Raw genomic sequence first — 230,686 nt, 5'->3', positions numbered from 1 at the left:
AACTGGGGCCAGTTCCACACTCTGAAAACCTGGTGATGGCTGCCGCCGGCGAGATGAGCGAACTGGCCGCAGGGTGCCTGGATAGAAAAACGCACCGCCCGCTACCGCGTCCGGTACCGGCTCGCCGACGGCACCGTCGGCACCGACTCCTGGCACCCCACCAAGGCCGCCGCCGAACTGCGCTGCAAGCAGGTCGAGGTCGAACAGGCCCTCGACACCTACCTCGACCCCGCCCTCGGCCGGATCACCCTCGCCGAATGGGTCGCCATCTGGGAACCCGGCCACATCGCCGGCCCGGCCAAGTGGGCGGCCTACCGCAGCCATCTGCGCAACCACATCCTGCCCCGCTTCGGCGACACCCCGCTCAACCAGATCACCCGCCAGTCGGTCAAGGTCTTCGTCAAACACCTCAAACAACACCTGGCCGACAGCAGCGTCGCCAGCGTCATGTCACTATTCAGCCTGTTGATGCGCGAGGCCGTCATCGACCGGCGCATCCCCTACAACCCCTGCCACGGCGTCAAGGTCATCACCCGACGCGCGGACGAACGGCCGCACGCGACCCCCGCGCAGGTCAACGAGATCGCCTCCCGCATCGACCGGTTCAGCGACCAGATCCTCGTCATCACCGCCGCGTACACCGGCATGCGCTGGGGCGAACTCGCCGGCCTCGCCCGCACCAACACCCACCTCGACGACGGGATGCTGCGCGTCGACCCGAAAGTCGGCGCCCTGCACGAGGTCGCCGGCGAGCTCTACCTCGGCCCGCCCAAGACCCCCGACTCCGCCCGCGACGTCCACATCCCGCCGTTCCTGGTCGGCCTGCTCCGCCAGGTTCTCGACGGTCACGATCACGACCAGGTCTTCTGCGGCGCCCGCGGCGGCCTGCTCCGCCGCTCGTCGATGTCCCGCCGCGTGTTCGGCCCCGCGGTCAACGGCAACCAGCGCAACGGCCTGCCGCCGGTCATCGCCGGGATGCACTTCCACGACCTCCGCCACACGCACAAAACCTGGCTCATCGAAGACGACATCCCCGAAGTCGCCCAGGCCCAACGCCTCGGCCACCGGCTGGCCGGGGTCCGCGGCATCTACAGCCACGTCACCCCCGCCATGCGGCAACGCATCGTCGACGCCCTCCAGGCCCGCTGGGAGGCCCACCAGCCCGGCCGCACCGCCAACCCACCCATCGCGGCCTGACCACCAACGACCGGTCGGGGCGGCGCCAACGCGCCGCCCCGCCGCCGTCACCCGGCCACAGCCGCCCGCACGCCCCCACGGGCTACCCAGCAGCCAGCCGGCACATCGACGACCAGAAATCGCCCTACACAAGACGGCGGAGCCGCAAAACGATCACGTGCTCCACATTTGCTCCACTTGTAATGCACAAAAGCAGAACGGCTCGTTACCTTGATCTCGGTAACGAGCCGCCTACCTGCGGTTTTATCTGGTGGGCGATACTGGGTTTGAACCAGTGACCTCTTCCGTGTCAAGGAAGCGCGCTCCCACTGCGCCAATCGCCCTGGGTCTTGCGTTTGTTGAGCCCCCGTGTACTCACTCTCGAGGTGGAGACGGGATTTGAACCCGTGTACACGGCTTTGCAGGCCGTTGCCTCGCCTCTCGGCCACTCCACCGGGGCGTCGCCTCGAGATTATCTGGCGGCCTCCGAGCGGACGACGGGACTCGAACCCGCGACCCTCACCTTGGCAAGGTGATGCGCTACCAACTGCGCTACGTCCGCACCGTCACCGTGTGTTCCCGGCGACGGATGAGAACTTTAGCCCAGTCGAGCCCCCACTGCCAAACCGGGCCCCCCTCGGCGCGTCGCGCACCCCGATCAGCAGGGCTCCGAAACCCAGGCGGAGGCCACCGAGATGCACCGCGACCAGGGAAAACATGGCCGGCCCCGCACATTGGCGCAGCCCGGCCAACCACGGGCCGACCACCGGCCGACCTTGTCAGCCGCCGCACCAGCCGCTGCACCACCCGCCGCCGCAGTCGCCTGTCTTGTGACCGATACCACCAGCAAGATCAGCTCAGTACAGGCAGGTCGCGTTGGGGAGCGCCCCGCGTCACCCGCGCGGAGCCGGCGCCAGCCCCGTACACGAATGCAGATCGGCGTACTTTTTCACAATCCGGTCCGCTTCCCCGCCGCTGACCGGCAGCGGCTGGCCGGTGTCCCTCGAGATGGACGCGGGTACCAGCTCCGAACGGCTCACCGCGCCGCCGTGCAAGGTCAGGCGCAGCACTCCCGTGTCGTTGCTGAACGCGTCGTCGCGCCACCACAGGAAGTTTCCCAGCCCGTACGCGACATAGGTCTTGCCGATCATGCCGTCGCCGAGCAGCAGGTGGGCATGGGTACCCACGACGGCGGTGGCGCCGGCCTCGGCCATGCGGGCCGCGAAGGTCTTCTGCTCGCCGGTTGGGCAGTCGTTTCCTTCCTGGCCCCAGTGCACGTACACGATGACCACGTCGGCCTGCGCCCGCGCGGCGCGCACCGCGGCGATCGAGCGGGCGACGTCGGAGGCCATGGCGATACCGGACCGGTTGTCGGTGGCGGCCCAACTGCTCTCGAGCTCGTGGATCTGGCTGACGGCGACGAAGGCGATGCGGGTACCCCGGACCGTGGTCACCCACGGCGCATACGCCTCGGTGGCGTTCTGGCCGGCGCCGATCGCCGGTACCCCGGCCTTGTGGGCGTCGTCGAGGGTGTCGGCGAGCCCGGTACGTCCGTAGTCCAGCGCATGGTTGTTCGCGACCGTGACGACGTCCACGCCGGCGGCGCGGACCGCGTCGAAGGCCGTGGCGGGCGCCCGGAAGTGGAACTCCTTGGGCTCGGGGGTACCCCGGTCGGTGACCGACGTCTCCAGGTTGACCATGGCGACGTCAGCGTCCTTGAACACCGAGGCGATCGGACCGAAGGCGGTGGCCGGGTCGGCCAGCAGCTTGGCCGTACGGTCGGCGAAGTGCACGTCGCCGGCGAACTCGAGCGTGATGTCCCCGCTGCGCGACGGCGACGGGGAAAGCGACGGCGACGGGGAAGGCGAGGCGGCCACGCCGTGGCCCGCGCCGGCGGACGCCGGAGTCTTCCAGGAGGCCTTCGCTGTGCCCGCCGAACAGCCGCCGATCGCCAGCAGCGCCGCCAGCACGGCGCAGGTCCGCATTCTCACGTGCGAAACCTTACGGACCCCCGGCTAAGATCGAGGGGTACTCGTGACTGGCGCATGCAAAAGGTGGAACCGACCACCGGGGAGCGACCTCGATTGCGACACCGCGCGCCTGGGTGTCCGGTCCTCGGCCGAGCCTGCCTGGAGGGGCCCTCATGCATCTCCCACCGATCCCGCACCTGACCGCGCAAGACCCGGAACTGGCCGCGCTGGTCGAAGGTGAAGCGCGACGCCAGCACGACGTCCTGCGGATGATCGCATCGGAGAACTACGTCTCCCCCGCCGTGCTCGAGGCGACCGGCTCGGTGCTGACCAACAAGTACTCCGAGGGGTACCCGGGTAAGCGCTACTACGAGGGCCAGCTCTTCATCGACCAGATCGAGCAGCTCGCGATCGACCGGGCGAAGGCGCTGTTCGGCGTCGAGCACGCCAACGTCCAGCCGTACTCCGGCTCGCCGGCCAACCTCGCCGTCTACCTGGCGTTCGCCCAGCCCGGCGACCCGGTCATGGGCCTGTCGCTGCCGATGGGCGGTCACCTGACCCACGGCTGGGGCGTTTCGGCGACCGGCGCCTGGTTCCGCCCGGTGCGCTACGAGGTACGCCGCGAGGACGGCCGCATCGACCTGGACCAGGTCCGCGACCTGGCCCGCCGGGAACGGCCGAAGATCCTGATTGCGGGTGGCACGGCGATCCCGCGCACGATCGACTTCCCGGCGTTCGCCGAGATCGCCCGGGAGGTCGGGGCCGTCCTGGTCGCCGACATCGCCCACATCGCGGGTCTGATCGCCGGTGGCGCGCACCCCTCGCCGGTCGGGCACGCCGACGTGATCACGACGACCACGCACAAGACGCTGCGCGGCCCGCGCGGCGCCATGATCATGACCACGGCCGAGCACGCCAAGGCGATCGACAAGGCGGTCTTCCCCGGCCTGCAGGGCGGCCCGCACAACCACACCACCGCCGGCATCGCGGTCGCGCTGAAGGAGGCCTCGACGCCCGACTTCAGCCGCTACGCCCACCAGGTCGTCGCGAACGCCAAGGCCCTGGCCGCCGCGCTGACCGAGCGCGGCTTCGACCTGGTCACCGGCGGCACCGACAACCACCTGCTCCTGATCGACCTGACCAACAAAGGTATCGGGGGCAAGCCGGTGGCCCGCGCGCTCGACCGCGCCGGCATCGAGACCAACTACAACACCGTCCCGTACGACCCGCGCAAGCCGTTCGACCCGTCCGGGCTGCGGCTCGGTACGCCCGCGCTAACCACGCGGGGGCTCACCGAGGCGCAGATGCCGCAGGTCGCGGCCTGGATCTCCGAGGCGGTCGACGCGGCGGCCAAGGACGACGAGGCCACCCTGGACAACATCGCAGCCCAGGTACGGGAGCTGCTGGCCGCGTACCCGATGCCGGGCTGGGAGCCGACTCCGTAACCGGGAGCCGACTCCGTAAACGGGAACCGACCCGCTAAAGGAAGCTAGACCGACGAGGCTGCGCTCCGGAACTTCTCGGCGTCGAAGGCGCCGTACAGTTCCGGAGCCAGCCAGTCGGTGACGCGCTCGCGGAACCGGGCCGGCTGCCATCCGCCGACCCCGTCCGGCACGATCCCGGCGAGCTCCGTCGGCAGGTCCTCCAGGTTGGTGCGGTGCACCAGCTCGGACTGCGCGGGCCACGACCCGATCACGACCGCGGCCGGGATCTCGCGCCGGTCGAGCGCTTCGAGGGTCAGCGCGACATGGTTGAGCGTGCCGAGCCCGGCACGGGCGACCACGACCGCCGGCGCGCCGAGCGCGATGGCCAGGTCGGCGATGCTCCAGCCGCCGTCACCCAGCTGTACGAGCAGCCCGCCGGCCCCTTCGACGAGGACCAGCTCGTGGTCGGCGGCGAGCTCCTCGACGGCCGTGAGCACGTCGGCGAGCACGAGGGGCGCGAGCCCGGCGACCCGGGCGGCCGTCAGCGGGGCGAGGGGGTCGGGGTACGAGGCGAGGGTACGGACGGTCGCCGGCGCGGCGAACCGCTGCACGGCCTCGGCGTCGGTCTCCTCACCGTCCGCGACACCGGTCTGGCCGGGTTTGACGACGGCGACCCGGAGCCCGGACTGGGTGGCGGCGGCGGCGATCGCGGCGGTCACGATGGTCTTGCCGACTCCGGTGTCGGTGCCCGTCACGATGACCGGCCCCCGCCATGGTGTCATGGGCGCTCCTCGAGGATCACATCAACGGCGCGCTCGAAGTCGTCGCGCGCCACTCCGACATTGATCGTAAGCCGCAGTCGCGAGCGGCTGTCCGGGGTGGACGGCGGCCGGAAGCAGCCGACGGCCACGCCGCGCGCCCGGCAGGCGGCGGCCCACCCGACGGCCTGCTGCGGCCCGGGGGCGGTGACCGACAGGACCCCGGCGGACGGCGTGGGCACCTCCAGGCCCGCCGCCCGCAGCCGGGCCGTCGCGTACCCGGCCCGGTCGGCGAGCTCGGCGCGCAGCTCGTCCCCGGCAGCGGCGGCGATCAGGCGCAGCGCGGCGGCAGCGCCGGCCGCCACCGCGGGCGGCAGCGCCGTGTCGTAGATGAAGGTGCGGCCGGTGTCGACCAGGTGCCGATGCAGCTGGGCCGGCCCGGCGACCAGGCCACCGGCCGCGCCGAACGACTTCGACAGGGTGGCGGTCACGACGATGTCCGGTTCGCCGGCGAGACCGGCGGCCGCGACCCCACCGGCGCCCCGCGGCCCGAGCAGCCCTACGGCGTGGGCGTCGTCGACGAGCAGGAGGGCGCCGAACTCCCGGCAGACGGCGTGCAGCGCCGCCAGCGGCGCGAGGTCGCCGTCGACGGAGAACACCGACTCGGTGATGACCAGCGCCGGGCGGCCGGGGTGGGCGGCGAGCGTGTCGCGTACCGCCGAGACGTCGGCGTGCGGGGTCACGACGGTCTGTACGCCGTCGTTTCCGGCCTTCGCCGTCCGGCAGCCGTCCACAAGCGACGCATGGTTGTGCGCGTCGGAGACGATCAGGGTGCCGGGGCGGGCGAGCGCCCGGACCGCGCCCACGTTGGCGAGGAAGCCCGACGAGTACACCAGGGCGGTCTGCGTGCCCAGCCAGTCGGCCAGGCCGGCCTCCAGGTCGGCGTGGGCGCGGGTGGAGCCACGGACGAGCCGTGAGCCGGTGGCGCCGAGACCGTACGCCCGGACCGCGTCCACCGCCGCCTCGACGACCGTCGGGTGGGTCGCCAGGCCGAGGTAGTCGTTGCCGGCGAGGTCGACGACCTCATCCGCGGGCCCGTGCGGGCGCAGCTCACGCCGTAGCCCGGCGGCCTCCCGGTCGGCCGCGGCAGCCGTGAGGTCGTCGAGCCAGCCGGCCGCGATGCTGAGTTCGGCCGTCACGCGGTCACCTCGCCCGCTGCCGCTTTCGCCCGGCTGACCGCGGGCGGCTGGTCGGGGCCGGTCGGGTCGGTCGGGTCGGTCGGCTTGGGGTCGGTCGGCCCCTCGGGGTCGGTCGGGCCCGGGCCGCCGGGCTCGTCGGGGTTGGGCGGCGGCAGCTGCGGCTCCTTCGTGGCACCGGGTACGGTCGCCGCGGCGCGGCCCGCCGCGACGGCAGCCGGCGACGCCGTGCCGAGGACCCGGTTGCGGTCCACGCCGTACTGCCAAGACCCGCCGATCCGGGAGATGACGGTACGCCGATCGCCGTGCCACGGGCTGTTCTGAGTGAACGGGTGCCACACAGACGCCGCGTCGCGTTCGAGCCGGTTCATGGCACGCCTCCTGGCGTTGTATCGAGTTGAGGACGCCCCGTTCGTGTCCGGAGACATCTGGCTCATGATGGCACCGAGTAGGTTATCTATCGCTGCACGGGTGCGCTCCGTGACGAGATCAGCCGCGTATATACGCGCAGCGTGAGGGCCGGCTCCGGGCGCGGTGCGCCCATCGTGGACCCCGCGTCGAGGAAGATCACTCCGGGTGGGATCGCTCAGCGCGGCCGATCCCCGGGCCTTGTAGGGTACGGCCATGCCTGAGACCGTACTTGCACGTGCCCAACGCGTTCTGGAGACCGGTGTCGGTCTGGACGAGACCGGCGTGCTCGAGGTGCTGCGGCTGCCCGACGACCAGATACCGTCCATTCTCGAACTGGCCCACCAGGTACGGATGCGCTGGTGCGGCCCGGAGGTCGAGGTCGAGGGCATCGTGTCGCTCAAGACCGGCGGCTGCCCCGAGGACTGCCACTTCTGCTCGCAGTCGGGCCTGTTCGCGTCGCCCGTACGCTCGGTCTGGCTGGACATCCCCGCGCTCGTCGAGGCGGCCAAGCAGACGGCGGCCACCGGCGCGACCGAGTTCTGCATCGTGGCCGCCGTCCGCGGCCCGGACGCCAAGCTGATGGCGCAGCTGCGCGAGGGCGTGGCGGCGATCCGCGAGGCCGTCGACATCAACATCGCGGCCTCGATCGGCATGCTCACGCAGGCACAGGTCGACGAGCTCGTCGAGCTCGGGGTGCACCGCTACAACCACAACCTCGAGACGGCCCGCTCGTACTTCCCCAACGTCGTCACCACCCACTCCTGGGAGGAGCGCTGGGACACGCTGCGGATGGTGCGCGACTCCGGCATGGAGGTCTGCTGCGGCGGCATCCTCGGCCTGGGCGAGAGCGTCGAGCAGCGGGCCGAGTTCGCCGCCCAGCTGCAGGTGCTCGACCCGCACGAGGTTCCGCTCAACTTCCTCAACCCGCGCCCCGGCACGCCGCTGGCCGACCAGCCGGTACTCGACCCGAAGGACGCGCTCCGGGCGATCGCCGCGTTCCGGCTGGCGCTGCCGCGTACGATCCTGCGCTACGCCGGCGGCCGGGAGATCACGCTGGGTGACCTCGGCACCCGGGACGGCCTCCTGGGCGGGGTGAACGCCGTGATCGTCGGCAACTACCTCACGACGCTCGGCCGCCGCCCCGACGAGGACCTGGCGCTGCTCGAGGAGTTGAGCATGCCGGTCAAGGCGCTGTCTGCGACGCTGTGACCATGCAGTGGTGTGATCGATGCGGCGGGGCGCTCGCCGACGGTGGCCACGAGGCCTGCGCCGCCGCCCGGCAACTCGAGCCGCCCCGTTACTGCGGCAGGTGCCGGCGCCGGATGAAGGTACAGGTGCTGCCGGCCGGCTGGCGGGCCAGCTGTGTGGAGCACGGCGAACTGTCGTCGGTGTGATCACGAATCGGAGCCGGCGAGCGGCCGCCAGTCGCTGGCGCCCGCCGCGGCGGCCTTGAACAGCCGCGGCGCCACCGTACCGAGCGCGACGCGCCGGGCCCGGAGCCCGAGCCGGCCGCCCGCGCCCTCCAGCACGGCCGCCACCCGCCGGCTCTGCCGGGCCAGCCGGGCCGCCCGGCGCCGCCGGGCGCGTTGGTACGCCCGCAGCGCGCCGGCCAGCGCGGGGCCGGGTGACGCGTCGCGGACGAGCGCCTGCAACGTCGCCGCGTCCTCGAGGGCCACGGACGGGCCCTGGCCCAGGTGGTCGGCGAGGGCGTGCGCGGCATCGCCGAGCAGCACGTACCCGCCGGCGCCGGCGGGGAAAGCGAACGCCGCGGGCAGCGGGCTCAGCTCGCTGACGTCCTGTTGAACCAGGTCGTCGGGCTCGGTCACCGCCAGTAGCTGCGCCACGGGCGCGTGCCAGCCCGCGAACCACCGCCGCAGCAGGGACAGCTGCACCTCGGGCGGCTCCGGCCGGGCCGCACCCGGCACGGTCGCCAGCCAGCAGATCCCGCCCCGGCCCGACACCTCGGCCGATCGCCGCTCGCCGAGGGACGCGTACCTGAACCGCTGCCCCACGCTCAGCGTCTCCCCGGCGGCCGGGGTGCTGTCCGGCAGCCGCGGGGCGCGGTACCACGGGATAACCGCCCGCCAGGCCGCGTACCCGCCGCTGACGGGTCGGCTGTCGGGGACCAGCCGCTGCCGTACCGTGCTGCCCACCCCGTCGGCGGCGACGACCAGGTCGGCCTCCCAGGTGGCGCGCCCGTCGCCGACCGCGGGGCGACCCTCCCGGCCGGGTACCGTCCGCACGGCCACCCCGGGCCGGAGATCGACGCGTTCGCCGAGCCCGGCCACGAGCGCGTCGTGCAGGTCTTCGCCGTGCACCACGTACGGCGTCATGCCGTCGGCCGGGCTCCCCTTGTGCAGCCAGCGGCCGTCGGGACGGCGCAGGCCGGCGGTGTGCACCGGGGTCGCGACCGCGTCGAGCCCCTCGTCGAGGCCGAGGGACCGCAGCGCGCGCAGCCCGCCCGGCCACAGCAGCACCGCACCCGGGGCCGGTCGGATCCGCTCCCGCTGTTCGAGGAGCGTGACCTGCCATCCGGTCCGGGCCAGCGCGCCGGCGGCGGCGAGCCCGCCGATGCCGGCGCCGACGACGACCGCGGAGCGCATCCGGGATCCGGCTACGGTTGCGACGGCGCGGACTCGCTCTCGGACGTGTCGGCCGGCGGTTCGTGGGCGGGTGGCTGGTCGGTCTCGGCCGCCGGCTCTGCCGCTGCCTCGCCCGGGTCCGCCGCCGTCTCGGCCTTGCCGGGCTCCGCCACCGCTCCGGCCTCGCCGGGCTCCGCCACCGCTCCGGCCTCGGCTGCCCCGGCCGCCGGCGCCACCAGGATCTTGCCGTCCTCGGCGACGGTGAGGCGCTGCTGCGGGCCGCGTACCCGTACGAAGTAGATCAGCGCGCCGAGGAAGACGATGATCGCGGTCCAGTCGTTGAGCCGCAGGCCCAGGAAGTGGTGGGCGGGGTCGTCGCGCAGCGCCTCGACCCAGAACCGGCCGACCGTGTACGCCATGACGTACAGCGCGAACGCCCGGCCGCGCCCGAAGCGGTAGCGCCGGTCGAGCTGCCAGACCAGGATCGCCACGCCGATGTCCCACAGCGACTCGTACAGGAACGTCGGCTGGTAGAGCCCAGGCAGCGTGTAGGCGTGGCCGGCCGCGTCCTTCTCCGCCATGCCGGTGGTGCCGTCCCACCGGTGGACCTGCAGGCCCCACGGCAGCGAGGTGCGCCCGCCGAACAGCTCGTTGTTGAACCAGTTGCCCCACCGGCCGAGGCCCTGGGCCAGCGGCAGGCCGGGCGCGAGCGCGTCGGCGACGAACGCCAGCGGGATGCCCATCCGCCGCGCCCCGAGCCAGGCGCCGAGCGCGCCGCCGGCGACCGCGCCCCAGATGCCCAGGCCGCCGTTCCAGATCTTGAACGCGTCGAGCGGGTGGCCGCCGGCACCGAAGTACGCGTCCGGTGAGGTGATCACGTGGTAGATCCGGGCGCCGACGATGCCGAACGGCACCGCCCACACCGCGATGTCGAGCACGGCCCACTCCGGCGCGCCGCGGCGGCGCATCCTGATCTCGGTGACCGCGCAGGCGGCGATGATGCCGAGCACGATGCACAGGGCGTACGCACGGACCGGCAGCGGGCCGAGGTGCCACACGCTCTGCGTCGGGCTCGGAATCTCGGCGAGGGGGGTGAGCGCCACAGAATTCACGGGTGCACACGCTACCCCGTACTCCTGCCGTGTGCGTTGCGGTGGTCACACCCGTTGCCCGGTTCTAGGCTTCCCAATATGAGCCAGCTCTCTTCGGCTGAGAAAGCCGACGCCACGCATGTGAGCGACCATCCGTGCACCTCGGTGGTCGCCGCTGTTATCTCAGACGACGCCGGGCGCCTGCTGCTGTGCCAGCTTCCCCAGGGCCACCCGCTGTGGGGCCTGCCCGGCGGTCGGATCCGCAACAGCGAGAGCCCCGTCCACGCCGTCATCCGCGATGTCCGCCAGGAGACCGGGGCGGAGATCGAGCTGTCCGACCTGGTCGGCCTCTACCAGCTGACCGGCGACGGCTGCGGCAACGGCCTGCCGGACCTGGTCGTCCACGTGTTCCGCGGCAGGTGGCACGGCGGCGAGGTGGCCGTGAACGCGCCCGGCCGCGTCCAGCGACTGTCGTGGCACGATCCGGATTCGCTACCGGAGGCGCTGACCGCCACGGCCCGGGCGGCCCTGTCCGACGCCGTCGCCGGCCGGTCCGGGGTGCTGCGCACCGTACGCCGCGACGTGATGCGGGAACGCACCGACCTCACCGGCGCGACCGAGCCGACCCCGGCTGCCGTCGGCTCACCATGATCGCGGAAACTTTTCCGTGCTGGAACACGGAAAAGTTTCCGCGATCATGAAGAAGTACGAGTAACGCCGCCGGCCAGGTCGGCGGTGAGGGTGCGCAACGCGCTCAGCCCCGCGTCGAGGTCCGGCGCGCCCAGCAGGCACCCGACCAGGGCACTGCCGACGATGACGCCGTCGGCGAAGGACGCGACCTCGGCCGCCTGGGCGCCGTCGCGTACGCCGAGGCCGACGGCGACCGGGAGGGCCGGGTCGGCCGACAGGCGCCGTACCCGGTCGACGAGGACCGGCGCGGCGCTCGACGTCTGGTCGCGGGCGCCGGTGACGCCCATGACGCTGCTGGCGTACACGAAGCCGCGGCACGCCGCCGTGGTCATGCGTACCCGCTCGTCGGTCGACGACGGCGCGACCAGGAACACCCGGTCGAGCCCGTGCTCGTCGGACGCGGCGATCCACTCGTCGGCCTCGTCCGGGATCAGGTCGGGGGTGATGAGCCCGGCGCCGCCGGCGGCGGCGAGGTCACGGGCGAAGGCCGCCACCCCGTAGCGCTCGATGGGGTTCCAGTACGACATGACCAGGATGGAGGCGCCGGCGTCGGCGACCGCCTCGACCGTCCGCAGCACGTCGGCCGCGCGGACACCGCCCGCGAGCGCGGCTTCCGCGGCCCGCTGGATCACGGGTCCGTCCATGACCGGGTCGGAGTACGGGAAACCGACCTCGACCACGTCGACGCCGGCCTCGACCATGGCCCGGATCGCGGCGATGCCGCCGTCGACGGTCGGGAACCCGGCCGGCAGGTAGCCGACGAGCACCGAACGCCCCTCCGAGCGCGCCTTGTCAAAGGCAACCGAGACGCTCATACGATCGCTTCGCTTCGCTCCGCGATGCTTTCGCGACGCACTGCGCCCCTGATTCGCTCGCTCCGCTCGCTCATTCTTCACCGTCCAGCACGCCGAACCACTGGCCCGCGGTCTCGACGTCCTTGTCGCCGCGCCCCGACAGGTTGACCACGATCGTCGGCGTACGCCCCAGCTCCGCCGCGAGCGTCGGCGCGATCCGCAGCGCGCCCGCGAGGGCGTGCGAGCTCTCGATCGCCGGGATGATGCCCTCGGTACGGCACAGCAGCCGGAACGCCTTCATCGCCTCGGCGTCGGTCACCGGCTCGTAGGTCGCCCGTCCGGTGTCGTGCAGCCACGCGTGCTCCGGGCCGACCGCCGGGTAGTCCAGCCCGGCCGAGATCGAGTGCGACTCGATCGTCTGCCCGTCCTCGTCCTGCAGCAGGTACGTCTTCGCGCCGTGCAGCACGCCGAGCCCGCCGCCGGTGATGCTGGCCGCGTGCCGACCGGTCTCGACGCCGTCGCCGCCGGCTTCGAAGCCGTACAGCCGGACGTCGGTGTCGGGGACGAACGCGTGGAAGATGCCGATCGCGTTGGAGCCGCCGCCGACGCACGCCGCGACGGCGTCGGGCAGCGACCCGGTGGCGTCGAGGATCTGCTGGCGCGCCTCGACGCCGATACCGCGGACGAAGTCGCGCACCATGGCCGGGAACGGGTGCGGACCGGCCGCGGTGCCCAGCAGGTAGTGCGTCGAGTCGACGTTGGTCACCCAGTCCCGCAGCGCCTCGTTGATGGCGTCCTTGAGGGTACGAGAGCCGGTCTGCACCGGGACGACCGTGGCGCCGAGCAGCTCCATGCGCGCGACGTTGAGCGCCTGCCGGCGGGTGTCCTCCTCGCCCATGTACACGACGCACTCGAGGTCGAGCAGGGCCGCGGCGGTCGCGCTCGCGACACCGTGCTGCCCCGCGCCGGTCTCGGCGATGATCCGCTTCTTGCCCATCCGGCGGGTCAGCAGCGCCTGGCCGAGCACGTTGCGGACCTTGTGCGCGCCGGTGTGGTTGAGGTCCTCGCGCTTGAGGAAGATCCGCGCGCCGGCCTGGGCCGACAACCGTTCCGCGAAGTACAGCATCGACGGGGTGCCCGCGTAGTCGCGCAGCAGCCGGCCGAACTCGGCCTGGAACTCGTCGTCGGTCATGGCCTTGCGGTACTCGACGTCGAGCTGGTCGAGCGCCGCGATCAGCGCCTCCGGCACGAACCGACCGCCGTAGCGGCCGAAATGCCCGGTTTCATTGGGACCGAGGTCGCTCATCGGGTCGGCCTCGGGGTCGCCGGGTGGCTACCGGCCGTCACCAGCTCGGCCACCGCCTCCCGGGGGCTCTTGTGTGTCACCAGTCCCTCTCCGACAAGTACCGCGTCGGCGCCGGCCGAGGCGTAGCGGATCAGATCGTGCGGGCCACGCACGCCCGACTCCGCGATCTTGACGACGTGCCCCGGCAGCCCCGGGGCGATCCGCTCGAACACCGAGCGGTCCACCTCGAGGGTACGCAGGTCGCGGGCGTTGACGCCGATCACGCGGGCGCCGGCGTCGAGGGCCCGGTCGGCCTCTTCTTCGTTGTGCACCTCGACCAGCGCCGTCATGCCGAGGCTCTCGACCCGGTCGAGCAGGCCCGACAGCGCGTTCTGGTCGAGCGCCGCGACGATCAGCAGGACGACGTCCGCACCGTAGGCGCGGGCCTCGTGGACCTGGTAGCTGGAGACGACGAAGTCCTTGCGCAACAACGGGATGTCGACCTTGGCCCGTACCGCCGCGAAGTCTTCCAGGCTCCCGCCGAACCAGCGCCCCTCGGTCAGCACGCTCACGCACCGGGCGCCACCCGCCGCGTACTCCCTGGCGAGCTCGGCGGGGTCCGGGATCTCGGCCAGCTGTCCCTTGGACGGCGACGACCGTTTGACCTCGGCGATCACCCCGACTCCGGGGGCCCGCAAAATCGAGTACGCGTCCTTGGCCGGCGGTGCCGCCGCGGCCAGCTCCTTGATCCGCTCCAGCGGAACCCGCTCCTGACGTACGGCCACGTCTTCACGTACGCCAGCCAGGATCTCATCCAGCACGTGACCGGACTCGGGCTGGAATCGCGACGGGTTCGTCGGCGGACTCCCCTCTTCCGCTGTCATGCGCCGATGCTAAGCGGATGCCGCGGACGACAGGCGTCCGGGGTATGGGCGCGGTCACCAAACGGGGTGGGGCATAATGTCAAGCCCCCTATCGGGTGGGGTCCTCGCCCCGGTCGAGCGCGTCCCACAGCTGTGCCTCGGTGCGCGGCGTGCCCGCACCGCCCGAGCCGCGCGTCGGACGGTCGTACCGCGCACCCATGCCCGGCCAGGTCCGACCGCGCGCGACCGTCACGACGCCCGCCGCGGCCACGAGCAGACCGCCCACGACCACGACCAGCGGCCAGCCCGGCGACGCACCGCTGGAAAGGCGCGTGCCGGCCCCGGCGACCAGGCCCAGCCCGGACAGCACCAGCAGGACCCCTACGGCGGCGCGTACCAGCCCCCGGGTGGCCAGCAGCGCCCCCGCCCCGGCGAGCGTCGCCAGCGCGAGCGGGGACAGCCAGGGCAGCAGGGCGGCGCCGGTCCTGGCCTGGTGCAGCGGCGGCAGCGGCGCCGGGCGTACCACGGTGACGTGCCCCCAGGTGCGGCCGGCGGCCATCAGCACCAGCCCGGCACCGGCGGCGCAGCCGAGGACCGCGAGGAGGCGTACCCGGTTCGGGCTCATCGCGCCGGCCGCAGCGTCTCCGCGGCCGCGATCGCGGCGAGCACCGCGGCGGCCTTGTTGCGGGTCTCGGTCTCCTCGGCGTCCGGGTTGGAGTCGGCCACCACCCCGGCGCCGGCCGACACGTACGCGACGCCGTCGCGGAACAGCGCGGTGCGGATCGCGATGGCCGTGTCCATGTCACCGCCGAAGCCGAAGTAGCCGACCACCCCGCCGTACACGCCGCGCCGGGTCGGCTCCAGCGACTCGATGATCTCCATCGCGCGTACCTTCGGCGCGCCCGACAGGGTGCCGGCCGGGAACGTCGCGGCGAGGGTGTCGAACGCGCAGGACCCGTCTGCCAGCTCGCCGGTGACGGTGCTGACGATGTGCATCACGTGGCTGTACCGCTCGACCGTGGCGAACTCCGGCACGTCGACCGTGCCCGGCTTGCAGACCCGGCCCAGGTCGTTGCGCGCCAGGTCGACCAGCATCACGTGCTCGGAGCGCTCCTTGGGGTCGGACAGCAGCTCGGTGGCCAGGGCCGTGTCCTCCGCCTGCGTCGCGCCGCGGGGGCGGGTGCCCGCGATCGGGTGCAGCATCGCCCGCCGGCCGGTGACCTTGACGTGCACCTCCGGCGACGAGCCGACGATGTCGAACCCGTCGAAGCGCAGCAGGTACATGTACGGGCTGGGGTTGGTGGTGCGCAGCACCCGGTACACGTCGATCGGGTCGGCGTCCGTGGGGCGTTCGAAGCGCTGGGCGACCACGATCTGGAAGCACTCGCCGGCCCGGATCGCCTCCTTCGCCGCCTCCACGGCCTTCGGGTACTCCCCGGCCGGTGTCCGGCTGGTCGGCGGCGCGACCCGGCCCACCTCGACGGTGGAGACCATCGGCGGGGTCGGCCGCGACAGGGCGGTGGTCATCGCGTCCAGCCGGCCGATCGCCTGGTGGTAGGCGGCCTTGAGGTCGTCGTCCGACGGATCCACCGGCAGAACGGCGTTGGCGATCAGCACCGCGGCGCCCGCGAAGTGGTCGAGCGCCACCAGGTCGGTGGCGAGCATCATGCCCAGCGCCGGCTGTCCCAGGTCGTCCTCGGCGAGCGCGGGCAGCCGCTCGAACCGGCGGACCATGTCGTAGGCGACGTACCCGACCATCCCGCCCGACAGCGGCGGCAGGTCGATCTCGTCGGGCTCCGGAGTCTGCAGCGCCGCCACCGTCGCCCGCAGCACCTCCGCCGGGTCGCCGTCGGCCGGCACCCCGGCGGGCGGGTCGCCCAGCCACACCGCGCGGCCGTCCCGCTCGACGAGCGTCGCGGCGCTGCGTACGCCGATGAACGAGTACCGCGACCAGACCGCGCCCGCGGAGCCGACGCCCTGCTCGGCCGACTCCAGCAGGAACGTCCCCGGACCGCCGGCGAGCTTGCGGTAGACCCCGACCGGCGTCTCGCCGTCGGCGAGCAGCCGCCGCGTCACGGGGACCACCCGCCGGGTACGGGCCAGCGCCCGGAAGGTCGACTCGTCGGGTACGACGGCGCCCGTGGTCACGGCTTCGCCTCCTGGAGAACGTCGAAGAAGCAGCTGTGCGCGCCGGTGTGGCAGGCCGCGCCGACCTGGTCGACGGTCAGCAGCAGCGTGTCGCCGTCGCAGTCGAGGGCCACCGAGCGTACGTGCTGGTGGTGGCCCGAGGTGGCGCCCTTGACCCAGTACTCGCGGCGGCTGCGCGACCAGTAGGTCGCCCGGCCCGTGGCGAGCGTGCGCCGCAGCGCCTCGTCGTCCATCCACGCGAGCATCAGGACGGTGCCGGTGCCGGCCTCCTGGACGATCGCGGGGACCAGGCCGGCCGGGTCGCGCTTCAGCCGGGCGGCGATGTCCGGGGCGAGCTGTGTGTCTGGGTCTGGTTGGGGCTGCACAGTGCCCGATTGTCTCCCATCCGCCGCGCCGGCCGGCGGCCCGCCCCACCCGCTGCGACCTGCGGTCCCCCTGGCGGCAAACCGGAAGGATGCGCACCGGTCGCGATCGGCGGTACGTTGAGGACGCTCATCGGCATGCATTGATTGCCACCGGCGCCGCGCGCCGGTGCTCGGGTCAGCCGGACCGACAGTGGCCTAAGGAGCATCATGTACCCGGATACGACGGGCGGCGCGTTCGACCGCGGCGTACCGCCTCCGCCCCTCCAGCCCTTCCCGCCGGTGGCCGGCGCGGCCTGGATACCCGCGCAGCGCAGCCCGTGGGAGCCGCCCCCGCGGCAACAGGGCGAGCCGCTGCCGCCGGTGCCGGTCCCGGCGCAGCCGGAGGGCACGTCCGGGGGCCGTCCGACGGTGGCCGGGCCGACGTCGGCCGGGCCGACGGTGGCCGGGCCGACGGTGGCCGGGCCGACGGTGGCCGGGCCGACGGTGGCCGGGCCGACGGTGACCCCGGCACCGGCACGAGCGGGTGCGGCCGACCCCGCCGACTCTGCCGACGCTTCTGCCGACGCCTCTGCCGACGCCTCTGCCGACGGCGTGGAGATCGTCGAGCCGGACCGCCCGGAGACGGCGGAGGCCACGGAAGTCACGGAGATCACCGAGCCGGACGGCGCCGACGCCGAGGCAGACGAGCCGGACGGTGCCGACGCCGAGGCAGTCAAGCCGGACGGCGCCGAGGCCGAGGCTCCCGAGCCACCGACGGAAGCGGCGCGGGCGCTTCGCCCCGGTGACCTTCCTCAGGCCCGGATCGCGCTGTGGAGCGGCGCGAGCGCCGAGGCCGAAGCGTTCCGGGCACGGATCCGCGAGGCGGGCAGCCTGTTCGTCGACGATCCGAACTTCGCGGTGACGGCGACCGCCGCGGTCGTCACCGAGGCCGTGAACGCGCTGACCGCCGCGCTGGCCCGTCAGCACGCCGAACTGGATCCGCGGCACAGTTGCGACAACCCGGACACGGAGGAGCTACGGGTGGCCGTCCTGCGGTACCGGGAGCTTCTCGACCGCGTCCTCGCCCTCTGAGCCACCTGCCCACGCCGCAATCTTGGGGATTTTGACATCGAATACGGTGTCAAGATCCCCAAGATCTAGGTGGTCGGCACAGTTGTCCACAGGGGGACCGCGGCGCCCGTCGCGAACCACGACACTCGATCGGATGTACGCCGACGACGCGTCTCCCCTTCCCGCCCGCGATGCCCCGGAGCTGGACTGGCTGCTCTACCAGCAGTGCCAGGTGCTCAGTCGGGAACAGGCGCTTGCCGAGGTCGGCCGGGGCTCGTTGCAGAACCTGTTGCGCAGCGGCCGCTGGCAACGCGCCGGACGGGGCGTGGTGGTCGCGCACAACGGTCCGCTGACCCGGTCGCAGCGGTTGTGGGTCGCGGTTCTGGACGTCGGTGACGGCGCGGTCTGCGCCGGCGCCACCGCTGCCGCGCTCGGCGGACTGCGGGGGTTCGACGCCGGGGCCATCGACCTCCTCGTGCCCGGGCACCGGCAGGTCGGGCGGAGAGCCGGCGTGCGCATCCACCGCACCGAGGTGCTCCCGCCGGATCACGTACGGCCGGGCGCTCCGCCGCGCACCACGATGGCCAGGGCCGTCGTCGACGCCGCAGCGTGGGCACGTACCGACGGTGACGCGCGCGCCGTCGTGGCCGCGGCGTTCCAGCAGCGACGGGTGTCGAGAGAAGAGATCGAGTCGGTGGTCGCCGCGCTGACCCGCAGCCGGCGGCGGGCACTCGTCCTCGAGACCGCGCGGTATGCCGCCGGCGGCGCGCATTCGCTGACCGAAGTGGACCTGGTCAAGCTGTGCCGGCGGTTCGGACTGCCGTTGCCGGATCAGCAGACGGAGCGGACGGACACGAGCGGCCGACGGCGGTACCTGGACGCGTACTGGAGCGGGTGGCGGGTGCACGTCGAAGTCGACGGCTCCTTCCACCTGGAGGTCCGCACGTGGTGGGCGGACATGCGGCGGCAAAATGACCTCTGGATACGGGGTGACCGCGTCCTCCGCTTCCCGGCCTGGGTCGTGGCGCGCCGTCCCGACGAGGTGGCGACGCAGATGCGCGCGGCGCTGAGCGCAGCCGGATGGCGATCCGCCTGAAACCGGCAGATCTTGGGGATTTTGCCATCGAATACGGTGTCAAAATCCCCAAGATCGCAGAGATCAGGATCCATAAGAAGCGATCTTGCGGTCGATCACCTCCAGGTCGGCCTCCAGATCGGCGATCCGGGCGAGCACCCGGCGCCGGTGCGCCTCGAGGAGCGCCCGGCGCGCCGCTTCCGTCTCCGACCCCAGCCGCGCCAGCTCGACGTACCGCAGCATCTCGCGTACCGGCATCCCGGTCGTGCGCAGGCGGGTCAGGAACGCCAGCCGGTTGAGGTCGGCCTCGGCGTAGCGCCGCCGCCCCGCCCCGTCACGCGGTACCGGGTCGACCAGGCCGACCTGCTCGTACCAGCGAAGCGTGTGCGCGGTCAGGCCGAAGCGCGCCGCCGCCTCGCTGACGGTCAGTGCCGTGTTCATCGCTGTCTCCACAAACGTCAGCCTCCCGCTTCGAGTGCACTCTAAGTCAACTCGCTTGCGCCGCGTCCGGAATTCATCTACCGTCGATTTCAACACTCGTTGACTTATCGGAGACCACCATGGAGAACGCGGTCGTGATCGACGAACTGGTCGTCACGCGCGGCAGGCGCCCGGTGCTCCACGGCCTGAGCTGCGCTGTCCCGCCAGGCAGCGTCACCGGGCTGCTCGGCCCGAGCGGCAGCGGCAAGACCACACTGATGCGCTGCGTCGTCGGCGTGCAGAAGATCAGGTCGGGCAGCGTGACCGTGCTCGGCCGGCCCGCCGGCAGTCCGTCGCTTCGACACACGGTCGGCTACGTGACCCAGGCGCCCAGCATCTACGCCGATCTGACCGTCCGGGAGAACGCCCGGTACTTCGCCTCCCTCTACGGCGTCGGCCCGCGCGAGGCCGACCGGGCGATCGCCGACGTAGGGCTCAGGCAGGCGGGCGACCAACTCGTCACCACCCTGTCCGGCGGGCAGCGGGCCCGGGCGTCGCTGGCCTGCGCCCTGATCTCCCGGCCGGGCCTGCTCGTGCTCGACGAGCCGACCGTCGGCCAGGACCCGGTCCTGCGCAACGACCTGTGGCAGCAGTTCCACGCCCTCGCCGAGGCCGGGACCACGCTGCTGGTGTCCAGCCACGTCATGGACGAGGCCGGCCGCTGCGACCGGCTGATCCTCATCCGGGACGGCCGCATCGTCGCCGACGACACGCCGGCCGCGGTGCGCGCCGCCACCGGCACCGACGACCTGGACGAGGCTTTCCTGCGCCTCGTCCTCGCCCGGGAGAACCAGGAGAAGGTGAGCCCCTGATGTCGGCCCGGATCACCCTGCACACGACCGCGCGCATCCTGCGTCAACTACGCCACGACCCGCGCACCATCGGCCTGCTGCTGGTGGTGCCGGCGCTGCTGCTGACGCTGATGCGCTACGTCTTCGACTCGCAGCCGGCCATCTTCGACCGGGTCGGCGTGATCATGCTCGGGGTCTTCCCCTTCGTCGCGATGTTCCTGGTCACCAGCGTCGCCATGCTGCGCGAGCGGACCACCGGCACCCTCGAACGTCTGCTCACCACGCCCGCGCACAAGCTCGACCTGCTTTTCGGGTACGCGCTGGCGTTCGCCCTCGCCGCCGCGGTGCAGGCGGCGGTGGCGGCCGGGCTGGCGTACGCGCTGCTCGACCTCACCACCGCCGGCAGCGCCTGGACCGTTGCCGGGCTCGCCATCGCCAACGCCGTTCTCGGCATGGCGATCGGGCTGCTGGTCAGCGCGTTCGCCCGCAGCGAGTTCCAGGCCGTGCAGTTCATGCCCGCCTTCGTCCTGCCGCAACTGCTGCTGTGCGGCCTGATCTGGCCCCGCGACCAGATGGCGGGCTGGTTGGAGAAGATCAGTAATGTGATGCCGATGACGTACGCGGTGGACGCGCTCATCGAGGTGAGCCACCACGCCGACGCCACCGCCACGATGTGGCGGGACGTGACCGTCGTGGTCGGCTGCATCGTGGTCGCCCTGCTGCTCGGCGCGGCAACATTGCGCCGACGCACCGCATAGCCGGCGACCAGGAAACACCAAGGAGAGGCATGCCCCGCACCGGACGGCGGCCCGGCAACCAGGACACCCGGGAGGCGATCCTGGCGGCGGCCCGGCAGGCGTTCGCCGAACGCGGCTACGACAAGGCCTCGATCCGGCAGATCGCGACCACCGCCGGGGTCGACCCGGCGCTGGTCCACCACTACTTCGGCGCGAAGGACAAGCTGTTCCTCACGGCCATGGAGGCGCCGATCGACCCGGGCAAGGCGATCGACCAGGTCGTCTCCGGCGGGTTGGCCGGGATCGGCGAACGCCTGGTCCGGATGTTCCTGACCGTCTGGGACTCCCCCGCCGGCACTTCAGCGGCCGCGCTGGTACGCAGCGCCGTCAGTCACGACTGGTCGGCGCGGATGCTGCGGGAGTTCATCACCACGCAGATCCTGCGCCGGGTCATCGCCAAGCTCGATCTCGACCCCACGGAAGCGCCGCTTCGGGCGTCCTTGGTCGCGTCGCAGCTGATGGGGCTGATCATGGCCCGCTACATCATCAAGCTCGAACCACTCGCCACCGCGCCCCGGGAGACGCTGGTGGCGACGGTCGGGCCGACGATCCAGCGGTACCTCAGCGGCCCGCTCGATCAGTAGCGGTCGCGATACCAGGACCGGGCCGTCGGCAGGTTGAGCAGCACCACGTAGACCACCGGCAGGACGAGCCCGGCGAACACGTTCACGCCGCCGCGCCCGACCAGCCCGACGTAGAGCGTGACGCCGATGCTCAGGAGGCACCCGGCGACCACGAGGACGCGTACCCACTGCCGGCCCCGGTGCAGCCGGCGCGCGACCGCGAGCACGAGCAGGCCGGCGAAGACGTACACCAGTCCCCCGGCCGGGCCCACGTCGCGCAGGTCGGCGCCGAGCAGGCCCATCCGGTCCACGCCGAGCGCCTGGTCACCGCCGGCCCAGACCGTCCACGCCCCGGCGCCGATCGCGATGAGGGCGAGCCCGGCCAGGTACCCGACGAGGGCGGCCACGCGCACCGACGCCGGCGCGGAGCGGCGGACGGGTTCGGCCGGAGTCGGGGCGAGGTCCTCGTCGTACTCGTCGTAACCGTCGTACCCGGCCTCGGTGGCCGGGTAGCCGCGGGAGCGCCTGAGTGACATGCCCCAAGCGTGCACCTTTGTGGCAAGACTCCGCGGTGTTTTGCCGCTGATTACGACGACCGGGTCTGCTCCAGCCAGGACGCGTACAGCCGCCCGTACACCGAGCCGGGATCGCGTACGAGGTCGTCGTGCGGGCCGCGCTGGACCACCCGGCCGGCGTCGACGACGAGCACCTCGTCGGCGGACTGCGCGGTGGACAGCCGGTGCGCGATGGCGATCGTGGTCCGGCCGCGGGTGACCGCGTCGAGGGTCCGCTGCAGCCGTACCTCGGTCGCCGGGTCGACGGCGCTGGTCGCCTCGTCGAGGACGAGGAGGTCGGGGTCGGCCACGTACGCCCGGGCGAGCGCGACCAGCTGGCGCTCCCCGACCGACAGCGCCTCACCCCGCTCCCCGACCTGGGTGGACAGCCCGGCGGGGAGCCCGTCCACCCAGTCGGCGAGCCCCAGCTCCTCGAAGGCGAGGTACAGATCCTCGTCGCTCAGCTCGGGCCGGGCGAAGCGCACGTTGTCGGCGACGCTCGCGTCGAACAGGAAGCCGTCCTGCGGCACCATCACGACGCGGCGGCGCAGCGAGGCGAACCGCACGTCCGTCAGCGGTACGCCGGACAGCAGCACCGCACCCGTGGTGGGATCCATCAGCCGGGTCAGCAGCTTCGCGAAGGTGGTCTTGCCGCTGCCGGTCTCGCCGACGACCGCCACCCGGGTCTGCGCGGCGATCGCGAGGTCGACGTCGCTGAGCACTTCGGGTCCACCGGGATAGGCGAAGTGGACGTGCTCGAAGACGACGTCGATCGGGCCGGGCGGCAGGTCCCGGCCGGCCTCGCCGGGGTCGGCCACGTCGGGCTGCTGGTCGAGCACGTCGAGGACGCGGCGCCAGCCGGCGAGCGCGTTCTGGGCGTCGTTGAGCACCTCGGTGGAGATCTGCACCGGCTGGACGAACAGGTTGACCAGGAAGAGGAACGCGGTGAGCCGCCCGACGCTGAGGTGGCCGCCCACGCCCAGCGCGACGCCCACGATCACCACGCCGGCCATCGCGAGCCCGGAGGCCCACTCGCCGACCGTGGAGGCGTTGACGCTGATGCGCTGCGCCCCGTACTGCGCCGCGCGGCTGTCCTCGATGGCGGCGTCGAGTCGCCGCTCGGTACGCCGGCGCACCCCGTACGCCCGGATCACACCGGCGCCGACGACGCTCTCGGAGATCGCGGCGAGCATCACGCCGACGCGCACCCGGGTGGCCGCGTACGCGGCGGTCAAGCGCCGCTGGAAGAGCCGGATGATGAACGCGACCGGGAGGAACGCCGCGTACACGACCAGGGTCAGCTGCCAGGAGTAGATCGCCATGACCACGGTCGTGATGGTCAGCTGACCGGTGCTGACGAGCAGCGTCACCCCGCCGTACTGCAGGAACTGGCTCATCTGGTCGACGTCGCCGGTAACCCGGGAGACCAGCGAGCCGCGCCGCTCGCTCTGCTGGTGCAGCATCGACAGATCGTGGACGTGCCGGAAGGTCCGCGTCCGGATGGCCGCCAGGGCGGTCTCGCTGACCGTGTACAGGCGCACGTTCATCAGGTACGCGCTGGTCATCGTCATGAGCAGCACGAGGGCGGTGAGGCCGACGATCCCGGCGATGACGCCGAGTTTCGCACCGCCCGAGGCGGGCAGGCCGCGGTCGATGCCCTGCTGGATCGCGATCGGCACGGCGACCCGGCCGGCCGTCGCGATCACGGCGAGGACGAGCGTGCCGGCCAGGCCGGTGCGCAGCTCGGGCGACATGGCGAGGCCACGCCGCAGGGTGCGCCAGGTCGACGCACCGGTCACAGCCGTCGTCACGCGGAGACCTCCTCGTCGTCGAAGGCCTTCTCGCGTTCCCGTTCGGCGTCGGCCTTCTCGTACGCGGTGACGAGGTTGGCGTACCCGGGGACGGTGGCCAGCAGATCGGCGTGGGTGCCGTGGGCGACCACCCGGCCGTGTTCGAGGTAGACGACCTCGTCGGCGAGCGCGATGGTGGCGCGGCGGTACGCGGTCACCAGGATGGAGGTTCCCGATTCGCGCTCCCGCAGCGAGGACAGGATCGCCGCCTCGACGCGCGGGTCGACCGCGCTGGTGGCATCGTCGAGGATGAGCAGCCGGGGCCCGCCGGCCAGCGCCCGGGCCAGGGTGAGGCGCTGGCGCTGGCCGCCCGACAGCGTCGTGCCGCGCTCCCCCACCGTGGTGTCGAGGCCGTGCGGCAGCGCCGAGACGAAGGATTCGGCCTGGGCGGTGCGCAGCGCCCGCCACGCGACGTCGTCGTCGACGCCGGGCCGGTCGAGGGTGACGTTGCCGCGGACGGTGTCGTCGAAGACGAACGGCACCTGCGGCACCAGCGCGACGGTCGCGGCCAGCGACTCGTGGGTGAGCGTCGAGACGTCGACGCCGTCGACGCTCACGGTGCCCGCTACCGGGTCGACCAGCCGGGCGGCGAGCGAGGCGATGGTGGACTTGCCGGATCCGGTGGGTCCGACGAGCGCGACGGTCCGCCCGGCCGGTACTTCGAAGGTCACGTCGTGCAGGACCGGCTGGCCGTCCAGGTGAGCGAAGTCGACGTGCGCGAAGCTCAGGGCGGCCGGCTTGGGGCTGGCCGGCAGCTCGGCGTCGCCGTACGCCATGTCACCGCTTGCCGTGAGCACGTTCTGGATCCGTTCCCAGCCGACGGCGGCGCGCGGCAGCTCGGCGAGCACCCAGCCGATCGCGCGGATCGGGAACGCCAGCACCGTGAACAGGAACGCCACGCTCACCAGGTCGCTGACGCCGATCGCGCCCTGGCGCAGCCGCCAGGCCCCGACCAGCAGCACGCCGAGGGTGCCGAAGCTGGGCAGCGCGTCGAGGGCCGGGTCGAACAGTCCGCGTACCCGGCCGACCCGGATCATCGCGTCGCGCAGCTCACCGGCCTTGGCCGCGAACCGCTGCGTCTCCTCGCTCTCGCGCCCCATCGTCTTGACCACGAGCGCGCCGTCGAAGCTCTCGTGCGCGACGGCGGAGACCTCGGCGCGCAGCCGCTGGGCCGCCGAGACCCGTGGCGACATCCGCCGCGAGTACGTGACGTTCATGCCGAGCAGCGCGAGGAACACCGCGACACCGACGAGCGCGAGTACCCAGTCGGTGACGAACAGCGACGCGATGGCGACGACCAGCATCACGACCGTGCCGACGCCGAACGGCAGCGGCGCGATCGGGTAGAACGCCGCCTCCACGTCGGAGTTCGCGTTCGACAGCAGGGTGCCGGTGGCGTGCCGGTGGTGCCAGGCGACGGGCAGCTCCAGGTACCGGCGGGTGACGCGGCGACGGTAGGTGGCCTGGAGGCGGTACTGCATCGCACCGGCCCCCAGCCGCCGGCCGTACAGTCCGGCGACCCGGCCGGCGCCGACGGCGAAGATCAGCCCGGCGCCGAGGGCCACCGGCGCGGCCGGCGCGTGGCGGTGCTCGACCGCCGGCACCACCACCCGGCCGACGACGCCGCCGACGACGAACGCCCCGGCGATGATGAGCACGCTGTACAGCACGCTGCCGACCACGCCGAGGGTGAACATCAACGGCTGCTCACGGATACTGTGACCGAGTACCCGAAGACCCTTGCCGAGTACTCCGTCGCCACCCAACGCCGCTCCCTGGGGTAAGTCACCACACGCGGTGTCCATCCTTACCAGAACCGGCTGCCTCCGTGCACGTCAGCTTCCGGCTGTGTCTGTCCTCACAGATGATCAACACCTACGATGGGGCCATGCCCCGGTACGCCCGGACAGAGCGCTCCGCCCTCGCCGATGCCCTGCTGGCGGCGGGGCCGGACGCCCCCACCCTGTGTGACGGCTGGACCGCGCGCGATCTCGCGGCCCACGTGGTGCTGCGCGAGCGCCGTCCTGACGCGGCTCCCGGCATCGTGCTGAAACCGCTGGCCGGCTGGACGGCGCGGGTGCAGCGCGGCTACCGCGACGGCCACCCGTACGAGGAGCTGGTCGACCTCGTCCGCCACGGCGCGTGGTGGAGCCCACTCAACTTGCCGGCCGTCGACGAGGTCGCGAACACGATCGAGTTCTTCGTCCACACCGAGGATGTCCGCCGGGGCCGGCCGGGCTGGCGGCCCCGCCCCCTCGACGCCGGGCTGGCGGAGCGCCTGTGGCAGCGGGTGCGGGGGCTGGCTCCCCGCGCGGTGCGCCGGGTCGGCGCGACGACCCGCGTCGAAGCGCCCGGACACGGCGCGTTCACGGTCGGCGACGGCGCACCGGCGCTCACGGTGAGCGGCGATCCGGGCGAGCTGCTGCTGTTCTTCTTCGGCCGCCAGCGCGCCGCCCGGGTAGATCTCAAGGGTCCCGAGAAATTGATCGGCATCATACGTAACGCGCCGTTCGGCGTGTGACCAGGAGGGGCTAGCCGAGAGCGGCGGCCACAAATTACTCTTCAGTAACACTGGCCGTGACCCCCATCACGCTCACCCCCCGCGGAGGCCACCGTTGACTGAGCTGCCCTACCGGTCCATCCCTGACATGTTCCTCAAGCGGGTGGCGGCGACGCCCGGCGGTCGCGCGTTCGCGAGCCCCGCGCCGGGCGACGCCGGTGCGCCGCTGTGGCTGACCTGGTCGCAGGTCGCCGCGCGGGCGAAGGCGATCGCGGCCGGCCTGTATGAGCTGGGAGTACGCCCGGAGGACCGGGTCGCGATCCTGGCCGGGACACGCCTGGAGTGGGTGCTCGCCGACCTCGGCGTGATGTGCGCGGGCGCGGCGACCACGACGGTGTACCCGACGACCGAGCCCGCCGACGCGGCGTTCATCGTCGGCGACTCCGGCTCCAAGGTGCTCATCGCCGAGAACCCCGACCAGGCCGCGAAGGTCAAGGGCGCCACCCTCCCCGACCTCGCCGCGATCATTGTCATAGATGGCGAACCGGGTGCGGCCGACGTGCCCACGCTCACCCTCGCCGAGCTCGAGCGCCGGGGCGACGACCTGCTCGCCCGGCAGCCCGACCTGATCGAGCGAATCGTCGAGGGCATCGGCCCGGACCATCTGGCCACCCTCATCTACACGTCGGGCACGACCGGCCGACCCAAGGGGGTCGAACTGCTGCACGCCGGCTGGGTCTGGCAGGGGGCCAAGCAGTCCGACCTGGGCCTGCTGCTCCCCGACGACCTGCAGTACCTCTGGCTGCCGCTGTCGCACTCGTTCGGCAAGACGCTGCTGTGCGGCGTGATCTACGTCGGCATGCCGACCTACGTCGACGGCCGCGTCGACAAGATCATCGACAACCTGGGTACGGTCCGGCCGACCGTCATGGCGGCCGCGCCGCGCGTGTTCGAGAAGGTCTACAACGTCGTGGTGACCACGGCGAAGGCCGGCGGCGGCGCGAAGTGGAAGATCTTCACCTGGGCGCTGCGCGTCGGCAAGCAGGTCGCCGCGCTCAGACAGGCCGGCAGATCCGTGCCGACCGGGCTCGCGGTCCGGTACGCGATCGCCGACAAGCTCGTGTTCGCCAAGCTGCGCGCGAAGATGGGCGGCCGGATGCGCGGCCTGGTGTCGGGCTCGGCACCGCTGGCCCGCGAGATCGCCGAGTTCTTCTACGCCGCCGGCATGCCGATCCTGGAGGGGTACGGGCTGACCGAGACGTTCGCCGGCTCGTTCGTCAACCGCCCGGAGAAGGTACGGGTCGGCACAGTGGGCCAGCCCCTCGGCGACGACCTGGAGGTCAGGCTGGACACCGACGGGGAGATCCTGCTGCGCGGCGTGCCCGTGATGCGCGGCTACCACAACCTGCCCGCGGAGACGGCGGCCGCGTTCACGCCGGACGGGTTCTTCCGCACCGGCGACATCGGCGAGATCGACGTCGACGGCTACCTGCGGATCACCGACCGCAAGAAGGACCTGATCAAGACGTCGGGCGGCAAGTACGTCGCGCCCAGCCACGTCGAGGGGCTGTTCAAGTCGATCTGCCCGTACACCTCGCAGGCGATCGTGGTCGGCCAGGCGCGCAACTACTGCACGATGCTGGTCACGCTCGATCCGGAGGCGATCGCCGGTTGGGCGGCGGGTGGCCCGCTCGAGGGCAGGCCGTACGCCGAGATCGTGTCCTCCAAGGAGGTGCGCGAGCTGGTCGACGGCTACGTGCGGCAGCTCAACGAGCGGCTCAACCGCTGGGAGACCATCAAGCGGTTCGTGATCCTGCACCGCGACCTGTCCATCGAGGACGGCGAGCTGACCCCGTCGATGAAGGTGAAGCGCCGCGTCGTGGAGCAGAAGTTCGCCGACGACATCGACCAGATGTACGCGGGGGCGGTGGCCCAGCTGTCCTGAACGCCAGCTTTCAGGCCACGATGGCCGGCGCGCGCAGCGGGCGGACCGGCGCGTGGTCGAGGTTCTCGCGGGCCCGCGCCAGCCGCCGTACGGCCTCGACCAGGTCGGCCTCCGGCAGCGTGTACGGCAGCCGCAGGAACCGCTCCATCGTGCCGTCGACGCCGAAGCGGGGCCCGGGCGCGACGCGTACGCCCAGCTCCTCGACCGCGCGGGCGAGCGCGCTGGAGACCGGGGCGTCCAGCTCCACCCACAGGCACAAGCCCCCGTGCGGCACGGCGAACCGCCACCCGGGCAGGTGGGCGCGCAGCGCGGCGACGAGCGTGTCCCGGCGCGCGGCCACCTGCGCCCGCCGCGCCGCGACCACCCGCTCCCGGTAGGCCATCAGGTGGACGGCGACGAGCTGGTCGAGTACCGGCGACGACATGTCCACCGCGACCCGGGCGGCGGCCAGCCGGGCGGCTATCGACGAGGCCGCGCGGATCCAGCCGATGCGCAGGCCGCCCCAGTACGGCTTGCTCATCCCGCCGATGGTGAGCACCCGGGCGGCGCGGTCGAAGGTCGCCACCGCCGGCGGGCGTGGCGGCCCGTCGAGCCGCAGGTCGGCGAATGACTCGTCGACCACGACGTCGGTGCCCACGGCGTGCGCGGCGGCCGGCAGCCGCTCCCGCAGCGCGGTGTCCATGAGATGGCCGGTCGGGTTGTGGTAGTCAGGGATGAGGTACGCCAACCGGGCCCGGGCGTCCCGGAGCGTGCCGAGCATCAGGTCGTCGTCCCAACCGGCGTCGCCGAGCGCGTACCCGATGACGCGGGCGCGGCTGGCGATGACCGCGCTGAGGGCGTTGGGGTAGGTCGGCGTCTCCAGCAGTACCCGCTGTCCGGGCGCGACGAGCAGCCGTAGCACCAGGTCGAGCGCCTGCTGTGCGCCCGAGGTGACCATGATCTGGTCGGGCAGGGTCGGCAGACCGCGCTCGGTGTACTCGCGGGCGATCGCCTCCCGCAGCACCGACAGCCCCATCGGGTGGTACCCCGCGCCGGCGAGGTAGGGCGGCAGGTCCTCGGCGGCCGCGGCGACCGCGTCGGTGAACTCGGGCGGGGCGGGCAGCGCCGCCTGGCCCAGGTCGATGACGCCGGCGTCCTCGATCGGCGCCCACAGGCCCGAGGTGCCGATCCGGTGCCCGTTGGGCAGCGCGGTCCAACTGCCGGCACCCCGACGGCTGGTGAGGTGGCCGGATTCCCGCAGCATCCGGTACGCCGCGGTCACGGTGGTACGGCTCACTCCGAGCGCCTGGGCCAGCTCCCGCTCGGCCGGCAGGCGCAGCCCGAGCGACAGCCGGCCGTCGGTGAGCAGCCCGCGGACGGCGGCGGCCAGTCTCGCGTACTCGGGTCCGCGCGGCCGGCCGGCGCCGGCCGGCCCGCTGGAGGCCTGCCAGCCGCCCAGGAGCCGCGCGAGCTGGGAGCCACGAACACTGCCGGCCAAGGCCACTCACCCCAAATTGGCTCTATCGACATCACCGATTGGCCTTCAGAGTGTCATGCATGAGTGCCACTAGCAAGCCAGTACCGATGCCACTGCGCCACCGGCTCCCGCGACGTCTCATCCAGTTGTACGTCGGTCTGGTCTGCTACGGCGTGAGCATGGCACTCATGATCAATGCGAGGCTCGGGCTGGACCCGTGGGACGTGTTCCACCAGGGGGTCGCGCGGCGTACCGGCCTGAACTTCGGCCTCGTGGTCATCGCCGTCGGCGTCGCGGTCCTGCTGCTGTGGATCCCGCTGCGTCAGCTCCCCGGCATCGGCACGATCAGCAACGCGATCGTGATCGGGCTCGTGGTTGACCCGGCCATGGCGCTGCTACCCACGCCCCGCGCCCTCGCCGCCCGCTGGGCGCTGCTGATCGGCGGGATCGTGCTCAACGGCATCGCCACCGGCCTGTACATCGGCGCCCGGCTCGGCCCGGGCCCGCGCGACGGTCTGATGACCGGGTACGTGGCCCGCAGCGGTCGCTCGATCCGCCTGGTCCGCACCACGATCGAGGTCACCGTGCTGGTGGTGGGCTGGCTGCTGGGCGGCACCGTCGGCTGGGCGACGCTGCTGTACGCGGTGTCGATCGGCCCGCTGGCCCACGTGTTCATCCCGCTGTTCGCGGTCCGCCCGCCGGCGATCGAGCCCGCCGGGGCCGTGGAGCCCCTGGTGCCGGGGCCGGCCGCAGAGCCCGACGCCTCACCGTCATCGGCATAGCGCCGCTATGCGGTGACCGTGGCCTCGGCGCACTCGATCCGGGCACGGCCGGCGTCCTTGGCCCGGTACAGCGCCCGGTCAGCGCGGGCGACCAGTTCGTCGGCGCTCTCGGCGCCGTTCCAGGTGGCCACGCCGGCCGAGAACGTGCAGCCCGTCGGGGTCCGCGGGCGCAACCGGTCGAGCAGCGCCACCGCCTCGGCGGCGGTGGCGCCCGGCAGCAGGACGACGAACTCCTCGCCGCCGTAGCGGGCCACCAGGTCGACCGCGCGCAGGTTGTCCGCCCAGGCGACCGCGACCTCCTTGAGTAGCTGGTCGCCGGCCTGGTGGCCGTACGCGTCGTTGAACTGCTTGAAGTGGTCCAGATCGAGCACGGCCAGGGTCAACGGCGTGCCGTCCCGCGCGGCGCGCTGCAGCGCGGCGGGCAGGGCGGCGTTCCAGGCGCGGCGGTTGGGCAGCCCGGTCAGCGGGTCCTGCTGGGCCACCTCGCGCAGCCGGTCGGCCTGCTCCTCCAGCACCACCGCCTGCGCCTGCACCTGGCGTACCAGCATCATCATTCGAGCCACGACCAGCAGGAACATCACCACGCAACCGAGCACGATCGCGTACGCGTCGTGTACCTGCCCGTGCCCGTGCCACGCCTGCCAGGCCAGCAGCGCCGGGGCGATCAGGGTCGCGGCGGCGAGCAGCACCAGGCGCTGCACGGTCATGGACTGGAGCCGGTCCGGGCCCACGGGCCGGCCGATCTGGACCATTCCCGGATGCAGGGCCCCGGCGCCGAAACAGACGTAGGCCACCAGGTACGCGCAGTCGATGAGCCGGCTGCCCAGGTTGCTGGGGTTGTACATGGTCTGCTGGGCGAACGCCCAGAAGTAATCCCCGACCAGGAAGCCGACCATGTTCGCGGTGACCAGCAGGAACGCGACGTTGCGCGGGCCGTCGCTGGTGAGCAGCCAGGCGAGCATGGCCAGCACGAGCAGGTCCAGCGTCGGGTAAGCCATCGCGACGAACTGGCCGAGCAGGCCGAGTGACTTGTCCTCCGCCACCGGCCTCATCAGGAAGACCCAGCTCAGCAGCGCGAACGCACTTGCGAGGATCAGCGAGTCGACCAGGCCGGCGCGGTCCCGCCCGTGGTTGCGCCGGCGCAGCAGCGACAGCAGCCCGAGCACCATCAACACGTAGCTGAGCAGGTACGGGATGTCGTACGGGGCCGGGAAAGCGTCGTGGTGCAGGACGTTGTACACGTAGAAGTAGATGCCGTCGCCGAGGACGTTCAGCGCCTGGCCCACGACCAACAGCCACCAACCCGCCGCCCATTCCGGCCGGTTGCGCCGGATCCCGACGGCCATCGCGGCGACACCGGCCGTCGCGACCGCGTCGTACCAGAACTGCTGCAGCGGGCCGTCCGAAAACCACACGTACGGGACGATCATCAGCAGCCCGACGATCAGGAACCGCGCCCATGCCGGGACGTTCTTCAGCATGGCGCGCCACCTCCCTCGCTGCCTGACCTGACACCCCACTCAGTCAGAGTCATCGGCGGCGCGACGGGAGGGTTGAGCCAAACCATCCACGCACGATATCGGCGCTCCGGGGCGGAGTCACGGCCGTCGATCCGGCCGGACGGTGGGTCAGCGGACGGGGTGGCCGTCGGCGCGCAGCGCGGTCTTGACCTCGGCGATCGACAGCTGGCCGAAGTGGAACACGCTCGCGGCCAGGACCGCATCCGCGCCGGCCGACACCGCGGGCGGGAAGTGCTCGACCGCGCCCGCGCCGCCCGAGGCGATCACGGGGATGTCCACGGCCGCCCGGACGGCGCCGATGAGCGGCAGGTCGAACCCGTCCTTCGTGCCGTCCCGGTCCATCGAGTTGAGCAGGATCTCCCCCGCGCCCAGTTCCGCGGCGCGGGCGGCCCACTCGACCGCGTCGAGCCCGGCCCCGCGCCGGCCGCCGTGCGTGGTCACCTCGAACCCGCTGGGCTGCTCGGCCGACCGGCGTACGTCCAGCGACAGGGTGAGCACCTGGCTGCCGAAGCGATCGGCGATCTCGGCGATCAGCTCCGGCCGGGCGATGGCCGCGGTGTTGACGCCGACCTTGTCGGCCCCCGCCCGCAGCAGGGTGTCGACGTTGTCCACCGAGCGGACCCCGCCGCCGACGGTCAGCGGGATGAACACGCTTTCGGCGGTGCGGCGGACGACGTCGAGCATGGTGGCCCGCTCGTCGGCCGACGCGGTGACGTCGAGGAAGACCAACTCGTCCGCGCCGGCGGCGTCGTAGGCGGCCGCCAACTCGACCGGGTCACCGGCGTCCCGCAGGTCGGCGAAGCGCACCCCCTTCACCACGCGCCCGGCGTCCACGTCCAGACACGGGATGACGCGTACCGCGACGGTCACGGCTTGTATGCCTCCACCTCGACCTCGACCAGCATCTCCGGGTCGATCAGCCGGTCCACGAACACCATCGTGGCGACCGGGCGGATGTCGCGGAACACCGCGCCGTGCGCCCGCCCGACCGCGTCACCGTTCTCCACGCCGACCACGTACATGCGGGTGCGCACCACGTCCTCGGCCGTCACGCCGAACTGCCCCGCCGCCTCCAGCGCGATCTCGACGGCGAGCAGCGTCTGCGCGTACGCGTCCCCGGTGTGCTTGACGACCCCGTCCACGGTGGCCGTGCATCCGGCCGTCAGCACCAGCGGGCCGGCCTGGACGACGCGCGAGTAGCCGATCGTCTCCTCCCACGGGCCGCCCGACCCGAGCCGGCTGATCACTGCTGCTCCGCGGAGCTGTCCTCCGCCGCGGTGTCCGCCACCGTGATGTCCTCCGCCAGCGTGGCCAGCGCCTCGGGCACCGTGAACGCGCCCGCGTAGAGCGCCTTGCCCACGATCACACCCTCCACGCCGGCCGGTTCGAGCGCCGCCAACTGGCGCAGGTCGTCGAGCTTGGAGACCCCGCCGCTGGCGATGACCGGCTTGTGGGTGCGTTCGCAGACCTGCAGCAGCAGGGTGACGTTGGGGCCGGTGAGCGTGCCGTCGCGCAGCACGTCGGTCACCACGTACCGGGCGCAGCCCGCCCGGTTGAGCCGGTCGAGCACCTCGAACAGGTCGCCGCCGTCCTTGGTCCAGCCCCGGGCGGCGAGGGTGTGCCCGCGCACATCCAGCCCGACCGCGACCCGGTCGCCGTACGTGGCGCAGACGTGGTCGGTCCAGTCCGGGTTCTCCAGCGCGGCGGTGCCCAGGTTGATCCGGGCCGCCCCGGTCGCCAGGGCCCGCTGCAGCGACTCGTCGTCGCGGATGCCCCCGGACAGTTCGACGGCCACGTCGAGGCGCTTGATCACGTTGGCGAGCAGCTCGGCGTTGGAGCCCCGGCCGAACGCGGCGTCCAGGTCGACCAGGTGCACCCATTCGGCGCCGTCACGCTGCCAGGCGAGCGCGGCCTCGAGCGGGTCGCCGTAGACCGTCTCGCTGCCGGCGGCTCCTTGGACGAGGCGTACGGCCTGGCCGTCGGCCACATCGACAGCGGGCAGCAGGGTCAGGGCCACGTCAGGTCCTCCGGTCCACGGTGAGTACGAACAGTACGGGTACGCACAGCGCCACCAGCACGGTCAGCGCGATGCGGGTCGACAGGCCGTCGACCAGTAGCCAGACGAACGTTACCGCCGTCAGCGCGCCGACCGTGATGGCGGCCCGCTCGGCCCGGGTCACCCCCGACGCTAGCCGGCCGGAGCGCCCCCGGCGGGGTACGGCCGGACGCAGCCGGGCCAGCAGCGCGCGGCGGCGGGCCGCCCGCTCCCGGCGTACCCGCGCCTTCTGCGCCTCGGCCTCGCGCGCCGCCCGGCGTAAGGCGCGCTCCTTACTCACGGGACGTTCTCACAGCGAGCCGACCCAGTTGGCGAGCAGCGCCGCCCCGGCGTCGCCGGACTTCTCCGGGTGGAACTGGGTCGCCGACAGCGGGCCGGCCTCGACGGCGGCCGCGAACGCCGCGCCGTGGGTCGCCGTGGCCACCGCGGCGCCCTCGACCGCCGGCGGCGCCGCGTAGGAGTGCACGAAGTAGAAGCGAGTGTCGGGCGAAAGGCCCCGACCCAGCAACGACGAAGCGGGCCAGTCGACGGTGTTCCAGCCCATGTGCGGCACGACCGGCGCGGACAGCCGGGTCACCGTGCCGGGCAGCAGCCCGAGCCCCTTCGTGACCACGCCATGTTCCGCACCGGCGGAGAAGAGGATCTGCATACCGACGCAGATGCCGAGCACGGGCCGGCCGTCGCGGACCCGCTCGGCGATGACCGGGCCGGCGCCCGCCGCGTCGATGCCGGCCATGCAGGCGGCGTAGGCGCCGACGCCCGGCACGACGAGACCGTCGGCCGCGCGGGCCGCGTCGAGATCAGCGGTGACGGTGACGGCAGCGCCGACGCGTTCGAGGGCCCGCTGCGCCGAGCGCAGGTTGCCCGAGCCGTAGTCCAGGACGACGACGCGCGCCGCCACCTACAGCACCCCCTTGGTACTCGGGATGCCGGCGCGCCCGTCCAGCGCCACCGCCTGGCGCAACGCCCGGGCGACCGCCTTGAACTGCGCCTCGACGACGTGGTGAGCGTCGGGCTGGGCGCCCGGCCGGGACGCGCGCAGCACGCTCACGTGCAGTGTGATCCGTGCGGTGTGGCCGAACGACTCCCAGATGTGGCGGGTCAGGCTCGTCGGGTACACCGGGCCGATGTACGGGGCGATGTTCGTCGGCTCGTCGTGCACCACGTACGGGCGCCCCGACAGGTCCACGGCCGCCTGCACGAGCACCTCGTCGAGCGGCACGATCGCGCTGCCGAAGCGGGTCACGCCGGCCTTGTCCCCGAGCGCCTGGGCGAACGCGGTACCCAGCGCGAGCGCGGTGTCCTCGACTGTGTGGTGGGCGTCGACCTCGAGATCACCTGACGTCTGCACGCGAAGGTCGAACCCGCCGTGCTTGCCGAGCTGCGCGAGCATGTGGTCGTAGAAGCCGATGCCGGTGCTGACCTCGACCGAGCCGCTGCCGTCGAGGTCGACCTCGACGAGCACCTTCGACTCGTGCGTGTTGCGCTCCACTCGTCCGGTGCGGCTCACGGCAGACTCCGATCCAATGCGGCCAGGAAGGCGTCGGTCTCGTCGGGGGTACCGGCGGTGACCCGCAGCCAGCCGGGCAAGCCGACGTCGCGGATCAGCACCCCGTGATCAAGCATGCGCCGCCACACCCCGGCGCTGTCGGCCAGCCCGCCGAACAGGACGAAGTTGGCGTCGCTGTCGGCAACGGAAAGACCCCGGGCGCGCAGCTCGGTGACGATCCGGTCGCGCTGCACCTTGATCGCCTCGACCGTGCCGAGCAGCGTGTCGGCGCAGGCCAGCGCCGCGCGGGCGGCGGCCTGGGTCAGCGCCGACAGGTGGTAGGGCAGGCGGACGAGCTGGACGGCGTCGACGACGGCCGGGGCGGCCGCGAGATACCCCAACCGGGCGCCGGCCAGGGCGAACGCCTTGCTCATCGTGCGGGAAACAACCAACCGCGGGTACGCCGGGAGCAGCGTCAGCGCGCTCGGGGTGCCGGGCCGGGCGAACTCGGCGTACGCCTCGTCCACGATGACCATGCCGGTCGCCTCGGCCGTCACCGCCTCGATCACGTCCATGGGCATCGCCGTGCCGGTCGGGTTGTTCGGCGAGCAGAGGAACACCACGTCCGGGCGGTGTTCGCGCACCTGTGCCACGGCGTGCTCCACGCTGAGCGTGAAGTCCTCGGCGCGCGTACCGTCGATCCAGCGGGTGCCGGTGCCGACCGAGATCAGCGGGTGCATCGAGTACGCCGGGGTGAAGCCCAGCGCGGTGCGCCCCGGCCCGCCGAAGACCTGCAGCAGCTGCTGCAGGATCTCGTTGGAGCCGTTGGCGGCCCACGTGTGGGCGGCCGTCAGCCCGTGCCCGAGGTAGGCGGCGAGGTCGGTGCGCAGCGCCACCGCGTCGCGGTCCGGGTACCGGTTGAGGTCGCGCAGCTCGCCCTGGAGCGCCTTGGCGATGGCGTCGACGACCTCGTCGGGCACCGGGTACGAGTTCTCGTTGGTGTTGAGCCGCACCGGCACGTCGAGCTGGGGCGCGCCGTACGGCCGCAGCCCCCGCAGCTCGTCGCGCAGCGGCAGGTCGGTCAAGTCGGTCACTGGTCGAACCTCACGCTCACGGCCTGACCGTGCGCCGGCAGGTCCTCGGCCTCGGCGAGGGTGACGACATGGCCGGCGACGTCGCGCAGCGCCTCCTCGCTGTACTCGATGAGCTGCACGCCGCGCAGGAACGTCTGCACCGACAGGCCTGAGGAGTGCCGGGCGCAGCCGCCGGTGGGCAGGACGTGGTTGGAGCCGGCGCAGTAGTCGCCCAGCGACACCGGCGACCAGGCCCCGACGAAGATCGCCCCGGCGCTGTCGACGCGCTCGGCGACCGCGCGGGCGTTCTCGGTCTGGATCTCCAGGTGCTCGGCGCCGTACGCGTCGACCACCCGCAGCCCCTGGTCGAGGTCGTCGACGAGGACGACGGCCGACTGCTCGCCGGTGAGCGCCGTGGTCACCCGCTCGGTGTGCTTGGTCGCGGCGACCTGCCTGGTCAGCTCGGCCTCGACGGCGGCCAGCAGCGTCTCGGACGGTGTGACGAGCACGCTCGCCGCGAGCGGGTCGTGCTCGGCCTGGCTGATGAGGTCGGCGGCGACGTGACGCGGGTCGGCGGTGTCGTCGGCGAGAATCGCGATCTCCGTAGGGCCGGCCTCGGCGTCGATGCCGACGGTCCCCTGTACGAGTCGCTTGGCGGCGGTGACCCAGATGTTGCCCGGCCCGGTGACCAGGTCGACCGGCTCGGACTCTTCGGTCCCGTAGGCAAACAGCGCGACCGCCTGAGCGCCGCCGACCGCGTACACCTCGTCGACGCCGAGCAGCCCGCAGGCGGCGAGCACGAGCGGGTGCGGCCGGCCGGTCTCGCGCTGCGGCGGGCTCGCGACGGCGAGCGACCGCACGCCGGCCACCTGGGCCGGCACGACGTTCATGACCACGCTCGACGGGTAGACCGCGCGGCCGCCCGGTACGTACAGCCCCACCCGGCGGACCGGCCGCCAGCGCTGGGTGACCGTGCCGCCGGGCACGACCTGGGTCGTGTGATCCTCGCGGCGCTGGTCGGAGTGGACCTTGCGGGCCCGGACGATCGCCTCGCGAATCGCCGACAGCAGCGCCGGGTCCAGGGCGTCGACCGCCGCCTCGATCTCGGTCGCGGGTACCCGCAGGGTGTCCAGCCGGACGCCGTCGAAGCGCTCCGTCGCCTCGATGACCGCCCGGGCGCCATGGTCGCGGACCGCCTCGACGACCGGTCGCACCCGCTCCATGGCGGCGGCGACGTCGAGGGCGGCGCGGGGCAGCAGGCGGCGCGGGTCGGCAGACGAGCCGCGCAGGTCGATCCGGTTCAGCACACCTGAAGTTTAGGCGGCTCTCACGGAGCGAGACGTGCTCCGTCCAGTGAGTGAGACCTACGCGGCACCGCCCGGGCGCGCCGTCGGCGTACCCGGGCGGTGCCCGAGGGCGTGGCTCAGGTCGCCAGGGCCGGCGTGGCGGCCACCACCTCGGGCGACCGGCCGAGCAGCCGCGCCCCGACGACGGCGAACCCGACGGTCTCCAGGAGCGCCCCGGTCACCTCGAACCACTCGCTGCCGACGATCAGCCCGATCACGTGCAGCGGCGGCCATGCCATCACCGCCGCCGCGGCCCAGACCGGCACGCGGTGACTGCGCCAGAGCGCGAGGCCCAGCAGGAACGTGCCGACCAGGTTGCCGAGGACGAACAGCAGGAACACCCAGATCACCAGCGGGTTCTGCTGGCTGGCGTCGAGCACTGCCGCGTACTCGGCGCGCGGCCCGTCGTTGTCCACCATCGCGAGCGCGGTGAAAGAGCTCTGGGCGACGGAGAAGTAGCAGATGTACCCGGCGGCGACGAGGACGCCGCCCACGAGGCCGAGCCTGGCGGCCCGGTCTCCGATCAGCCGCATGGCGCCGATGGCGGCCGGCACCATCAGCAGCGAGCCGAGCATCGCGGCGAGGATGGCGGCGCTGAGGATGGTCGGGTGTGCTGCGGCGAGGGCGAGGGCGTTCGCGCCCGTGCTGTCGTCGCCGCCGTTGCGGGTGGCCCAGGCGTACGAGGCGTTGGCGACGACGAAGCCCCAGGGCGCCAGGAACAGCGAGACGGCCAGCCCGGTGCGGCCCAGCACTGTGCTCATGGTGGCACTCCCCTTCTTCGGTACGGACGGCGGTCAGGCGACGGCGGGCTGGCGGCGCAGCTGCGGCGCGACGAGCGCGACCGCGAGCAGCGTGATGACGATGCCCACCGCCGCGACGATCCGCGCCGGGGCCGGCACGCCGTCGGCGATGAACGCCGGCACCGCGGTCACCGCCGCCAGCAGCCGGGTCACGACGATGGTCGTCACCCCGCCCCGGCGTCCGCGCCAGGCGAGCACGATGCCGGCGACGGTCAGCAGTCCGATGGCGGCGATGACGAGGCCGATCGCCAGCGGCGGGTGCTCCCCGTCGCTGGTGATCGGGGTGGTGATGTCACCCAGGGCGAGCAGGCCTGCGATGACGAGGCCGGTGACGAAGCCCTTCGAACGGCTCATGGTGCGCTCCTCCGGTACGGGGTCGGCTGATGTACGCCGAAGTCTTCGCCGGGCGCGGCCGGAGGTCATCGGGGCTGTCGCGGGTCAGATCTACGTGCTGGCACGTATCCCCATCGACGCTTTCGCGGCCTACCGTGAGGCGCATGCCGGGCACCCGACACCTGCCGCGCCGGATCGCGTACGCGACGGCCCTGCTCACCCTGCTCCTCGCCGGGACGGCGGTAACACTCGCGGCTCTGTCCGGCAGCGGCTACGCGCTGTGGTACGTGAGCGTGGGCGTCCTGCTCGGGCTCGTCTCCGTCGCGCTCGGGCTGGTGGTCGCCGGCCGCCGACCGGACAACGCCGTCGCGCCGCTGCTCGTCCTGGTCGGCCTGATCCCGATCTGGATGACCGGCAGCGACAGCTACGGCGCGGCCGTCGCCCACCGGCCGGATCTGGTGCCCGTCTCGGCGCTCGTCGTCACCCTGCAGCCGGGCACCTGGATGTTCCTGTACGTGCCGCCGGCCCTGCTGGCGCTGCTGTTTCCCACCGGCCGGCTGCCCGGGCGACGCTGGCGCTGGGTGGTGGCCGGCCTCGTCGTGGTGCCGGTCGCGTTCACGGTCCTCGCGGCGCTCGACCCGACCCCCTTCCCGGCGCCGTTCGCGCACGTGCCGCACGCGTTCGGCACCGTGCACGGCACGGCGTTCCGGATCGCCCAGGTCGCCGCCATCGCGCTGCTGCCGGTCCTGCTCGGGCTGCTCGCCGCGACCGCCGCCGCCATGGTCGTGCGGTACCGGCGGGAGCCCGACGAGGTACGCCGCGCGCAGGTCAAGTGGTTCGCCCTCGGCGCGCTGTTCGTACCCGGGACGCTGCTGCTGTGCTGGTGCAGCTACCTGTTTCTCGACGGGCCGGACCTGGTGCTGGTCGGGCTGGCCGCCACGTTCCTCGCCGTCCCGACGGCCACCGCGATCGCGATCCTGCGCCACGACCTGTACGACGTGGACCGCGCGATCAGCGCCACCGTCACGTACGGCATCGTCACGGCCGGCCTGCTCGGCTTCTACACCGCCGCGACGCTGCTGGGCGGGCTCGCGCTCGGCCGGCGGTCAGCGGTCACCGCCGCGGTGGCCACCGCGCTGTGCGCCGCCGCGCTGGCGCCGCTGCGTACCCGGTTGCAGCGGCGGGTGGACCGGCGGCTGTACCCCCGCCGGCAGGCGGCGCTCGCCACCGTGGAGGACCTGGGTCGGCGTACCCACGCCGGCACCGCCCGGCCGGAGCAGCTCGAGGCGGCGCTCCGGGTGGCGCTGCGCGACCCGCAGTTACGGGTCGGGTACCGGCTGCCCGGCACGACCACGTACGTCGACGCGGCCGGCGCGCCGCTGGAACCGGCCGGGCGGCGGCCGGTACCGGTACGCCTCGGCGGCGAGGAGATCGGCGTCCTGGTACCCGGCGGCGCCGCCTCCCGTGAGCTGCTACGTGAGGTCGCCGGAGTGTGCGCGCTGCCGGTCGAGGTGGTCCGGCTGCGCGCCGAGCTGCGCCAGGCGCTGCGCGAGGTCGAGTCCAGCCGCGCCCGGCTGCTGCACGTCGGGTACTCCGAGCGCCGCCGGCTGGAGCGCGACCTGCACGACGGCGCGCAGCAACGACTGGTGTCGCTCGGCATGGCGCTCCGTCTGGCGCAGCGCCACCTCGGCGACGGCTCGGTCGACGTCGATGGCGTGCTCGACCAGGCCGTCGCCGAACTCGGGACCGCCGTCGCGGAGCTGCGCCAGATCGCGCACGGACTGCGGCCCAGCAGTCTCGACGACGGGCTCGCGCACGCGCTGACGACGATGGTCGGCACCGTGCCCGTGCCGGTGACCCTGGACGTGTGCCCCGACCGGCTGCCCGACGAGGTGGCGACCACGGCGTACTACGTGGCGAGCGAGGCCGTGGTCAACGCGGTCAAGCACGCCGACGCGGCGACCATCGGGCTGCGGGTCGCCCGCGTGGACGGCCGGCTCACCGTACAGATTCGCGACGACGGCCGGGGCGGGGCCCGGCTGCTGCCCGGCGCCGGCCTGGCCGGGCTCGTCGACCGGGTCGCGGCGGCCGGCGGCGGGCTCCGCCTGACCAGCCCGCTCGGCCACGGCACGCTGGTGGAGGCGGAGCTGCCATGCGGATCGTGATCGGCGAGGACTCGGCGCTCTTCCGCGAGGGGCTCGCCCGCCTGCTCGCCGACGCCGGGCACGAGGTGGTCGCCAAGGCGCCCGACGCGCCGTCTCTCGTCGCCGCGGTCGACGCGACCGGGCCCGATCTCGCGATCATCGACGTCCGCATGCCACCCGACCACACCGACGACGGCGCCCGCGCGGCGCGCGAGGTCCGGGCCCGCTGGCCCCAGCTCGGCATCGTGCTGCTGTCCCAGCACGTGGAGACCCGGCACTCGGTGGAGCTGGTGGCCGGTGGCCGGTTCGGGTACCTGCTGAAGGACCGGGTGTTCGACGTCGACGACTTCCTCGACGCGCTGCGCCGGGTGGCCGCTGGCGGTTCGGCGCTCGACCCGGAGGTGGTCGGGCGGCTCATCGGGGGCCTGCGGACCAGCGATCCGCTCGCCTCGCTCACCGCCCGGGAGCGGGAGGTGCTGGCGTTGGTCGCGGAGGGCCGCACCAACGTGGGCATCGCCCGGCGACTGTGGTTGACCGAGCGCACCGTCGAGACCCATGTCGGGTCGATCATGAGCAAGCTGGGGCTGGCGGCCACCGACGAGGACCACCGCCGCGTCCTCGCGGTACTGGTGTACCTCGGGCAGAGCCGCTGACCCTCGGGGTGCCCGAATTCCCGTCGGATACGCTCAGCGGCGTGACCGCAGCGCTTCCGCTGTTCCCCCTCGGCACCGTCCTGTTCCCGGGCCTGGTGCTACCTCTGCACATCTTCGAGGACCGCTACCGGGAGCTGGTCCGCGATCTCATCGCCCTGCCCGCCGACGAGGCGCGCGAGTTCGGCGTCATCGCCATCCGCAGCGGCTGGGAGGTCGAGCACGCCACGCCCGGTGGCGAGCCGGCCGCCGCGCCGACCCCGGGCTCCGCGCCCAGCCTGTACGACGTGGGGTGCAGCGCCGTGGTGCGGCAGGTCACCGAGCATCCGGACGGCCGCTTCGACATCGTGACGGTCGGCCGCCGCCGGTTCCGCGTCCTGGACGTGGACACCACGTCGGCGGCGTACCTCAACGCCGAGGTGGAGTGGCTGGACGAGGAGCCGGGCGAGCCGGGGCTGGCCGACGCGATCGCCCCCGGCGTCCTGGCCGTGTTCCAGCGCTACCTGCGCATGATGCGCGGCGACGCGCTGCCCGTCGGCGAACAGCTGCCCGACGACCCCAACGTGCTGTCGCACCTGGTCGCGGCCACGACCACGCTGACCCTCGACGAGCGCCAGCAGCTGCTGGCCCTGCCGGACACCGCGAGCCGCCTGCGGACCGAACGCAGCCTGCTCAATCGCGAGGTGACGCTGCTGGATCAGATCCGGGCGGTGCCGGCGAACCTGTCGGAGCTGGCGACTCCGTCGGCTCCGAACTGATCCCATCCGGGTGCTCGGCGGGTACCGCCGGCTGACGCAGGTCGGGCTCGGCGTGGAAGGCCGCCAGCAGCAGGTACATCGCCGTGGCGGTCACCGCCTGCACCAGGACCGCGCCCTGCGCGCGCGGAAGGAATCCGAGCCACAGGCCGGACGAGCCGGACCGGACGGCCGGCGGGCGCGGGAAATGCGTGCCCACCCGGGCGTGGGACAGCAGATACCGGTAGTGGTCGTATCCGATGATGTGCCCCAGCCATGCGGTCAGCACCCCGCCCACGGCGCAGCCGACGGCCAGCCCGAGCAGCATCAGCGGTCCACGCCGCCGGTGCAGGAGCCCCCAGACGGCCATCGCGGCGATCAACCCGACGGCGAAGGTGAGCAGCACGTACGAGCCGTCGGCGGCGACGAAGCCCTCCGGCTCCGACTGCACGGTCGTCGGCCCCTGGTCGGTCATCACGAACTCGACCTTGGGCGTGATCACCCGCCACAGCAGGCCCAGCGGCAACCCGAGGACGGCCAGCGCCACCGCGACGGCGAGCGCGATCAGCGCCTCCCGCCGCCATCCCCCGTCGCGCGCCGGGGGCGGCGCCGGGTCGGGATCCTGATCGAGGGCTGCGGCGGGGGTCGTCACAGCCGCGATCCTGCCACGCCCGGCGGAGCGCGCCCACCCGGCACCGCTCAACCGGCCAGCGCCCCCGGGCCCAGCAGCGCCTCGAGGTCGCCCATCAGCGCGGGCGTCGGGTCGACCCGGTGCGGACCGAGCCGCAGCACGGTCGTCTTCGTACCGTCGACCAGCTTGAGGTGTACCTCGGCCGGGCCCGGGTGGTTCTTGAGCACGTCGCGCAGCCGCTCCACCAGCGGGGGCGTGCACCGCTGCGTGGGCAGTGCCAGCACCACCGGTTCGGCGTCGGAGTCCACCGTGCGGTCGGGCAGGGACAGGTCCATCGCCATCAGGCGGGGCTGGTCGTCGCGGCGGTCCACCCGGCCCTTCACGACGACGATGGCGTCCTCGGCGAGGTACTGGCCGACCAGCTCGTACGTGTTGGGGAAGAACAGCACCTCGACCGCGCCGGTCAGGTCCTCGAGCGTGGCCGAGGCCCAGGGCCGTCCCTGCTTGGTGATCCGGCGCTGCAGGCCGCCGAGGATCCCGGCGAGCGTCACGACCTGGCCGTCGGCGATGCCGCCCTCCTCCGTCAGCGCCGCGATCTGCCGTTCGGCGGCCCGGTTGAGGACGTGCTCGTAGCCGTTGAGGGGATGGTCGGAGACGTACAGGCCGAGCATCTCCCGTTCGAAGGCCAGCCGGTCGGGTTTGTCCCACTCGCCCGCCGGGATCGGCGGCGCCGCGACCAGCGCCGGCCCGTCGGCCGGGTCGTCGTCGCCGAACATCGAACCGAACAGGTCGAACTGCCCGACCGCCTCGTTGCGCTTGACGTCTCCGAATACGTCGATCGCGTCGGCGTGCACCGCCAGGAGGCCCTTGCGGGGGTGCCCCAGTGAGTCGAACGCGCCGGCTTTGATCAGCGATTCGATCGTCTTCCGGTTGCAGACCGCCGCGTCGACCTTGCGCAGGAAGTCGTAGAAGTCGCGGTATGGACCCTTCTCGCGGCGGCAACGGATGATCGCCTCGACGACGTGCGCGCCGACGTTGCGCACCGCGCCGAGTCCGAACCGGATGTCGGTGCCGACCGCGGCGAACCGCGCCTGCGAGGCGTTGACGTCCGGCGGGAGCACCTTGATGCCCGTCCGGCGGCACTCGGCCAGGTAGACGGCCATCTTGTCCTTGTCGTCGCCGACGCTGGTGAGCAGGGCGCTCATGTACTCGGCCGTGTAGTTGGCCTTGAGGAAGGCCGTCCAGTACGACACCAGGCCGTACCCGGCGGTGTGCGCCTTGTTGAACGCGTAGTCGGAGAACGGGACCAGGATCTGCCACAGCGTCCGGATCGCGTCGTCGGAGTACCCGTTGGCCCTCATGCCGGCCGCGAACGGCTCGAACTCCCGGTCGAGGATCTCCTTCTTCTTCTTGCCCATCGCACGGCGTAACAGGTCCGCCTTGCCCAGCGAGTACCCGGCGAGCTTCTGGGCGATCGCCATGACCTGCTCCTGGTAGACGATCAACCCGTAGGTGTCGCCCAGGATGTCGGCGAGCGGCTCGGCCAGCTCGGGGTGGATGGGCACCACCGGTTTACGGCCGTTCTTGCGGTCGGCGTACTCGTTGTGCGCGTTGGCGCCCATCGGCCCGGGCCGGTACAGCGCGAGCACGGCCGAGATGTCTTCGAAGTTGTCGGGCGCCATCGAGCGCAGCAGGGCCCGCATCGGACCGCCGTCGAGCTGGAACACCCCGAGCGTGTCACCACGCGCGAGCAGCTCGTAGGTGGGCTTGTCGTCGAGCGGCACCTCTTCCAGGACCAGGTCGACGCCCCGGTTGGTCCTGATCGCCGCCAGCGCGTCTTCGATGATCGTGAGGTTGCGCAGGCCCAGGAAGTCCATCTTGAGCAGGCCAATGGTCTCGCAGGCACCCATGTCCCACTGCGTGATGATCGCGCCGTCCTGCTCGCGCTTTTGGATCGGAAGCACGTCGAGCAGCGGCTCGCGCGACAGGATCACGCCGGCCGCGTGTACGCCCCACTGCCGCTTGAGCCCCTCCAGCCCCTTGGCCGTGTCGACGACCTTCCGGACGTCGGCGTCGGCCGCGTAGAGCTGGCGGAGCTCGGCCGCCTCCGCATACCGCGGATGGGACGGGTCGAAGATGCCCGACAGCGGGATGTCCCTGCCCATCACGGCGGGCGGCATCGCCTTGGTGATGCGGTCGCCGAGCGCGAACGGGTATCCGAGCACCCGCGCCGCGTCCTTGATCGCGGCCTTGGCCTTGATCGTGCCGTACGTGATGATCTGCGAGACCCGGTCCGCGCCGTACTTCTCCGTGGCGTACCGGATCATGTCGCCGCGCCGGCGCTCGTCGAAGTCCATGTCGATGTCGGGCATCGACACCCGGTCGGGGTTGAGGAACCGCTCGAACAGCAGGCCGTGCGCGAGCGGGTCCAGCTCGGTGATGCCCAACGCGTACGCGATGAGCGCCCCCGCCGCGGAGCCGCGCCCCGGTCCGACCCGGATCCCGACCTCCTTGGCGTGGGCGACCAGGTCGGCGACGACCAGGAAGTAGCCCGGGAAACCCATCTCGCAGACCACGTCGAGCTCGTACTCGGCCTGCCTGCGGTGGGTCTCGGGCACCCCGCCCGGGAACCGGCGGGCCAGGCCCCGGCGCACCTCGGCGCGCAGGAACGACTCCTCGGTCTCCCCCGGCGGCACCGGGAACCGCGGCATCAGGCTGCGCGGGGCGAAGACCGCGGCGTAGTCGCCGATCCGCTCGGCGATCTCCAGGGTGTTGTCGCAGGCGCCCGGGACCTCCGTGTCCCAGAGCTTGCGCATCTCGTCGGCGGACTTGAGGTAGAAGTCGCGGGCGTCGAACTTGAAGCGCTTCGGATCCGCGAGGGTCGAGCCGGACTGCACGCACAGCAGCGCCTCGTGGGCGTCGGCGTCGCCGGGGTACGTGTAGTGCAGGTCGTTGGTGGCCACCGGCTTGAGGCCGAGCCGCTTCCCCAGGCGCAACAGGTCGGCCCGGACCCGGTTTTCGATGTCGAGGCCGTGGTCCATCAACTCCAGGTAGAAGTTGTCCGGGCCGAAGATGTCGCGGAGCTCCGCCGCCGCCGCGCAGGCCTTCTCGAAGTCGCCGATGCGCAGCCAGGTCTGCACCTCGCCGGAGGGGCACCCGGTCGTGGCGATGAGGCCCTTGCCGTACTCGTGGAGAAGCTCCCGGTCGGCCCGCGGCTTGTAGAAGTAGCCCTCGAGGCTGGCCCGCGAGGCGAGCCGGAACAGGTTGCGCAGGCCGTCGGCGTCGGCGGCGAGCATGGTCAGGTGGGTGTACGCGCCGCCGCCGGAGACGTCGTTCTCGCCGCCCTCGGCCCACCGCACCCGGGTCCGGTCCCGCCGGTCGGTGCCCGGGGTCAGGTACGCCTCCGTGCCGATCACCGGCTTGATGCCGGCTGCGGTGGCCTGCTGGTAGAAGTCGAAGGCGCCGTAGAGGTTGCCGTGGTCGGTCATGGCGAGGGCGGGCATGCCCATCCGGGCGGCCTCGGCGAACAGGTGCTTCAGCCGGGCCGCACCGTCCAGCATCGAGTACTCGGTGTGCACGTGCAGATGCACGAACGAGCCGCCCACGCCAGCTCCGCCCCCCTTTCGCCACAGGCCCCCCGCGTGCCCGTCGGAGCGATGTTAGCCCCGGGGACCGACAAGGCCGTGGCGGTCGGGTCAGCGGGCGAAGGGCTCCAGGATGGTCGCGGTCGCCCGCAGCCAGGCCCACTTCGTGGCCGGGTGCAGCATCGCGTAGTCGATGTTGGAGCCGCTCTCGAGCTGGGGGTCGTACGGGACCACGGCGACGGCCCGGGTCCGGTTGCGGAAGTGCGCCGCGAGGTCGTCCAGCAGCGGCGACCTGGTCGGCGTCGGGCAGGACAGCAGCGTCACGGCGTTCTTGACCATCCGCCCGAGGCCCGCCTCCTCGAGCAGGTCGAGCATCCAGTCGGCGGTGAACGCGGCGTCTTCGCGCGGCACGGTCGTGACCACCAGCTGGTCAGCCGACTGGATCACCGTGCGCCAGTTGGGGCTCTCGACGTTGTTGCCGGTGTCGACGCAGACCACGTCGTGGGTACGGCAGAGCACCTCGAGCACCCGGCGCACGATGTACGGGTCGAGCTTCTGCGCGAAGCGCGGATCCTCCTCGCCGGCGAGCACGTCGTAGGTGCCGTCCGAGGCGTGCTTCAGGTAGTCGTCGAGGCGCGCCCGCAGCTGGATCCCGTCGTGAATCTCGAGCTGCGCCAGGTCAGCGAGCAGGTGGCGGATCGTGCGGGCATGCCGGGCGCTGCCGGCGCGCAGGCCGAGGGTGCCGCGCAGCTCGTTGTCGTCCCAGGCGATCACGCCCCGGCCCCGGACGCTGCCCGCCGTGGCCGCGGCGAGTGCGGTCGCGGTCGTCTTGTGCACGCCGCCCTTGGGGTTGGCGAAGGCCAGCACGCGCGGGCCACCCAGGTCCGCGCGGATGACGGCGGCCGCCCGGTCGGCACCGTCGGGCTCGGGAGCGGGCGCGGGCGTGGGCTGCCAGCGCAGCGACGGGCGGCCATCCGGCTCGAGCTCGTCGAACTCGGGTGCCCGGCGGACGGGACGGTCGTCGTCGAACTCGGGTGCCCGGCGAACGGGACGGTCGTCGTCGTCGACGAGGATCTGCTCGCTCGCCCGACCGTGCCGCGCACGCTCGAGCAACGCCCGCCAGCGCGGGGTGGGCTCGGCGGATCGACTCCAGCCCGCCTCGGTGCCCAACGTTCGCCCTCCTGCCACCTGCGTACCGCCCACCACCAGGCTACGGACCGGATCGATATCCGACCACACTCGAATTGTTCATACGGGCCACGATGCCCGTTGGGTTCAACGGGGGTCAGCCCGACGGGGATGCTGCGGGTTGCCCAGAATTGTCCGGTGGGACGGCCAGCTCGCGCTGTTCGGGTAGCGGCGGTAGGAACACCGCCCGATCCAGTTGCTGTACCTCCGGCGCCGGGTCCACCACCCGTACCCCGTCGCGGTGGGCCAGCTGGTCGAGCGCCGCCGGGGCGGCCCGCACCACCGCCGCGTACACACAGGCGCAGTGCGCCCGGTACGCGGCCGCCTCGACGGTGGCGATGTGCTGGCCGGACGTGTACACGGCGCGCAGGTCCCGCTCGGAGTCCGTGGTGCCCAGCCCGGCGACCAGGCGCGCGTAGTCGGCGGCCTCGGCATTCTTTTTCGCCGCGATCCGGTCCATTCCGGCGGTGACGTCGGCCGGCACCCGGAAGGCGTCCAGCCGCACGATCTGGGTCTGCAGGTTCGACGCGGGCACCCGGGCGTACACCTGGCTCAACGCGACTCCCGCCAGGACCGGCGGGAGCTGGTCGGGGGCGAGGTAGGCGCCGAAGGTCACCAGCGCGACGGTCTCGCCGGTGTGCCCGCCGGCCACCAGGGCTGCCAACTCCGCGCGGCTGCGCTGCGCGTAGTCGGGGATGGAGGCGCCGTCGGCCACCCCGACCCGGACCACGGAGCCGGAGGTGGTGTCACGGGCCGCCGTGCCGGCGCCCCGGCCGGCCAGCCACACCGTCGTCGCGGTCACCGCGATCGCGGCCAGCATCGCGATCAGGACGAGGCCGCGCAGGCGGGCGGCGCCGCGCCGCAGTCGCCGCAGCACGCCGAGCGGACCGCTCAGGCTCATTCGTCACCGCGCAGCACCGACAGGGCGTGCGCCAGGTCTTCCGGGTACTCACTGGTGAACCGCACGTACTCGTCGGTTTTCGGGTGCACGAAGCCCAGCGAGCGGGCGTGCAGCCACTGCCGCGTCAGCCCCACCCGGGCGGCGAGGGTCGGGTCGGCGCCGTACGTGAGGTCCCCCACGCACGGGTGCCGCATGGCGGAGAAGTGCACGCGGATCTGGTGGGTACGTCCGGTCTCGAGGCTGATGTCGAGCAGGGTCGCCGCTGGGAACGCTTCCACCGTGTCGTAGTGGGTGACACTGGGGCGCCCGCCGGCCACCACGGCCCACTTGTAGTCGTGGTTGGGGTGGCGGTCGATCGGCGCGTCGATCGTGCCGCGCAGCGGGTCGGGGTGGCCCTGGACGATGGCGTGGTACCGCTTGTCCACCTCGCGCGCCTTGAACGCGCGCTTGAGGACGCTGTACGCCCGTTCGCTCTTGGCCACCACCATCAGGCCGGTGGTGCCGACGTCGAGCCGGTGGACCACGCCCTGCCGCTCAGCGGCTCCGCTGGTCGCGATCGTGTGGCCCATGGCGGCGAGGCCGCCGATCACGGTCGGCCCGGTCCAGCCCGGGCTCGGGTGGGCCGCGACCCCGACCGGCTTGTCGACAACGACGATGTCGTCGTCGCTGTAGATGACTTTCAGACCGGCCACCGGCTCGGCCACCACCCGCACCGGTGCTTGCGGGCCGGGCAGCGTCACCTCGAGCCACGTGCCGGCGCTGACCTTCTCCGACTTCGACCGCGGCACCCCGTCGACGAGCGCGTCACCGGCTTCGACGACCGCGGCGGCAGCGGTCCGGGACAGCCCGAACAGCCGCGAGATCGCCTGATCCAACCGCAGACCGTCGAGGCCGTCGGGTACCGGCAGGGAACGATGCTCAGCCACGTGCGGAGTCTGACACAGCCGCCTGGTCGCGATCGCGGGTACGGGTGCCGTCGACCCGCCGGCCGGTGAGTTCGAGCAGGAGCGCGAGCGCGACACCGACGCACAGCGCCGAGTCGGCGGCGTTGAACACCGCGAAGACCTCGCCCCGCGGCGCGAAGAGGCTGACCATGTCGACCACGTGGCCGACCATCGGCCCCGGGGCTCGGAAGATCCGGTCGACGAGGTTGCCCACGGCGCCGCCCAGGACGAGGCCGAGCGCGATCGCCCACGGCACCGACCGCAGGCGCCGGGCGGTCCAGACGATCCACGCCGCGACCGCCATGGCGATCACCGGAAAGACGAAGGTGTACCCCGTGCCGAGGCTGAACGCCGCCCCGCTGTTGCGAATCACGTCCAGGTAGACGGCGCCGCCGAACAACCGGACCGGTTCGCGTCCGGCCAGCTCGCTCACGGCGAGCTGCTTGGTCACGAGGTCGATGCCGAGCACGACGGCGCTGGCCAGCGCGAGCACCGCGATCGGGCGGCGGGAGCGCGCCGATGCGCCCGGCACCGGCGTGGCGGCCTCCCCGCCCGACGGCGTGGTCTGCCCCAGGCTCTGGTCGCTTGCCAACGCCTTCTCGCCGTTCAGCGCCGCTCCTCCAACTGCTTGCACGTCACACAGAGCGTAGCCGAAGGGAACGCCGCCAGCCGCTCGACCGGGATGGTGTTACCGCACCGCTCACACCAGCCGTACGTACCGTCATCGAGACGCTCGAGCGCCCGCTCGACCTGGCTGATCCGCTCCTGGATGCTGTTGGCCAGCGAGATCTCCTGCTCACGCTCGAACGTCTTGGTGCCGGTGTCGGCCTGGTCGTCGCCGGCCGAGTCGGTCAGCCGGTCGCGCTGCAGCTCGGCGATCTCCGACATGGTCTGGTCGTACTCGAGCCTAAGCTCGTCACGGCGCTCGGACAGCGCGGCGCGGATCTTCTCGGTCTCGGCCGCCGAGCGCGCGCGGGGCGCCTTGCCCGTGCCGGTCTTGGTGCCCGCCGCCTCGGTGGCGGTCTTGCTGTCGGCGGTCTTAGCCATCGTCGCTCCCTCGGCCGCGGTCGTCCGCGGCGGTTACCGGTGCTTGGCAGCAGGGGTTGGAGTGGTCGCGGCCACCCCGGTCGGCGCGGGGGCACACCGGCGGGACGCCCCGACCGAGGGCCGCACCGGGGTGTCGGGCCCCCACGGGGTGATCGGACGCCGTCAGGAACGGCGCGGAGTGGGCGATCGGCGCGTCCGGCCGTACCGATGCGCGTGGTACGTTCGCCCCAGAAGCGGCCGGCGTGCCGGCGGCTACCGGCAGGGCCGGCGTGCCGGCGGCTACCGGCAGGGCCGGCGTGCCGGCGGTCAGGCTCACCGCTCGCGAAGCCGTCCCGAAAGTCGCCTTTTTCACGCTTTTGGAGGGTTCAGCGAAGCCATCGCCCGCCGTAATGTTTCTGACGGGACGCGGCTGATCAGGGGCACCGCTCATCGCGGCGCGCCAACGCACCGCGATCGCCCGAGCCGCCATGGCGTCCCCCAAAATACAAAACGGGCGCGTGACGAAACCGCCACGCACTCCAGAGAGTGGCAAGAATACGGAACGTGCGTGCGTCCGACAACGTCCCACGCAATGTGAGCAGACCGGAGTGCTCGATTTCGCGTTAGGCGTTCCGCCCTCGCCCTTGACTTCGCCGTTGCATACCCACCCGTATCGTCCTTCAATCCTGTGGCATCCGGAATCGGACGACGGACCCGACATCGGGTAACGGCTCAGCTCGACGGGTCGCGCAGCCGCCGCACCCGGTCGGCCAGATCCGGCGGCGGCGGGTCGACAGCGAAGATCTTGTCCCGGCTGGTCGCCCCGGAGCGCAGACTGACCGTCGCGGGCCGCAGCTGGAGCGCGTCAGCGAGCGCCCGACGTGCCGCCTCCGTCGCCCGCCCGTCCACGGCCGGCGCGGTCACCGCCACCACCAGCGCGGCCCCGTGCGGCCCGGCGTAACCCCCGCCCACCCGGGTACGTGACGAGCCGGGCTTGACCCGGACGGCGATCGTGAACACGTCTCCCATTCTGCGTCCGCCCCGGCGGTCAGGCCCGATGGTCGTCGGCCAGCAGCGCCGTGGCGGGTTCGCAGAGGCCACACGGCGTGAAGCCCAGTTCGACCGCCTCACGTACGGGCAACCGCTCGCTCTCCCGCATGAGCAGGTGGACGCAGCCGGGCAGGTGGTAGCGCGGCCGACCGTCGATCACCACCACGGCGTCGTCCAAGCCGGCCAGCCGCTCCGCCTCGGACCCGGCCAGCGGTTGCGCCACCGGCTCGTCCGGTGGTTCCTCGTCGTCGGAATCGCCAAGATCACCAGGGTCGTCGACGTCACCGACACCCGCCAGGCCGCCGAGACCGTCGAGGCCTGCACGGTCGGCGGCGGGGCTGACCCCGTTCGGTCCGCCGACGTCGCGGCGCTCACCGGAGTCGTCGGCGGCGGAGATCAGCAGCTGCCCCGAACGGGTATGAGTCGGGCTCGGCGCGCCGACGCTGGCCGGCTGGCGCTGCACGGCGCCGTCGCCACCCCCGACGCGGGCCGGCGCAATCTCCTCGGTCCGGACCTGCGAGAACTCCTCGTTCACCGGCACCGGACCGACGTGGTCGCCGACGTCCGGCTGGACACCGGCGACGCGGTCGTCGGACGGGTCGCCACCGACCCGGCCGCGCTCGCCGCCGGGTTGGTCGGTGGAGCTCTCAGCGGGGTGGTCGGCGGGGGCGGCACCGACGCGTCCACTCGCGGCGTCGGCCGGCTGCGCGCCGAACTGCCGGCCACCAGCCACAAGGGAGATCGCGGCGAGCAGGCTCGCCGCGATCGAGCCGATCAGATATGGACCCGAGCCACCGGCCAGGCCGACCACGAGAAGTGCCACCGCGCCGATCGCGAGAAGCAGACTTGCGACTATCACCGCATACCCTCCGGGGCAGCCGTGCCGACCAGTCACCTTGTCTGACGTACGGACCCCGGATGGTCGAGCACACGGCGGCGCGTCGTGCAGGCGACCCGCCGCCGTGGGTCAGTCAGCGTCCTCCGTCGATCGCGGACCGGGCACCGTAGGCGCCGGCCAGCGTCGCCAGGTTGCCCGAGTTGCCACCGGCCGACCGGCCGTTCTCGGACCGGGTGAGGTCAGCCTCCAGGCCCTGGGCGCGCCCGTCCAGGTCACGCAGCTGGCTCTCGAGGTATGCCTTCAGGCGGGTGCGGTACTCGCGCTCGAACTGCTTGAGCTCCTCGATGTGCTTCTGCAGCGCGGTGCGCTTGGTGTCGAGCCCGGCGATGGCCTCCTGGTGCCGCTGGCGCGCGTCCCGCTCCAGGGCGTCCGCCTTGGCGCGCGCCTCGCGGGTGACCTCCTCGGCCTTCGCCCGCGCGTCGGACAGCAGCTTGTCGGCCTCGCGACGGGCGTCGTTGACGTGGTCGTCGGCCGTGCGCTGGGCCATCATGAGCACGCGCAGCGCCTGCTGCTCGCCGTCACCGCCGCCCACTCCGGGGCCCTGCGAACGAAGCTGCTCGAGCTCGACCTGCATGCTGCGGGCCGCCTGCTCGGCTGCCGACTTGTCACGCTGAACGCGGTCGAGCTGGCTCTGCAGCTCGGCGAGCTCAGCCGCCAGGCGCGAGTCCGAGCCGCCACCGCCGACGACGCGGCCGCCACCGCGCTCGGCCTGCGCCCGCAGTTCGTTGTTCTCTTCGATCAGACGGGCGAGTTCGCGCTCGACCTCGTCCAGGAAGGCGTCGACCTCCTCCTCGTCGTACCCCCGCTTGCCGATAGGGGGCTTCTTGAATGCGACGTTGTGGACGTCGGCCGGGGTCAGCGGCATCGAAACTCCTCGGGTCAGTTGCGGCCGCGTGGCGTCGTCACTACGGGCTGTCACCTAGATCAGACGCCGTACCACGACGTTCATCAGCACGTACAGAATAATCAGCAGCACAAGGGAGGCCAGGTCGACACTCACAGTACCAATACGAAGCGGCGGGATCACTCGCCTCAGCGCATTCAGCGGAGGGTCGGTGACGCTCCAGACAATTTCGAGCGTTGCGGCTGCTCCGCGCCCCGGATGCCATCGCCGACCGTACTGGAGCACGGCCCCCATCACGAACCTCGCGAGGAGGATCAGGAAGAAGGCGTACAGCAGCAGGTAGACGACCTGCATGGCGACCGATAGCACGGTGGTCCGGTCCTCGCTCAACTCTGGTTGAAGAACCCACCCTCGGCGATCTTCGCCTTGTCTTCTGCCGTGACCTGGACGTTGGCCGGCGAGAGCAGGAACACGCGGTTAGTGACGCGCTCGATCGTACCGCGAAGGCCGAACGCGAGACCCGCCGCGAAATCAACCAGTCGTTTAGCGTCCGCCTCGTCCATTTCGGTGAGGTTCATGATGACTGGCACGCCATCGCGAAAATGCTCGCCAATGGTCCGTGCTTCGTTGTACGTGGTCGGGTGCAGCGTCGTGATCTGGTAACGACGCTCGTCCTCTTCGGCCTGGGTCGCCGGGCGCTCGCTGACCCGCGGGGCGAGCGCCAGGTTCTCACGGGTCGGGTAGCTGACCGTCGGCGACGCCGAACGGGCGATCGACCGCACGGTGGAACGTTCGGAACGCGCCTCCCGCTCCGCGGCCAGCCGCTCGGTGACCCGGGTTCGCGTGGACACGACCGGCTGCTCGTCGACCTCGTCCTCATCGGCGAAGTCCTCGCCGTACCGGTAACCACGGTCGTCGTACCCACGGTCGCCGTACGCGCGCTCGTCGTCGTCCTCGACGAGGCCAAGCCAGACGCCTGCCCTCCGCATTGCTCCCATGCCGCGCCCCTTACCTCTGTGCGGCACTGCCCCGTGCCGTGCCCCCAACCCGCGTCGACACTGTGCCCGGTGCCGACTTCGGCAAAACCACATTGATGTAGTTTCGATATCCCTATCGGCAGGCTACCTCAGCGGCGGGCGTTTCCCGAGCAACGCGGCACCGATCCGGACGTGTGTCGCGCCGGCCGCTATGGCCGGTTCCAGATCGGCGCTCATGCCCGCCGACACGATCGTCGCCTCCGGATGTTCCCTGCGTACGTCCGCCGCGATGGCGGCGAGCCGATCGAACGCCGAGCGCGGATCCCACGCCAGCGGCGCCACGGTCATCACCCCCCGCAGCCGCAACGCCTCCGACTCGACCACCGCCGCCACCACCCGCTCCAGCTCGCGCTCGGGAACGTCCGCCCCGACCGCGGCGCCGCCGCGCTCCAGGTCACCGTCGAGGCTGACCTGTACGAGCACGTCGAGCGGGCGGTCACGGTGCCGGGTGGCGGCACGGTCGAGCGCCGCCGCGAGCGCCACGCTGTCCACCGAGTGGACCAGGTCGGCGTACCTGGCCACCGACTTGGCCTTGTTTCGCTGCAGTTGGCCGATGAAGTGCCAGCGCACCGGGGCATCGGAGGCGGCCAGCTCGGCGGCCTTCGGCGCGGCCTCCTGGTCCTTGTTCTCCCCGAGGTCGTGCACTCCGAGATCGACCAGGTGCCGCGCGTCGCTGGCCGGATAGGTCTTGGTGACCGCGATCAGCGTCACCTCGTCCGCATCCCGGCCCGCGTCGGCGCAGGCCGCCGCGATTCGCGCGCGTACGTCCGACAGCCGACGCGCCAGCTCCGCACGCCGCGCTTCGGCCCCTTCCTCGACTGCCATAGTCACCAGATATACGGTGTCGCCGCCCCGGGCCCGGGCCCGGGGCGGCGACACCGTCACCTCCGTCCTGTCGTCACCCGGCGCGCCGCGCGGGCCGCCGTCGCCGTGGCACCCGGTCAGGCGCCGTTCTTGAGGAAGTCGGGAACGTCGACGTCGTCGAAGAGGACGCGGCGGGGCGTCGACTGCACCGCGGGGCGGGGCGGCGCCGCCGGCGGGGCCGGGGGCTCGACCGGAGGAGCGGCCTTGCGGGGCGGCTCCGCCGGCTTGTAGGCGGGCGCGCCGCCGTCGAAGCCGGCCGCGATGACGGTCACCCGCACCTCGTCGCCGAGCGCGTCGTCGATGACGGCGCCGAAGATGATGTTGGCGTCCGGGTGCGCAGCATCGGTGACCAGCTGCGCGGCGTCGTTGATCTCGAACAGACCCAGGTCGGAGCCGCCGGCGATGGACAGCAGCACGCCGCGCGCGCCGTCCATGCTCTGCTCGAGCAGCGGGCTGGAGATCGCCGCCTCGGCGGCCTCCACCGCCCGGTTGTCGCCGCGCGCGCTGCCGATACCCATCAGGGCGCTGCCGGCGCCGCTCATCACGCTCTTCACGTCGGCGAAGTCGAGGTTGATCAGACCCGGCGTGGTGATCAGGTCGGTGATGCCCTGGACACCGGAGAGTAGCACCTGGTCGGCCTGCCGGAAGGCGTCCATCATGCTGATGCCCCGGTCCCCCAGCGCGAGCAGCCGGTCGTTCGGGATCACGATGAGCGTGTCGCACTGGTTGCGCAGCTCCTCGATGCCCGCCTCGGCCTGAACCTGGCGCCGCTTGCCCTCGAAGGAGAAGGGCCGGGTCACCACACCGATCGTCAGCGCGCCGAGCTTGCGGGCGATGTTGGCGACCACGGGGGCGCCGCCGGTGCCCGTACCGCCGCCCTCACCGCAGGTGACGAAGACCATGTCGGCGCCCTTGAGCACCTCCTCGATCTCGTCGCGGTGGTCCTCGGCGGCGTTCTTGCCGACCTCGGGCTGCGCGCCGGCGCCCAGACCACGCGTCAGCTCACGTCCCACGTCGAGCTTGACGTCGGCGTCACTCATCAGCAACGCTTGGGCGTCCGTGTTGATCGCGATGAACTCGACGCCCTTGAGCCCGACCTCGATCATCCGGTTGACAGCGTTGACGCCGCCGCCACCGATGCCGACGACCTTGATGACCGCCAGGTAGTTGTGCGGATGTGTCATCGGACGTGCCTTTCCCCTTGAGTATCGTCGAGCACCGGTCCGGTTTGGGCGCCCGCGTCGGGTGCGCCCCTCACGGGCGGCGTCCGCTTCGTGCAGACGGCGCGAGGGTCGCAAAACCCTCACCCTTTACTAGAGGCTTATAGTTATGTCAACTAATGCCTGGGGGAAAGGTATGTGGCGACCCGCCGCGATCCAAGGACCGACCTCGGCGTGTCGTGAGGTCGACGGCCAATAAACCTTCCCGACGTCACAAACGGCTGAAAATCGCCGGCGGACGGCCACGGCCGGTCAACGAGTGGTAACCACCGACGGGGCACTGACGTCCGTCACCTTCTGACCGGCCCCCATCAACGTGAGCGCGACGCGCGCCTTGTCGTCGTTCTGCGTCGCGTCCCCCCAGACGATCTGGTGGCCGTCACGCAGTTCCAGCCGGATGCGGGCCGGTGCGTCGGCCACCAGCGCCGCCATCGGCTCGCGCAGACCGGACGGCAGCGCGGCGAGAACCGTCAGCGCCGCGGCGGTCGTCGGATCGTGCGGGCCCGGGCTGCGCAGCTTGAGCAGCGGCAGCGCGGCCGGCTGGCGCGCCGACCAGTCGAACACGGTGCCGGTGTGGTCGATGACCGCGTACCGGCCTCCCATCGGCACGGCCGCCGTCGGGGTGCGCTCGACGACGCGGACCACGAGAGTACGCGGCCAGGAGCGGCTCACCGTCACCCGGTAGACCGGCGGCAGCGCGCCGACCCGACGGGCGACCGCCGCCGGGTCCACCCGCACCAGTGGCGTGCCCGGCGCCACCCGGGCCGCCGCGCGCACCTGCGCGTCGCTCGCCAGCCGGGCGCCGACCACCCGGACCCGAGCCACCCCGAGCAGTGGAGTCGTGTAGACGACCGTGCCCGCCAGGGCGAGAACCACCACCACGCCGAGCGCGACCAGCCAGGGCCTGGCCGCGCGCAGCCGGCGTCGACGGGCCCGCTGCGAGAACCGGCGCACCGTGGCGGGAACCGCGTCACGGCGCGCCCGTACCAACCGCCAGCGACTGCTCAACTACGCTTTCGTCCGTTCCCCCGTGGCCACCGGTCACTCGCCGCGCGCGTGGCGCGCCACGTACCCGTTGCCGTCCTTCTCGATCGACGCCGTCAGCGCGGCGAGCAGTTCGTCACCCATGAGCGAGATCGGCGGCGCGCCCATCGTCACGACGACGTCGCCCTCGCGGGCCCGCCGGACCACTTCGGCCGGCACGTCGTCCCAGGTAGGCACGAACACCTTCCGGTCATCGGGCAGGTCGATCGCCGCGGTCAGCGACGCGCCGCCCTCACCCGGCTCGCGGACCTCGCCGGGCCCGAACACCTCCAGCACGATCGCCTCGTCGCCGATCGCCAGCGCGGCCGCGATCTCCGCCTCGTTGTCCCGCGTGCGGTAGACGCGGTACGGCTGGAAGACCACGATCAGCCGGCCGTCACCGGCGACCTCGCGCAGCGTGGTCATGGCGGCCTTCATCGACGTCGGGTGGTAGGCGTACTCGTCGTACACCCGCACGCCGGCGGCCGTCCCCTTGAGCTCGAAGCGCCGGCGCACACCCGGGAACTCGGCGAGCGCCTCGACCGCCGCGCTCGGCTCGACCCCCAACTTCAGCGCGGTGAGCACGCCCGCGGCGGAGTTGAGCCCGAGCACCCTTCCCGGTACCCGCAGGGAGACCTCGCCCAACGACTCACCGTCGAGCGCCGCCATGTACCGCACCCCGCCGACCGAGGAGACGATCTCGGTGATGCGCAGGTCGGCGTCCTCAGCCTCGCCGTACGTGTAGACCCGGATGCCCTCGGCCCGGGCCCGCTCGGCCAGCCGCCGCGCGCCCGGGTCATCGGCACAGGTCACCACGAACCCGTCCGGCTCCACCCGCCGGCAGAACTCCAGGAACCCCTCCTCCAGCCCGGCGAGGTCGCCGTAGGTGTTGAGGTGGTCGGCGTCGATGTTGGTGACGATCCCCACGTGCGGGCGGTACACGAGGAACGACCGGTCGCTCTCGTCGGCCTCGGCGACGAAGTACTCGCCGCTGCCGTGGTGCCCGTTCGAGCCGGTCTCGGAGATCTCACCGCCGATGAAGAACGACGGGTCGAGCCCGGCGTGCTGGAGGATCAGCGTCGTCATCGAGGTGGTGGTCGTCTTGCCGTGGGTACCCGCCACGGCGATCGTGCGGCGGCCGGCCATGGCGGCCGCGAGCGCCTCGGACCGGTGCAGGATCCGCAGGCCCCGGTCGCGGGCCGCGACGAGTTCGAGATGGTCTGACGGGATCGCCGACGAGTAGACGACGGTGTCGACCCCGTCCAGGTTGGACGCCTCATGTCGCATGTGGATGGTGCCGCCGAGCGCGCGCAGACCGGCCAGCGACGGCCACTCGCGCAGTTCGCTGCCGGACACCGGGATGCCCCGGGTGAGCAGCAGGCGGGCCAGCCCGCTCATGCCCACGCCGCCGACCCCGATGAGATGTACCGTCCCCAGGTCCTCCGCCGTCAGCTCGGCGAGCTGATCGGGCTTGGCCGCATTCACTGACCCCTCACCTCTCTGCGATCGCTCGCGCTCACTGCCCCGCCACCTCGTACATGAAGGCACGCAACGCCTCGTCGCCGTCGCGGCGCCCGTACGCCGCGGCGGCCGCGCTCATCGCGGCCAGCCGCGCCTCATCGCGCGCCAACGGCACCACCGTGCGCTCGATCCAGTCGGACGTCAGCTCGCCGTCATCGACGATCAACCCGCCCCCGGCGTCGACGATCGGCAACGCGTTACGGCGCTGCTCCCCGTTTCCGTACGGTAGTGGCACGTAAACCGCCGGCATACCCACGGCAGCCGTTTCCGCACATGTGATCGCACCGCCCCGGCACAGCGCCAGGTCGCCGGCCGCGTACCCGAGCTCCATCGCCTCCAGGAACTTGACGGTCACGTACGGGACCGGCAGGTCCGGCGGGATGTCGACCGGCTCGTTGCGGGCGCCGATGATGTGCAGCACCTGCACCCCCGCCGCGGTGATGGCCTTGGCCGCGCCCGCCATCGCGAGGTTGATCGAGCGGGCGCCCTGCGACGCGCCGAACACGAACAGCGTGGGCAGGTCCGGCCGCAGACCGAAGTGCGCCCGGGCCTCGGCGCGCCGCGCGGCCCGGTCGAGCGTCGTGATCGACCGTCGCATCGGCACCCCGGTCACGCGGGCGTGCTGCAGCGCCGGCACCTGCTCGACCTGGTGTGGGAAGCCCACCGCCACGTTGCGGGTGAAGCGCATGCCCATCCGGTTGGCGACGCCCGGCGGCACGTTGACCTCATGGATGACGATCGGCGTCTTGCGCCGCCAGGCCGCGAGGTAGGCCGGCACCGCGACGTAGCCACCGAAGCCGACCACGACGTCGGCCGACACCTCGTCGAGGACCGCGCGGGTCGCCCGGGCCGCCCGCCACATCCGGTCCGGCGTACGGACCAGGTTCATGTTGACCGACCGCGGCAGCTGGTAGGCGGGAACGTTGCGCAGGTCGTAGCCGCGCGGCGGGATCAGCTCGTTCTCCAGGCCCTTGGGCGTCCCGAGACACGTGACACGTAGCTGCGGATCGTGCTGGCGCAGACAGTCGGCGAACGCCAGCAACGGGTAGATGTGCCCACCGGTGCCACCGCCGGCGAGCACGACCGACCGGATGGGCTTCCCGTACTGTCCCGCCATCTCGCGCGTTCCTCCCCTGTCAGCTAGCGCTGTCGGACGCCGCCGGCGGCGCGTCCGCCGTTGTCCGCGCGCGCCCCGGCGGCACGGGCCCGGCCCGTCCGCGCGGACGCTGCGGCGCCCGGACGCGCGGACGCCCCGGTGCCTTCGCGCGCCGACGCGCGGCGGCCCGCCCCACGCTGTGGCAGCGGCGGCAACGGCGCCCAGACTAGCTGTACCCACCGACGGGGCGGACGGGCGTGTAGCGCTCTCGCGGCGTCGGGCTCCGCGCGGGCGAAGGACGTCAGGATGCCGGCCGCGCCGAGCGCGACGACCAGCGCCGTTCCGCCGTCGGAGATGAACGGCAGCGGGACCCCGGTCATCGGCATGATGCCGATGACGCCCCCGATGTTGATGGCTGCCTGCCCGACCAGCCAGCAGGTGATGCCGGTGGCCACCAGCCGGCGGAACGGATGCTCGACCCGGCGGGCGATGCGCAGCCCGGTGCAGGCCAGCACCGCAAGCAGCACCAGCAGCACCAGGCAGCCCACGACCCCGAGCTCTTCGGCGATCACCGCGAAGATGCTGTCGTTGTGGCCGTTGGGCAGCAGCCCCCACTTCGAGGGGCCCCGGCCCAGCCCGACGCCGAACCAGCCGCCGTCGGCGATGGCGTACAGGCCCTGGAAGAACTGGTACGCGGGGCCGTTGCGGTCGGCATGCGCGGGATCGAGGAAGACAGTGACGCGCGCCATCCGGTAGGGCGCCGCCTGGATCAGTACGGTCATGCCCACCACGGCGGCGCCGAACAGCACCGCGAAGACCCGCTTCTGCACGCCGGCGGCCCACAGCACCCCGAGAAACGCGAGGAACAGACAGGTCATGGTGCCGAAGTCGCTGTAGCCGACCAGGCCGAGCAGCAGCAGCGCCACCGGGAACACCGGCGTGATCAGCTCACGCCAGTTCGCGATCTTCGTGCCCTTGCGCGTCAGGATGTCGGCCGACCACAGGATCAGCCCGAGCTTGCCGAGCTCGGACGGCTGGCCCTGGATCGGGCCGATGTACAGCCAGTTCTCGTCGGCGTGCAGCGGGCCGAGCCGCAACGGCGTCGGATTCGGACCCCCGCTCAGCCCACCCAGGAACGTCAACATGTCCAGGACGACCATCAGCACCATGGACACGATCAGCACGTACCTGGCGATCCCCCGGTACGTGCGCATCGGCAGGCGCTGGCAGAACCAGAACCCCAGCAGACCCACCACGGCCCAGGTCGACTGCTTGATCAGCGAGGTGTACGGGCTGTGCGTCTCGCGGAAGTTCTCCACGCTGGTGGCGCTGAACACCATGACCAGACCGAACACGAGCAGCAGGCCGAGGCTCGCGAGCAGCAGGTAGTACGACGCGAGGGGCCGGTCGAGCAGCCCGCGCAGCGCCGCCAGCGGACCCGACGCCGTGCGGCCGGCCGGCGCCGTCGGTGTCGGCCCGGGCGCGGCGGGACGGTCTGAGTCCCGGACGGTCGTGTCGGTCGTCACGCCACCCCCTCGGTCTCGTCGATCGGTAGCACCCGGGCGTCAGCCGTCCGCGGTCGGCAACGTGCGGACCGCGGCGGCGAAAGCCTCCCCGCGCTCGGCGTAGCTGACGAACATGTCCCGCGACGCCGCTGCCGGCGAGAGCAGGACGGTGTCGCCCGGGCGCGCGAGCGCCGCCGCGGCGCGTACGACGTCGTCCATCGCCCCATCATCGGCCCTGGCGACCTCGACCACGGGTACCGACGGGGCGTGTCGCGCCAGCGCCGTGGCGATCTCGGCGCGGTCCACACCGAGCAGCACCGCGCCGACGAGCCGATCCGCGACGGCCGCGACCAGGTCGGCGACGTCCACGCCCTTGAGCTGGCCGCCCGCGATCCAGACCACCCGTGGGTACGCGTTGAGCGCGGCCAGCGCCGCGTGGGGGTTGGTGGCCTTGCTGTCGTCGACGTAGGCGACGCCGTCGACGGTGGCGACGTGCGCGTTGCGGTGGGCCTGCGGCTCGTAACCGGCGAGCCCGGCGTGGACGGCCGCCGCGTCCACCCCGTACGCGCGGGCCAGCGCCGCCGCGGCCAGGGCGTTGGCGACGTTGTGCGCGCCCGGTGGGCGGATGCCGTCGATCGGGGTGAGCTGCACCCCGTCGTGGACCAGGTAGCCGTCGACGACGCCGAGCTGACCGGGCCCCGGCTCGCCGAGCGTGAAGCCGACCCGCCGCCCCTCCACCCGGGACAGCAGCGCCGCCACCCGCGGGTCGTCGAGGTTGCCGACCGCCACCCCGCCGGCCGGGGCCGAGCGCCAGATGGCCGCCTTCGCCTCGACGTACGCGTCGAAACCGCCGTGCCAGTCAAGGTGGTCGTCGGCGAGATTGAGCAGCGCGCCCGCCTGCGGGGCCATGGTCGACGACCAGTGCAGCTGCTGGCTCGACAGCTCCACCGCGAGCACGTCGTAGCCGCTCGTGGCGAACACCAGCGGCTCGCCGATGTTGCCCAGCGCGGCCGTGCGCCGGCCCGCCGCGGCGAGGATCGCCGCCAGCATCGTGGTGGTCGTGGTCTTGCCGTTGGTGCCGGTCACCGCGAGCCACTGCGGCGCGTCCGGGCCGCGCAGCCGCCAGGCCAGCTCCGGCTCGCTGTACACGTCGAGCCCGGCGGCCGTCGCCGCCGTCGCGAGGGGGTGGTGCGGCGGGAAGCCGGGCGAGACGACGACGTCGGTCACCCCGGTGAGCTCCGCCACGCCGTCGCCCACCACGGTCTTCGCGCCGAGGTCGCGCAGTTGCGCCAGGACCGGCCCGTCGGCCCGGTCCACGACGGTCACCTCGGCGCCCGCCGCGATCAGCACCCGCGCCGCCGCGGCGCCCGCGACGCCGGTACCGGCGACAAGGACGCGGCGGCCCGCGTACCCGATGCCGTCGTCGCTCACCCGATCGCTCCCTTGGTCACGACCCGCAGGAAGTCGGCGTAGAACAGGCCGATGCCGATGGCCACCCCGAGCCCAGCGATGATCCAGAAGCGGACCACGATGTTGACCTCGCTCCAGCCGGCCAGCTCGAAGTGGTGCTGCAACGGCACCATCCGGAAGATGCGCCGGCCGGTCAGCCGGAACGACCCGATCTGCATCACCCACGTGATCGTGATGATGACGAACAGCAGCCCCAGAATGGGCACGAGCAGCACGGTGTTGGTCGAGTACGCCAGGCCGGCGATGAGCGAGCCGAGCGCGAGCGCGCCCGTGTCACCCATGAAGATGCGGGCCGGGGACGTGTTCCACCACAGGAACCCCGCCAGTGCGCCGGCCGCGGCGGCGGCAATCATGGCGACTTCCAAGGGGTCCCTCGACTCGTAGCAGTACTTGGCGAGGTACCCGTAGTCCGGGTCGACGCACCAGTGCCGGTACTGCCAGAACCCGATGATCGCGTAGGCGCCGATCACCATGATGGACGCCCCGGTCGCCAGGCCGTCGAGGCCGTCGGTCAGGTTGACCGCGTTCGACATCGACATCACGACGAAGATGAACAGCAGGACCGCGCCGAACTTGCCGATCTGCAGCCAGTAGATGTTCTTGACGAACGACAGGTACTCGCTGCCGACGGTGATGTGCCTGGTCTGACTGGTGTTGTCGATGAAGGTCCGCGGGAAGTACAGCGCGACCACGCCGAAGACGGCGCCGACCAGCGCCTGGCCGATGAGCTTGCCGCGCTTGTTGAGCCCCAGGCTGTTCTTCTTGCTGACCTTCAGATAGTCGTCGATGAAGCCGACCGCGCCGGTGCAGACGAACAGGCCGAGCAGCACGACCCCGGTGGTCGTCGGCCGCGCCGGCGTCCACCGCAACTGCTCGTCCGGCAGCGTGCTCAGCACGAGATGGCCGGCGATGTACGCGATGATCGTGGCGATGATGAACGCCACCCCGCCCATCGTCGGGGTGCCCTTCTTCGCCAGGTGGGGCGGGACCTTTCCTTCGGCCCGGATCGGCTGGTCGGCCCGCATACGGGTGAAGACCTTGATGGCGATCGGGGTGAGCAGGATCGACAGGATGAACGCCGCGAACGCCGCGACGATGACAGCCCTCACGCTTGTACCTCGGCCGTCTCACGGAGGGCGTCGACGACGTCCCAGGTGCGGTAGCGCGACCCCTTGCACAGGACCACGTCACCCGATCGCAGCTCGTCGCGCAGGACCGCGATCGCGGCGTCCTGGTCGATCACGAGCACAGACTTCCCTCCCCAATTCGCATTCGCCTCCGCGCCGGTGAGGATCGGCGCGGCCTGGTCACCCACCGCCACCAGCAGGTCGACGCCCAGCTCGGCGGCCAGCCGTCCAACCTCCTCGTGCCCGGCACGCTCGTACTCGCCCAGCTCCGCCATGTAGCCGAGCACCGCGATGGTGCGCCGGCCCCGGCCCAGCTCGGCCAGCGCCCGCAGCGCGGCCGCGGTCGACGACGGGTTGGCGTTGTACGAGTCGTCGATGACCGTCACCCCGTCGGCGCGGTCGAACACATCCATGCGCCGGCTCGACACGAGCCCGGCCTCGCTCAGCGCGGCGGCCGCGTCGGACACGGACATGCCGAGCGAGGTCGCCACGGCGGCGGCGAGCAGCGTGTTGCCGACCTGGTGCCGGCCGGTGACCGCGAGCCGCACGGCGGCCCGCTCGGCGCCGGCGACCAGCTGGTACGACGCCCGGCCCCGCGCGTCGACGACCACGTCCTCGGCCCGCAGGTCCGCGTCGGCGGCCTCCCCCGCGAGCAGCACGCGCCCGGGCGTGACCGTCGCCATGGCCCGTACCCGGGCGTCGTCGGCGTTGAGCACGGCCAGGCCGTCGGCCGACAGCGACGCGACGAGCTCGGACTTCGCCGCCGCGATGCGCTCGACCGAGCCGAACTCGCCCAGGTGCGCCTCGCCGACGTTGACCTCCACCCCGATGTCGGGGCGGGCGATGTCGCACAGGTACCGGATGTGCCCGACGCCGCGCGCGCCCATCTCGAGCACCAGGTACCGGGTGTCCGGAGTGGCCTTGAGCACGGTGTGGGGCAGGCCCAGCTCGTTGTTGAAGTTGCCGGCCGGTGCGACCACCTCGCCGAGGCGGGCCAGCAGCTGCGAGATCAGGTCCTTGGTGGTGGTCTTGCCGGACGATCCGGTGATGCCGACGACGGTCAGCCGGGGCAGCCGGTCGCGCACGGCGCGGGCGAGCCGGCCGAGCGCGTCCAGCGCGTCGCCGACGACGAGCGTCGGTACGCCCTCGACCGGGCGGGTGCCGAGCACCGCGACGGCGCCGGCGGCCATCGCCGTCGCGCCGTAGTCGTGGCCGTCGACCTTCTCGCCGGCGAACGCGACGAAGAGCCCGCCCGGTCCGACCCGGCGCGAGTCGAACTCGACCGATCCGGTCACCCGCGCCGCGGGGTCGGCGCCGGCCAGCTCCGCGCCGGTGGCCTCGGCGATCTCGGCCAGGGTCAGCGGGATCACCGGGCGCCTCCCGCCGGAGCCGGCCGCTGATCCGTAACCGCCTCGGCGGGTACCGGGCCGAACCTCGCGGTCAGCGCCTTCGCCAGCTCGTCACGGTCGTCGAACGGGTACACCTCGCCACCCACCTCCTGTCCGCGCTCGTGCCCCTTGCCGAGCAGCGCGATCACGTCACCGGCGGCCGCCAGCCGCACCGCCTCCCCGATCGCCGCGCGCCGACCCGCCACCTCTACAAGGGCGATCGTCCCGTCCGCGGCGTCACGCGCGCCGGCCAGCACCTCGGCGCGGATCGCCGCGGGGTCCTCGGTACGCGGGTTGTCATCGGTGACGATGACCACGTCCGCGCCCCGGGCGGCGATCGCTCCCATCAGCGGCCGTTTCGACCGGTCGCGGTCACCGCCGGCGCCGATCACGCAGATCAGCCTGCCTCGACCCCGCAGCGCGGCGAGCACCTGCGCGACCGAGTCCGGCTTGTGCGCGTAGTCGACGATCCCGAGTACCGGCCCGGGCGCCGCCACGCGCTCCAGCCGGCCGGGCGTGCCGGGGCAGTCGGCCACGCCACGGGCCGCCACGGCCGGCTCGATGCCGACAGCGGAGAGCGACGCGATGGCCAGCAGCGCGTTCGCGACGGAGTGCCGCCCGGGCAGGGCGACGCCCGCGTCGACGGCGATCCCGCCGGGCCCGTGCGCCACGAAGCGCTGCGCGAAGCCCAGGTCGGTGAGGTCGGAGGCGTGCCAGTCGCCGTGCGAGACCGCGTACGTCACGGTGCCGGGCCGGACGAGGCGCCGGCCGTACTCGTCGTCGATGTTGACGATCTCGACGGCGCACCGGCCGTCGAACAGCTTCGCCTTGGCCGCGAAGTAGTCCTCGACGTCACGGTGGAAGTCCAGATGGTCCAGGCCCAGGTTGGTGAAGCCGCCGACGGCGAAGTGGACGCCGCCCACCCGGCCGAGCGCCAGCGCGTGGCTGGACACCTCCATGACGACCGCGTCGACGCCCCGCTCCACGGCGACGGCCAGGCAGGCATGTAGATCCGTCGCTTCCGGCGTGGTGCGGGCGCTGCTGATGACGAGGTCACCGAGCCGGGTCTCGACGGTGCCGATCAGCCCGGTGGTCCGGCCGGCGGCCCGGAGGCCGGACTCGACGAGGTACGCCGTCGAGGTCTTGCCCGCCGTACCGGTGATCCCGATGACCGCGAGCCGCCGGCTCGGGTCGCCGTAGACGCGCGCGGCGGCGACGCCGAGCACCGCGCGTGGGTCGGCGACGACCAGCGCGGGCAGCCCCGCGGCCGCCGCCCGGTCGGCACCGGCCGGGTCGGTGAGGACGGCCACCGCACCGGCTGCCGCGGCGGCGGCGATGAACTCGGCGCCGTGCCGATTGGCGCCGGGCAGCGCGGCGTACAGGTCACCGGGGCGCACCTCGCCGCTGGCGTGGGTGATCCCGGTGACGGTGACGTCGGTGGCGGCATCGACGGAAGCCGACAGCAGCGCCCCCAGCTCAGGTAGCGGGGTCGCCGGCACGGCGAGGGGACGGGGGTAGCCGGGCACGGAGCTAGACCCTACCCGTTGTGGTTTCAGTCGGTCGGGGAAGGCGGGTCACGTCAGCGTCCACCTCAGCGGGTCACCTGGAACGACGGCGGCGCCGTGCTGCTCGGCGGGACGTGGTTCTGCGCGAGGGTGAAGCCCATCATGTCGGAGAACGCGGGCGCGGAGACGTCGCCGCCGTTGCCGGTCGCGTGGGCGAACACGGCGATGACGTAACGCGGCGCTTCGGCCGGCGCCATCCCGATGAACGAGGCCACGTCGTGGGAGTCGTACTTGCCGTTCGGCATGACGAACTTGCCCGTACCGGTCTTGCCCGCCACCCGGTAGCCCGGGACGGCCGCCTTGTGCCCGGTCGCGCCGGGCACGGTGACCACGGCCTCCATCATCTGCCGGAGTTCGTCGGCGACCTGCGTCGACAGCACCCGGTGGGTCCGCGGCGCGGGCGCCGGGGTGACGGTGCCGTCCGGCGTGATGGTGTCCTTCACCAGATGCGGCTGTACCCACACGCCGCCGTTGGCGATCGCCGCGTACGCGGCGGCCATCTGCAGCGGCGTGGTGGAGATGCCGTCGCCGATCGGAATGGAACCGTAGCTGGAGCCGCTCCAGTTCTTCGGCGGCTGGATCAGGCCCGGTGACTCGCCGGGCAGCCCCTCGCCGGTCGCCTGGCCGAGGCCGAACTTCTGCTGGTACTCGTACAGCTTCTGCGCGCCCAACTGGTCGCCGACCGTGATCGCGCCGACATTCGACGAGTACGCGAAGATGCCGGGCAGCGTGATCCTGGTCCCCTGGGGCAGCGGGTGGGTGTCCGCGAAGGTGGTGTCGCCCTTGCGGATCGCGGGCCCGATCGTGACGGTGCTGTCGGGCTTGACCACGCCCTCCTGCAGCGCGGCCCCGATGGTGACCGCTTTCATCACCGACCCCGGGTCGACGACGAGGTCCGTGTTGGCGTCCCGCAACTGCTTCGCGGTCGCGTTCGCCGGCTCCGCCGCGTCGTAGCCCGGGTAGCTGGCCTGCGCCAGCACCTCGCCGGTGTGCACGTCGAGTACCACCGCCGAGCCGAAGTCCGCCTTCACCTTCTGCATCTGCTGCGACAGGACGGTCTGCACGTGGTACTGCAGATCGCTGTTGATGGTGAGCTGCACCGATGAGCCGGGCTTCGCCGGCTTCTCGTCGTTGTACCCGCCCGGGATCTCGGCGGCCACGTCACCGCCGCCGACCTCGAACTTCCGCTCGCCGGGGATCCCCTGCAGGACCTTGTTGTAGCCGGCCTCGATGCCGGTGACGCCCGTCAGGTCGTAGTTGGTGAAGCCGAGGAGGTTCGCGGCGAGGTCGTGGCCCGGGACGTCCCGGCGCTCGTCGTACTCGACCCGTACGCCGGGGAGGTTCAACGCATTGACCTTGTCACCGACCGCGACGTCGACGCCCCGCGCGAGGTACTCGAAGCGGACCGGCGTGCCGTTCTTGAAGGTGTGCTTGGCCAGCTTGGGCAGCAGTTCCGAGACCGGCTTGGCCAGCAGCGGCGCCAGTTGCCGCGCCGCGGCCTGCGGATCTTTGACCATGCCGGGGTCGGCGTAGACGAGCCGGGCCTCCACGCTGTGCACGAGGATCTTGCGATCGCGGTCGTAGATGGCGCCGCGGGGTGCGGGCAGCGCCACGGTCTGGATGCGGTTGACCAGCGCCGTCGCCGCGTACGCCTTCGCGTCGATGAGCTGGAGCTCCACCAGCCGGCCACCGATGACGACGAACAGGGCGAGCATGAGCACGCTCGCCAGGCGTAGCCGCCGGCGCGGCTCGGGCAGCGCCACCTGACGCTTCGGCCGCCGGACCGGCTTCCCCGGCCCGCCGCGGCCCGCGCCCTGCGCGATCCGGCTCCTGGTCGGGATCCTGTTGCCGGCGGCGCTCCGGCCACCGGTACGGGCGCCGCCCGCCCCGGCGCCCCTGCCCTGACCCATCCGGCGACCGGCCACCGGGTCCGCGGGCGGGGTACGCCGTGCCCGCGGCGCCGGTTCGGGCGCGCCGTCGGCAGCCGCCCGGTCCCGCCCGGTCCGGTCGATGGGCGCCCGGTCCTGGGCACGTGCCGCCCCGGCGCGACCGCCCCGGCGCGCCGGCTCGTCCGCCCCGCCCTGCACCACCTTCAACGCGGGCCGGAACGGGTCACCGCCCCGGCGCTGACCCCGCTCCGCGTCGGCCTCCCGGAGGCTGCGACCGCGTGGCGTGTAGCGCCGGGCGTCGCCTATGCCCGAGCGGCTCCGGCCGGTTCCGTGCTCAGCGCCGCCCCGCGGCGACGCCCCCGCCGGATCGAGGTCCGGATCGGTGACGCCGCCGCGGGTGCCGCGACGCGGGTCGGTTGGGCGGGGCGGCATGGGTTACCGCCGGGTCTGGCCGGCTGCGCCGTTGTGCGTCGCCGAGGTGCTCTGCTGCCCCGAGGCGGGCTGCGGCACGGTCAGGACCTTGCCATCGGGCAGCGTGATGAACGCCGGGCTACCGGCGGGCACCAGGCCGAGCCGCCGGGCGGCCGCCGCTAGGCTGGTCGGCGACTCCTTGTCGGCGAGATCCTGGGTCAGCTGCGCCTCGGTCCGGTCGAGCTTGCCCTGCTGCTGCTGGAGCGCCTCCAGCCGGAACGCATTCTCGTTGATCTTCGTGTTGAGTACGAGGATGCCCACGACGCCCGCGATCACGACCGCCAGAACGCCGGCCACGAAGGGCGCCTTCGGCGCGCTGACCGGCGCGGGCGGCGCCACCCGGAGGCGCGGAATCGTGGGGCGGTTCGCGGTCGCCCCGCTGTCCGGCTCCGGCGCCAGCGCCGTGTTACCGACCGTCAGCGGCGCTCCGCTGCCGTACTCCCGCTCCATGGCCGCACGCCGATCCCCCGCGATCCGGCCCCCCGACCGCGGTGTAACCTGCTGCCGCCGGTACGGCAGTGCTGTCGTCATACAGTTTCACCCCTTTTCGCAACTTTTGGTTGCGTAAATGGACGGTCCTCAGTCCTGATCCGATGCGGACCGTCCGTTCCGTTCCCCGGCGCGCCGATTCGCGGTCGGCGTACCGGGCTGATGCATTGCCGTCGGCCGGCGCGGCGGCCGGGGTTCCCGCCCCGGCCGCCGACCTCCGCCCTTCCCCCGTGGTCCAGCCCCTGCTTCGTACTGCGGCGGTCCCGGCGCGGCCGGGTCCACCTTCTCCGCCGCGCGCAGCTTCACCGAAGCCGCGCGCGGATTCGCCTCCACCTCCGCCTCGTCCGGCGGCTGTGCTCCCCGGGTCAGGAGCCGGAAGGTCGGCTCCGTACCCGGTAGTTCGATCGGCAGGTCGACCGGCGCGGTCGACCTGCTACGCGCCGTCAGCTCCCGCTTCACCAACCGGTCCTCCAGCGAGTGGTAGGACATCACCACCACCCGGCCGCCGGGAGCGAGCGCGTCGAGCGCGGCCGGCAGAGCCCGTTCGAGCGCCGCCAGCTCCTGGTTGACCTCGATGCGCAGCGCCTGGAACGTGCGCTTCGCAGGATGTCCACCGGTCCGCCGCGCCGGCGCCGGGATGGCGTCCCGGACCAGCTCGGCCAGTCGCGCCGAAGACGTGAGTGGCGCCTTCGCCCGTTCCCTAACGATGGCCGCCGCAATCCGTGACGCAAATCTCTCTTCGCCATATACCCGAAGAATCCGGGTCAGCTCGCCGGCGCTGTACGTGTTGACGACCTCTTCGGCCGTGAGTCCCCGGCTCTGGTCCATGCGCATGTCCAGGGGGGCGTCCTGCGCGTACGCGAATCCCCGGGCCGCCTCGTCGAGCTGCAACGAGGAGACGCCGAGGTCGAAGAGGATCCCGTCCACCCGCTCGATCGACAGCCGCTCCAGCACCTCGGGCAGCTCGTCGTAGACGGCGTGCACGAGACGCGTACGACCGGCGAACCTCTCGAGCCGCCGCCCCGCCAGCTCGAGAGCCTGGGGGTCGCGGTCCAGGCCGACCAGCGTGACGTGCGGATGGGCCTCAAGTACCGCTTCCGCGTGACCGCCGAGCCCGAGCGTCGCATCGACATGCACCGCACCCGGCCGGCTGAGGGCTGGGGAGAGCAGCTCGAGACACCGCTCGAGCAGTACGGGTACGTGGATGCCCCGCTCCCCCATTTCGACCCCCTCGTAACCTCAGGTCTGATGGCGATTCGCGGTCGCCATCAGACCTGCGGTAGTCCCGCGGACCGGTCCGACGTACCCCCAGATCCCCATCCGCTCGTCCGCCTGGCACTGGGGAAGTAGAGCCAGGAGCACTCGCGGCTGGAGATCTGGAGATACGCCCCGACCGGTGCGGAGTGTATGTCCCTTATGGACTGCTGATGTCGGTCACAGCCCGCCGGGCAACACCCCCTCTTCGATGCCGGCGAAGTCCTCCTCGCTCTCGGCGAGGTAGGTGTCCCAGGCTTGCCGGTCCCAGATCTCCACCCTGGTGCTCGCGCCGATCACGACGAGTTCGCGGTCGAGCCCGGCGTACTCCCGCAGGTGCGCCGGGATGGTTACCCGGCCCTGCTTGTCGGGCACCTCGTCGTGAGCGCTGGCGAAGAACACCCGGCTGTAGGCCCGGGCGGCCTTGTGCGTCATCGGCTGCTCGCGCAGCTGGTCGGCGATGCGGGCGAACTCGGCGACGGGAAACACGTAAAGGCACCGCTCCTGCCCTTTAGTGATCACGACACCTCCCGCCAACTCATCCCGAAACTTCGCCGGCAGGATCAACCGGCCCTTTTCGTCCAGGCGAGGAGTGTGGGTGCCGAGAAACAAACGACCTCCACCCCCTCCCGCGCTCCGCGGTTTCCCCCCGGGGCCGGCCGAGCCCCCCGGCTCCGCCAATGTGCCCCACTCTACTCCACTTCCCTCCACCGTCAACGTGAAAACGCGGCGAATGGTGGCACCCGACCCGGCAAAATGCCTGCTCAGGGAGGGTGGGGCGGAGTGGAGCGCACCACGCGAGATCAGCTACCCGGTCGCCAATCCGACACGATCGTGCCGTGATGGGTCGACCGATAAGAGTATTTTGTTCCTTTGATCCTTGGCGTGTCGCCGATCCGCCACCGTTCGGCGGGCACGGTGGAGGAAGGTGGAGCGGTTCGGCTCGGCCGGGCGGCCGGGCGGCCGGGCGGAGTACGACACGCGATGGTGACGTCACGTCACCGGCTCCCGGCACGGCGCACCGCCGGGACGGACGATAGGGTCGCCGTATCGCCGACCCCGGCCGTATCGCCGACCCCGTGAGAGCGAGATGACGACGAAGAAGCTGCCGCTGCGGGCCAAGCTCGCCACGTCGGCGACGCGCAGCGCCGCCGCACTGTCGAGAGTCACCGGACGCGGCGACGGTTCGGTCATCGGCGGGCGGATCGGGCTCATGATCGACCCGAACCTGCTCTCCGAGCTGGCCGCCGGCCGCCACATCGTGCTGATCTCCGGCACCAACGGAAAGACCACGACGACAAGGCTCACCACCGCCGCGATGAGCGTGCTCGGCGACGTCGCCTCGAACGCCCTGGGCGCCAACATGCCCACGGGACACACGTCGGCGCTCGCCAAGGCCGGGCCGACACCGTACGCCGTGCTCGAGACCGACGAGCACTACCTGCCCCAGGTCCTGGACGCGACCCGGCCGCGCGTGGTGGCCCTGCTCAACCTGAGCCGCGACCAGCTCGACCGGGCCAAAGAGGTCGCCATGATGGCGGCGCTGTGGCGCGAGACCCTCGCCTCACGTGACGTTCAGGTGGTCGCCAACGCCGACGACCCGATGGTCACCTGGGCGGCACAGGCCGCCGAGCACGTCACCTGGGTCGCCGCCGGCCAGCGCTGGCACGACGACTCGTGGGTGTGCCCCGAGTGCGGCTCCCCCATCGAACGCATCGGAGAGGTCTGGCGGTGCACCGGCTGCGCGCTGCACCGGCCGGTTCCGGAGTGGACGATCCAGCGCGAGGGCGTGGTGGACCCGACCGGGATGTACCACGAGGTCAAGCTGCAACTGCCGGGCCGGGTCAACCGGGCCAACGCGGCGACCGCGCTCGCCGTCGCGGCCCACTTCGGCGTACGGGTGGCGGACGCCCTGCCCCGGCTGGCCGAGGTGAAGTCGGTCGCCGGCCGGTACGCCATGGTGGAGCGCGACGGCCGTCTGATCCGGCTGCTGCTGGCCAAGAACCCGGCCGGCTGGCTGGAGGCCTTCGACATGGCCGACGACGTGCCCACCCTGCTGTCCATCAACGCCCGCGACCCCGACGGCCTCGACACGTCGTGGCTGTACGACGTGGACTTCTCGCCGCTGCGCGGCCGTCGCGTGCTGATCTCCGGCGACCGGGCCATGGACCTCGCCGTCCGCCTGACCGTCAACGGCATCCCGTTCGAGCACGTCCCGTCGTTCCGTCAGGCGGCGGCCGCGGTGCCGCCCGGACGGCTGGAAGTCATCGCCAACTACACCGCGTTCCAGGACATCCGAGCGGAGCTCGATCGTGTCAACTGAGTCCCACCTGCGCCTGGTCTGGGTCTACCCGGATCTGCTGTCCACGTACGGTGACCGGGGCAACCTGCTGATCCTCGAGCACCGGGCGGCCCTGCGGGGCCTGCCGGTCGAGTGCGTCGAGGTCCGCTCCGACCGGCCGCTGCCCGCCGACGGCGACATCTACCTGCTCGGCGGCGGGGAGGACGGGCCGCAGTCACTCGCGGCCCAGCGGTTGATCGCCGACGGCGGCCTGCACCGGGCCGCCAACCGCGGCGCCGTCGTCTTCGCCGTCTGCGCCGGCTACCAGCTCCTCGGCCGGTCCTTCTACGCCAAGGGCACTCAGTACAGCGGGCTCGGGCTGCTGGACCTGCACTCGGACCGCGGTCCGAGCCGTGCCGTCGGCGAGCTGGCCGGCGACATCGACGCCCGACTGGGCCTGCCGCCCCTCACCGGCTTCGAAAACCACGGCGGCCGCACCCACCTCGGCCCGGAGGCCCACCCGCTCGCCCGGGTCACCGCAGGCATCGGCAACGACGGCACGACCGAGGGCGCATGGCGCGGCCGGATCCTCGGCACGTACTCGCACGGCCCGGCGCTCGCCCGCAACCCCGCCCTGGCCGACCTGCTGCTGCAGTGGGCGGTCGGCGGCGCGCTCGCTCCGGTCGACAACACCTGGCCGGAGCGGCTGCGCAAGGAGCGCCTGAGCGCGGTCACCCCTTCTTGATGATCGGTCCTATCCGACGGCGCGTCCCGCGAACGCGGCGAGCCGGTCGGCCGCGGTCGCACCAGCAGGGGCCGGCTGCTCGGGGCCGAACGGCGTGCCGCCACTCCGGTCCGCCGGCAGGGCGGCCCGTAGCGCGCTGAGCGCGACCTCGGCCAGCTCAGGGTCCAGGTCGGTGGACTGCCCCGTCGCCTTCGCCAGGTCCCACGCGTGCACCGTCGTGTCGACCACCCGCATGGTGAGCAGTAGGGGGCCCGGCCGCTGACCGAACGGCGTCGGATACGTGCGGTCGAGCGCCCCCTCGACCACGAACGCCGCTCGTGCCTCGAGGGTGGCGGCGCGGAACGCGGCGAGCGGGTCGCCGCCGAGGTGATCGCGTTCCGGGTCGGGACGCGGGCCGCCGGTGAGGATGCTGACGAAGGTCAGGTTGGCGGTCACCAGGTGGTTGATGAGCTGCCGCACCGACCAGTCGGTGCAGGGCGTCGGATCGTCGAACTGGTCCCGCCGGATCGCGCCGATGACCTGCTCAGCGACGGCGGTCGACCGATCGAACTGTGAGAATGGATTCTCAGTCATGGCGCGACAGTGCCACAGGGGTCCGACATTCCGTCGTCCCGCGCCAAGATCCGCGCAGTGTGTGAAACATTGCTGCTATTCCAGTCGTGGAGGCAGCAATATGTGCCACACTGCGCGGATCTTGGACGCGCCGCGACGCGCCTGGACGCGCTACGGGCTGCGCGGACCTTGGACGCGCCGCGACGCGGGCGTACTCAGACGACGACGCTGACCATCCGGCCGGGCACGACGATGACCTTGCGCGGTTCCCGGCCGGCCAGGTGATCGGCCACCTCGGCCAGCGCGGCCTCCCGCACGGCATCCTGCGAAGCGTCGGCGGGCACTTCGACCCGGCCGCGTACCTTGCCGTTGACCTGCACCGGGTAGGTGACGCTCGCAGCCACCAGAAGGGCGGGGTCGGCCTCCGGGAACGGCGCGTACGCGATCGTGTCCTCGTGGCCCAGCCGGTGCCACAACTCCTCGGCGACGTGCGGCGCGAACGGCGACATCATCAGCACCAGCGGCTCCGCGACCTCCCGCGGAGCGCCGTCCGACGAGACGGTGGTCGCCCGGTTGGTCAGCTCGATCAGCTTGGCGACGGCCGTATTGAACCGCATCGCGTCCATGTCCTCGCGGACACCGGCGATCACCCGGTGCAGCAGCCGGCGCGTCTCGTCGTCGGTCGGGGTGTCGACGACGCGGGTCGCCCCGGTCTGCTCGTCGACGACCAGCCGCCACACCCGCTGCAGGAACCGCTGCGCGCCGATCACGGCCCGCGTCTCCCACGGCCGGGACACGTCCAGCGGCCCCATCGACATCTCGTACACCCGGAAGGTGTCGGCGCCGTACAGCTCGCACATCTCGTCCGGGGTGACGACGTTCTTCAGGGACTTGCCCATCTTGCCGTACTCCCGGTTGACCTCCTGGTCGTTCCAGAAGTAGCGGCCGTCGCGCTCGACGACCTCCTCGGCGGGCACGTACACGCCCCGGGCGTCGGTGTAGGCGTACGCCTGGATGTAGCCCTGGTTGAACAGCTGCCGGAACGGCTCCCGGCTGCTGACGTAGCCCAGGTCGTACAGGACCTTGTGCCAGAACCGGGCGTACAGCAGGTGCAGCACGGCGTGCTCGACGCCGCCGACGTACAGGTCGACACCGCCGACGTCGTTCGCGTCGCGCGGGCCCATCCAGTACCGCTCGTTCTCCGGGTCGACCAGCGCCTTGTCGTTGTTCGGGTCCAGGTAGCGCAGCTCGTACCAGGACGACCCGGCCCACTGGGGCATGGTGTTGGTCTCGCGCCAGTACTTCTTCGGCCCGTCGCCCAGGTCCAGGGTGACCTCGACCCAGTCGCGCACCCGCGACAGCGGGGTCTCGGGGTCGGTGTCGGCGTCGTCGGGGTCGAACGTACGCGGTGAGAAGTCGTCGACCTCGGGCAGCTCGACCGGCAGCATCGACTCGGGCAGCGCGATCGGCAGGCCGGTCTCGTCGTAGACGATCGGGAACGGCTCGCCCCAGTACCGCTGCCGGCTGAACAGCCAGTCCCGCAGCCGGTACGTGACCGCGCCGGTGCCGTGGCCGTTCGCCTCCAGCCACTCGATGATCTTCGCCTTGGCCTCGGTGACACCCAGCCCATTCAGGAAGTCGGAATTGATGGCTGGACCGTCGCCGGTGAACGCCTTGCCGTCGAAGCCCTCGGTCGGCTGCACCGTCCGGATGATCGGCAGGTCGAAGACCTCGGCGAACTCCCAGTCGCGCTCGTCCTGGCCGGGCACCGCCATGATCGCGCCGGTGCCGTAGCCGGCCAGCACGTAGTCGGCGATGAAGATCGGCAGCTTGGCGCCGTTGACCGGGTTGGTCGCGTACGCGCCGGTGAAGACGCCGGTCTTCGCCTTGGCGTCGGCCTGGCGCTCCACGTCCGACTTCGACGCCGCGAAACGGCGGTAGGCGGCGACCGCCTCGGCCGGGGTGGCGTGCCCGCCGGTCCAGGCCGGCCGGGTGCCGTCCGGCCAGGTCTCCGGCACGATGCCGTCGACGGCCGCGTGCTCGGGCGCCAGCACCATGTACGTGGCGCCGAACAGGGTGTCCGGCCGGGTGGTGAAGACGCGGATGTTCCCGCCGGCGAACGGGAAGTCGACGTGCGCGCCGACCGACCGGCCGATCCAGTTGCGCTGCATGGTCTTGACCTTCTCCGGCCAGTCCAGGCCGTCCAGGTCCGCCAGCAGCCGGTCACCGTAGGCGGTGATGCGCATCATCCACTGCCGCAGGTTGCGCTTGAAGACCGGGAAGTTGCCCCGCTCGCTGCGCCCCTCGGCGGTGACCTCGGCGTCGGCCAGCGCGGTGCCCAGGCCGGGGCACCAGTTGACCGGGGCCTCGGCCACGTACGCCAGCCGGTGGTCGTCGATGATCCGGCGGCGCTCCACCTCGCTCAGCTCCGCCCACGGCCGGCCGTCCGGCGTCGGGCGGGAACCCGCCTCGAACGACGCGATCAGGTCGGCGATCGGGCGGGCCTTGCGCTGCGCCGGGTCGTACCAGGAGTTGAAGATCTGCAGGAAGATCCACTGGGTCCAGCGGTAGAAGTCGACGTCGGTGGTCGCGAAGCTGCGCCGGTCGTCGTAGGCCAGGCCCAGCCGGCGCAGCTGCGAGCGGTACCGCTCGACGTTGGCCTCGGTCGTGGTGCGCGGGTGGGTGCCGGTCTGCACCGCGTACTGCTCGGCGGGCAGCCCGAACGCGTCGAAGCCCATCGGGTGCAGCACGTTGTACCCGGTCATCCGCTTGTACCGGGTGTAGGAGTCGGTGCCGATGTAGCCCAGCGGGTGGCCGACGTGCAGCCCCGACCCGGACGGGTACGGGAACATGTCCATCACGTACAGCTTCTCGGCACCGAAGCGGGGGTGGCTCGGGTCGGCGAGCGGGCCGGTCGGGTTGGGCGCGTGGAACGTGCCGTTCTCGGCCCAGTAGTCCTGCCACCGAGCCTCGATCTCGTTCGCCATCGCGGCCGTGTACCGGTACGGCGGGATGTCTCCGGCACCGTCCGCCGCGTGCACCACCGTCGTGTCGGCTGCCTCGCTCATCTCGTCTTCGCCACCTTTGTCTGCCGGTTCGTCGCGGGCTGGGCATGAAAAAACCCCTCGCGCAGGAGGGGTCGCCGTGCCGTTCACCGCATGGTGATCAGCACGGCCCGCTAAGAAGCCGGAACTGCCGGGTCACGGACGCGAGTGTAGCGCGCCGGCCGGGACCCGGGCACATGAGTACTACAGCGACAGCAGGTTGCCCTCGGGGACGACGATGCGCGGGCGCACGACCCGGGCGACCATCGCGGCGGCGTCGTTCGCCGCGGCGGCGTCGCCATTCGTCGCGGCCGCGTCGGCGGCCTCGGCGACCGCGAGCGCCGTCGGCCGGCGCAGCGTGCCCCCGTACGCCTCGACGGTGCGGCGCGCGACCGTCGCCCAGCTGTACTTCTCGGCGACCATGGTGCGCGCGTTGTGCGCGACCGTAGCCGCGAACGACGGGTCGGCGAGCAGGCTGCCGACCGCGTCCGCGAGCCGGTCCGGGTCGCGCGCCGGGAAGGTCATCCCGGTCACCTCGGGCGTGACGATCTCGGTGAGGCCGCCGGTGGCGGTCACGGCCAGCGGCGCCCCGGCGGCCGCGGCTTCGAGCGCGACCATGCCGAACGGTTCGTAGATGCTGGGCACGACGACGGTGTCCATCGCCGCGAGCACCGCCGGGAGCTCGTCGTCGCCCAGGAAGCCGGCGAAGCTGACGGCGCGCTGCAGCCGGCGGTCGTGGACCTCATCGCGCAGCGCCTGCTGGTGCGGGCCGTCGCCGGCGATGACCAGCCGGGCGCCCGGGTGCGCCGCCCGCAGCCGGGGCAGGGCCGCCACCAGGTCCTGCACGCCCTTCTCGTACACCAGCCGCCCGGCGAACCCGAGCAGCGGGCCCTCCCCGGCGTAGCGCGACCGGGCCGCCGCGACCGCCCGCGGCGCCGGTCGCCAGGCGGCGGCGTCGACGCCGTTGGGGACCACCTCGACCTTGCCGGCCGTGAGCTCCAGCAGGCGGCTGACCTCCCAGCGCATGTACCCGGAGCAGACCAGCACGCGGTCGGCCTCGTGGCCCAGCCAGTACTCGATCGAGTGGATGCACTTGTTCATGTCGCCGGGCAGCCAGCCCTGGTGGCGGCCCGCCTCGGTGGCGTGGATCGTGGCGACCAGCGGCAGGCGCAGGTGCTCCTTGAGGGTGATCGCGGTGTGGGCGACCAGCCAGTCGTGGGCGTGGATCAGGTCGTACTCGCCGCCGTCGGCGGCCCGGAGGGCGGCGCGGGTCAGGGCGTGGTTGAACGCCATGGTCCAGGCCAGCAGCGACGGGGTCGACAGCGGGAACAGCGGGGGGTCCTCGGGCGCGCGGACCACCCGGACGCCCTCGACGTACTCGTCGACCGGTGCGCCCGGCGCGTGCCGGGTGACGACGGTGACCTGGTGCCCGGCCGCCACGAGCGCGGTGGACAGCTGGTGGACGTGGCGACCGAGGCCGCCGACGACGACGGGCGGGAATTCCCAGGACAACATCAGCACGCGCAGCGGACGGGAGTTGCCAAGCACATCGAGACTGGTCCTGTTGTCGTCCACGCCGCGGCCCCTTTTGTCGCCAGTGATCGCCGTTCGGACAGATTCTCCGGCATTTCGGGTGAATTTGACTTCCCTCGAACCGGTGAACCGTCAGTGGGATCGGACCCCATCGTGCCTGGTGGGGGTTACCGACGAAGCAAAAAGCATTTCCCCGATGTAACGCTTAACCGATGCTTTCGTGAACCCTGAGCGCCTCCGCCACCGACCACGCCTGGAACGGGCAGCCTGTCGCCCGATGTGGCGGATCCGCGTCGGCGGTCTCACTGACCGACCCAACTCCCCACTCTGACAGATGTACATCGATACCAACCAGTAACTTTGTTGGCACTGTGCGCAAAGACACGACGTCATCACGCAGAGTCATGGCGGCGTCCACGTACGGGCCGATCAGCCAGGGCCAGACGGTGCCCTGGTGGTAGGCGTGGTCGCGCTCAACCGGGCCGCCCCGGTGCACGCCCCGGTACGCCGGATCACCGGGCGCCAGGCTGCGCAGCCCCAGCGGAGTGAGCAGGTTCTCGCTGATCGCGCGAAACGCCGTCGGCCCGCCCGCCGGCCGCGGCGCGTACGGCAGCGACCAGGCCAGCAGTTGGTTCGGACGCAGGGCCGGGTCGTCGCCACCGGGACCGTCGACCACGTCGTACAGCCAGCCGGTCGGGGCCGGGAAGCGGCGCGCGAAGCTGGCCACGGCGCGGTCGCGCAGCGCGACCAGGTCCGCGGCGTCGCGCCCGACGAGCGTGCGGAGCCGGGCGAGCGCGCCCAGCCCGTTGATCCACAAGGCGTTGATCTCGACCGCCTTGCCGATCCGGGGCGTCACGGCCACCCCGTCGACGCGGGCGTCCATCCACGTCAGCGCGTACCCGGGCGCGCCCTGGGTCAGCAGCCCGTCGCTTCCGTCGACCCGGATGCCGTACCGGGTGCCCGCGACGTGCGAGACGACCACGCTCATCAGCGGATCCACCAGCTCGGCGGCGAGGTCGGCGTCACCGGTGCGCTCCACGTGGCGGGCGACGGCGTGCAGGAACCACAGCGTGCCGTCGGCGGTGTTGTACTCGGTCGCCCCGGTGTCGGCCGTGTTGGCGCACATCCCTTCCGACATGGTCGCGGCATACCAGCGCAGCAGCTCGCGGCCCTCGTCGGACCGCCCGGTGGCCAGGAACAGGCCCTCGTAGGAGATCATCGTGTCCCGCGACCACGCCCCGAACCACGGGTAGCCGGCGACGACGTCGGGCGCGGCGTGCCGGATCACGAACGCGTCGGCGGCCAGCGCCAGCGCGGCCCGCGTACCGTCGGCGGGTTTCGCGGCCGCGACCACCGCCCGGGCCCGGCGCCGGGCGGCCTCGACCACCGCCGTCGGCCGGGGCGGTCGGGTCGCGAGATCGCCGGCCCAGGCGGACACCTCGATGACCTCGCCCTCGCGCAGGTCGGCCGAGAAGGAGCCCGCGTACCAGAGATCCTCCACCGCGTTGAGCCCGCGCGCGGCCTCCTCCCGGGCGTACGCCCCGGCGTACCACTCCCCCGCCGGCCGCCAGCCCGGCCCGGCCAGCCGGTACGCGTCGGCGATCACCGCGCCGTCGTCGGCAGCCGTCATCGGCAGGTCACCGCCGTCGGCGCGCCGCTCGCCGTGCGCGTCCCGCCACGTGCACAGCGCCTCCAGGGTCAGCGTCGCCGTGCCGGACACGAGCCGGTGCACGACCGCGACCGAGGGGCTGCCGTGCACCATGGCCAGCTCCCGCTCGACGACGACGTCGCCGATCCGCCAGCGCCACGACGGCAATCCGTCAATGACCGTGAATGACTCGAGGAGACGGTATCCTTGCGGCGCCACGGCACCCGAGGCCCACTCGTGCGTGCCGAGGCGGATCACGGCTCCCGACGGGAGCGTGATCACCGGGTCGAGCGCAACCAGGCCGACGTGGCGCGCAGCCGCGGTCTGCCCGGCCACCACGAGCAGTCCGTGGTATCGGCGGGTGCGCAGCCCGGCGACCGTACCCGTGGCATAGCCGCCGCGGCCATCGGTGACCAACCACTCGCGGGCGGCGCCCGCGTCCAGGTCGGCGCAGACCTGCGGGCCGAACACGATCGGGGGCGCGGTGACCATCGGCAGAACCTCCAGGACGGCCGGCCGTAACCGGCCGTGGCGACGATGGTGGCCGAGCGTAGCCGGCCAAAGGGACAATGCCAGTGTGATCGAGGAGCCGACCGTGATCGAAACGGACCCCGACGCCGAGCGCACACAGCCAGCGGCGGTGGACGCCGATGCCGAGCGCACACAGCCGGCGGCGGTGGACCCCGACGCCGAGCGCACCCGGCTGGCCGAGGCGGACTCCGGCGAGCGGGCGTGGCGCGCCTGGGGCCCCTACCTGTCGGAGCGGGCCTGGGGCACCGTCCGCGAGGACTACAGCGAGTGGGGCACCGCCTGGGACTATTTCCCGCACGACCACGCGCGGTCGCGGACGTACCGCTGGAACGAAGACGGCATGGCCGGCATCTGCGACGACCTGCAGACGTTCTGCTTCGCCCTCGGCCTGTGGAACGGCAAGGACCCGATCATCAAGGAACGCATGTTCGGGATGGGCGGCGACCGCGGCAACCACGGCGAGGACGTCAAGGAGTACTGGTGGTACCTGGACTCCACGCCGACCCACTCCTGGATGCGCTGGCGTTACCACTACCCGCAGGCGGAGTTCCCATACACCGAGCTCGACGTCGAAAACGGCCGCCGCGGCCGTAACGAGCCCGAGTACGAGCTGGTCGACACCGGCGTGTTCGACGACGACCGGTACTGGATGGTCGAGGTCGCCTACGCCAAGGCGTCGCCGACCGACATGTGCGTCAAGATCATCGCCGAGAACCGCGGGCCGGATCCCGCGACCCTGCACGTGCTGCCCACCCTGTGGTTTCGCAACACGTGGTCGTGGGGGCTGCCGGGGCACGACTACGTCCCGACGATCCGCGGCAAGGACACCTCGCTGGTGGCCGAGCACCGGTCGCTCGGCCGGCTCGTCCTCACCGGAGACGGCTCGCCGCAGCCGCTGTGCTGCGACAACGAGACCAACGCCGAGCGGCTGTGGGGCAAGCCGGGCCGCTCGCGCTACCCCAAGGACGGCATCAACGACCACGTCGTCCACGGCGCCGCCACGGTCAACCCGGCCGGCGAGGGCACCAAGGGCGCGCTGCACTACCTGCTCGCGGCCGCGCCCGGCGAGCGCGTCGAGATCCGGCTGCGGCTCGCGCTCGCCACGCCCGACCCGAACTCCGAGGCTGACGCCGGTGTCAGCGCCGACGCCGCGCCGGCGGTCGGCGCCGGCAGCGCCACCCGCAAGCGGCCCCGGCTCCGGGCCCGGCTCACCGGCACCGCTGATCTCGGGGCTGAGTTCGAGCGGGTGATGGCCGACCGCCGCGCCGAGGCCGACGCGTACTTCGCCGACATGGTCCCCGCCGGCACCCCGCCGGAGGAGGCCGAGATCGTCCGGCAGGCGGTGGCCGGCCTGATGTGGGGCAAGCAGTTCTTCCACTTCGACGTGCGCCGCTGGCTGGAGGGCGACCCGGCGTCCGAACCACCGGCGCCCGGCCGCCGGCACGGGCGCAACAGTGCGTGGTGGCACATGAACTGCCGCGACATCATCTCCATGCCCGACCCGTGGGAGTACCCGTGGTACGCGGCGTGGGACCTGGCGTTCCACTGTGTCACCATCGCGCGCGTCGACCCGACGTTCGCCAAGGAGCAGCTGCTCCTGCTGCTGCGCGAGTGGTACATGCACCCCAACGGCCAGATCCCGGCCTACGAGTGGGCGTTCGGCGACGTCAATCCGCCGGTGCACGCGTGGGCGGCGCTGCGGGTGTTCGAGCTGGACGGCGGTACCGACTTCGACTTCCTCGAACGGGTGATGCACAAGCTGCTGCTCAACTTCACCTGGTGGGTCAACCGCAAGGACCTGCGCGGCAACAACCTGTTCGAGGGCGGCTTCCTCGGCCTGGACAACGTCGGGCCGTTCGACCGCTCGGCCGCCCTGCCGGTGGCCGGCGTCCTGGAGCAGAGCGACGGCACGGCCTGGATGGCCATGTACGCGCTCAACCTGCTCGACATGTCGCTGCTGCTGGCCATCCACGACGCGGTGTACCAGGACATCGCGGTCAAGTTCTTCGAGCACTTCGCCTACATCGCCGGGGCGGCATACTACCACGACCTGTGGAACGACGCCGACGCGTTCTTCTACGACGTGCTCCGGCTCGACGGCGGCGAGGCCGTCCCGCTGAAGGTGCGCTCGGTCGTCGGGCTGCTGCCGCTGGCCGCCACCACCATCGTCAGCTCGGCGACGCTGGCGCGGCTGCCGGAGCTGGCCGAGCGCATCCACTGGTTCCTGACCAAGCGCCCGGAGTACGGCGACGTGGTCGGCTCCAAGCGCGTACGCGACGGCGACGAGCTGCGACTGCTGTCGATGGTCGGGCCGGACCAGCTCGTCCGGATCCTGCGGCGGATGCTGTCGCCGGGCGAGTTCCTGTCCGACTTCGGCCTGCGTACGTTGTCGCGTAGTCACGCCGAGCACCCGTACACCGTCAACCTCGCCGGCACCGACTTCACCGTCGAGTACGAGCCGGGAGAGTCGACCAGTGGCGTGTTCGGCGGCAACTCCAACTGGCGCGGGCCGATCTGGTTCCCGGTCAACTTCCTGCTCATCGAGGCGCTGCGCCGCTACGGCAGCTTCTTCGGCTCCGACCTGCTGGTGGAGTACCCGATGGGCAGCGGGCAGCGGCGCAGCCTGACCGAGGTGGCCGACGACCTGTCGCGCCGGCTCATCGCGCTGTTCCGCGACGACGCGGACGGCCGCCGGCCGGTCTTCGGCGCCCAGCAGCTGTTCCAGCGCGACCCGGCCTGGCACGACCTGCTGCCGTTCTACGAGTACTTCCACGGTGACAGCGGAGCCGGCCTCGGCGCGTCCCACCAGACCGGGTGGACGGCGCTCGTGGTCGACCTGATCATGCAGCTGCGGGAGCCGAGGCCCGGCCGGCCGGAACGCTGACGCCGCGGCCGACTGGAATTCCCACCGCCGAGGTCATCGACGGACGTGCTCCGCGGAGTACTGTTAGCATCCCGCGCTGAACGGTGTCCGGCACCCCATGACGATGGCGGCTAGCCTGAGCACTGCGGATACCCCTGCGGGGACGTAACGGACCGGCCTACCCTCACCGGCTGTCCGGTCGCCACGTTCGACGGTGGCCGCACCGCGTACACCTAGGAGGAGGCCCGTGACGACCCAGCGAACCCAGGATGAGCTCGGCAGGCCCATGCCGCCGCCGGAGTTCCGCGCGGTCACCGAAGCCATCGTGGCGAATATCGAAAGGGTCATCGAGGGCAAGACGGCGACGGTCCGGCTCGCGCTGGCCGTGATGCTAGCCGAGGGGCACCTGCTCATCGAAGATGTGCCCGGCGTCGGCAAGACGAAGCTCGCGAAGGCCCTCGCCCGGTCCATCGACTGCTCGGTGCGCCGCATCCAGTTCACCCCGGACCTGCTGCCCAGCGACGTGACCGGCGTGAGCGTCTTCAACCAGGAGGAGCGCGACTTCGAGTTCAAGCCGGGCGCGGTGTTCGCCAACATCGTCGTCGGTGACGAGATCAACCGGGCGTCACCCAAGACGCAGTCCGCGCTGCTGGAGTGCATGGAAGAGCGGCAGGTGACCGTCGACGGCGTGACGTATCCACTGCAGACGCCGTTCATGGTGGTCGCCACCCAGAACCCCATCGAGATGGAGGGGACCTACCCGCTGCCCGAGGCGCAGCGGGACCGGTTCACCGCCCGCATCGCGATGGGCTACCCGGACGCGGGAGCGGAGCTGGCCATGCTCGACGGCCACGGCGCCGCCGACCCGGTCCTCGACCTGCTGCCGGTCTCCGACGCGGGCACCGTGCGCCGGCTCATCGCCACCGTCCGCGAGGTGCACGCCGCGGACGCCGTCCGGCAGTACGCGGTCAACCTGGTCAACGCCACCCGCGAGTCGCCCGAGCTGCGGCTGGGCGCGTCGCCGCGCGCCACACTGCAACTGCTGCGCACCGGCCGGGCGGTCGCCGCCCTCGAAGGGCGCGACTACGTGCTCCCCGACGACCTGCAGTCCCTGGCCGTACCGGTGCTCGCGCACCGCATCATCCCGACCGCGGAGTCGCAGCTGTCGCGGCGCACCACCGACGCCATCGTGGCCGACATCGTGCGCCGCCTGCCGGTGCCCGCCGACCGCCAGCGCTCCCCGTACGGCACCGGTACCCAGTACGGCACCGGGAGGAGGTGACGTGCGCGAGGCGCTGCGCGGACTGACCACGCGCGGCCGCTGCTTCGTGGCCGCGGCTGTGGCCTCGGCGCTCGCGGCGCTGATCCTCGGCGAGAAGGACCTGCTCAGGGTCGCCGTCCTGCTGGCCGCGCTGCCGCTGCTCGCCGCCGCCTACGTCGGGCGCACCCGCTACAAGCTCTCCTGCACCCGTACCCTCGACCCGCACCAGACCCAGGTGGGCGGGACGGCCCGGATCACCCTGCGGCTGGAGAACCTGTCCCGGCTGCCGACCGGCACCCTGCTGCTGGAGGACCGCCTGCCGTACGTGCTCGGCAGCCGGCCGCGCCTGGTCCTGGAGCGCCTGGGCGCCCAGCAGGCCAGCTCGGTGACCTACAGCGTGCGCCCTGACGTCCGGGGCCGCTACGAGGTGGGTCCGCTGGTCGTCCGGCTCACCGACCCGTTCGGACTGTGCGAACTGGCCCGGTCGTTCGCCACGGTCGACCGGCTCACCGTCATCCCCCAGGTGGTCGCGCTGCCCACGGTGCGGCTGGCCGGGGAGTACGCCGGCCAGGGCGAGAGTCGGGCCCGGGCGGTCGCGGTGCACGGCGACGACGACGCCGCGACCCGCGAGTACCGGCACGGCGACGACCTGCGCCGGGTGCACTGGCGCTCGACCGCCCGGGTCGGTGAGCTGATGGTGCGCCGCGAGGAGCAGCCGTGGGAGAGCCGCGTGACGATCGTGCTCGACACCCGCGCCGCCGCCCACCGCGGCGAGGGCCCGGCGGCGAGCTTCGAGTGGGCGGTCTCCGCCGCCGCCAGCATCGCCGTGCACCTGCGGCACAACGGGTACAAGCTGCGCCTGGTCACCGGCGCCGGCATCGAGGTCGACGCGAGCGAGATCGACGGCGGGGGCGCGCTGCTGGAGCACCTGGCCGAGGTGAAGCTGACGCCGGACGGTGACATCGGCACCCTGATCGAGCGGGTCCGCCGGCGCACCGACTGCGGCCTGCTGATCGGGCTGTTCGGCCTGCTGTCGCCCGCCGAGTCCGAGCTGCTGGCCGGCCTGCGTGGCAACGGCGGCACCTGTGTCGCGCTGTTCGTCGACAGCACCACCTGGGTCAACCTGCCTCCCGGCGCCCGCGGGGAGGCCGCCCAGCGCCACGAGTCCGCCGAGCTGGCGCTGATCCGCGCGGGCTGGCGGGTCGTGCCGGTCACCCACGGCGCCCGGCTGCCGGCCCTGTGGCCGCAGGCCGCCCGCGGGACCGAGGGGTTCGCGTACCGCGCCGCGATGGCCGAGACCGTCTCGGGCGGATCCAGGATCGGCTCATGAGCCAGCGCCGCCGCACCACTCTCGTGGCCGCCAGCGCGACCCTGCTCGCCGCGCTGCCGCTGTCGAGCGTGTTCGCCACCTGGGCGTGGTTCGTCGACGCGGTCATCATGGTCGCCGTGATCACCGGGATCGCGCTCGGTGTACGGAGCCTGCGCACCGCCGCCTGGGTGCCGACGGCCGCGACGATGCTGGGGCTGCTGTTCGTCCTCACGGTGCTGTTCCGCAGCGGACATGAGCTCCTCTGGCTGATCCCGACGCCGGGGACGGTCGGGCATTTCCACTCGCTACTGGTGAACGCCGGGGCGGACATGCGGGAGCTGGGCGTACCGGTCCCCGACCGGGAGGGCCTGCTGTTCCTGTCGACGCTCGGGGTCGGTGTCGTCGCGATCGTGGTCGATCTGATGACCCTCGTGCTGCGCCGCCCGGCGCTGGCCGGCCTGCCCATGCTCGCGATCTACTCGGTGCCGGTCGCGGTACGTGAGGACAGCGTCAGCTTCCTGCCGTTCGCGGCGGGCGCGGCCGGGTACCTGTGGCTGCTGGCCACCGACAACGTCGACCGGATCCGCCGGTTCGGCCGCCGGTTCACCGGTGACGGTCGCGACCTCGGTGCGTGGGAGCCCTCGCCGCTGGCGGCGGCCGGCCGGCGGCTGGCGCTGGCCGGCGTGGCCGTCGCGGTCGTGCTGCCGATGGCCGTCCCGGGCAGCAACGGGGGCCTGCTCGCCCGGTTCGGCCCGACCGCGGGCGACGGCACGGGCGACGGCCTCGGCCGGGGTGGCAACGGCGCGTCGGTGGACCTGTACGCGGCGCTGAGCGGGCAGTTGAACAGCAACCGCACGTTCGACATGGTCAAGGTCCAGACCACCGACCCAACCCCGTACTACCTGCGCTTCGGCGTGGCCGACGACGTGACGACGGCCGGGTTCCGCAGCCGCCGGCCGGCCGGCAGCCAGCCGGCGACGGGTGGCCTGCCGGCGCCTGCGCAGGAGGCCGGCGTCACGCTGCGCACCTACCACGCGCAGGTGCAGATCGTCTCACTGAACATGAACTCGCTGCCGGTGTACCTGCAGCCGACCAGGACCGGCAAGCTCGACTCGGCCTGGTTCTACGACCGCACCGACCAGCTGATCTACTCCCGGCGCGACAACAGCCGCAACAAGAAGTACGACTTCGACTACGTACGGGCCGAGTTCAGCCCGGACGCGCTGCGTACGGCCCGGCCGCTGGAGCCCGACAACCCGATCCAGCGGCAGTACACCGCCGTCCCGCCGGTCGGCGAGGTCGAAAAGACGGTCGCGTCGATCACCGCGGGCAAGCGGACGCCGTACGACAAGGTACTGGCGATCCACAGCTACTTCTCGGCCGACAACGGCTTCCGGTACAGCCTGGAGACCAAGGGCGGCACCAGCGGCAGCGCGATCGTCGACTTCCTCACCAACAAGCAGGGCTTCTGCGAGCAGTACTCGGCGGCCATGGCGTGGCTCGTGCGGGCGGCCGGCATCCCGGCCCGGGTGGCGTTCGGCTTCAGCCGGGGCAGCAACCAGAGCGGCAACACCTGGACGCTCACCAACCGCAACCTGCACGCCTGGACCGAGGTGTACTTCGACCGCTTCGGCTGGGTGCCGTTCGACCCGACCCCGTCCGCCTTCGTCGACGGCGCCCCGTCGGCCTGGGCGCCCGACCCGAGCGCGCCGCAGAACGCGCCGGACACCACGGCGCCGCGCAACGACCTGCCGATCCCCGGTGGGCCGGATCGCAGCGGCGCGGCCGCGGCCAGCGGCGGCCCGCGCGAGGACCGGGCCGTCGACAACGGTGCCGGGGTCCCGGCCGCACCGGCGGATCCGTGGCCGGTGTGGAGCGTGCTGGTCGCGGTCCTCGCCGTGGCGCTGCTGCTGACCCCGGCGGGCTGGCGCGCACTGCGCCGCCGCCGGCGGCGACCCGGCCGGCGCCTCACCGTGCCGCCGCCGACGGTGCTCGGAGCGACGGTGGTCAGCGACGACGCCGCGGCCGACCTTGCCCGTCGGGACGCCCATGACGCGTGGGACGAGCTGGTCGACACGATGATCGACTACAGGTTCCCGGTCGACCTGGCGAGCACGCCCCGGGTGATCGCCGAACACCTGATCGTGTCGGCCGCGCTGGACGAGTGGGCGACGACCGGGGCGCGCCTGCTCGGGCAGGCCGAGGAGCGGGCCCGCTACGCCCGGCAGCCGCTGCGCAGCGACGACCTGGCGGGGTCGCTGCGGGCCGTACGTGACGCCATCAGTCACCGGGTGTCGTGGCGTACCCGGCTGCGGGCGGTCTTCCTGCCCGCGTCGGTGCTGAGCCGGTGGCACGCGGCCGTGAACGAGGCGTTGACGCGGGTGGCCGAGTCGATGGTCCGCCAGCGTGAACGGTGGGTGCGGTCGCTGAGTCCGCGCCGGCTCCTACCGGGAAGGCGCGGCTGAGCGCCACCACCGCTCCCGGCCGGTAAACCGGCACAAGCGTCCAACATCAGCAACAAACCAATATCAGCAACAAAAGGGACCCGGCAGCGAACGCGGGTCCCTTTTGCCTGAGTTTTCGGATCAGCCGTTGCCTTCAGGGCGCCGACGCCAACGCTCCTCCAGCCGGTCGACGACCGACAGCCGGCGTGGCCGCACGCGTCGGCTCGCCGTCCCACCGACGACCCGCAGGTCTCTGTTCTGTCCTTGACGGTACGACTGCACCGCGAAGACGGCCGCACCGAGCATGACCACGAACCCGGCCACGCCCATCGGGACTGTCTTGCGGAACGCACCGTAGATCAGCAGCGCGATGCCGGCCAGGAACAGCACGGCAGCGATGACTATCCGACGACGCGCATGGAAGCGCGGGTCGGTGGCGCGCACCGCCGAGGCGAATTTCGGGTCCTCGGCAAGCGACCGCTCGATCTGCTCGAACAGCCGCTGCTCGTGCTCCGAGAGCGGCACGGTACTCCTCCCCGGTCATCGAGGGCCGATCCACGCGGATCGACAGACCGTGACAGCCATCCGGCTGCTTAGTCGCAAGTTTACGAGCGGCTAAGCGGGTCGGAAAGCCGGACGACCGTCCAAGCGTACTGTTTTTCCTCGTTCAATGGTCGCAGGCCCCCAAAGTAGTGGGGAGATCACCCTTGGCGCGGGCGTCCGTGGGTGTGTGGCGCCTCGCGCGGCTCGCGCGCGCCGAGCAGGCTGGCCGGGCGCACCACGCCGGCGCCGAAACGGGCGGCCACCGCGTCGGCGGCCCGCTCGGCCTCCCGCCATCCGGAGTCCGGCTCGCCGAGCGTGAGCTGCCGCGGCGCCCCGTCGCCCGAGGACAGCCCCTCGACCCGGACCCCGACCAGCCGGATGCGCTCACCGGTGCCCAGCGCGGTGAACAGCGCCCAGGCGGTTTCGAAGATCTCCCGGGTGACGTCGGTGGCGACGGGCAGGGTCCGGGACCGGTTGAGGGTGCGGAAATCGGCAAGCCGAACCTTGATCACAACCGTGCGCCCCACCTGTCCCGCCCGGCGCAGCCGCCCGGCGGTCTTACCGGACAGCGCCAACAGCGACCGCCTGATCACGTCCGGGTCGGCCACGTCGACGTCGAACGTGGTCTCCGCCCCGATCGACTTCTCGACCTGCTCAGGGACCACCGGCCGCGGGTCGCGCCCCCACGACAGCTCGTGCAGGTGCGCGGCCGCCGCCTCGCCGAGCGCGGAGCGCAGCATGCGCGTCGGCGCGTTCGCCAGGTCGCCGACCCGAACCAGCCCGAGCCGGCGCAGCACCTCGGCGCTGCGCTCGCCGACCCCCCACAGCGCCTCCACCGGCAGCGGGTGCAGGAAGTCCAGAATCCGGTCCGCCGGCACCACCACCAGGCCGTCCGGCTTGGCCCGCGTCGACGCCAGCTTCGCCACGAACTTGGTCGGCGCCACCCCGACCGAGCAGGTCAGCCCCTGCTCGTCGAGGACCCGCCGGCGGATGGCCGCGGCGATCTCCGCCGGCCGGCCGAGCAGCCGCCCGGCCCCCGCCACGTCGAGGAACGCCTCGTCCACCGACAACGGCTCCACCAGCGGCGTCATGTCCCGGAAGGTCGCCATCACGGCGCGTGAGGCGGCGGCGATGGCGGGCCCGTCGACCGGCAGGACCACCGCGTGCGGGCACAGCCGCCGCGCCCGCGCCATCGGCATCGCGCTGCGGACCCCGTACGCCCGGGCCTCGTAGCTGGCCGACGACACCACCCCGCGCGGCCCGTCACCGCCCACGATGACCGGTTTGCCGCGTAGCTCGGGCCGCCGGCGGACCTCGACGGACGCGAAGAACGCGTCCATGTCGACGTGCAGGATCGGACAGCCGGTGTCGTCGGCGTCGGGACCGAACTCCCCCGCCCCGCCGTCTCGCGGTAGTACCTGGCTGCGCCCCACGACCCGGAGGCTACTGCCGACCTACGACAAGTCCGCCGCCGACGCGCCAGCCACCACGAAGAGTGGCACCCGCATCTCGGCCGCGGTGTACGAGCCGTGGAACGCCACCATCCGCGCCACGAACGGCGGCTCGGAGCGGGTCGCGACCACCACGTTGCGGTCGTGGCAGGCCACCACCACGTCGCCGATGCGGGCCAGGTGCTCCTCGGGTACGGGCCCGAACCACCCGGCCGCGACCGCCTCCTCGCGGGGCACGACCCAGGCGCCGTCGCCCAGCACCGCCCGCCAGGCGGCGACGACATCGTCGCGGGCCCCGGGCGCCGTGTACAGGTACCGCACCCGCGCCTCTCCGGCCGCCGCGACGACCCCCGCCCGCAGCCGGGCATCCGTGTCGAGGTCGAACCGCCCCTCGGCGGGGATGTCGAGCTGACCGTGGTCGGCCGTCACCACCAGCGCGGCGTCGGCGGGCAACTCCGCCGCCAGGCGCGTCACCAGGCGGTCGACGTCAGCGGCGGCCGACGCCCACTCGGGCGAGGCCAGTCCGTGCCGGTGCCCGGCCCGGTCGAGATCAGGGTGGTACCCGTAGACCAGTCCCCCCTGGACCCGCAGCGCCGACAGGAGCTCCGTGGCGAGGGCGTCCACCCCGGCGGCGCCCCGGTACGCGGCGCCCCGGTACGCGGCGACGGTCAGACCGCTGCCGGCGAAGTCGGCCCGGCTGACCACGGTCACCGGTACGCCGGCGGCTGCCGCCCGTTCGAACACGGTCGGCACCGGCTGCCACACCGCCGGCGCCGGGTCGTCCCGCCACTCGATGTGATTGAGGATCCGGCCGGTCTGCGGTACGCGGAGGTTGAAGCCGAGGACGCCGTGCTGCCCCGGCGGGGCGCCGGTGCCGACGCTGACCAGGCTCGTCGGCGTCGTGGACGGGAACCCGGCCGTGATCGACCGGGAGTGCCCCAGCCGCCCGGTCGCGAGGTCGGTCAGGGTCGGCGCGTACGGTGCGGCCAACGGGATCTGGTACTCGCCCAGCCCGTCCACCAGCAGCACGGCCACCCGGCGCACGCCCGCGAGCGGTCCGGAGGCCAGCCCCAGCGGATCGGCGAGCCCTGGCGCGCCGAGCGCCGTGAGGACGCCGGGCAGCACGTCGGCCAGGGTGTCGGTGCCGTACCGGGGCTGGACGACGTCCATCTCAGCCGGCCGGGCGGCGGGCGAACAGATGCAGCTGGGTGGCCATCTCCCGGTAGGGCGACAGCGACGAGGTGGCCAGTTCGAAGGCGAGCAGCGCCTCGGACTGCCCTTCCAGCACGGCGCCCGGCAGCAGGTCGGCGACGACGCGTACCCCGTGGGTCTGCTCCACGACCAGCCCACCGGCGGTGAGCAGGCGGGTCGCGGAGTCCAGGTCGAACCGGCGGCGCAGGGTGTCCCGGGCGCCGGCCTGGCCGTCGGAGTCGGTCAGCAGCGCCGTCGCGACGTCGAGGTGACCGCTGACCGCGCGGGCGAGCACGGCCGCGACGCGGTTGGCCACGACCGCGCTCGCCGCGCCGCCCGGTCGCAGGCTCGCGGCGAGCGCCTTGACCACCGTGGCGGGCTCGTCGACGATCTCGAGCAGGCTGTGGCAGAGCACCAGGTCGGCGCTCTCGGGCGGAACCAGGTCGGCCAGGGCGTCACCGTCGCCCTGCATCGCGCGTACCCGGTCGGCCACGCCGGCCTCGGCCGCGCGCCGCGTCAGGGCGGCGAGCGCGTCGGGGCTCGCGTCGATGACGGTGACCCGGTGTCCCATCGTCGCGAGCGGCACGGCGAAGCCGCCGGTGCCACCGCCGACGTCGAGCACGGTCAGCGGCCGGGCCGCCCGTTCGAGCTCGGCACGCAGCACCGACCAGACCGCAGCGGTCCGCGGTGAGGCTGTTCCCCTGGGTCCCTTGGGCTCCACGCACAGGAGCCTACCCGTGCTCACCGCCATGATCGAGGCGAGCCGGCCATCACGGCGCGCGGTAGATCTCGGCTCCGGTCGCCACGAACTCGGCCGCCTTCTCCTTGAGCCCGAGGTCGCGCGCGGCGATCTCGTCCACGCCGTGCTCATCGGCGTAGCGGCGCAGGTCCTGGCTGATCTTCATGGAGCAGAACTTGGGCCCGCACATGGAGCAGAAGTGGGCGGTCTTGGCCGGCTCGGCCGGCAGGGTCTCGTCGTGGTACGCCTGCGCGGTGTCCGGGTCCAACGCCAGGTTGAACTGGTCCTCCCAACGGAACTCGAACCGGGCCTTCGACAGCGCGTCGTCCCAGCCCTGCGCGGCCGGGTGCCCCTTGGCCAGGTCGGCGGCGTGCGCGGCGATCTTGTACGCGATGACGCCCGCCTTGACGTCGTCGCGGTCGGGCAGGCCGAGGTGCTCCTTCGGCGTGACGTAGCAGAGCATGGCCGTGCCGTACATCGCGATCATGGCGGCGCCGATGGCCGAGGTGATGTGGTCGTACGCGGGCGCGATGTCGGTGGTCAGTGGCCCGAGCGTGTAGAAGGGCGCCTGCCGGCACCACTCCTGCTGGAGGTCGACGTTCTCCTTGATCTTGTGCATGGGCACGTGGCCCGGCCCCTCGATCATGACCTGGACGTCGTACTCCCAGGCGATCTGCGCCAGCTCCCCGAGCGTCTTCAGCTCCGCGAGCTGGGCAGAGTCGTTGGCGTCGGCGGTGCACCCGGGCCGCAGCCCGTCGCCGAGCGAGAACGCGATGTCGTACGCGGCGAAGATCTCGCACAGCTCGCGGAAGTGGGTGTAGAGGAAGTTCTCCTCGTGCCGGGCCAGGCACCAGGCGGCGAGGATCGAGCCGCCGCGGGAGACGATGCCGGTGATCCGCTGCACCGTGAGCGGCACGTAGGACAGCAGCACACCCGCGTGCACGGTCATGTAGTCCACGCCCTGCTCGGCCTGCTCGATGACGGTGTCCCGGTAGGCCTCCCAGGTCAGTTTCAGCGGGTCGCCGCCGACCTTCTCCAGGGCCTGGTAGATCGGCACGGTGCCGATGGGTACGGGCGAGTTGCGCACGATCGCCTCGCGGGTGGTGTGGATGTGCTTACCCGTCGACAGGTCCATGACGGTGTCGGCGCCCCACTTCGTCGCCCAGGTCAGCTTGGCCACCTCTTCGTCCACCGACGAGGTGACCGCCGAGGTGCCGATGTTGGCGTTGACCTTCACCAGGAACCGGTTGCCGATGATCATCGGCTCGCTCTCCGGGTGGTTGACGTTGTTGGGCAGGATGGCCCGGCCAGCGGCGATCTCCTCGCGTACCACCTCCGGGTCGAGGCCTTCCCGCAGCGCCACGAACTCCATCTCCGGCGTCACCACGCCCTGCCGGGCGTAGTGCAGCTGGGTGACCGTACGGCCGGCCGCCGCGCGGCGCACGATGCGACCCACGTTGGCCGGACCGGCCGCCGGTACCGAGACGACGTCACCGCGCTCGGCGATCCAGCCGGCACGCAGCGCGGGCAGGCCGGCGACCGGGTCGGTCGCAGGCCCAGATGTGTCGTACAGCCGCACCGGCGGGTTGTCGCCGGACAGCGTGACCTCGGCGAAGGGCACGCGGATGTCGGGCCGCGAACCGGAGACGTACACCTTGCGCCTCATCAGACAGCCTCCCAGGACAGGGGTCCGTGCCCCGCGCCGAGCCGCCAGGTGGCCGACCCGGACAGGGCACGGTGGACATAGGACTTCGCGCCTTCCAGCGCGGTGCGGACGTCGTCGCCGCGCGCCAGGCGGGCGGCGGTGGCGGCCGCGAACGTGCAGCCGGTGCCGTGGTTGTTCGCCGTGTCGATCCAGGGTGTGCGCAGCAGCTCGACCCGGTCGTCGTGCCAGACGACATCGACCGCGTCGGCGCCACCGTCCAGGTGGCCGCCCTTGACGACGACCCAGGCCGGACCGGTCCCGCCCAACTGCCGGGCGGCCGCGATCGCGTCGTCGACGCCGGTCACCCGCCGGCCGGTCAGGACGCCCGCCTCGCGGGCGTTGGGCGTCACGACGGTCGCCAGCGGGAACAGCTCCTCCAGATAGGCCCGCCGGGCCGCGCCGTCGAACAGCTCGTCGCCCGACGACGACACCAGGACCGGGTCGACGACGAGCCGCGGCAGTCGCCGGGCCCAGCGGGCGACCACATGGACGTTCCCGGCCGTCGCGAGCATGCCGGTCTTGACCGCCGCCACGGGCAGGTCGTCGAGGACGGCCGACAGCTGCTCGGCCACGAAGTCCGGCTCGACCGGCCGCACCGCGCGTACCTTCGCGGTGTTCTGCGCGGTCAGCGCGGTGATCGCGCTGGTGCCGAAGACCCCGTGCATCGCGAACGTCTTCAGGTCGGCCTGGATGCCGGCCCCGCCGCCGGAGTCCGACCCGGCGATGGTGAGCGTGACAGGCGGGTTCACGGCATCAGCTCCTTCACCACCGCCGCCGGGTCGTCGGCGCGCATCACCGCGCCCATCACCGCCACCCCGGCGGCCCCTGCCGCGCGGCACCGCGCGGCGCGGTCGGCCGACTCGACCCCGCCCAGGGCGTACACCGGCAGGCCGGCATGCGCGCACAGCCCACGCAGCCGGTCGAGGCCGAGCGGCGGACCGTACCCGGGTTTGGACCGGGAGGGAAAGACCGGCGACAGGGTGGCGTAGGAGCAGCCCTCCGCCGCGGCCCGCGTCAGCTCGCCCGCGTCGTGGCAGCTGCGCCCGACCATGCCGCGCGGCGCGTCCGGCCACGGGTCGGCCGCGGCGAGGTGCTGACCGTCCGCGACGGCGAAGCCGGCCCGGTCGGCCCAGCCGGCTTCGCGGCCGGCCAGCAGCAGCCGCCCACCGGCCGGCGCGATCACCTCGTACAGTCGCGCGGCGAGATCCGCGCGTTCGCCGTCGGGCAGGTCCTTCTCGCGCAGCACCACGGTCCGCGCGCCGCCCTCGACCGCCGCCGCCACCACCTCCGGCAGCGGCCGGCGGGCCTGCCGGCGGTCGGTGAACACGATCACCATGCCGGCATCCCCTCGGTCGGGCTCGACGCCGTCGCGTACAGCCGGCGCGCGATCCGCCCGGCGCGATACGCCAACCGGCCGGCGATCACCGCGTGGCGCATCGCCGCCGCCATCTCCCCCGGCCGCTCCGCGCGGGTCACCGCCGAGGCGAGCAGGACGCCGTCACAGCCGAGCTCCATCGCGAACGCCGCGTCCGAGGCCGTGCCGATCCCGGCGTCCAGGATCACGGGTACGCTCACCGCCTCGCGGATCAGCGCGATGTTGTACGGGTTGCGGATGCCCATGCCGGAGCCGATCGGCGCGCCGAGCGGCATCACGGCCGCGCAGCCGAGGTCGGCCAGCCGCCGCGCCAGCACCGGGTCATCGCCTGCGTACGGCAGGACCGTGAACCCGTCGTCGACCAGCCGCTCCGCCGCTGCCACCAGTTCGACCGCGTCGGGCAGCAGGGTGTCGGAGTCACCGATCACCTCGAGCTTGATCCAGCTCGTGTCGAACGCCTCCCGGGCCAGGTGGGCGAGCTTGACCGCCTCGACGGCGGTGTAGCAGCCGGCCGTGTTCGGCAGCAGCCTGACGCCGGTCTTGTCCAGGACGTCCAGCAGGGTCCCCGGCGCCTGCGGGTCGATGCGGCGCAGCGCCACGGTGACCAGCCCGGTGCCGCTTTCAGTGATCGCGTCGGCCAGTACGGCGTGGTTGGTGGCACCGCCTGTCCCGAGAATGAGCCGGGAGTCGAACGTCTCCCCGGCGATGACGAAATCGTCGCCGCTACCCACCTTGCACCGCCGTGAGGATCTCGATCGCGTCCTGTGCGTTCACCGCGGTCGTGGTCCACGCCGAGCGCGGCACGACCTCGCCGTTGACCGCCACCGCGACGCCGGTCCCGCGGTGGGTCAGCTCCCGGACGAGATCGGCGACGCTGGCCGGACCGGGCAGGGTCCGGTGTTCGCCGTTGACGGTCAGGTCCACAGTGCCTCCCTGTCGGGTGAGAAGGGCTTCAACTGCTGCGGCGGCGTACCGGTGACGACCAGGTCGGCGATCAGGTCGGCGGTGACCGGGGTGAGCAGGACGCCGTTGCGGTAGTGGCCGGTCGCGACGAAGACGCCCGCCTTCAGCGCACCGAGGATCGGGGCGTTGTCGGGCGTGCCGGGCCGCAGCCCGGCCAGGATCTCGCGGACCGGGTACTCCATGACCTCCGGCAGTAGCTCGGCGGCGGGGCGCAACAGGTCGAGCACGCCGCCGACGGTGACGGAGATGTCGGCGCCGCGCTCCTCCTCGGTGGCGCCGACCACCAGCTCGCCGTCGCGGCGGGGTACGAGGTACACCGGCCGGCTGCGCGCGTACCCCCGGATGACGTGCCGCAACGGCGGCGCCGGCGCCGCCAGCCGGACCGTCTGCCCCTTCACCGGGCGGACCGGCAGGCCGGTCAGCGCGGTCGTGCCGGTGCCGGCGGCGACGACGGTCACGTCAGCGTCCACGCTGGACAGATCGGTGACCTTCACGGGTACGACGCGGTCGCCGACGGCCTTGCGCAGCGCGGCGAGGACGCGGCGCGGGTCCACCTGGCGGTCCTGCGGGGCGTGGGCGCCACCGCGCACGCCGGGCGCGAGCAGCGGCTCCCGCTCCCGCAACTGCTGCACCGACAACGGGTGTACCGGCTGGCCCGCCCGCTCGTAAACGCCGCACAGCCGGTGTACCTCGCGCAGGTCGTCGCCGGTGAGCGCGACGAGCAGCGTGCCCTCGTCGCGGTAGCCCACCGGGACCCCGGTGGCCTCCTCCAGCTCAGCGGCAAAGCCCGGCCAGAGTCGGGCGGAGGTGTCGAGCAGGCGCTGAAGCTCCGCCTCGCCGGCGTGGATCTCGCTGGCCGGCGCCAGCATGCCGGCGGCGACGGTGGACGCCTTCCCCTCGTCGGCGTCGTAGACGGTGACGTCGAGGCCGCGCTGGACGCAGCGCCACGCGACGGCGAGGCCGATCAGCCCGCCGCCGACGACGGCGACCCTGGCCGTCACCGCAGCGCCTCCCGTAGTTCGAGGGTCACCTTTGCCGGATCGGCGGCCTCGCTGACGGCGCCGACGACCGCGACGCCGTACGCGCCCGCAGCGGTCAGCTCACCGACCCGGTCCGCGGTGACCCCACCGATCGCGATCACGGGTACGGTGACGGACCGCGCGACCGCGGCGACCCCGGCGGGGCCGATCGGGTCGGGCAGGCCGTCCTTGGTTCGCGTGGCGTACGCGGGACCCACCCCCAGGTAGCTGGCGCCGTCCGCGACCGCCCGCCGCGCGGACTCCGGGTCGCGGGCGGTGGCGCCGAGGATCCCGTGGGGGCCCAGGATCTTGCGGGCCACGTCCACCGGCAGGTCGTCGGCGCCCACGTGCCCGCCGTCGGCCCCGGCCGCGAGCGCGACGTGCAGCCGGTCGTTGACGAGACAGGTGGCGCCGCTTTCCCGGCACATCCGCAGGATTTCCCGGGTCAGCCCATAGGCTTCCCGGTCGGTGGTGGCGTCGGGTACCCGTACCTGAATCGTGTCGGCGCCCACCGCGAGCCCGGCGGCGACGACGGACAGCACGTCGCGGCCCGGCCGCGCATCGGTGATGACGTGCAGACGCCCGATCGAGGGCATCGCTCCTCCCTCCCTGCGCCGGCATGATCCGGATCAGGTTCGACGGTCGGGGGCTGACAGCCCCCCTCTCAGCCCGGTTACACCGGACTCCCGTGGGTTGTGCTCATGCTGACCCTAGTCACCTCGCGTCGCCAACACAATGCGGGGCGCCATTGTCGGCGCCGGGCCCCGTTGTCGTCTTGATCGACGGGCAGCGGCGCTGGACGGGATTGACTACGGTGACTCGAACCAGAGCAGCGAAGTCACGGGGGTGATTCGTGGTCGGGCCGCCGAACCCGCTCATCGCCGCGCGCCATGACTCAACCGACGTCTGGGACGGGTTCGGCTTGGCCGAGGACATCCGCGACCTCTCCCACGGGATCTCATCGGGCAACTGGGTCGACCTGAGCCTCGGCGGGTTCGCCGCGTCTATGGACGCCCTCGGGTTCGTCGTCGACCCGCTCGGGTCAGTCGTGTCATGGGGCGTCGCGTGGCTGATGGAACACGTCAAGCCACTCTCGGACGCCCTCGACCGGTTCGCCGGCGATCCGGATCAGATCACCGCGTACGCCCAGACCTGGCGCAACGTGGCCGGCGTGGCCTCCTCGGCGGCCGCCGAACTGTCCGACGCCATGGCACGTGATCTTGCGCAGTGGTCCGGCGCGGCCGCCGACGCCTACCGTCAGCATGCCGGCTCACACGTCGGCGCCATCACCGCCACCGCCGAGGCCGCCGGCACCATCGCCGTGATCACCGAAGCCGCCGGGCTCGTCGTCGCCCTGGTACGTAACCTGGTCCGGGACCTGATCGCCGAGTTCGTGTCGGTGCTGTCGGTACGGCTCTGGGAGTGGCTGGCAGAAGAGGCCTGCACGCTCGGCATCGCCACCCCGGCCGTCGTCGCCCAGGTCAGCACGCTGGTCGCCAAGTGGACCGCCAAAATCGCAGAGTTGATCAAGGGTTTGGCGAGCAGCGTGCGACGGCTGGCACACGAGGCCGGAAGTCTCGACAAGCTGATCGACCTGGTGCGGGGCAAGCTCACGAAGAGCGGAAAGGCCGTGGACGAGGCAGCCCAGCGCATGCGGATGGGCGACCGCGCGGCGGCCGACATTCCGGGTACCCCTGACGGGCCCACACTTGCTGGTCGGCCGGCCATGCCAGGAGACCCGATGCCTGCCGTCCCCGACGATTCCGCGACGGTGGTCCAAGGGCATACGCGCTCGGTCGATTTCAACAACGTCAGCGTCCTGTATTCGCGGTCGGGCGCCCTTTCCAACCGGGAGGTCGCCGATGGTGACGTCGGCCTACCCCGAACAATGGAGACCGTGAGCCACTATGCGCGGCTAGCAGAGGTGGATTTCCACGGTGCACCGGTCGAAATTATTGAGAGCGCCGACGACATCGCGTACCTGGATTTCCAAAATGCCATCGCACGGACAGATGTCGACGGTATTCAGCTAGGGCCCGCGTCCTTCCAAGACGAAGAGACCCTCGTACGGACTCTGGGACACGAGAGCGTCCATGCCAGGCAGTATGCGGACGGCAGGATAAGCACGGTCACTGGACCGCTCGAGGATGAGGCGTACGCTGCGGAAGACAGGTTCGTCGAGAACTGGAGGAGGAACTCGAGGTGACGGAGGCAAGCCCGTCCCGGCTCGTGATCGAGCGGGTCGACAAGCTTTCATCTCGTCCCTGGCCCCTGGTGACCGGCAGGCTGGAAGGAAAGAGGCTGACGGTTGGCCAGCGAGTCATAATCCGACAGCACGATTCTGTCGAGACTCCCGCCACCATTAAGGGAATCGAGTTACATACCGCCCCCGGCATGACAACCGTAGCGATCGACGTACCGCACGAACAGATCGAGATCGGTTCGGTACTCACGGCACCGTGATGTTGATTATCGCGCAAGCGACTGCCGACCAGCCGTTACAGCAATCCCGACCGAAGCGAATGCCGAGGAAGGGAGGTGCCGGTGCGGGTAGACCTTGAGGCGTGGTTGATCGAGGACGGCAAGATCGAGCCGTTACGCAAAGGCGACACGCTCGTCTGCGGGGTGGAGATCGCCATCGAGGAGTTGGCTCCCCTGCCCGTCGGCCAGCCCCACCGGGTCAGCCTCCTGGACGCTGAACGCTTCGCCTACGAGGTGGCGGGACGGCCGCTTCACCCGGACTGGCTGGGGCGCGGCCTGTGGGTCGTGGAGGCGGAAGGAATCCAGTTCTGGCCGGCCACGCCGGGGCCGATGCCGCCGGCACCGGCGTCGGAGGTGCGCATCGTCGGCCCGCTCTCGGTGCCCTGGCAGCACGTCGGTGGCAGTCCCCTGGCACGACAATGGCGGGTGACGCGGATCCTGCGTGAGTCGACCGAGGTCGATCACATCGCCCGCTGGCCGGACGCGCGCCGTTACGCACTTGACCTTGAGACGACGGCCACCTGATGGGATCGCGTCGACCGGGGTCGCCGGAGCGCGGTCGCAGCGCAAGGATCGAATCATGAAATACACGCGACTTGGCTCCACCGGCCTGAAGGTGTCCCGGATCTGCCTCGGCATGATGAGCTACGGCGACCCCGACGTGCGCGCGTGGGCGCTCCGCGAGGACGAGGCCGAACCGATCGTGCGCCGCGCGGTCGACGCCGGGATCACCTTCTTCGACACCGCCGACACCTACTCCAACGGCGCGAGCGAGGAGATCACGGGCCGGCTCCTCGGCCGACTCTTCCCCAACCGCGACGACTACGTCCTCGCCACGAAGGTGTTCAACCCGATGGGCAAGGGCCCCAACGACCGGGGCCTGTCCCGCAAGCACATCATGTCCGGCATCGACGCGTCGCTGCGACGCCTCGGTACCGACTACGTCGACCTGTACCAGATCCACCGCTTCGACCCGGAGACGCCGGTCGAGGAGACCATGGAGGCGCTCCACGACGTGGTGCGCGCCGGCAAGGCCCGGTACATCGGCGCGTCCAGCATGTACGCCTGGCAGTTCGCCAGGATGCAGTACACCGCGGACCTGAGGGGCTGGACGCGGTTCGTGTCGATGCAGGACCACTACAACCTGGTGTACCGCGAGGAGGAGCGGGAGATGATCCCGTTCTGCGTCGACCAGGGGGTGGGGATCATCCCGTGGAGCCCCCTCGCCCGGGGCCTGCTCACCGGCACCCGCGGCCCGGGCGGCGAGAAGCGGACCCTGCGCGCGCAGACCGACGAGTTCGGCGACACGCTCTACACCGACGAGGACTTCGCCGTGGTGGACGCGCTCAACGCGGTGGCGCAGGAGCGGGGTCTGCCGCCGGCCCAGATCGCCCTCGCCTGGCTGCTGTCCCGGCCGGGGGTGACGGCGCCGATCGTGGGCGCGACGAAGGTGAAGCACCTGGAGGACGCGGTCGCGGCGGTCGATGTGAGCCTGAGCGCGGAGGAGATCAAGCGGCTCGAGGCCCCGTACCGCCCGCACCCGATCCGCGGGCACCAGTAGCACGTGAATCTTGGGGAGTTTGACACCGTATTCGATGTCAAACTCCCCAAGATTCAACGAAAGTCACGCGACCCGGGACGCACCGGCAGGGTCAGCGGCGCCAGGTGGTCGGCGCGCAGGTTGACCACACCCTCGGCCCGCTCCAGGGTTCCGCGTACGACGAGCGCCGACGACGTCCGCGCGGTTTTCCGGTAACGGCTCCACAGCCCCGGTGAGCAGGTGATGTTGAGCATGCCGGTCTCGTCTTCGAGGTTGATGAAGGTGACCCCGGCGGCGGTCGCCGGGCGCTGCCGGTGGGTGACGAGGCCGCCGACGAACACCCGCCTGCCGTGTTCGATCGTGGGCAGACGCTCGATCGGCACCGCTCCGATCCGATCCAGGTACGGGCGCGCGAACTGGGCGGGGTGCGCGTCCGGCGCGAGCCCGGTGGCCCACACGTCGGCGATCATCCGCTCGACGGCGTCCATGCCGGGCAGCATCGGCGCCTCGATACCGGTCGTCGTCCCCGGCAGCCGGTCCGGTTTCTCCTGGGCGGCGGCGCCGGCCGCCCACAGCGCCTCCCGCCGCGACAGCCCGAAGCACGCGAACGCGTCCGCCGTCGCCAGGGCCTCCAGGTGCGCGGTGGTCAGCTCCGCCCGCCGGGCCAGATCGGCCATGTCGCGGTAGGGGCCGCCGTCGGCCCGTCGCGCTTCGATGCGCTCGGCCACGCCGGCCCCGAGGGTACGCACGGACTCCAGCCCCAGCCGAACCACCGGACCGCCCCGGCCCCACTGGTGGGGTCGCCTTCCCGGCGTCTCCCCTGCTATCGGCGGCTCCAACACCGCCTTCGCGTTGCTTGCATTGACGTCCGGCCGGCGGACCGTCACCCCATGCCGGCGCGCGTCGTCCACAAGGGACTGCGGTGAGTAGAAGCCCATCGGCTGCGCGTTGAGCAGTGCCGCGCAGAACGCCGCCGGGTGGTACCGCTTGAGCCAGGCGCTCGCGTACACCAGATAGGCGAAGCTCATCGCGTGGCTTTCCGGGAAGCCGTAGTTGGCGAACGCGGCGAGCTTGTTGTACAGGTCCTCGGCGAGCTCACCGGTGATGTCGTTGGCCGCCATGCCCGCGAACAGCCGGTCCCGGATGGCCGCCATCCGCTCAAGAGAGCGCTTGGAGCCCATGGCCCGGCGCAGCTCGTCGGACTCCCGCGGCGTGAACCCGGCCACGTCGATGGCCATCTGCATGAGCTGCTCCTGGAACAGCGGCACCCCCAGGGTCTTGCCCAGCGCGTTCTCCAGCAGCGGGTGCGCGAACGTGACGGGCTCCTGCCCGTTGGCGCGCCGGATGTACGGGTGCACCGAGCCGCCCTGGATCGGGCCGGGCCTGATCAGCGCCACCTCGACCACCAGGTCGTAGAACTTCCTCGGCTTGAGCCGGGGCAGGGTCGCCATCTGCGCCCGGCTCTCCACCTGGAACACCCCGACCGAGTCGGCCCGGCACAGCATCTCGTAGACCTCAGGGTCGGTCAGTTCCATCGTGGACAGATCCCAGCGCAGGCCGATCATGTCGTACGCGTAGTGCAGCGCCGACAGCATGCCCAGCCCCAGCAGGTCGAACTTGACCAGCCCCACCGCCGCGCAGTCGTCCTTGTCCCACTGCAGGACGGTGCGGTTCTCCATCCGGGCCGGCTCGACCGGGCAGACCTCGATCACCGGCCGGTCGCAGATGACCATGCCGCCGGAGTGGATCCCCAGGTGCCGGGGGAACGTCAGCAGCTCATTGGCGTACTCGACGACCTGCGCCGGGATGTCCTCGTGGTCGGCCACCGCACCCCAGCGCTCCAACTGCTTGCTCCACGCGTCCTGCTGCCCCGGCGAGTATCCGAAGGCCTTGGCGACGTCGCGCACCGCCGACTTCGGCCGGTAGGAGATGACGTTGGCGACCTGGGCCGTGTGGTGCCGGCCGTACTTGCGGTAGACCTCCTGGATGACCTCCTCACGCCGGTCGGACTCGATGTCGACGTCGATGTCGGGCGGCCCGTCGCGCTGCTCGGACAGGAACCGCTCGAACAGCAGCCCGTGCGCGACCGCGTCGACGTTGGTGATGCCCAGCGCGTAGCAGACCGCCGAGTTGGCCGCCGAGCCCCGCCCCTGACAGAAGATGTCGAACCGGCGACAGATCTCGACGATGTCGTAGACGATCAGGAAGTACCCGGGGAAGTCGAGCTTTTCGATGATGTCGAGCTCGTACGTGAGCTGCTCGTACGCCTTGGGGTGTTCTTCCCGGCTGCCGTAGCGGCGCGCCGCGCCTTCCATGGTCAGGCGGCGCAGCCAGTCCATCTCCGACAGGCCGGGCTCGGGTACGGGGTAGGCGGGCAGCCGCGGGGCCACCAGCTTGAGGTCGAAGGCCAGCTCACGGCCGAACGCGGCGGCGCGCTCGACCGCTCCGGGGTAGGCGGCGAAGCGCTCGGCCATCTCGGCACCGCTGCGCAGGTAGGCCGTACCCATGGCGGGCAGCCAGCCGTCGATCTCGTCGAGGCTGCGCCGGGCGCGGACCGCGGCGAGGGCAGCGGCGAGGCGGCGGCGCCCGGGCGTCGCGTAGTGCACGTTGTTGGTCGCCACGGTCGGTAGCCCCGCATCCTTCGCGAGCGCGGCGAGGGCGTCGTTGCGCTCGTCGTCGTCGGGGTGGGCGTGGTGGGTCAGCTCGACGGCGACGTGCTCGGCGCCGAACAGGGCGGTCAACCGGTCCAGTTGCGCCGCGGCAGCCGCTGTCCCTTCGGTGAGCAACGCCGCCGGTACGTGGCCCTTGCGGCAGCCGGTGAGCACGAGCACGTGGTCACGTAACTCGGCCGCGACCTCTTCGAGGTCGTAGACCGGGCGGCCTTTCTCCCCTCCCCGCAGGTGCGCCTCGGACATCACCCGGGACAGCTTCGCGTAGCCGGCCGGCCCGCGGGCGAGGACGAGCAGGTGCCGGCCGACCGGGTCGGGTACGCCGTTGCGTCCCCGCGGAAACGCTCCGCGTTTCCGCGGGGACCCCGGCGGCGGGCCGGGCAGGTCCAGCGACAGCTCCGCCCCGAAGATGGTCTTCAGATCGAGGGCGCGGGCCGCCTCGGCGAAGCGAACCACGCCGTAGAACCCGTCGTGATCGGTGATCGCCACCGCTTCGAGGCCCAGCCGGGCCGCCTGCTCGACCAGCTCTTCGGGGTGGCTGGCACCGTCGAGGAAGCTGAAGTTGGTGTGGCAGTGCAGCTCGGCGTAGGGGGTGGTGTCCTCGCGGCGCGTAAGCGGGGGTGCACTGTATTCGGGGCGCTTGCGACTCCACGCCGGCGAGTCCCCGCCGTCGGCGTCGACCGCGAGCGGGTCGATCACCGGCGGACCGGGCCGCCCGGACAGGACCCGCTCCAACCGCGACCACGGCACGTCAGGGTTGTTGAAGCCCATACCCGCTCCTAGTCATAGACGGCCTCCAGTACCCATCGGCCACCGGACAACGACATCAGGAAGGCCTGGCCGTCGGAGAGCAGCAGCTGGAAGCGCACCCGCCGGTCGGCTTCGTCCGGCGCCCACCAGCGCTCGTCGACCGGCCACGGGCCGGCCCAGCCCCACACCTCCACCGGGCGGCCGTCGCCGACGGTGACCAGGGCCGGCTCACCGGTCACGGCCAGCCGCCCGGTGACCCCGACCGGCGTCCCGTCGGCGGTGGTGACGCAGGCCGGCAGCGGCTCGGGCAGGATCGTGGCGGGGGCCGGGGGCGGCAGCCGGCCCGGCCACGGCGGCTCGCCAGAGCCGCCTCCGGAGCACGGCTGATCGGACTCACCGGAGCTGCGCTCATCCCCCCAGGGCACCAGCCGGACCCGGCCTCCCGCCGACCGGCCACCTCCCAGCTCGGCGAGCACGACGGCCTCCGGCCCGATGAGCCCCTGGACCCGGGTCAGGGCGCGGTGCGCCCGGTCGCGCTCCTCGCCCGCCTCGCCCCACAGCCCGAGCTGCAACCCGGCGTGCTCGACCACCCCCTCGGGGACCAGCCGCAGCGAGACGAGGGCCGAGGTCGCCACCGAACGCTTTCCCGCGGTGGTGAGCCAGCCGTCGAGCTGCCAGCGCACCCGGTCGGCGATGCCGGCGGCGCTCAGCAGCCCGTCGTGGCGCCAGGTGCGGTACAGCTCCTCACCGTGCACGGTGCGCGCCTCGATCCCGAGGCGGGTGCAGGCCAGCCCGTGCCCGGCCAGGCGCTGGTGCAGCTGCTCGGCGAGGGCCCGGGCGGCGAACGCGGCGGCGTCGACCCGGTCGACCGGCTCGTCGAACTCCTGCGTCACGTCCAGGTCGGGTGGCGGTTGGCGGGGGGCGAGCGGGTGGGCGTCCCGACCGGCCGCGAGCTGGTGCGCCAGCGCCGCGTCGAACCCGAACCGGGCGAGCACGTCGCCCGCCGGCAGCGCGGCGAAGTCCCCGAGGGTACGGATGCCCAGCCGGCGTAGCAGGTCGACCAGGGCGGGCCGGCCGAGCGCGCCGACGTCGAGGCCGGCGAGGAACGACGTGGTCCGGTCGGGCGGTATCAGCCGGCCGGCCCGCGCGGCGAGGGTCGCGGCGAACACCCCGTCGGCGATACCGACCTGCGCCTCCACGTCGCACGCCTGCGCGACGTGCTCGACCAGCAGCTCGGCGGCTGCCTCCTCACTGCCGAAGTACCGGGCCGGTCCGCGGGCGGCGACCGCGCACACGCCGGGGCGGACGACCTCGACCCCGGCGGCGAGCTGTTCGACCGCGGCCAGTACGGGCTCGAACGCGCGCGTGTCCCGGCCGGCGTCGTGGTCGACGACGACCAGCCGCGGGCAGCGCCCCTGCGCCTCCCGCTTGCGCAGCCCCCGGCGTACCCCGTCGGCGCGGGCGGCCGGCGAGCAGGCGAGCACCCGGCCCGCGTGCAGGACGGCCACCGGACCGTGCGCGGGCACGCCTTCGACGATTCCGGCGGCGATCACCGGCCAGTCCGGACACCACAGCACCAGCGTCCGCACCTCCGGTTACCCGGTCGCCTCGAGGACCCGCTCGCGATCGTGGACAGTCGGCGGGGCTGTCAGCCCGTCCACCGTCCACGATCGCTGAAGGGCCGGCCACCACACCTCGGTGCGCTTGGGCGCGGCGGCGGCGCCCCGACCGCGCGCCATGATCGTGAGCTGCCGGCAGCGCAGGCGGCCCCGGCCCCGGCCGAGCCCGTACCAGACGCCGCGTACCGCGTCGAAGGTGATGTCGGCGCCGGGCAGGTGCCCGTAGGACACGAGCACGCTTCCGCGCTGCCTCGCCCGAGCGGCCAGCCGGCTCGCGGTGGACGGGGCGATCGGGCCGGGCGGCGCCGCCACCACGATGTCGACGCCGTCGAGCAGCGCGGCGACGACCGTGGTCCAGTCGGGCCCCGGATACGGAACGAGAGCCAGCCGGTCGAGGGCGATACCGGCCTCCGCGGCGGCGACCGCGCCGAGCGTGGGCACGCCGACGACCGCGCACCACGAACCGGCCCCCGAGGCAGCGGCCAGCAGCGCCAGCAGGAGGGAGGTCGCGCCGATGGACCGGGTCTGCCGAGCGCCGCCGGCCCGGGCGGTGCCGTCAGCCTGGACGGTGCCGCCGGCCCGGGCGGTGCCGTCAGCCCGGGCGTCCGTGACGTCGGCTGTGGTGGCGACCGCGACGGTGGCGCCGCGGCGCAGCCCTCTGCCGGGCAGCAGCGCCCGTAACTCGGGCAGGACCGGAAGGAGCCGCTCACTGCCGAGCGCGTCGACGGCGTGGTCGCTGGCCCGCCGAACCGTGCCGGTCAGCGCGGCCGCCCGGACGATGGCCAGCCCCTTGCCGGCGCGGTCGCCCAGCGCCCGGGTCACGTCGGCCAATGCCCGGTTCACGTCGCCCGGCGTCCGGATCACCGATCTCGGCGCGTCAGATACGTCAGGTGCGTCAGACGTGTCGGATGCCGCCGGCGCGTGCGGCGACGTTGCTGTAGACAAGCCGGCCACCGCCCGCTTCTCCCCCCGTTGATGTCCTACTCCGGGCCCCCAGCCCGGTGATGTGAGTCGTCGTGTGCGCCCCTGGCGTCAGCTCGCCAGGCGGCCGCCGTTCAACAGCGACTGGTAGGACAGGCCGAGCGCGACCTCCACGATCGCGATGAACTGCTCGGCGGCGCGGATCAGGTCGTCGGCTTCCCGGGCGGTGACCACCCGGGGGATGCCCGCCTCAGCGGCGGCCCGCTTCTGGGCTCCGGCAGCGAAGAAGGAAGCCCACTCGCTCAGCTCCGGCGCGACCAGGACCAGCAACTCCCAGACGCTGGTGACACGACTGCGCCGGCCGGGTGCCGGGCGGGCCCGGGCGGCGAGCACGGCGGCGGCGGCGCGCAGCGCGGCGAGGTGCGCGGTGGCGTAACGCAGCCCGTCCTTGCGGGTCTCGCCCGCCTCTTCCAGCCCCTGCCGGGCGAGCGAGAGCAGCTCCCGAGGGGTGCGGTGAGGGAGCGCGTGTGCGGGGACGGGGAGCTCCTGGCGCCCGTCCTGGGCGGTAACGGACCTGGGGCCGGGAACGGGCTTGGGTCGGGTCGTCGGCATCAGGTCTCCCTCGGGTGCGCATGGTGGTCGAAGGCCGCTGCGGAGGAAGACGCAGCAGCGTTGCCGGCCAGGCGTGGCGCTTCCCCACACCACGCCCGGCCAGCGGACCGCCAGCCGCCGCCCGGGGGTCGGGGGCGGCGGCTGGCGGCCCCGCTGTGAGGCCGGCCCGCGATGACCGGGCCTCGAGCGGTGTCGCGAACCGCTCCCGGAAGGGGCGCCGCGAATCGCCCCTTCCGAATGATCGAACGAGTGTTCGAACTGGAGATAAGACTACACCGGCCCCCCGACAAAAACTCAATGCTCGCGGAGAAATTTCGAACAGAAGTTCGAACGGTGCCGATCGCGGGTCGCGCTCCGCCTTCAAGATCTGCGCAGTTACGCCGTAACTGCGGTCTCCGGCGCCGCGGTGACCGCAGTTTGGCCCACACTGTACGGATCTTGAGCTCCCACCCGAGCTGGCCCGCCTCGGGGCGCCCGCGCTCGCCGCCGCGCCCCACCGCACCCCACCGCGCCCCGCCCCGCTCGCCGCCGCGCCCCGCCCGCCCCGCCCGCCCCGGCGCGCTACTGCGTGATCATCGGCGCGCCGCGGACCGGCACACGACCGTCGACCCGCCGGGGGCTAACCTCTGGTACCGCAAGAGATCACATGACGTAGCGGAGGTAACGATGTCGGCGGGCGCAGCCCTGCTCCCACCGGCCCGGGCGCTCGCCGCCGGGGACGCGTGACGACCCGATCCGCGCCGAGCGCCACCGGTACTCGAAGCGCGGTCCGTCCCGCCCTGGGCGCCGTCATGGTCGTCCTCTCCGGGGCCCTGTTCGCCATCAACGGCACCGTCTCCAAGCTGGTGATGCGCGCCGGAATGGACCCGCTTCAGCTGACCACGCTGCGGGCCACCGCCGCGTTCGTCGGCCTGCTCGTCCTCACCCTCGCGGTCAACCCCCGCAGCCTGCGCTTCAGCCGGCGCGACCTGCCGGTACTGCTCGGGTACGGGCTGACCGGGTTCGCCCTCGTGCCCCTGCTGTACTTCATCGCCATCAGCCGGCTGCCGGTGGGCATCGCGCTGCTGTTCGAGTACACGGCGCCGCTGCTCGTGGCGCTGTGGGCCCGATTCGGTCAGCGCCAGTCCGTACGCCCGCGGTTGTGGATCGGGCTGGGCCTGAGCCTCGCGGGGCTGGCCGCCGTCGCGGAGGTCTGGGGCAACCTGCGCCTGAACTCCGTCGGCATCCTCGCGGGCCTCGGGGCGGCCGCCATGCTCGCGGTCTACTACGTGATCGGCGGGCACGGCGCGGCCCGCCGCGATCCGCTGTCGCTGACCTGCCTGTCGTACGGCGCGGCGGCGGTCGCGGGCGCGGTCATCCGGCCGTGGTGGCGCTTCCCCGGCCACCTGCTGGGCACCACCAGCGACGGCGTGCCCGTCTGGCTGCTGTGCTGCTACGTGGTACTCCTCGGCTCGATCGCACCGTACCTGCTACTCACCGCCGCGCTGCGGCACCTGCCGCCCACCAGCGCCGGCATCATCGGCATGGTCGAGCCGGTGTTCGCCGGCGCGGTCGCCTGGCTCGTGCTGGGCGAGGCGCTCACCCCGGTCCAGCTGACGGGCGCCGCGCTCATCCTCACCGGCGTCATCCTCGCCGAGACCGCCCGGACGGCCACGTCGGAGACGCTCCCCGACATACCGCCCACGTGAAACGGCGGACGCCCGCCGGATGATCGGCCAAGATGGACCTATGCAGCTTCATCCCAACGCGCAGGCGGTACAGGACGCGCTCGACGCCGCCGGGGCGCGCGACGCCGCCGGCCGGCCGAGCCGGGTGCGGGTCCTGCCCGACGCGGTCCACACGGCAGCGGCGGCCGCGGCGGCGCTGGGCGTACAGGTCGGCCAGATCGCCAACTCCCTGATCTTCGACGCCGACGGCGAGCCGCTGCTCGTCCTGACCTCGGGCGCCCACCGGGTGGACACCGCGAAGGTGTGCGCCCTGATCGGCGCGCAGCGGGTGCGCCGGGCCACGCCGGAGTTCGTACGCGCCCACACCGGGCAGGTCATCGGCGGCGTGGCCCCGCTCGGCCACCCCAAGCAGCTCCGGACCCTGGTGGACACCACGCTCGAAGGCTACGACGAGGTATGGGCGGCCGGCGGGATCCCGCAGGCCGTCTTCGGAATCACGTACGCCGAACTGGTCCGGATCACGTCGGGCTCCCCCGCCGAGGTGGCGTGAGTCGGCTGATCACCCTCCACGTCTGGCGGGTACCGCAGACCGCCCTGCCGCAGGCTCTGTGGCGCATGGCGACCGACCGTCAGCGGCTGCGCCGTACCAGGGGCGTGGAGTTCGCGAAGCTGCTCGGCACCGGACGCGACCTGCGCTTCGGGCCCGGCGCCGCGGATCCGACCCGGTGGGCGGCCGTCATCGCCTGGAACGACCCCGACGCGGCCGGCCGCTTCGACGACTCGGCGGTGGGCCGGGCCTGGGGCGCCCTCGCGACGGCGCGCTGCCGGGTCGCGCTGCGCGCGGTTCGCAGCCGTGGCGTGTGGGCCGGCCGCGCACCGTTCGATGTCGACCGGCCGAGCGGGCCCGACGGTGTCGACCGGCCGAGCGGGCCCGACGGTGTCGACCGGCCGAGCGGGCCCGACGGTGTCGACCGGCCGAGCGGGCCCGACGGTGTCGACCGGCCGGGCGGAGACGCCGCCAGGCCGGACGGAGACGCCCCCGGGCCGGGCGGACACGCCGACGGCCCTGTTCTCGTTCTCACCCGGGCCCGGCTGCGGCCGACGCGGGCGGTCACGTTCTGGCGCGCGATCCCGGCCGTCGAGGCGACCCTCGCCGGCGCGCCCGGCCTGCTCGCCGCGTTCGGCATCGGGGAGGCCCCGCTGGGCTGGCAAGGGACGGTCAGCGTGTGGCGCGCCGCCACCGACGTCACAGGCTTCGCGTACGGTCGGACGGAGCACCGGGCGGTGGTCACGGCGACGCCCGTACGCCGGTGGTACGCGGAAGAGCTGTTCGCCCGCTTCACGGTGCTCCACGTCGACGGCGACCGTGACGTGCTCGGCTGGAAGGAAGGAGAGGACTACCCGCGATGAGGCTCGTGACGTGGCAGCCCGACGACCTGGTGCACCGGCTGGACGACGTCATCGAGGTGTACGGCTCGGCCATGGGCTACCACGCGGACCTGCTGCAGACCCGCCGCGGGTACGTGGCGGCGCACGCGGGCCGGCCGGGCTTCCGCGCCGTCGCCACCCTCGGTGACCGGGGTGGGTTGCTCGGCTTCGGGTACGGCTATACCTCCACGCCCGGCCAGTGGTGGCACGACCAGATCAGGGCGTCGCTCCGCCGCGACAACGCCAAAGGCTGGATGTCGGACTGCTTCGAGCTGGTGGAGCTGCACGTGCGTCCGAGCGAGCAGGGGCAGGGCATCGGCCAGCGGCAACTGGACGCCCTGCTGTCCGGCCTGTCGCACCGCACCGTCCTGCTGTCGACCCCGGAAGCCGACGAGAACGTCTCCCGCGCCTGGCGACTGTACCGCCGCTTCGGCTTCGTCGACGTGCTGCGTAACTTCTACTTCCCCGGCGACGACCGCGCCTTCGGGATCCTCGGGCTGATCATGCCGCCACCCGGGCATCTACCGGCATGAGACACCGGCTCGTCTGGGTGGCGTTCGCGGCGCTGGTCCTGGCCGAGATCGGGTACCCGCTGGTGTCCGGACCGGCCCGGGCCCACCTCACCGTCGCCACCGTGCTGATCGGGTTCGCGGTCTCGGTCGCCCACGCGGCGGTCAGCCGCGGCCCGCGCGCCGCGGCCGCCCTGGTGGCCGTCGCGGGCGGCGGGGGGCTCGCCGTCGAGGCGCTGGGGGTGGCGACCGGCGTCCCGTTCGGCGCGTACGGCTACGGCGACGCGCTGGGCGCCGAGCTGCTCGGGGTGCCGCTGGTGATCCCCCTCGCCTGGACGTGGATGGCGTGGCCCGCCTGGCTGACAGCGGGGCGACTGGCGCGTGGCGTCGCCGCGCGGGTGGCGGTCGCCGGGCTCGGCCTGGCGGCGTGGGACCTGTTCCTCGATCCGCAGATGGTCGCCGAGAAGTACTGGACCTGGGCCTCCCCCCGGCCGGCGCTGCCCGGCGTGCCGGACGTGCCCCGCTCCAACTACCTGGGCTGGCTGGTCGTCGCGGTCGCGCTGATGGCGCTGCTCGCCGCCGTCCCGGACACCCGGCGCCCCGGGCCCGACGCGCCGATGTACGCGCTGTACCTGTGGACGTACGCCTCGGGCGTACTCGCGCACGCCGTGTTCCTGGACCTGCCGGCGTCGGCGGCGTGGGGTGGGCTCGGGATGGGACTGGTCGCGGTGCCGTTGGCGGTGGCGCTGCTGCGCGACCGGTACCCGCGCACCGCGCCGCGGCAGGCGCGGGCAGAGCGGCGGATCTCCGCATGATCGCCTGGGCCGTCACGGCCGTCGTCGCCGCGCTGACCGTCCACACGGGTGTCAACGCCGCGCTGCTACGCCGGCCGCCGGCCCGGCCACCCACGGTCGACCGGCCGGTCGCGGTGCTGCTGCCGGTACGCGACGAGGCGCACCGGGTGGAGCCGTGCCTGCGGGCGCTGCTGGCCCAGCAGGGGGTACCGGACCTGGAGATCGTCGTCCTCGACGACGGCTCCGGCGACGGCACCGCCGATCTGGTCCGGGCGATCGGCGGCGACCGCGTCCGGCTGCTGACCGGTGCGCCGCTGCCGGCCGGCTGGCTGGGCAAGCCGTACGCCTGCGCGCAGCTCGCCGCCGCCACCGCCGCCGAGGTCCTGGTGTTCGTCGACGCCGACGTGGTGCTCGCCCCGCACGCCGTGGCCGCCGCCGTCGCGCTGCTGGACGACGTCGACAAGGTCGCCGGAGGCGACAGCTTCGACCTCGTCTCCCCGTACCCGAAGATCCTCGGCCAGCCGCTGGTGCAGCAGCTGCTGCAGTGGTCGTGGTTGACGTTCCTGCCGCTGCGGGCGATGGAACGCTCGCGTCGGCCGTCGCTCGCCGCCGCCGGGGGCCAGTTCCTCGCCGTCCGGGCGGACACGTACGCGCGGGCCGGCGGCCATGCGGCGGTGCGCGACCGGGTACTCGAAGACATCGAGCTGGCCCGGGCGGTCAAGCGGGCCGGGGGGCGGATCGCGCTCGCGGACGGATCGGCGCTCGCGACGTGCCGCATGTACGCGTCCTGGCGGGAGCTCGCCGACGGGTACGGCAAGTCGCTGTGGGCGTCGTTCGGCTCGCCGGGCGCCGCCGCGGCGGTCGTGGCGATGCTCATCGCGCTGTACGTGCTGCCGTTCGCGCTGCTGCTGACCGGCCCGGCAGCGGTGCGAACGGCGGGGCTCGCCGGCTACCTGTGCGGCGTCGCCGGCCGGGTCGTCGCCGCCCGCGCCACCGGCGGCCGGCCGTTCCCGGTCGCGCTGGCCCACCCCGCCGCGATCGTTACCTTCGCGATCCTGCTGGGGGTCTCGTTTCGGCGCCGCCGCCACGGCACACTGACCTGGAAAAACCGTCCGGTGGAGGCCCACGAGGGGACCCCATGAGCGAAGTCGTCGTGATCGGTGCGGGCGTCGGCGGCCTGTCCGCCGCACTGCGGCTCGCCACGGCCGGGCACCGCGTCACGGTGTACGAGCGCGCCGGCGTCGTGGGCGGCAAGCTCGGCCGGTACGAGCACACCACCCGCGCGGGCGCCTTCCGCTTCGACACCGGCCCCAGCCTGCTCACCCTGCCCCAGGTCGTGACCGAACTGCTCGGCGACGACCTGGCCGGCCAGTTCGTCGGGCTCGACCCGATCGTGCGCCACCGCTTCGCCGACGGCACCGTGCTCGACTCGTCCGCCGACCAGACCACGTTCACCGACCGCATCGCCGCCGCGGTCGGAGAACAGTCGGCCCGCGAATGGCGGCAGCTGTGGCGGCGCGCCGAACGGGTGTGGGAGACGTCCTGGCGGCACGTGCTCACCGTCCCCGCCCACTCGACGCTCGCACTGTCCACACTGGCCTGGCGGATCGGCGACCTCAGCGCGGTCGGCCCCGGGCAGACCATCCGCGGGGTGGCCCGCCGGTACCTGTCCGATCCGAGGATGCGCACGCTGCTGGAGCGGTACGCCACCTACTCGGGCGCCGATCCGCGGCGGGCCCCGGCCGCGCTGCTGGCGATCCCTTACGCCGAGATGCGCTACGGCGGCTGGTACCTGCGCGGCGGCCTCGCCACCCTCGCCGACGCCCTGCTGGCCCGCTGCGACTCGCTCGGGGTCCGGGTACGTACCGGCACCCGTGTGGTGGAGATCGAGGCCGCCGGCGGGCGGGTGCACGGGGTACGGCTCGCCGGCGGCACGTTCGTGCCCGCCGACGTGGTCGTGGCCAACACCGACGCCCTCGAGGTGTACCGCGACCTGCTGCCCGACCGGCGCCGTGCGGCCCGGCTGCGGGAGCGCAGCCTCGCCGGCTTCGTCCTGCTGCTCGGTGTGCAGGGGCGTACGCCGGGGCTGGCCCACCATACGGTGCTGTTGCCCGACGACTACGACGCCGAGTTCGACGACGTGTTCGGCCACCCGCGCCGGGGTGTGGTGGCCAGGCCGGCCCGCGACCCCGCGGTCTTCGTCACCGTCGCGGACGATCCGCTGGTGCGCCCCGACGGCCACGAGGCGTGGTTCGTCCTGGTCAACGCGCCGCCGCACGGCGACAACGCGGCGGGGGTCGACTGGACGGTGCCGGAGCTGGCCCAGGGGTACGCCAACCGGATCCTCGACGTGCTCGCCGCCCGCGGCGTGGAGGTGCGCGACCGGGTGCTGTTCCGCAAGGTGCTCACGCCGGCCGATCTCCAGGTCGCGACCGCCTCGCCGGGCGGGGCGATCTACGGTACGCCGGTCCACGGGCTCACCGGCCTGCGCCGGCCCGGCAACCGGGGACCGGTCCGCGGCCTGTTCCTCGTCGGCGGATCGGTGCACCCCGGCGGTGGGTTGCCGATGGTCATGCTGTCGGCGAAGATCGTCGCCGGGCAGATCGGGTCGGCGTAGCCTCGCGCGAACGGCCAGTCAGCGCAGTCTTGCGCGAACGGCCAGTCACCGTAGCCTCGCGCGAACGGCCAGTCAGCGCAGTCTTGCGCGAACGGCCAGTCAGCGCAGTCTTGCGCGCACGGTCAGCATCAGCTGGGCGAAGCCGACCACCGTCAGCGCCGTCCAGACGGCCGTGACCGCGGTCGCCGCCGCTCCCCCGACCGTACCGGCGGCGACGAGCGCCGCCACGGCCAGGATTATCCGGGTCGGTCGCTCCGCGACGGTGACCACCCCGATCTCGTTCATGCCCGCCGCGGTCGCCCGCGCCCGCACGTACTCGTGCAGCCAGGCGCACCCGCCGCAGCCGAGCAGCAGCCACGCCGGCACGCCGAGCACACCCAGCGCCACCAGCCAACACGCTTCGCCGACCCGGTCGGCGAGGCTGTCGTACACCTGACCGGCGCGCGAAGCCCGGCCGGTCAACACCGCGACCGCGCCGTCGATCGTGTCCGCGACGGCCGACAGTACGACCAGGAGGGCCGCCAGCAGCGGCAGCCGGGCCGCCACCGGTACGCCCACCGACAGCGCCAGCCCGATGCCCGTCACGACCCCCGGGGTGGCGCCGACCCGGGCCGCCGCCCGGCCGAGCAGGTACGCCAGCCGCAGCCAGCCGCGTACGAACGCCGAACCGGTGTGCGGGTCGTACCCGCCGTGCAGTTCGCGCCAACCGGCCGCGTACTGCTCCCAGGTCAGCATCGGGTCGGGGTGTACACCCCCAGGTTGTGCCAGACCTCCCGGGTGGCGGTCGACCGGTTGAGGGTGATGAAGTGGATGCCCGGCGCGCCCTCGGCCAGCAGCCGGGCGCTCAAGTCAGTGGCCACCTCGACGCCGATCGCGCGAACCGCGGCGGGGTCGTCGGCGACCGCGTGCAGCCGCTCGGCGAGGTCCGCCGGGAACGCCGCGCCGGACAGCTTCGCCATCGTCTCGATGCTCTTGACGTTGGTCACCGGCATCACGCCGGGGATGATCGGCACGTCGCAGCCGCGCGCCGCCACCTTGTCGCGGAACCGGGCCCAGTCCTCCCAGCGGAAGAAGAACTGTGTGATGGCGAAGTCGGCGCCGGCGCGGCACTTGCGGACGAAGTTGTCCACGTCGGTGTCGAGGTCGGGTGAGCGCGGGTGCTTCTCCGGGAACGCCGCCACCCCGACGCAGAAGTCGCCGCTGTCGCGGACGAGCCGGACCAGCTCGTCGGCGTGGCTGAAGCCGTCGGGGTGCGCCACCCACTCCGCCTGCGGGTCGCCGGGCGGGTCGCCGCGCAGCACGAGCATGTTGTGGATGCCGACCTCGGCGTAGTTGCCGATGACCCGGCGCAGCTCGGCGACCGAGTGGTTGACGGCGGTGAGGTGCGCCATGGGCAGCAGCGTGGTCTCGGTGGCGATCCGTCCGGTCACCGAGATGGTGGTGTCGCGGGTGGAGCCGCCGGCGCCGTAGGTGATCGACACGAAGGACGGCTTCAGCGGCTCCAGCTCGCGGATGGCCTGCCAGAGCAGGCGCTCGCCGTCAGCGGTCTTGGGCGGGAAGAACTCGAACGAGAACGTCGGCCCGGACGTGCGCACCAGGTCGCCGATCGACGGTCTGTCATCCGGCATCACCGAGGGAAGTCCGAGAGCCACGGCTGGGACTGTACCCAGGTGGCCGCGTCTTCAGCGTCCACATCTCGACAAATGGCCACGTGATCTCCGCCGCGTACCGGTCTGGTGATCTCCGCCGCGTCCAAGATCCGGCTCGGGTCTGCGTTATTCATGCCTCGACCGCCCCGAGACCCCGACAACGCAGACCCGAGCGGGATCTTGTTCTGCCGCGCCGAACCGTCGTACCCGTGCGGTACCACTGTCGGCACGGGGGTCTTCACCACATCGGGGGTCGCGACCGCAGGAGGCGTCAACCGTACGGAGGTTGCTCGATGACGCCGTCGCGACGGGACTTCGATCCGGAAGCCGGATCGGAGTCGATCGGAGCGTTGCTCGTACGGCTCCGGCTGGCGTCGGGCCGCTCGCAGCTGAGGCTGGCGGAGCTGTTGTGCGCCGCATCCGGCGTGCCGACGTTGACCCGCCACGAGGTCTCCCGGTGGGAGCGGGAGGAGCGCATCCCGAGCCAGCGCTGGCTGGTCTGGCTGGCCGCGGTGCTCGAGGCGCCGCTCGACGACCTGGAGCGCGCCGCCGCGCTCGCCCGGGCCAGACGCGACGCGCTCCCCGGCCCACCGCTGCCGGACGAGGTGCCGCCGTGGCGATCCATGCCGGCCAACGGTGACGCCGTGCTGGCCGCCCGCGACGTGACCATCCTGGCCGCCAGCGTCGACACGTCCGTCCTGGCCACCCGCGTCGACACGTCCGTCCTCGCCACCCGCGTCGACACGTCCGTCCTCGCCACCCGCGTCGACACGTCCGTCCTCGCCGCCCGCGTCGCGGCGCTGCGGCGGATGGACGACCTCGTGGGTGGCGCCGACCTGAGCCGGCTGACCGAACGGGAGCTCGCGGCCGCGCTCCAGGTGCTGCGCGCGGACGGCCTGACCGAGCGGCAGCGGCGCCGCCTGCTCCCGGTCGTCGCCGAGCTGGCCCAGCTCGCCTGCTGGGTCGCTGCCGACGCGGGTGCGCCCGGACGGGCCCGGCGGGCACACCGGATCGGCGTCGCGGCGGCCACCGCCGCGGAGGACTGTCCCCTGCTGGGCCACCTGCTCACCACGCTCGCCCACCTCGGCACGCCGGACGGGTCCGATCCACTCGAGCTGGCCCGACGCGGCTATCGGCTGGGTCGCTCGGCGGCATCGGCCACGGTCCGGGCGCTGCTGCTGCACCGCATCGCGTTCGCCGCCGCCCGCGCCGGGCAGCGCCGCGCCTGTGAGGAGTCCCTCGCCGGGGCGGAGCGCGCGTTCGAGCGGCGTGACCCCGCGCGCGACCCCGCCTGGGCGTACTGGTTCGACGACGCCGAGCTGACCGCGATGGCCGGTCGCTGCTACGCGGCGGCGGGTCGCCCCCGGCTGGCCGAGCCGCTGCTGCGCGCCGCGCTCGCCGATCGCCGGATCCGGCTGCGGGCCTGGGCGCTGTACGCCGGCTGGCTCGCGGGCGTACAGCTGGACACCGGTGAGGTCGACGGCGCGTGCGCGACCGCACGGGCGGCGCTGCTGGAGACCGTACGCGTCGGCTCGGTCCGCGCCGCGCGCCAGCTGACCGCGCTTCATCCGCGGCTGCGCCCGCTGCGCGCGGTCCCGGCCGTCCGCGAGTACGCGGAGCTGTACCGGTCCGCGGCCCGCTACCTTCCCGCTGCTCCGGGGGGTGCTGCCGGGGCGCTTGCCGGGTGAGACTAGGTTCGGGTCTCGTGACGGCGTCTGTGTTGGACCAGGCCGGCCTGCGCACCCGGGTGGACTCCGCCCTCGCCGCGTTCCTGGCCCGGCGGCGTGAGCAGCTGACAACGATCGATGAGGCGCTGGTGCCGATCGCCGACGCCATCGAGAAGTTCGTGCTCGGCGGCGGCAAGCGGCTGCGGCCGGCGTTCGCGTACTGGGGCTACCGGGCCGCCGGCGGGGTCGACCGCGACGAGGTCGTGGCCGGTGCGGCGGCGCTGGAGTTCGTCCAGGCCAGCGCGCTGATGCACGACGACGTGATGGACGCCTCCGACACGCGACGCGGCGAGCCCGCCGTGCACCGGCGCTTCGAGTCGCTGCACCGCAGGTCGAAGTGGCTGGGCGAGCCGACCGGGTTCGGCACCGCCTCGGCGATCCTGCTCGGCGACCTGTGCCTGGTCTGGTCGGACCAGTTGCTGCACACCAGCGGGCTGGACCCGCAGACCCTGGCCCGGGCCCGTGGCGTGTTCGACGACATGCGCACCGAGGTGACCGTCGGCCAGTACCTCGACATCCACACCCAGGTGGCCGGCGACACGTCCCTGCAGCGGGCGGGGCTGGTGGCCCGGTACAAGTCGGCGAAGTACACCGTGGAGCGGCCGCTGCTGCTCGGCGCGGCGTTCGCCGACGCGCCCGCGGAGATCATTCGGGCGTATTCGGCGTTCGGTCTGCCGCTGGGCGAGGCCTTCCAGTTGCGCGACGACGTACTCGGGGTCTTCGGCCACTCGGCGGTGACCGGGAAGCCCGCCGGTGACGACCTCCGGGAGGGCAAGCGCACCTACCTGGTGGCGGCCGCGTTCGAGGCGGCCGATGAGCAGCAGGCCCGCCAGCTACGGGAGGGGCTGGGCGACCCGCACCTCGACGAGGCGGGCATCCGCCGGTTGCGCGACATCATCACCGCGACCGGGGCGCTGGACCGCACCGAGGAGCGCATCGCCGAGCTGACCCGGTCGGCGCTGGCGGCGCTGGACGCCGTGTCGCTACAGCCCGAGGGCGCCGAGGCGCTCAGGCAGCTCGCGGCCGCCGCGACGCACCGGCTGACCTGAATCTGAACCATCCATGATCGTGGAGACTTTTCCGTGCCGGGACACGGAAAAGTCTCCACGATCATGAGAGGTCGAATTCGCCCCTGCGGGCGCCCTCGATGAACGCCTCCCACTCGTCCCGGCTGAACGTCAGGACGGGGCCGGTGCCCTCGGCCTTGCTGTCGCGGACCTGGATCGCACCGTCGTGCCGGCGGACCTCGACACACTGCCCACCGTTGCTGCCGGATCGGGTGGACTTGAACCACGGGGTATCGGTGCTCATGGTACGTACTCCTCGATAGGGACTGCCTTCACGCAGATCAGGTCGAAGATCCTGCGGTACTGGTCCAGTTCCTCGGGCCTCTCCAGATACCGGGCGCCGGTGTGCGTCTCCAGGTACACCACTGCGGGGTCGTCCGGATCGTCGAAGTCGAGGATGGTGAACGCGCCGGTGTGCATCGCGGCGTGCGCGCCGGCGTCCCAGGTCAGCACCCGGATGTCGATGTGGTCGAGCTTGGACAGCTCACACAGCCGGTCAACCTGCTCGGCCATCACCTGCGCGCCGCCGACCGACCGGGCCAGGACGCCCGCGCCGAGGACCACGGCGACCCGCAACGGCGGGACGCGGTCGCGGATGCTCCGCTGGCGTTGCATCCGCAGGTTGATCTGTCCCTGGACGGCCTGCTCGCTGCGGTCGCCCGCACCGGCCTCCCACAGCGCCCGCACGTACGCGGGGGTCTGGAGCAGGCCGTGGACCAGTTCGGGGTCGTAGATCCGGATCTCGCTCGCCGCGGCTTCAAGGCCGATGTACAGGCCGAACCAGTCCGGGACCGCCTCGCGGTAATCCTCCCACCAGCCCTGCTCGGTCGTGCCGACCGCCAGCCCGGCGAGGGCGTCGGTGGTGGGCGCGTCAGCGCCGTACAGCCAGCAGAGCGCCCGCACGTCGGCGACCTTGATCGCCGTCTTGCCGCTCTCGATGCGCCACAGCTTGGTGCGGCTCAACAGCTTGGCGGTCTCGACGTCACGTTCGGACTTGCCGGCCGCCTCGCGCAGGCGTCGCAACCGCCGGCCCAACTGGCGCCGGACGAGCGTCGAACCCGAGATCGGCATGCCGTCCTCCGCGGGAAGAGTGTTCCACGCCGGGACGCCGACCAGGGACCTTGAATCTATCAGCGTCCATGTCTGATCCTGACACACCGCGCTTCACAATGAAACGTTGTGCGTCGATGCGCGCCCCCGGATGCTGACCACGTGACCCGCACCGAGGAGGTCGGCACGATGCTGATCCGGATTCGCCGCTGGTGGCGCCGTAGACAGGACAGACACCTGCCGGTACCGGCCGCCGTCGAGCAACCGGCCGGGCCACCGGAGCCGGAACCCCGGACGTCGCTCTACGTGGTCAAGGAATGTGACGGATAAGCGTCACCTCGGGTCGTGGCGCCCCAGCCACACCCACACCGACAGCGATGTGAGCACCAGGGCGAACCCGAACGCGAGGTCCTCCACCGGCGCGTACGCGATCCGTGGGCCGAGGATCGTCGCCGGGTTGTAGCGGACCACCTGCAGCCCGGTCAGCACCCCGTTGGACAGCAGCTGAAACCCGACAATGATCGGGTACGTGGCCCAGAACACCAGCCGGGTCACCAGCCGGGTACGCAGGAGCACGAGGTCGACGACGAGCGCGCCGAGGACGCCGAGCCCTGCGGCGACGGTGTAGGTCACCGGGACCTCCGGCGGGCCAGCACGGTACGGACCGCTTCGAAGCCGAGCACCGCGCAGACCGGTACGACCACGAAGAAGAGCAGCTCCTCCAGCGGCAGCCGCCCCGGCAACCGGACGCCGGTGGTCTGGCCCGGGTCGAAGCTCCAGTGACCGGCCGCGATCGCGGCGAGGTCCCAGGCCGTGAACACGACGACCACGGGCAGCAGCGTCAGCAGCAGCCGGCGCCACCGGCGCAGTACGCCCACCCGCAGGACGGGCTCCAGCCAGAGCGCCCCGGCCAGGCAGCCGAGAAGCACACCGAGATAGACGAGGTGACGCACCCCGGCCGGCCGGTCAGAAGCCCAGCGCCTGGGCGCGGCGCTTGACCTCGGTGGCCCGCCCGCTCGACAGCGCGTTCGCCGGGGTCCCGGGAAGCGTCTCGTCGGCCGTGTACAGCCACCTGAGCGCCTCTTCGTCGTTATACCCGGCGTCACGCAGCAACGTGAGTACTCCGGGAAGGTGCTTCAGCACGGTGTCGCCAGCCACCAACTCCTCAGGCACACGCAGCACGCCGTCACGCCGCACGGCGATGAGCGCGTTGTCGCGCAGCAGCTGGTGCACCCTGGTGATCGGAATTCCCAGACGCTCGGCGATGTCCGGCAGCGCCAGCCAACGGGCCGGTTCCACGGCGTGATCGGTCACCCCTTCACCCTGCCACGCCCGGCGGGTGTAGATCCAATAAACCCGCGCAATCCGCACCGCACGAACCGCCGGCCGCCGGTCCCGAACCGGCGGACGGCATGGAAAGGGACAGCGACGTGAAGCCCTGGGACAGACTCCGCCGGGAGGTCATGGGCGCGTGGCGGTCGGTTCGTTACGACCTCCGCCACCGCCCCAAGGCCGGAACCGAGCCCAGGGGCGGCGCCGGGGCCACGGGAGGCGCCGGACCGCGGGCCGGCCGTACCGCGACCGGCTCGAACGGTGTGAGCAGGCCGATCGGCTTCGACGGCGCGAGCGCGCCGGTCAGCTTCGACCCCGCCACCACGGTCGCCTTCACCCCCGGTCACACGGCGCCGTTCGACCCCGCGGTGACCGTACCGTTCGACCCCGCCGCGACCGTACCGTTCGACCCCGCCGCCACCGTCGTCTTCAACCGGGTGCCCGCCTTCGGCCCGGCCCCGGTCGCCGACTCCGGAGTGCCGCCCGCCGGCCGCTCCGAGCGGGCGCTGCCGCCGCAGGAGACGGTGTGGTCCCAGCTTCGCAAGCCGCGTCGGGTACTGGCCGCGTCGGCCGTGGCGAGCGCGCTGGCCGCGTCGGCCATGGGGGCGTTCTTCGCGGTGTCGGGCAGCCTGGGGGTCACGTTGGTCAACTCGCCCGGCGCGCCGACCACCCCGCCGCCCGCGCCGGCGAGCGCGCCCCAGGTCGTACCCTCGGTCGCTCATTCGCCTTCGAAGGCCCCGGCGGCACACCGGCCGTCGTCGTCACCGTCGCCGTCGGTGCGGGTGTCGGCGCCCGGATCGGCCGCCCCGACCGCTCAGCCGTCCGCGACCGCGGTTCCGAGCCCGTCGGTCTCCGCGACGACGGTCCCGCCGTCGCGCAGCCCGGAGCCGGAGCCGAGCAAGGAGGCTACGGCCAGTGAGGCCCCGTCACTGAACGCGACACCGGCGGCTGAAACCACGCCCTGATTATTTCGTTGGCCCGGCTCACCGGACCTGTCACCGACATCCGCCGTACACTCGCTGCCGATGGACACGACAGTCGCCGACACTCTCATCGGGGCGCTCATCGACGGACGCTACCGCGTTCGCGCGCGGGTCGCACGCGGCGGGATGGCGACCGTGTACACGGCCACGGACGAGCGCCTCGAGCGGACCGTCGCGCTGAAGATCATCCACCCGGCGCAGGCGAACGAGCCCACGTTCCTCGAGCGGTTCACCGACGAGGCGAAGCTCATCGCCCGGCTGACCCACCCCAACGTGGTCGCCGTCTACGACCAGGGCACCCACGAGGGCCTGCCCTACCTGGTGCTGGAGTACGTGCGCGGGCGGACCCTCCGGGAGGTGCTCGCCGACAAGCACCGGCTGCCGCCCACCGAGGCGCTCGCGATCATGGAGCAGATGCTCGCGGCGATCGCCGCCGCACACCGCGCCGGCCTCGTGCACCGCGACGTCAAACCGGAAAACGTACTGGTGGCCGACGCCCCCAACCACAGCCTGCTCGACAGCGTCGTCAAGGTCACCGACTTCGGGCTGGCCCGCGCGGTCGAGGAGGCGAGCACCGAGGCCCCGAGCAACGGCGGTCACCTGCTCGCCACCGTCGCGTACGTGGCGCCGGAGCTGGTCACCGAGGGGCACGCGGACCCGCGCACCGACGTCTACTCCGCCGGCCTGGTGCTGTTCGAGATGCTGACCGGTCGGGTGCCCTACGAGGCCGACCGCCCGGTCGAGGTGGCCTGGCAGCACGTCGACCGGGACGTCCCGGCGCCGTCGCGTTACGTGCCCGGCCTGCCGCCGGTCGTCGACGACCTCGTGGTCCGCGCGACCCGCCGCGACCCGGGCGCCCGCCCGACGGACGCGGGCGCGATGCTCGCGGAGGTGCAGGAGGCGCGCGAGATCACCGCCGTCGCCGAATCGACCCGGACCCGGCCCGAGGCCGCGCCGACGGTGGTGGTTCCCCGATACGACCTCAGCCGGAACGCCGAGGCGACCGCGCACCTCGCCCAGTCGGACGCGACCATGCACCTGGCGTCGCCGGACGCCACCATGCACCTGGAGGCGCTGGACGTCTCCGCGCTGCACGTCGACCCGACGGTGGTCGAGGACCGGCCGCAGTGGGCCCGGCTGCCGCAGCCCCGGCAGACCCGCCGGTCCCGCGCCCGGCGACCGCGGTACGCCGAGGAGCTCTACGACGACGACCCGGTCGTCACCGAGCGCAGGAGCCTGCGGCAGCGGATTCTCGGCAGCCCGCGCGGGCGGATCAGCGTCGCCGCCGTGCTCGCCGTACTCGGCCTGCTCGTGGCGTTCGGCGGCTGGTGGTTCGGGGTGGGCCGCTTCACCACCGCGCCGAACCTCGTCGACTTCAAAAAGGCGCAGGCGGTCGCGTTCGCCGAGAAGAACGGCTTCACGGTGCGTTTCGACGGCGGCCGGTACGACGAGAAGGTTCCCAAGGACACCGTGGTCGCGCAGAGCCCCACGGCGGGTCGGCGGGTGGTGGGCGGCAGCATCATCACCCTGTCGCTGTCGCTGGGGCCCGAGCGGTACAAGGTGCCCGACGAGGGCGGCAAGGACGTCGCGCTCGCCCAGAAGGACCTGGCCGAGATCAAGCTCACCGTGCAGGTCACGCAGGTGTACGACGACGTCGTGCCGGCCGGCACGGTCGTGGGCACCGACCCCGCCGCGGGCAGCACGGTGAAGCCCAACACGAAGATCGTGCTCAAGGTCAGCCGTGGCCGCGCCCCGGTCACCGTGCCGAACGTCGTCGGCCAGCCGGTCGACCAGGCGCAGAACGCCCTCGCCGGGCAGGGGCTCAAGGTCGCGGTCAAGCAGCAGGACAGCACGCAGCCGGCCAACACCGTGCTCTCCCAGGACCCCGTCGACGGCACCGGCGTCGAGCCGGGTACGACGGTGACGCTGACGGTGAGCAAGGGTCCGCCCGCCGTCACCGTCCCGGACGTCAACGGCCGTAGCGCCGACGAGGCCCGCCAGATCCTGACCCAGGCCGGCCTGCAGGTACAGGTCGTCGGCGGGGGTACGGTCCGGGTCCAGAACCCCGGTGCCGGGCAGCAGGTGCCGCCCGGCACGACGATCGTGTTGTTGTGCTTTGGATGATTGTGTGGATGTGCAGCAAATAGCTAAAAAGCCGGTGATCGGAGGCCACGCGACGCTCGGCGGCGGGCTGGCCAAGGGCACCCTCCGCTACCTGGAGCGCAGCGAAGCCGACGCGGTCCAGGTGTACGTGTCCAACCCCCGGGGCTGGGCCCTCCCGACGGGCGACCCGCGCCAGGACGAGGCGTTCGCCACCTGCTGCGGCGACCGCGGCGCCGTGGCCTACGTACACGCGTCGTTGCTGGTCAACCTCGGCTCGCCGACGCCGGCCACGGTCGAGCGGTCGGTGGCCACGCTGGAGCACGCGCTGCGCCGCGCCGCGATGATCGGCGCCCGCGGTGTCGTGTTCCACGCCGGCAGCGCGGTGGACGCCGAGCACGCCGACAAGGCCGCCGCTCAGGTACGCGACGCGCTGCTGCCGCTGCTGGACCGGGCCGCCGCCGAAGGGCTGCCCAAGCTGCTGGTCGAGCCGAGCGCGGGCGGCGGCCGGTCACTGGCTTCGCGCGTCGAGCACCTCGGCCCCTACCTGGACGCGGTGGAGCGCCACCCGTGGCTGGGTACCTGCTTCGACACCTGCCACGCCTGGGCCGCCGGGCACGACCTGGCGACCCCGGGCGGTATGACCGCGACGCTCGACGCGCTGGTCGACGCCGTCGGCGCGGACCGCCTGTGGCTGGTGCACGCCAACGACTCCAGGGACGCCCTCGGCTCCACCCGGGACCGGCACGAGTCGGTGGGCAAGGGCACGATCGGCGCGGCGGCCTTCGGTGAACTGCTGGCGCATCCGGCGACCCGGGGCGTACCGATCATCGTCGAGACGCCGAACGACGACGGCGCCGGGCATCCCGCGGACATCGCGCTGCTCCGGTCCCTCGCCCCTGGTGCGTGATCCTGAAGGATTTTCCGTGTCGGGACACGGAAAATACTTCAGGATCACGAAAGCACGCGGGTGAGGACCTCGATCGCCCGGTCGATCCCGGCGTCGTCGACGTCGAGGTGCGTCACCAGCCGCGCGCTGTGCGGGCCCATCACGGACACGAGCACGCCGGCGTCGCGCGCGGCAGCCCCGAGCGCCAACGCGTCGACCGGCGACTTCGTCAGGTCCAGCGGCACGAGGTTGGTGCGCACCGCCTCCACGTCCACCACCCCGAACGGCGCCAGCGCCGACGCGAGGCGGGCAGCCCGGGCGTGGTCGTCGGCGAGCCGGGCGATGTGGTGGCGCAGCGCGTACTGGCCGGCCGCCGCGAGTACCCCGACCTGCCGCATCCCGCCGCCCATGCGCTTGCGGATCCAGCGCGCCTTCTCGATCTTCTCGGCGGAGCCGACGACCAGGGAGCCGACCGGCGCGCCCAGGCCCTTGGACAGGCAGACCGACAGGGTGTCGAACAGCCGCCCATAGGTGGCCAGCGGTACGCCGTCGGCCACGTGGGCGTGCCAGATCCGGGCGCCGTCGCAGTGCAGGGCGAGGCCGGCGTCGTCGGCGACCGACCGCAGCCGTTCGAGGGTGGCCAGCGGGAGGACCGCCCCACCGGCCCGGTTGTGGGTCTGCTCGACGGCGATCGCCCGGGTGGTGACGGCGTGGTACCCGTCGGGGCGGATCATCGCGGCGATCTCGTCGGGGTCGAGATCGGCGCCGCGCGCCGGCCAGGTACGGGTGGACACGCCACCGATGGCGGCCGCCGCGCCGACCTCGTAGTTGACCACGTGCGCGTCCGCGTCGCAGAGCAGCTCGTCCGCGCGCGGGACGACCAGCTGGATGGCGATCTGGTTCGCCATCGAGCCGGTCGGCGCGAACAGCGCCGCCTCGTGCCCGAACAGCGCCGCCACCTCCGCCTGCAGGGCGTTGACCGTCGGGTCCTCGGCGTACACGTCGTCGCCGACCTCGGCGGCGGCCATCGCCTCGCGCATGGCCGGGGTCGGCTTGGTCACGGTGTCACTGCGAAGATCGACGATCATCCGCGCCGCATCTCCGCCACTCATCCGCGCAGCATCTCCGCCACCAGGAACGCCAGCTCCAGCGACTGCTGGGTGTTGAGCCGGGGGTCGCAGGCGGTCTCGTACCGCTCCGACAGGTTGAGCTCCTCGATCGCCTGGGCGCCGCCGAGGCACTCGGTGACGTCCTCGCCGGTCAGCTCCACGTGCAGGCCGCCCGGGTGGGTGCCCAGCTCGCGGTGCACCTCGAAGTAGCCCAGAACCTCGTCGACGATCCGGTCGAAGTGGCGGGTCTTGTAGCCGTTGGACGACTCGATGGTGTTGCCGTGCATCGGGTCGCACTGCCACACCACGCGGGCGCCGGAGGCGGTGACCTTCTCGACGATGCCGGGCAACACGTCGCGAACCTTGCCGTTGCTCATCCGGGAGATCAGCGTGAGCCGGCCCGGGATGTTGTCGGGGTTGAGCTTCTCGCACAGCTCGATCGCGGTCTCCGGAGTGGTGCCGGGCCCGAGCTTGACGCCGATCGGGTTGGCGATCCGCGACATGTAGTCCACGTGCGCGCCGTCGATCTGCTTGGTGCGCTCACCGATCCAGAGGAAGTGCCCGGACAGCCCGTACGCCCGGTCCCCCACGATGCGGGTCAGCGGCCGCTCGTACTCCAAGGCCAGGGCCTCGTGCGAGCAGTACAGCGTGACGGTGCGCAGCGCCTCGTCGTCGGTGACGCCGCAGGCCTTCATGAAGCCGATCGCCCGGTCGATCTCCCGCCCGATCGCCTCGTAGCGCTGGCCGGCCGCGGAGTTGCGCACGAACCCCTTGTTCCAGTCGTGGACCGCGTGCAGGTCGGCCATGCCGCCGCCGAGGTAGGCCCGGAGCATGTTCATGGCGCTGGACGCGTTGGCGTACGCCCGGATCATGCGCTGCGGGTCGGCGACGCGGGCCTGCGGATCGGGGTCCAGCGAGTTGATCATGTCGCCGCGGTAGGCCGGCAGCCCGAGGGCGTCGGTCGGCGACGAGCGGGGCTTGGTGTACTGCCCGGCCACCCGGCCCACCTTGACCACCGGCAGGCTCGCGCCGTACGTGAGCACGACTGCCATCTGCAGCAGCGTGCGCGCGTTGGCGAGCAGGTGGCTCTCGGTGTTGTCGGTGAACGTCTCGGCGCAGTCGCCGCCCTGAAGCAGAAACGCCTTGCCGTCGGCGACCAGGGCGAGCCGCTCCCGCAGCTGGTCGACCTCATAGGGCGCGACGATCGGCGGCACGGTGTTGAGCACCGAGGCGACCTCGTCGACGACGGCCGGGTCGGGCCACGGCGGGGTCTGGGCGCGCGGCAGCTCACGCCAACGGTCGAGCCCGAAGGCGTCGATGTCTTCCTGGGTCAGGGCCTGGCGGCCGATCTCAGGACCGGGGTAACGAAAGTGGTGCCACTCCTCTGGCATGCGACCAGGGTACTTTCGCCGCCGGGCGGGCTGTCGCAGGAGGCGGGTGATCCCGACGGGTGGACGCCCGGAATGACACGGTCACAGCCAGTCTCTGCGCTTGAACGAGACGTAAAGCGCGACGGAAATCACGACAGTGACCGCCGTCGAGGCCACAAAACCCCACATCTTGCCGAAGCCCGGGTACGGCACGTTCTGGCCGTAGAAGCCGGTGATCGCCGTGGGCACCGCGATGATCGCCGCCCAGCTGGTGAGCTGTTTCATGATCTGGTTCATCCGGTTGCCCTGGATGGTCAGGTTGGTCTCCAAGATCGTGGTGACCAGGTCCCGCAGCGACTCGGTCCACTCCGACGCGCGCAGCACGTGGTCGTACACGTCCTGGTAGTACGGCAGCATCGGCTCGCTCACCACGTGCAGGGTGGGGCGCATCAGCGCGTTGACCACCTCCCGCATCGGCAGCACGACCCGGCGCAGCACGACCAGGCTGCGCCGCAGCCGGAACGACCGCCGCTGCACATCCCGGATCGACACCCGGTCGCCGTCGAAGAGCCGTCCCTCGACGCCCTCCAAAGACGCGTCCAACTCCTGCACGGCGGCCATGTGCCCGTCGACGAGGTAGTCGAGCAGCCCGTACAGGAGGAACGCCACGCCGTGCTTGGTCAGGTCGGCGTTCTCGTCCCAGCGGGCCACCACCGCCTCGATGTCGACGGTGTCGTCGCGGCGCACGGTGATCAGCGCCTGCGGCGTGACGAAGACCCCGATCTCACAGGTCGTCAGCCGGCCGTGGGCACGGTCCAGCCCCACCGCGTACGCCGAGATGAACAGGTGCGTACGGTACCGGTCGAGCTTCGGCCGCTGGCCGAAGTTCATCGCGTCCTCGACGGCGAGGTGGTGCAGCCCGAACTCCTCGCTGAGCACATCGAAGTCGGCCTGCGTCGGCCGGCACAGGTCGAGCCACACCACCGCCTGGTCGTCGGCGAGGTGGTCGGAGACGTCCTCGACCGGGAAGTCCTCTGCTTCGAGGACCCCGTTTCGGTACAGCCGGGTGCGCGCCATGCGCCCAGGGTAGGCGGTCAGCTGGGGATATCGACCAACCCCGCGAGTGTGGCGCGGTGCCGCTCCGCCGTGCCGAGCGCGATCGCGTCGCTTTTTGCCCGCTTCAGGTACAGGTGCGCCGGGTGCTCCCAGGTCATCGCGATGCCGCCGTGCAGCTGCACGCACTCCTCCGCCGCGCGTACCGCGACCGGCCCGCAGTGGGCCTGCGCCAGCGACGCGGCGACGGCCAGGTCCGGGTCGCCGTCGGCGAGGCACCCCGCGGCGTACCGGGCGACCGCGCGGGCCTGCGTCACCGCCACCCACAGCTCGGCGAGCCGGTGTTTGAGCGCCTGGAACGAGCCGACCGGCCGGCCGAACTGGTGGCGGGTCTTCACGTACTCGACGGTGGTCGAAAGGCACCACTCGGCGATGCCGAGCTGCTCGCTGGCGAGCAGCACCGCGCCGGCGCGCCAGGCGGCCGCCCAGGCCGGCCCGACCGCGTCCCGGCCGGCGAGCCGCCGGGCCGGCACGCCCTCGAACGACACGTCGGCCAGCCGCCGGGTCAGATCGAGCGACAGCACCGGGGTACGGGTGGCAGCGGCAGCCTCGACGGCGTACAGCCCGTCGCCGGCGATCACGAACAGCACGTCGGCGGCGAGCGCGTCGGCGACGCTGGTGACCGCGCCGGTCAGGGTGTCGCCGTCGACGCGGGTGTCGCCGTCGACGCGCGCCGAGACCGGAGGCGCGGCACCGGGGCCGGTCGACAGCGGCGTGGCCAGCACAGCGGTCCGCTCCCCGGCCGACACCTGCCGGAGCAGGTCATCGTCGGCGATGGCGAGCAGCGCCGCCGTGGCCATCGCCGCGCCGAGGTACGGCACCGGTGCGACGGCCCGGCCCAGCTCCTCGGCGACCACGGCGGCCTCCCGCCAGGAGGCGCCCGCACCGCCGAGCTTTTCGGGTACGGGCAGCGCCGCGGTCCCGATCTCGGCGGCGAGGGTACGCCACAGCGCATGGTCGTACGGCTCGTCGCTCTCGGTGCGCTTGAGCACCGCGGTCCACGGCGCCCGGTCGGTCAGAAGCCGCCGGACCGCGCCGCGCAGCTCCTCTTCCACCTCGCTGTACAACAGGGTCATCGGGGCAGGTCCTTCCACGGGACGTCCTTGTCGACGCGGATCTCCGGCGGCAGGCCGAGCACCCGCTCGGCGATGATGTTCGCGAGGATCTCCGAGGTGCCGCCCTCGATGGAGTTGCCCTTGGCGCGCAGGTACCGGTAGCCCGGCGAGCGCTCCTGCCACGGCACACCCGTCGGCCGGCGCATCGTGTAGTCGTCGTAGCGCAGGCCCTCCTCACCCAGCAGCTCCAGCTCGAAGCCGGAGATCTCCTGGTTGAGCTTGGCGTACGCGTACTTGACCGCCGACCCCTCGAACCCCGGCTGCCCGGTGGCCAACTGCTCACCGAGGCGCTGCGCGGTCAGCCGCCCGGCCTCGGCCGACACCCACAGCCGCATGAGCGCGTCGAGCTGACCCGGGCTGCGCAGCTCGGGCCGGGACCGCCAGGTGTTCGCGACGACGCCGATGAAGCCGCCCTCGCGCGGGACGGCGCCGCCGCCGATCGCGACCCGTTCGTTCATCAGCGTGGTCTGCGCGACCCGCCAGCCCTCGCCCACCTCGCCGAGGCGGTGCGCGTCGGGGATGCGCACGCCGGTCAGGAAGACCTCGTTGAACTCCGCCTCGCCGGTGATCTGGCGCAGCGGCCGGACCTCGACGCCCGGGTCGGTCATGTCACAGACGAAGTAGGTGATGCCCTGGTGCTTGGGCAGCGACGGGTCGGTGCGCGCGATCAGGATCGCCCACCGCGCCTCGTGCGCGAGCGACGTCCAGACCTTCTGCCCGTCGACGGTCCACCCGTCGTCCTGTCGAACGGCCCGGGTACCGAGGGCGGCGAGGTCGGAGCCGGCACCCGGCTCACTGAACAGCTGGCACCACACCTCCTCGCCGGTCCACAACGGACGCAGCCAGCGCCGGCGCTGCTCGTCGGTGCCGTGGCGCAGGATCGTCGGGGCGGCCATGCCCAGCCCGATCGCGATGCGCATCGGATCGTTGTCGGGTGCGCCGGCGGCGGCGAACTCGTCGTCGACGACCGGCTGCAGCGAGCGGGGCGCGCCGAGACCGCCCAGCGCTGGCGGGTAGCTGATCCAGGCCAGGCCCGCGTCGAAGCGGGCACGCAGGAACTCCAGCCGGTCCATGGTTGCCGGGTCGTGGTCGCGGAGGAAGGCGCGGACCCGCTCGCGCAGTTCGGTGGCGTCCATGACTAGTTGAGCGGCCCGCCGGCGACGTAGATGACCTGGCCGGACACGAAGCCGGCGCCCTCGCTGGCGAAGAACGAGATGGTGTGGGCGACGTCCTCGGGACGGCCCACGCGCTGCACCGGGATCTGCTTGGCGGCGCTGGCCTGGAGCTCCTCGAAGCCCACGCCGATGCGCTCGGCGGTCGCGGCGGTCATGTCGGTGACGATGAAACCGGGGGCCACCGCGTTGACCGTGATGCCGAACTTGCCCAGCTCGATGGCGAGCGTCTTGGTGAAGCCCTGCAGGCCGGCCTTGGCCGCCGAGTAGTTGGCCTGGCCGCGGTTGCCCAGCGCGGAGCTGCTGGACAGGTTGATGATGCGGCCCCACTTCTGCTCGGTCATGTACTTCTGGGCGGCCTTGCTCATCAGGAACGCGCCCCGCAGGTGCACGTTCATGACCGTGTCCCAGTCGCTGTCGCTCATCTTGAACAGCAGGTTGTCGCGCAGCACGCCGGCGTTGTTGACCAGCACCGACGGCGCGCCGAGCTCCTCGGCGACGCGCGTGACGGCGGCGTCGACGGCGACCGAGTCGGACACGTCGGCGCCGACCGCGAGGCCGCGCCGGCCCGTCTTGGTGACGCGCTCGACCGTGTCGGCGCAGGCCGCCTCGTCGAGGTCCAGCACGGCGACGTCGAAGCCGTCGGCGGCCAGCCGCTCGGCGGTGGCGGCGCCGATTCCGCGGGCGGCGCCGGTAACAATCGCGACTCGGGCCATGGTCCGTCCCTTCGAAAGAACATGCACTTTCGGTGCACTCTACTGGTCGGTAGGTGGCTGCGAAAGCAGTGAATACAGCATGCGCGCCATCGTCTGCCGGGCCACCGGCACCCCGAGGCCGAGGTCGTCGCGCAGCGCCGACCAGGCCGGCCAGGTGCTCGCCGCGGTGAGCGCGTTGAGCAGCTCGTCGGCGCCCGGGCCGGCCGCTTCCAGCTCCGCGGCGAACAGCTGCGCCAGCTCGTCGCGGGCGATCTGGTACTGCCGGGCCCGGTTGGCCCGCAGCTGCGCCGAGAACGGCTCGCGCAGCTGCGCCGCCCGCGCCACCGGAGCGAGGAACTCCAACACCTGGGCCCGTTGCCGGGCGAGCGCCGCCACCCGTTGTGCCAGGGGCAGCCGGGGACTGATCCGGCGCGCCAGCTCTGCCTGCCGTTCGAGCTGGCGCTGGCCGGCCGCCGCGTACAGCGTCTCCAGGTCGGCGAAGTTGGTCCACAGGGAGCGCAGCGACACACCGGCCCGCTCGGCGATGCGTTCGGCGGTCGGCCGCGGGTCCCCCTCGGCGAGCAGGGCCAGGAACGCGTCCACGACCGCCCGGCGGGTACGCACCGCCCGCGCCGTACGACCATCGACGTTCACAGCCAAAGAACTTACACTCCGAGTGCATGAGAGAGTTCCCGTCTTTGGCCGCGCTCACCGAATCGGTCGGACAGCACCTCGGATACAGCGACTGGCACGAGGTCGACCAGGAGCGGATCAACCTGTTCGCCGACGCGACCGGCGACCGCCAGTGGATCCACGTCGATCCGGAGCGGGCGGCGCAGGGTCCGTTCAAGCGCACGATCGCCCACGGCTTCCTGACGCTTTCGCTCGTGCCCATGCTCAACGCCGAGGTCTACCGGGTCGACGGGGTACGGATGGCGGTCAACTACGGGCTCAACAAGGTCCGCTTCCCCGCGCCGCTGCCGGTCGGCAGCCGCGTCCGCGGCGGGGTCGAACTGGTCGAGGTCACGCCGGTCGAGGGCGGGGTGCAGGTGGTCGCCCGCGTCACCGTCGAGGTCGAGGGCGAGGCCAAGCCCTGCTGCGTAGCCGAGACGGTCGCGAGGTTCTACGCGTGACCACCGCACTGGTGCTCGGCGGTGGCGGGATCACCGGCATCGCCTGGGAGGTCGGCGTGCTGTACGGGCTGCGCGCGGCCGGTATCGACCTGACCTCCGCCGACCTGGTCGTCGGCACGTCGGCCGGTTCGATCGTGGGCACGATGGTGGCCACCGACATGGATCTGGACCTCGCCGTCGCCATGCAGCGGCAGGAGGAGGAGCGCAAGGCCCCGACCATCGACGTGGCGCTGGCGATCCAGGCCTTCAGCGTGCTGCGCGACCGCTCGCTCGAGCCCCGCGAGGCCCGGGCCCGGGTGGGCGCGCTGGCGTTGAGCGCGCCGGTGGGCGACGCGGAGGAGGAGGTCAGGTGGTTCGCCTCCCAGATGCCTCAGCAGGAGTGGCCGCAGCGACCGCTGGTCATCACCGCCGTGGAGGCCGAGACCGGCGAGTTCACCACGTTCGACCGGAGCTCCGGTGTACCGCTGGTGCGCGCCATGGTGGCGAGCTGCGCCGTGCCGTGCGTGTTCCCACCGGTGGCCATCAACGGCCGTCACTACATCGACGGCGGCGTCCGGTCGGGCACGAACGCCGACCTGGCCGCCGGCCATGACGAGATCGTCGTGATCGCGCCGCTGGCCGACTCGCCCATCGGCGCTCCCCACGCCGAGCTGGAGGCGCTCCGTGCGCAGGCGGCGGTCACCCTCATCAAGCCCGACACCGAGGCGCTCCGGGCCATCGGGCCGAACGTGCTGGCCGCCTCCCGGCGGGTACCGGCGCTGGAGGCCGGCCTGCGGCAGGGCGCCGCGCTGGCGCGGGAGGGAGCCCTCCCCCGCTTCGCGTGATCACGGAGGATTTTCCGTGTCCCGGCACGGAAAATCCTCCACGATCATGAATCCGGTGCGCGGTCTCGCGGCTCCAGAACTCGCGGCCGCCGCAGACGACACAGTGGAACGCCCGGCCGTTGGCCGTGGCCACCCGGGGAGTCCTACGAAATAGACCCATGCCCGCATGGTGATCGATGACCGCAAGTGCCGGACGTACTCAACGGCGGATGCGGAGGGCGCTCGGGCCGACGACCCGGGCGCCGAGCGCGGTCACCCGGTCCCGCAGGCCCCGGTCCGCGGTGACGACGACCTCGTCGCCGGTACCCTCGCGGCGCAGCAGGTCCACGATCTCGTCGTCACCGGACCGGTTGTCGGCGGCGACCACGCGCACCCCCGGCACGGCCCGCACCGAGCGGGCGGCGCCCTCCACGACGAGCACCACCTCGTCGCCGTCGGTGCCGCCGGCCAGGACGCCGGGGCCCGCGGCGGCCAGCGCGTCACGCAACCGCGCCGCGGCGCCGGCGCGGTCGCGCCACCAGCCGTCGGGTACCGATCCGACGACGTTCGCGCCGTCCACCACTATCAGCATCCCGCTTTTCTACCCCGTCACCTGGACCGTAAGAGGCCGAGCCGGTCACTCCGTCCGCAGCCCGTCGGGGCGGACCAGCCGCCACAGGACCGGCAGGCTCAGCCCGGTGACCACCAGGACGACGGCGGCCGCGGTCCCCGCTATCCCGCTCACGTTCCACCAGTCGAACCGCACCGGTTCACCCACCATCGCGAGCAGCACCGCGCCCAGGCCCGCCCCGGCCACGACGGCCAGCCCGAGGCCCAGCAGTACGGGCACCGCCGTCTGCCACAGCACCGACCAGCCCAGCGTCGCCCGCTGAGCGCCGACCGCGACCAGCGCCGCGAGCAGCCTGCGCCGCTCCTGCAACTGCTCCAGCGTCGACACCAGCAGGCTCGCCCCGATCATCAGAAGCGTGACCACCAGGCCGATGAACAGGCCGCGTTGGATGGTGATGAACTGGCTGGACGCACGCGTGCCCTGCAGGACGGTCACGTACATGGCCGGGTCAATGGCGAACGCCGTGTTGCGGACGTACTCGTACACGTCGGGCTTGGCCTGGTCGACCCGCAGGAACGTGCGCACGCTCGGTTCCCGCAGCGCGGCCACGCCGGCGGCCGACGGGGTGGCGTAGACGCCGCTGGCGGTGCGGGCGAGGGAGTCCGGCTTCGGTTCGGCCGGGCGCGCGGACGGCGGAACGGTCCACTCGACGGAGCCCACCCGGACCCGCTCCCCCGGCCCGGGGGTCGCCCCCTTGAAGGGGTCCCCGGCGGCCCTCGCCACGAGGAAGGCGTCGCCGTCGGCGCACCGGTCGATCGCGGCCAGCTCGGCCAACGTCCGGCAGTCCGCGACGTAGATCGGGAAGGTGGGCGCCATGCCCTCCGACGGCGCGGGCGCCTTCGGGTCGGTACCGGTGAGCTCGGCGAAGCTGAGCACGGAGCGCACGCCCGGGGTGGCGCGGAACCTCGCGCCGGCCTCCGCGGCGATCGCCGGGCCGGTGGCCCGGTCGAAGCCGGCCTCGACCTGCGCACGGGTGATGTCCTGGCCGGTCGGGATGGAGTTGCTGGCCGCGGCGGCGGAGAACAGCATCTGCAGCGCGATGCCGCCGGCGACCGCGACCGCGACCCCGTTGACGATCCGGGCGGCGGTTCCGCTGCTCAGCTGGAGCCGGCGGACCGCCAGTTGCCAGGCGACCCCACCGCCCCCGAGCCGGCGTACGACAGCCTCGATCAGCCAGGGCAGGATGACCGCCACGCTGATCAGCAGCAGGACGGCGCCGCCGGCGACCTGGAACGGGTTCGCCCGGGCGGTGGACCTGCCGACCTGGCCGACCAGCGGGTACAGCAGCGCCAGCCCGACGGCCGGCGGTGCCAGCCGCCACCAGAGCCGTCGGCGGGTGCCGCCGGACCGCCGGACGACGCCGAGCGGCTCGATGACGGCGCGGCTCATGGCGAGCACGGTGATCCCGACGGCCGCCGCCGGCACCGCCAGCGCGACGAGCGTGGCGAACACCGCATCGGGGCGCACGTCCGAGGTGAACACGCTGATGTCGGTCAGCGTGACGCCCTCGACGAACTGGATCCCGACGAGGAAGAACAGCGCACCGGCGAGGAGGCCCAGCCCCGCGGCGACCAGCGCTTCGCCGGCCGCTATCCGCCGCACCATCCGGCTGTCGGCGCCGACCAGACGCAGCGCGGCGAGGCGCCGGTCGCGCCGTTCGTCGCCGAACCGGATCGCCGCGGCGATGAACATCCCGATGGGCAGCAGCAGGACGACGAAGATGATGACGATCAGCAGTGCGAGCATCGGGCTGAACGCGTCGCCCACGTTCCGGTCGCCGAAGTGGTCGATGCGGTGCGCGTTCGAGTCGGCGGTGAGCTGGTCGCTGCCGAGGTAGAAGGCGTACTCGCGGGGCCCGGCGAGACCCCGGTCACCGATGCTGCCGACGATCCGGTCCGGCAGTCGCGGTCTGAGCAGCGCACCGTCCGGTGCGGACAGCAGTGCCGCCAGGGCCGGGGACACGACCATCTCCCCCGGCCGTGGCAGGGTCGCCAGGCCGGGCGGGACCGGCGCGTGGGGGCCGTCGGGCTGCAGCAGCCGGCCGCGGACGGTGATGCCGCGGAACTCGGTGTCGGCCTCCGTCACCAGCAGAGTCCGGTCGCTCTTGGCCATCGGCGTATCGCCGTACATCTGATAGTCGCGGGCCGCGGTCCGGTCGTGCCGGGCCTGCAGCATCGCCGGGATGGAGGATGCGGCCAGCAGCATCGCGACCCCGATCCCCACCCCGACGGCGGTCATCGCCATCCGGACCCGGCCGTCGCGGCCGCCGGCCCGGCTCAGGCGCGCCCCGAGGATCAGGTCCCGGATCCACCGGGCGATCATGCGACCAGCTCCGCGTCGTGGCTGGTGCCGTCGCGGACCACGATCTCGCGGTCGGAGTACGCGGCGACGCGCGTCTCATGCGTGACCAGCACGACGGCCGCTCCGGCTTCCCGGGTCGCCCGGGTGAGCAGGCGCATGACGCGCTCGCCGTTGAGCGAGTCCAGGGCACCGGTCGGCTCGTCGGCGAACACGACCCGCGGCTGGTGGACCAGCGCACGAGCCACCGCGACGCGCTGGCCCTGGCCGCCGGAGACCTCCCCCGGCCGCTTGTCGGCGACGTCGGCGACCTCCAGCCGGTCCAGCCAGCCGGCCGCCCGGCGCTCGGCCTCGCGGCGCTTCAGGCCGTCCAGCCGCAGCGGCAGCGCGACGTTCTCCAGGCAGGTCAGCTCGGGTACGAGCTGACCGAACTGGAACACGAAGCCGAACTCCCGGCGCCGGAGGGCGCTGCGCTCCCGGTCGGACATGGCCGTCAGCTCCCGACCGTCGTAGACGATCCGGCCCGCGTCCGGCGCCACGATGCCGGCGAGGCAGTGCAGCAGTGTGGACTTGCCGGAGCCGGACGGCCCCATGACCGCGAGCACCTCACCGGCGCGGACGCAGATGGTCGCGTCGACGAGGGCGGGGGTGGCGCCGTACGTCTTGCGCAGGCCGGTGCCGGCGAGCAGCGGCGTCGTCGTGCCGTTCACGAGCGGACCTCCCGGGTGAGCTCGTCGAGGCGGGCGGCGGTCAGCTCCAGCCAGCGCAGATCCGCCTCGAGGTGGAACAGGCCGTAGTCACAGATGAGCTGGTCGGCGAGGTCGCCGTCGGTCTTGCGCCGGGTCAGGTCGCGCATCAGGCGCAGGTGCTCGGCCCGCTGGGTGTCGAGGATCTCGGCCGCGCCGCGGCCGGTCAGCAGCGCGATCACGACCTTGGTGTACAGCGTGTTCTGCAGGTACAGGTCGGGCTTTTCCGGATTGGCGAGCCACCGCTCCACGTCGGTCACCCCGGCGGCGGTGATGGCGTAGCACTTGCGCTCCGGTCCCTCGCCGGGTTCGATGCTGTCGACCTCGACGAGTCCGTTCTTCAGCAGTCGCGACAGCGTCGCGTAGACCTGCCCGTAGTGCAGTGGACGGTCCTGTCCGAACCGTTCGTCATAGGCCCGCTTGAGGTCGTACCCGTGGCGGGGGTGGGACTCGAGGAGCCCGAGGAACGCCTGACCGATTGACATGGCCAAGACTATACACACCACGTATACACATCATGTATACGTGACCGGCGTGCCCTCCCGGTAGGCGCGGCGCCGGGACCGTCAGGGCCGGGGAAACCGCATCGCCATCGTCGGCGCGTCACCCATCACCGAGCGCTGCCGGGCGGCACCCTCCGGGGCGCTCTGACGGTCGGCCCGGCACAGCTCGACGCCCTCGAACAGCTGGACGACGTCCCAATCGCCGAGCGGGTGCGGGCGGTCGTAGGGCAGCCCGGTCGGTCGCGCCGCCCCCCGGGGTCCGGAGCGCTCCAGGATCACCGTGCCGTTGGTGCTGAGGTCGGTCACCAGCAGCTCGTCGCCGCGCAGCTCAAGGCGCAGGTGGTTGCGGCTGACCCGGAGCACCGCCTCCTCGCCCAGGTGCGGCCCGAGCACCACCCGTTCCCGGTCGTCGGGCGCCCGGCCGACCGCCACCGGCCGGCCCTCGGTCACCGTGAACCGCTCGCACACCGCGCCCTCGACCCGGGCGACCATGGGTACGGCGAGCGGCTGCGGCCCCTCGTCGACCAGTCGCTCACCGTGGCGCGGGCAGCACGGCACCCCGCGTACGAACTGCGGCGGCGGCTGGGCGCCCTCCCGGACCGCGCCGCCGGAGAACGGACCGGCGGTGGCACCGAAGCTGGCGCAGTCGGACACCGGGCACTCCCAGCGCCGGCCGAGCGCGGCGGAGCGCTTCGGGGTGGCGCCGAGCCCGCCGTCGAGCGTGGCGCCGCCCGCCGCGGCCTTGGGGGCGAACCGCACACCGGCGTACCCGGGAAGCTGCTCGCGGCTGAGCAACGGCTGGCCGAGCAGCGTGGCGACCTCCCCGGCCCGCCCCAACGCCGACGCCTCGGCCGGCACCACCTCGACGAGCCCGTCGTCGGACCAGCGGCGGATGACCATCCGCTCGTTGGCGGTGAGATCGGTGTCCGACAGCAGGCCGCGCGAGGCCACCGGGTAGACCGCCAGGCCGTCGTCGCCCGTCTGCCAGGTCAGCGCGTCGACGACCAGCCCCACCCGGATCAGCTGCGCCGGCCGGCCGCCGTCGAGGTCGGCGAGCCGGGCGACTTCGCCGATATCGATGACGGCACCGGTACGCAGCGGGTCCGTACTCAGTCGGCGCTCGATCGCGTCCAGCGCCCGCGTCATTTCGAATCGCACCCGACGTAGGCTACCGGCTCGTCAATCCGCCGCAATGACGGCGAACGGGCTCAGCCGGTCTGGTCGGCGATCTCCCGGGCCCGGTCGCGGGCGGCCTCGAGCGCCGCGAGCAGCGCCGCGCGTACCCGATGGTCCTCCAGCTCCCGGATCGCGCTGATGGTGGTCCCCGCCGGGGACGTGACCGCCTCGCGCAGCTTGACCGGGTGCTCCCCGGAGTCGCGGAGCATGATCGCGGAGCCGATCGCGGTCTGCACGATCAGGTCGTGGGCCACCTGCCGGGGCAGGCCGAGCAGGATCCCGGCATCGGTCATCGCCTCGACCAGGTAGTAGAAGTAGGCGGGGCCGGACCCGGACAGCGCCGTGACGGCGTCCTGCTGCGACTCGGGCACCCGGATCGTGCGACCGAGCGGCCGGAACATCTCCTCGGCCAGGCTCAGGTGGTCGCCGGTGGCGTGCGCACCGGCGGAGATCGCCGTCATCGCCTCGTCGACGAGGGCCGGGGTATTGGTCATGACCCGTACGACCGGGGTGCCCGCGGGCAGCCACTTCGCGAAGAACGACGTGGGCAGACCGGCGCAGAGGCTCACGACGAGCTTGTCGGCCGGGATCCGCGGCCCGAGGTCGGCCATCAGCACCTCGGCGTCCTGCGGCTTGACGGCGACCGCCAGGACGTCGGCCCGGGCGATGGCCGTGTCGTTGTCGACGATCTCGACGCCGTAGCGCTCCTTCAGCTCGGCCCCCCGCTCCGGGCGGCGCGTCGTGGCGAGCAGCCGGTCGGCCGGCCAGCCGGCGCGCAGCAGGCCCGACAGGAGCACCTCGCCGATCTTGCCCGTGCCGATCACCGCGATCGTGTGCATACCAGTTCCTTCCCCCCGACGATCGTCGCGCCGGACGCTCGGAGCGCCCGGCGCGACGGTCGCGCACGTGTTGCGGTCGAGGACGACCCCGACCCCCCATACTGTCAGCCGAAGAAGACCTCGGCCTCGCTGTACCGCTCGATCGGCACCGTCTTCAGCTCGCGGGTCGCCTCGGCCAGCGGCACCCGCACGATGTCGGTGCCGCGCAGCGCCACCATCTTGCCGAAGTCGCCGTCGTGCGCGGCGTCGATGGCCTGCAGCCCGAACCGGGTCGCGAGCACCCGGTCGAACGCGGTCGGCGTGCCGCCGCGCTGGATGTGCCCGAGGACGACGGTCCGGGCCTCCTTGCCGGTGCGCTTCTCGATCTGCTCGGCGAGCCACTGGCCGATGCCGCCGAGGCGGACGTGGCCGAACGCGTCGAGCTCCTGGTTCTGCAGCACCATCTGGCCCTCGACCGGGGTCGCGCCCTCGGCGACGACGACGATCGGGGCGTACTGCGTCTCGAACCGCTTGTCGACGTACTCCGCGACCTGCTCGATGTCGAAGTGCCGCTCCGGCAGCAGGATCACGTTGGCGCCGCCGGCCATTCCGGAGTGCAGGGCGATCCAGCCGGCGTGCCGGCCCATCACCTCGACGACGAGGGTCCGGTGGTGGCTCTCGGCCGTCGTGTGCAGCCGGTCGATCGCCTCCATCGCGATGTTGACCGCGGTGTCGAAGCCGAACGTGTAGTCGGTGGCGCCGAGGTCGTTGTCGATCGTCTTCGGTACGCCGACGACGTTGACGCCCAGGTCGGCCAGCTTCGCCGCGACGCCCAGGGTGTCCTCGCCGCCGATGGCGATGAGCGCGTCGACGCCCTGGTCGGCCAGGTTGGCCTTGATCCGCTCGACACCGCCGTCGATCTTGAATGGATTGGTACGCGAGGAGCCGAGGATCGTCCCGCCGCGCGGCAGGATCCCGCGCACCTCGGGGATGCCGAGTGGGCGGGTGAGCCCCTCGAGCGGGCCGCGCCAGCCGTCGCGGAACCCTACGAACTCGTGACCGTACGTGGAGATGCCCTTGCGGACAACGGCGCGGATGACCGCGTTGAGGCCGGGGCAGTCACCGCCGCCGGTGAGCACGCCGATACGCATAACCTGGCCGTCCTTCCATGTGTTCGTGCGTAAACGACAAGCGAGCCCTCGGGCGGAGACCGGACGCACCTGAGGGGTCCGGCCCCGCGATCGGCACCGTTGCCGGCCCGGGGCGGGCCGCAACCGGCACTGTAGTCGCCGTCCGGCCTCCGGTCGCATCAACCCCTTCGCGGTTGTCGATATGTTTTCCCTGTTCAACCCCTACCATTCAGTAACGTTACGGCTACCTCCCGCCGCGGCCGAGTGGCCCCATCGCCCGCCACCGGGCGAGGTTGTGCCGGGCGTCGACCAGGGCGTCGTGGCGGTCGGCCATGGTGGGCAGCGACGGACGGCCGTGGTCGTCCCAGAGCTGCCGGAGGTCCTTGGTGAAGCGCGGGATCTCGCGGGGCAGCGCCGTCATCGGCCCCCACAGTTGGGCGAGCGCGACGTGGTCGTACGAGGCGTACCACGCCCACAGCTCGATCTCGTCGGCCGCTCCGGCCTCCAGCGGCTCGACGAGGAAGCTGTACAGGTCGTCCCGGATGCGTTCGCGGGACCGCCACGCCCGGTCGGCCGGCGACGGCAGCCTGTCGAGCACGTTCCGGCGCACCCAGGGGATCGCCCTGGCGTCGTCGAACTCGGTCGACACGGCGTAGAACTCCCGGCCGCGTTCATCGACCACGCCGATCGACACGAGGTCGATCAGTCGGCCGTCCTCGATGAACTCACAGTCGTAGAAGTAGCGGTAAGGCATCGCAGACCATCCTCCACCGCGGCGCCGATCACCGATGCGCCGACCCGTCGCCCAATTGTGCAATTGACCGTGACGGCCGCCCCGCCCCCCTCGATCATCCTCCTGCGAGCGGCTAGCCTCGGACGTTCCAAAGAATCGGACAGCCGACCCCAGGGTGTACACAGGGCGGCCCGCAGGCCATGATCTGGGTAGCTGTTCGGATGGTTACCGGGAGGGGTTGGACCGTGGAGGTTCGGCTGCCGGATCCCGGCGATGCGTTGACCGGTGTGGAGATGTTCGCGGCGCTCGAGCCCGAGGTGCGCCAGCGCGTCATCGCGGCCGCTGTGCCGCGGACCTATCGCAAGGGTCAACTGCTGTTCGTCGAGAACGATCCTGGCGAGTCGGTCATCGTGCTCAGGCGCGGCGCGGTGATGGTGTTCCGCACCGCACCGACGGGCGAACGCGCCGTGCTGTCGGTCATCCGACCACCGGACGTGCTGGGCGAAGTGTCGCTGTTGGACGGTTCGCCCCGGTCGGCGTCGGCGGAGGCCATCGAGGACAGCCAGGCCCTGGCGCTGTCCCGTGGCGCGTTCCTGGAGCTGGTGCACGCCAACCCGCGCATCCTCGACGCGGTGATGCGCTCCCTCGGCGGGTTGATCCGCCGACTGACCGAACAGAACACCGACCACGTCTTCCTCGACCTGCCCGGCCGGGTGGCCAAGACGCTCGTCCGCCTGGCCGGCGACACGCAGGCGCCGATGGTCACCATCGAGCTCAACCAGAGCCAGCTGGCGGAGATGGCCGGCGGTTCCCGACAGAGCGTCAATCAGGCGATCGGGTCCTTCGCCGGCCGTGGCTGGCTGCGCACCGAGGGTCGGCGGATCGTGGTGACCGACCTCGGCGCCCTGCGGCGCCGCGCCGGCATGGCCGACCGCTGACGCCCGTTCAGGGGCATCACGGGGCGTCCGCGGCCGTGGCCTCCGTCGTGCGCGCGCAGGCCACGGCCGCGGACGCGGTCGGGTCAGGCCTCGATCCCGGTCTCCCCCGCCCACTGCGGCTTCACACCGGTCTCGCCCGCCCACTGCGGCTTCACACCGGTCTCGCCCGCCCACTGCGGCTTCACACCGGTCTCGCCCGCCCACGCGGTCAGCACCGGCGTCTCCCTGGTATCGGACGCCTCGACGACCCCGTCGGCCTCGAGCTGCGCCAACGTGACCGCGTCGACGTCGACCATGTCCCCGGCGTCGTGCTCGAGGCCTTCGTCGTCCGTCCAGTCCCGAGCCAGTCGTACGTAAACCATCGACAACCCCCACACGAATTCTGATCAGATCGGTCGAACTCTAGACCCGGCGGGCCCACGCGAGCTGTCTTGTTCCGTACACCGGCCGTTCGGCGGCCGAACGCCCGATTGGTTGTCACAGGGGCGTGTGACGATACTCGAGCGTCAGGCCGAAGGAGAGGCATCGTCGAAGGAGCGGCATTATCGCCACCTCGTGCTCTCGCTGTGGACGCCCAGCCGCCGCTGAAGACCGGTTCTGCGGCGGCTGCGGCACGGAGCTGACTCTCGCCTGCCCCGCGTGCGGCCGGGCGCTCGCCTCCGACGTCGCCTTCTGCACCGGCTGCGGCGCCCGGCTCGGCCACCTCACACCCACCGCGACCAGCGAGGACCGCCGGCGCATCAGCGTGCTGTTCATCGACCTGATCGACTTCACCCCGTACGTGGAGCAGTCCGACCCGGAGCTGGTCCGCGAGATGCAGCAGGGCTTCTTCACCACCGCCCGGCGGATCATCGGCCAGTACGGCGGCGTGGTCGAGAAGTACATCGGCGACGCGGTCATGGCGCTGTTCGGCGCGCCGGTGGCGACCGAGACCGACGCGGTGCGCTGCGTGCGCGCCGGCCTGGAGCTACAGCGCGCCCTGACCCGGTACGCCCCGGACGGCGCCGCCGACTCCCGCACCGGCCGCCCCGGCGACACGTTCGTCGGACGGTTCCGGGTGGGCATCGCGACCGGCGAGGCGCTCGTCGACGTCGCGGCCGCCCGCGACGGCGGCCAGGCGATCGTCGCCGGCGACGTCGTCACCACCGCCTCCCGGCTGCAGTCGGTCGCGCCGCCGGGCGGGGTGGTCGTCGACGAGGCCACGTACGCCGCGACCAAGTCGGCCATCCGGTACTCCGAACAGGCCCCGGTGACGCTGCGCGGCCGGTCGTCGCTCACCCAGGTCTGGCTCGCGGTCGCCCCGCTGCACCGCACCCACCCCGACCGGGAAGCCGACGGCGCACCGCTGGTCAACCGTACGCACGAGCTCGGGCTGCTGGTCAACGGCCTGCACCGGGCGGTGCTGGACCGGATACCGCAGCTGGTGAGCGTGCTCGGGCGCGCCGGCATCGGCAAGAGCCGGCTGGTGCGGGAGCTGTACCAGCACAGCGAACAGCTCCTCGATGCCAGCGTGGCCTGGCGGACCGGCCGCTGCCCGCCGTTCGGCGAGAACGTCACGTACGCGGCGCTGGCCGACATCGTCAAGGCCGAGGCCGGCATCCTCGACACCGACCGCGCCGACGTCGCGCGTGAACGCCTCGACGCCGCCCTGCGCGACCTCGTCGGCGCCGCCGAGATGGCCCGCCTGTCCGACGCGCTCGGGCCCCTCGTGGGCCTGCGGGGATCCGCGCTCACCGGGGAGGAGGCCGAGTCGGCCTGGCGGCGGTTCGTGGTCGCGCTCGCGTCCCGGCGGCCGACCGTGCTGGTCTTCGAAGACCTGCACTGGGCCGACGAGAAGATGCTGCGCTTCGTCGAACTGCTCGGCGCGACGGTCCGCGACGTGCCGCTGATGCTGCTGTGCACCGCCCGTCCCGAACTGGTCGAGCGCAACCCCGGCTGGGCCGGCACGATCGCCGGCTCGCTGACGATCGCGCTGCCGCCGCTGCGCCGGCCCGAGATCGCCACGATGTACGCGCACCTGCTGGGCCGGGCGGCGTTCCCGCCCGAGCTGTTCGATCCCCTCGTCGAGCTGGCCGACGGCAACCCGCTGTACGCCCACGAGTACACCCGGATGCTCATCGAGCAGGGCCGGCTGCGCCCGGCCGAACTGCTCGGCGCGCCGGACGGGCTGCCGATGCCCGACAGCGTGCACGCCGTCATCGCCAACCGCGTCGACCTGTTGGACGCCGCCGACCGCAACGTGCTCCAGGCGGCGGCCGTGGTCGGTATGCAGTTCTGGCCGGGCGCCGTCGCCGCCGCGCTGGGCCAGCCGGCCGACGTGGTCGACCGCACGCTGCGCCGGCTGGAGCAGCGCGACCTCATCCACGAGCAGCCCAGCTCCACGATGGCGGGCCAGCCCGAGTACCGGTTCGGCCACGTCCTGGTGCGCGACGTCTGCTACCAGCGGCTGCCCCGTACCGAGCGGATGGCCCGCCACGCCCGGACCGCCGACTGGCTCGACCGGGTGGCCGGCGACCGCTCCACCGACCTCGCCGAGGTGCTCGCGCACCACCGGTACACCGCGCACGAGATCGCCCGTACCCTCGGCCTCGACGCCCAGCGGTACGCCCCGGCCGCGCGCGACGCGCTGCGCCGGGCGGCCCGGCGGGCGTACGCGCTCCAGGCGCACGAGACGGCGGCCGGTCACGCCGCGCGGGCGCTCGCGCTGTTCGACGTGGCCTCGGGCGACGCGGCGCAGGCCCGGGAACGGCTGGGCGTCGAACTGCTCGCCGCCGAGATCTCGTTCTACGCCGACCGCGACGCCTTCCTCAGCGACGGCGGCGAAGAGCGGCTCCGGACGCTGGCCCGGTCGCTGCTCGCCGGCGGCGACCGGGCGCACGCCGCCCGCGCCTGGACCCTCCTGGGGCAGGCGGCCTGGCTACGCGCCGATCGGCTCGCCGCGCTGTCGTGCCTGCGCCACGCGGTCGACCTGTTCGACGGTCTGCCGGACACGCCGGAGAAGGCGGACGCGTTCGCCGAGCTGGGCCGGCTGCACATGCTCAACCACGAGCGCGACCCGGCGGTGGCGGCCGCCGGCCGGGCTGCCGACATCGCCGAACGGCTCGGTCTCGTGGAGGTCGCGGCGAGCGCCCGGGTGACCGTGGGGACCGCCCGCTACAAGGCCGGTGACCGGGGCGGCCTGGCCGAGCTGCGGTCGGTCACCCAGCTGTGCCGCGACCGCCACCTGCTGGCGCTGCGCCGGGCCATTCAGAACCTGTCGTTCGCGCTGCGCGAGGAGGGCGACATCGCCGGCTCGCTGGAGCTGCTGGAAGAGGTCCGCCTGGGCATGCCGGGCGGGCACAACCTGGCGACCGGGTACTCGTACGAGGCGATGTGCGCCCACGTCGACGGCGAGTGGGAGAAGATGCTCGCCGCCGAGTCCGACCTGGCCACCAGTGGCGGGGAGTGGGACCTCCAGGTGCGCGGGCTGTGCGCGGAGGTACGCCTCATGCGCGACGACGACGCCGGCTGCGCCGATCCGGACGAGATCGAGGAGCTGCTGGCCGCCGGCCGCCGCAGCGGCTTCTACCGCCTGGAGTGGACCGCGCTGGCACACGTCGCGCTCTGCCGGGTCCTGCAGGGGCGCGCCGACGAGGCCACGGCGCTGCTGTCGGAGCTGGTCGACTCGTGGCGGACCGTCCGCGCGCTCGCCAGCGGGGAGTGGATCGACGCGGCGTCGCACGCGGCGGCGATCTCCGGGCGGGCGGCCTGCGCGCGGCTACGGGAGCTGCTGGACGAGGTGCCGCACCGCACCCTGTGGGTGGACGCCGCGACCCGTACCGTCACCGGTGGCCTCGCCGCCGCCGACGGCGACCACGCCCGGGCGGCCGAGCTCCACCTGGCGGCCGCGGACCTGTACGCGGAGATGCGGCACGCGACGAACCGGGCCCTGTCACTCGCGGCGGCCGCCCGGTCGCTGGGCCGGCTCGGCTCCGACGACCGGAGCGCGCCGGTCTGCCGCGAGGTGGAGGCGTTCGCCGACCGCAACCAGGCTCCCGGCCTGCTGCGCCTGGCCGGGATGGCCGCCCCATAGGCAGGCCGGGCCGGTCGGCTCAGGCGGCCACCGCGGCCGGCTTGTCCGGCGTGTCGGCCTGCTCGGACCTGGCGGCCTTCGCCTGGGCCGACTTCACCTTCTGGGCGTACACGTCCACGTACTCGCGGCCGGACAGCTCCATCAGCTCGTACATGATTTCGTCGGTCACGGCCCGCTCGATGAACCGATCGCCGGCCATCCCGGCGTAGCGGGAGAAGTCCATGGGCGGGCCGAACCGGATCCGCACCCGCTTGATCCGCGGAATGATCTTGCCCGGCGGCTGCACCTTGTCGGAGTTGAGCATCACCACCGGGATGACCGGCGCGCCGCTCTCCAACGCCAGCCGCGCCACGCCTGTCTTGCCCCGGTAGAGCCGGCCGTCGGGGGAACGGGTGCCCTCGGGGTAGATGCCGAACAGGTTGCCCTCGCGCAGCACCCGCAGGCCGGTGTCGATGGCGGCCTGCGCGGCCCGGCCACCGGACCGGTCGACCGGGATCGTCCCGGTGCCGACGAAGAACATCTTCGTCAGCCAGCCCTTCAGGCCACGGCCGGTGAAGTACTCCTGTTTGGCCACGAACGTGACGCGCCGCTTCACCATGAGCGGCATGAAAATCGAATCCGAGAAGGACAGGTGGTTGCTCGCGATGATCGCCGGCCCCACGTCAGGCACGTACTCGCGACCCTCGACCTTGGGCCGGAATATCAACCGCAGCCAGGGCCCGAGGATGACGTACTTGAGCACCGAGTAGAGCACACGCGTCCTTCCAGATGCACCGGTTGCCTGCCCACCGACGCATGACGACCCCGCCGGCCGTATCCGTCTGGTTTGCTGTTGAGCCTACGAACCCTGCACCTCACACCACAACGCACTCCCCGAACAGAGGGGAACCGTGTCAGGATTTCGGTCAGCGGACACGCGCGGCGTACCGGTCGCCGTAGCGGGGCCCGCGAGGGAGGGCAGAGCCGGTGCCAGCAGGTGGCTTCCGGCGCGGAAGGCGCGACAACGGGCTCAGCGCGGCCGAGTACGCCGCGGTGGGCGACGTCGATCCGCGCGTGGGCGAGCATCTGCTCGACGTGCTCGCCGGTGAAGGCATCGCCGCCTATCTGCTGCCCGCCACGGATCTGCACCCCGTCACCCGGACGACGACCCTCCCCGCCCGCCCGACCGACCGTCTTTATGCAGATCGTGAGCACTTGGGCACAGCGCGCGAATACCTCGCACGGCTGCGAGCCGAGGAAAATGCGGACACCGCCGTACCGTCGGCCGGCGTTACCGACCCGTCGACCGGTGCGACCGCCACGGTGAGCCGGGACGACAGCGTCGACATCGACGCCGCGTGGGCGAGCATCGTCGCCGCGTACGAGACGACGGTCGACGACCCGACGCCGCCGTGGCCCGAGGCGGAGAACATCTCCGCGCGCGACCTCGACGACACCGATCCGGACCTGGGCGACCGGCTCGCCGCCGACGCCGGTGAGCTGGTGACCCGCGACGGCGCCGCCGACAGCGGCGACCCGGCCCGCAACCGCCCGGCGGGCAGTTCGCCGGACGAGCCGACGCTGCTCGATGCGCTCGACCGGTTCGGCGCGGACCTGCCCGACGACGACGAGGGCTACACCCCACCGCCGCCCCCGCCGGTGCCCCGGCCACCCGCGCAGGTCGTGCTCGCGCTGGTCGGGATCGTGGGCGGTCTGCTGCTGTTCTTCAAACCCGAACTGCTGCCCATCGATGCCGACGTCGCCCAACTTCTCGGCTTCGGCGCGCTGCTTGGCGGCGTCATCACGCTGATCTGGCGGCTGCGCCCCGGCGACGAGGAAGACGACGACAGCGACGACGGCGCGGTCGTCTGACCTACTGACCCGGCTTGTCCAGCCAGTCCAGGATCGCGTCGATCGGCTCCTGCCAGCGGGCGTCGAGCATCAGGTCGTGCCCCATGCCGGGAAACAGCAGCGGCGCGCCGCCGTACCGGTGGGCCACGGCCGCGAGCGCCCGGCCCGCGATGCGGTCGTCGGGGCTGCCGACCACGAGCACCGGCGGGTTGCCGACCGGCTCCTCCGGGGCGCGGTGCGCGACCAGCTGCCACTGCGCGCGCCCCGAGGCCCCACCCCGCCGTCGGGCCGCGTAGCGCCGGGCGTCGGCCGCCGGTACCTCCCGGCTCAACAGCAGTCCGCGCCGCAGCCGCAGCGGACGCCCGAAGAGCGCGGGGACCGTGCCGAGCGGAGCGCGCCCGAGCGCCGAGAACGCCGCGCCCACCCCTCCGAACACGGGAGCGACCAGCACCGCCGCCCGGGCCGGATACCGGGCCAGGGCCATCGCCACGACCAGCGCCGAGGCGCCGTGCCCGACGAGGACGGCCTGCCGGGGCAGGCTCGCCGCCACCTGGGTGACATCGTGCACGTACGCCCGCAGCGTCGCCTTCGCCGCCGGTCCGCTCTCGCCGTGCCCGCGCAGGCTCATCGCGTACGCCGGGAAGCCCCGCTCGGCCGTACGCTCGAGCCAGTGCTCGGCGAAGACCCACGCGCCCTGGCCGAAGCCGGCGACGAACAGCACCGGCGGGGCGTCGGCCGCGCCGGTCGGGGTCGCGGACAGCACCTCCCGGCGTACCGGCGCCGGCGGGAACGCCCACTCCCGCTGCCGCACGAGCCTGATTCCCGTCATCGGGCGGCCCCCAGCTCCTCCAGCGAGCGCTGGAGCGCCCGCAGGTAGACGACGTGGTCGACGTCGAGCCGGCGCCCGCCGGACGCGGCGCGGCGGTTGCGGGTGTACGGACGCTCCGACCCGCGCCTGCGCCGCGCCCAGAGCGCCGCCGCCCGCTGCGGGTCGCTCCCCCACAGCCGCAGCCAGCGCGCGATCGTCACGGTCTGCCAGTGCACGATCGGGAACAGGCCGCCGGCGGGCTGGACGAGGCCGGCGACGGCGAGCGTCGGATGGGTTCGGGAGAACAGCTGCAGCCGCAGCCGGGGACACCCGTCGGAGTCGATCCCCAACAGCTCCGGGTCGGTGAACTCGAACACCGGCCGGTACCCGGTGGCCAGGACCACCAGGTCCGGTTCGGCCGTGGCGCCGTCGGTGAACTCCACCCCGTCGCCGGTGAACCGGGCCACCTCCCGCACCGCCGTCACCGAGCCCTGCCCGAGGTGGTCGACGAGCTGGCCACCGGTGACCGGGCGCCGGTCGTACAGCTTGTGGTCGGGTCTGGGCAGGCCGAGCCGGGTGACGTCACCGACGGTCACGGCGAGCAGCCGGGCGAACAGCCAGCGGCGCAGCCACAGCGGCAGCCGCAGCCACCGCAGCGCCTCGCCGGCCTGGTCGGTGGGGCGGCCCAGCGCGTACCTCGGGAGGTACCAGTAACCGCGGCGGGTCGAGTGCCAGCAGCGCGCCGCCTGCTGCGCGGCCTCCACCGCGATGTCGCAGCCGGTGTCGCCGCCGCCGACGACGAGCACCCGGCGTCCGCGCAGCTGCGCCGCGTCAGAGTAGGCGCTCGCGTGCAGCACCTGTCCCCGGAACTCCTCCAGGCCCGGGATCGACGGCCACCGGGGCGACCAGTTGTGGCCGGCCGCGACCACGACGGCGGCGTACCGGAGGGTGCGTGGCTCGCCTCCCCGGGACCCGCGGATCGTGACGTCCCAGCGCCTCCCGTCGCCGACCGGCTCGACGCGGGCCACCTCGGTGCCGAACCAGATGTGCTCACGCAGCCCGAAATGGTCGGCGTAGCGCTCCAGGTACGTCAGCAGCTGAGAGTGGTGCGGGTAGTCCGGCCAGTCGTCCGGCATCGGGAAGTCGGGGAACTGGGTCAACGGCTTCGACGTGACCAGATGGGTGCTCGCGTACACCGGGCTGCGGTCGTGCCGCCAGTTCCACGCGCCGCCGACGCCGGTCTCGCGCTCGTAGCAGTCGACGCTGAACCCGGCCTCGCGCAGGTTCTTGATCGCGTTGAGCCCGCTGCCGCCCGCGCCGATCACGCAGACGGCTTCACCCCGGTCGTAGACCTCGCGGCTGTCGTGCGGTGCTCGGGCCGCCGGGGCCGCGCATTCATCGGTCACAATGCCTCCTGGCGCATCCTCCCGGCTGGGCGAGCCGGTTGTCCAGAGGGTCAGGACGGGGGCAGGGCGACGTCGACCAGCACCGGGAAATGGTCGCTGGCCCGGCGCGCCTCGGGCGGGTCGAAGACGCGGTAGTCCAGCACCGCGCAGCGCCCGTCGACGAAGACCGCGTCGATCCGCCGGTCGGGCCGGGCGACCGGGAACGTCGCGGCGTCCGCCCGGCCGGCGACGACCGCCGCGTCGACCAGGGAACCGGCCGTGAGGCGGCGCCAGGCGTCGCCGCCCGGCGCCTCGTTGACGTCGATGCCGAGCAGCAGGGGTTCACCGACTCGGGCGATCAACCGTCGCAGGATCTCCGCCTGGGCCGGCCGCTCGCCGTCGTCGGTGGCCAGGTGCGAGCCCGCGACGGCGAACCTGGTGCCGCCGACCGAACAGTCCACGACGACCGCGCCGCGCAGGTGCCGCCCGGGCGTCAGCGGGTACCGCACGCAACGCTGCTCGTGGACGCGTACCCGCAGGTTGGTCAGCACCAGGTTGCCCAGCGCCGGCAGGCCCCCGCCGGCCACGTACAGGCCCAGGCGGTGCGCGAGCGACGCCGACTTCGTGCGCCAGCGGAACCGGCGCGGCGCCTCCTGGACGACCACCACGTCCGGATCGACGGCGCGGACGACCGCGGCGAGGGCCGCGACGTCGTCGCGCAGTCCGTGCACGTTGTACGACAGCAGGCGCAGCCGCGGGCCGCCGGTCACGACGTCAGCGGCGCGCCAGATCGGCCGCGCCGACGACACCGGCCAGGTTGCCCATCTGCGCAGCGCGTACTCCGGCCACCGGAAGCTGACCGCGCGCCTCGAGGGCGTCGCGGAAGCTGGTCTCGGCCGGCACCATCAGCAGGTCGCCCGCGTCGATCACGCCGCCGCCGATCACGATCAGCTGCGGGTCCAGGATCTGCACGACGTCGGCCATGCTGTTGCCCAGCCAGTACCCGATCCGCTCGAACGCCGCGGTCGCCGCCGGGTCGCCCGCCTTGCCGGCGGTGGTGACCATCGGTCCGGTGATCGCCTCCGGCAGGCCGTTGGCCAGGGAGAGGAGGTACTCGGCCTTGTCGGGGGCTTCCATGGCGGTGGCCCTCGCGTAGCGGACCAGGGCGCTGCCGCTGGCGTACTGCTCGAGGCAGCCCCGGCGGCCGCACCCGCAGACGAGACCGTCGGGCACGGCCCGGGTGTGGCCCAGTTCGGCGGCGACGCCGAACGCGCCGCGGACCAGGTTGCCCCCGAGGACGATGCCGCTGCCGATGCCGGTGCCGACGGTGTAGAGCACCATCGATTCGGACGCCTCGCGGGCGGCGCCGAAGCGGAACTCCGCCCAGGCGGCGACGTTGGCGTCGTTTTCGACCACGACCGGCACGTTGAAACGGCTGGCGATGTGGTCGCGCAGCGGCTCGTCGCGCCAGGCGAGGTTGGGCGCGTACATGATCGTCGAGCGTGCGGCGTCGATCCATCCGGCCGCTCCGATGCCGATCGCGTCCACCTTCTGGACCGCGAGCAGCTCGGAGATCACGTCACAGATCATGATCAACGTACCGGCCGGATCATAAGCCGGCGTGGGGCGCCGCGTCTGGGCGAGAACCTCACCGTCAGGGCCGACGATCCCGCCGAGCACCTTGGTCCCCCCGATGTCGACGCCGATGGTCAACGACACGCGTGCCTGCCTTCATCACTCTTGCGGGCCGTCACCGGCATCCCTGGGGACCGCCTTTTTGACAGCCTTCTTCGCCATCGCCTTCTTCGCGGTGGCCTTCCTCGCCACGGGCTCCGTTGCCGCGGCCTTCCCGACGGTGGCCTTCTTCGCGGTGGCCTTCTTCGCGGCGGTCTTCTTCGCCGCCGGCTCCGATGCCGGCGTCGAGGCCCCCGCGGCCATCGTCGGGGTGGAGTATGCCGCACCCGCGGTCGAAGTCGAATCATCCGGGGTCCGGTCGTCCCCCGGCACGTCGTCCCAGGCCGGCGCCGGTGCCCTGGTCGCCGCGCGCCACGGGTCAGCCTCGGCCTGACGCCACGCGCCATGCTCGGCGCGGTGGCCGTGCTCGGCACGATGGCCGTGCTCGGCGCGGTGGCCCTGCTCGGCATGGTGGCCCGGCGTCGGCACCACACCGCTCAACGCCCGCAGCAGGCCGCTGATTCCGACGGCGAGGTCGCCGGCCGCCGACGCCAACCGTTCGGCGAACTCGGGGCTGGGATCCCGCAGCGCGGCGATCAACCGGCACACCGGGCACACGCAGCAGTCGGCGGATCCCGTCGACCATCCCGCGGCCGGTCCGGCCGACTCCCGGGGCCGCGGTCCGGCCGCCGCGTCCGGCGACGGTCCGGCCGTCGGGCCCGGCGATCCGGCAGCCGCGTCGGCCGCCGGACCGTCGTCGTTCCTACCCAGCCCGTTCACGAAGCCCGCGAGGCCCGCGGCGAGGTCGTGCATCCGGTCGGAGCCGAGCACCTGCTCGGCGAGGCCTCGGAGCTGCCGGTTGGCCTCCATGCCGCGCAGCGCGGTGGACGCGACGGCCAGCCCCGTGACGACGAGCCGCTCAGCCTCCTCGCGCGCGGAGCCGAGCCGGGAGTTGTCCATGTTCACTTCCCCGCCAGCGACTCGACGCGGCGCTTGAGCTCTTTCAACGCCGAGTCCATGATCATTTTCTCGGCTTTGCGCTTGAACATTCCCAGCATCCCAATCGACAGCTCCACGGCCAAGGTGTAGGTCACCGTAGAGGTGCCGTCGCCGTTGTCGGCGAGATCGTACGAGCCAGCCTGCGATTTCTGCATCTTCGATGGCTTGACCAGGTGCCACTCGATGCGAGAGATGTCGTCGGCGTATTCGTAGGAAAGGGTGTACTCGTCAGCCACCACGCCGGCGTCCAGGACGAAACGCACCTGGCTGGCGTAGCCGTCTTCGTACTCCTCGACCACGTCGGCGGATTTGACCGCCGACACCCACTCCGGGTAACGAGGGAAGTCGCAGATAACCGCGGCGACCTTATCGCACGGCGCGTCGACGACGATCGACTGCGTCGAGGTATCCGTCATCAGAATTCCTTCCATGGATACCCCGGCCATCCGGCCGAGGAGGAAACGGAATCTCCTGCGGAGCAGGTCAGGGGTAGCCTATCCGCCGTCGCGGCGGATAGGCGCGCCGGTCGGTGCGCACTCGCCCGGCGTGCCGACGGTGGCGGGGGGCCGTCGACCGCGCCGCGCCGGTGACCTGGCTCACGGGCCCGCGGCCGATATGTTGCACCCCCCATACAGTTTGCGATCACATTGCCGGTAGGTTTCGAGCTACCGGCAGGCAGCCACACACGCGAGGAGTCGACGTGCGGGAGTTCTCCGTACCGCCGGTCGCAGACATCGCCGATTCGGCGACGCTCACCGACCCGGTGTGGGAAAACGCAGCCGTCGCGCCGGAGGCGATCCAGTTCGCTCGCCGCGCCGGTGACATATGGCAGGACGTGACCTGCGCGCAGTTCCGTGACGGCGTGGTCGCCCTGGCCCGGGGCCTGATCGCCGCCGGGGTGCAGGTGGGCGACCGGGTGGCGCTCATGAGCAAGACCCGGTACGAGTGGACGCTCATCGACTACGCGATCTGGGCCGCCGGCGCGGTGACCGTGCCGATCTACGAGACCTCCAGCGCCGAGCAGGTCGGCTGGATCCTGTCTGACTCCGGCGCGGTCGCGTGCTTCGTCGAGACCGCCGCGCACCGGGCGATCGTGTCGGACCTCCGGGCCGGGCTGCCGACGCTGACCCACCTCTGGCAGATCGACGGCGCCACCCAGCGCGGCGCGATCGACGAACTGGTCGCCGACGGCGCCGCCGTCCCGGCCGAGGAGGTCGAGCAGCGCCGCCACGCGGTCGGCGCGGACGACACGGCCACGATCATCTACACCAGCGGCACGACCGGCCGGCCCAAGGGCTGCGTGCTGACCCACCGCAACCTGGCGTTCGACATCTCCAACGCCCTGCCGAAGCTGCCGTCGCTGTTCCGCGAGGACGCGTCCACGCTGCTGTTCCTGCCGCTGGCGCACTCGTTCGCCCGCATCATCCAGCTCGGCTGCGTGCAGGCGCGGGCCCGGATGGGCCACGCTCCCGACGTCAAGAACCTCGTCGCGGATCTCCAGTCGTTCCAGCCGACGTTCATCCTGTCGGTGCCGCGGGTGTTCGAGAAGGTCTACAACACCGCGCAGCAGAAGGCGCAGGCCGACGGCAGGGGCAACATCTTCCGGCGGGCCGAGCGGGTCGCGATCGCGTACAGCGAGTCGCTCGACTCCGGCGGCCCGGGCCTGCTGCTGCGGCTGGAGCACGCGCTGTTCGACCGGCTGGTGTACGGCAAGCTGCGCGCCGCCCTCGGCGGCCGGTGCGGGCACGCGATCTCCGGCGGCGCGCCCCTCGGCGCCCGGCTGGCGCACTTCTACCGGGGCATCGGCATCGACGTGCGCGAAGGCTACGGGCTGACCGAGACCTCCCCGGTCATCTCGGCCAACTTCGACGACGGCGTCCGCCTGGGCACGGTCGGCCGGCCGCTGCCCGGTACCACCGTGCGCATCGCCGACGACGGCGAGATCCTCGTGAAGGGCGACCAGGTCTTCGCCCGGTACTGGAACAACGAGGTCGCGACGAAGGAGGCCCTGGACTCCGACGGCTGGTTCCACACCGGCGACCTCGGCGACCTCGACGACGACGGGTTCCTGCGGATCACCGGCCGCAAGAAGGAGCTGATCGTCACCGCCGGCGGGAAGAACGTCGCCCCCGCCGTACTCGAAGACCGGCTGCGCGGGCACGTGCTGGTGAGCCAGTGCATGGTCATCGGTGACCGGCAGCCGTTCATCGCGGCGCTCGTCACCATCGACGAGGAGTCGCTTCCGGCGTGGAAGGCCGCGAACGGCAAGCCGGCCGACGCCACCGTCGCTGAACTGCGTGAAGATCCCCAGTTGCGGGCCGCCGTACAGGAAGCCGTCGATTACGCTAACCAGGCGGTCTCCAAGGCCGAGTCGATCAGGTCCTTCCGGGTCCTGCCTCGGGACTTCACCGAGGCTACCGGCGAGTTGACCCCCTCGCTGAAGGTGAAGCGCAACGTGGTGATGAAGGAGTACGCCGACGAGATCGCCGCCATCTATGGCGGCTGACGAATCGGTGACGTCGGCCGCCCTGCGGCGGCCGCGTCTGCTCGGTATGGCGGTCCGGGGCGCGATCCTCATCCTCGTGGCCGCGCTGTCGCTGCGGGCGGTGCCCACCTGGTACGTACTCGTCTGGATCGCGCTGATGGCCGCCGCGGGCCTTCCGGCGGTGCTGCGGCCGGCGCAGCCGGTCATCGGACCGCTGTCCCGCCTCGCCGAAGTCGTGATCACCTGCCTCGCCGCGGCCGCGATCACGCACGCCGCCCACCGGCCCGCCGCCGGGATCGGCACCGCCGCCATCGTGCTGTCCTACCTGTGGGTGCCGGGCGTGTCCGCCGCCCTGGCCCGCCGCCGGTTCGAGGCGCCCCTGCTGTTGGCCGCCGCCGCCGTGGTGCTCGTCGCGGCCCGGCTCGCCGACCCCTCGCTGGGCGCGACCGGATACACCGGGTCGAGCATCCTGTGGCTCTGGCTGTCCGGCGTGGCCGCCGGGGTGGCCGTCTTCGTCCAGCAGAGCCTGCTGTCGGAGCGGGACTCCCCCCAGCCGTACGCGGAGGCCACGCGCCTGCTCACCCAGCTGCGCACGGTCGCCCGTCAGCTGCCCGGGGCCACCCTCGACCCGGGCGGGCTGGCCGAGCACCTGCTCGACGAGCTACGCGCGGTCGTGCCCGCCACCCGGGCCGCGGTCCTGTCCGCGAGCGGTGGTGGCCGGCTGGTCGTACTCGCGCAGATGGGCGCCGACCGGGTCGACTGGGAGACCGGGCTCGACGCCGATTCGGCGATCGCGGACGCGTGGGCCAGCCAGCAGCCGCAGACGGCCAACCGGTCCCAGGCGCGGTCGGCGGTGACGCCCGGCACGGAGGTGTCGGCGCTGATCGTGCCGCTGGTCGCGGGTGTCCGTACCGTCGGGCTGATCGCGCTCGAGACCGATACGCCGGGGGCGTACCCGCCACCCCTGGTCGCCCGCGCCGCTCAGGTCGCCGCGCCGGCGGCGCTGCGACTGGAGGCCGCGCTGCTGTTCGACGAGGTCCGCTCGCTGGCCACCTCGGAGGAGCGGCAGCGCCTGGCGCGCGAGATCCACGACGGGGTCGCGCAGGAGCTCGTGATGGTGGGCTACGGCATCGACAACGCCCTGGCCGCCCTGCCGGACGTCGACGCGACCACCGAGGAGCTGCGGGTACTGCGCTCGGAGGTCACCCGGGTCATCACCGAGCTGCGGCTGTCGCTGTTCGAGCTGCGCAGCGAGGTCGACCGGTACGGCGGGCTCGCCACCGCGATCGCCGACTACGCCCGGACCGTCGGGCAGTCCGCGGGTCTGCGCGTGCACCTGTCGCTGGACGAATCGACCGCGCGCCTGCCGGCCGCAACAGAGGCCGAACTGCTGCGTATCGCCCAGGAGGCGATCACGAACGCGCGCAAACATGCAGGCGCCGAAAATCTGTGGGTAACCTGCACCATTGATCCACCGTTTGCTGAAATCGAAGTATCAGACGATGGGCATGGAATGGTGGATACACCTAAGGAAGGCCGGTACGGTCTTGCCATCATGGCGGAACGCGCGGAACGGATCCGGGGGCGTCTGGAGATCAGGCCGCGTGTTCCCAATGGCACGACGGTGGCCGTTGTACTTGGCTCAGCGCCTCGGCGCGGTAGCGTGTGAGTCACCCTAAAAGGAGAGAGCTCCGGATATGTCAGCACCCGTGACCTCAACGGCCCGGACCAAGGTCCTGCTCGTCGACGACCATGACCTCATCCGCCGGGGACTACGTCACGCGTTCGAGCGTGACCGGCAGTTCGAGGTGGTCGGCGAGGCCGCCACCGCGGCCGAGGCCATCCGTCAGGCCGGCGCCCTGCAGCCCGACGTCGTCATCATGGACCTTCTCCTGCCCGACGGCAGTGGCCTCGAGGCCACCCGCGCGCTGCGCAAGACCAGCGCCACGATGGGCATCGTCGTGCTGACCATGTACGCCGGCGACGACCAGCTGTTCGGCGCTCTCGAAGCGGGCGCCAGCGCGTTCGTGCCCAAGACCGCTCCGGCCGACGAGGTCGTCGCCGCGGCCCGCCACGCCGCGTCCGCGCCCAGCGCGTTCACCGCGGCCGACCTCGCCGAGGCGATGAAGCGGCGGCTCGCGCCCACCGGCCCGCAGCTCTCCCCGCGGGAGGGGCAGGTGCTCCGCCTGCTCGCCGACGGCATGAGCGTCGCGGGCATCGCCAAGCAGCTGTTCGTGTCCGAGTCGACGGCGAAGACCCACATCTCGAAGCTGTACGAGAAGCTCGGCGCGGCCAACCGGGCCCAGGCGCTGATGACGGCGCTGCGGCTCGGCCTGCTCGAGGCACCGGACACCCCGAAGTTCTAAACGGCGGTCCGGCCGTCGCCGGAGGCACGGCAGTCACGCCCCGGCGACGGCCACGACTCCCCGCATCGTCGGCACGTACGCCCGGCCGCCGGCCAGCGTCGGCGAGGCGAAGTGCGGCACGTCCCCGACCTGGATGCGCTGGCGGACCGCCCCGGTCGCCGGGTCGAGCGCGGACAGGACGCCGGCCTTGACGTCGACCACCCAGACCGCGCCGCCACCGATCACCGGCGAGCCGCCGCCCGCCTCGCCGGACTTCCAGCCGACCTTGATCGCCCCGGACGGGTCGACCGTCACCGCGTGGGGGCCGTCGGGGCAGGGGACGTAGACCGTGTTCCCGAGTACGGCCGGGGCGCCGAACGCCCGGCACACCGTCGCCTGCGAGACCTGCCCGCCGATGCCGCCGAGCCGGCCGGGGCGCAACGTGTACCCGACCCCGCGCTTGCCGTCGGCGTACACGTACCCACCGACCAGGACCGGGGTCATCGAGCCCAGGTCGGCATCGCTGGCGTTGTCCTCGCTCCACGTCGCCGGCGCGAACCGATCCACCAGCTTGAGGTCGCGGCTCAGCGCGAGGACCGAGTCGCTGCCGTCGTACCCCGTCGTCGACTCGCCGTTGCCCACCGCGTACATCAGGCTGCCGCCGATGAGCGTCCCGCCGCCGGGCGCCCAGATGCCCGCCTCCCGGGAAGTGGGGACCGTGTAGCTGATCGGGCCGGCATCGCCGGTGGTCGGCAGCGCCACCACCGAACCGAAGTACTTGGCGCAGTCGCCGGCGAGCCCGCCGTACGGGATGTAGACCCGGCCGTCGACCAGGTTGAGCGCGCCGCGCTGCTGGTGGGCCAGCCGGTCACCGCGCGGCGGGTCGGCGTTGCGACGCTGGCGGATCTCGCCGGTGGCGGCGTCGATGCTGACGAGGACGTGTTCGCCCCCGGCGATCTCGGCGAGCGCGAACAGCAGCCCGGTGGCCGGGTCGTACACCATCGTGCTGGTGATGCCGAGCGGGTCGATGTTGCCGCAGGGCAGCTTCGACCGCGGCACCGGCGTGCCGACGTGGGTCGACCACAGCACCCGGCCGCTGTCGGCGGACAGGGCGTACACCGTGTCGTTCTCGGTGGCCGCGAAGATCCGGTCGCCCACGGCGAGGGGCTGGCCGTACACCGCTCCGTCGAGCCTGGCCTCCCAGGCCTGCGAGAGCGTGCCCAGCGGCGCCAGCGCCGGCGCCACACCGGCGCGGCTGTTGTCGTGGTGGTAGGTCGTCCAGTCCGCCGCGGTCACCGAGGGCATCGGCGACGCCGCCGGGTCGCGCACGTCGCGTGGCGGATGCTTCGGCCCGCCGCACGCCGCGATGAACAGCACGGTCAGCACCGCGCCGGCCCGGGCCGCCAGTGAACGTCGCACGCCGTACCACTCCCCTCGTTCCGTGGAAGGGTCGCACAGATCGGTCCCCGTCGCCGGGCCATAGATCGATCAGTGAGAATACGACGGATCGCCGTGCAGCAGGGCCCACATCCGGTCGGCCTGGCGCTGCCAGCCCCACTCGGCCTCGACCCAGGCCCGTCCTGCCGTGCCCAGCCGGCGGGCCAGCGCCGGGTCGGCCAGTAGGGTGGCGACCCGGTCGGCGATCGCGCCGAGGTCCCGCCCTCCCACCACGTAGCCTGTCTCACCGTCGACGACCGCGTCCGGCGCACCCCCGGAGTCCCCCGCGACGACCGGCAGGCCGGTCGCCGACGCCTCCAGGTAGACGATGCCGAGCCCCTCCACGTCGAGGCCGCCGCGCCGGGTCCGGCAGGGCATGGCGAACACGTCGCCCGCCGCGTAGTGCTCCGGCAGCTCCTCCCACGACACCGAGCCGGTGAAGACGACCGCGTCGGACACGCCGAGGTCGCGGGCCAGCCGCTGGAGTTTCTCGCGGTACGGTCCGCCGCTGACCACCAGCAGCACCGCGTCGGGCACCCGGCGACGGATCCCGGGCAGCGCCCGGATCAGCGCATCCTGCCCCTTGCGCGGCACCAGCCGGGACACGCACACCACGACCGGCCGGTCGCCGAGCCCGTACCGGGCGCGCACCCGGCCGCCGTCGACCCCCGGGTGGTACGTCTCGGTGTCCACGCCCGGCACCAGCCGCTCCAGGCTCGTCACCCGGTCCAGCACGCCGGCCAGCCGATCGCGCTGGTACCCGGTCAGGTACGTGACCACGTCGTTGCCACGCCCGATGCGCCGCAACAGGGACCGGGCGCCGGGGAGAGCGGCCCAGCCCACCTCGTGGCCGTGGGTCAGCGCCACCGCCCGCCGGATGCCTGCCCTCCGCCGCAGGCCGTCGGCGAGCAGCCCGAGCGGCGCCGCCGCTCCGAACCAGACCGTGTCGCAGCCGTACGCCCGCGCCAGCTCCGCCGCCCGGCGCGCGACGCGCGGGGTGGGCAGCAGCACCCCGGTCTCCTCGCGCACCACCTCGAACGGCTGCTCGGCGTCGAACTTCGCCGCGCCCTTCCAGGTCGACGCGTACACGACGACCGAGCCGGCCGGCTGGCGGACCGCCAGATTGTGGACGAACTGCTGTATCCCGCCCGGTCGGGGCGGGAAATCGTTCGTGACCAGCAGGGTCCGGCCGGTCCCGGTCATCGGCTGCTCCTTGCCCAGACGCGGGCGGCGGCCATCCGCCGCACGGTCGACGGATGCGACGCGAACAGCGCGTACTCGACCGGATTGGGGTCCGGGTCGCTCAGGTTGACCTGCGACAGCCGCGCCTGCATGGCCTCGAAGGTCACCGGGTCGCCGGTCAGGGCCAGGGCGTGCCGGTCGGCGCGCGCTTCGATCCGCCGGGAGACGGCGTTCTGCAGGGGCGCGGCGACGAGCCCGGCGACCGTGGCGACCGCCAGCAGCAGCGCCACCGCCCGGGGCTCGGCCAGCGAGTCGACCCCGGCGCGGCGCAGCAGCCCGGCCCAGGAGCCGAGCAGGTAGAGCGCGCACACGCCGGCGGCGGCGCCGAGCGCGCCGATGAGCGTGCCGGTGACCACGTCGCCGTCCTTGGCGTGACCGAGCTCGTGCGCGACCACCGACTCGACCTCGGCCGGCGGCGCCTGGCGCAGCAGCGTGTCGTAGACGACGATCCGGCGGGTCGGCCCGAGGCCAGAGACGTACGCGTTGACCGCCCTGGTGCGCCGCGACGCGTCGGCGACGAGGACGTCCCTGACCGGTACCCCGTCGCGGTCGGCCATGGCGATCAGGTCGCTGCGCAGCTGACCCGGCTCCAGCGGCGTGAACTTGTTGAACACGGGCTCGACCAGCACCGGGAACACGAACGTGAGCAGCACCGTCAAACCTGCTGCGCCGGCGGCCGCGAACGCCCACCACCAGCGCGGCGCGAAGTGGGTGACCGTGTAGAACACGACCAGCACGAGCGCGCCCAGCACCGCGCCGATCGCGTACCCCTTGAGCAGGTCGACGGCCCAGCCGCCCCAGCCCTGGGTGGACAGGCCGTAGCGGCGCACGACCACCTGCCGCCACGCGGCGAAGGGCAGCCCGACCAGCTCGCCGGCGAAGACGACGAGCAGCCCGCCGAGCAGCGCCTCGGCCAGCCAGTGTCCGTTGAAGGGCCGGCCGGCCAGCCGTACGAGCGCCGCACCCAGCGGGGTCAGGCCGAGGACGAGCGCGACGACGAGCCCGAAGCCCATGCCCGCGTAGGTGCTCGGCCGCAGGGCGGTGTGGAACGCCCGGCCCCGGGCGACGGCGTCGGCCGGCAGTTCCCGCAGGGCCGCGATCTGGTCGGCGCGCGGCGTCGGCGGGCCGCTCCACGGCACGCGGAGCGCCGCGATCAGAGCCACCGCGGCGAGCAGGGCCGCGAGCGTGACGGCGGCCCACCATCGAGGGGTCATCACGCGGCTCCTCCCGCTTGATCGGGCGAGCCAATCCTAGAGGGGTCCGGCAGGGGGCTAAGCGGCGTGGTGGCCGCGTCGGATGGTGGGGACCAGCCGTAAGCGCGGGCGGCTGTCCTCGCGGCTGAGCACGGTCACCTCGAAGCCGGCGCCCGTCAACGCCTGGATGGCCCGGCGCTCGGCCTCGTCAACCGAGGCGGCCTCGGCGTCCGGGCCGGCCGCCGACCCGGCCGGGCCGAACAGCAGATTGACCACGCATCCATCGCATGCCTGGCCGCGCACCTTGCACGTATCGCAGTCGATCAGCATCGCACCGCACCTCCCAGCGGTCGGCCGATCTTGCAGCTCTGCACCGCAGATCGGGCTGCCTTTCGACTCCGGAACGTAGCCCGCACGTACGACAAGAACGTCTCCACAAACACGGAGGGTTATTGGAGGCACGGCGCGACCACTTGCGCGAGGCTATGGCAGATTTCGATCGGCCTGCCATATTGCGCATTCTGTTGGCAAATTCTTGCAACTCCGGCCAGCAGGAGCCAATATGGCCTAGCGAGAGGAAGCCGGACGGAGAAGTGGACAACCGCCGTGACAGGGAAGTGGTGGCAATGACCAAGATTCTTGAAAGCAGAGTCTCCGCAGAGGGACGCGTGGTCATTCCTGCCGACGTCCGGCATCAGCTCGGCCTGGAGCCGGGTGCCCGGGTGCACTTCCTCGTCGAGGAGGACGGGGTACGACTCGTAACCGCGCAGAAACTCGCCGAGAACGTGTGGGCCCGCAACACCGGCGGTGACAATGTCGATACCGACGATGTGGTCCGAGCGGCGCGTGAGCAGGCCGAGGACCGTGGCTTCGAGTGGGATGAACGCCCCCTCGACACCAACGCCGCCGGTGACGACGAGGACGAGGTCCTCGCTTCCCTGTTCCCGGTCACGTGAGCGCCCCGAAGCCCCCGCACGTCCTCGTCTTCGACGCCAGCGCGTTGGTTGCCTGGGTGATTCAAGCCCAGGACCGGTGGCGACGCGTCCACAAGCTGTTCGGCAGCCCCGCCGAGTGCGTCATACCCGCGTCGGCGCTGACCGAGACGATCTACATCGCTCGTGAGCTCGGCAACACGGCCACCCCGGCGGAGATCCGCAGCGCCTTCCTCGCGCAAGGGCTTCGCGTCGAGCCGGTTACCGAGGAGGACGCGGAATGGGCGGGCCCCGTTATCGCCGAGTCACGAGCCAACCCGGCGCGGTGGAAGACCAACAAGGGCGACCGGGAGGGAACGCTATCGCTCGGTGACGGCCTCATCCTCGCGGTCGCCCATCGACTCGGAGCCCGGGCGGTGACCTTCGATGGGGCTTGGGCCAACTTCCCCACCCTCAAGCTCGCACTGTTGGACCCTTGGAAGGTTCCGAACTAGATAGCTCGAAAGAGGGTGGGGTGCACCGCACGGTCAACCGTGGCGTCCGACACCTGGTCAGCGTTGGCGCGGCAACGGGGGTAAATGGTGAGGCACTCGCCTCAGCAGCCACAGAGGTGACGCCCGGCCCGATCGAAGATCCCTTCCGGCACGTTGCCGGAAGGGCACGCAGGCTCAGGAGCGCGACAGCCGGCGCAGCAGCGCGTCGGCGCCCAGCGGGTACGCGCCGTGGCGGCGCACCCCGTCGGCGACCTCCCGGTCGGACGAGATGACCACGACCGGGCGGCCGGCCGGCTCGGCGCGTACCAGCCGGCGGATCAGCTCGTCGGCGGTCTCGCCCTTACGGGAGAACAGCACCCGCACGCCGCGCGGCGCCGGTGGCAGGCCGACCACCCGTTCGGCACCGTCGAAAACCACGGTGACCTCGGCCCCGGTCTGTGCCGCCAGCCCGCCCAACCCGCTGACCAGGCGACCACGCTGCTGCTCCAGCGAGATCTCGGCGAATCCGCGCTTGGTCACGTTGTAACCGTCGACGACCAGGTGCGCTTTCGGCAGCGCGAGCAGCTGGTCCAGCCGGACCGGGTCGTCGGCGTCGAGCGCCCGCGCGCCGGTCGCGCCGCCCGTCGCGCCCGGCTGTTCGGCGTGGGTCTCGGCGACGAAGTCCGCCGGCAGCCGGTCGGTCGGTTCGAGCGCCAGCTCGCGGCGCAGCCCCACCGCCGCCCGGCCGATCGTCTCCAGCAGCAGCCACAGCCGCGCGTCGTCGACGGCACGGGCGTCCTTGGCCGTCTGCCGGGCGGCGCCGGCCAGCGACTCGGCCTCGGCGAGCTTGGACTTCAGCCGCCGCAGCTCCGCGTCGTGGTCGGCCGCGGCGCGGGCGGCGCGCCCCTTCTCGGTGGCCAGCAGCTCGCTCGCCCGGCGCTCGCCCGCCTGCGCCTGGCGCAGCGCCCGGCTGAGCGTACGCACCTCTTCGCGCAGGCCGGCCGCCTCGTCGCGCAGCCGCGCCAGCTCGTCGCGCAGCTTGTCGGCCTCGACCCGGGCCACCGCGCGGTCATGTTCGGCGCGCGCCACGCGCTGCTCGATCTCGCGGATCCGGTCGGAGACGGCAGCGCTCGCGGCGTCGGCCCGTACCGCGTCGGTGGCGGCCGCGATCAGGTCGCGCCAGCCCTGCGGGCGGGCCAGGTATGCCAGGGCGGCGACCTCGACCGGGTCCGCGGCGGCCGGCAGCGCACCCTCGACGACGGCCCGGCCGAGCTCGCCTGCTTCGTCGACGGCGCGCGTCGCCAGCCGCTGCCGCAGGAGCGGGTCCCCCGCGATCTGGGTGGCGATGACGGCGCCGCCGAGCCGGGCGCGGCGGTTGGGCGCGAACCTGGCGACCCGGCGCAGGGCCATCGGCAGCTCGTCGAGGGGCATCCCGGTCATGGCGGCCGCGGCCATGCTGACCACCCGCTGCCGCACCGCCTCCGGCAGCACCGGCTCGGGCTCGGCGGCCTCTCCCCGCGCAGGATCGCCCACGGTCTCGGCGACCTCGTCGGCGAACGGCTCCTCTGCGGGCATGCGACAAGTGTTGCATTCTTCAGGGCGCAGCCGCCGTGGCCGATCATCCGACCCGCCGGGCCGGGAGACCCCGGTCACGGTGGGCGCGGCACCGACAAAGTGTCAGAGGAGGGTCGTAACCTGCCCGCCGTGACCGAAACGGTGCGGGAAACCTTCCATCAGGAGACGCTGGACGCGCTGTTCGACGACGCACGGGCCCGGTCACTGTTCTCGACCACCTTCGTCGTGCTCGACCTGGAGACCACCGGCGGCGCGCCGGACGGCGGCGGCATCACCGAGATCGGCGCGGTCAAGGTGCGGGGCGGCGAGGAGCTCGGCGAGTTCGCGACGCTGGTCAACCCCGGCGAGCGGATCCCGCCCTACATCACGGTGCTCACCGGCATCACCGAGGCGATGGTCCTGCCGGCCCCCCGGCTCGACAGCGTGCTGCCCGCCTTCCTCGAGTTCGCCAAGGACGCGGTGTGGGTGGCGCACAACGCCCCGTACGACACGGGCTTCCTCAAGGCCGCGTGCGCCGCGCACGGATACCCGTGGCCGAAGCCGCTGGTGCTCGATACCGCCGCCCTCGCCCGACGCGTGCTGACCCGCGACGAGGTGCCCAACCACAAGCTGGCGACCCTGGCGCGGTGGCTCGGCAACGGCCGCCAGCCGTGCCACCGCGCCCTTGACGACGCCCGCGCCACGGTGGACGTGCTCCACGCCCTCATCGGTCGGCTGGGCGGCCACCGGGTCCACACGCTCGGCGACGCGCTGGAGTTCGTCAAGGCGATCAGCCCCACCCAGCGGCGCAAGCGGCACCTCGCCGAAAACCTGCCCAACACCCCCGGGGTCTACGTCTTCCGCGACGGCCGCGACCGCCCGCTGTACGTGGGCACCAGCTCGGCGATCGCGACCCGGGTGCGCAGCTACTTCACGGCTTCGGAGAAGCGGGCCCGGATCAACACCGAAATGCTGGCCGCCGCCGAGCGGGTGGAGGCGATCGAGTGCGCCCACTCGCTCGAGGCGGAGGTACGCGAACTGCGCCTCATCGCCGCCCACAAGCCGCCCTACAACCGGCGGTCGAAGTTCCCCGAGCGGGTCGTCTGGCTGAAGCTGACCGACGAGGCGTACCCCCGGCTGTCGATCGTGCGCAAGCTCGCCGCCGACGGCGGGGCGTACCTCGGGCCGTTCTCCTCCCGTCGGGTCGCCGAACTGGCGGCGGACGGGGTGCACGAGGTGCTGCCGCTGCGCCAGTGCACCCAGCGGCTGTCGACCCGGCGCCCGTCGGCCGCCTGCGCGCTCGCGGAGCTGGGCCGCTGCCCGGCGCCGTGCGAACACCGCGTCTCGCCCGAGGAGTACACCGCCCGCGCCGCCGCGCCGTTTCGCGCCGCGACCGGTGGCAACCCCGGCGAGGTGGTGCGCCGGCTGCTGACCAGGATGCGGTCGCTGTCCGAGGCAAGGCGCTACGAGGAGGCGGCGGCGATGCGCGGCCGCCTCGTCGCGTTCCTGAAGGCCTCCGTACGGATGCAGCGGCTCGCCTCCTTCACCGCGCTCAGCGAGGTGGTGGCCGCCCGGCCCGCCGTGGACGGCGGATGGGAGTTGGCGGTCATCCGGCACGGCCGCCTGGCCGCGGCCGGCGCCTCGCCGCCGCGCGTACATCCCCGTGCGACCCTCGAGGCGCTGCTGGCCACGGCCGAGACGGTCCGCCCCGGCCCCGGTCCGGTACCCTGCGCATCGCCGGAGGAGACCGAGCGGGTGCTGGCGTGGCTGGAGCGTCCGGAGACGCGGCTGGTCCAGATGGCCGCGGGCTGGGCCTCCCCCGTGGACAGCGCCGCCCGGTGGCGCGAACTGTTGACCACCGCCGAGGCGGCCAGCAGTTCGGTAGTCCGTTCGGGTGATTAGTGGTTCATACAAACAGCCATAGGCAAATAACCGTTCGTTCGCCCGCTGGCTCACTACGCTGAATGAACCCCCGTTCTCCAGTGGCCAGACCCGGTCAGAGGAGGTGTCCGAGTGGATTCCGGCGTTTCCGGGATCAGCGGGCACCTGGAGCCTGCACCGGGGGCCCTCCCGGACGCGGTGGGGTGGGACGAGCTACAGCGCGCGAAACCGGTGCCCACCGACCCGCTGGTCACCGCAGCCCGGATCGACCTCGAGCCGCCCCCGACCGGCACCGGCACCGTGGCGCCGGCACCCCGACCACGACCCGCGACGCCGGGCCCTCGGGGTGGCGCGGGCAGGATACCGGTCGCGCCCCGGCGCGGCTCGAGCACCGGATCGGCGGCCGCACCGCTGACGGACACCCCGCCAACGAAGCCGGCCACCCCGCCCGCACCCGGCCGCCGACCGGACAAGCAGCCCGCGCCGCCCGCCTTCTCCGCGCCTGCCAACACCACAGCCGCCTCGCCCGCTCCGAGCTTCGCGCGGCGGCTTCGTTCGATGCTGCCGTGGCCGACGACCGCCGGACCGGTCGCCGACCTGATCCGCGCCCACCGCTCCGCCCACCCCGGCGGCGACCCCAACCTGCTGCGCCGGGCGTACGCGATCGCGGAAGAGATGCACCGCGGCCAGATGCGCAAGAGCGGCGACCCGTACATCACCCATCCGCTCGCGGTCGCGCAGATCCTCGCCGAACTCGGCATGGACACCACCACGCTGGTCGCCGCGCTGCTCCACGACACGGTCGAGGACACCAGCTACACGCTGCCGGCGCTCGAAGGCGAGTTCGGACCGGAGGTGTCGCTGCTCGTCGACGGGGTCACCAAGTTCGACAAGGTCTTCTACGGCGACGCCGCCGAGGCGGAGACGATCCGCAAGATGATCCTCGCGGCCGGTCGGGACGTGCGCGTCCTCGTCATCAAGCTCGCCGACCGGCTGCACAACATGCGTACGCTCGACGCCCGCTCGCACGCGTCCCGCACCCGGATCGCCCGCGCGACCCGCGACGTGCTGGTGCCGCTGTGCGACCGGCTGGGCATCCAGGCTCTCAAGCGCGAACTGGAGGACTGCGTCCTCAGAGCGCTCAGCCCGAGCGGGTACGCGCTCGTCGCCGACTACGTCAAGTGGCGCCCGGACCGGCGCCCCTTCTTCGACCGGGTCATCGGGCAGGTGTCGGCGGAGCTGACCCGGGCCCGGGTCGACGCGACCGTCTCGCCGCGCCCCCGCCACCTGTACTCGATCTGGAAGGACACGGTCGCCGGCAACTACACCGAGCCGCACGACCTGCCCCGCGTAGTCATCGTCGTGAACGGGCCGGACACCGACTGTTACGCGGCCCTGGGCGCGATGCACGGTCGATGGCGACCGGTGCCCGGCAGGTTCAAGGACTTCATCGCCTCACCGAAGAACAACCTGTACCGGTCGCTGCACACCACCGTGCTCGGCCCCGAGGACGAACTGCTCGAGGTGCTCATCCGGACCGCGCCGATGCACCGCGACGCCGAGTACGGGATCGTCGCCAACTTCCGCTTCCCGCAGCACGCGCCGCGGTCGGTGAGCGCCCAGGAGGAGCAACTGGCCTGGCTGCACCGGGTACTCGACTGGGAGAGCGAGGCGACCGACCCGGCGCAGTTCCTCGCGTCGCTGCGCTGCGACCTCGCCGAGTCCCAGATCATCGTGTTCACGTCCACCGGGCGGCCGGTGCTGCTTCCGGCCGGCGCGACGCCGGTCGACCTCGCGTACACGTTGGACCAGAACATCGGCGACCGGTGCATCGCCGCCCGGCTCAACGGCCGACTCGTCGCGCTGTCGTCCGAACTTGACGACGGCGACGTCGTGGAGATCATCACCCGGCAGGGGCAGCGCGACGAGTTCGACGTCGACGACGAGGCACCGGCGCCCGGGCCGTCCCGCGAATGGTTGCAGTTCGTCAAGACGCCGCAGGCGCGGCTGCACATCACCGACTGGTTCGCCGACGAGGAGCCGCCGGCCGCGACGATCGCCGACAAGGTGCGCCTCGGCCGGCTGGCGATCGGCCTCGCGCTGCGCCAGCGCGGTCGCGGCCTGGGCAGCGACCTGCCGCTGGTACGCCTGGCGACCGCCCTCGGCTACCCCGATCTCGAGACGCTGCTGGTGGCCGTGGCCGACCACAAGCTGTCCGCGCCCGCGGTGGTCGAACGGCTGATCGCCTCGGTCGACCACGCCTAGCCGCGAACAAGTAGCCTTTTGCCGGTGACGGCTTCCGTACGACCCGCGGCGATGCGCGCGCTGCGCCTGGCCGCGTTCCGCGCGTTCTACCGGCTACCGTTCCGGTGGCGGCGACGGCTGGTCCGGATGGGCAGCGTCCACTACATCGTCGGCGCGGTGACCATCGTGCGCGACGCGGACGCCGAGTCGCCGGGACGGATCCTGCTGCTGCGTCAGCCGCCCGGTCCCGGCTGGTCGGTTCCAGGCGGTCTGCTCAACCGGGGCGAACGCCCGATCGCCGGCGCCGCACGGGAGCTTGCCGAGGAGACCGGTATCCGGCTGCCCATCGACCGGCTCCGCCCCGCTACGCCCAACGCCGTCGTCCACACCGGAGGACGGTGGGTGGATATGGTCTTCGAAACCGAGGTACCGGCGGATGCGCCACTCGACCCCGACGAGGCCGAGGTGCACGAGGCGGCCTGGCACCCGCTCGACGCGCTGCCCCGACTGACCGGCCCCACGGCCCGCCTGCTCGCCCACTACGGCATCGGCCCGCTGAAGGCCGAAGATGACTGAGGTCTGCGCGGTCGTGCTGGCCGCCGGGGAGGGGCGCCGACTGCGTCCGCTGACCGAGATCCGGCCGAAGGCGCTCTGCCCGGTCGGCAACGTCCCCCTGCTCGACCGGGGCCTCACCCGGATGGCCGCGCTGGGCTTCTCCGGTCCGACCCGGGTCGCGGTCAACGCCTGCTACCTGGGCGACCAGGTGGTTACGCACGTCGGCGATCGAGCACGGCTGTCGGTCGAGCCGGGCGAGCCGCTGGGCACCTCGGGCGGCCTGGGCAACCTACGGGACTGGATCGACGGGCGCGGCCTGCTCGTCGCCAACGCCGACGCCTACCTGGCCTCGTCGGCGCCGCCCGGCCCCGACGTGGCGGCGCTGCTCGATGGCTGGGACGGTGAGACGGTACGGCTGCTCGGCGTGCCGGCCGGGGACAAACCGGCTGAGTTCGGCGCGTACCGGTTCGCCGGCCTGTCCCTGCTGCCCTGGTCGATGGTGCGGGGGCTGACGCCTGAGCCGGCTGACCTGGTCCGCACCGTCTGGCGCCCGGCCGAGGCCGCCGGGGCGCTCACGGTCGTGGAGTACCCGGGCGTCTACCTCGACACCGGTACGCCGGCCGACTATCTGCGGGCCAACCTGCACGCCGCCGGTGACGGCAACCTGGTCGCGCCCGGGGCCGAGGTCGGCGCGGACGGCCTGTACCGCGCGGTGGTCGGCGCCGGTGCGGTCGTCCGCGGCCGGGTGACCCGGGGCGTGGTGTGGCCGGGGGGCTTCGTCGGGCCGGACGAGCACCTCGCCGACGCCGTACGGGTCGGCCGTGATCTGACCGTCGCGACCTCCCCGTAGCATGTGGAGGTTCGCCACCCCACCCGCGCGAAGGAGCCCAGGGTGATCAACGCTATCGTCCTCATCGACTGCGCCACCGACTCGATCCCCGAGGTCGCCGAAGCGCTGGCGAACCTGCCGGGCGTCAGCGAGGTCTACTCGGTCGCCGGGAGCGTGGACCTGATCGCGATGGTGCGGGTCCGCGAGTTCGACCAGATCGCCGAGGTGATCGCGGGCGGCATCTCGAAGGTGCCGGGAGTGATCAACACCGACTCCCACATCGCCTTCCGGGCGTACTCCCGGCACGACCTCGAAGAGACGTTCGCGATCGGGTTCGACGAGACCGACTGAAGCGCTTCGCTCACGGCCGGCGCCGCCACCGGTCGCGTATCGCCACGCCGGGGAACAGCAGCAGCTCCACGGGTACGCCGCGCCACCCGAAGGTTACTGACTAGTAGCTCTATGCTGACAGGCGTGGATTACGCGCAGGAGTACGTCGACCGCGACGGCGAACGCATCGGGATGCACCTTTACCCGGACACGCCCGGCCCGGCAGTGGTGATCTGGCCGGCGATGGGCGTGCCGGCGGGCTACTACCGGCGGTTCGCCCTCTCACTGGGTGCGGCCGGACTGTCGGTCGTCGTCGCCGACCTGCGCGGCACCGGCGCCAGCACCCCGACGCCCAGCCGGGCCTCCGGGTACGGCTACGCGGAGATGATCGGTGACGTCGGGGCCGTCCTCGAGGCCCTGAAGCCGCGCCTCGACGGGCGGCAGGCCCTCCTGTTCGGCCACTCGCTCGGTGGTCAGCTGTGCGCCCTGCATCTCGCGACGCACCGGCCGACCGACGTCGCCGGGCTGGTGCTCGTGGCGGTGGGCACGCCGTACTGGCGGGCCTACCCGGGCCCGCAGGGACCGGTCATCCTGGCGTACACCCAGGCCATCGCCGCGACCTCCGCCCTGATGGGCGTATGGCCGGGGTGGACCTTCGGCGGCCGGCAGGCGCGCGGCGTGATCCGGGACTGGGCCTACACCGCCCGGCACGGACGCTACCCGCGGCTGGACGGCGAGGACGTGGAGGCGGCCCTGGCGACGGTACGCACGCCGGTGCTGGCCGTGAGCGTCGACAACGACCGGTACACACCGGCCTCGAGCGTGGACCACCTGTGCGGGAAGCTGCCGGCCGCAACGGTCGAGCGGGCGCACTACACGGTGGCCGAGGCGGGTGCCCCGCTCGACCATTTCCGGTGGGTACGCGCGGGCGCGCCGCTCGCGGCGCGCGTGGCCGACTTCGCGGCGCGGTCGTCGCTACCGCAGTGACGTCGCGGTGGTGACCCAGCGCTCCGTCAGCGCGGCGGCGGCACCGGAGTCGATCACTGCCGCCGCCCGGTCCATCGCATCGCGCAGCACGGCGCCGAGGTCGTCGCCCCAGCCCGCCTGCGCCGCCAGCGCGGCAGCCGCGTTGACCAGCACCGCGTCGCGCACCGGACCGGTCTTGCCCGCGAAGAGCGCGCGGGCCACGCCGGCGTTGTGGCGGGCGTCGCCACCGCGCAGGTCCTCCGGCCGGGAGCGGGCCACGCCGAGGTCGGCGGCGTCGACGACCGTCTCGGTCACGCGCCCGTCGCGGACGGCCCAGACGCGGGTCGGCGCGGTGGTGGTGAACTCGTCGAGCCCGTCCTCCCCGCGCATCACCAGCACCGAGTCCCCGCGGCGCGCGAACACCTCGGCCATCACGCCGGCCATCCGGGGGTCGGCGCAGCCCACCGCGGCCGCCGCCGGCTGAGCCGGGTTGGTCAACGGCCCGAGGAAGTTGAAGAAGGTCGGCACGCCCATCTCGCGGCGCGGAATGGAGCCGTGGCGCATGCCGGGGTGGTAGCGGGCCGCGAAACAGAACCCGATCCCGACCTCGGTCACGCACCTGGCCACCTCGGCGGGGCCCATGTCGAGCGGGACGCCGAGCTCCTCCAGCAGGTCGGCCGCGCCGCACGACGACGAGGCGGCCCGGTTGCCGTGCTTGATGACCGGCACACCGGCGGCGGCCACCACGATGGCGGCCATCGTGGAGATGTTGACCGTGTGGGCGCGGTCACCACCGGTGCCGACGATGTCGACGGCCGCAGCCCGCACCTCGGCCGGAAGCTCGACCCGGGTGGCGTTGGCCAGCATGGCCTCGACCAGCCCGGCGATCTCCGCGGCGGTCTCCCCCTTGGCGCGGAGAGCCACCGCGAACGCCGCGATCTGTGCGGGGGTCGCGCCGCCGGACATGATCTCGCCCATCGCCCAGGCGGTGTCCTCGGTCGAGAGGTCCTGCGCGTCGAGCAGGGTGGCGAGCAGGTGTGGCCAGGTCCGGTCAGCCATCGGACCGACTAGCTGGCGAGCGCGGCGCGCCCGCGCAGCAGGTTGGCGACGGTACGCCCGGTGAGCACGGGGTCGAGGGGGTGCACGAGGGTCGCGTCGACCCGCGCGTACGCGGCGAGCCAGCGGTCCGCCGCCCGCGCGATCACCACGCACGTCGGCGGCGCGTCCGACAGCTCGTCCTTGAGCTGGCGCGCGATGCCGAGGCCACCGGCCGGGGCCGCCTCGCCGTCCAGCACGACCAGGTCGACGTCGTGGGCGTCGATGAGGCGGATGGTCTCGTCGTACGTGGACGACTCGACGAAGTCGACGGCCAGATCCTTGGCGGGCCGGGTGCCGATGGCCAGCCGCATCCGGTCCCGCACCTGCGGGTCGTCGCTGTAGAGCAGAACCGTGTACTTGCCCTCGGTCATCGGCTGGTGGCTCCCTGCGTGTCTCGACTGCCGATGGGATCGTACCCGCCCTGCTGCTCCCACCACGGGGCGGTCCACTCCGGCGAGCCGTCACCCGACGGCTCGGCCGCGTCGGCGGTACCCGCCGCGGCCCGGGCGCTCGCCGCGGCCCGGGCGTTCGCCGCCGCCTCCTGCCGGTCGAGCTGCCGGTCGACCCGGCGCGCCTCCCGCTCGGACTGGCGGATCCACTGCACCACGAGCACGGCCAGCACGGTGACGCTGACCACCTCGCCGCCGGCCCACAGGATGCCGCCGGCGACGCGCTGGTCGGTCCACGGGTTGGCCCAGTCGAGGTGCAGCGAGGGGTAGTAGTCGCCGCCGAGCAGCACCGTGCTCTGCATGACCGTCAGCCCGAGCACCACGTGGAACGGGGTGGACAGCAGCATCAGCAACGCCCGGCCCGGGTACGGCCAGCGCCCGGGCAGCGGGTCGAGGCCGAGCAGCGGCCAGAAGAACAGGCAGCCCACACCGATGAAGTGGATGTGCACCAGCTGGTGGACCAGGTCGTTCTCCATCGTCAGCCGGTACAGGCCGGTGAAGTAGAGGATGAACGGGGTGACCACGAACAGGCCGTAGGCGAACAGGGGGTACGTCCAGATCTTCACCACCCGGCTGTGCACCACCGACAGCAGCGCCCGGCGCGCGCCGGGCGGAAGCGTCCGCAGTGCGAGCGTCACCGGCGCGCCGAGCGCGAGGAAGATCGGTGCGATCATGGACAGCACCATGTGTTGCACCATGTGCACCGACAGCAGGGTGTCGTCGTAGGTGCCGACGCCGGTGAGGGTGACGGACGCGATACCGCCGAGGCCGGGGACGAGGAACGCCACTGTGCGCAGCACCGGCCACCGGTCGCCGCGTCGCTCCAGCCGCAGGACCCCGTAGAGGTAGACGATGGCGATGACGGCCAGCGTCGTCGTGAACAACGGGTCGAGGTCGAGGTGGAACAGGCTGGCGGCCCGCAGCGGCGGCAACGGGTCCTCGCCCCCATGGGCGAGGACGGCGACCGCATCTCCTGGAAAGCGCACGGACAAGAGGCTAGCCCCCGCGTGCGGGAGCGCCCACCGGGTGGCGACACGCACGAATGCGGCGACCCCGGCGCGTGCCGTCCCATGTCGGGGGCAATAATGACCGCGTGACTGCGGCCCCAGCCATTCCCAAGAGTCAGGTCCATTCGCTGACCCGACCGAACATGGTCAGCGTCGGAACAATCGTGTGGCTCTCCAGTGAGCTCATGTTCTTCGCGGCGCTGTTCGCTATGTACTTCTCCATTCGGGCGGCGGCTCCGGGCCTGTGGAAGGAACACACCCCCCACCTGGCCCTGCCGTACGCCGTGACATTCACGACGATCCTCGTATTGTCGTCGGTGACCTGCCAGTTCGGCGTGTTCGCCGCGGAGCGCGGCGACGTGCACGCACTGCGCCGGTGGTTCACGCTCACCTTCGTCATGGGTCTGGTCTTCGTGCTGGGCCAGGCGAACGAGTACCGGAACCTGGTACACGAAGGCATCAAGATCAATGCCGACGGGTACGGATCGATGTTCTACCTGACGACCGGTTTCCACGGTCTGCACGTGACCGGCGGTCTGATCGCCTTCATCTTCTTCATGATCCGGACCACCATGGGGCGGTTCACGCCCGCCCAGGCCACCTCGGCGATCGTCGTGTCGTACTACTGGCACTTCGTCGACCTGGTGTGGGTCGCGCTGTTCAGCATGATCTACCTGCTGAGGTAACGCGACCAGTCACGAGTCGCACCCGTTTTCCGTCCTTGTAGACGAAGTACCTGACGACTGACGACAAGGTTTCAAAGGTTGAGGACATGACTTTCGACGATTCGGCCGGCGCTGCCGGCCCGCCACGTGCTGCCCGACGCGGCAGGCTGTTCGCCGGTCCGGTTCGGAGAAGCCGCCTACAGCGCCGCCTCTTCGCGGGGGTACGGCTGCTGCTCGCGCTCGTCGTCGTCGGGGGCATCTACACCGCGTTCGCGCCCGGCAGCCAGGCCGAGGACACGCCGAAGCTCTCCGAGGCGGCACAGCTGGGCAAGCGGCTGTACGACCAGAGCTGCGCCACGTGCCACGGCCCCAACGCCCAGGGCGTGAAGGACCGCGCGCCGAGCCTCATCGGCGTCGGGTCGGCGGATGTGGAGTTCCAGGTCGAGACCGGCCGGATGCCCGCCGCCCGTCCGCAGCAGGCGCAGGTCGAGCGCAAGCAGCCGCTGTTCACCGTCGAGCAGGCCCAGCAGATGGGCGCCTACATCCAGGAGCTCGGTGGCGGCCCGCAGCTGCCCGCCGGTACCAACCTGCGCGAGGGCGGCGACATCGCGAAGGGCGGCCAGCTGTTCCGCGTGAACTGCGCGTCGTGCCACGCGTTCAGCACCAACGGCGGCGCCCTGTCGTCCGGCAAGTACGCGCCGAGCCTCAAGCCGGCGACCGACCGCGAGATCTACGCGGCGATGCTGAGCGGCCCGCAGAACATGCCGGTGTTCGGTGACAACCAGATCACGCCGCAGGAGAAGCGCGACATCATCGCCTACATCCAGTACCAGAAGGGCGACCAGGACCCGGGCGGGTTCGGCCTCGGCCGCTACGGACCGGTCCCTGAGGCTCTGGTGATCTTCCTGGTCGGCATGGTTTCGATCATGTTCGTCACCCTCTGGATTGCAGGGAAGTCATGAGTACGAACAGTGACGTCGACTTCGACGTAAACGACCGATCCTTGACCAGGTTCGACCTGGTCAAGGAGGGTGCGCGCCGGGACGGCGTGGAGATCGTTCACTACGCTCCGCGATTCCCGGTGCCGGGTACCCGCGCCGAGAAGCGCGTCGAGCGCGCGATCGCGCTGATGCTGTTCCTCACCGGCCTGCTCGGTCTCGGCTTCGTGGTCGCCTACATCTGGTGGCCGTGGAAGTACACGCCGGGCAACGGGCTGCAGCGGCTCTACAACCCGGTGCTGGGCCTGACGCTGGGGCTGTCCCTGGCGTTCCTCGGCTTCGCGATCGTCACGTGGGCCAAGAAGCTGCTGCCGGAAGAGGTCTCGATCCAGGAGCGCCACGACCAGCCGTCGCTGGACGAGCGGGCCCTGACCGGCGCGACCATGCTCAACATGGTCGACGAGACCGGCATCAAGCGCCGCCCGCTGCTGAAGGGCGCGCTGCTGGTCGGCGCGGCTCCGTTGGGCCTCGCGGCGGCCGCGCCGCTGATCGGCGGCATGATCAAGAGTCCCAAGCACAGCCTGTTCGAGACCGCGTGGAAGCCGGCGAACGGCCAGCGGATCAAGCTCACCCGCGAGGACGGAAGCCAGATCCGGCCCGAGGACGTCAGCGCAGGCGGCCAGGCCACGGTCTTCCCCGGCGTTCCCGGCGGCGCGACCAACGAGCACGCCGACTCGCCCGTCCTGCTCATCCACCTGCGCGAGCAGGATGCGCAGACGCTGCGCGACAACCTGAAGAACGTCGCGGTCAACGCCGAGGACGGCGGGGCCATGTGGGGCAACTACGTGGCGTACTCGAAGATCTGCACCCACGCCGGCTGCCCGGCTAGCCTTTACGAGCAGCAGACCAACAGGCTGCTGTGCCCGTGCCACCAGTCGCAGTTCCAAATCACGGACAACGCCCGGCCGGTGTTCGGCCCGGCCACGCGTCGGCTGCCGATGCTGCCGCTGACCGTTGAGGACGGCGTCTTCGTGGCGAAGTCTGATTTCAGGGTCCCGATCGGGCCCGGGTTCTGGGAGCGGCCATGAAGCAAAGCAAGCTCGATCTGGCGGGACTACCCGCCAAGGCCGCTGGGGAGATCGACGACCGGCTACAGGTATCCTCTCCGCTGCGCCGCCTGCTCAACAAGGTTTTCCCTGACCACTGGTCGTTCCTGCTCGGCGAGATCGCGCTCTACTCGTTCATCGTCCTACTGCTGACCGGTACGTTCCTGACCCTCTGGTTCGACCCCTCGTCCAACGAGGTCACGTACCACGGCCCGTACACGCCGTTGCAGGGCATCCCGATGTCGCGGGCGTACGAGTCGGCCCTCCAGCTGTCGTTCGAGGTCCGCGGTGGCCTGATCATGCGGCAGATGCACCACTGGGCGGCGCTGCTGTTCATGGCCGCGATCGTGGTGCACATGCTGCGGGTCTTCTTCACCGGTGCGTTCCGCAAGCCGCGCGAGCTCAACTGGATCATCGGTGTGCTGCTGTTCTGGCTGGGCTTCGTCGAGGGCTTCGCCGGGTACTCGCTGCCAGACGACGCCCTGTCCGGCACCGGTCTGCGGATCGCGAGCGCGATCATGCTGTCGATCCCGGTGATCGGCTCCTGGGTGACGACCTCGCTGTTCGGCGGGGAGTTCCCGGGCCACGAGATCCTGGGCCGGCTGTACATCGCGCACGTGCTGCTCGTGCCGGCCATCCTGCTCGGTCTGATCGCCGCCCACATGGGGCTGCTGGTCAAGCAGAAGCACACGCAGTGGCCGGGTCCTGGCCGGAGCAACGACAACGTGGTCGGCATCCGGATGTTCCCCGGCTTCGCGGCCAAGGCCGGCGGCTTCTTCATGATCGTGTTCGGCGTCATCGCCCTGCTCGGTGGCCTCTTCCAGATCAACCCGATCTGGCTGTTCGGCCCGTACGAGGCGGCGGTCGTGTCGGCGGCGAGCCAGCCCGACTGGTACGTCATGTTCCTTGACGGCTCCACCCGTCTGATGCCGCCGTGGGAGGCCCGCTTCCCGCTGTGGCCGGGACATCACTACACGTTGCCGCCGCTGTTCTGGCCGACGGTCGTGCTGCCCGGTGTCCTGACGATGCTGCCGCTCTTCTACCCCTTCATCGAGGCGCGGAAGTTCAAGAGCAAGGCCTCGCACCACCTGCTGCAGCGTCCCCGTGACGTGCCGACCCGGACGGCGCTCGGCGCGATGGCCCTGGCGTTCTACATCGTGCTGCTGATCTCCGGCGGCAACGACGTGATCGCCGACAAGTTCGACATCAGCCTGAACGCCATGACCTGGGCGGGCCGCGTCGGCCTGCTGGTGCTCCCGCCGCTGGCCTACTGGATCACCTACCGGGCGTGCCTGGGTCTCCAGCAGCACGACCGGGAGGTGCTGGCCCACGGTGTCGAGACGGGCATCATCAAGCGGCTGCCCAACGGCGCCTTCGTCGAGGTGCACCAGCCGCTGGCACCGGTCGACGAGCACGGTCACCCCGCCGCGCTGCCGTACGCCGGCTGGGTCGTACCGAAGAAGATGAACCGCGTCGGCGCGCTCGTACCGACGATCAAGGGCTTCTTCTTCCCGATCGAGGAGCCGGCGAAGCCGGCCTACCCGAGCGAGGCACCGGTGTCGCCGGCGCCGACCCGCGAGGGAATCACCAGCGGCAAGCAGTAGTCCGCGTACGAGAGAGGGCGCCCGCCGGATATCCGGCGGGCGCCCTTTTTCGTGGTCTCCGTACCGGGCTCCCTACGCGATCCGCTACGGGCTCGACGGCTCCATCCGTGCTCCACGGCTCCATCCGTGCTCCACGGCTCACGGCCGTCCCCGCCTGCTCACGGGCCCGCTCCGCCGGCTCACGGCGGGCTCCTGGCGGGCCGCCAAGCGCGTTCAGCGCCATCCGCGCCGCCATGCGCGGCGAACTGCCTCGCCATGCAATGACCCGCGCGACGGCTGCCAGTCCGTGCGCCACTCCGCGCACGGATCGGAACGACCGTGCCGCGGTCGCGTGGGGGCGGGAGATCCGGCTTCGACACGCCGGGCGGGGTCCACCGCCGGGCTCGCCGGCCGTGGCAGGGTCGTACACGAGGACGAATGGAGGTGCCGGCGGTGCGATTCCTCGAACTCTACTGCGGCCAGTGCGCCATGGTGTGCGTGTTCGAGCAGCCGCCGTGCGAGGACGGTCACGGCGCGGACTGCGACGAGTGGGTCTGCACCGCCTGCGGCGACGCACTCCTGATCGCGTCCCTTCCACCGGTTCGCGTCGAGCGCCGCGCGGTCACGCCCGTCCGGCGCGCCGCGTAGCGCGCCACAGCGCCCGCACAGCCGCTCAGTCGCCCACACCCCTGCCCGCCCGCCCGCCCGCCCGCCCGCCCGCCCGCCGACCATGATCGTGAAGGGTCCGTGGGCCTATCACACCGCGAACCCTTCAGGATCATGACGGTGGAGGGCACGGTTCGGGGCCTGTAACGCCGCGAATTCTCCGCCTACCGTGTGTGGGACCGGGAGAAGCCACAAAAACGCCGTAGCGCCCCGCTCAGGGGGCGCTACGGCGTTTTCACGTGCGATTCGGTCAGTGCTCCGCGCTGCGCCGGGAACCGGTGTAGTACTCGAACAGCAGGCCTCCGGTCGCGAGGACCACGGCGACCATGCCGGCGCCGATCAGCCACGGTGCCCAGAACACCAGCCCGAGGCCGGCCATCGAGGCCGCCAGCGCCAGGCCGAACGGCCAGTAGCTGCCCGGGCTGAAGAAGCCGACCTCGCCGGCGCCCTCGGAGATGTCGGCGTCCGCCCGGTCTTCCGGCCGCAGGTCGATGCGGCGCGAGATGAACCAGAAGTAGCCGCCACACATCGTGCAGAGCAGGAACGACAGCAGCAGGGCGACCACGCCGATCCACTCCGGGCGGTGCACCGGGCTGTCGGCCTGGGTCCAGAAGCCGTAGACGATGGCGGCCCCCAGGAGGAAGCCCGCGACCACGGCGAAAAGCTTGTACTCGCTCTTCATGATGGTTCCTTGTCCGCCGTCAGCTCGCTGCGCGCTGGTTCTGGTTTTGCGGGAACGGATGCGTCGTCGTCGCGAACGGCTCCTCGCCGATGCTCTTCAGCGCGTCCGGCGTGCTCATCCCCTGCGTACGCGCCTGGATGTACCGCTCGTACTTGTCCGGCGTCACGGCCCGGACCTCGAAGTTCATCATGGCGTGGTACGCGCCGCACAGCTCGGCGCAGCGACCGACGTACGCGCCTTCCTTGTCGACGGTCACCTGGAACTTGTTCTCCACGTTGCCGGGGAACACGTCGCGCTTGAACAGCAGGTCCGGCACCCAGAAGGAGTGGATGACGTCCTCGGAGTGCTCGTAGAACAGGACGCTCTTGTGGGTCGGCACGACGAGCACCGGAACGTAGTCGCTGGTGCCGATCGTGGAGACGGCCTGGCCGTCCGGGCCCTTCGCGTTGTTGTCGAGGTAGCGGAACTGCCAGTTCCACTTGAAGGCGACCACCTCGACCTTGACGTCAGGGTTCTTGCTGATCTTGTCCACGTAGCTCTGCGTCGTGGCCGTGTAGTAGAAGAGCACGGCGATGATCAGGAACGGAGCGATCGTGTAAAGGAACTCGATCGGCAGGTTGTAGCGCGTCTGGAGCGGAAGCTCCTCGCCACGCTTCCGGTAGCGGATGACGCACCAGAAGATGAGCCCCCATACGAGGATGCCCACCACCAGCGCGGCCAGGACCGAACCGATCCAGAGGTCGTACATCCGGTGGGACTTGTCGGAGATTCCGCGCTCAGGCCAGCCGAAGCCTCCGAACGCCGAGCCGACCTGGCCTAGCGAGCAACCGGAGAGCGCCATGACCGCGCCGAGCGCCGTAACGCCGAGCCCGACGATGCGCGTGCCGACCCGCCCTCGGCGGTTACGCGCCCGCGCAGAACTCGCGCCCGAACCCCTTGCGAACACCTGCTGTTGCCTCCTTAGCCCAAGGGCCGCGATCCCCGCCCGCCGATCCGCTCCGGCGACCTTGACGGTCGCCGCCCGGAAGGCGCGTCACCGACGGTCGCAGACTACTCGACCACGCCTGGCCCACCTGGCAGGGGGTCGCCGTGTCTTTACCCTGGAACTCGTGTCCACCTACTTCGACGCGGCCGCTGCCGCGCCGTTACATCCGGTCGCCCGCCAGGCCCTGGCCGCCGCGCTCGACAACGGGTGGCTCGACCCCGGGAAACTGTATTCGCAGGCCCGCCGGGCGCGTCAGCTGCTCGACGCGGCACGCGGGTCGATAGCCGAGTCGCTCGGCGTACGCGACGACGAGCTGCACCTGTGCGGCAGCGGGACGGAAGCGGCGTACCTGGCCGTACGGGGTGGGATGGCCGGGCGGCACCGCGCCGGTGTGACGTTCGTCCACTCCGCCGTCGAACACTCGTCCGTACTACTGGCCACGCCCGGCGTGGCCGTGCCGGTCGACCGGTACGGGCGGGTGGAGCTCGACGCGTTCGCGAAGGCGGTGCGCGCGCCCGGGGTAGCGCTCGCCGCGCTGATGAGCGCCAACCACGAGGTGGGCACCGTCCAGCCGGTCGCCGAGGCGGCGCGGCTGTGCGCGGACGCCGGGGTCCCGCTGTACGTGGACGCCGCGCAGTCGGTGGGGCGGATGAACGTACCGAACGGCTGGTCGATGCTCACGGCCAGCGCGCACAAGTGGGGCGGCCCGCCGGGGGTGGGCGTGCTCGTCGTGCGCAAGGGGGCCCGCTGGATCGACCCCCGGCCCGCCGTGGGCCCGCCGAACCTACCGGCCCTCGTCGCGGCCGCGGCATCGCTGCGCGCCGTCCTGAGCACCGCCGGCGCGGAGGCGGCCCGGCTGTCGGCGCTGGTGGACCGGGTACGCGCGACCGTGGCGGAGACGGTGCCGGACGTGGAGGTCGTCGGCGACCCCGTCGACCGCCTGCCGCACCTGGTCACGTTCTCCTGCCTGTACGTCGACGGCGAGGCGCTCCTGCACGCTCTCGACCGGCACGGCTTCGCCGTGTCGTCGGGTTCGTCGTGCACGTCGTCGACGCTGCGCCCGAGTCACGTGCTGGAGGCGATGGGGGTGCTCTCCCATGGCAACGTGCGGATCTCGCTACACCGCGACACCACGTCCGACGAGGTCGACCGGTTCCTGTCCGTCCTTCCCGGGGTCGTCGCCGACCTGCGGGCGCAGGCGGGGGTGAGCGGGCTGTGAACGACTGCGCGGGTGAGCGGGCTGTGCACGACTGCGCGGGTGAGCGGGCTGTGAGCGACCCCGAGGTGCTCGACTGCCGCGGCCAGCGCTGCCCGTTGCCGGTCATCGCGCTCGCCCGCCGCCTGCCGGAGCTGCCCGTCGGCGCGGTACTGCGGGTGCTGGCCGACGACCCGGCGGCCGCGGTCGACATCCCGGCGTGGTGCCGGATGCGGGGTCAGGAGTACGTCGGCGCCGCGGCCGGCGGCTACGACGTCCGGCGCACCAACTAGACCCGCACGTGCAGGCGGCGCAGCAGGAGGTACACCTCGCAGCCCAGCGACAGGCCGGTCACCGCCTTGGCGAACGCCGCCGCGAAGGCCACCGTCGTGGCGACCATGCCGACCGTCGGCACGCCGACGAGGTACCCGAACGTGGCGACCGCCATGAGGACGAAGCCCAGCCCCTGCGCGAAGCGCACCGGCTGGGACGGCTCGCGCATCGGCGGTGGCGGGCCGATGCGGCGCGCCACGATCTTCCGGTAGAGCCATCCGTACGGCGCGTACCAGACGCTGGCGGCGCCGATACCGAACACCACCGTCTGGGCGAGCGCCAACCAGCCGCTGCTCAGCACGATGACGAGTGCGAGGACGACCGAGGTGACCGCCGCGACGAAGCGTGAACCGCGCGGGTCGAGCATTACCGGTTTCTCCTGACTGTGGTCGCTTTCGCTGGCCGCTGCGAGCGGGTACGCCCGTGGCCGGCGGTAGGACCGGCGGCGCGGCGCACCGCCCGTACGGCGGCGCCACAGCGGGCAGCGCGCGGACGCGCGACGCCCGGGTTCACGTTCGTCGGTCTGCGGCGGATGCCGCGACGGTGCCGTCCGGCCGCGCCGGACCGGTAGCGTCGGACGGTGCCAGCCGATATGGCGGCCACTCCAGAAAGCCCGGCCAGCGCGGCGGGCACCAGCCGAGCGTACCGCTCTCCGGCCGGGGCCCGGCCTAGCGGGACAGCGGCGACAGGTGCGGACGGACGTCCTCGGCCGCCTCGTCGCCGTACGAGGCGGCGAGGCGCTTGAGGAACTCGTCGGCGTGCACCGTGTACTCCTGCGTGCCCACGGTCTCGAGCACGAGCGTCGCGAGCAGGGCGCCGACCTGGGCCGACCGCTCCAGCGACAGGCCCCACGACCGGCCGGCGAAGAAGCCGGCCCGGAAGCCGTCACCGACGCCCGTCGGGTCGTACGCCCGGATCTCCTGCGCCACCGGTACGTGCACCGGCTCCAGGCCCCGTCCGGTCACCCGCACCCCGTGCTTGCCGAGCGTGGTCACCCGCACGCCGACCAGGTCGAGCAGTTGGGCGTCGGACAGTCCCGTCTTGCTCTGCAGCAGCTCGCTCTCGTACTCGTTGGTGAGCAGGTAGGCGGCGCCGTCGATGAGGCTGCGGACCTCCCGGCCCGACATCCGGGCGAGCTGCTGGGACGGGTCGGCCGCGAACGCGTAACCCCGCTCGCGGCACTCCTCGGTGTGGCGCACCATCGCCTCGGGGTCGTCGGCGCCGATCAGGACCAGGTCGATACCGCCGGTGCGGCTCTCGATCGGCGCCAGCTCGATGTTGCGCGCCTCGGCCATCGCCCCGGCGTAGAACGACGCGATCTGGCACATGTCCTCGTCCGTGGTGCAGACGAACCGGGCGGTGTGAGCCACTTCACTGACGTACACCGAGTCGCAGTCGACGCCGTGGCGCTCCAGCCACGACCGGTAGTCGCCGAAGTCGGCGCCGACGGCGCCGACGAGGGTGGGGCGCAGCCCCAGCTGGGCCATGCCGAAGGCGATGTTGGCGGCCACCCCGCCACGGCGTACCACGAGGTCGTCGACCAGGAACGACAGCGACACGTTGTGCAGCTGGTCGGGCAGCAACTGCTCGGCGAACCGGCCCGGGAAGTGCATCAGGTGATCAGTCGCGATCGAGCCCGTCACAGCGATCTTCATGGCAAACCTCATGGTGTTGGGGGGTTGTTCCCACGGCCGGCCTCGCCGAGCCTACCGGCAGACACAAAGACGGCCGTGCCTTCGCAAAGACACGGCCGTCTCCAGCTAGCTGACAGTAGAACCGGCGCTCCTAGTGGAACGAGTCGCCGCAGGCGCAGGAGCCCGACGCGTTGGGGTTGTCGATGGTGAAGCCCTGCGCGTCGATGCGGTCGGCGAAGTCGATGGTGGCGCCGGTGAGGTAGGGCACGCTCATCCGGTCGACGACGACCTCGAAGCCGTCGTACCCGGTCACCGCGTCCCCGTCGAGCGAACGCTCGTCGAAGAACAGCTGGTAACGGAGTCCGGAGCAACCACCGGGCTGCACCGCGACGCGCAGCCGCAGGTCGTCGCGGCCCTCCTGCTCGATCAGAGCCTTGACCTTCTGCGCGGCGACGTCGGTGAGCACGACGCCGGCCGGGTTGGCCTTGGATTCGGTCTGCGAAGCGGTCACGATTTATGCTCCCTGCGCTGGTCTGTTAGGTCACCCGGGGGCAACATCCGCCGCCCGGAGAGCATTCCCCATTGTGGCACAGCTCGCGACCCGCGCTCAGGCGCTCGCCGGGCCACCCGCGCACGACGCACGGCCCCGGCTCCACTGCCGGGCCACCCGGGCCCCGAGCGCACGCAGCCCCTCGGCCGGCCGGGCCAGCGCCTGGTCCACCGAGCCGAAGTGCTCTTCCAGTGAGTATGCCCCTACTACCCCGATCCGGGCCGTCTCGCGGCGTCCCGCGTCGATGCGGCCGGCGAGGATCACGCAGGGCAGCCCCCGCTCGAGCGCCGCCTCGGCGACCCCGGAGACGACCTTTCCCCGCAGCGACTGGTGATCGAACGTGCCCTCGCCGGTGATGACCAGGTCGGCGGCGTCCAGCGCCGCGTCCAGGCGCGACAGCCGCCGCACGAGCGCGATCCCCGACTCGCAGCGCCCACCCAGCGCGAGGATGGCCGCGCCGAGCCCGCCCGCCGCGCCCCCGCCGGGCAGCCCGGCGAGACCGGCCGGGCAGCCGGGCAGGTCGCGCTCGAGCACCTCGGCGAACCTGGTCAGCGCCGCGTCGAGGGCGAGGACTTCGGCCCGGCCGGCGCCCTTCTGCGGCCCGTACACCGAACTGGCGCCGTGCAGCCCGGTGAGCGGGTTGTCGACGTCCGTGGCGGCGACGAGCCGTACGCCCCGCAGTCGGGGGGCGCCGGCGAGCCGGTCGCACGCCGCGAGCGCCGCGCCGCCGTAGGGCAACGCGTACCCGGCGGCGTCCAGCGGAGTGGCGTCGAGCGCGGCGAGCAGGCCGGCCCCGCCGTCGTTGGTCGCGGAGCCGCCGAGCCCGATGACGACCTCGCGGGCGCCGGCGTCCGCGGCGGCGACCACCAGCGGGCCGAGGCCGAACGACGTGGTGACCATCGGGTCGCGCTCGGCCGGCGCGAGCAGGTGGAGCCCGCAGGCCTGGGCGCTCTCCACGTACGCGGTGCCGCCGGCGACGAGCACGCTGCCGGTGACCGGCCGGCCCAGCGGGTCGAAGGCGCGCACCGGGATCCGGCGCGCCCCGTCCAGGTCGAGTGCGTCCAGGAACCCCGGCCCGCCGTCGGACAGCGGCCGTACGGACACCTCGTCGTGCGGGGCGACCTCGCGCCAGCCCTCGGCGATCGCCTCGGCCGCGTCGAGCGCCGAGAGCGTGCCCGCGAACTTGTCCGGAGCCACCAGTACCCGCATGAGTCGGGAGTCTGCCAGGTCACATTCCCGAGGCCATCCACCGCCCGAGAAGCATGGGAGCATGGGTCCTGTGACCTGGGTTGAACCGACCTCGACCGCGACCGCCCTGCTGCTGCTGGGCCGGGGCTCCGATCCGGCCAGCGAACGGGGGGTTGACTGCCCCGGCGACCTTCCCACCCCCAGCGACCCCGACCTGGTCGCCCGTGCGACGGCGGCCAAGGCGGCGCTCGGCGACCGGGTCTTCGTCCTCGGCCATCACTACCAGCGCGACGAGGTGATCCAGTTCGCCGACGTGACCGGCGACTCGTTCAAGCTCGCGCGGGAGGCGGCCGCCCGGCCGCAGGCCGAGTACATCGTCTTCTGCGGCGTGCACTTCATGGCCGAGAGCGCGGACATCCTGACCGCAGACAGCCAGCGGGTGATCCTGCCCGACCTCGCGGCCGGCTGCTCGATGGCCGACATGGCCGTGCTGCAGCAGGTCGAGGAGGCCTGGGACACGCTCGCCGAGCTCGGCATCGCCGAGTCGACGGTGCCGGTCACGTACATGAACTCGTCGGCCGACATCAAGGGCTTCGTCGGCCGCAACAAGGGCGTGGTCTGCACCTCGTCGAACGCCGAGCGGGCGCTGCGTTGGGCGTTCGAGCGCGGCGAGAAGGTGCTGTTCCTGCCCGACCAGCACCTGGGTCGCAACACCGCCGTGCGGCAGCTGGGCCTGACGCTCGACGACTGCGTGCTCTACGACCCGCACAAGCCGGGCGGCGGGCTGACCGCGCAGCGGCTGCGCGCGGCGAAGATGATCCTGTGGCGGGGCCACTGCTCGGTGCACGGGCGCTTCAGCCTCGACTGCGTGACCGAGGTGCGCGACCGGATCCCCGGCGTCAACGTGCTGGTTCACCCGGAGTGCCGGCACGAGGTGGTGACCGCCGCGGACTACGTCGGGTCGACGGAGTACATCATCAAGACGATCGAGGCAGCGCCCGCCGGCTCGGCATGGGCGGTGGGCACCGAGCTGAACCTGGTGCGCCGGCTGGCCAACGCCCACCCGGACAAGCAGATCACGTTCCTGGACCGGACGGTCTGCTACTGCTCGACGATGAACCGCATCGACCTGCCGCACCTGGTGTGGGCCCTCGAGGAGCTGGCCGCCGGCCGGGTCGTGAACGAGATCACAGTCGATCCGCAGACGGCGCACCACGCGCGCACGGCGCTCGACCAGATGCTGGCGCTGCCGTAAGGCTCGCCCTCCCACGGGGCGCGGCTTCCGGCCGCGTTCCGTCGACTTTCGCTCCCCCGGCCGGTCCGGCAGGCGGCCGCCACGCACGGTGAGCACCACCGCGCCGGTCGGCCCGCGCCGGCCGCGCCCCCGGCGGCGGTCCGGTCAACGATCACGTTCCGATCAGCGCCGATTACGCTCCGCCCAAATAGTATTTATTGATTCTTATTTTCAGATTCCGGTACGGGCTCGCGCATCGCTCGGGGGATGAGCGCGGGGATATGCTGCCCGGGCGAGATCTGATCGTGATCTTCTCCGATCGCCCTTCCCCCCACGCTCGCTTCGCCCCCCCCGGAGGTTCGCGTTGAACGACGTCCTCGTCGTGCACGGTGGCACGCCCCTGAACGGAAAGACCCGGGTCCGGGGCGCCAAGAACCTCGTATCGAAGGCCATGGTCGCCGCGCTGCTGGGCGACTCGCCGAGCCGGCTGTACAACGTGCCGGCGATCAGCGACGTCGAGATCGTGCGCGGACTGCTCGAACTGCACGGCGTGCGGGTCACCGACGGCGAGACGGACGGCGAGCTCGTCCTCGATCCCTCGAACGCGGGCATCGCCGACGCCGACGAGATCAACGTCCACGCCGGCTCCAGCCGGATCCCGATCCTGCTCTGCGGCCCGCTGCTGCACCGGCTGGGCCACGCGTTCATCCCCGACCTCGGCGGCTGCAACATCGGCGGTCGTCCCATCGACTTCCACCTGCAGGCGCTGCGCGAGTTCGGCGCGATCGTCAACAAGACCACGTCCGGGCTGGACATCTCGGCGCCCAACGGACTGCACGGCACGAAGCTGGAACTGCCCTACCCGAGCGTCGGCGCCACCGAGCAGATCCTGTTGAGCGCCGTGATGGCCGAGGGCGTGACCGAGTTGCGCAACGCCGCCATCGAGCCCGAGATCATGGACCTGATCTGCGTGCTGCAGAAGATGGGCGCGATCATCCAGGTCCACACCGGCCGGGTCATCGAGATCGAGGGCGTCAAGCGGCTCGGCGGGTACGTGCACCGCCCGATCCCCGACCGCATCGAGGTGGCGAGCTGGGCGGCGGCGGCGCTGGCCACCAAGGGCGACGTGTTCGTCGAGGGCGCCCGCCAGGCCGACATGATGACGTTCCTCAACACCTTCCAGTCGGTCGGCGGCTCCTTCGAGGTCGACGACTCGCCGGTGGGCGGTGGCATCCGGTTCTGGCACCCGGGCGGAGAGCTCAACGCGGTCGCGCTCGAGACCGACGTGCACCCCGGCTTCATGACCGACTGGCAGCAGCCGATGGTCGTGGCGCTGACCCAGGCCCGCGGCCTGTCGATCGTGCACGAGACGGTGTACGAGCGGCGCCTGGGCTACACGAAGGCGCTGGGCAGCATGGGCGCGACGATCCAGACGTACCGTGAATGCCTGGGCGGCACCCCCTGCCGCTTCGGTCGGCGCAACTTCATGCACTCGGCGGTGATCGCCGGGCCGAGCAAGCTGCACGCGGCCGAGCTGGTGATCCCCGACCTGCGGGCCGGCTTCAGCCACCTGATCGCCGCGCTCGCCGCCGAGGGCACGTCGCGCGTCCACGGGGTCAACCTCATCAACCGCGGGTACGAGGACTTCGAGAACAAGCTGGCCGCGCTCGGCGCGCACGTCGAGCGCCCCTGACAGGTATGTGACGTGGGACGCGGTGTGCCGCGTCGGATACCCTTCACGGCGTGCCGTCGCTCTTTCGCCGTAAGTCAGCCGACCTGGTCGAGGATGCCGTAGCCGAGGCCGCTGCGCCTGAGGCCCCGGCCCAGCCCCGTCGCAAGGGGTACACGCCGAGCAAGCAGGAGCTCGGCGTGGTCACGCCGAAGCGCCCGAAGGCGGGTGCGGTACGGGAGGCCCCGCCGGCCGACCGCAAGGAGGCGATGCGCCGGGCCCGCCAGAAGCAGGCGGCGGCCCGGGCCGAGCAGCGCGCCGGCATGCTGGCCGGCGACGAGCGCTACCTGGGCGCCCGCGACCGGGGGCCGGAGCGGGCGCTGGTCCGCGACGTCGTCGACTCCCGGCGTACGGTCGGCACCTTGTTCTTCAGCTTCGCCTTCGTCCTGCTGATCATCTCCATGGTGCGGACGATGCCGCCGGCGGTCGGCCTGGCCGGCAACGTGATCTGGCTGCTGCTCGGCGTCGGCGTCGTCGTCGACGGCTGGCTGATGGCCCGCAAGATCAAGCGGCTGGTGCGGGAGCGCTTCCCGAATTCCCAGGAGAGGCTGTCCGGCCTGTACATGTACGCGATCATGCGCTCGCTGAGCTACCGCCGCTTCCGCATGCCGAAGCCGCGGGTCAGCGTCGGCGCGAAGATCTAGACGCCGTACAGGCGCGCCACCACGTCCTCGATATCCGGCTCGACCACCGAGATGTCGCGCAGCGACCCGACGGTCGCCAGCTCGGCCACCAGGGCACCCGCGGCCACCCCGTCCAGCAGGTAGGTCAGCCGCAGCCCGTCCGCGCTCACCGACTCGACGGTGACGCCGGGCAGGTCGACCGGCGCGGTCAGCGGCTCGGCCAGGTCGACCACGACCCGCCGGCGCGACCCGTACCGCTCGTGCAGCCGCTCCAGGCTGCCGTCGTGCACGACCCGGCCGTGGTCGATCACGACGAGGCGCCGGCACAGCCGCTCGATGTCGGCCAGGTCGTGCGTGGTCAGCACGACCGTCGTGTCGCCGGTGTCGCGCACGCCGGCCAGGAACCCGCGGACCGCCTGCTTGCTCACCACATCCAGGCCGATCGTCGGCTCGTCGAGGAACAGCACCTCCGGCCCGTGGAGCAGCGCCGCCGCCAGCTCGCCCCGCATGCGCTGCCCCAGCGAGAGCTGCCGGACCGGGGTGTCGGCGAACGAATCGAGGTCGAGCAGGTCCCGGCAGCGCTTGAGCCGGGTGCGGTGGTCGAGCGTCGGCACCCGGTACACGTGCCGCAGCAGCTCGAACGACTCCCGTAGCGGCAGGTCCCACCACAGCTGCGAGCGCTGGCCGAAGACCACGCCGATCCGCCGGGCCAGCCGGGTGCGCTGCGGCACCGGCTCCAGCCCGCACACCCGCACGTGCCCGCCGGACGGGTACAGCACCCCGGTCAGCATCTTGAGCGTCGTCGACTTGCCGGCGCCGTTGGGGCCGATGTAGCCGAGCATCTCCCCCGGCTCGACGGCCAGGTCCACGCCGTCGACCGCCGCCACCGTCCGGGACTCGCGGCGTAACCGACCGACCTTCACCCGTACCGTGAACTCCTTGCGCAGGCCCCGCACCTCGATGACGTTCATGATCCGGTACTCCGGTAGTGCCGGACGGCGTAGCGCCACAGCAGCGCCGCGGCGGTGGCGGCGAGGCCGGCGACGACCGGGCCGGCCCAGCCGGCGGCGGCGGGCAGCCCGAGCGGGTCCGGCCGGCCCAGCAGCGCCAGCGCTGGGTAGTAGCCCACGAAGGCGAAGCCGAGCCCGTACGCGAAGGCGCGGCGGAAAAGTCCCTGGTAGACGGTCATCGGGTACGAGGTGAAGTCGCGCCCGCCGTACGTGAGCGCGGCGGCGAACTCGCCGCTGTCGATCCACCAGAACGCCGCCGTCGATGTCGCCACGAAGAGGGCGCCGAACAGCACCGCGCCGCTGACCGGGGTGACCAGCAGCAGCGCGATCCGGGCCGGCGTGGGGTGGATGCCGGCGACCCGGACGGCCACCGCCACGAGCCCGGTCGTGAAGGCCACCCGGCCCAGCCGGCGCAGCGCCACGTCGGCCGCCAGTAGTTGCGGCAGCGCGCCGAGCGGGCGCACCAGGACGGCGTCGAACAGGCCGGTGCGTACGTAGAAGCGGATCCGCTCGATGTTGCCGACGGCCAGGTCGGCCAGCGAGAACGCGCAGCCGGCGAGGGCCGCCATCAGGAACGCCTCCCGGAACGTGAAGCCGCCGAGAGCGCGGGCGACACGGAACATGACGAGGACGGTGCCGATGTCGATGAACGCGAACACGGCGCTGCTCACCACCTCGACGGCGAACGAGGCGCGGTACTGCGTCTGGCTGCGCACCTGCGCCGCAACCAGCCGGCGGTAGGTGGCGAGGACACCGTCAGCCACCCTGGATCACCACCCGCCGCTCGGCCCGCCGCTGCACCAGCCGGGCCACGCCCAGCATCACCGCGGCCCAGACCGCCTGGCCGGCGACCATCATGGCCGTTGTGGACAGAGGGTACCGCTCGACGAGCACGTCCGAAGGCACCTGGATCAGGTACGGCAACGGCGTCGCCAGGTAGAGCCCGGCCACCACCGGAGCGGGCAGGAACGCCAGCGGAAAGGCCATCCCGGACAGCGCCGACGAAGCGGCGACCCAGCCCATCTGCGGGCCGCGCGCGTCGAGCAGCCAGTACGCGGACGCGTTGACCAGGTGCCGGCAGGCGAAGCTGACCACCACGGCGAGCAGCAGTGACAGCGCGAAGAGCGGGTAGGTGGCCACCCGGGCCGGCGTGTAGAGGTCGAACGCGATCGCACCGACCACGACCGGCACCAGCAGCCGGCTCAGCACCGCGAACGCACCCCGCCCGAGGTCGGCGGCGAGGTACTGCCAGACCGGGTCGACTGGGCGGAGCAGGTCGGCCACCACGTCGCCGGTGCGGATCCGGTCGGCGAGCTCGGGCCCGCCCCAGATGTTGACCGTCCCGAGCAGACCCTGGCCGATCCAGACGTACGTCACGAGCCGCGCGCGTGAGTAACCGGCCGCCATACCGCCGGTGACACCGCCGGCGACCGCCAGCAGCACGAAGCAGCGCACGAATCCGAAGACCGAATTTGTGAAGATCGCGGCAATTACCGCTTGTCGATAGGTGGTGTACCGGCGGAACTCGGCAGCCGCTAGGGCAGCGTACGTCGCCCATCTGTCCGAAAAGGTGCGAGCTACGGTGGCGGCGACGGGGCGCACGTCGTAACCTCCTTCCGCAACCGCGCCAGAAACTACCGGGTCCTGCCGTGGGGGGCTGGACAATTTCGACGCGGGCACTTCAAGGGGCATTGTCACGGGGCGAGGGGAACGACAGGGTGAGCGACGTGCACCCGGGCGAGGAGCCCGGACCCGCCGCGACGCCTGCCTGGGCGTCGCTGCCCACCATGCCCTGGACCCGGGCTGTGGCCGACACGGAACCCGAGCACGCCACCGACCTATCCCCCATGGCCGTGGCCGCGAGCCCGAGCGCCGGCACGCCCGCTACCGGGGTCCCGGTTCCGGAGTACCGGCTGCCGAAGCGCGTCGTCGGGCCGCCGAGGCGCGAGGAGGGCGACACGGTGCCGGTCCGGGTGCCCACGCCGTCGGCGCCGGTCTCCGGCGCGCCGGTCTCGGCAGCATCGGTCTCGCCGGCACCGGTCGCCGAGGCACCGGTCGCCGAGGCACCGGTCGCCGAGGCACCGGTGTCGGGGCCGGCGGTGTCGGGGCCGCCCGTGTCGGGGCCGGCGGTGAGCGTGCCGGCGCTGCCCGCACCCCGACCCCCTGAGACCTCGGGCGCGCTCACGCCACCGGCCGACGGGCCCACACCGGCCGACGCGCCCGCACCACCCGCCGACGCGCCCGCCCCGGACCCCGAACGGATACTCGCCGACTACCGGTGGCGGTTCGACCCGGACACGCTCCGCGAAGTCGTCGAGGAACCGGAGATCGACGAGCTCACCGAGGTCCGGCGGCTGTTGACCGGGAAGCTCGAGGCGACCACCGACAACGGTTCGCGCGCCCGCCTGCTCAGCCTCCGCGCGGTGGTCTCACGCGTCCTCGGCGACCTCGACCAGGCGCTCGCGGACGCCGAGCGCGCGGTCGCCCACGCCGAGGCGACCGGGCAGCTACGGCGGATCACGATCGCTCAGGCCCGGCTCGCACGCGTGCTCCAGTGGCGCGGCGAGTACACCGCGGCCGACCGGCTGTTCGCCCTGGCGAACTCCACCGAACTGCCCGACCGGCTGCGCTCCGCCATGCATCAGCACGCCGGGCTGTGCGCCTACGAGCAGGGCCGCTTCATCGAGGCGTGCAACCACTTCGAGCGGGCCCTCGACCTGCGCGGTGGAGGCGACCCGGACCTGATCGCGCAGATCGAGCTGGCGCTGGACGCGGTGTACCGGCGGGCGACGGAGGCCGGCTGGGGCCGGTACCCGCGCTCCCGCGATGAGATTCTCGGGATCCGAAAGGCCCTCACGGCCACGTTCGACGACGTCACCCGGCGCTGGGGCTACACCGACGAGCTGGGCGTCTTCCGGATCCCGCCCCGGTTCACCGACGCGCAGCCCTTCCGTGACGGCGTCGCGTGGGTGCAGCGGCCGGGCTCGCGTAACTGGGAGCTGATCGACGACGGCGGGGAGCTGCTCATCGACCGCACCGCGGGATACCGGGGCGTCGGCAACTTCGCCGACGGGGTCGCCTGGGTCTCCCGTGACGGCGTCACCGGCTGGATCGCCATCGACAAGGCCAACACCGTGCTGGTCGCGACCGGCTTCGACGACGTACGGCCGTTCCGAGGCGGGCTCGCGGCCGTGCGGTCCGGCGGGCGCTGGGGCGCGGTCGACGCCGCCGGCCGGCTCGTCGTGCCGCTGCACTACGACGGGTTCGTGACGGCGCTGCACGACGGGCGCTACATCGACGGGTTCAGCGACGAGGGGCTGGCCGTGGTGGCACTCGGCTCGGGGAAGGGCGTGGTGGACCGGACCGGGAGTGTGATCGTGCCGCCGGTATACCCGACCGTGGTCATCCACCCGGTGGCCTTCCTCGTCACCGACCCCGCCCACCGGTGGGGCGCGCTGGACCGGCAGGGCCGCCCACTGCTGGAGACGGAGCTGGCCAGCCGCGACGAGGTCACGCACGAACTCGACCGACTGCTCAGCGACGCGCGACCGATCCTGTAACCACTCGCTTCTCCCATGATCACGGATACTTCCCCGGGTCGGAACCCGGAAAAGTATCCGTGATCATGGGACAGCGCCCACCCAGCGATAGGGTCAAGGTCATGGAGTTCCGTCACCTTGGCCGATCCGGGATGCTCGTCAGCGAGATCTCGTACGGCAACTGGATCACTCATGGCTCTCAGGTCGAGGAGGAGCAGGCGACCGCGTGCGTGCACGCCGCCCTCGACCTCGGTATCACCACCTTCGACACCGCCGACGTCTACGCCGGCACCCGCGCCGAGGAGGTCCTCGGCCGGGCGCTGAAGGGCCAGCGCCGCGAGGGCCTGGAAATCTTCACGAAGGTCTTCTGGCCGACCGGTCCGGGTCGCAACGACCGGGGTCTGTCCCGCAAGCACATCATGGAGTCCATCAACGGCTCGCTGCGCCGGCTGCAGACCGACTACGTCGACCTGTACCAGGCGCACCGCTACGACCACGCCACGCCGCTGGAGGAGACGATGGAGGCGTTCGCCGACATCGTGCACTCCGGCAAGGCCCACTACATCGGCGTGTCCGAGTGGAAGGCCTCGGAGATCCGCGAGGCGTACACGCTGGCCCGCGAGCTGAAGATCCAGCTCGTCTCCAGCCAGCCGCAGTACTCGATGCTGTGGCGGGTCATCGAGGCCGAGGTCGTTCCGCTCTGCGAGGAGCTGGGCATCGGCCAGATCGTGTGGTCGCCGATCGCCCAGGGCGTCCTGACCGGCAAGTACCAGCCGGGCCAACCGCCGCCGGCCGGTTCCCGCGCCACCGACGAGAAGACGGGCGCCGCGATGATCTCGCAGTTCCTGGACGACAACGTGCTCACCCGCGTCCAGCGGCTCAAGCCGATCGCCGAGCAGGCCGGCCTGACCATGGCGCAGCTCGCGATCGCCTGGGTGCTGCAGAACCCGAACGTGTCGTCGGCGATCGTCGGCGCGACCCGCCCGGAGCAGCTGAAGGACAACGTCAAGGCCTCGGGCGTCAAGCTCGACGCCGACATGATGAAGGCGATCGACGAGGCGCTCGGCGACGTCGTCGAGCGGGACCCGGCGAAGACCGTGAGCCCGGCTCAGCGCCCGTAACCCCGGCGTACGCCGCCCGTAACCCCGGCATACGCGAAGTGCCCCTGCCGCGCGACACCGTACGGCAGGGGCACCCTCACGTTGATCAGTCTTCCTCGATCAGCGCCTCGAGGGCGGGGAGCGCGGCCACCAGCGAGGCCCGCTGCTCGGCGGTCAACCGGGCCACCCGGGCACCGAGCAGCGCCGTGCGCTCCGATCTGATCCGGGCCAGGGCCTGCAGCCCCGCCGGCGACAGCGACACTCGCACCGAGCGGGCGTCGGTCGGGTCGGGCTCGCGGTTGATCAGGCCACGCTCGGCGAGCGACGAGAGCACCCGGGTCATCGTGGGCGCGGTCACCGCCTCCCGCGCCGCCAGCTCGCCCGAGCGCAGCGGACCGTGCTTGTCGAGGGTCGCCAGCACCGACAGCTGCAGCGGCGGCACGTCGTTGGCGGCCAGTCGGATCCGCCGGGCCAGACGCCCGACCACGAGACGCAGCCGGGTCGCGAGTTCGGTATCCACGGGAGGCGGCTCGGTCACGGTGGTCACTCCTCGGGCGTGTGCTTCGCGGCATGCACCCTAGCAACGCGCCGCCAGCAAACTACCGCGCGCCCCGGTTACGGAACGGTCTCGTTGATCGACCTACAGTGACAGGTGCGGGAAGAGTTGCTGCCCGTACCAGACGTGGTCGAGCGGCAGGCCGATCAGCCGGCAGAGGAAGAAGACGAACCCGAAGAACAGCGCGTTGAAGCGCGGCGCCCACAGCAGGGCGATGAGCAGCAGCATCCCGTACGGCGCGACGTGCTGGAAGCCGCGCTGCCACTGCGGGCTCAGCCACGGCTGGATCAGGTTGCCGCCGTCGACCCCCGGGATCGGCACGAAGTTGAGCACCGTCGCGGTCAGCTGAAGGAACGCCAGGAACGCGACGGCCGCCCAGAAGGTCGGGTGTGCTCCTGAATCGACGCCCAACGCGAAAGGCGTCACGAGCACGAACGTGAACAGCAGGTTGGTGGCCGGGCCAGCGAAGCTGATGAAGCTGTCCCAGCCCCGGCTGCGGATGGCGTGCCGGTCCACCCACACCGCGCCGCCCGGCAGGCCGATGCCGCCGATCAGGACGAACAGCAGCGGAAGCACGAACGACAGGACCGGATGGGTGTACTTGGTCGGGTCGAGCGTCAGGTATCCGCGCTCGGCCACCATCCGGTCGCCGCCGTGGAACGCGACGACGGCGTGCGCGTACTCGTGCAGGCAGAGCGAGAACACCCACCCGGCGGCGACGAACAGGAACACGATCAGCCGGGCGTCGCCGATCTCGCGCCACGCCAGCCAGCCGCTGATCACCAGTACGGCGGTGATGCCGAGAAAGATCGGGCTGGGCCGAAAGTACGCGCCGACCCCGCTGGGCCGGCGCTCGCTCCCGAGCACGTCACTGCTCCCGGGGCAGCAGGCTCATCCGGTACTCCACCCGGTCCTCCTCGACCAGGCTCGCCGTGACCACGCCGTCGGCGAGCAGGTCACGCCAGGTCTGCCCGAGCCACGACTCGGCGTCGGACTGGCTGGAAAACGCCTCGTGCGGCCCGTCGACAGGCTGCCCCTGCACGTCCTCGTACCGCCACGTCCACGCCATGTCGCACATCCCTTCCCCGTCGGCCCCCGGTCAGCCTAACGACCTACGGCGTCAGGTCCGGACTCCGGGCACCGACGATGTTGTCACGCGCCATAAGGTACGGAGCATGTCATCGCAGTCGGCCACGCGCCTGCTCGTCCTCGGCGGGATCCGTTCCGGCAAGTCGGAGCTTGCCGAACGGCTGGTGTCCGGCGCCGGTGCGGTCCGGTACGTGGCGACCGCCACCGCCACCGAGGATCCGGAATGGAACGCCCGGATCGCGGCGCACCGCGCGCGCCGGCCGTCCGGCTGGGCGACCGAGGAGACCGGCACCGACCCGGACCGCCTGATCGCGCTCCTCGCCGCGGCGAAGCCGGAGGAAGCGGTCCTCGTCGACGACCTCGGCGGCTGGCTCACCGCGACGCTGGGCGTCGCCGGCGCCTGGGACGGGGAGGATCCGGACACCGGGGTCGGCACCGCCGCGGCCGCGCTGACCGGCGTCGTCGACGGCGCCGCGGCCACGCTCGCCGCCGCCGTCCGCGACTGCCCCGCGTCCACGCTCGTCCTCGTCAGCCCCGAGGTCGGGCTGTCGGTCGTGCCGGCCACGCCGTCCGGGCGGCTCTTCGCGGACGCGATCGGCGCGGTCAACCGGGCGGTGGCCGAGGCCTGCGACGCGGTGGCGCTCGTCGTCGCCGGACAGCCGACGTGGATCAAGGGTGCGGCACCCGCCGCGCCAGCGGCGCCGGCCGCTCCGGCCGCTCCGGCTCCGGCCGCTCCGACTCCGGCCTTCGGTGCGGTCACCCGACCGGTCCCGACCCCGGCCGTACCGGGCCCCGCCGATACGGCGACGGTCACGCCGACCGCCCAGGTCGCGACCCCGGCACCCGTACTGGCACAGGCCACCGCCGAGCAGGTCATCGCCGTCGGCATGGATCTGCCGCTGCCCGCCGAGGACGCCGCCGCCGCGGCCGGCGAACGGCTGGCCGGCCTCGACGTCGCGGGCGGCGGCCTCGGCGTCCTCACCCGGGTCGTCGAGTTCGCCGCCGGAACCCAGGGGCAGCCGGTCCCCCGACCGTGGCAGGACGTACGGATGCTGTTGCTGCACGCCGACCACGACGGCGGCGTCGCGGCGGGCGACTCCCCCGCGGCCTCGGCCCGCCGGCTCGACGCGGTCGAGCGCGGCGAGGGCGCGTGGGCGCTGCTCGCCGGCGCGGCGGGGGTCGCCGTGCAGACCGTCCGCTGCCCGAACGGCGCCCCGATCGAGGACGCGGACGCGCTCGCGGAGACCGACGTGGACGCGGCGCTGCGGTACGGGTGGCAGCTCGCCGACAGCGCGGTCGACGCCGGTGCCGAGCTGATCGTGGTCGGCGCCAGCGGCGCGGGTGCCGACGCGGCGGCCTCGGCGGTGATCGCGATGACGGCGAGCGGCGAAGTGGCCGCCCTGCTCGGCCGGGTCATCGCCCCCGGCGGCCGGATCGACGATGTCGCCTGGATGCGGCGCTGCGCGGCCGTACGTGACGCGCTCCACCGGGTACGCTCCCGGGCCCGCGATCCGCGGACCGTGCTGAGCGCCCTCGGCGGCGCCGACCACGCCATCGCGACCGGCATCCTGCTCGGCGCCGCTTCCCGGCGCACCCCGGTCCTGCTCGACGGCCCGGTGGGGGTGGCGGCCGCGCTCGTCGCCCGTGACTTCGGTGCCCAGACCCGGCACTGGATCCTGCTGCCGGACACCGGCGGCCACCCGGCCGTCCGGCTCGGCGCGGACGTGCTCGGCCTGACGCCGGTACTGGACCTCCGGCTCGGGCTCGGCGAGGGCGCGACGTCGCTCGCGGCGCTGCCGGTGCTGCGCTCGGCGCTCACCCTCGCGGCGACGCTGCCCACCGTGCCGCCGCCCGGCGCGACGCCCGGCGTACCCTCGCCCGGCACGCCGACTCCGGGTGAGCCGTCACCGGCCGCGCCACCGCCCGGTGTCTGAGCCGGCCGCCCGGCACCCGGCGTCCGAGCCGGCCGCCCGGCGCCTGGCCGCCGGGCTCCGGCTGGCGCTGACGACGTTCACCGTCGCGCCGGTCCGCGCCGGCCGCGTCGACCGCGCGGTGGCGGCCGTCGCGATGTCGCTCGCTCCGCTGGTGGGCGCGGCGCTCGGCGCGGTCCTCGGCGGCGTCGGCCTCGGGCTGCGCTGGCTGGGGGCACCGACGCTGGTCGCGGCCGGCCTCACCGTCGGCCTCGGCGTGCTGCTGACCCGGGGGCTGCACGTCGACGGGCTCGCCGACACCGTCGACGGGCTCGGCTCGTACCGCGACCGCGCCGGGACGCTGGAGGTCATGAAGTCCCCGGACGTCGGCCCGTTCGGCGTGGCGGCGATCGTCATCGCGCTGCTGCTGCAGACCGCCTGCGCGGCGACCGTGCTGACCCGCCCCTGGCCGGCGGCGCTCGCCGGGGTCGCGGCGGCCACCGCGGCGGGCCGGGCAGCGGTGACCTGGGCCTGCCGGCAGGGGGTGCCCGCCGCGCGTCCCGACGGCCTGGGCGCCATGGTCGCGGGTACGGTCCGGTGGCCGTCGGCGCTCGGCGCCCTGGCGCTGGTCGCGGTGCTGGCGCTGCCCGCCGCGCCGGGCCGGCCCGGGCAGGGCCCGGCGGCCGTCGCCGTCGCGCTGGTCGCCAACGCGCTGCTGGTACGCCATGTCGTACGCCGCGCGGGCGGCGTCACCGGTGATGTGCTCGGCGCCGTGGTCGAGGTGGGGGTATCGGTCGCCTACCTGGGGCTGGTGCTGTCGTAGGCCGCGCTGTCAGAGGCGGCGCTGTCGGAGGTGGCGCTGTCGGAGGTGGTGCCGTCGTAGGCCGCGACGAGGCGCTTGGGTGCCGTCCGCCGCCACGCCTCCACGAGCAGCTCGCGCAGCTCGTCGACCTCGATGCCGGGCAGGTTGATCGTGACCCAGCCGTACCGGCCGACGTAGGCCGCGACCGAGAAGGCCTCCGGACGGGCCGCGACCAGTTCGGCCTGCTCCTCCTTGCTCGCCTTCACCGACATGGTCGGCGAGTCGGGCGCGCCGGAGGCGAACATCTTGCCGCGTACGCGCAGCGTCGGGTGCCCCCACTCGGCGACGAACACCTCCTCCGCCTCGGGAAGGTCCGAGACGATGCGGAGGGCGTCGGCGTAGGTCGCCGTCACCGCACGCCCGACTTCACGAACGGCGGCTTGACCACCGTCATCCGCGACCGGCGGCCGCGCACGTCGACGGTGACCTCGCTGCCCTCGCCGAGCCCGGCGGCGGTGTCGAGCAGGGCCAAGGCGATGCCGACCCGCCGGGTCGGTGAGAAGGTGCCGCTGGTGACCTCGCCGACCGTGTCGTCGTCCCGCAGCACCGCCATGTGCGGGCGCGGAATGCCCCGATCGAGTGATTCCAGGCCCCACAGCGTGCGGCGCGGGCCGGCCTGCTTCTCGGCGAGCAGGGCGTCGCGGCCCCAGAACCGGGGCTTGGACCAGCCGACCGCCCAACCGGCCCGCGCCTGCACCGGCGTGATCTCGGGCGACAGGTCCTGGCCGTGCAGCGGGTACCCCATCTCGGTGCGCAGCGTGTCGCGGGCGGCCAGGCCGCAGGGGCGGATGCCGTGCTCGGCGCCGGCGGCCAGGATGGCGTCCCACAGCTCGGTGGCGCGGGCGACCGGCGCCACGATCTCGTACCCGTGCTCGCCGGTGTAGCCGGTCCGGCAGACGGTGACGTCACCGGCGACGGTGAAGCTCATGTACCCGTGCTCGGTCGGCAGGCCCATCGCGGCCAGCACGTCGGCCGACCGGGGCCCCTGCACGGCGAGGACCGCGAAGTCGCGGTGGCGGTTTTCGACCGTGACGCCGTCCGGCGCGGCGGCGGCGAGCCGGCGCACGACCTCGGCGGTGTTGGCCGCGTTCGGCACGAGGAACACGTCGTCGGGCGCGTTGAGGTAGACGATCAGGTCGTCGACCACGCCGCCGGTGGCGTCGTCGCAGCACAGCGTGTACTGCGCCTGGCCGGGAGCGATCCGGCCCAGGTCGGCCGTGAGGCAGGCGTTGAGGAAGTCCGCCGCGCCGGGGCCGCGGACCGTCGCCTTGCCGAGGTGCGACACGTCGAACACGCCGACCGCCTCGCGCACCGCGGTGTGCTCCTTGAGCACGCCGCCGCCGGCGTACTCCAGCGGCATCTCCCACCCGCCGAAAGCGGCGAACTTCGCGCCTAGCTCGACATGGCGTGGGTAGAGCACGGGACGCAGCAAGGCTTCGGTCATGGCTGGCAACCTACCCCGTCCGCCGCCGGGGGTTCGTCTCTGCCGCCGTTGATCGTCGCCTAGCATCGGCCGCAGTGCCTACTCCAGCGGACGGAGAACCCGTGACCTCGCTCAACCTGGTGGATACCGACCCTGCGGAGCTGCCCGTCGACGCCGTCGTGATCGGCGTTCACAGCGTCGCCGAGCCCGAAGCCGGCCGCTCGCCGCTGCTGCTCGCCTCCGGCGCGGAGAGCATCGCCGCCGCCTTCGACGGCCGGCTCAGCGAGACCCTGGCCTTACTCGGCGCGACCGGCGCGGCCGGCGAGGTGACCAAGCTCGCCAGCCTCGGCACGGTGACCGCCCCGCTGGTGGTGGCGGTCGGGCTCGGACCCGAGCCGACCGGCGCGGCGCCCGACGCCGAGGTGCTGCGCCGCGCCGCCGGCTCCGCGGTCCGCGCGCTCGCCGGGTCCGCCGGCGTGGCGCTCAGCCTTCCGCTGTCCGATGACCCGAGCGGCGCCGACGCCACCCGCGCGCTGCGCGCCGTCGCCGAGGGCGCGCTGCTGGGCGGGTACCGGTTCGTCGCGTACAAGTCGAAGCCGGCACCCGGCCGTCGCGACCCCGTGGAGACGGTGAGCGTGCACGTGCCGGACGCCGGCGACGAGACGATGCGGCGGGAGGTCGACCGGGCCGTGGCGGTGACCGCGGCGGTCCGCCAGGTCCGCGACTGGGTGAACACCGCTCCGAACGACCTGCGCCCGCCGGACTTCGCCGACGCGATCGCCGGCGCGGCCACCGAGGCGGGCCTTTCGGTCGAGGTCCTCGACGAGAACGCGCTCGCCGACGCCGGCTACGGCGGGATCCTGGCCGTCGGCCGGGGCTCGTCCGCGCCGCCCCGGCTGGTCCGGGTGGCGTACCGGCCGCAGGGGTCGGCGGCGCGACACGTCGCGCTCGTGGGTAAGGGCATCACGTTCGACAGCGGCGGTGTGTCGATCAAGCCGGCGCAGGGCATGTGGGAGATGAAGTCCGACATGGCCGGCGCGGCCGCGGTCGCCGCGACGATGCTCGCGCTCGCGGCGCTGAAGCCGGCCGTGGCGGTCACCGCGTACCTGCCGCTGGCCGAGAACATGGTCTCCGGCGCGGCGTACCGCCCGGGCGACGTGGTGCGCATGTACGGCGGCAAGCACGTCGAGGTGCTCAACACGGACGCGGAGGGCCGGATGATCCTGGCCGACGCGATCGCTCGCGCCGCCGAGGACGAGCCGGACTACCTGGTCGAGACGTCCACGCTCACCGGCGGCCAGGTGGTGGCGCTCGGCAAGCGGGTCGCCGGGCTGATGGGCGAGCCGGCGTTCCTGGAGCGGGTCAAGGCGGTCGGCGACGAGGTGGGCGAGCCGGCGTGGCCGATGCCGCTACCGGACGACGTGCGCAAGGGCATGGAGTCGGACGTGGCCGACATTTCGCAGGTGAACGCCGGGATGGACCGCGCCGGCCACATGTTGCAGGGTGGCGTGTTCCTGTCGGCGTTCGTGCCGGACGGGCTGTCGTGGGCGCACATCGACATCGCGGGGCCCTCGTACCACGCCGGCGAGCCGTTCGGGTACTGGACGAAGGGCGGCACCGGGGTCCCGGTGCGGACCCTGACGGCGCTGATCGAGGATGTCGCCGCCAACGGCTGAGCGGCAATTTACATATTCGACGGGTTGCGGAAATAACGACAAAGGGCGAAGCCGGGGCCATTTCTCCCAGACGCTGGTGAATTAGGCCTCGGCCCGCTTGCGCCGGGCGTTGTAATCGCGCATCCGCTGCGGGTATCCGACCAGTGCCACGTCATAGACCGGAATTCCGAGGCGGTAGCCCAGCCGGCGCGCCTCGTCCGGGCTTCCGATCCGCCGGCGGGTCCACTCCCCGTCGTGCGCGATCAGGATCAGGGTGGTCTCGGTGACGGTGGTCCGCGGCTCGATCAGCGCTTCCACCCCGCGCCGGGTACGCGCGAACTGCTCGAGGTGCGCGAGATCCGTCGGGCTGGCGGCGCGCCGACGGGCGGCCACCGCCTTCTGGCGCCGGCGAAACAATGCCACCGACGATCCTCCTCACCGATTGCCGCCGCGTCCCCGCCGGCAGTACGCACAAACGGCCGACCACGCGCCAGGGGCCGGCTGAGCGCAAAGGGTACGCCCTGACAGCGTGTCCTTGGGCACCTCCTTTCTCGAACTCCTTCACAAAGTGACAAGATGTCCGAGGTTCGTTATGAATAGCGCCGGCCATCGTGACCGGCCGTGCACCGCCAGGGAGACAACACGTGAGCGACCCGAACTCCGGTTTCGACCTAGTGATCCTCGGGGGCGGCAGCGGCGGTTACGCCACCGCGCTCCGCGCCGCAGAACTCAACCTGTCCGTCGCGCTGATCGAGAAGGACAAGGTCGGCGGCACCTGCCTGCACCGGGGCTGCATCCCCACCAAGGCGCTGCTGCACGCCGGTGAGGTCGCCGACTCCGCCCGCGAGGCCGAGCAGTTCGGTGTGCAGGCCAAGTTCGAGGGCATCGACATGAAGGCCGTCAACTCCTACAAGGACGGCGTGATCAGCCGGCTCTACAAGGGCCTGCAGGGGCTGATCAAATCCCGCAAGATCACGTACGTGGAGGGTGAGGGCCGGCTCGTCGCGCCGAACGCCGTCGAGGTGAACGGCCAGCGCTACGTCGGCCGCAACATCGTGCTCGCGACCGGGTCGTACTCGAAGTCCCTGCCGGGTCTGGAGATCGACGGGGAGCGGGTCATCACCTCCGAGCACGCGCTGACCCTCGACCGGGTCCCCAGCTCGGCGGTGATCCTGGGCGGTGGCGTGATCGGCTGCGAGTTCGCGAGCGCCTGGAAGTCCTTCGGCGTCGACGTCACCATCGTCGAGGCGCTCCCCCGGCTCGTGGCCGCCGAGGACGAGCAGAGCTCGAAGGCCCTGGAGCGGGCGTTCCGCAAGCGCGGCATCGCGTTCAAGGTCGGCAAGCCGTTCGAGAAGGTCGAGCGCACCGACACCGGTGTCCGGGTGGCCATCTCCGGCGGCGAGACGTTCGAGGCCGAGCTGCTGCTGGTCGCCGTCGGGCGCGGGCCGAGCACCGCCAACTGCGGATACGAGGAGCAGGGCGTACGGATGGAGCGCGGCTTCGTGCTCACCGACGAGCGCCTGCGCACCAACCTGACGAACGTGTACGCCGTCGGTGACATCGTGCCGGGGCTCCAGCTCGCCCACCGCGGCTTCCAGCAGGGCATCTTCGTGGCCGAGGAGATCGCGGGGCTCAACCCGCCGGTCATCGACGAGAACGGCATCCCGCGGGTTACGTACACCGAGCCCGAGGTCGCGTCGATGGGCCTTTCCGAGGCGAAGGCGCGCGAGACGTACGGCGACAAGGTCGAGGTTTTCACGTACGACCTGGGCGGCAACGGCAAGAGCCAGATCCTCAAGACCCAGGGGTTCGTCAAGCTCGTCCGCGCCCCCGAGGGGCCGGTCGTCGGCCTGCACATGGTCGGCAGCCGGGTCAGCGAGCTGATCGGCGAGGCCCAGCTGATCTACAACTGGGAGGCGTTCCCCGCGGAGGTCGCCCAGCTCATTCACGCACACCCGACCCAGAGCGAGGCTCTCGGCGAGGCGCACCTGGCGCTGGCCGGCAAGCCCCTGCACGTCCACGGGTGAGCCACAGCCCATACCCCTCACTAGTCGTCGTAGGCGTGAAAAGCTGGCGAGGCCAGCTACATACAAGGAGTCTGTGAAATGCCGGTATCGGTCACCATGCCGCGGCTCGGCGAAAGCGTCACCGAGGGCACCATCACCCGCTGGTTGAAGCAGGAGGGTGACCGGGTGGAGGCCGACGAGCCTCTGCTCGAGGTGTCGACCGACAAGGTCGACACCGAAATCCCCGCACCCGCCGCCGGGATCCTGTCCAAGATCGTCGTTGGCGAGGACGAAACCGCCGAGGTCGGCAGCGAACTGGCGATCATCGCGGGCGACGGCGAGTCCGCCGGCGGCGGTGCGCCGGCCGCGACCGGGCAGGCGGAGGCCGGGGTACCCCCGACCGCGACGCCCGCCGAGGCGTCCGAGCCGGAGGCGCCGGCCCCCGACGCCGGCCGGGTCGCCGCGAGCGAGCCGCCGGCCGCCGCCCCGCAGGCGGCGGGCGGGGCGAGGACCTCGGTGACCATGCCGGCCCTCGGCGAATCGGTGACCGAAGGCACGGTGACCCGGTGGCTCAAGGCCGTCGGCGACACCGTCGAGGCCGACGAGCCGCTGCTCGAGGTCTCCACCGACAAGGTCGACACGGAGATCCCGTCGCCGGCCGGCGGCACCCTCCTCGAGATCAAGGTGCCGGAGGACGAGACCGCGGCGGTCGGCGCCGAGCTGGCCGTGATCGGCGCCGCCGGTGGTGCGGCCCCGGCTTCCGCACCCGCCCAGCAGCCTTCGGCGCCCGCGCCGCAGCCGGCCGCACCGGCCCAGCAGGCACCGGCCCAGGCGGCCCCCGCGCCGGCCCGGCCGGCCCAGCCAGCCCCCGCGCCGGCCCAGCCGCAGCCCGTCGGCGCGTCGGCGGCCACGCCCGTCGCCGCGGCGGAGACCGCGCGGCCCGCGGCCAGCAACGGCAGCGGTACCCCGGCCGGCGCCGCTCAGGCGGTCGAGGAGTTCGGCGGGTACGTGACGCCGCTGGTCCGCCGCCTCGCCAGCGAGCACGGCGTGAACCTGTCGACGCTGCGCGGCACCGGCGTCGGTGGACGGATCCGCAAGCAGGACGTCCTCGAGGCGGCCGAGCGCCAGCGGGCGGCGGCGAAAGCCGCGCCGGCACCGGCGGCCGCGGGAGCGCAGCCGGCCGCGAAGCCGCAGCCGAGCCCGCTGCGGGGCCGTACCGAGAAGCTGACCCGGATCCGCAAGATCACCGCGCAGCGGATGGTCGAGTCGCTGCAGATCTCGGCCCAGCTCACGACCGTCGTCGAGGTCGACGTCACCCGGATCGCCCGGCTGCGTGACCGGGTGAAGGCGCAGTTCCAGCAGATGCACGGCGTGAAGCTGTCGTTCCTGCCGTTCTTCGCGCTCGCGGCCGTCGAGGCGCTGCGGGTCCACCCGAACGTCAACGCCTCGATCGACCTGGAGGCGGGCACCGTCACCTACCACGACGGCGAGCACCTGGGCATCGCGGTGGACACCGAGAAGGGCCTGATGGTGCCGGTGATCCACAACGCCGGTGACCTCAACCTGCCCGGGCTCGCCAAGCGCATCGCCGACCTGGCCGAGCGCACCCGCACCATGAAGATCGAGCCCGACGAGCTGTCCGGCGGCACGTTCACGCTGACCAACACCGGCAGCCGGGGCGCGCTGTTCGACACGCCGATCATCAACCAGCCGCAGGTCGGCATCCTCGGCACCGGGTCGGTGGTCAAGCGCGCCGTCGTCGTCGACGACCCGGAGCTCGGCGAGGTCATCGTGCCGCGCTCGATGGTGTACCTGGCGCTGTCGTACGACCACCGCCAGGTCGACGGCGCCGACGCGGCCCGCTTCCTGACCACGATCAAGGAGCGGCTGGAGGCCGGCAACTTCGAGTCGGAGCTCGGCCTGGCCTGACGATCTGCATGACGGCGGAAAGTCCGGGCACCCTACGGGCGGCCCGGACTTTCTCCTTTCCTGGCGGAGGTGACCATGCGGATCCTCATCGCCGGTTCGTCGGGATTTCTCGGCAGCCGGCTCGTACAGGCACTCACCGACGACGGCCATCGGGTACGCAGGCTGGTACGCCGCGAACCGCGTACCTCCGACGAGGCGCAGTGGGCCCCGGACGCGGGACGGATCGACCCGGGGGTGGTCGCCGACTCGGACGCGGTCATCAACCTCGCCGGTGCGAACGTCGGGGGTCGGCGCTGGACCGACGCGTACAAGCGGGAGCTACGTGACAGCCGGATCGACAGCACGGCGACGCTCGTGAACGCCATCGCCGCCGCCAAGGCCGCCACCGGCGGACCGGCGGCCCTGCTCAACTCCTCCGCCGTGGGGTTCTACGGCGACACCGGCGACCGTCCGGTCGACGAGCGCGACGCCGGCGGCACCGGCTTCCTCGCCGATCTGTGCCGGGACTGGGAGGCCGCCACGGCCCCCGCCGACGCCGCGGGGGTACGGGTGGCGCACCTGCGCACCGGGCTGCCGCTCGACCGGGACGGCGGCTTCCTCAAGCCGCTCATGCCGATCTTCAGGCTCGGCCTCGGCGGTCCGCTGGGCAGCGGCCACCAGTACGTGCCGTGGATATCGCTACCGGACTGGCTGGCGGCCGTCCGGTTCCTGCTCGATCAGCGCGAGCTGACCGGGCCGGTCAACCTGACCGGGCCGAACCCGGTGACCAGCGCCGCGTTCAGCCGCGCCCTGGGCCGTCACCTGCACCGGCCCGCGTTCATTCCCGCGCCGCGCCTGGCGCTGCGGGCGGTGCTCGGCGAGTTCGGCGACGAGGCGCTGGCCAGCCAGCGGGTGCTGCCCGGCGTCCTGGCCAAGGCCGGGTTCGACTTCCGGCACCGGGATGTGACCTCGGCGCTACGCTGGGCGGTCGATCATGCGGATTGACGGACGTGATCGGGCCCCGCTTGAAGGCGTTGATACGCTGCCCCGAGTGTCAGTGATCCAGCGCCACACCGCCGGCACCGTCGACGAAACCCAGCAGATCCGCACCGAGACCCGGCCGACACCGGATCGACGTCGTCGCCGGATCGACGCGCTGATGGTGGTGCTGGCTCTGGCCGGTGCCGCCTGGCTCACCGGCGGCCTGTGGATCGGCCCCAACCATCGGGCACTGACCGTCAACGCCAGCGACCAGGCGCTGTTCGAGTGGATGCTGGCGTACGCCTCCGCGACCATCCGCCACGGTTTCAACCCGTTCTGGACGAACCTGATGAACGCGCCGGGCGGCGTCAACCTCGCCGTCAACACCGCGGTGACCGTCCTGGGGTGGGTCCTCGCCCCCGTGACGTTGCTGCTCGGCCCGTCCGTGTCGTTCACCGTCGCCCTCACGTTCGGGATCGCCGCCACCCCGGTCGCGTGGTACCTGCTGCTGTCGCGCTCCGTGGTGCGAAGCCCCTGGGCGGCCCTGGTCGGCGGCCTGTTCTGCGGCTTCGCGCCGGGGCTCGTGTCGCACGCGAACGCCCACGTCAACTTCGCCTCGGGCTACCTCGTACCCCTGATCGTCTGGCGGATCATGCGGCTGGCCCGCCCCGGCCACGCCGTGCGCGGCGGCGTGATCCTGGGCGTACTGTGCGCCATCCAGTACTCCCTCGGGGCGGAGACGCTGTTCTTCACCGGGCTGGGCTCCGCCGTCTTCCTGGGCCTGTGGCTGCTGGCCGGCCACCGCGAGACCCGGGCCCACGTGGCGGCCTTCGCCAAGGGGGCGGGCGTGACGGCGCTCGCGGCGCTCGCGCTGCTGGCGTACCCGCTGTGGATGCAGTTCGTCGGCCCGGACAGCTACCACGGCACCGGGTTCGACCAGGTCACGCACAGCGAGGACCTGCTGGCGTACGGGTCGTTCCCGCGCCGGTCGCTGGCCGGGACGCTCGGGCTGTCCGGACGCCTGGCGCCCAACGCGACCGAGGAGAACAGTTTCTTCGGCGTACCCGGGCTGCTGGTCCTGATCGGCGCGGCCGTGCTCGCGCTGCGCCCGACGGCCGACCGCGCCCGGCGCAGCCTGGCGTGGGCCGTCGCCGGGAGCGCGCTGCTGTTCGCGGTGCTCTCGCTCGGGCCGGCGCTCAAGTTCGACGGTCGCCGGACCGACTACCTGCTGCCTTACGCGGCGCTGATGCACGTCCCGCTGTTCGACTCGGCGCTGCCCGGCCGGATCGCGCTGATCGTCACCGCGCTCGGGGGCGTGCTCCTCGCCCTCGGCCTGGACCGGCTGCCCGAGGTGCGGCATCCGCGGCTGGTCGCCGCCGCGCTCGCGCTCGGTCTGCTGCCGATCCTGCCGATGCCGCTGCTGACCATGGACCGGTCGCCGGTGCCGCACTTCATCAGCTCCGGGCGGTGGCAGGACTACGTCCGACCCGGCCAGACGCTGATCCCGGCACCGCTGCCGTCGGACTGGCTGCCGGACGGCCAGCGCTGGCAGACGGCGGCCCTCGCCAGCGACGGGACCTCGTTCCGTATCCCGTGCGGGTTCTTCCTCGGGCCGGACACGGACGGGCGGGGCCGCATCGGTCCCCAGCCGCTGTGGATGGAGACCACGCTGTCCGTCGCGGCGCTCACCGGGGACCGGCCGGTGGCCGTCACCCCGGTCATGCAGGCCGAGGCGCGCGCCGAGCTGCGGTACTGGGGCGGCAGCGTGGTCGTGCTGCCCGACGGCGGCTACGGCAACCGGTGGAGCCACCGGCACGACCTGCTCCTGAAGCTGCTCACGGAGCTGTTCGGCGCGCCGTCCCGGGTGGACGACGTCTGGCTGTGGCGGGTGTCGTGACCGGTCGTGTGGCATCCGGGCGGGCGACGGTGGCGGGCGGGTGCACGATCGACGGTCGCCGTCGCCCATCGCGGCATCAAGCCGCCGACAGGACACGACTAGTCCAAATTGCACCTTATTTCACTATTTTGGGATACCTTCTGTCCCGTGGCATCCGAGACCCCCCGCTCCTACCGCCCGGCACTTGACGGACTGCGCGCCGCCGCCGTCGGCGGAGTGATCCTGTACCACCTCGGCTACCCGTGGCTACCGGGTGGGTTCCTCGGGGTCGATCTATTCTTCGTGTTGTCCGGTTACCTCATCACCGGTCTCCTGCTCGTCGAGCACGCCGATCGGGGCAGCATCAGCCTGCTCCGTTTCTGGGCGCGGCGGGCCCGCCGACTGCTGCCCGCGATGCTGCTCATGATCGGCGCGGTGACCGCGGCCGTGCGATGGTGGTCGCCCGCGAACCAGTGGAGTGCCCGCCGCGGCGACCTCCTCGCAACCCTGTTCTACTACGCCAACTGGCACATGATCGGCAGCGACCAGTCGTACTTTGCCCGGTACGCGGGGGTATCACCTCTGCGTCACGCCTGGTCACTGGCGATCGAGGAGCAGTTCTACCTCGTCTGGCCGCTCATCACGATCGTCCTGCTGCGCTGGGGTCGACGCGCCGTGATCGCTGTGCCCGCCGTCGGGGCTCTGGCGTCGTGTCTGGTCATGGTCGCGGTGTACACGCCCGACAACCCCACCCGCGCATACGCCGGCACCGACGCCCGGGTGCAGCAGCTGCTGATCGGTGTCCTGCTGGCCGTCCTCACCCGCCAGTTCGCCGGTACCCGGCTGGCCGGTTGGCTCGACTCCGTCGCGGGTGCCCGACTCGCGGGCTGGACGGGTCCGCTCGCCGCCGTCGCCGTGGCAGCCTTCATGCTCACCGTCAATGACTCGAGCGGGTTCTACTACCGTGGTGGCGCGACCCTGGTTGCGCTCGTGGTCGCCGCCCTCATCTGGGCCGTGGAGCGGGCGCCCGACTCCCCGGTGGCGCGACTGCTGTCCTTGGCGCCGCTTCGCTCGGTCGGCCAGGTGTCCTACGGGCTGTACCTCTGGCACTGGCCGGTCATCCAGTTCGTGCCCGGGCACAGCTGGATGCGGGTGGCGTTGACCGTCGCGCTGGCGGCTACCTCGTACTACCTGGTGGAACGGCCGATACGGAGGGGCCGGCCACGCATTGTCGCCGGTACGCCACTACGGGTGGCGATGGCCGTACCAGTCGCGCTGGCCGGCTTCGCCGCCCTCGCGATCGTGAGTACGACGTGGGCCACCGGCACCCGTGCACAGCAGTTCGAGACGATGAACGAGGCGCCGTGCGGCGTGGGGCGGTGGCTCTGCCAGCGAGTGCCGGCCCCCGCCGGACACCCGGTCATCGCCGTGTACGGCGACTCGATCGCGATGTCGCTCGATCCGGGCTTCGTCGAACTGGCCCACCGTCACCACTGGGGCTACGTCCTCGCCGCCCAACAAGGCTGCAACCTGACCGGCCTGGTGAGCAGTGTGAGCCCTCAGCCGGAGTCTCGGCAGGTGACGTGCGCGAAGGAGTCGGCCGGACGGCTGCGGAAGTTGGTCGACGAGTACCGACCTACCGTGATCTTCTCGATCTCAAGCATGGAGTGGGAGGGCTTCGTCAGAGCCGACCGCAGCTACGTGAAATCGGGATCGGCCGAGTGGGCCGCCGGCATACACGACGGGCTGGCCGGCTACATCCGTACGGCGAGCCGGGCGGGTGCGCGGCTCGCGCTCGCCGAGATGCCGCCGGTCGCCCCCCGCTTCAAGTACTGCCCGGGCGCCACGACGACCTGCGCCCAGCCGCCCACGGCCGCCACCATCGCCACCAACAACATCTATCGCCAACTCCAGGAGGAGCACCCGGAGACCACTCTCATCGGCACCTCGGACATCCTCTGTCCGGCCAGAAGCTGCCCAATGATCATCAACGGAATCGTCGTACGCTACGACGGGGCGCACTTCACCCCCACCGGCGCGCGGTGGTTCGTACGCCGCCTGGAGCCGCGTCTGATTCCGGTCGTGGCTAGGAGTTGAGAGGGCCGGTGCCCTGTAGCTTGCGCCCCGGGACGGCGCGGGTCTCCGACTCCACCCACCTCCACAGCCGGCCGGGCCACCAGACCACCGGGCCGACGTCAACGGTGAGCGCCGGCACCATCAGCGACCGCACGACCAGGGTGTCGAGCAGGACGCCGAACGCCACCGTGAACGCGATCTCGGCGACGAACACGAGCGGCAGCACGGACAGGGCGCCGAACGTCGCGGCGAGCACCACACCGGCCGAGGTAATGACCCCGCCGGTCACCGACAGGCCGGCCAGCGTGCCCGGCCGGTGGCCGCGCCGGGCGGCCTCCTCGCGTACCCGGGTCATGAGGAAGATGTTGTAGTCGACCCCGAGCGCGACCAGGAACACGAACGCGAACAGCGGGAACGACGAGTCCGCCCCGGCGAAGCCCAGGACGTCGCGGAACACGACACCGGAGACGCCGAGCGTGGCGAAGAACGACAGGATCACCGTCACGATCAGCAGCAGCGGGGCGACCACGGCCCGTAGCAGCAGCATGAGCACGACGAACACCACCGCCAGCACCAGCGGGATGACCAGGTTCCGGTCGCGCTGCGCGGTGGTCTGCACGTCGAGGTTGATGGCGGTGAACCCGCCCACCTCGGCGTCGGCGCCGGGTAGGGCGTGCAGCTTCGCCCGTAGCGCCCGGACGACGTCACCGGCCCGGTCCGAGTCGGCGGGCACGGCGAGGGTCACGTCGACGCGGACCCGACCGTCGACGATCTTCGGCAGGGGCGTGGCGATGGGCGGGGTCGCCCCGGGCGGGGGCGTCGGGGCGTACGGGACGGCGCGGGCCACGCCCGGCACGCTCTGCGCGGTCCGCACCACGTCGCGCAGCGTGTCGGCGCGGGCGATGACGATGGCGGGGCTGCCGTCGCCGGCCGGGAAGTGGCGGCCGATGTCGGTCTGTGCGACCTTCGAGTCGGGGTTGCCCAGGAACTGCGCGGTCTGCGGTATGCCGTTCGACTGCAGCCGGAACAGGCCGGCGGCGAACGCGACGAGCAGGAGCGCGGTCGCCACCCACACCGTGCGGGGCCGGGCGCCGACCAGCCCGGCGATGCGGGCCCACACGCCGTGCTCCTCGGCCGGGCGGGCGCCGAAGCGGGGCAGGAACGGCCAGAACGCGACCCGCCCGCACAGCGCCAGGGCGGCGGGCAGCAGGACGAGCATGCACAGCAGGGCGCAGCCGATCCCGATGGCGGCCACCGGCCCCAGTCCGCGGGTGGACTTGAGGTCGGACACGAGCATGCAGAGCAGGCCCAGGATCACCGTGCTGGCGCTGGCGACGATCGGCTCGACCGAGGCGCGCCAGGCGGTACGGACGGCGTCGTAGCGCGAGGCGTGCCGGCGCAGCTCCTCCCGGAAGCGGGAGACCAGCAGCAGGGCGTAGTCGGTGCCGGCGCCGACCACCAGGACGTCGAGAATCGCCTGCGTCTGACCGGAAACGGTGAGGATGTCGTTTTTCGCCAGCAGGTAGACCAGCCCGTTGGACATGCCCAGGGAGATGCCGGCGACCCCGAGCACCACGAACGGCAGGATCGGGCTGCGGTACACGAAGACGAGGATGACCAGCACGATGCCGGCGGTGACGACGAGCAGCATCCCGTTGATCCCGTCGAACACCGACATCAGGTCGGCCATGATGCCGCCCGGGCCGCCGACGTGGGCCCGCAGCCCCGGGGTGTCGTCCACGCGGGCCCGGATCCACCTGATGTCGGCCTGCAGCTTGCGCGCGTCCGAGCCGGCGAACTGCACGAGGACCTGCGCGGCCTGCCCGTCGGCCGACGGGACCGGGCCGAGCGGCGACGCGGCGAGCTTGCCGCCGAGCCGGTCGCTGACGGCGCGCACGTCGGAGGCGATCTTCTGCCGGTCGGCCGGGGTCAGCCCGGACGGCCGGCTGTAGACGATGATCGCCGGCATCGTGTCCCGGCCGGCGAACCGCCTGATCTGCTGCTGGACGACGGTCGCCTCCGCACTGGCCGGCAGGTACTCGGCGGTGTCGTTGCGCTGCACCTCGTTGACTTTGCCGGCGAGGCTGCCGAGCGGCCAGCCGACCAGGAGAAACGCGATGATCGCAAGCGCCGGCAGCAGCCAGCGCAGCCGTCGCGGGGCCGTAGCGCCGCTGTCGAGAGCCATGACCGCTCCGCCTCCCCAGAACGCGAACTGTCATGCACTGCCAGAACGAGGACAGGGTACCGACGTCCACGCGGCCGGCCCACCCGGCGGCGCCGGTGTCGGCGGTCACGGCGGGAAAAGGCAGGACAGCGTTACGCTCGTCACCGTGACGAGTGCGAGCCTTGACCACCGTGCGAACCTCGACAGCCTGCGGACCGTACGCGCGGGCGTCGTCGACTACCTGACCGCCTGGGACGAGCAGCGACGGCTGCACGAGGCGGTGGTGGCGGGCACCGAGCCGGACACCGTGCTGCTGCTGGAGCACCCCAGCGTCTACACCGCCGGCAAGCGCACCGAGCCGTGGGACCGGCCGATGGACGGCACCCCGGTGGTCGACGTCGACCGGGGCGGGAAGATCACCTGGCACGGCCCGGGTCAACTCGTCGGGTACCCGATCCTCACGCTGCCCGACCCGATCGACGTCGTGGCGTACGTGCGTCGCGTCGAGCAGATGCTCATCGACGTCTGCGCCGAGCTGGGCGTGTCGACGACCCGGATCGAGGGCCGCAGCGGGGTGTGGGTGCCGGCCGACGACCGCGGCACCGACCGCAAGGTCGCCGCGATCGGAATCAGGGTCGCGCGCGGGGCGACGCTGCACGGCTTCGCCCTCAACTGCGACTGCGATCTGGGCGCCTTTGACCGGATCGTCCCCTGCGGCATCCGGGACGCCGGTGTGACCTCGCTCTCCGCCGAGCTCGGCCGCGACGTGACGGTGGCCGAGGCGCTGCCGCTCGTCGAGAAGCGCCTGGGCACCATCCTCGCCTGACCCCCCATTGTCACTTCGGTCACATCGACATCGGAGGATCGGATGTGATCGCGTCACCGCGACGTGACGCTCGTCGCGGTGGGGGTGGTAGCGGACCCGCGCGGGCTAGGCTGACCGAGTGACGATTGTCCAGCCCGAGGGCCGCCGGATGCTCCGCATCGAGGCCCGCAACGCCGAGACCCCCATCGAGCGCAAGCCGCCGTGGATCAAGGTCAAAGCCAAGATGGGCCCGGAATACACCCAGCTACGTGGCCTGGTGAGCCGCGAAGGGCTGCACACGGTCTGCCAGGAGGCCGGCTGCCCCAACATCTACGAATGCTGGGAAGACCGGGAAGCGACCTTCCTCATCGGCGGCGACCAGTGCACCCGCCGCTGCGACTTCTGCCAGATCGACACCGGCAAGCCGGCCGAGTTCGACGCCGACGAGCCGCGTCGGGTGGCCGAGTCGGTCAAGACGATGGGCCTGCGGTACGCCACGGTCACCGGCGTCGCGCGTGACGACCTTCCCGACGGCGGCGCCTGGCTGTACGCCGAGACGGTCCGCCAGATCCACGCGCTGGTGCCGGGGTGCGGAGTCGAACTGCTCATCCCCGACTTCAACGCCGACCCGGAGCAGTTGGCCGAGGTGTTCGGCTCGGCCCCCGAGGTGCTGGCGCACAACGTCGAGACGGTGCCCCGCATCTTCAAGCGGATCCGGCCGGCATTCCGCTACGAGCGCTCGCTCGACGTCATCCGGCAGGCCCGTGCGGCCGGGTTGGTCACCAAGTCCAACCTGATCCTGGGGCTGGGCGAGGAGCGCGCCGAGGTGACGCAGGCCCTGCGGGACCTGTACGAGGCCGGCTGCGAGCTGATCACGATCACGCAGTACCTGCGCCCGACGCCGCGCCACCACCCGGTGGAGCGGTGGGTCAAGCCGGAGGAGTTCGTCGAGCTGCGCGAGGAGGCCGAGTCGATCGGCTTCGCCGGCGTCATGTCCGGTCCCCTGGTCCGGTCGTCGTACCGGGCCGGACGCCTGTACCGGCAGGCGGTCGCCGCCCGCGCCACCGCTTCATGATCGCGGAGAGGTAGAGAGGTAGAACGGCGGCACCGGCAATGCCGGGCTGACCGGGCCCATTAGACTCGGCCCCATGGCCACCGCCCCCCAGAAAGTCAAGTTCCGCGATCGCCTCAAGCAGATCGGGATGGTGTTCTCGTTCACCGCGAAGCGGGACAAGCTATTTGTACCCCTTGTCCTGATTGCGGTGATCGTGCCGATCCTGGCGGCCATCATCGCGGTGGTCGTGGGCGCGAGCTGGACGTGGATCCCCATCGGGATCGTCGTCGCCGCACTCGCCACGATGATCGTGCTCAACCTGCGCTCCAACCGGGCCATGATGTCGGAGATGGACGGCAAGCCCGGTGCGGCCGCCGCGCTCATCGAGAACATGCGCGGCGACTGGCGGGTGACCCAGGCGGTGCAGTTCACCGGCCAGTTCGACGTCGTGCACCTGGTCGTTGGCCGGCCCGGCGTGATCCTGATCGGCGAGGGCAACCCGCAGCGGGTACGCCAACTGCTGGGCCAGGAGAAGCGGCGGCTGGCGAAGGTGATCGGCAGCGCCGAGATGCGCGACTTCATCGTCGGCGAGGGCGAGGGCCTGTTGCCGCTCGACAAGCTGCGCAACACCCTTATGCGGCTGCCCCGCACGATCAGCGCCAAGGACGTCAACGCGCTGGACCGGCGCCTGAAGGCGCTGTCGACCCGGCCGAAGATGCCGCAGGGCCAGATCCCGAAGAACATGCGCCCGCCGAAGGGCGCCTTCCGCGCGATGCGCGGCCGCTGACGCGCTCACTTGCAGACCTTGGGGAGTTTGACACCACGGGTGGTGTCAAACTCCCCAAGATTGTTAAGAGCGCCTCGTCTCGATCACGATCGAACCGGCCGCCTTGTCGTGCCAGCCGCGTCGCTGCCGGTCCATGATGAGCGCCGGCACCAGGAGCGACAGCAGCAGACCGCGCAGGAAGGCGCGGGGAATCCCGATCACGCGCCCATCGGCCACCGACACGCAGGCGATCTTCATGATCCACATGCCGGGGGTCTGACCGAACAGGCCGATGAAGAAGGCGTACTCGATGATCAGGATGAGCGGTGGCCAGTTGTTGTGCGGGAACCGGCCCAGGAACCCGGCGACCAGCAGGCACAGCACCCAGTCGATCATCAACGCCCCGAACCGGCGCAGCAGCGTCGGCACCGGCCACTGCGATCCCACCATCGCCGCGTTACTGTCGGTCACGGTCGCCGGCTCCACCGGTTTCTGCTGCTCCGCCACGGCACACAAGAGTATTCGGCCACCGCGTGGCGGTCGCGGCCGGCACCCGATGACACGTCGACACCGCCGCCCCACGTGACGCGGCCAACAGGACCGATCACGCGCGGAAACATGGCCGAAACAGTCGAGACACGCGAGGGCAACGCCGCCGCTCTACCGTCACGGCTAGCTTGGAGAAACACGAAAAGTCTGGAGGACGTGTGTTCGCCAATTACGAGGAGCTCCTGCGTTACCTCAAGGACGAGGGCGTCCGCTTCATCGACGTACGATTCTGCGACCTGCCCGGTGTCATGCAGCACTTCAACGTGCCGGTCGAGACGGTCGACGAGAGCATGTTCACCGACGGCCTGGCCTTCGACGGCTCGTCGATCCGTGGCTTCCAGGAGATCCACGAGTCGGACATGATGCTGCTGCCGGACGTGGCGACCGCGTTCATCGACCCGTTCCGGATCGAGAAGACTCTGGCCCTCAACTTCTTCGTCCACGACCCGTTCACGCGCGAGCCCTACAGCCGCGACCCGCGTAACGTCGCCAAGAAGGCCGAGGCGTACCTGGCCGCGAGCGGCATCGCCGACACGGCGTACTTCGGCGCCGAGGCCGAGTTCTACATCTTCGACTCGATCCGCTACGCCACCGCGACCCACGAGGCGTACTACCACATCGACTCGATCGAGGGCGCCTGGAACACCGGCCGGATCGAGGAGGGCGGCAACCGCGGCTACAAGACGGCCGTCAAGGGCGGCTACTTCCCGGTGCCGCCGGTCGACCACCTCGCCGACCTGCGCGACCAGATGACCCGCAACCTGATCAACGCGGGCTTCACCGTCGAGCGCGCCCACCACGAGGTCGGCACCGGCGGCCAGTCCGAGATCAACTACAAGTTCTCCACGCTGCTGCACGCCGGTGACCAGATGCAGCTGTTCAAGTACATCATCAAGAACACCGCGTGGACCGCCGGCAAGACGGTGACGTTCATGCCCAAGCCGCTGTTCGGTGACAACGGCTCCGGCATGCACACCCACCAGAGCCTCTGGCTGGGCGGCGAGCCGCTGTTCTACGACGAGACCGGGTACGCCGGCCTGTCGGACATGGCCCGCTGGTACATCGGTGGCCTGCTGCACCACGCGCCGTCGCTGCTGGCGTTCACCAACCCGTCGGTCAACTCGTTCCGCCGCCTGGTGCCCGGCTTCGAGGCCCCGGTCAACCTCGTGTACTCGCAGCGCAACCGCTCCGCCTGTACCCGTATCCCGGTGACCGGCACCAACGCCAAGGCCAAGCGCGTCGAGTTCCGGGTGCCCGACCCGTCGGCCAACCCGTACCTGGCGTTCTCGGCCATGCTGATGGCCGGCCTCGACGGCATCAAGAACAAGATCGAGCCGCCGGAGCCGATCGACAAGGACCTGTACGACCTGCCGCCGGACGAGTTCGCCAACGTCAAGCAGGTGCCGGGCTCCCTGGACGCGGTGCTCGACCGGCTCGAGGGCGACCACGAGTACCTGCTCGAGGGCGGCGTGTTCACGCCGGACCTGGTCGAGACCTGGGTCTCGTGGAAGCGGGCCAACGAGGTCGACCCGGTGCGCCTGCGCCCGACCCCGCACGAGTTCGCGATGTACTTCGACTGCTGAGTCATCGCCCGACCTGACAAGACCGACCTGACAAGACCGGGTCCGCCACCGCGGCGGGCCCGGTCTTGGCCGTTTCAGGGCCGGACCCACTCCCGGCACAGCAGGGCGTACCGGTACTCGCTCGTCCACTCGCCCTTGAACCACTCGGACTCGACGAAGTGCGCCTCCCTGCGCATCCCGACCCGCTCCAGCAGCGCGGCCGAGCGGGTGTTGCGGACGTCACAGCCGGCCACGACCCGGTGTACGCCGCGCTCGTCGAAGAAGTACGCCAGCAGCCGGCAGATCGCCTCGGTGGCCAGCCCCCGTCCCTGGTGCTCCCGCGCCAGGCTGAAGCCGATCTCCACAATCCGCGGATCCGCCGCGTCGGGACGCATTCCGCAGTCCCCGATGAGCACGCCGCCTTCCCGGGGGGCGATCGCCACCTGGAACCACTCCCCCGGCGTCCAGGGATCGCGGTCGGCCAACGCCTCGATGAACCGCTGTGCGGAGGCCAGCGGATACGGGGCCGTCCACCCCTGGTACCGCGCGACGTCCGGATCGGAGCGGTAGGCCGAGAACGCCTCGGCGTCCCCGGCCCGGAAGCCGCGGATCTCCAGCCGCGGCGTGAGCAGGCTCGGGAAATCGGCGGGGAGCGCAGCATCGACCACGCCGGTCATCTTGCCTGCACCGGGCAAATGGCGCCGCTCCTTTAGAGTCCTGCGATGTGAATGATGTCCATGTTCCGCGCCGTCGACGCCGCTGGCTGCGCGTCCTGGTCGGCACCCTGATCGGGCTGCTCGTCGTCGCGGTCGTCGGAGCCGGTGTCGGCGTCTGGACCGTACGGCGGTCCTTCGCGCAGTACGACGGCGTGGCGCGGCTGGGAGGGCTGTCCGCCCCGGTCACGGTGTACCGCGACGACCACGGGGTGCCGCAGATCTACGCCCACACCGCCGAGGACCTGTACCGGGCGCAGGGCTACGTGCACGCCCAGGAGCGGTTCTGGGAGATGGACTTCCACCGGCACGTCACCGCCGGGCGGCTGTCCGAACTGTTCGGCTCCGACCAGGTCGCCACCGACACGTACCTGCGCACGATGGGCTGGCGCCGGGTGGCGCGGCAGGAGTGGGACCTGCTGTCCCCGGACAGCCGCACGTACCTCACGGCGTACGCCGACGGCGTCAACGCCTGGCTGCGCGACCACAACGGCAGCCGGGCGAGCCTGGAGTACGCCGTCCTGGGCCTGCGCAACAGCGAGTACCCCATCGAGCCGTGGACCCCCGTCGACAGCCTGGCCTGGCTGAAGGCCATGGCCTGGGACCTGCGCGGCAACATGTCGGACGAGATCGATCGGGCCGCGCTGCTCGGCGCCGGGCTGACCCGCGCCCAAGTGGAGCAGTTGTACCCGGCCTACCCGTTCGACCGGAACACGACGATCGTCGCGGGCGGGACGGTCGCGGCGGGGACGTTCACCGCGAGCGGCGCGAGCGCGGCGGCCACCGGGGCCGGCGGCGGGGTCGGCGTACCGGTCGCTCCGGCCGATTACCACGCCGCCCCGCTCGACGCGGTGAGCCGGGACCTGGCGCGCATACCCACGCTGCTCGGCACGAACGGCACCGGCATCGGCTCCAACTCGTGGGTCATCGCCGGCTCGCGGACCGCGACCGGCAAGCCGATCCTCGCCAACGACCCGCACCTCGGTCCGAGCGCGCCGTCGGTCTGGTTCCAGATCGGACTGCACTGCGACTGCGGCCTGCAGGTCGAGGGATTCAGCTTCTCCGGGCTGCCCGGCGTGGTCATCGGGCACAACGACCGCATCGCGTGGGGCTTCACCAACCTGGGGCCGGACGTCACCGACCTGTACCTGGAGAAGGTCGACGGCGACCGGTACCTCGTCGACGGGCAGTGGCGGGACCTGTCCACCCGCAAGGAGACGATCAAGGTCGCGGGCGGCAAGCCGGTCACGATCACCGTGCGTACCGGCAAGGACGGGCCGCTCCTGTCGGACGCGTCGGCGGAACTGCGCGGCATCGGCGCCGCCGCACCGGTCGACGCGCACGGCGAGCCCACCGGCACCGCCACGAAGCAGACCCCGGCGTACGCGGTCGCGCTGCGCTGGACGGCCCTCGATCCCGGCCGCACGGCCGACGCCCTGTTCGCCCTCGACGCGGCGCACAACTGGTCGGAGTTCCGGAAGGCGGCGTCGCAGTTCGACGTCCCGGCACAGAACCTGATCTACGCCGACGTGGACGGCAACATCGGATACCAGTCGCCCGGCCGCATCCCCGTCCGAGGCAAGGGCGACGGGCGCTGGCCGGCAGCCGGCTGGGACTCCAGCTACGAGTGGAAGAGCTTCATCCCCTTCGACGCGCTGCCCAGCGTGTACAACCCGGCAGCCGGCTACATCGTGACCGCCAACCAGGCCGTCATCGGGCCGTCGTACCCGTACCTGCTGACCGACGACTGGGCCTACGGTTACCGGGCCGGGCGGATCAAGGAGATGATCGACGGCGCCGGTAAGAAGGTCAGCGTCGCCGACGTCACCCGGATGCAGTTGGACGCCCGCAACGGGATGGCGCCCACGCTCGTACCCCTGCTGTTGGAGGCACGGGTGACCGGCGCGGCGGCGAAGGCGCAGGCGCTGCTGCGGGGCTGGGACTTCCAGCAGCCGGCCGACGGCGCGCCCGGCTCGGCACAGGGACGCAGCTCAGCGGCGGCGGCGTACTACAACGCGGTCTGGCGCCACCTGCTGTCGCGGCTGTTCGACGAACTGCCCGCCGACCAGCGGCCGGACGGCAACGACCGGTGGTTCGAGGTGGTACGCGGACTGATCGACGACCCCTCGTCCGCGTGGTGGGCGAGTAACGGGAAGCCGACGACCCGCGAGGAGGTCGTGGCGGCGGCGATGCGCGACGCGGCCGACGAGCTGTCGAGCCGGCTCGGCGCCGATCCGGCCGGCTGGCGCTGGGGCGCGCTGCACCGGCTCACGGTCCGCAACCAGACCTTCGGCACGTCGGGGATCGCACCGGTCGAGTGGCTGTTCAACGTCGGCCCGGTGCGTACGTCCGGCGGAAGCTCCCTCGTAGACGCGACCGGCTGGAACGCCCCCGACGGGTACGACGTCATCTGGGTACCGTCGATGCGCATGGCCGTCGACCTGTCCGATCTGAACAGCTCCCGCTGGGTGCAGCTGTTGGGGCAGTCGGGGCACGCGTTCAGCCCGCACTACTCCGATCAGTTGGAGCTGTGGCGCACCGGAAAGACGCTTCCGATGCGCTGGGACCGCGCCACCATCGAGCGCGAGTCACGCCACAAGCTCGTCCTCCAGTGATCCTGAAGGATTTTCCGTGCTGGGACACGGAAAATCCTTCAGGATCATGAGGACTAGGAGATCACCGCGTCGACGGCCTTCTTCAGCGCGCTCGGCTGGGACGGCCGGCGGGGAGCGTCGTCGCGCTTGGCGATCATCGCCTCACCCAGCTGCTGGAGCTCCTTGCGCCCCAGGGCCTCGCGGACCTTAGGGAACCAGTCCTGCTCCTCCTCATCGATGTGGTGCGTCACACTCTCGATGAGGACGGTCGTCTTCGCGTCGAAGCGCTCGTCGGTCGGCTCCATACCGGCCAGCTCCATGCACAGCACGTCCGCGACGTGGTGCTCCTCGTACGACTCGAGCACGTCGTCGGTGAGGTCCGGGATGGCGTTGCGGACGGCGGGGTACATGACCTCGTTCTCGAGGTAGGTGTGGACCGTCAGCTCCTCGACGATCTGATCGACGAGCTTCCCGCGGGTGGTCCGCGCGCCCTTGCTGGACTGCTGGAACTCCTTGAACAGCCGGCGGATCCTCTTGTGGTCTTCCTTCAGTATCACGATGGCGTCGGTCGACATCGGGCCTCCTCACCCCAGGTTGGACCCGGCTCTCTTGCCCCGACATCGAGCCGACGAAACCCGTCGCGCCACCGACCGGACCGGTCAGCAGCGCGGTCCCGGCCGCAGCGCGCTGGTCAGCCGGTACCGTCCCGGGCGGCTGACCCGCACCGTCGTCCAGCCGTCGGCCGCCGGGGCGAGACAGGCACCCGGCCCGTCCACGCTCAACCAGCCCGACCAGCGCACCCGGACCTTGACATCACCGGGACGATCCGTGGCCAGCGTCACCCCGTCCTGCGCCGACGCCACCAGGCGCCCGGGAGCGTCGACCAGCGGGGCCGGGTCGACGACGGCGTACAGCCGCCAGGTCTGGTCGCTCCACACCTCCCGCAGGTAGGGCGGGTCCGACGCGACCAGGGCGGCCTCCTTCTGCCCGTACGTGTCGGGGTCGCTGTCGACGGCCAGCGCCACGTAGCTGACGGCGTTGCCGCGCAGCCAGTCGGCGTACGCGCCGGAGTCGAGCGTCAGGCGGTAGAACAGCGGGTTGCGGTCGACGTCGGACTGGCGTTCCCAGCCACGGGCCAGCGGGACGTGCGCCGCGACGTACACCGTCTCCCAGTGGTCCTGCAGCGGCACCACCTCGACCCGCCCGACCGGCGCGCGCCGGGCCAACTCGTCGAGCAGCGGCTGGTAGAAGCCTGGGTGCGCCTCCGGCGAACCGGTCCGCCTCAGGTCCGAGATGACGACCGGGGACTGCCACCACACGAGCGCGACGAGCGCCGCGGCCAGCCACCGCCGATCCAGCGTGGCGAACGCGGCGATGACCGGCAGCGCGAACAGCATCGGCAGCCGCAGCGCGTTCGAACCGATCGGGGTGGGCACGTAGGACGCCGCGACGAGCAGCGCGACGGTGAGGACCGCACCGAACCGCAGAGCGCGCTGGCGGGCCGGCACCATCGCGAACGCCACCGCCGTCAGCGCGACGTTGACCCGCATCGAGTCGGCGGTGAACGGCTGCACGCCGCCGTTGCCGAACAGCACCGTCATCGGTAACAGCGCCGCCACCGGCGCCAGGCACAGCACGAGGCTCTCGGCGAGCCGCCCGTCGGACCGCCACCGGCCGTCTTTGCGGACCAGCCCGGCGAGCAGCAGGGCGCCACCGGCAAGGCCGCTGAACAGGCCCGCGAGGGGGCTCGCCCAGGTGGCGAGCGCCGCGCACACCGCGGCGAGGACCAGGCGTACGACCCGCCCGGGCCGGGACGCCGACACCGCGCACAGGGCGAGCAGGCCGAACGCCGTGCCCACGGCGAAGGTGGTACGGCCGCTGACCAGGTTGGCCACCAGCACGAGCGCGCCGAGCACGCCGCCGAGCATCGGTCGGTGGGCGCGCCAGCGGTCCAGCAGGTACGCGAAGGCCACGGCCGACACGACGGCCGCGACCGCGCCTAACGTCCGTACCCCGACCAGCGCGCCGAGCGGCGCGGTGAGCAGGCTGTAGCCGAACTGACGCTGGCCGCCGTACCAGCCGAAGTCGATCGGCGCGAGGCCGTGGCGGGTAACGAAGCCGGCCCGCGCCACCTGCGCCGACAGGTCGGTACCCATCGCCGGCGCCAGGAGATAGATGATCGAGAAGACCAGCGCCGTGGCGCCGGCGGTCAACCTAACCCGCATCGAAGACCCGTTCCACCGCCTGCCGTGCCCGCCGTGCCGTCCGCAGATACTCCTCGAGGAACTCCTGGGGGTCCTCGACCGTCGTGTCACCGAGCACCGAGACGACGCCGGCGAGGTCGACGCCGTGGCGCGGCAGTTGGTCGACCGGCCGGCCGCGGACGAGCGTCAGCGCGTTGCGCACCCGGCTGGCCAGGCGCCACCCCGCGGCCAGCGCGGCGGCGTCACCGGCGTCGATCAGCCGCGCGTCGGTGGCGGCGGACAGCGCTTCGAGGGTACGGGTGGTCCGCAACCCCGCGACGTCGTGTCCGTGCCGCAACTGCAGCAGCTGGACGGTCCACTCCACGTCGGCGAGCCCGCCCCGGCCGAGCTTGGTGTGGGTCGCCGGGTCGGCGCCGCGCGGCAGCCGCTCGCTGTCGACCCGCGCCTTGATCCGGCGGATCTCGGTCACCTGTTCCCGCGACAGCCCGCCGGCCGGGTAGCGCACGGAGTCGGCCAGGCGCAGGAACCGCGCGCCGAGGTCGGGGTCGCCGGCCACGAACCGGGCACGCAGCAGCGCCTGGGACTCCCACACCTTCGACCACCGGGCGTAGTAGCGGCGGTAGGCGTCGAGGCTGCGTACCAGCGGGCCCTGCCGCCCTTCCGGCCGCAGGCCGGCGTCGACGCCGAGCGGCGGGTCGGGGCACGGCATGGACAGCAGCCGGCGCAGCTCCTCGGCGACGGCGTGGGCGGCCGCGCTGGCGGCGTCGTCGGGCGTGCCGGCCGGTGGCTCGTACACGAACAGCACGTCGGCGTCGGACGGGTAACTCATCTCGGCGCTGCCGAGCCGGCCCATGCCGATGATCGTGATCGGCACACCGGCCGGGTTCGCGATCGCGAGCGCCGCGGCGAGGGTGGCGTCGGTCACGCCGGCGAGCGCCTCCCCCACCGCGGTGACGTCGAGCAGGCCGAGCAGGTCGGCGCAGGCGACCCGGAACAGCTCGCGGCGGCGCAGCGCGCGTACGGCCGCGATCGCCTGCTCCGGGTCGGCGTGGCGGGCGGCGGCGGCCAGGAAGCCGTCGCAGAGCGCTTCGGTCGAGCGGGGCGCCAGCTCGGTGTCGTCGGCCAGCAGCCGCAGCGCCTCGGGGTCGTGGCTGAGCAGGTCGGTCGCGTAGCGCGACAGCCCGAGCAGCCGGGCCAGCCGCATCGCGACCGGCCCCTCGTCGCGCAGCAGCCGCAGGTACCACGGCGTGCTGCCGAGCTTCTCCGACACCTGCCGGTACGCCAGCAGGCCCCGGTCCGGCTCGGGCGCGTCGGCGAACTCGCTGAGCAGTACCGGCAGCAGCTGGCGCTGGATCAGCGCGGTGCGCGACACCCCGCCGGTGAGGGCCTGGATGTGGCGCAGCGCCCCGGCCGGGTCGGCGAAACCGAGCGCCTTCAGCCGGGCCCCGGCCGCCTCGGGCGTCAGCCGCAGCTCGTCCGACGGCACCCGGGCCACCGCCTCCAGCAGCGGCCGGTAGAGCAGCTTGGCGTGCAGGCGGCGGACGTCACCGGCGTGGCGGGTCCAGTCGGCGTGGAACGCCTCGACCGCGTCGCGCCGGGGGCCGCTGGTGTAGCCGAGGGCGTGGGCGAGCCAGCGCAGCGCCGCCGGGTCGTCGGGCACGGTGTGGGTACGCCGCAGCTTCTGCAGCTGCAGCCGGTGTTCGACGGTACGCAGGAACCGGTACGCCTTGCCGAGCGCCTCGCCGTCGGCCCGGCCCACGTAGCCGCCGTCGGTGAGCGCCCGCAGCGCCTCCAAGGTGGACGGTGAGCGCAGCGACTCGTCGACGCGGCCGTGCACGAGCTGCAGAAGCTGCACCGCGAACTCGATGTCGCGCAGGCCACCGGGACCACGCTTGATCTCGCGGTCCAGCTCGTCCCGGGGTACGGCGTCGACGATGCGCCGGCGCATCGCCCGTACCTCGTCGACGGCTTCCGGCCGTTCGGCGGCGTGCCAGATCAGCGGCTGGAGTTCGGCCAGCCACCGCTCGCCGAGCGCGCGGTCGCCGGCGGCCGGGCGCGCCTTGAGCAGCGCCTGGAACTCCCAGGTCTTCGCCCACTTGCGGTAGTAGGCCAGGTGCGAGGCGAGGGTACGCGCGAGCGGCCCCCGGTTGCCCTCCGGCCGCAGGGCCGCATCGACCGGCCAGGCCACCAGCCCGCAGATGTGGATCATCCGGCTGGCCAGGTCCGCCGCCGCGCGCAGCGCCTCGTCGGTGTCGCCGTCGTCGCCCGCGGGCTCCGCGACGAACACCACGTCGACGTCGCTGACGTAGTTGAGCTCCCGGCCGCCGCACTTGCCCATCGCGATGACGGCGAGCCGGCAGGCCTTCGCCTGCGCGGGCTGCTCGGCCGCCGCGATGGCGAGCGCGGCCTGCAGGGTCGCGTCGGCCAGCGCCGACAGGTCACCCATGGTCTGCTCCAGGTCGACCCCGTCGGTCAGGTCCGCGGCGACGATCCGCAGCAGACTGCGCCGGTACTCGCGGCGCAGCGCCGGTACGTCCGACGCGTCGCCGGCGATGGGGGCGACCGGCTCGGTCTCGCCGAACACCCGCCACTCCCCCGGGTTGGCGACGAGGTAGTCGCCGAGGCTGGCCGACGTGCCCAGGACCCGGATCAGCCGCTCCCGCAGCGGCGCGTCGGACAGCGCGGCGTCGAGGACCGCGGGCTGGCCGGCCCGCCGTTCGGCCTCGACCATCCGCTCCAACTGCAGCAGCGCCAGGTCGGGGTCGGCCGCCCGCGCGAAGGAGTCCAGCAGCGCCTCGGCGCCGTCGACCGGCAGGTGGTCGGGGTCGGACCATACCCCGAGGCCCTGCGGCCCCAGCAGTTCCCGGGCCCGGGCGCCGTCGGCGAAGCCGCAGCGCGCCAACCGCGCCGCCACGCTCGCCGGTCGCGTCATGACGCCCACCTACTCGCGCGCTGCTCCACCGTCATGCGCCGAGCAGCGGAAGGTGCCGGGAATTCGCAGCCCCCGGCCCGGTCAGCGCCAGCGACGCGAACCGCAGCGCGAACGGCCGCCAGACGTCGGCGACGTCGTCCAGCACGGCGTCGAAAGCCTCCAGCAGCTCGATCGGGTCCTGGCCGAGGTCGGCCAGCACGTCGAGGCCGTCGGAGGTCCACTTCGCGAGCATCTCGATGTCGCATTCGATGTGGAATTGCAGGCCCCAGGCCGCGTCGCCGAGGCGGAACGCCTGATGCGGGTAGTTGGTGGAGGCGGCGAGCAGCACGGCGCCGGCCGGCAGCTCGGTGATCTCGTCGACGTGCCACTGGAACACGTCCGGCGCGAACGGCACATCGGCGAAGAGCGGATCGCGGTCGGCGAGGTCGCGGCGGGCGACCAGCCGGGCGCCGATCTCCGGGCCGGCCGGGCTGCGCTCGACCGTGCCGGCGTGGGCGACCGCGAGCAGCTGCGCGCCCAGGCACACCGCGAGGGTCGGCACCCGCTCCCGTACCGCCTTGCGCAGTAGCCGGTCCAGCGCGGGGAACCACGGCGCGTCGCGCTCGCCGTCCGGGCCGGGGTAGGCGTCCTGCTCGCCGCCGAGCACGACCAGCCCCGCGTACCCGTCCAGGGTGTCGGGCAGCGCCTCCCCCGCGTGGGCGCGCAGGACGACCAGCTCCAGCCCGCCCTCGGTCAGCCAGTCGCCCAGCCGGCAGACGTCGTCGGTCGGGTCGTTCTCGACGACCAGGCACCGGCGCCCCCGCGGTGCCGGTGCCCGGCGGTCCTCAACCTCGCTGCTCACACCCATGAGGCTAGCCGGTGGCCCGGCTCACCCCGGAGCGCCGTACTAGTACAGGCAGAACTCGTTACCTTCGGGGTCCTGCATGATCATCCGATGGGTGTCGCCGTCGGCGGCGGCGCGCCGCGCCACAGCGCCGAACGTCTCCAGCCGCGCGGCCTCCTCCTCGATCCGCTCCCGGCGGGTGTCGGCGGGCGTGCCCGCTCCACCGCCGACGTGCAGGTCGAGGTGGACCCGGTTCTTGCCGGCCTTGGGCTCGGGCACCTGCCGCAGGCAGATCGGCGGACCGGCGCCGGCCGGGTCGAGCACCGTACGGACGCGGTCGTCCTGTGTCGGCGCCTCGTCCGCCTCGTCCGCCTCGTACCCGAGCGCCAGCGCCCAGAACTCGGCCAGCTTGGCAGGGTCCGCGCAGTCGATCACCACCTGCACCTGCGTAGCCATGCCGTCGGTGTACCCGCAATCGAGCGGGCTACAGCATCGTCAGGTAGCGCTCCCGCTCGTACGGCGTCACGACGCGGCGGTACTCCTCCCACTCCGTGCGCTTGTTCTTGAGGAAGTAGTCGAACACGTGCTCGCCGAGGACCTCGGCGACCAGCTCGGAGCCGGCCATCACGTCGAGCGCCTCGGACAGGTTCTCCGGCAGCGCCTGGTACCCGGCGGCCCTGCGCTCGGCGTCCGACAGCGCCCACACGTCGTCCTCGGCGCCCGGCGGCAGCTCGTACCCCTCCTCGATGCCCTTCAGGCCGGCGCCGAGCAGGACCGCGTACGCCAGGTAGGGGTTGCAGGCCGAGTCCAGCGAGCGCAC

General features: G+C 72.4%; 212 protein-coding genes, 3 tRNA genes, 2 pseudogenes and 2 riboswitches (1 of these 219 only partly in view). Of the genes and pseudogenes, 79 read left to right on the top strand and 138 right to left on the bottom strand.

Translation table 11 applies throughout. The features are described 5' to 3' along the window. Positions 1-81: 81 nt before the first annotated feature. Entirely contained in the window at positions 82-1,197 is a 1,116-nt protein-coding gene (locus HC031_RS09005; RefSeq protein WP_167924891.1) for a site-specific integrase, read from the top strand. Between the two features lie 248 nt (positions 1,198-1,445). Here HC031_RS09005 and HC031_RS09000 read toward each other — a convergent pair. From HC031_RS09000 to HC031_RS08985, 4 genes are all read right to left on the bottom strand, one after another. Continuing rightward, a tRNA-Val gene (locus HC031_RS09000) sits at positions 1,446-1,520 on the bottom strand. Positions 1,521-1,560: 40 nt separating this feature from the next. After that, positions 1,561-1,631 (bottom strand) — tRNA-Cys (locus HC031_RS08995). Between the two features lie 34 nt (positions 1,632-1,665). Next, positions 1,666-1,738 (bottom strand) — tRNA-Gly (locus HC031_RS08990). A 331-nt stretch (positions 1,739-2,069) separates the two neighbouring features. Beyond that, on the bottom strand, positions 2,070-3,161 hold the full coding sequence (locus tag HC031_RS08985) for a CapA family protein (RefSeq protein WP_167924890.1): 1,092 nt from the start codon (positions 3,159-3,161) through the stop codon (positions 2,070-2,072). Positions 3,162-3,200: 39 nt separating this feature from the next. Beyond that, a riboswitch (ZMP/ZTP riboswitch) is annotated at positions 3,201-3,289 on the top strand. A 30-nt stretch (positions 3,290-3,319) separates the two neighbouring features. Between HC031_RS08985 and HC031_RS08980 the strand changes: the two genes are divergently transcribed. Beyond that, positions 3,320-4,591, top strand: a complete 1,272-nt coding sequence (locus HC031_RS08980; RefSeq protein ID WP_167924727.1) for a serine hydroxymethyltransferase — start codon at positions 3,320-3,322, stop codon at positions 4,589-4,591. 44 nt (positions 4,592-4,635) lie between these two features. Here the strand turns inward: HC031_RS08980 and bioD are convergent, their stop codons facing one another. Genes bioD through HC031_RS08965 form a run of 3 tightly spaced genes read right to left on the bottom strand, consistent with a single transcriptional unit; the run spans position 4,636 to position 6,895 of the window. After that, positions 4,636-5,352 (bottom strand): dethiobiotin synthase, encoded by a 717-nt coding sequence (gene bioD / locus HC031_RS08975; RefSeq protein WP_167924726.1) that lies wholly within the window; start codon positions 5,350-5,352, stop codon positions 4,636-4,638. After that, entirely contained in the window at positions 5,349-6,527 is a 1,179-nt protein-coding gene (locus HC031_RS08970) for an 8-amino-7-oxononanoate synthase (RefSeq protein WP_420813620.1), read from the bottom strand. Before HC031_RS08970 ends, bioD begins: the two co-directional genes overlap by 4 nt. Then, positions 6,524-6,895, bottom strand: a complete 372-nt coding sequence (locus HC031_RS08965) for a hypothetical protein (protein ID WP_167924516.1) — start codon at positions 6,893-6,895, stop codon at positions 6,524-6,526. The genes HC031_RS08970 and HC031_RS08965 overlap by 4 nt, the downstream gene beginning before the upstream one ends. Positions 6,896-7,148: 253 nt before the next feature. On the opposite strand from HC031_RS08965, the gene bioB reads away from it, so the two are divergent. Further along, positions 7,149-8,144, top strand: a complete 996-nt coding sequence (gene bioB / locus HC031_RS08960) for a biotin synthase BioB (RefSeq protein WP_167924725.1) — start codon at positions 7,149-7,151, stop codon at positions 8,142-8,144. 8 nt (positions 8,145-8,152) lie between these two features. Beyond that, positions 8,153-8,329 (top strand): annotated as a pseudogene (bsaP, locus tag HC031_RS08955) (biotin synthase auxiliary protein BsaP); the annotation flags it as partial. On the opposite strand, the gene HC031_RS08950 reads toward bsaP, so the two are convergent. Both HC031_RS08950 and lgt read right to left on the bottom strand, forming a co-directional pair. Then, positions 8,330-9,538 carry an FAD-dependent monooxygenase gene (locus HC031_RS08950; RefSeq protein WP_167924723.1) on the bottom strand — a complete coding sequence of 403 codons (1,209 nt, stop codon included), beginning with the start codon at positions 9,536-9,538 and terminating at the stop codon, positions 8,330-8,332. Between the two features lie 11 nt (positions 9,539-9,549). Further along, on the bottom strand, positions 9,550-10,629 hold the full coding sequence (gene lgt / locus HC031_RS08945; protein ID WP_167924722.1) for a prolipoprotein diacylglyceryl transferase: 1,080 nt from the start codon (positions 10,627-10,629) through the stop codon (positions 9,550-9,552). Between the two features lie 78 nt (positions 10,630-10,707). Between lgt and HC031_RS08940 the strand changes: the two genes are divergently transcribed. Next, complete coding sequence (locus tag HC031_RS08940) at positions 10,708-11,259, top strand: NUDIX hydrolase (protein ID WP_167924721.1); 552 nt, start codon at positions 10,708-10,710, stop codon at positions 11,257-11,259. Between the two features lie 44 nt (positions 11,260-11,303). Here the strand turns inward: HC031_RS08940 and trpA are convergent, their stop codons facing one another. The 6 genes from trpA to hisI form a co-directional block, all read right to left on the bottom strand. Then, complete coding sequence (trpA, locus tag HC031_RS08935) at positions 11,304-12,113, bottom strand: tryptophan synthase subunit alpha (protein WP_167924720.1); 810 nt, start codon at positions 12,111-12,113, stop codon at positions 11,304-11,306. A gap of 70 nt (positions 12,114-12,183) precedes the next feature. Next, the gene (trpB, locus tag HC031_RS08930) at positions 12,184-13,398 is read right to left on the bottom strand and encodes a tryptophan synthase subunit beta (protein WP_167924719.1); all 1,215 of its coding nucleotides are present in this window, start codon (positions 13,396-13,398) and stop codon (positions 12,184-12,186) included. Then, positions 13,395-14,198 (bottom strand): indole-3-glycerol phosphate synthase TrpC, encoded by an 804-nt coding sequence (gene trpC / locus HC031_RS08925; protein ID WP_167924888.1) that lies wholly within the window; start codon positions 14,196-14,198, stop codon positions 13,395-13,397. The genes trpB and trpC overlap by 4 nt, the downstream gene beginning before the upstream one ends. Positions 14,199-14,349: 151 nt before the next feature. Beyond that, entirely contained in the window at positions 14,350-14,865 is a 516-nt protein-coding gene (locus tag HC031_RS08920) for a Trp biosynthesis-associated membrane protein (RefSeq protein WP_167924718.1), read from the bottom strand. Next, positions 14,862-16,388: an anthranilate synthase component I gene (locus HC031_RS08915; protein WP_167924717.1), complete on the bottom strand. Its 1,527-nt coding sequence runs from the start codon at positions 16,386-16,388 to the stop codon at positions 14,862-14,864. Before HC031_RS08915 ends, HC031_RS08920 begins: the two co-directional genes overlap by 4 nt. Continuing rightward, positions 16,385-16,753, bottom strand: coding sequence for a phosphoribosyl-AMP cyclohydrolase (hisI, locus tag HC031_RS32950; RefSeq protein WP_338090550.1), 369 nt, complete (start codon positions 16,751-16,753; stop codon positions 16,385-16,387). The genes HC031_RS08915 and hisI overlap by 4 nt, the downstream gene beginning before the upstream one ends. Positions 16,754-16,960: 207 nt before the next feature. Between hisI and HC031_RS08905 the strand changes: the two genes are divergently transcribed. Beyond that, complete coding sequence (locus HC031_RS08905; RefSeq protein WP_167924715.1) at positions 16,961-17,824, top strand: hypothetical protein; 864 nt, start codon at positions 16,961-16,963, stop codon at positions 17,822-17,824. A 133-nt stretch (positions 17,825-17,957) separates the two neighbouring features. Beyond that, positions 17,958-18,899, top strand: coding sequence for a PDDEXK family nuclease (locus HC031_RS08900; RefSeq protein ID WP_167924714.1), 942 nt, complete (start codon positions 17,958-17,960; stop codon positions 18,897-18,899). Positions 18,900-18,962: 63 nt separating this feature from the next. On the opposite strand, the gene HC031_RS08895 is transcribed toward HC031_RS08900, so the two are convergent. Continuing rightward, positions 18,963-19,319, bottom strand: a complete 357-nt coding sequence (locus HC031_RS08895; protein ID WP_167924713.1) for a MerR family transcriptional regulator — start codon at positions 19,317-19,319, stop codon at positions 18,963-18,965. Between the two features lie 119 nt (positions 19,320-19,438). Between HC031_RS08895 and HC031_RS08890 the strand changes: the two genes are divergently transcribed. From HC031_RS08890 to HC031_RS08880, 3 genes are read left to right on the top strand one after another with little or no spacing between them, the layout of a single operon-like run. After that, on the top strand, positions 19,439-20,170 hold the full coding sequence (locus HC031_RS08890; protein ID WP_167924712.1) for an ABC transporter ATP-binding protein: 732 nt from the start codon (positions 19,439-19,441) through the stop codon (positions 20,168-20,170). Beyond that, on the top strand, positions 20,170-20,907 hold the full coding sequence (locus HC031_RS08885; protein ID WP_167924711.1) for an ABC transporter permease: 738 nt from the start codon (positions 20,170-20,172) through the stop codon (positions 20,905-20,907). The genes HC031_RS08890 and HC031_RS08885 overlap by 1 nt, the downstream gene beginning before the upstream one ends. 29 nt (positions 20,908-20,936) lie before the next feature. Continuing rightward, positions 20,937-21,530: a TetR/AcrR family transcriptional regulator gene (locus tag HC031_RS08880; RefSeq protein WP_167924710.1), complete on the top strand. Its 594-nt coding sequence runs from the start codon at positions 20,937-20,939 to the stop codon at positions 21,528-21,530. On the opposite strand, the gene HC031_RS08875 is transcribed toward HC031_RS08880, so the two are convergent. Genes HC031_RS08875 through HC031_RS08865 form a run of 3 tightly spaced genes read right to left on the bottom strand, consistent with a single transcriptional unit; the run spans position 21,524 to position 25,718 of the window. After that, entirely contained in the window at positions 21,524-22,045 is a 522-nt protein-coding gene (locus HC031_RS08875; RefSeq protein WP_167924709.1) for a hypothetical protein, read from the bottom strand. The two genes, HC031_RS08880 and HC031_RS08875, sit on opposite strands and share 7 nt — an antisense overlap. A gap of 50 nt (positions 22,046-22,095) precedes the next feature. Next, a complete protein-coding gene (locus tag HC031_RS08870) occupies positions 22,096-23,817 on the bottom strand; it encodes an ABC transporter ATP-binding protein (protein WP_167924887.1) in 1,722 nt (573 codons plus the stop codon). 53 nt (positions 23,818-23,870) lie between these two features. Further along, positions 23,871-25,718, bottom strand: a complete 1,848-nt coding sequence (locus tag HC031_RS08865; protein ID WP_167924708.1) for an ABC transporter ATP-binding protein — start codon at positions 25,716-25,718, stop codon at positions 23,871-23,873. Positions 25,719-25,801: 83 nt separating this feature from the next. Between HC031_RS08865 and HC031_RS08860 the strand changes: the two genes are divergently transcribed. Together HC031_RS08860 and HC031_RS08855 are read left to right on the top strand one after the other, a co-directional pair. Further along, complete coding sequence (locus tag HC031_RS08860) at positions 25,802-26,434, top strand: TIGR03085 family metal-binding protein (RefSeq protein WP_167924707.1); 633 nt, start codon at positions 25,802-25,804, stop codon at positions 26,432-26,434. A gap of 127 nt (positions 26,435-26,561) precedes the next feature. Further along, positions 26,562-28,358, top strand: a complete 1,797-nt coding sequence (locus tag HC031_RS08855; protein ID WP_167924886.1) for an AMP-dependent synthetase/ligase — start codon at positions 26,562-26,564, stop codon at positions 28,356-28,358. A 10-nt stretch (positions 28,359-28,368) separates the two neighbouring features. Here the strand turns inward: HC031_RS08855 and yczR are convergent, their stop codons facing one another. Next, a complete protein-coding gene (gene yczR / locus HC031_RS08850) occupies positions 28,369-29,835 on the bottom strand; it encodes a MocR-like transcription factor YczR (RefSeq protein ID WP_167924706.1) in 1,467 nt (488 codons plus the stop codon). Positions 29,836-29,894: 59 nt separating this feature from the next. On the opposite strand from yczR, the gene yczE reads away from it, so the two are divergent. After that, positions 29,895-30,596: a membrane protein YczE gene (yczE, locus tag HC031_RS08845; RefSeq protein ID WP_240942249.1), complete on the top strand. Its 702-nt coding sequence runs from the start codon at positions 29,895-29,897 to the stop codon at positions 30,594-30,596. A gap of 5 nt (positions 30,597-30,601) precedes the next feature. Here yczE and HC031_RS08840 read toward each other — a convergent pair whose 3' ends face one another. The 11 genes from HC031_RS08840 to HC031_RS08790 all read right to left on the bottom strand — a co-directional run bounded on the left by HC031_RS08840 (position 30,602) and on the right by HC031_RS08790 (position 39,234). After that, the gene (locus HC031_RS08840; RefSeq protein ID WP_167924705.1) at positions 30,602-32,077 is read right to left on the bottom strand and encodes a GGDEF domain-containing protein; all 1,476 of its coding nucleotides are present in this window, start codon (positions 32,075-32,077) and stop codon (positions 30,602-30,604) included. Between the two features lie 147 nt (positions 32,078-32,224). Continuing rightward, positions 32,225-32,986 (bottom strand): imidazole glycerol phosphate synthase subunit HisF, encoded by a 762-nt coding sequence (gene hisF, locus HC031_RS08835; protein WP_167924704.1) that lies wholly within the window; start codon positions 32,984-32,986, stop codon positions 32,225-32,227. Further along, positions 32,983-33,363 carry a Rid family hydrolase gene (locus HC031_RS08830; protein ID WP_167924703.1) on the bottom strand — a complete coding sequence of 127 codons (381 nt, stop codon included), beginning with the start codon at positions 33,361-33,363 and terminating at the stop codon, positions 32,983-32,985. The genes hisF and HC031_RS08830 overlap by 4 nt, the downstream gene beginning before the upstream one ends. Next, positions 33,360-34,133, bottom strand: coding sequence for a bifunctional 1-(5-phosphoribosyl)-5-((5-phosphoribosylamino)methylideneamino)imidazole-4-carboxamide isomerase/phosphoribosylanthranilate isomerase PriA (gene priA / locus HC031_RS08825; protein ID WP_167924702.1), 774 nt, complete (start codon positions 34,131-34,133; stop codon positions 33,360-33,362). The genes HC031_RS08830 and priA overlap by 4 nt, the downstream gene beginning before the upstream one ends. Before the next feature lies 1 nt (position 34,134). Continuing rightward, on the bottom strand, positions 34,135-34,452 hold the full coding sequence (locus tag HC031_RS08820) for a hypothetical protein (protein ID WP_167924701.1): 318 nt from the start codon (positions 34,450-34,452) through the stop codon (positions 34,135-34,137). Between the two features lie 9 nt (positions 34,453-34,461). After that, on the bottom strand, positions 34,462-35,073 hold the full coding sequence (hisH, locus tag HC031_RS08815) for an imidazole glycerol phosphate synthase subunit HisH (protein ID WP_167924700.1): 612 nt from the start codon (positions 35,071-35,073) through the stop codon (positions 34,462-34,464). Beyond that, the gene (gene hisB / locus HC031_RS08810; RefSeq protein ID WP_167924699.1) at positions 35,074-35,682 is read right to left on the bottom strand and encodes an imidazoleglycerol-phosphate dehydratase HisB; all 609 of its coding nucleotides are present in this window, start codon (positions 35,680-35,682) and stop codon (positions 35,074-35,076) included. It lies immediately after the preceding gene. Further along, positions 35,679-36,755 (bottom strand): histidinol-phosphate transaminase, encoded by a 1,077-nt coding sequence (locus tag HC031_RS08805; RefSeq protein ID WP_167924698.1) that lies wholly within the window; start codon positions 36,753-36,755, stop codon positions 35,679-35,681. Before HC031_RS08805 ends, hisB begins: the two co-directional genes overlap by 4 nt. Beyond that, on the bottom strand, positions 36,752-38,041 hold the full coding sequence (gene hisD, locus HC031_RS08800; protein ID WP_167924697.1) for a histidinol dehydrogenase: 1,290 nt from the start codon (positions 38,039-38,041) through the stop codon (positions 36,752-36,754). The genes HC031_RS08805 and hisD overlap by 4 nt, the downstream gene beginning before the upstream one ends. Positions 38,042-38,157: 116 nt before the next feature. Further along, a complete protein-coding gene (locus tag HC031_RS08795) occupies positions 38,158-38,841 on the bottom strand; it encodes a hypothetical protein (RefSeq protein ID WP_167924696.1) in 684 nt (227 codons plus the stop codon). Between the two features lie 33 nt (positions 38,842-38,874). Next, a complete protein-coding gene (locus tag HC031_RS08790) occupies positions 38,875-39,234 on the bottom strand; it encodes a hypothetical protein (RefSeq protein WP_167924695.1) in 360 nt (119 codons plus the stop codon). 143 nt (positions 39,235-39,377) lie between these two features. Here HC031_RS08790 and HC031_RS08785 point away from each other — a divergent pair, with 143 nt between their 5' ends. The 3 genes from HC031_RS08785 to HC031_RS08775 are packed head-to-tail and all read left to right on the top strand — an operon-like array spanning position 39,378 to position 42,765. Next, a complete protein-coding gene (locus HC031_RS08785) occupies positions 39,378-41,378 on the top strand; it encodes a sensor histidine kinase (RefSeq protein ID WP_167924694.1) in 2,001 nt (666 codons plus the stop codon). Continuing rightward, a complete protein-coding gene (locus tag HC031_RS08780; RefSeq protein ID WP_167924693.1) occupies positions 41,366-42,010 on the top strand; it encodes a LuxR C-terminal-related transcriptional regulator in 645 nt (214 codons plus the stop codon). Before HC031_RS08785 ends, HC031_RS08780 begins: the two co-directional genes overlap by 13 nt. Before the next feature lie 41 nt (positions 42,011-42,051). Beyond that, on the top strand, positions 42,052-42,765 hold the full coding sequence (locus HC031_RS08775) for an LON peptidase substrate-binding domain-containing protein (protein ID WP_167924692.1): 714 nt from the start codon (positions 42,052-42,054) through the stop codon (positions 42,763-42,765). Here HC031_RS08775 and HC031_RS08770 read toward each other — a convergent pair. The 26 genes and pseudogenes from HC031_RS08770 to mraZ all read right to left on the bottom strand — a co-directional run bounded on the left by HC031_RS08770 (position 42,680) and on the right by mraZ (position 72,338). After that, positions 42,680-43,393 (bottom strand): DUF2567 domain-containing protein, encoded by a 714-nt coding sequence (locus HC031_RS08770; RefSeq protein ID WP_167924691.1) that lies wholly within the window; start codon positions 43,391-43,393, stop codon positions 42,680-42,682. The genes HC031_RS08775 and HC031_RS08770 overlap by 86 nt on opposite strands. A 47-nt stretch (positions 43,394-43,440) precedes the next feature. Next, positions 43,441-46,977, bottom strand: coding sequence for a DNA polymerase III subunit alpha (dnaE, locus tag HC031_RS08765; RefSeq protein ID WP_167924690.1), 3,537 nt, complete (start codon positions 46,975-46,977; stop codon positions 43,441-43,443). A gap of 90 nt (positions 46,978-47,067) precedes the next feature. Continuing rightward, positions 47,068-47,874: pseudogene (locus HC031_RS08760) on the bottom strand (MinD/ParA family ATP-binding protein); the annotation flags it as partial. Positions 47,875-48,241: 367 nt separating this feature from the next. Next, entirely contained in the window at positions 48,242-49,045 is an 804-nt protein-coding gene (locus HC031_RS08755; protein WP_167924688.1) for a hypothetical protein, read from the bottom strand. Then, positions 49,042-49,971: an RluA family pseudouridine synthase gene (locus HC031_RS08750; protein ID WP_338090549.1), complete on the bottom strand. Its 930-nt coding sequence runs from the start codon at positions 49,969-49,971 to the stop codon at positions 49,042-49,044. The genes HC031_RS08755 and HC031_RS08750 overlap by 4 nt, the downstream gene beginning before the upstream one ends. Continuing rightward, complete coding sequence (gene lspA, locus HC031_RS08745; protein ID WP_420813619.1) at positions 49,964-50,623, bottom strand: signal peptidase II; 660 nt, start codon at positions 50,621-50,623, stop codon at positions 49,964-49,966. Before lspA ends, HC031_RS08750 begins: the two co-directional genes overlap by 8 nt. Further along, entirely contained in the window at positions 50,596-51,036 is a 441-nt protein-coding gene (locus HC031_RS08740) for a TraR/DksA family transcriptional regulator (RefSeq protein ID WP_167924687.1), read from the bottom strand. Before HC031_RS08740 ends, lspA begins: the two co-directional genes overlap by 28 nt. A gap of 711 nt (positions 51,037-51,747) precedes the next feature. After that, positions 51,748-52,044, bottom strand: coding sequence for a DUF167 domain-containing protein (locus tag HC031_RS08735; protein WP_167924686.1), 297 nt, complete (start codon positions 52,042-52,044; stop codon positions 51,748-51,750). A gap of 19 nt (positions 52,045-52,063) precedes the next feature. Next, the gene (locus HC031_RS08730) at positions 52,064-52,924 is read right to left on the bottom strand and encodes a hypothetical protein (RefSeq protein WP_167924515.1); all 861 of its coding nucleotides are present in this window, start codon (positions 52,922-52,924) and stop codon (positions 52,064-52,066) included. Positions 52,925-53,036: 112 nt separating this feature from the next. Then, positions 53,037-53,828 (bottom strand): DivIVA domain-containing protein, encoded by a 792-nt coding sequence (locus HC031_RS08725; RefSeq protein ID WP_167924685.1) that lies wholly within the window; start codon positions 53,826-53,828, stop codon positions 53,037-53,039. Between the two features lie 54 nt (positions 53,829-53,882). Beyond that, positions 53,883-54,176 carry a YggT family protein gene (locus tag HC031_RS08720; protein ID WP_167924684.1) on the bottom strand — a complete coding sequence of 98 codons (294 nt, stop codon included), beginning with the start codon at positions 54,174-54,176 and terminating at the stop codon, positions 53,883-53,885. Between the two features lie 17 nt (positions 54,177-54,193). Continuing rightward, positions 54,194-54,805, bottom strand: coding sequence for a cell division protein SepF (locus HC031_RS08715; protein ID WP_167924882.1), 612 nt, complete (start codon positions 54,803-54,805; stop codon positions 54,194-54,196). Between the two features lie 123 nt (positions 54,806-54,928). Continuing rightward, positions 54,929-55,669, bottom strand: coding sequence for a YggS family pyridoxal phosphate-dependent enzyme (locus tag HC031_RS08710; RefSeq protein ID WP_167924881.1), 741 nt, complete (start codon positions 55,667-55,669; stop codon positions 54,929-54,931). Positions 55,670-55,785: 116 nt separating this feature from the next. Continuing rightward, on the bottom strand, positions 55,786-56,892 hold the full coding sequence (ftsZ, locus tag HC031_RS08705; protein ID WP_167924683.1) for a cell division protein FtsZ: 1,107 nt from the start codon (positions 56,890-56,892) through the stop codon (positions 55,786-55,788). 288 nt (positions 56,893-57,180) lie between these two features. Beyond that, positions 57,181-57,936: a cell division protein FtsQ/DivIB gene (locus HC031_RS08700; RefSeq protein WP_167924682.1), complete on the bottom strand. Its 756-nt coding sequence runs from the start codon at positions 57,934-57,936 to the stop codon at positions 57,181-57,183. A gap of 33 nt (positions 57,937-57,969) precedes the next feature. Next, entirely contained in the window at positions 57,970-59,436 is a 1,467-nt protein-coding gene (murC, locus tag HC031_RS08695; RefSeq protein WP_338090548.1) for a UDP-N-acetylmuramate--L-alanine ligase, read from the bottom strand. A gap of 31 nt (positions 59,437-59,467) precedes the next feature. Beyond that, entirely contained in the window at positions 59,468-60,589 is a 1,122-nt protein-coding gene (murG, locus tag HC031_RS08690) for an undecaprenyldiphospho-muramoylpentapeptide beta-N-acetylglucosaminyltransferase (RefSeq protein WP_167924681.1), read from the bottom strand. Between the two features lie 23 nt (positions 60,590-60,612). Continuing rightward, positions 60,613-62,001: an FtsW/RodA/SpoVE family cell cycle protein gene (locus HC031_RS08685; RefSeq protein ID WP_167924879.1), complete on the bottom strand. Its 1,389-nt coding sequence runs from the start codon at positions 61,999-62,001 to the stop codon at positions 60,613-60,615. A gap of 132 nt (positions 62,002-62,133) precedes the next feature. Next, entirely contained in the window at positions 62,134-63,504 is a 1,371-nt protein-coding gene (murD, locus tag HC031_RS08680; RefSeq protein WP_338090547.1) for a UDP-N-acetylmuramoyl-L-alanine--D-glutamate ligase, read from the bottom strand. Then, positions 63,501-64,652: a phospho-N-acetylmuramoyl-pentapeptide-transferase gene (gene mraY, locus HC031_RS08675; protein WP_167924680.1), complete on the bottom strand. Its 1,152-nt coding sequence runs from the start codon at positions 64,650-64,652 to the stop codon at positions 63,501-63,503. Before mraY ends, murD begins: the two co-directional genes overlap by 4 nt. Beyond that, positions 64,649-66,040, bottom strand: coding sequence for a UDP-N-acetylmuramoyl-tripeptide--D-alanyl-D-alanine ligase (locus HC031_RS08670; protein WP_167924679.1), 1,392 nt, complete (start codon positions 66,038-66,040; stop codon positions 64,649-64,651). Before HC031_RS08670 ends, mraY begins: the two co-directional genes overlap by 4 nt. Continuing rightward, the gene (locus HC031_RS08665; RefSeq protein ID WP_167924678.1) at positions 66,037-67,584 is read right to left on the bottom strand and encodes a UDP-N-acetylmuramoyl-L-alanyl-D-glutamate--2,6-diaminopimelate ligase; all 1,548 of its coding nucleotides are present in this window, start codon (positions 67,582-67,584) and stop codon (positions 66,037-66,039) included. The genes HC031_RS08670 and HC031_RS08665 overlap by 4 nt, the downstream gene beginning before the upstream one ends. 65 nt (positions 67,585-67,649) lie before the next feature. Beyond that, positions 67,650-69,944 (bottom strand): peptidoglycan D,D-transpeptidase FtsI family protein, encoded by a 2,295-nt coding sequence (locus HC031_RS08660; protein ID WP_167924677.1) that lies wholly within the window; start codon positions 69,942-69,944, stop codon positions 67,650-67,652. 3 nt (positions 69,945-69,947) lie between these two features. Continuing rightward, positions 69,948-70,514: a cell division protein FtsL gene (gene ftsL, locus HC031_RS08655; protein WP_167924676.1), complete on the bottom strand. Its 567-nt coding sequence runs from the start codon at positions 70,512-70,514 to the stop codon at positions 69,948-69,950. A 48-nt stretch (positions 70,515-70,562) separates the two neighbouring features. Then, positions 70,563-71,693: a 16S rRNA (cytosine(1402)-N(4))-methyltransferase RsmH gene (rsmH, locus tag HC031_RS08650; RefSeq protein WP_167924675.1), complete on the bottom strand. Its 1,131-nt coding sequence runs from the start codon at positions 71,691-71,693 to the stop codon at positions 70,563-70,565. 213 nt (positions 71,694-71,906) lie between these two features. After that, positions 71,907-72,338 carry a division/cell wall cluster transcriptional repressor MraZ gene (mraZ, locus tag HC031_RS08645; RefSeq protein WP_167924674.1) on the bottom strand — a complete coding sequence of 144 codons (432 nt, stop codon included), beginning with the start codon at positions 72,336-72,338 and terminating at the stop codon, positions 71,907-71,909. A gap of 478 nt (positions 72,339-72,816) precedes the next feature. Between mraZ and HC031_RS08640 the strand changes: the two genes are divergently transcribed. Further along, a complete protein-coding gene (locus HC031_RS08640) occupies positions 72,817-74,049 on the top strand; it encodes a MurT ligase domain-containing protein (protein ID WP_205862454.1) in 1,233 nt (410 codons plus the stop codon). Next, entirely contained in the window at positions 74,039-74,752 is a 714-nt protein-coding gene (locus HC031_RS08635; RefSeq protein ID WP_167924673.1) for a glutamine amidotransferase, read from the top strand. The genes HC031_RS08640 and HC031_RS08635 overlap by 11 nt, the downstream gene beginning before the upstream one ends. Before the next feature lie 9 nt (positions 74,753-74,761). On the opposite strand, the gene HC031_RS08630 is transcribed toward HC031_RS08635, so the two are convergent. The 4 genes from HC031_RS08630 to HC031_RS08615 all read right to left on the bottom strand — a co-directional run bounded on the left by HC031_RS08630 (position 74,762) and on the right by HC031_RS08615 (position 82,021). After that, positions 74,762-75,325: a TIGR03086 family metal-binding protein gene (locus tag HC031_RS08630; protein WP_167924672.1), complete on the bottom strand. Its 564-nt coding sequence runs from the start codon at positions 75,323-75,325 to the stop codon at positions 74,762-74,764. A gap of 194 nt (positions 75,326-75,519) precedes the next feature. Continuing rightward, positions 75,520-78,372, bottom strand: a complete 2,853-nt coding sequence (leuS, locus tag HC031_RS08625; protein ID WP_167924671.1) for a leucine--tRNA ligase — start codon at positions 78,370-78,372, stop codon at positions 75,520-75,522. A 180-nt stretch (positions 78,373-78,552) separates the two neighbouring features. Then, a complete protein-coding gene (locus tag HC031_RS08620) occupies positions 78,553-79,863 on the bottom strand; it encodes a glycosyltransferase family 4 protein (RefSeq protein WP_167924876.1) in 1,311 nt (436 codons plus the stop codon). Positions 79,864-80,086: 223 nt separating this feature from the next. Next, positions 80,087-82,021 (bottom strand): amylo-alpha-1,6-glucosidase, encoded by a 1,935-nt coding sequence (locus HC031_RS08615; protein WP_167924670.1) that lies wholly within the window; start codon positions 82,019-82,021, stop codon positions 80,087-80,089. A gap of 148 nt (positions 82,022-82,169) precedes the next feature. Here HC031_RS08615 and HC031_RS08610 point away from each other — a divergent pair, with 148 nt between their 5' ends. The 4 genes from HC031_RS08610 (at position 82,170) to HC031_RS08595 (ending at position 89,958) form a co-directional block, all read left to right on the top strand. Further along, positions 82,170-84,944: an MGH1-like glycoside hydrolase domain-containing protein gene (locus tag HC031_RS08610; RefSeq protein WP_338090564.1), complete on the top strand. Its 2,775-nt coding sequence runs from the start codon at positions 82,170-82,172 to the stop codon at positions 84,942-84,944. Between the two features lie 265 nt (positions 84,945-85,209). Beyond that, the gene (locus HC031_RS08605) at positions 85,210-86,205 is read left to right on the top strand and encodes an AAA family ATPase (protein WP_167924874.1); all 996 of its coding nucleotides are present in this window, start codon (positions 85,210-85,212) and stop codon (positions 86,203-86,205) included. Between the two features lies 1 nt (position 86,206). Then, entirely contained in the window at positions 86,207-87,514 is a 1,308-nt protein-coding gene (locus HC031_RS08600; RefSeq protein ID WP_167924669.1) for a DUF58 domain-containing protein, read from the top strand. Further along, entirely contained in the window at positions 87,511-89,958 is a 2,448-nt protein-coding gene (locus HC031_RS08595; RefSeq protein ID WP_167924668.1) for a transglutaminase TgpA family protein, read from the top strand. The genes HC031_RS08600 and HC031_RS08595 overlap by 4 nt, the downstream gene beginning before the upstream one ends. Before the next feature lie 120 nt (positions 89,959-90,078). Here HC031_RS08595 and HC031_RS08590 read toward each other — a convergent pair whose 3' ends face one another. The 11 genes from HC031_RS08590 to thiE form a co-directional block, all read right to left on the bottom strand. Further along, positions 90,079-90,462 (bottom strand): DUF3040 domain-containing protein, encoded by a 384-nt coding sequence (locus HC031_RS08590; RefSeq protein ID WP_167924667.1) that lies wholly within the window; start codon positions 90,460-90,462, stop codon positions 90,079-90,081. A gap of 176 nt (positions 90,463-90,638) precedes the next feature. Beyond that, a complete protein-coding gene (locus HC031_RS08585; protein WP_167924666.1) occupies positions 90,639-91,913 on the bottom strand; it encodes a DNA polymerase IV in 1,275 nt (424 codons plus the stop codon). Between the two features lie 21 nt (positions 91,914-91,934). Further along, positions 91,935-93,101, bottom strand: a complete 1,167-nt coding sequence (locus tag HC031_RS08580) for an alkaline phosphatase family protein (protein ID WP_167924665.1) — start codon at positions 93,099-93,101, stop codon at positions 91,935-91,937. Between the two features lies 1 nt (position 93,102). Then, positions 93,103-93,873 carry a methyltransferase domain-containing protein gene (locus HC031_RS08575; RefSeq protein ID WP_167924664.1) on the bottom strand — a complete coding sequence of 257 codons (771 nt, stop codon included), beginning with the start codon at positions 93,871-93,873 and terminating at the stop codon, positions 93,103-93,105. Between the two features lie 19 nt (positions 93,874-93,892). Then, the gene (gene thiC / locus HC031_RS08570) at positions 93,893-95,527 is read right to left on the bottom strand and encodes a phosphomethylpyrimidine synthase ThiC (RefSeq protein WP_167924663.1); all 1,635 of its coding nucleotides are present in this window, start codon (positions 95,525-95,527) and stop codon (positions 93,893-93,895) included. Beyond that, on the bottom strand, positions 95,527-96,315 hold the full coding sequence (gene thiD, locus HC031_RS08565; protein ID WP_167924662.1) for a bifunctional hydroxymethylpyrimidine kinase/phosphomethylpyrimidine kinase: 789 nt from the start codon (positions 96,313-96,315) through the stop codon (positions 95,527-95,529). Before thiD ends, thiC begins: the two co-directional genes overlap by 1 nt. Beyond that, positions 96,312-96,902 carry a thiamine phosphate synthase gene (locus tag HC031_RS08560; RefSeq protein WP_167924661.1) on the bottom strand — a complete coding sequence of 197 codons (591 nt, stop codon included), beginning with the start codon at positions 96,900-96,902 and terminating at the stop codon, positions 96,312-96,314. The genes thiD and HC031_RS08560 overlap by 4 nt, the downstream gene beginning before the upstream one ends. Further along, on the bottom strand, positions 96,896-97,672 hold the full coding sequence (locus HC031_RS08555; protein ID WP_338090546.1) for a thiazole synthase: 777 nt from the start codon (positions 97,670-97,672) through the stop codon (positions 96,896-96,898). Before HC031_RS08555 ends, HC031_RS08560 begins: the two co-directional genes overlap by 7 nt. Further along, the gene (gene thiS / locus HC031_RS08550) at positions 97,665-97,865 is read right to left on the bottom strand and encodes a sulfur carrier protein ThiS (RefSeq protein ID WP_167924660.1); all 201 of its coding nucleotides are present in this window, start codon (positions 97,863-97,865) and stop codon (positions 97,665-97,667) included. Before thiS ends, HC031_RS08555 begins: the two co-directional genes overlap by 8 nt. Then, on the bottom strand, positions 97,856-98,905 hold the full coding sequence (gene thiO / locus HC031_RS08545) for a glycine oxidase ThiO (protein WP_167924659.1): 1,050 nt from the start codon (positions 98,903-98,905) through the stop codon (positions 97,856-97,858). The genes thiS and thiO overlap by 10 nt, the downstream gene beginning before the upstream one ends. Then, positions 98,902-99,519, bottom strand: coding sequence for a thiamine phosphate synthase (gene thiE / locus HC031_RS08540; RefSeq protein WP_167924658.1), 618 nt, complete (start codon positions 99,517-99,519; stop codon positions 98,902-98,904). Before thiE ends, thiO begins: the two co-directional genes overlap by 4 nt. Further along, a riboswitch (TPP riboswitch) is annotated at positions 99,513-99,623 on the bottom strand. (Overlaps the previous gene by 7 nt.) A 153-nt stretch (positions 99,624-99,776) precedes the next feature. On the opposite strand from thiE, the gene HC031_RS32465 reads away from it, so the two are divergent. The 4 genes from HC031_RS32465 to HC031_RS08520 all read left to right on the top strand — a co-directional run bounded on the left by HC031_RS32465 (position 99,777) and on the right by HC031_RS08520 (position 102,965). Beyond that, positions 99,777-101,129, top strand: coding sequence for a hypothetical protein (locus HC031_RS32465; protein WP_205862453.1), 1,353 nt, complete (start codon positions 99,777-99,779; stop codon positions 101,127-101,129). Next, positions 101,126-101,386 carry a hypothetical protein gene (locus HC031_RS08530; protein WP_167924657.1) on the top strand — a complete coding sequence of 87 codons (261 nt, stop codon included), beginning with the start codon at positions 101,126-101,128 and terminating at the stop codon, positions 101,384-101,386. Before HC031_RS32465 ends, HC031_RS08530 begins: the two co-directional genes overlap by 4 nt. An 81-nt stretch (positions 101,387-101,467) precedes the next feature. After that, the gene (locus tag HC031_RS08525; protein WP_167924656.1) at positions 101,468-101,929 is read left to right on the top strand and encodes a hypothetical protein; all 462 of its coding nucleotides are present in this window, start codon (positions 101,468-101,470) and stop codon (positions 101,927-101,929) included. A gap of 55 nt (positions 101,930-101,984) precedes the next feature. Beyond that, the gene (locus HC031_RS08520) at positions 101,985-102,965 is read left to right on the top strand and encodes an aldo/keto reductase (protein ID WP_167924655.1); all 981 of its coding nucleotides are present in this window, start codon (positions 101,985-101,987) and stop codon (positions 102,963-102,965) included. Positions 102,966-103,018: 53 nt separating this feature from the next. Here HC031_RS08520 and HC031_RS08515 read toward each other — a convergent pair whose 3' ends face one another. From HC031_RS08515 to HC031_RS08500, 4 genes are all read right to left on the bottom strand, one after another. Then, the gene (locus HC031_RS08515; RefSeq protein WP_167924654.1) at positions 103,019-106,384 is read right to left on the bottom strand and encodes an error-prone DNA polymerase; all 3,366 of its coding nucleotides are present in this window, start codon (positions 106,382-106,384) and stop codon (positions 103,019-103,021) included. Between the two features lie 8 nt (positions 106,385-106,392). Next, entirely contained in the window at positions 106,393-107,952 is a 1,560-nt protein-coding gene (locus tag HC031_RS08510; RefSeq protein WP_338090545.1) for a DNA polymerase Y family protein, read from the bottom strand. Positions 107,953-107,958: 6 nt separating this feature from the next. Beyond that, positions 107,959-108,825: a hypothetical protein gene (locus tag HC031_RS08505; RefSeq protein ID WP_420813618.1), complete on the bottom strand. Its 867-nt coding sequence runs from the start codon at positions 108,823-108,825 to the stop codon at positions 107,959-107,961. Between the two features lie 189 nt (positions 108,826-109,014). Further along, entirely contained in the window at positions 109,015-109,515 is a 501-nt protein-coding gene (locus HC031_RS08500) for an SAV_6107 family HEPN domain-containing protein (protein WP_167924653.1), read from the bottom strand. 722 nt (positions 109,516-110,237) lie between these two features. Between HC031_RS08500 and HC031_RS08495 the strand changes: the two genes are divergently transcribed. The 7 genes from HC031_RS08495 to HC031_RS08465 are packed head-to-tail and all read left to right on the top strand — an operon-like array spanning position 110,238 to position 116,530. Beyond that, entirely contained in the window at positions 110,238-111,203 is a 966-nt protein-coding gene (locus HC031_RS08495; protein WP_205862452.1) for an EamA family transporter, read from the top strand. 40 nt (positions 111,204-111,243) lie between these two features. Continuing rightward, entirely contained in the window at positions 111,244-111,732 is a 489-nt protein-coding gene (locus HC031_RS08490) for a YbaK/EbsC family protein (RefSeq protein ID WP_167924652.1), read from the top strand. Then, positions 111,729-112,592 carry a monooxygenase gene (locus HC031_RS08485; RefSeq protein ID WP_167924651.1) on the top strand — a complete coding sequence of 288 codons (864 nt, stop codon included), beginning with the start codon at positions 111,729-111,731 and terminating at the stop codon, positions 112,590-112,592. The genes HC031_RS08490 and HC031_RS08485 overlap by 4 nt, the downstream gene beginning before the upstream one ends. Next, a complete protein-coding gene (locus HC031_RS08480; RefSeq protein WP_167924650.1) occupies positions 112,589-113,143 on the top strand; it encodes a GNAT family N-acetyltransferase in 555 nt (184 codons plus the stop codon). The genes HC031_RS08485 and HC031_RS08480 overlap by 4 nt, the downstream gene beginning before the upstream one ends. Beyond that, entirely contained in the window at positions 113,140-113,934 is a 795-nt protein-coding gene (locus tag HC031_RS08475; RefSeq protein ID WP_167924649.1) for a carotenoid biosynthesis protein, read from the top strand. The genes HC031_RS08480 and HC031_RS08475 overlap by 4 nt, the downstream gene beginning before the upstream one ends. Then, complete coding sequence (locus tag HC031_RS08470) at positions 113,931-115,055, top strand: glycosyltransferase family 2 protein (RefSeq protein ID WP_167924648.1); 1,125 nt, start codon at positions 113,931-113,933, stop codon at positions 115,053-115,055. Before HC031_RS08475 ends, HC031_RS08470 begins: the two co-directional genes overlap by 4 nt. Next, positions 115,052-116,530, top strand: coding sequence for a phytoene desaturase family protein (locus HC031_RS08465; protein ID WP_167924647.1), 1,479 nt, complete (start codon positions 115,052-115,054; stop codon positions 116,528-116,530). The genes HC031_RS08470 and HC031_RS08465 overlap by 4 nt, the downstream gene beginning before the upstream one ends. Positions 116,531-116,629: 99 nt before the next feature. Here the strand turns inward: HC031_RS08465 and HC031_RS08460 are convergent, their stop codons facing one another. Beyond that, positions 116,630-117,265 (bottom strand): CDP-alcohol phosphatidyltransferase family protein, encoded by a 636-nt coding sequence (locus HC031_RS08460; protein WP_240942247.1) that lies wholly within the window; start codon positions 117,263-117,265, stop codon positions 116,630-116,632. After that, positions 117,259-118,182 (bottom strand): methylenetetrahydrofolate reductase [NAD(P)H], encoded by a 924-nt coding sequence (metF, locus tag HC031_RS08455; protein WP_167924646.1) that lies wholly within the window; start codon positions 118,180-118,182, stop codon positions 117,259-117,261. Before metF ends, HC031_RS08460 begins: the two co-directional genes overlap by 7 nt. 290 nt (positions 118,183-118,472) lie before the next feature. Between metF and HC031_RS08450 the strand changes: the two genes are divergently transcribed. Then, entirely contained in the window at positions 118,473-119,867 is a 1,395-nt protein-coding gene (locus HC031_RS08450; protein ID WP_167924645.1) for a helix-turn-helix domain-containing protein, read from the top strand. A 32-nt stretch (positions 119,868-119,899) separates the two neighbouring features. Beyond that, entirely contained in the window at positions 119,900-120,955 is a 1,056-nt protein-coding gene (locus tag HC031_RS08445) for a polyprenyl synthetase family protein (protein WP_167924869.1), read from the top strand. Positions 120,956-121,016: 61 nt separating this feature from the next. On the opposite strand, the gene HC031_RS08440 is transcribed toward HC031_RS08445, so the two are convergent. From HC031_RS08440 to HC031_RS08420, 5 genes are all read right to left on the bottom strand, one after another. Next, positions 121,017-121,217 carry a DUF397 domain-containing protein gene (locus tag HC031_RS08440; protein ID WP_167924644.1) on the bottom strand — a complete coding sequence of 67 codons (201 nt, stop codon included), beginning with the start codon at positions 121,215-121,217 and terminating at the stop codon, positions 121,017-121,019. Then, the gene (locus HC031_RS08435; protein WP_167924643.1) at positions 121,214-122,044 is read right to left on the bottom strand and encodes a helix-turn-helix domain-containing protein; all 831 of its coding nucleotides are present in this window, start codon (positions 122,042-122,044) and stop codon (positions 121,214-121,216) included. The genes HC031_RS08440 and HC031_RS08435 overlap by 4 nt, the downstream gene beginning before the upstream one ends. A gap of 312 nt (positions 122,045-122,356) precedes the next feature. Further along, on the bottom strand, positions 122,357-122,656 hold the full coding sequence (locus HC031_RS08430) for a lycopene cyclase domain-containing protein (RefSeq protein ID WP_167924642.1): 300 nt from the start codon (positions 122,654-122,656) through the stop codon (positions 122,357-122,359). Further along, on the bottom strand, positions 122,653-122,976 hold the full coding sequence (locus HC031_RS08425) for a lycopene cyclase domain-containing protein (RefSeq protein WP_167924641.1): 324 nt from the start codon (positions 122,974-122,976) through the stop codon (positions 122,653-122,655). The genes HC031_RS08430 and HC031_RS08425 overlap by 4 nt, the downstream gene beginning before the upstream one ends. Positions 122,977-122,989: 13 nt before the next feature. Continuing rightward, positions 122,990-123,337, bottom strand: a complete 348-nt coding sequence (locus tag HC031_RS08420) for an Rv2175c family DNA-binding protein (RefSeq protein WP_338090544.1) — start codon at positions 123,335-123,337, stop codon at positions 122,990-122,992. 281 nt (positions 123,338-123,618) lie between these two features. Here HC031_RS08420 and HC031_RS08415 point away from each other — a divergent pair, with 281 nt between their 5' ends. From HC031_RS08415 to HC031_RS08405, 3 genes are read left to right on the top strand one after another with little or no spacing between them, the layout of a single operon-like run. Then, a complete protein-coding gene (locus HC031_RS08415) occupies positions 123,619-124,320 on the top strand; it encodes a hypothetical protein (RefSeq protein WP_205862451.1) in 702 nt (233 codons plus the stop codon). 60 nt (positions 124,321-124,380) lie between these two features. Beyond that, positions 124,381-126,462: a Stk1 family PASTA domain-containing Ser/Thr kinase gene (gene pknB, locus HC031_RS08410; RefSeq protein WP_167924639.1), complete on the top strand. Its 2,082-nt coding sequence runs from the start codon at positions 124,381-124,383 to the stop codon at positions 126,460-126,462. Between the two features lie 4 nt (positions 126,463-126,466). Beyond that, positions 126,467-127,348: a deoxyribonuclease IV gene (locus HC031_RS08405; protein ID WP_420813617.1), complete on the top strand. Its 882-nt coding sequence runs from the start codon at positions 126,467-126,469 to the stop codon at positions 127,346-127,348. Positions 127,349-127,392: 44 nt separating this feature from the next. Here the strand turns inward: HC031_RS08405 and HC031_RS08400 are convergent, their stop codons facing one another. From HC031_RS08400 to HC031_RS08370, 7 genes are all read right to left on the bottom strand, one after another. Continuing rightward, positions 127,393-128,439, bottom strand: a complete 1,047-nt coding sequence (locus HC031_RS08400; RefSeq protein WP_420813616.1) for a threonine aldolase family protein — start codon at positions 128,437-128,439, stop codon at positions 127,393-127,395. Further along, the gene (locus HC031_RS08395; RefSeq protein WP_167924638.1) at positions 128,436-129,827 is read right to left on the bottom strand and encodes a class II 3-deoxy-7-phosphoheptulonate synthase; all 1,392 of its coding nucleotides are present in this window, start codon (positions 129,825-129,827) and stop codon (positions 128,436-128,438) included. Before HC031_RS08395 ends, HC031_RS08400 begins: the two co-directional genes overlap by 4 nt. Positions 129,828-129,908: 81 nt before the next feature. Continuing rightward, positions 129,909-130,883 carry a magnesium transporter CorA family protein gene (locus HC031_RS08390; RefSeq protein ID WP_167924637.1) on the bottom strand — a complete coding sequence of 325 codons (975 nt, stop codon included), beginning with the start codon at positions 130,881-130,883 and terminating at the stop codon, positions 129,909-129,911. A 17-nt stretch (positions 130,884-130,900) separates the two neighbouring features. Continuing rightward, positions 130,901-131,995 (bottom strand): acyl-CoA dehydrogenase family protein, encoded by a 1,095-nt coding sequence (locus HC031_RS08385; protein WP_167924636.1) that lies wholly within the window; start codon positions 131,993-131,995, stop codon positions 130,901-130,903. Then, positions 131,992-133,170: an acyl-CoA dehydrogenase family protein gene (locus tag HC031_RS08380; protein WP_167924635.1), complete on the bottom strand. Its 1,179-nt coding sequence runs from the start codon at positions 133,168-133,170 to the stop codon at positions 131,992-131,994. The genes HC031_RS08385 and HC031_RS08380 overlap by 4 nt, the downstream gene beginning before the upstream one ends. A gap of 2 nt (positions 133,171-133,172) precedes the next feature. Further along, the gene (gene fabG, locus HC031_RS08375) at positions 133,173-133,922 is read right to left on the bottom strand and encodes a 3-oxoacyl-ACP reductase FabG (protein WP_167924634.1); all 750 of its coding nucleotides are present in this window, start codon (positions 133,920-133,922) and stop codon (positions 133,173-133,175) included. 39 nt (positions 133,923-133,961) lie between these two features. Beyond that, positions 133,962-134,555, bottom strand: coding sequence for a TetR/AcrR family transcriptional regulator (locus tag HC031_RS08370; protein WP_338090543.1), 594 nt, complete (start codon positions 134,553-134,555; stop codon positions 133,962-133,964). A gap of 26 nt (positions 134,556-134,581) precedes the next feature. Here HC031_RS08370 and HC031_RS08365 point away from each other — a divergent pair, with 26 nt between their 5' ends. Both HC031_RS08365 and HC031_RS08360 read left to right on the top strand, forming a co-directional pair. After that, positions 134,582-135,034, top strand: coding sequence for a MaoC family dehydratase (locus tag HC031_RS08365; protein WP_167924632.1), 453 nt, complete (start codon positions 134,582-134,584; stop codon positions 135,032-135,034). Beyond that, positions 135,031-135,858 (top strand): patatin-like phospholipase family protein, encoded by an 828-nt coding sequence (locus HC031_RS08360; protein ID WP_167924631.1) that lies wholly within the window; start codon positions 135,031-135,033, stop codon positions 135,856-135,858. Before HC031_RS08365 ends, HC031_RS08360 begins: the two co-directional genes overlap by 4 nt. 199 nt (positions 135,859-136,057) lie before the next feature. On the opposite strand, the gene HC031_RS08355 is transcribed toward HC031_RS08360, so the two are convergent. The 8 genes from HC031_RS08355 to HC031_RS08320 form a co-directional block, all read right to left on the bottom strand. Next, positions 136,058-136,429 (bottom strand): PIN domain-containing protein, encoded by a 372-nt coding sequence (locus HC031_RS08355; protein ID WP_167924630.1) that lies wholly within the window; start codon positions 136,427-136,429, stop codon positions 136,058-136,060. 45 nt (positions 136,430-136,474) lie between these two features. Further along, on the bottom strand, positions 136,475-138,790 hold the full coding sequence (locus tag HC031_RS08350; RefSeq protein ID WP_167924629.1) for an FtsX-like permease family protein: 2,316 nt from the start codon (positions 138,788-138,790) through the stop codon (positions 136,475-136,477). Continuing rightward, on the bottom strand, positions 138,787-139,476 hold the full coding sequence (locus HC031_RS08345) for an ATP-binding cassette domain-containing protein (protein ID WP_167924628.1): 690 nt from the start codon (positions 139,474-139,476) through the stop codon (positions 138,787-138,789). The genes HC031_RS08350 and HC031_RS08345 overlap by 4 nt, the downstream gene beginning before the upstream one ends. Next, positions 139,473-139,997 carry a PadR family transcriptional regulator gene (locus HC031_RS08340; RefSeq protein WP_167924627.1) on the bottom strand — a complete coding sequence of 175 codons (525 nt, stop codon included), beginning with the start codon at positions 139,995-139,997 and terminating at the stop codon, positions 139,473-139,475. The genes HC031_RS08345 and HC031_RS08340 overlap by 4 nt, the downstream gene beginning before the upstream one ends. Before the next feature lie 81 nt (positions 139,998-140,078). After that, complete coding sequence (locus tag HC031_RS08335) at positions 140,079-141,173, bottom strand: FHA domain-containing protein (RefSeq protein ID WP_167924626.1); 1,095 nt, start codon at positions 141,171-141,173, stop codon at positions 140,079-140,081. 50 nt (positions 141,174-141,223) lie between these two features. After that, on the bottom strand, positions 141,224-142,030 hold the full coding sequence (gene proC / locus HC031_RS08330; RefSeq protein WP_167924625.1) for a pyrroline-5-carboxylate reductase: 807 nt from the start codon (positions 142,028-142,030) through the stop codon (positions 141,224-141,226). Positions 142,031-142,134: 104 nt separating this feature from the next. Continuing rightward, on the bottom strand, positions 142,135-143,160 hold the full coding sequence (locus HC031_RS08325; protein WP_167924624.1) for a 6-phosphofructokinase: 1,026 nt from the start codon (positions 143,158-143,160) through the stop codon (positions 142,135-142,137). Between the two features lie 223 nt (positions 143,161-143,383). Then, positions 143,384-143,893 (bottom strand): polyadenylate-specific 3'-exoribonuclease AS, encoded by a 510-nt coding sequence (locus tag HC031_RS08320; protein ID WP_167924623.1) that lies wholly within the window; start codon positions 143,891-143,893, stop codon positions 143,384-143,386. 224 nt (positions 143,894-144,117) lie between these two features. On the opposite strand from HC031_RS08320, the gene HC031_RS08315 reads away from it, so the two are divergent. After that, a complete protein-coding gene (locus HC031_RS08315; RefSeq protein ID WP_167924622.1) occupies positions 144,118-144,810 on the top strand; it encodes a cyclic nucleotide-binding domain-containing protein in 693 nt (230 codons plus the stop codon). 83 nt (positions 144,811-144,893) lie between these two features. On the opposite strand, the gene HC031_RS08310 is transcribed toward HC031_RS08315, so the two are convergent. Further along, positions 144,894-145,172 carry a hypothetical protein gene (locus HC031_RS08310; RefSeq protein WP_167924621.1) on the bottom strand — a complete coding sequence of 93 codons (279 nt, stop codon included), beginning with the start codon at positions 145,170-145,172 and terminating at the stop codon, positions 144,894-144,896. A 179-nt stretch (positions 145,173-145,351) separates the two neighbouring features. On the opposite strand from HC031_RS08310, the gene HC031_RS08305 reads away from it, so the two are divergent. Further along, positions 145,352-148,882: an AAA family ATPase gene (locus tag HC031_RS08305; RefSeq protein WP_167924865.1), complete on the top strand. Its 3,531-nt coding sequence runs from the start codon at positions 145,352-145,354 to the stop codon at positions 148,880-148,882. Positions 148,883-148,901: 19 nt separating this feature from the next. Here HC031_RS08305 and HC031_RS08300 read toward each other — a convergent pair whose 3' ends face one another. Further along, positions 148,902-149,636: a 1-acyl-sn-glycerol-3-phosphate acyltransferase gene (locus HC031_RS08300; RefSeq protein WP_167924620.1), complete on the bottom strand. Its 735-nt coding sequence runs from the start codon at positions 149,634-149,636 to the stop codon at positions 148,902-148,904. A 212-nt stretch (positions 149,637-149,848) separates the two neighbouring features. On the opposite strand from HC031_RS08300, the gene HC031_RS08295 reads away from it, so the two are divergent. Then, complete coding sequence (locus HC031_RS08295) at positions 149,849-150,733, top strand: DUF308 domain-containing protein (RefSeq protein ID WP_167924619.1); 885 nt, start codon at positions 149,849-149,851, stop codon at positions 150,731-150,733. A gap of 1 nt (position 150,734) precedes the next feature. Here HC031_RS08295 and HC031_RS08290 read toward each other — a convergent pair whose 3' ends face one another. Genes HC031_RS08290 through HC031_RS08265 form a run of 6 tightly spaced genes read right to left on the bottom strand, consistent with a single transcriptional unit; the run spans position 150,735 to position 155,994 of the window. Beyond that, entirely contained in the window at positions 150,735-151,541 is an 807-nt protein-coding gene (locus HC031_RS08290) for an alpha/beta hydrolase (protein WP_167924618.1), read from the bottom strand. Continuing rightward, a complete protein-coding gene (locus HC031_RS08285) occupies positions 151,538-152,926 on the bottom strand; it encodes a flavin-containing monooxygenase (RefSeq protein ID WP_338090542.1) in 1,389 nt (462 codons plus the stop codon). The genes HC031_RS08290 and HC031_RS08285 overlap by 4 nt, the downstream gene beginning before the upstream one ends. Before the next feature lie 50 nt (positions 152,927-152,976). Then, on the bottom strand, positions 152,977-153,675 hold the full coding sequence (locus HC031_RS08280) for an endonuclease/exonuclease/phosphatase family protein (RefSeq protein WP_167924617.1): 699 nt from the start codon (positions 153,673-153,675) through the stop codon (positions 152,977-152,979). A 4-nt stretch (positions 153,676-153,679) separates the two neighbouring features. Then, on the bottom strand, positions 153,680-154,624 hold the full coding sequence (locus HC031_RS08275; protein WP_167924616.1) for an ROK family glucokinase: 945 nt from the start codon (positions 154,622-154,624) through the stop codon (positions 153,680-153,682). A gap of 15 nt (positions 154,625-154,639) precedes the next feature. Then, positions 154,640-155,539 carry a hypothetical protein gene (locus tag HC031_RS08270; RefSeq protein WP_167924514.1) on the bottom strand — a complete coding sequence of 300 codons (900 nt, stop codon included), beginning with the start codon at positions 155,537-155,539 and terminating at the stop codon, positions 154,640-154,642. A gap of 2 nt (positions 155,540-155,541) precedes the next feature. Beyond that, positions 155,542-155,994 carry an SRPBCC family protein gene (locus HC031_RS08265; RefSeq protein WP_167924615.1) on the bottom strand — a complete coding sequence of 151 codons (453 nt, stop codon included), beginning with the start codon at positions 155,992-155,994 and terminating at the stop codon, positions 155,542-155,544. A gap of 284 nt (positions 155,995-156,278) precedes the next feature. Between HC031_RS08265 and HC031_RS08260 the strand changes: the two genes are divergently transcribed. Genes HC031_RS08260 through HC031_RS08250 form a run of 3 tightly spaced genes read left to right on the top strand, consistent with a single transcriptional unit; the run spans position 156,279 to position 160,429 of the window. Further along, a complete protein-coding gene (locus tag HC031_RS08260) occupies positions 156,279-158,084 on the top strand; it encodes an AMP-binding protein (protein ID WP_167924614.1) in 1,806 nt (601 codons plus the stop codon). 46 nt (positions 158,085-158,130) lie between these two features. Continuing rightward, positions 158,131-159,732, top strand: coding sequence for a sensor histidine kinase (locus HC031_RS08255; protein ID WP_167924863.1), 1,602 nt, complete (start codon positions 158,131-158,133; stop codon positions 159,730-159,732). Positions 159,733-159,760: 28 nt separating this feature from the next. Then, positions 159,761-160,429, top strand: a complete 669-nt coding sequence (locus HC031_RS08250) for a response regulator transcription factor (RefSeq protein WP_167924613.1) — start codon at positions 159,761-159,763, stop codon at positions 160,427-160,429. A gap of 33 nt (positions 160,430-160,462) precedes the next feature. Here HC031_RS08250 and HC031_RS08245 read toward each other — a convergent pair whose 3' ends face one another. The 4 genes from HC031_RS08245 to HC031_RS08230 all read right to left on the bottom strand — a co-directional run bounded on the left by HC031_RS08245 (position 160,463) and on the right by HC031_RS08230 (position 164,610). Then, entirely contained in the window at positions 160,463-161,827 is a 1,365-nt protein-coding gene (locus tag HC031_RS08245; RefSeq protein WP_338090541.1) for an outer membrane protein assembly factor BamB family protein, read from the bottom strand. Positions 161,828-161,896: 69 nt separating this feature from the next. Continuing rightward, positions 161,897-163,048, bottom strand: coding sequence for a glycosyltransferase family 4 protein (locus HC031_RS08240; protein WP_167924612.1), 1,152 nt, complete (start codon positions 163,046-163,048; stop codon positions 161,897-161,899). Next, on the bottom strand, positions 163,045-164,301 hold the full coding sequence (locus tag HC031_RS08235) for a M48 family metallopeptidase (RefSeq protein ID WP_167924611.1): 1,257 nt from the start codon (positions 164,299-164,301) through the stop codon (positions 163,045-163,047). The genes HC031_RS08240 and HC031_RS08235 overlap by 4 nt, the downstream gene beginning before the upstream one ends. A gap of 57 nt (positions 164,302-164,358) precedes the next feature. Further along, entirely contained in the window at positions 164,359-164,610 is a 252-nt protein-coding gene (locus tag HC031_RS08230; RefSeq protein WP_167924513.1) for a hypothetical protein, read from the bottom strand. Between the two features lie 296 nt (positions 164,611-164,906). Between HC031_RS08230 and HC031_RS08225 the strand changes: the two genes are divergently transcribed. Both HC031_RS08225 and HC031_RS08220 read left to right on the top strand, forming a co-directional pair. Further along, the gene (locus tag HC031_RS08225; protein ID WP_167924610.1) at positions 164,907-165,236 is read left to right on the top strand and encodes an AbrB/MazE/SpoVT family DNA-binding domain-containing protein; all 330 of its coding nucleotides are present in this window, start codon (positions 164,907-164,909) and stop codon (positions 165,234-165,236) included. Continuing rightward, positions 165,233-165,706 (top strand): PIN domain-containing protein, encoded by a 474-nt coding sequence (locus HC031_RS08220; protein ID WP_167924609.1) that lies wholly within the window; start codon positions 165,233-165,235, stop codon positions 165,704-165,706. Before HC031_RS08225 ends, HC031_RS08220 begins: the two co-directional genes overlap by 4 nt. A gap of 174 nt (positions 165,707-165,880) precedes the next feature. Here HC031_RS08220 and HC031_RS08215 read toward each other — a convergent pair whose 3' ends face one another. Beyond that, positions 165,881-167,260: an NYN domain-containing protein gene (locus HC031_RS08215; protein ID WP_167924608.1), complete on the bottom strand. Its 1,380-nt coding sequence runs from the start codon at positions 167,258-167,260 to the stop codon at positions 165,881-165,883. Positions 167,261-167,401: 141 nt separating this feature from the next. Between HC031_RS08215 and HC031_RS08210 the strand changes: the two genes are divergently transcribed. The 6 genes from HC031_RS08210 to HC031_RS08185 all read left to right on the top strand — a co-directional run bounded on the left by HC031_RS08210 (position 167,402) and on the right by HC031_RS08185 (position 174,065). Then, positions 167,402-169,141 (top strand): DEDD exonuclease domain-containing protein, encoded by a 1,740-nt coding sequence (locus HC031_RS08210; RefSeq protein WP_420813624.1) that lies wholly within the window; start codon positions 167,402-167,404, stop codon positions 169,139-169,141. 111 nt (positions 169,142-169,252) lie between these two features. Beyond that, positions 169,253-171,385 carry a RelA/SpoT family protein gene (locus HC031_RS08205; protein ID WP_338090540.1) on the top strand — a complete coding sequence of 711 codons (2,133 nt, stop codon included), beginning with the start codon at positions 169,253-169,255 and terminating at the stop codon, positions 171,383-171,385. Between the two features lie 51 nt (positions 171,386-171,436). Further along, on the top strand, positions 171,437-171,940 hold the full coding sequence (locus tag HC031_RS08200) for an NUDIX hydrolase (protein WP_167924860.1): 504 nt from the start codon (positions 171,437-171,439) through the stop codon (positions 171,938-171,940). Further along, positions 171,933-172,769: a nucleotidyltransferase family protein gene (locus HC031_RS08195; RefSeq protein WP_167924606.1), complete on the top strand. Its 837-nt coding sequence runs from the start codon at positions 171,933-171,935 to the stop codon at positions 172,767-172,769. The genes HC031_RS08200 and HC031_RS08195 overlap by 8 nt, the downstream gene beginning before the upstream one ends. Positions 172,770-172,811: 42 nt before the next feature. Next, complete coding sequence (locus tag HC031_RS08190; RefSeq protein WP_167924605.1) at positions 172,812-173,099, top strand: Lrp/AsnC ligand binding domain-containing protein; 288 nt, start codon at positions 172,812-172,814, stop codon at positions 173,097-173,099. 114 nt (positions 173,100-173,213) lie between these two features. Then, a complete protein-coding gene (locus HC031_RS08185) occupies positions 173,214-174,065 on the top strand; it encodes an alpha/beta hydrolase family protein (RefSeq protein ID WP_167924859.1) in 852 nt (283 codons plus the stop codon). Here HC031_RS08185 and trpD read toward each other — a convergent pair. Genes trpD through HC031_RS08170 form a run of 3 tightly spaced genes read right to left on the bottom strand, consistent with a single transcriptional unit; the run spans position 174,054 to position 176,577 of the window. After that, a complete protein-coding gene (gene trpD / locus HC031_RS08180) occupies positions 174,054-175,103 on the bottom strand; it encodes an anthranilate phosphoribosyltransferase (RefSeq protein WP_167924604.1) in 1,050 nt (349 codons plus the stop codon). The two genes, HC031_RS08185 and trpD, sit on opposite strands and share 12 nt — an antisense overlap. Before the next feature lie 8 nt (positions 175,104-175,111). After that, positions 175,112-175,513, bottom strand: coding sequence for a response regulator (locus tag HC031_RS08175; RefSeq protein WP_167924603.1), 402 nt, complete (start codon positions 175,511-175,513; stop codon positions 175,112-175,114). Further along, a complete protein-coding gene (locus HC031_RS08170; protein ID WP_420813615.1) occupies positions 175,510-176,577 on the bottom strand; it encodes a cytochrome c oxidase assembly protein in 1,068 nt (355 codons plus the stop codon). Before HC031_RS08170 ends, HC031_RS08175 begins: the two co-directional genes overlap by 4 nt. Before the next feature lie 107 nt (positions 176,578-176,684). On the opposite strand from HC031_RS08170, the gene ctaE reads away from it, so the two are divergent. The 5 genes from ctaE to HC031_RS08145 all read left to right on the top strand — a co-directional run bounded on the left by ctaE (position 176,685) and on the right by HC031_RS08145 (position 181,538). Next, positions 176,685-177,284, top strand: coding sequence for an aa3-type cytochrome oxidase subunit III (ctaE, locus tag HC031_RS08165; RefSeq protein ID WP_167924601.1), 600 nt, complete (start codon positions 176,685-176,687; stop codon positions 177,282-177,284). A gap of 86 nt (positions 177,285-177,370) precedes the next feature. Beyond that, positions 177,371-178,225: a cytochrome bc1 complex diheme cytochrome c subunit gene (qcrC, locus tag HC031_RS08160; protein WP_167924600.1), complete on the top strand. Its 855-nt coding sequence runs from the start codon at positions 177,371-177,373 to the stop codon at positions 178,223-178,225. Further along, entirely contained in the window at positions 178,222-179,289 is a 1,068-nt protein-coding gene (qcrA, locus tag HC031_RS08155; RefSeq protein WP_167924599.1) for a cytochrome bc1 complex Rieske iron-sulfur subunit, read from the top strand. The genes qcrC and qcrA overlap by 4 nt, the downstream gene beginning before the upstream one ends. After that, positions 179,286-180,911, top strand: a complete 1,626-nt coding sequence (gene qcrB, locus HC031_RS08150) for a cytochrome bc1 complex cytochrome b subunit (RefSeq protein ID WP_167924598.1) — start codon at positions 179,286-179,288, stop codon at positions 180,909-180,911. The genes qcrA and qcrB overlap by 4 nt, the downstream gene beginning before the upstream one ends. Before the next feature lie 432 nt (positions 180,912-181,343). Next, a complete protein-coding gene (locus HC031_RS08145; protein WP_167924512.1) occupies positions 181,344-181,538 on the top strand; it encodes a hypothetical protein in 195 nt (64 codons plus the stop codon). Between the two features lie 268 nt (positions 181,539-181,806). On the opposite strand, the gene HC031_RS08140 is transcribed toward HC031_RS08145, so the two are convergent. After that, entirely contained in the window at positions 181,807-182,238 is a 432-nt protein-coding gene (locus HC031_RS08140) for a cytochrome c oxidase subunit 4 (protein ID WP_167924597.1), read from the bottom strand. 19 nt (positions 182,239-182,257) lie between these two features. Beyond that, positions 182,258-183,184 (bottom strand): aa3-type cytochrome oxidase subunit II, encoded by a 927-nt coding sequence (ctaC, locus tag HC031_RS08135; RefSeq protein WP_420813614.1) that lies wholly within the window; start codon positions 183,182-183,184, stop codon positions 182,258-182,260. Positions 183,185-183,347: 163 nt separating this feature from the next. Between ctaC and HC031_RS08130 the strand changes: the two genes are divergently transcribed. Together HC031_RS08130 and HC031_RS08125 are read left to right on the top strand one after the other, a co-directional pair. Beyond that, a complete protein-coding gene (locus HC031_RS08130; RefSeq protein WP_420813613.1) occupies positions 183,348-184,442 on the top strand; it encodes a cysteine desulfurase family protein in 1,095 nt (364 codons plus the stop codon). Between the two features lie 50 nt (positions 184,443-184,492). After that, complete coding sequence (locus tag HC031_RS08125; protein ID WP_167924595.1) at positions 184,493-184,711, top strand: sulfurtransferase TusA family protein; 219 nt, start codon at positions 184,493-184,495, stop codon at positions 184,709-184,711. Here the strand turns inward: HC031_RS08125 and HC031_RS08120 are convergent. The 4 genes from HC031_RS08120 to HC031_RS08105 form a co-directional block, all read right to left on the bottom strand. Continuing rightward, complete coding sequence (locus HC031_RS08120; RefSeq protein WP_167924594.1) at positions 184,708-185,118, bottom strand: DUF4395 domain-containing protein; 411 nt, start codon at positions 185,116-185,118, stop codon at positions 184,708-184,710. The two genes, HC031_RS08125 and HC031_RS08120, sit on opposite strands and share 4 nt — an antisense overlap. Positions 185,119-185,419: 301 nt before the next feature. After that, complete coding sequence (locus tag HC031_RS08115) at positions 185,420-186,406, bottom strand: carbohydrate kinase family protein (protein WP_167924593.1); 987 nt, start codon at positions 186,404-186,406, stop codon at positions 185,420-185,422. A gap of 130 nt (positions 186,407-186,536) precedes the next feature. Then, positions 186,537-186,899 carry an iron-sulfur cluster insertion protein ErpA gene (gene erpA, locus HC031_RS08110; protein ID WP_167924857.1) on the bottom strand — a complete coding sequence of 121 codons (363 nt, stop codon included), beginning with the start codon at positions 186,897-186,899 and terminating at the stop codon, positions 186,537-186,539. Positions 186,900-186,992: 93 nt separating this feature from the next. Further along, the gene (locus tag HC031_RS08105; protein WP_167924592.1) at positions 186,993-188,144 is read right to left on the bottom strand and encodes a glycerate kinase family protein; all 1,152 of its coding nucleotides are present in this window, start codon (positions 188,142-188,144) and stop codon (positions 186,993-186,995) included. Positions 188,145-188,214: 70 nt separating this feature from the next. Here HC031_RS08105 and nadA point away from each other — a divergent pair, with 70 nt between their 5' ends. The 3 genes from nadA to HC031_RS08090 all read left to right on the top strand — a co-directional run bounded on the left by nadA (position 188,215) and on the right by HC031_RS08090 (position 191,730). Next, on the top strand, positions 188,215-189,378 hold the full coding sequence (gene nadA / locus HC031_RS08100; RefSeq protein ID WP_338090539.1) for a quinolinate synthase NadA: 1,164 nt from the start codon (positions 188,215-188,217) through the stop codon (positions 189,376-189,378). Between the two features lie 343 nt (positions 189,379-189,721). Further along, a complete protein-coding gene (murA, locus tag HC031_RS08095; protein ID WP_167924590.1) occupies positions 189,722-191,050 on the top strand; it encodes a UDP-N-acetylglucosamine 1-carboxyvinyltransferase in 1,329 nt (442 codons plus the stop codon). 50 nt (positions 191,051-191,100) lie between these two features. Beyond that, positions 191,101-191,730, top strand: a complete 630-nt coding sequence (locus HC031_RS08090; protein WP_167924589.1) for a DUF3043 domain-containing protein — start codon at positions 191,101-191,103, stop codon at positions 191,728-191,730. Here HC031_RS08090 and HC031_RS08085 read toward each other — a convergent pair. The 3 genes from HC031_RS08085 to HC031_RS08075 are packed head-to-tail and all read right to left on the bottom strand — an operon-like array spanning position 191,727 to position 194,174. Next, entirely contained in the window at positions 191,727-192,680 is a 954-nt protein-coding gene (locus HC031_RS08085) for an ABC transporter ATP-binding protein (protein ID WP_167924588.1), read from the bottom strand. The two genes, HC031_RS08090 and HC031_RS08085, sit on opposite strands and share 4 nt — an antisense overlap. Further along, a complete protein-coding gene (locus tag HC031_RS08080; protein ID WP_167924587.1) occupies positions 192,677-193,483 on the bottom strand; it encodes an ABC-2 family transporter protein in 807 nt (268 codons plus the stop codon). The genes HC031_RS08085 and HC031_RS08080 overlap by 4 nt, the downstream gene beginning before the upstream one ends. Beyond that, on the bottom strand, positions 193,476-194,174 hold the full coding sequence (locus HC031_RS08075) for an ABC transporter permease (RefSeq protein WP_338090538.1): 699 nt from the start codon (positions 194,172-194,174) through the stop codon (positions 193,476-193,478). The genes HC031_RS08080 and HC031_RS08075 overlap by 8 nt, the downstream gene beginning before the upstream one ends. Before the next feature lie 263 nt (positions 194,175-194,437). Between HC031_RS08075 and HC031_RS08070 the strand changes: the two genes are divergently transcribed. Together HC031_RS08070 and HC031_RS08065 are read left to right on the top strand one after the other, a co-directional pair. Beyond that, the gene (locus HC031_RS08070; RefSeq protein ID WP_338090537.1) at positions 194,438-196,279 is read left to right on the top strand and encodes a WG repeat-containing protein; all 1,842 of its coding nucleotides are present in this window, start codon (positions 194,438-194,440) and stop codon (positions 196,277-196,279) included. A gap of 101 nt (positions 196,280-196,380) precedes the next feature. Beyond that, entirely contained in the window at positions 196,381-197,379 is a 999-nt protein-coding gene (locus tag HC031_RS08065; protein ID WP_167924586.1) for an aldo/keto reductase family protein, read from the top strand. Between the two features lie 85 nt (positions 197,380-197,464). On the opposite strand, the gene HC031_RS08060 is transcribed toward HC031_RS08065, so the two are convergent. From HC031_RS08060 to HC031_RS08050, 3 genes are all read right to left on the bottom strand, one after another. Beyond that, a complete protein-coding gene (locus HC031_RS08060; RefSeq protein WP_167924585.1) occupies positions 197,465-197,896 on the bottom strand; it encodes a MarR family transcriptional regulator in 432 nt (143 codons plus the stop codon). A 102-nt stretch (positions 197,897-197,998) separates the two neighbouring features. Then, positions 197,999-198,781, bottom strand: coding sequence for a zinc metalloprotease (locus HC031_RS08055; RefSeq protein ID WP_167924584.1), 783 nt, complete (start codon positions 198,779-198,781; stop codon positions 197,999-198,001). Between the two features lies 1 nt (position 198,782). Further along, positions 198,783-198,983 carry a hypothetical protein gene (locus HC031_RS08050; RefSeq protein WP_167924583.1) on the bottom strand — a complete coding sequence of 67 codons (201 nt, stop codon included), beginning with the start codon at positions 198,981-198,983 and terminating at the stop codon, positions 198,783-198,785. Between the two features lie 106 nt (positions 198,984-199,089). On the opposite strand from HC031_RS08050, the gene HC031_RS08045 reads away from it, so the two are divergent. Both HC031_RS08045 and HC031_RS08040 read left to right on the top strand, forming a co-directional pair. Beyond that, positions 199,090-200,937 (top strand): bifunctional adenosylcobinamide kinase/adenosylcobinamide-phosphate guanylyltransferase, encoded by a 1,848-nt coding sequence (locus HC031_RS08045; RefSeq protein WP_167924582.1) that lies wholly within the window; start codon positions 199,090-199,092, stop codon positions 200,935-200,937. After that, positions 200,930-201,736, top strand: coding sequence for an adenosylcobinamide-GDP ribazoletransferase (locus HC031_RS08040; protein ID WP_167924581.1), 807 nt, complete (start codon positions 200,930-200,932; stop codon positions 201,734-201,736). Before HC031_RS08045 ends, HC031_RS08040 begins: the two co-directional genes overlap by 8 nt. On the opposite strand, the gene HC031_RS08035 is transcribed toward HC031_RS08040, so the two are convergent. Together HC031_RS08035 and gcvT are read right to left on the bottom strand one after the other, a co-directional pair. Further along, a complete protein-coding gene (locus HC031_RS08035; protein WP_205862447.1) occupies positions 201,712-202,128 on the bottom strand; it encodes an MmcQ/YjbR family DNA-binding protein in 417 nt (138 codons plus the stop codon). The two genes, HC031_RS08040 and HC031_RS08035, sit on opposite strands and share 25 nt — an antisense overlap. Then, positions 202,125-203,219, bottom strand: coding sequence for a glycine cleavage system aminomethyltransferase GcvT (gene gcvT / locus HC031_RS08030; protein WP_167924580.1), 1,095 nt, complete (start codon positions 203,217-203,219; stop codon positions 202,125-202,127). Before gcvT ends, HC031_RS08035 begins: the two co-directional genes overlap by 4 nt. Before the next feature lie 101 nt (positions 203,220-203,320). Between gcvT and HC031_RS08025 the strand changes: the two genes are divergently transcribed. Further along, positions 203,321-204,874: a leucyl aminopeptidase gene (locus HC031_RS08025; protein ID WP_338090536.1), complete on the top strand. Its 1,554-nt coding sequence runs from the start codon at positions 203,321-203,323 to the stop codon at positions 204,872-204,874. Between the two features lie 81 nt (positions 204,875-204,955). On the opposite strand, the gene HC031_RS08020 is transcribed toward HC031_RS08025, so the two are convergent. Next, positions 204,956-205,276, bottom strand: coding sequence for a hypothetical protein (locus tag HC031_RS08020; protein ID WP_167924578.1), 321 nt, complete (start codon positions 205,274-205,276; stop codon positions 204,956-204,958). Positions 205,277-205,497: 221 nt separating this feature from the next. Between HC031_RS08020 and lpdA the strand changes: the two genes are divergently transcribed. The 5 genes from lpdA (at position 205,498) to HC031_RS07995 (ending at position 213,721) form a co-directional block, all read left to right on the top strand. After that, positions 205,498-206,880 carry a dihydrolipoyl dehydrogenase gene (gene lpdA / locus HC031_RS08015; RefSeq protein WP_167924577.1) on the top strand — a complete coding sequence of 461 codons (1,383 nt, stop codon included), beginning with the start codon at positions 205,498-205,500 and terminating at the stop codon, positions 206,878-206,880. A 78-nt stretch (positions 206,881-206,958) separates the two neighbouring features. After that, entirely contained in the window at positions 206,959-208,788 is a 1,830-nt protein-coding gene (sucB, locus tag HC031_RS08010; protein WP_167924576.1) for a 2-oxoglutarate dehydrogenase, E2 component, dihydrolipoamide succinyltransferase, read from the top strand. A gap of 75 nt (positions 208,789-208,863) precedes the next feature. Next, the gene (locus HC031_RS08005) at positions 208,864-209,772 is read left to right on the top strand and encodes a TIGR01777 family oxidoreductase (RefSeq protein ID WP_167924575.1); all 909 of its coding nucleotides are present in this window, start codon (positions 208,864-208,866) and stop codon (positions 209,770-209,772) included. A 154-nt stretch (positions 209,773-209,926) separates the two neighbouring features. Beyond that, positions 209,927-211,645 carry a DUF2079 domain-containing protein gene (locus HC031_RS08000; protein WP_205862485.1) on the top strand — a complete coding sequence of 573 codons (1,719 nt, stop codon included), beginning with the start codon at positions 209,927-209,929 and terminating at the stop codon, positions 211,643-211,645. Positions 211,646-211,792: 147 nt separating this feature from the next. Continuing rightward, positions 211,793-213,721, top strand: coding sequence for an acyltransferase family protein (locus tag HC031_RS07995; RefSeq protein WP_167924574.1), 1,929 nt, complete (start codon positions 211,793-211,795; stop codon positions 213,719-213,721). Here the strand turns inward: HC031_RS07995 and HC031_RS07990 are convergent. Further along, positions 213,711-215,885, bottom strand: a complete 2,175-nt coding sequence (locus tag HC031_RS07990) for an MMPL family transporter (protein ID WP_167924573.1) — start codon at positions 215,883-215,885, stop codon at positions 213,711-213,713. The two genes, HC031_RS07995 and HC031_RS07990, sit on opposite strands and share 11 nt — an antisense overlap. A gap of 145 nt (positions 215,886-216,030) precedes the next feature. Between HC031_RS07990 and lipB the strand changes: the two genes are divergently transcribed. The 3 genes from lipB (at position 216,031) to HC031_RS07975 (ending at position 218,510) form a co-directional block, all read left to right on the top strand. Continuing rightward, positions 216,031-216,690, top strand: coding sequence for a lipoyl(octanoyl) transferase LipB (lipB, locus tag HC031_RS07985; RefSeq protein ID WP_167924572.1), 660 nt, complete (start codon positions 216,031-216,033; stop codon positions 216,688-216,690). 148 nt (positions 216,691-216,838) lie between these two features. Further along, positions 216,839-217,744, top strand: coding sequence for a lipoyl synthase (lipA, locus tag HC031_RS07980; RefSeq protein WP_240942272.1), 906 nt, complete (start codon positions 216,839-216,841; stop codon positions 217,742-217,744). A 73-nt stretch (positions 217,745-217,817) separates the two neighbouring features. Next, entirely contained in the window at positions 217,818-218,510 is a 693-nt protein-coding gene (locus HC031_RS07975; RefSeq protein ID WP_167924570.1) for a DUF4191 domain-containing protein, read from the top strand. Positions 218,511-218,573: 63 nt separating this feature from the next. Here HC031_RS07975 and HC031_RS07970 read toward each other — a convergent pair whose 3' ends face one another. Further along, positions 218,574-218,939, bottom strand: coding sequence for an RDD family protein (locus HC031_RS07970; RefSeq protein ID WP_240942270.1), 366 nt, complete (start codon positions 218,937-218,939; stop codon positions 218,574-218,576). A gap of 257 nt (positions 218,940-219,196) precedes the next feature. Here HC031_RS07970 and glnA (HC031_RS07965) point away from each other — a divergent pair, with 257 nt between their 5' ends. Further along, positions 219,197-220,621 carry a type I glutamate--ammonia ligase gene (gene glnA, locus HC031_RS07965; RefSeq protein ID WP_167924569.1) on the top strand — a complete coding sequence of 475 codons (1,425 nt, stop codon included), beginning with the start codon at positions 219,197-219,199 and terminating at the stop codon, positions 220,619-220,621. Positions 220,622-220,695: 74 nt separating this feature from the next. On the opposite strand, the gene HC031_RS07960 is transcribed toward glnA (HC031_RS07965), so the two are convergent. After that, positions 220,696-221,295: a GNAT family N-acetyltransferase gene (locus HC031_RS07960; protein ID WP_240942245.1), complete on the bottom strand. Its 600-nt coding sequence runs from the start codon at positions 221,293-221,295 to the stop codon at positions 220,696-220,698. Positions 221,296-221,324: 29 nt separating this feature from the next. On the opposite strand from HC031_RS07960, the gene HC031_RS07955 reads away from it, so the two are divergent. Continuing rightward, positions 221,325-223,928 carry a penicillin acylase family protein gene (locus HC031_RS07955; RefSeq protein ID WP_420813612.1) on the top strand — a complete coding sequence of 868 codons (2,604 nt, stop codon included), beginning with the start codon at positions 221,325-221,327 and terminating at the stop codon, positions 223,926-223,928. 53 nt (positions 223,929-223,981) lie between these two features. On the opposite strand, the gene HC031_RS07950 is transcribed toward HC031_RS07955, so the two are convergent. The 6 genes from HC031_RS07950 to glnA (HC031_RS07925) all read right to left on the bottom strand — a co-directional run. Beyond that, the gene (locus HC031_RS07950) at positions 223,982-224,482 is read right to left on the bottom strand and encodes a hemerythrin domain-containing protein (RefSeq protein WP_167924568.1); all 501 of its coding nucleotides are present in this window, start codon (positions 224,480-224,482) and stop codon (positions 223,982-223,984) included. An 84-nt stretch (positions 224,483-224,566) separates the two neighbouring features. After that, positions 224,567-226,132, bottom strand: coding sequence for a hypothetical protein (locus tag HC031_RS07945; protein WP_167924567.1), 1,566 nt, complete (start codon positions 226,130-226,132; stop codon positions 224,567-224,569). After that, entirely contained in the window at positions 226,122-229,043 is a 2,922-nt protein-coding gene (locus HC031_RS07940) for a bifunctional [glutamine synthetase] adenylyltransferase/[glutamine synthetase]-adenylyl-L-tyrosine phosphorylase (RefSeq protein ID WP_167924566.1), read from the bottom strand. Before HC031_RS07940 ends, HC031_RS07945 begins: the two co-directional genes overlap by 11 nt. A 31-nt stretch (positions 229,044-229,074) precedes the next feature. After that, positions 229,075-229,884, bottom strand: a complete 810-nt coding sequence (locus HC031_RS07935) for a type 1 glutamine amidotransferase (RefSeq protein WP_338090535.1) — start codon at positions 229,882-229,884, stop codon at positions 229,075-229,077. Positions 229,885-229,929: 45 nt separating this feature from the next. Next, entirely contained in the window at positions 229,930-230,322 is a 393-nt protein-coding gene (locus tag HC031_RS07930) for a VOC family protein (protein WP_167924564.1), read from the bottom strand. A gap of 28 nt (positions 230,323-230,350) precedes the next feature. Beyond that, positions 230,351-230,686 carry the end of a type I glutamate--ammonia ligase gene (gene glnA, locus HC031_RS07925; RefSeq protein WP_167924563.1) on the bottom strand. Its footprint extends 1,017 nt past the window's final position, so 336 of the gene's 1,353 nt are visible here — the last part of the coding sequence; its start codon lies beyond the right edge, outside the window; the stop codon is at positions 230,351-230,353.

This window comes from Planosporangium thailandense (assembly GCF_011947195.1).
Lineage (GTDB): Bacteria > Actinomycetota > Actinomycetes > Mycobacteriales > Micromonosporaceae > Planosporangium > Planosporangium thailandense.
This window is presented reverse-complemented; position numbering and strand designations above follow the sequence as displayed.

What these genes read in the sequence shown, in the direction of transcription:
- HC031_RS08480 (WP_167924650.1), top strand. Translation starts at nt 112,589, where the DNA reads ATGAGGCTCGTGACGTGGCAGCCCGACGACCTGGTGCACCGGCTGGAC.
- HC031_RS08875 (WP_167924709.1), bottom strand. Translation starts at nt 22,045, where the DNA reads ATGTCACTCAGGCGCTCCCGCGGCTACCCGGCCACCGAGGCCGGGTAC.
- HC031_RS08605 (WP_167924874.1), top strand. Translation starts at nt 85,210, where the DNA reads ATGCCGCCGCCGGAGTTCCGCGCGGTCACCGAAGCCATCGTGGCGAAT.
- HC031_RS08085 (WP_167924588.1), bottom strand. Translation starts at nt 192,680, where the DNA reads ATGAACGTCATCGAGGTGCGGGGCCTGCGCAAGGAGTTCACGGTACGG.
- HC031_RS08250 (WP_167924613.1), top strand. Translation starts at nt 159,761, where the DNA reads ATGTCAGCACCCGTGACCTCAACGGCCCGGACCAAGGTCCTGCTCGTC.
- HC031_RS08865 (WP_167924708.1), bottom strand. Translation starts at nt 25,718, where the DNA reads ATGGACACCGCGTGTGGTGACTTACCCCAGGGAGCGGCGTTGGGTGGC.
- HC031_RS07950 (WP_167924568.1), bottom strand. Translation starts at nt 224,482, where the DNA reads ATGTCGACCGACGCCATCGTGATACTGAAGGAAGACCACAAGAGGATC.
- HC031_RS08885 (WP_167924711.1), top strand. Translation starts at nt 20,170, where the DNA reads ATGTCGGCCCGGATCACCCTGCACACGACCGCGCGCATCCTGCGTCAA.
- proC (WP_167924625.1), bottom strand. Translation starts at nt 142,030, where the DNA reads ATGCACACGATCGCGGTGATCGGCACGGGCAAGATCGGCGAGGTGCTC.
- HC031_RS08575 (WP_167924664.1), bottom strand. Translation starts at nt 93,873, where the DNA reads ATGGCGGTGAGCACGGGTAGGCTCCTGTGCGTGGAGCCCAAGGGACCC.
- HC031_RS08050 (WP_167924583.1), bottom strand. Translation starts at nt 198,983, where the DNA reads ATGGCGTGGACGTGGCGGTACGAGGACGTGCAGGGGCAGCCTGTCGAC.
- HC031_RS08630 (WP_167924672.1), bottom strand. Translation starts at nt 75,325, where the DNA reads ATGACTGAGAATCCATTCTCACAGTTCGATCGGTCGACCGCCGTCGCT.
- HC031_RS08795 (WP_167924696.1), bottom strand. Translation starts at nt 38,841, where the DNA reads ATGAGCACAGTGCTGGGCCGCACCGGGCTGGCCGTCTCGCTGTTCCTG.
- rsmH (WP_167924675.1), bottom strand. Translation starts at nt 71,693, where the DNA reads ATGGGGGAGCGGGGCATCCACGTACCCGTACTGCTCGAGCGGTGTCTC.
- HC031_RS08860 (WP_167924707.1), top strand. Translation starts at nt 25,802, where the DNA reads ATGCCCCGGTACGCCCGGACAGAGCGCTCCGCCCTCGCCGATGCCCTG.
- HC031_RS08560 (WP_167924661.1), bottom strand. Translation starts at nt 96,902, where the DNA reads ATGGTGATCGTGTTCACCGACCGCCGGCAGGCCCGCCGGCCGCTGCCG.
- pknB (WP_167924639.1), top strand. Translation starts at nt 124,381, where the DNA reads ATGGACACGACAGTCGCCGACACTCTCATCGGGGCGCTCATCGACGGA.
- HC031_RS08225 (WP_167924610.1), top strand. Translation starts at nt 164,907, where the DNA reads ATGACCAAGATTCTTGAAAGCAGAGTCTCCGCAGAGGGACGCGTGGTC.
- HC031_RS08900 (WP_167924714.1), top strand. Translation starts at nt 17,958, where the DNA reads ATGTACGCCGACGACGCGTCTCCCCTTCCCGCCCGCGATGCCCCGGAG.
- ftsL (WP_167924676.1), bottom strand. Translation starts at nt 70,514, where the DNA reads ATGACGACAGCACTGCCGTACCGGCGGCAGCAGGTTACACCGCGGTCG.
- HC031_RS08450 (WP_167924645.1), top strand. Translation starts at nt 118,473, where the DNA reads ATGACGCCGTCGCGACGGGACTTCGATCCGGAAGCCGGATCGGAGTCG.
- HC031_RS08905 (WP_167924715.1), top strand. Translation starts at nt 16,961, where the DNA reads ATGTACCCGGATACGACGGGCGGCGCGTTCGACCGCGGCGTACCGCCT.
- HC031_RS08000 (WP_205862485.1), top strand. Translation starts at nt 209,927, where the DNA reads ATGGTGGTGCTGGCTCTGGCCGGTGCCGCCTGGCTCACCGGCGGCCTG.
- HC031_RS08615 (WP_167924670.1), bottom strand. Translation starts at nt 82,021, where the DNA reads ATGGTCACCGCGCCCCCGATCGTGTTCGGCCCGCAGGTCTGCGCCGAC.
- HC031_RS08270 (WP_167924514.1), bottom strand. Translation starts at nt 155,539, where the DNA reads ATGGACAACTCCCGGCTCGGCTCCGCGCGCGAGGAGGCTGAGCGGCTC.
- HC031_RS08785 (WP_167924694.1), top strand. Translation starts at nt 39,378, where the DNA reads ATGCCGGGCACCCGACACCTGCCGCGCCGGATCGCGTACGCGACGGCC.
- HC031_RS08395 (WP_167924638.1), bottom strand. Translation starts at nt 129,827, where the DNA reads ATGCCAGAGGAGTGGCACCACTTTCGTTACCCCGGTCCTGAGATCGGC.
- fabG (WP_167924634.1), bottom strand. Translation starts at nt 133,922, where the DNA reads ATGGCCCGAGTCGCGATTGTTACCGGCGCCGCCCGCGGAATCGGCGCC.
- HC031_RS08790 (WP_167924695.1), bottom strand. Translation starts at nt 39,234, where the DNA reads ATGAGCCGTTCGAAGGGCTTCGTCACCGGCCTCGTCATCGCAGGCCTG.
- ftsZ (WP_167924683.1), bottom strand. Translation starts at nt 56,892, where the DNA reads ATGACACATCCGCACAACTACCTGGCGGTCATCAAGGTCGTCGGCATC.
- HC031_RS08215 (WP_167924608.1), bottom strand. Translation starts at nt 167,260, where the DNA reads ATGCCCGCAGAGGAGCCGTTCGCCGACGAGGTCGCCGAGACCGTGGGC.
- HC031_RS08195 (WP_167924606.1), top strand. Translation starts at nt 171,933, where the DNA reads ATGACTGAGGTCTGCGCGGTCGTGCTGGCCGCCGGGGAGGGGCGCCGA.
- HC031_RS08045 (WP_167924582.1), top strand. Translation starts at nt 199,090, where the DNA reads ATGTCATCGCAGTCGGCCACGCGCCTGCTCGTCCTCGGCGGGATCCGT.
- HC031_RS08265 (WP_167924615.1), bottom strand. Translation starts at nt 155,994, where the DNA reads ATGACGGATACCTCGACGCAGTCGATCGTCGTCGACGCGCCGTGCGAT.
- HC031_RS08255 (WP_167924863.1), top strand. Translation starts at nt 158,131, where the DNA reads ATGGCGGTCCGGGGCGCGATCCTCATCCTCGTGGCCGCGCTGTCGCTG.
- HC031_RS08715 (WP_167924882.1), bottom strand. Translation starts at nt 54,805, where the DNA reads ATGGGAGCAATGCGGAGGGCAGGCGTCTGGCTTGGCCTCGTCGAGGAC.
- HC031_RS08320 (WP_167924623.1), bottom strand. Translation starts at nt 143,893, where the DNA reads ATGCCTTACCGCTACTTCTACGACTGTGAGTTCATCGAGGACGGCCGA.
- HC031_RS08940 (WP_167924721.1), top strand. Translation starts at nt 10,708, where the DNA reads ATGAGCCAGCTCTCTTCGGCTGAGAAAGCCGACGCCACGCATGTGAGC.
- qcrB (WP_167924598.1), top strand. Translation starts at nt 179,286, where the DNA reads ATGAAGCAAAGCAAGCTCGATCTGGCGGGACTACCCGCCAAGGCCGCT.
- HC031_RS08290 (WP_167924618.1), bottom strand. Translation starts at nt 151,541, where the DNA reads ATGACGGGAATCAGGCTCGTGCGGCAGCGGGAGTGGGCGTTCCCGCCG.
- HC031_RS08515 (WP_167924654.1), bottom strand. Translation starts at nt 106,384, where the DNA reads ATGGGCTTCAACAACCCTGACGTGCCGTGGTCGCGGTTGGAGCGGGTC.
- trpA (WP_167924720.1), bottom strand. Translation starts at nt 12,113, where the DNA reads ATGAGCGTCTCGGTTGCCTTTGACAAGGCGCGCTCGGAGGGGCGTTCG.
- HC031_RS08465 (WP_167924647.1), top strand. Translation starts at nt 115,052, where the DNA reads ATGAGCGAAGTCGTCGTGATCGGTGCGGGCGTCGGCGGCCTGTCCGCC.
- HC031_RS08660 (WP_167924677.1), bottom strand. Translation starts at nt 69,944, where the DNA reads ATGCCGCCCCGCCCAACCGACCCGCGTCGCGGCACCCGCGGCGGCGTC.
- HC031_RS08725 (WP_167924685.1), bottom strand. Translation starts at nt 53,828, where the DNA reads ATGCCGCTGACCCCGGCCGACGTCCACAACGTCGCATTCAAGAAGCCC.
- trpB (WP_167924719.1), bottom strand. Translation starts at nt 13,398, where the DNA reads ATGAGCGACCTCGGTCCCAATGAAACCGGGCATTTCGGCCGCTACGGC.
- HC031_RS08385 (WP_167924636.1), bottom strand. Translation starts at nt 131,995, where the DNA reads ATGACCCTGTTGTACAGCGAGGTGGAAGAGGAGCTGCGCGGCGCGGTC.
- HC031_RS08235 (WP_167924611.1), bottom strand. Translation starts at nt 164,301, where the DNA reads ATGACCCCTCGATGGTGGGCCGCCGTCACGCTCGCGGCCCTGCTCGCC.
- HC031_RS08140 (WP_167924597.1), bottom strand. Translation starts at nt 182,238, where the DNA reads ATGAAGAGCGAGTACAAGCTTTTCGCCGTGGTCGCGGGCTTCCTCCTG.
- HC031_RS08710 (WP_167924881.1), bottom strand. Translation starts at nt 55,669, where the DNA reads ATGGCAGTCGAGGAAGGGGCCGAAGCGCGGCGTGCGGAGCTGGCGCGT.
- bioD (WP_167924726.1), bottom strand. Translation starts at nt 5,352, where the DNA reads ATGACACCATGGCGGGGGCCGGTCATCGTGACGGGCACCGACACCGGA.
- qcrC (WP_167924600.1), top strand. Translation starts at nt 177,371, where the DNA reads ATGACTTTCGACGATTCGGCCGGCGCTGCCGGCCCGCCACGTGCTGCC.
- HC031_RS07945 (WP_167924567.1), bottom strand. Translation starts at nt 226,132, where the DNA reads ATGCGGGTTAGGTTGACCGCCGGCGCCACGGCGCTGGTCTTCTCGATC.
- HC031_RS08890 (WP_167924712.1), top strand. Translation starts at nt 19,439, where the DNA reads ATGGAGAACGCGGTCGTGATCGACGAACTGGTCGTCACGCGCGGCAGG.
- leuS (WP_167924671.1), bottom strand. Translation starts at nt 78,372, where the DNA reads ATGAGCGAGGCAGCCGACACGACGGTGGTGCACGCGGCGGACGGTGCC.
- HC031_RS08595 (WP_167924668.1), top strand. Translation starts at nt 87,511, where the DNA reads ATGAGCCAGCGCCGCCGCACCACTCTCGTGGCCGCCAGCGCGACCCTG.
- HC031_RS08755 (WP_167924688.1), bottom strand. Translation starts at nt 49,045, where the DNA reads ATGAGCCTGAGCGGTCCGCTCGGCGTGCTGCGGCGACTGCGGCGCGGC.
- HC031_RS08005 (WP_167924575.1), top strand. Translation starts at nt 208,864, where the DNA reads ATGCGGATCCTCATCGCCGGTTCGTCGGGATTTCTCGGCAGCCGGCTC.
- HC031_RS08390 (WP_167924637.1), bottom strand. Translation starts at nt 130,883, where the DNA reads ATGGCGCGCACCCGGCTGTACCGAAACGGGGTCCTCGAAGCAGAGGAC.
- HC031_RS08120 (WP_167924594.1), bottom strand. Translation starts at nt 185,118, where the DNA reads ATGCTCGACCCGCGCGGTTCACGCTTCGTCGCGGCGGTCACCTCGGTC.
- yczE (WP_240942249.1), top strand. Translation starts at nt 29,895, where the DNA reads ATGAGTGCCACTAGCAAGCCAGTACCGATGCCACTGCGCCACCGGCTC.
- HC031_RS07990 (WP_167924573.1), bottom strand. Translation starts at nt 215,885, where the DNA reads ATGGCTCTCGACAGCGGCGCTACGGCCCCGCGACGGCTGCGCTGGCTG.
- HC031_RS08880 (WP_167924710.1), top strand. Translation starts at nt 20,937, where the DNA reads ATGCCCCGCACCGGACGGCGGCCCGGCAACCAGGACACCCGGGAGGCG.
- HC031_RS08115 (WP_167924593.1), bottom strand. Translation starts at nt 186,406, where the DNA reads ATGAAGATCGCTGTGACGGGCTCGATCGCGACTGATCACCTGATGCAC.
- HC031_RS07975 (WP_167924570.1), top strand. Translation starts at nt 217,818, where the DNA reads ATGGCCACCGCCCCCCAGAAAGTCAAGTTCCGCGATCGCCTCAAGCAG.
- HC031_RS07930 (WP_167924564.1), bottom strand. Translation starts at nt 230,322, where the DNA reads ATGGCTACGCAGGTGCAGGTGGTGATCGACTGCGCGGACCCTGCCAAG.
- HC031_RS08310 (WP_167924621.1), bottom strand. Translation starts at nt 145,172, where the DNA reads ATGGTTTACGTACGACTGGCTCGGGACTGGACGGACGACGAAGGCCTC.
- HC031_RS08065 (WP_167924586.1), top strand. Translation starts at nt 196,381, where the DNA reads ATGGAGTTCCGTCACCTTGGCCGATCCGGGATGCTCGTCAGCGAGATC.
- qcrA (WP_167924599.1), top strand. Translation starts at nt 178,222, where the DNA reads ATGAGTACGAACAGTGACGTCGACTTCGACGTAAACGACCGATCCTTG.
- HC031_RS08520 (WP_167924655.1), top strand. Translation starts at nt 101,985, where the DNA reads ATGAAATACACGCGACTTGGCTCCACCGGCCTGAAGGTGTCCCGGATC.
- HC031_RS08230 (WP_167924513.1), bottom strand. Translation starts at nt 164,610, where the DNA reads ATGCTGATCGACTGCGATACGTGCAAGGTGCGCGGCCAGGCATGCGAT.
- lipA (WP_240942272.1), top strand. Translation starts at nt 216,839, where the DNA reads ATGCTCCGCATCGAGGCCCGCAACGCCGAGACCCCCATCGAGCGCAAG.
- HC031_RS08780 (WP_167924693.1), top strand. Translation starts at nt 41,366, where the DNA reads ATGCGGATCGTGATCGGCGAGGACTCGGCGCTCTTCCGCGAGGGGCTC.
- bioB (WP_167924725.1), top strand. Translation starts at nt 7,149, where the DNA reads ATGCCTGAGACCGTACTTGCACGTGCCCAACGCGTTCTGGAGACCGGT.
- HC031_RS08740 (WP_167924687.1), bottom strand. Translation starts at nt 51,036, where the DNA reads ATGGCTAAGACCGCCGACAGCAAGACCGCCACCGAGGCGGCGGGCACC.
- thiE (WP_167924658.1), bottom strand. Translation starts at nt 99,519, where the DNA reads ATGCCCTCGATCGGGCGTCTGCACGTCATCACCGATGCGCGGCCGGGC.
- HC031_RS08175 (WP_167924603.1), bottom strand. Translation starts at nt 175,513, where the DNA reads ATGACCGAGGGCAAGTACACGGTTCTGCTCTACAGCGACGACCCGCAG.
- HC031_RS08460 (WP_240942247.1), bottom strand. Translation starts at nt 117,265, where the DNA reads ATGCTGACCTGGGAGCAGTACGCGGCCGGTTGGCGCGAACTGCACGGC.
- HC031_RS08920 (WP_167924718.1), bottom strand. Translation starts at nt 14,865, where the DNA reads ATGAGCCCGAACCGGGTACGCCTCCTCGCGGTCCTCGGCTGCGCCGCC.
- HC031_RS08340 (WP_167924627.1), bottom strand. Translation starts at nt 139,997, where the DNA reads ATGTCAATCGGTCAGGCGTTCCTCGGGCTCCTCGAGTCCCACCCCCGC.
- HC031_RS08325 (WP_167924624.1), bottom strand. Translation starts at nt 143,160, where the DNA reads ATGCGTATCGGCGTGCTCACCGGCGGCGGTGACTGCCCCGGCCTCAAC.
- HC031_RS08895 (WP_167924713.1), bottom strand. Translation starts at nt 19,319, where the DNA reads ATGAACACGGCACTGACCGTCAGCGAGGCGGCGGCGCGCTTCGGCCTG.
- HC031_RS08640 (WP_205862454.1), top strand. Translation starts at nt 72,817, where the DNA reads ATGACGACGAAGAAGCTGCCGCTGCGGGCCAAGCTCGCCACGTCGGCG.
- HC031_RS08870 (WP_167924887.1), bottom strand. Translation starts at nt 23,817, where the DNA reads ATGTCGCCCGAGCTGCGCACCGGCCTGGCCGGCACGCTCGTCCTCGCC.
- HC031_RS08355 (WP_167924630.1), bottom strand. Translation starts at nt 136,429, where the DNA reads ATGCTGATAGTGGTGGACGGCGCGAACGTCGTCGGATCGGTACCCGAC.
- HC031_RS08105 (WP_167924592.1), bottom strand. Translation starts at nt 188,144, where the DNA reads ATGCGGGTACTGGTGGCTCCGGACAAGTTCGCGGGCACGCTCTCGGCG.
- HC031_RS08965 (WP_167924516.1), bottom strand. Translation starts at nt 6,895, where the DNA reads ATGAACCGGCTCGAACGCGACGCGGCGTCTGTGTGGCACCCGTTCACT.
- HC031_RS08400 (WP_420813616.1), bottom strand. Translation starts at nt 128,439, where the DNA reads ATGAGTGGCGGAGATGCGGCGCGGATGATCGTCGATCTTCGCAGTGAC.
- HC031_RS08240 (WP_167924612.1), bottom strand. Translation starts at nt 163,048, where the DNA reads ATGACCGGGACCGGCCGGACCCTGCTGGTCACGAACGATTTCCCGCCC.
- HC031_RS08435 (WP_167924643.1), bottom strand. Translation starts at nt 122,044, where the DNA reads ATGCCGATCTCGGGTTCGACGCTCGTCCGGCGCCAGTTGGGCCGGCGG.
- thiC (WP_167924663.1), bottom strand. Translation starts at nt 95,527, where the DNA reads ATGAGGCGCAAGGTGTACGTCTCCGGTTCGCGGCCCGACATCCGCGTG.
- HC031_RS08620 (WP_167924876.1), bottom strand. Translation starts at nt 79,863, where the DNA reads ATGTTGTCCTGGGAATTCCCGCCCGTCGTCGTCGGCGGCCTCGGTCGC.
- HC031_RS08380 (WP_167924635.1), bottom strand. Translation starts at nt 133,170, where the DNA reads ATGGACGCCACCGAACTGCGCGAGCGGGTCCGCGCCTTCCTCCGCGAC.
- HC031_RS08500 (WP_167924653.1), bottom strand. Translation starts at nt 109,515, where the DNA reads ATGCCGACGACCCGACCCAAGCCCGTTCCCGGCCCCAGGTCCGTTACC.
- HC031_RS08470 (WP_167924648.1), top strand. Translation starts at nt 113,931, where the DNA reads ATGATCGCCTGGGCCGTCACGGCCGTCGTCGCCGCGCTGACCGTCCAC.
- HC031_RS07940 (WP_167924566.1), bottom strand. Translation starts at nt 229,043, where the DNA reads ATGACGCGACCGGCGAGCGTGGCGGCGCGGTTGGCGCGCTGCGGCTTC.
- HC031_RS08840 (WP_167924705.1), bottom strand. Translation starts at nt 32,077, where the DNA reads ATGCTGAAGAACGTCCCGGCATGGGCGCGGTTCCTGATCGTCGGGCTG.
- sucB (WP_167924576.1), top strand. Translation starts at nt 206,959, where the DNA reads ATGCCGGTATCGGTCACCATGCCGCGGCTCGGCGAAAGCGTCACCGAG.
- murG (WP_167924681.1), bottom strand. Translation starts at nt 60,589, where the DNA reads ATGGCGGGACAGTACGGGAAGCCCATCCGGTCGGTCGTGCTCGCCGGC.
- trpD (WP_167924604.1), bottom strand. Translation starts at nt 175,103, where the DNA reads ATGGCTGACCGGACCTGGCCACACCTGCTCGCCACCCTGCTCGACGCG.
- HC031_RS08440 (WP_167924644.1), bottom strand. Translation starts at nt 121,217, where the DNA reads ATGAGCACCGATACCCCGTGGTTCAAGTCCACCCGATCCGGCAGCAAC.
- HC031_RS08475 (WP_167924649.1), top strand. Translation starts at nt 113,140, where the DNA reads ATGAGACACCGGCTCGTCTGGGTGGCGTTCGCGGCGCTGGTCCTGGCC.
- HC031_RS08490 (WP_167924652.1), top strand. Translation starts at nt 111,244, where the DNA reads ATGCAGCTTCATCCCAACGCGCAGGCGGTACAGGACGCGCTCGACGCC.
- HC031_RS08735 (WP_167924686.1), bottom strand. Translation starts at nt 52,044, where the DNA reads ATGGGAGACGTGTTCACGATCGCCGTCCGGGTCAAGCCCGGCTCGTCA.
- HC031_RS08200 (WP_167924860.1), top strand. Translation starts at nt 171,437, where the DNA reads ATGCGCGCGCTGCGCCTGGCCGCGTTCCGCGCGTTCTACCGGCTACCG.
- HC031_RS08980 (WP_167924727.1), top strand. Translation starts at nt 3,320, where the DNA reads ATGCATCTCCCACCGATCCCGCACCTGACCGCGCAAGACCCGGAACTG.
- HC031_RS08950 (WP_167924723.1), bottom strand. Translation starts at nt 9,538, where the DNA reads ATGCGCTCCGCGGTCGTCGTCGGCGCCGGCATCGGCGGGCTCGCCGCC.
- gcvT (WP_167924580.1), bottom strand. Translation starts at nt 203,219, where the DNA reads ATGACCGAAGCCTTGCTGCGTCCCGTGCTCTACCCACGCCATGTCGAG.
- HC031_RS08365 (WP_167924632.1), top strand. Translation starts at nt 134,582, where the DNA reads ATGAGAGAGTTCCCGTCTTTGGCCGCGCTCACCGAATCGGTCGGACAG.
- HC031_RS08855 (WP_167924886.1), top strand. Translation starts at nt 26,562, where the DNA reads ATGTTCCTCAAGCGGGTGGCGGCGACGCCCGGCGGTCGCGCGTTCGCG.
- HC031_RS08350 (WP_167924629.1), bottom strand. Translation starts at nt 138,790, where the DNA reads ATGATCGCCCGGTGGATCCGGGACCTGATCCTCGGGGCGCGCCTGAGC.
- HC031_RS07970 (WP_240942270.1), bottom strand. Translation starts at nt 218,939, where the DNA reads ATGGTGGGATCGCAGTGGCCGGTGCCGACGCTGCTGCGCCGGTTCGGG.
- HC031_RS08580 (WP_167924665.1), bottom strand. Translation starts at nt 93,101, where the DNA reads ATGGACGTCGTCCAGCCCCGGTACGGCACCGACACCCTGGCCGACGTG.
- HC031_RS08985 (WP_167924890.1), bottom strand. Translation starts at nt 3,161, where the DNA reads ATGCGGACCTGCGCCGTGCTGGCGGCGCTGCTGGCGATCGGCGGCTGT.